Raw genomic sequence first — 205,292 nt, forward strand, 5'->3', positions numbered from 1 at the left:
TGGCTGCATCCTTAGCGGTGCTGGATCATTTGGAGAAAAATGGCGAGCGACTGCAGAATCGCCTGAATAGCCGCACCTCGGCGTTAGCAGCGGAGCTGAACAGTTATTTTACTGACGAACACGTACCTATGAAGGTCGTTCACTTTGGCTCCCTATTCCGCTTCGTGCTCAAAGGCGATCTGGAATTGTTCTTTTATCACATGCTGGACAAAGGCATCTATATCTGGGAGGGACGAAACTGCTTCTTGTCCACGGCCCATACCGAGGAAGATATTGCGCGAATCGTACAAGCGGTTAAGGATAGCGTGAACGAGCTGCGCAAAGGGGGATTTTTACCGGACCCGCCCCCGAATGGAAACGGCCCGGGACCGGGCAAGCAGCCTGTAACCGTACCTCCAGAGGCTGAAGCAGCAGAAACTGTGATTGCGTTAACTCCAGAGCAAAAGCAGCTTTGGTTCGCCTCTGTTTCAGATCGAAGTGACTCTCAATCCTTACACGAAACCGCCTTGTTGCGGTTTCGTGGTTCACTTCAGCAGCAGGCGTTCAACCAGGCTGTTCAGGCGATCGTAAACCGTCATGAAGCCTTACATACCTTTATGAGCGGCGATGGGGAAACTCAGGTGATCGCTCCTGTGATGAAAGTGGAAGTCCCGCTTCATGATTTTACCAGTTATCACCCGGATGAACAGGAACAGCATATCCGGGCATGGATGATCAAGGATAGCGAAACCCCATTTGCCATGACGCCAGGTGAGCCGTTATTCCGGATTCATTTGCTGAAAATATCGGATGAAGAGCATCTGAGTGTCTTTACGTTTCATCATTTTATCGCGGATGGCTGGTCGATTGGTGTATTCATTCAGGAACTGGAGCAGATCTATTCTGCGCTTGTCCGACAAGCTGACTACAGCCTTCCAGAACCAGTTCCTTTTCGGAATTACGTGGTTTGGCAGCAGGATCAATTGAAAGCCGGCAAAGAAGAGGCCCTGGCTTTTTGGTCAGCGATGCTGGATAAACAGCAGCCTGTCATCCATCTGCCATCTCCGGTGAGGGGAATACAGATTCCTTCTTCCAGAGGAAGCAGGCATACCGTAATGCTCGAAGCGACGCTCGTTAAACAATTGAAATCCGCCAGCATAAAGCTAGGCAGCAGCCTTTTTGTAACGCTGCTATCCGCCTTTCAGATTTTTCTGCATCGCCTGACAGGGCAGCAGGAAGTAACGGTGGGGGTTCCCACCGCAGGACAATCCCATATGGACGCCTTCTCTTTGATCGGCAACTGTGTCAACTTGCTTCCGATGATCAGCGAAGTGCGTCCTGATGCTACTTTTACGGAGCATGTCCAAACGGTCAAAAAGCGCATGAATGAACTGGACAGCTTTCAAAAATACAGCTTTGCCGGACTCGCTCAGTTGGGGCTGAGGCATTTGCCTGTCATTAACGCTGTATTCAATATGGATCGACCGATTCCGCGTTTTCAATTCCATGGACTGGAAGCAGAACTCGTTGAGAATGAGGTGTCATTTAGCAAATACGAGTTGTTTTTGAACGTGACAGAGGCGCAGAAGCAATTGCGTCTTGATTTCGACTACAATTCGGATCTTTTTCAGCAAAACATGATCGAAGCATGGTCAGGATATTTCCTGAATCTGCTGCATTCCATTGTAGAGGAAGAAGGGGCTTGCGTTTCCGCGCTGTCTTTACTCCGTGCGCCGGAGAACGAACAGCTTCGAGCAGCATGGGCAGCAAATACCGATGCCAACGGAAACTATCTTTGCGTCCTTGATGCCTACAAGCATTTGGCACCAGTTGGGACAGCAGGGGAGGTGTATCAAGCCTCAGCAGCAGGTTTGTTGGGAACGACCCGGGAATGGGTTTACGTGGAAAACGATGGCAAGCTGCGGCATATTGGAAATTTGAATCGGAGCATCCACATTCGCGGACATCAGGTTAATCTGGAGCAGCTGGAGAAACACCTGCTGCAAGTTTTCCAATTGGAGTCCTGCGTCATTACACCACAAACGGACGAAGCTGGACAAGTCTCATATATAGCCGCCTATGTGGTCGCAAACGCATCGAAGCCTTGGGAAGAAGGAGCACTAAAAAAGGCTGTAATCGAAATTCTTCCAGATTATACGCAGCCCCGTTTTTGGATTCCTATGGACCATATTCCTCTTCTGCCGGATGGTCAGCCTGATCTACAGGCTTTGCCAGAGCGGGGACAAGTAAGCGTATTCACTAAAACAGACGCTGCTTCTGCGAACCACGTCGTAGAAGATCAACTCGTGAACATTTGGATGGACGTTCTGAATGTAACGGATATCAGCGATGACGATAACTTTTTTCAACTGGGCGGTGATTCACTAAAAGCGACGGTCATTCTATCGAGAGTCAACAAGGAATTGGGTGTACACATTCCACTCAGCCACATTTTTGAACTGCAAACGATTGGTGATCTGGCTACATATATTGCGAGTGGAACAAGGAAGACCTACGAACCGATTGTATCAGTGAAATCGCAAGCCTTCTATCCGGTATCTTCTTCCCAAAAGAGAATGTATGTGCTGGAACAGCTGGGAGCCGGAACGGCCTATCATGTACCCGGTCAGCTTTTCATAGAGGGAGATCTGGAGGTTCCCCGCTTCATTGAAGCCGTTAGGGAAGTTATTTTGCGTCATGAATCCTTTCGGACGTATTTCGATCTGGAAGACGGAGAAGTGGTACAAAAAGTTCGGGACACGATTCCATTCGACATCCCGTATACCCGGATTTCCAAGGAAGAAGCAAAACAGGCTCAGACCTTGTTTGTTCAGCCTTTTCATCTGGGAACAGCTCCTTTATTCCGCGCCGAACTGTACGAATTTATCGAAGGCGGCTTCAATCTGCTAGTGGATATGCACCACATCGTGTCCGATGGTTTCTCCATGGCCGTGCTGCTGGATGAAATCATTCAACGGTATCAGGGTAGACAGCTTGCGAACATTCAGCTTCATTACAAAGACTTTGTTGCCTGGCAGAAGCAGCAGATCACGGACGACGCATTGCAAGCGCATGAATCATATTGGCTTCAGACCTTGGATGGCGAGCTTCCTGTACTAAATATGCCTACGGACTTTTCACGCCCGCAAGCACAAAGCTTTGAAGGTGACAGCTTGACCGTCACCCTGGAATCCAAACTTACGAGCAGACTCTACAAATTGGCCCAAGATACCGAATCTACGATCTTTATGGTACTTTTGACGGCTTATAATGTCCTGCTGGGCAAATATTCTGGCCAGGAGGACATTATCGTAGGTACACCTGTTGCCGGAAGACGGCATGTGGATACGCAAGCGATGATTGGCATGTTCGTCAATACGCTGGTTCTTCGCAATCAGCCGCAAGCTTCTTTAACGTTCCAGTCCTTTTTGCAGGAGGTTAAGCAAAACTCGCTGCTGGCACTGGAGCATCAGGAATACCCGTTCGATGAGCTTGTAGACAAGCTGGAACTGGTACGCGACGTAAGTCGAAACCCGGTGTTCGATACGATATTCAGTTTGCAAAATGTCGGCACAGATGTTTTGGAAGCAGGCGGCATTCGTTTTAAACCGGAAGAATTCAACGCGGGCATATCCAAGGTAGATTTTTCATTGCATGTGACCGAGGAGAAAGAACGTTTGTCCTTCACTTTGGAGTATGGCACAAAGCTGTTTAAACCGGAGACCATCCGGCGGCTGGCAGAGCATTATGTGCGAATTTTGGAAACGGTGACGCAGGATGTCGGGGTGCGGTTGGCCGATATTACGATCGTATCTGATGAAGAGAAGCAATTGCTGCTAACGGGATTTAATGATACTGTCGTACCTTTCCCGTACCATGAGACAGTCCACGGGCAGTTTGAAAAGCAAGTCGTACAGACGCCGGATCATATAGCATTGGTGTTCGGAAAGCAGCGTCTGACCTACCGGGAGTTGAACGAACGCGCGAACTCACTGGCACGGGTACTTCAAGTGCACGGTGTAGGACCCGATAAGTTAGTCGGTCTGATGGTGCAGCGTTCGACGGAAATGATTATCGGTCTGCTCGCCGTGCTAAAAGCGGGTGGCGCTTATGTACCTATCGACCCTGAATATCCGTCAGCCCGTATTGAATATATGCTGAGTGACAGTGAGGCTGCCGTACTCCTGACCAGTCGCAATCTGGTAGGAGAACACCATTATAGCGACAACACCTTGTTTATCGAAGATGAGGGAGTATACCAAGAGGAAAGGACCAATCTGGAAGCCACTGCTCAGCCGGAGCATCTGGCTTACGTCATCTATACTTCTGGCTCAACCGGAAATCCGAAAGGAGTTATGCTCCAGCATCGCTCGGTGCTGAACTTTATTACAGGAATGCGTGAAGTGATCGACTTTGCAGCGAACAAAACGATGTTATCGCTAACTACCATTTCGTTCGATATTTTCGTTTTGGAAACGATTCTGCCGCTGCTGGGCGGAATGACCGTCGTGCTAGGCGACCGCCATCATCAGGTCGATCCTCAGACACTTGGCGAGCTGATTACTGCACATCATATTGACATGCTGCAAATGACGCCATCCCGGCTGTACATGCTGCTGAGTCATGAGGAAGGCTCCCGTGCGCTGCAAGGTGTACAGGAAATTATGGTTGGGGGAGAAGCGCTCCCGTCCAGGCTGCTGGAGGCATTGCAGCAATTGAACGGGCCCCGCATTTATAACATGTACGGGCCAACGGAAACGACGGTTTGGTCGGCAGTACAGGAGCTTACCCATGCCAAACAGATTGACATTGGACGCCCCATTGCGAATACGCACATTTATGTCATGGATGCGCAGGACAGACTGCAGCCAATCGGTATACCGGGCGAGCTATGCATTGCAGGGGAAGGGCTGGCCCGTGGCTATTGGAACCGCGAGGAGTTGACAGCGGAAAAATTTGTGAATAATCCATTTTCAACAGGAACACGAATGTACAGAACGGGTGACCTTGCTCGCTGGAAAGCAGATGGGAATCTGGAGTTTATCGGCCGAATCGACCATCAGGTGAAAGTACGCGGATTCCGGATCGAGCTGGGTGAGGTTGAAAATGCTTTGATGAGCCATTCTGCAATTCAAGAGGCAGTCGTCACTGTAAATCAAAACAAAGAGCAAGAATCCGTCTTGTGTGCTTACCTTGTACTGAATACAGAAGAAACACCAAGCTTAGCGGTCATTCATGAACTTGCTGCCAAGTTGCTTCCGTATTACTCGGTTCCGTCTTACTTCGTGTTTCTGGATCGGATACCGTTGACACCGAATGGAAAAACCGACCGAAAGGCATTGCCGGAGCCTGAAAAGCTATTCCGACCGGATGTGGCCTATGTAGCGCCGCGAAATGATGTGGAAGAAGCTTTGGCCGCCGTATGGCAAGATGTTTTGGGACGTGATCAGGTGGGCATTCAGGATAACTTCTTCCTGCTCGGAGGCGATTCCATCAAAGCAGTTCAGGTCATTGCACGCATGCGTCTTCACGGATATTCACTGGATATCCGACACGTACTGGAGCATCCGTCCATTGAAATTCTGAGCGGCTATACAGAAACACTGTCCCATCCGATAGAGCAAGGCCCGATAGATGGAGAGGCACCACTGACACCGATACAACGACATCTAATCGATGGGTTCGAACGGCATCCAGCATCCGAGGCCCTTCCTGCCGCAATGTCGGTACTGTTGTTGGCAAAGTCGGGCTTTGACGAGCAGCCATTGCGAGCCGCATTGAAGAAAATCGTGGAGCACCACGATGCTCTCCGTCTTGGCTTATTACGACAGGCTGACGGGTCGATTACGCAAGCTCACAAAGGACTGCATGAGGAGCTAATCACGCTGGAGGTGCTGTCGCTTACGGGAACGGAAAGCGAAGCACGCAGCCAATTGGAAGCCGAATGCCAACGGATGCAAAGCAGCCTGCGGCTGTTTGAAGGGCCTCGGGTTCGGGTAGGGCTTTTCCGTCTGGATAGCGGGGACCATCTTTTCCTTGCCGTAGACCCGCTGGTAGCTGACCAAGTATCGTGGAGCATTCTGCTGGAGGACCTTGCAACAGGCTACGGACAGGCTTTGAACGGGGAAATGATTGTCTTACCGGACAAAACGAACGCTTACCAAACGTGGGCAGAGCATCTTGAGCATTATGCAAATAGCAAAGAGCTGCTCAAGGAGCAGGACTATTGGAACAAGATAGAGTTGTCCGAGTGGGGGACGTTTCCCAAAGACCATGAAGTCATTGCGGATTCTGGAGCGGAGAGACAAACACATCAGCTCCACCTGCAATTATCAACAGACGAAACCCAGCATCTGATGACACAGGTCAACCGTGCCTACAATACCGTGCCGGAGGAAGTACTGCTGTCCGTGCTGGGTCAAACAGTGTCCGAATGGTCAGGACAAGAACGGATTGCACTCTACGTGGAGAACCCTGGCCGAGAGCCGGGTGAAACAAATTCGCTGGATATCTCCAGAACGGTAGGGCAGTTTACGTCCGTGTATCCAGTTGTACTGGATATCAAATCTGCGAACGATATAGCGCGGTTGCTCAAGCGTGTGAAGGAGACCATTCGACAGGTTCCCAACCATGGGCTAGGCTACGGTGTATTAAAATATTTGACCGAATTCAGCAATCCAACGAATTCCCAACGTTCTCGTCATCCGGAAATCGGGTTCCGTTATATAGACGCCCTACACCCGGAATCGGTTTATTTTTCAACATCGCCGCTGCAAGCTGAAGTTGGAGCAGGTAGCAAGGATGCGATTAATGGTTCATCTTATGCTCTTTATATGGATAGCCGCTTGGAAGACGGAAAATTAAGTATCCGTATATCCTATGACAGAAATGCATATGAAGAGCGCACGGTCAAACAACTTTTCTCTCGCTTCGAAACTCACCTGTTGAATGCCATCCGTCATTGTCTGGATCAGTCCGGTCAGGAGCTGACACCAACAGACGTAGGGGCAGATGATCTGGATCTGGAAGAGTTCGAAGAGATGAAGCATTTTTATGAAAGCCTATAATTATTCGCACGAGGGGGAAATCCGATGAGTAAAAGGCTTGAAATCGAAAAAGTGGCCAATTTAACGCCTTTGCAGGAGGGGATGCTCTTTCATACGGTGATGGAGCCGGAATCACAGGCGTACTATGAGCAAGTACGAATGACCATCCAGGGTGAACTGAACCTGGAGACTCTGCAAAAGAGCTTTCAGACCCTGGTACAGCGTCATGAAACGCTTCGTTCGAATATTTATCATAAAAGTGCCTCCCGCTCGCGGCTCATCGTGTTTAAGGAGCGAAATCCAACGCTTCGTTACGAAAATCTGATGAATATTCCCGAGGCAGAGCAAGCTGAAGCCATTCGCAGCTACGTAGACGCAGACCGGAACCATCGTTACGATTTGAGCAAGGATTTGCTCATTCGTCTGGCTGTGCTTCAAACTCAAACGAACGCATATACGCTGCTTTTAAGCTTTCATCATATTATTATGGACGGTTGGTGCCTCGGCATCGTGATGGACGAGCTGTTCACGGCTTATGAAGCACTGAAAGCGGGTAAGACCGTACAACTGCCAACACCGCAGCCCTATACTGGCTATGCCCGCTGGCTGGATAAGCAGGATAAGGAGGCGGCGAAGGAATACTGGCGGTCCATCCTGAACGGCTATGATCAGCCATCCGTGCTGCCAACTCTGCCTGTAGCCGATCCACTCCAGGCAGATACCGGGTACTTGCTGCATGAGCATAAAATAACACTCACGGATGAAACAACCCGTCAATTGCGGGCGGTGGCTGAACGCAACGGAACAACCCTTAGCAGTCTATTTCTGGCTGCATGGGGAGTGGTGCTTGGAGGATACAACCAAAGTGAAGACGTCGTCTTCGGCACCGTTGTTTCCGGTCGACCGCCGGAACTTGAAGGTGTGGAACAGATGTTGGGACTTTTCATTAACACCATACCGGTACGGATCAAGTTGAATGCAGATCAGCCATTCTCAGGCCTGCTTCGTGAAGTGCAGCGCAGCGCGGTTCAATCACGGGCATATGACTATTTTTCACTCGCTGAAATACAGTCCCAGTCAGCGCTCAAGCAGCAACTCATGGATCATTTTGTTGTATTTGAAAACTACCCGCTGGAGGATATGGTTGGCCGGCCTGATCTGAAGGAACGGCTTGGATTCGTCGTGGAGGACGCCCAGCTGTCAGAAGAAACACCTTACCACTTCAACATCGAAGTGGAGGACGGAAAAGCGCTGAGCTTTATGCTGTCCTACAACAACTATGTCTACAGCGATGAAGCGATGACACGGTTAGCCGGACATTTGGAGCATACACTCGTTCAGATTGCACGTATACCAGAGCTCCTGCTGCGGGACATTCGTCTGCTGACCGCTACAGAAGAGGCAGAGCTAACTAATGTATGGAGCGGACCGATTGCCGACTATCCTGCCGGAACGTTTCATGGAATATTTGAGGCGCAGGCAGAACGTATCCCGGAACAGACCGCTGTCATCTACGAAGATACTGTACTGACCTATCATGAGTTGAATGATAAGGCCAATCTGCTTGCTCAAGCACTACAGAACCGTGGGGTCAAGCGCGAACATCTCGTCGCCGTGATGCTTGAGCGTTCAGCAGACATGATTATCGCTGTGCTAGGGATTATGAAGGCGGGAGCTGCCTACGTACCTGTCGATCCGACCTACCCGAAAGAGAGAATTGCTTACATGCTTCAGGACAGCGGAGCTAAGATTATGCTCACGCAGTCTTCCTTGACTGAATTATTGGCCGATGTGGATTTTGCGGGTGAAGTGCTGGATTTGCCAGCGTTATTTCAACAAGCCTCACTTCAACAAGCTTCACAAGCGGAGCATTCCCATCAACAAGCGCCCATCTACACGCCTATTCATGATCCTGAGGCTTTGGCCTACGTCATTTACACATCGGGAACGACGGGCAACGCCAAAGGCGTGATGATCGAGCATCGTCATTACGTAAATACGGCGTGGGGCTATAGAGAAGCTCACCAGTTAAAAGAGTTTCCAGTCAAGCTCCTTCAGATTGCCAGTATGTCGTTCGATGTCTTTGCCGGTGATCTGGCCAAGACATTCTTGAACGGAGGCACCATGGTCATTTGCCCGCAGGATGTGCGCAACGATCCTCCAGCTTTGGCCCAGGTTCTCGAACAGCACGAAATTACGACGTTTGAAGTTCCGCCAGCTTTGTTGACGCTGCTTATGGACTACGTATATGAACACGGTACAGATGTCAGTGTCATGAAGCTGCTTACTACAGGCGCGGACAGCTTTGGTGTTGAAAACTATCGGACGCTTTTGAATCGCTTCGGCGATACGATGCGCATCATGAATACCTACGGTGTAACCGAAGCGGCTATTGATTCCAGCTTTTATGAAGAAACAGCTGAACATCTGCCTCCATCAGGTATCGTCCCGATTGGAAAAGCACTGCCAAATCATAAAGTATATATCGTGGATGAGGCTTTGCGGCCGCTCCCTATCGGTGTAGCCGGGGAGTTGTGCTTGGGCGGTGCTTCTGTGGCCCGCGGTTATTTGAACCGTCCTGACCTGACGGCGGAGAAATTTGTACCGAATCCTTTTGTGAACGGAGAGCGTCTGTACCGCACCGGAGATCTGGCCCGCTGGCTGCCAGATGGCAACATTGATTTTCTCGGCCGGGTTGACTTTCAGGTAAAAATCCGTGGCTACCGGATCGAGCTTGGTGAAATTGAGTCGGCCTTACTCCAATTGGATGAGGTACGCCAAGCGGTGGTCACGGATAGAACGGATAAGACCGGACAAAAGTATTTGTGCGCTTACGTAGCAGGTACAACCGACAAATCCTTCCTGCGGACAGAGCTTGCCAAGCAGTTGCCAAGCTATATGGTGCCTGCGCATATGATCGTGCTGGATCAATTGCCTTTGACCCATAACGGTAAAATTAACCGACGTGCGCTTCCAGAACCCGAAGATTTTGCGTTGACCGACGTCGAGTATGAAGCGCCGCAGAGCGAGCTGGAGCAGACACTCGCTTCCATCTGGGAGGAAGTCATTGGTGTTAAGCCGATTGGCCTGCGCAACAACTTTTTCGAGCTTGGGGGGGATTCGATCAAAGCATTGCAAATTATGGTCCGATTGAATGCGAAGGGCCTCAAAATGGATATGAAGGATTTGTTCCGTCACCCGCAGATTGATTTGATCGCTCCTTATATTAAAGAAGTAACCCGGACCATCCCGCAAGGGGAAGTTCAAGGTGTAGTGGAGCTGACACCGATCCAATGGGAATTTTTTGAGCATCATCGAACAGAACGTCATCATTATAATCAGGCTGTCATGCTCCAGAACGCCGACAGATGGAACGAAGCCTGGCTGAGAATCGCCATGGATAAGCTGACCACGCACCATGATGCCTTGCGCATGACCTTTGATGAGCGTGAAAAAGAACCTGTCGCCTATAACAGAGCCATAGCCGAAGGTGAGCACTTTACATTGGAAAGCTACGATTTATTACATGCTGACCAGCCTGAGGAAGAAATTGCGCAGCTTGCTGACGCGTTGCAAAACCGTTTTGATTTGCGCAACGGCCCGCTTGTGCGTTTGGCTTTATTCCGGCTACAGGAAGCCGATCATTTATTAATCGTCATTCATCATCTTGTCGTAGACGGTGTGTCATGGAGAATCCTGCTGGAAGACCTGGAAACAACCTACCAACAGTTAGCTCACGGTGAAAAGCTACAGCTCCCCGCCAAGACCGATTCCTACAAGGAATGGGCAGCGCGTTTGTCCGAGTACGCGCAAAGCGCACAGGCGCGTCAGGAAATAAACTACTGGAATACGGTAGAAGCTCGTGAGATACACCCTCTGCCAAAAGATCATGAGGTTTCGGCTAGCCTCATCTGTGACGCACGCCAATCTGAAGTGACACTCAGCCAGGTAGAAACCGAAAACCTGTTGAAACACGTGCACCATGCCTACAATACCGAAATTAATGATATTTTACTGACGGCGCTAGGGTTAGCTTTTCATGAATGGAGCGGACATGCTGAAATTACGGTTTATTTGGAAGGGCACGGCAGGGAGGAGTTCATCAAAGACATAGATGTTTCCCGCACAGTCGGCTGGTTTACGTCCGAGTATCCGTTTGTGATGGACGTGAGCAAGCCGGAAGACTTGGCCCATCAGATCAAGGTGGTTAAAGACAAGCTGCGGCGGCTGCCCAACAAGGGCGTAGGATACGGGATTTTACGCTATTTGTCCCCAAGGAACCAGCAGGGTACGAAGACACTTTTTTCAGCCAAGGTCCCGGAAATCAGCTTTAACTACTTGGGGCAATTTGATGAGAAGGCTGGAGCAGATGCACCTTTGCGAACTTCGACGCTTTCTTCGTTGGTCGGTGCTGAAGTTAGTCCCCATGCCGAAAGAACATGTACCTTTGATATCAACGGTATGGTAATGGGTGGAAAATTTCGTCTTGTATTTGACTATAGCGGGCGTGAATATGAACCATCTACGGTGGAGCGGTTGACTACAGGATATAAAAAGCATTTGCTGGGGCTCATTCGCCATTGCTGCGCAAAGGAAACAACCGAGCAAAGTCCGACTGATTTCACATACGGGCAATTATCCATCGGAGAGTTTGAACATATGGCAAGTCGTTTGGCCGACAAGCTGTTGAACAATCTCAAATAAAGATGAACAAACCAACATGAAATTAAACATTCGCACGGTAAAGGAGAGGTGAATTTTGGCTCAGGTGAAAATTAAAGACCTCTATCCGCTTTCGCCAATGCAAGAGGGCATGCTGTTTCATTCCATATTGGATCAAAAGTCGGAAGCTTATTTTGAACAGACCGTTATCACCATTCAAGACATTTTGGACGCCAGCCTAATACAGCAAAGCTTGCAAAAGCTGGTCGACCGATACGATATTTTCCGAACTGTCTTTATGTATAAGGAAACCGAACGGCCTCTTCAAGTCGTTCTGGAACAACGGGAGGCCACTCCCATCCATGTTGAAAATTGGAGCGGACAGCCGGACGAAGAAAAAAAATCTCTTCTTGAATCTTTTCTAAAAAACGATCGACAAACGGGCTTTGATCTGGAAAAAGAGGTTCCGATTCGACTGGCTTTAATTCAATGGACAAAGGAAGACTCCAAGCTTATTTGGAGCTTTCCTCATATTGTGATGGATGGCTGGTGTATGGGTACAGTAGCCCAGGATTTTTTCGACATCTACATTTCTCTTCGGGACAATACGTTTTTAAAGCTAGGGCCAGTTTTTCCATTCAGCAGCTTTATCCAATGGCTGGAGAGACAAAACAAAGAGGAAGCGGCCGCATACTGGCAACGATATTTGCTTCATGTTGAAAATGAAACCGTCGTTCCCGGCTATACGCGGTCGTTCGACTCCTCCTATAGGGCAAAACAATTTACAAGCATATGGGAAGAACGCCTGACCCAAGGCTTAGAGCATATTGCCAAGCAGTATCGTGTCACCGTAAGTACCGTATTTCAAACCCTGTGGGGCATTTTACTACAAACATACAATAACAGTAACGATGTCATTTTGGGTTCAGTTGTATCTGGCAGACCGGATGAAGTACCTGGGATAGAAAATATGGTCGGTTTGTTCATCAATACGATCCCGGTACGAATCATCAGCTCCCCGGAACAACGGTTTTCGGATTTACTGGCGTCTGTGCAGGATTCCATGATGGAGTCCAATCGGTATTCCTATCTGTCACTAGCTGATATCCAGTCTCACACCTCATTAAAGCAAAATCTGATTGGTCATATTGTCGCATTTGAAAATTATCCAATTTCCGAAGATCTCATGAGCCTTGAGGAAGAATCAAAAACGATTCGTATCTCGGAAGTGGAGGAAATCGAGCAAACCAACTACGATTTGAACGTTGTTGTCGTGCCTGGATGCAAGCTTGAAATCAGATTTAGCTATAACGAGCTAACCTATGACTCAAACATGATCCAGCTTATCGCCAGTCATCTCAGCCAAGCTATGGAGCAGGTCCTTCTTAACCTGGATATATCCGTTAAGGACCTGGATTTTGTGACGACAGAGGAGAAACAGCGGCTCTTGTTCGATTTTAATGATACCCGGACCTTGTACCCTGCTGAGCATACAATCCATCACTGTTTTGAGGAACAGGCAGAAAAGACACCGGAAGCGGTGGCAATTGTATTTGAAGATCGAGAGCTGACCTACAGGGAATTAAATACAAAGGCTAATCAGTTGGCCTCCAAGCTGCGGAAGCTGGGCGTGCAGCCAGATACCATTGTGGCTATCCTGACCGAACGATCACCCGAAATGATTATTGGGGTACTAGGTATTTTAAAAGCTGGAGCAGCTTATTTGCCGATAGATCCTGCCTATCCGCAAGACCGGATTACATTTATGCTTCAGGATAGCCACAGCGATATTTTACTTACATTATCAGGCAGGGGAAGCCAAACAACTGGATTCGAATTTTCCGGTATTGTGCTGGATTTAGGTGATATTGGCTCTTATGATACCAACGTCTTCACCAGTTCCAATCGATCGGCAACAGCAGATGATTTGGCGTATGTGATGTACACCTCCGGCTCCACGGGTCGTCCTAAGGGAGTCATGATTGAGCATCGAAATGTCATACGACTGGTCAAAAATACAAATTACGTACAATTCGCTGAGAACGACCGCATTCTAATGACCGGAGCTTTAGTATTTGATGCCTGTACCTTTGAAATATGGGGAGCTTTGCTCAACGGTCTACGTTTGTATATCGTGCCGGAATCCATCATTTTAAATGCTGTGAAGCTGGGTACTGCTCTCAAGCAAAATCACATTACGACGATGTGGCTGACATCGCCATTGTTCAATCAGCTTGCTCAGCAGAAGCCCGAACTATTTTCCCCTCTCAAATACCTGCTAGTAGGGGGAGATGTGCTTTCACCTGCAATCATCGCTAACGTTAGAGAAAAATGTCCTGGCTTGACGATCATTAATGGCTATGGCCCGACAGAGAATACCACATTCTCATGCTGTTTTCCGATTGAAAAGGAGTATAGCAACATTCCGATCGGGCGGCCAATCGGAAATTCCACTGCCTATATATTGGATTCTTCAAACAGATTGCTGCCTATCGGGGCTCAAGGCGAAATATGTGTGGGTGGCGATGGTCTGGCGCGCGGATATCTGAGCAGAGATGAGCTGACTCGGGAAAAGTTTGTCTCTAATCCGTTCATTCCCGGTGAAAAGATGTACCGCACAGGTGATCTGGGTAGATGGCTGCCAGACGGTAATCTGCAGTATCTTGGACGAATCGACCAACAGGTTAAAATCCGCGGCTATCGAATCGAGCCTGGGGAAATAGAAACCAGGCTTATGAGACATGATGCCATTCATGGAGTACATGTTGCCGTAATAGCTGCGAATGATGGTCAAAAAACACTCTGTGCTTACATTGCAACCGATGCAGTTCTGACTATAAGTGAGATGAAAGCCCATTTGGCGGGGCAATTGCCAGACTATATGATTCCTGCCCAATATGTATTTCTGCCGTCGCTTCCTTTGAACACGAATGGAAAGATTGATCGGCAAGCGCTTCCTAAGCCGGAAGCGATCAATAGTTCCCAGCTAGAGTACACGGCCCCCAGAAATGAAGTGGAGCAGCAACTGGCGAACCTGTGGCAAACGGTGCTTGGAGTCGAAAGGGTCGGTATTGACGACAGCTTTTTCGAGCTTGGAGGACACTCTTTAAAAGCCATCCAGCTGATATCCAAAGCACAGGAATTGAACATCCCGTTGGATATACATCAATTGCTTCAATATCAGACGATTCGCAGCTTGTACGATCTTTTGCAACGCGGGGAAGCGGGAGTAGAGGAAACAAGCAAACTTATAGCCGACCCTCAGGAGGCCGGGCGGATTATCGGAGAAGCCTTTGGTACTCATGCCTTGCTTCGAACCGTATCCAGTGCTCAACAAGACTATCTGTTCCTGCAACTAGAGCCTTTCCATGCAGAGAAGGTTCAGGACATTACAGAATTTATTCAATCCCGCATACACCCCGAGCTGTATCCCCATTATATTATTCCATGGGGCATAGACGAGCACGATCGGGTATGCGGAGTTCCCGTAACAGATGACTCCGGGCTGACAAACCCTGAACAAGAAGCCCTCATCCAACATCAGGCCGAAGAATGGGCGGACAATATTGCTGGCTTAAATACGGAATGGAGTACCCATATACTGGCTCCGGACACGATTGGACAATACCCGCTTGCTCCTGTACAGCTCTATCATTTGCAGCATCCTGTCGGGTCAGGCATGTCTATCCGGTTGGACAACTATTTGAACATCCCACGATTGACCGCCGCTATTCTACGACTAATTCATCGTCATGAGTTGCTGCGAAGTGTCATTATGAAGTCAGATGAAACGTGGACCTGGGGGCTTAAACCAGCACCAGAGCATATCAGCTTGCCTATGGTGGATCTTTCCGAGTATCCGGTATATATACAGCAGAGGCTCCTTTCTTACATGGTGCCCAAGCTTTATGAGGAACCGTATGAGCAGGCACATGCTTTACAATATCGTATTGTCCTGATTCGCTTAAACTTGCGGGAGCAACTGCTTCTGCTGCCATGCTCACATATTATTTTTGATGCTACAAGCGGTGGGATTTTGCGGAGACAGCTTCTTGATGAATATCACCATCCCCAGCAGGCACCACAGCAAGCAGAAGCCAATCATTATCGGGATTATGTGGAGCATATCCGTCAAGGCCCTCAAGGCATCAGTGATCAGCAAATGAACAAGCAATTCAGGCTTCAGGTGTTTGGCGAAAATAACGATCTTATTCAGGCCCTAGCACAAAATCGTAACCATGCAGTATCTACCAAGTATCATTGGAGATTGGATGTGAACCACACTCCGGAGCCGGGGCAATCTGCGAGCATGTGGAGTCTTTCACTACAGATGGCTTACCAATTTTTCAACGCCTATTTTCATATTTCCGAGGTTCCGCTATGGATGACAAATTACGGAAGACAGTATGGTGATCAGAACTATTTTGGAACGGTGGGCGAATGTATTGATCATATTCCCATTGTACTTCAGGAAGACGACATCGCAGCTCGTGAAAAGGGCATCCTTGCACAATTGGACTCGGCTACACGCCATCATTTGAACTTTTTTAATCTAATGATCAACGGAGATATGGAGGAGACTTATCCCGATTCCAGCCGTATCTTGAAAAAAGGGCTTGAACAATTGCCTGTCGTTTTCAATTATTTGGGGGAGAGCAGAGAAGACTCGGCACTTTTTGACCAAATGGATGCAGATGGAGAAAAATTGAGCGTCAATAAAGCCATTTTTTTCGAGATACAGCATGTCGGCAAAGTTCTGGAGATTTCCCTGATCCTTCCGTATGAAGAGGACCGACAGTATATCCATCAAATCTTCCAGGCTGCTAGTGACAGGCTTTTAAACGCTTTGACCATTTCGCAGTAAGGAGATGAAGATGTGAATCAATTGTTTAAGGATAGTCGTTTTATCCGTTTCTTTGCTTCCCGTACTTCTGCCAATATCGCGGACAGCATTTATTCCATCGTCCTGCTGTATTTTGTACAGCAATCAACGCAATCGGTGGCGATGACCAGCTTTACGTATACAGCCGTATCTGCGGCGACGATTTTCAGCTTTCTCGTGGGTCCTTTAGTGGACCGTTATTCACCGCCATTGTTGGCCAGCATCGCCTTGTTTACGCAGGCTGTGCTTATTTTGGCCGTCCCGTTTCTCATTCAGGATGGGATGGTTAATCTGGTCGCTATCCTCGTTATTGTGTTTATTGCATCCTGCTTCTCCACACTGTTTTATCCGGCCAACAGTAAAATGCTGCCGCAACTGGTAGGTTCGCCGGATTTGATTGTCCGGGCGAATTCCATGATTTCGTCGACGGATCAGGTTATTAATATCGCCGGATATCTGGCCGGAGCCTCACTCATCATCGCAATGGGGATGAAAAATACGTTTTTTCTAGCCAGCGCGATGCTGTTTCTGTCAGGCTTTGTGTACGTCAGGCTCAACAAGCAAATCGATGCTCCTGCGGCGGAAGACACGAACGGTAGGGGTTCACTGAAGCTGGGGTACTATCTGAAGGAGCTGAAAGAAGGGTATCTTTTTGTAAAACGGCACACCTTCCTGAGAATTATGCTTCCGTTCTTTGCTCTGACGAACTTTTCGATGGCGATCTTGGTAATTGCCATGCCTTCCATCGCTGTATCCTATGGCTCACCGATCTATTACAGCTTGCTCTATGTAGCCTATTTTATCGGTATTTTTATCGGTTCCTTTCTGGTCAGTGTATTGAAAAAGAACGGCATTACCATTGCGGTTTCCTGGGTGGCTATGGGACTGGCAATCTATGTGTTTTCCATCGTGCCGGAGATGTGGATGAAGCTGCTGGCAGCTCTGTTATTAGGCGTTTTTACAGGCATCATCAATGTACTGCAAACGTCTTTGATTCAGATTATTACACCACTGCCGTTGCTGGGACGTGTTACAGCCTTTCTAAACACCTTGTCGAGCGCGGCTCTGCCATTAGGGGCCTTGATTGGAGGGGCGTTAACTTTACGGTTTGCTTTGAGTGAGGTCCTATTTTTCAGCGGACTGATTACTGCATTGTGCGGATTGGTTATGTTCCTGGTCAAGGATATTCGCCAGTTTGAGATTCCATCAGGGGAGATTGGAGGAGTAGCCCCTTCCCACAATTCATAAGCTACGCATGCAAAATGTCAGGTCCTCATCACAGGGTCTGGCATTTTTAGTATGTCTGGCTTCACCATGTTGAGGCTGATTATTTTGGTGCTGGTGTTGGAGCGCCGTTTATGGTTATCATAGACGAAGGTATAAATCTATCGTTACATTCGAGTGCAAAAGGAGATACGAGATGGCTGAGCCTTTAAAAAATATATACACAGAGGATTTTCTTCGCCTTTTCGGTGAAAGAGTACAAACTTCTTATAGCTCGTTTGATACCAACGGATTTATCCGTCAAGTTATGGACGGGACGTGGAATGAGCTGGAGCTAAAAGCCCGGATGCGACAGATTTCACTAGCATTGGGAACGTTCTTGCCAAGTCGTTATGAAGAAGCCTTGGCTGTCCTTTTTGCCATAGACGAGCATTGTAGCGGTTTTCCATACTTATTCTTTCCGGACTTTGTGGAGGTGTATGGACAGGGGGAGGAGCATTGGACACTTTCCATGGAGGCACTGGAGCGCTTCACACAGAAGTCGTCTGCGGAGTTTGCCGTAAGATCCTTCCTGTTGCGTGAACCGGAACGGATGATGCGCCAGATGACAGCCTGGGCAGGACACCAAAGCGAGCATGTTCGTCGTCTAGCCAGCGAAGGCTGTCGTCCACGGCTGCCGTGGGGGCAGGCACTGCCCATGTTTAAACGCGAGCCTGCACCGGTATTGGCCGTGCTGGAATTGTTGAAAGCCGATCCGTCACTGTATGTACGTAAAAGTGTAGCCAACAATCTGAACGATATTGCAAAGGATCACCCCGATACGGTTATCGCGACGGCTAGGCGGTGGAAAGGCACACATCCTGATACGGACTGGATTGTGCGTCATGGCTGCCGGACTTTAATCCGTAAGTCCAGCCCCGAGGTGATGGCGCTGTTCGGTTATGCCGAAGAAACGAACGGATCACCGTTAGTCACGGAAGCATCTTTTACCTCCGATCCGGTTGTGTTAAAGCTCGGTGATAGCTGCGAGTTGAGCTATGCGCTTCAACTTCGGCAAGGTGACCCGGTACGGGTCCGCATCGAATACGGCATCGACTTTGTGAAGGCGAGAGGACAAGTCTCGCGTAAATTATTTCTGCTTTCCGACAAAACCGTTCCCGGAGGAACCCGTCTTACAGGTATGCGGACGCACCGTTTTGCAGATCTGACGACCCGTCGCCATTACCCGGGCGCACACCGCATTGTACTGCTTGTGAACGGACAGGAAGTCGCATCTACAGTAGTGGAGCTTCAGTTGTAAACTCAATAGCAGGTAAGAAAAAGAGTCTGAAACGAGGCTCTTTTTTTATCGTTCGCTTCTAGAGACTTTATCTTTTTGATAAAAAATTGATTCTGGTATTAGAACCTGGTACTAAGACGTGATATACTACGATTAGATCATAGTTCTCATCTTATGTATAAAGGGGAAGATACAATTGACAGATCAGCAGCAATGGCTTGCGCCTGAATATTACAATATGACCTCGGAAATGGATTACCATGATGCTGATAAAACAGCACTCAAGTGGTTGAGCGAAACTGGAGAATACGAGGAGATCACCTACGGAGAGCTGTTGAAAAAGGCCAATCGACTGGCTGGTGGACTCACAAGTCTGGGATTTAACAAAGGAGATAGAGTTCTGGTCGTAGTACCACGGCGTATTATTGCGTATGTGATTTACCTGGCGTGCTTGAAGCTGGGACTTGCCGTTATTCCTTCTTCGGAAATGCTGCGGGCTAAGGATATTGCGTATCGTCTTCGCCATTCACAAGCACGAGGGGTCATTGCCTGGACCGGAGTAACCGGGGAAGTAGACAAAATAATTGATGATATGCCTGCCCTGGATTATCGGATCATGGTTTCCGGTGACAGCACGGCATCTACACCCGGCTGGCTTGTTCTGGATGAACTGATGGACGGGCAGGACGATACTTTTGAAGCTGTGAAGACACATCGGGACGACCTGGCGATTCTGGCCTATACCTCGGGTACTACAGGGAATCCTAAAGGTGTCGTACATAGCCATGGCTGGGGGTATGCTCATCTGCGAATAACATCCCCATGGCTGGATATCCAAGCTTCAGATGTAGTATGGGCTACAGCAGCACCGGGATGGCAAAAATGGATTTGGAGTCCGTTTTTATCCGTACTAGGGAATGGAGCGACCGGATTTATATACAATGGTCCGTTTCGTCCGGGGCGCTATTTACAGCTCCTGCAGGAGTATGGGATTCAGGTATTATGCTGTACGCCCACGGAATATCGGATTATGGCCAAAACGGATGGCTTGGATCAGTACGATCTGTCCCAATTGCGCAGCGCAGTTTCCGCGGGAGAACCTCTCAATCAGGAGGTTATTAACAAGTTTCAGGAGCAGTTCAACATTACGATTCGTGACGGTTACGGGCAGACGGAGAGCACATTAATTATTGGCAACTTGAAGGACGTACCTCTGCGTACAGGTTCGATGGGCAAATCCATTGCGCCGGGACTTGTTGAGGTCGTAGACGAGGATGGCATTCCGCTGGCGGCGGGTCAAGTCGGTGATATTGCAGTACGTGCTGATCTTCCGGCATTATTCCATACGTATTACCTTGATCCGGAACGCAAAGCAATGAGTATCCATGGTGAATATTTTGTGACAGGAGATCGGGCTCGCAAAGACGAGGATGGATATTTCTGGTTTGAAGGACGAGGTGATGATATCATTATCAGCTCCGGTTATACTATTGGTCCTTTTGAAGTAGAGGAAGCGCTTATGAAGCATGATTCCGTGCAGGAATGTGCTGCCGTAGCAAGCCCTGACCCAATACGCGGACATGTCGTAAAGGCCTACATTGTACTTAAAGCCGGAGTAGAAGGATCACCAGAGCTGGCAAAGGAGCTGCAGCAGCATGTTAAAGCATGGACTGCACCCTATAAGTATCCACGAAAAATAGAGTTCATTCAGGAACTTCCCAAAACCAGTTCGGGCAAAATTCGAAGAGTGGCTTTGCGTGAATTGGAGAAGCAAGCCGTACTGTAATGATAAGGCTTAAATACGATGAAAACGGAACAGGAGCGTGGGAACATGAGTTCATTTGAAACATTGCTGGAGCAATATGCAGAGCTTGTCGTGAGGGTAGGGGTCAATATCCAGCCCGGACAGGTATTTTTGGTGACTGCACCGCTGGAAACCATTGATTTCACGCGTTTGATTGTCAGCAAAGCCTATGAGGCAGGGGCCAAATACGTGCAGGTAGAGTTTGAGGACGATCAAATTACGCGCAGTCGTTTTGAGCATGGTGACGATGCCTGCTTTGACTATTACCCGGCCTGGAAGGCGGAAATGATGGAAAAATTCGCCGAAGAGGGTGGAGCCACGCTAACCATTAAGGTACCGAATCCCGATCTGTATCAAGGTATTGATCCGCAAAAGGTTTCGCGTGCAACGAAGGCGGCGGTCACGGCGAGAGAGGGCTTTTCCCAATATACCAGGAATCATAAAATTAGCTGGTGTCTGATTAAAGCGCCAACGAAGGCTTGGGCCGATAGAGTATTTGCCGATGTGGCAGAAGAGGATCGCATCCGTGTCATGTGGGATACGATTTTCCGAATGAACCGTGTAGACGGCTCAGATCCCGTTCAGAATTGGCAGGAGCATTTGAAAAACCTCGAACAGCTGCAAAACAAGCTGAATCATAAAAAGTATAAAAGCCTGCACTACCGCGCACCCGGAACAGATTTGAAAATTGAACTGGCCGACGGACATATCTGGCGCAGTGGTGGTGGTGAAAACGAACGTGGAAATTATTTTGTGGCGAATATGCCGACAGAAGAAGTGTTCACGATGCCTAAGCGTACTGGTGTGAACGGTTATGTCACCAGCACTATGCCGCTAAATTTGAACGGACAGCTGGTAGATCGGATTACATTTACCTTTAAGGACGGCAAAATCACCGAGTATACAGCGGAATCTGGCGAGCAGCATCTGACTCATTTGCTCGCTACGGATGAAGGGGCTAGTTATTTGGGTGAAGTTGCGCTGGTTCCGCACGATTCACCGATTTCCAATCTCAATCGTATTTTTTACAATACAGGCATTGACGAAAATGCCTCCTGTCACTTGGCTCTGGGCAGTGCGTATCCCTTTAATATGGAAAAAGGAACACAAATGAGTCGGGAGGAATTGCTGAAGAACGGTGCCAATGTCAGCCTGACTCATGTAGATTTTATGATCGGTTCAGCCGAACTGGATATTGATGGTGAGCTGCAGGACGGAAGTAAAGAAGCTGTGTTTCGCAAAGGAAATTGGGCCATTTAGCTTTTTTCAATCTCAAATTCAAGCAACCCGCAAGCGATCTTATTCGTTTGCGGGTTTTTCTATATCCCAAATGTCAGACTGTCCCCTGGCACGGCATTGTTGTGAATATAAAAGCAAAAACCATATCTCGCTCTCCTTTTTTTTAAACAACAGCGAGGAACGTACTAACGCAAATCGTGTATGTTGGATAACCTCTAATATTATTGTTTACAAGTTGGAAACAAGTAGAGGTATTCTGGAAATGCGGTTTAGTTACACTTGGTTTGTACCTCATTGAAACAAGGAAAGAGTGATCTCATATGAAAAATTCATATCAACCACATGAACCAAAAAAGCTGCCCTATAAGCTAGTCACAGCTACTGCTTTGATGGCTATAAGTTTCGCTGCCATCACCGGATGCGGCAATAGCGGAGCAGCAAAATCAACTGCTCCAATTACGGAAGGAGCAGCAGTTGCACCGTCTACCGATTCCACGGTTCAGCATACGGACGACAATCGTAAAAATGCAGATACGAACAAGCAAGGTTCGGACACAATCCAGCAAAGTCAGGGTCCAGCAGATTCCAAGGATACCGGAAAGGTGTCTGAGCAAGGCTCATCCTCGCCCCATCAGTCACCTGCCAGTAGTGCAGCGCCATCTAAAAACGCACACTACCCAGTAACTATACTCAGTGCAGCCAAGCAGGGGACACTTCCGAACTTGCCCAAAGGTCTTGGTTTGGGAACTGGCAGCGATCTTTTGTTCGAGCTGTGGGGAAAATCCGAGTCAGGCTCTACTGGCCATACGCGGAGCTACACCAAGCATCATACGGATATCGTACTGGACGGAAGCGATAAAGTTACAGAGATTACATCATCTGATCCCTCTTACAGAAAGCTGGTTATCAGCCAAGTCATTAAGGAATTGGGTACGCCGACCGAAACGAACGACACTTCCAGAAGTGTACCCAATACAGCAGAAGCCAGTTATACTATCAAAGACGCTTCCGGACTTGATCAGTATTTAGTATTTTCCTATCAAACCAAAACGCAAAAAATCAACTATGTGAGATTGTATTTTAACTCCATGACTCCATAATCTTGATCCACAACAAAAGAGTCGCTTCCGTAAAACCATTACGGAGACGACTTATTTTTCTGAGCGATTGCCATTGCATTTTCGTACAGTGTCATTTATATTAGATTTAGTAATTGATTAATCACTTAACTGAATCTATGATAAACAAAAGGATGAAAAAGTCATGGCTAAAGCTACGTCAACATCAATAAATCGCCAAAATGAAATTATATCGGCCGCTATTGAAGTGTTTGCAGAGATGGGCTATTATCGAGCCACAACTGCCAAAGTGGCAGAACGGGCCAACATTTCCCAGCCGTATGTTTTCCGTTTTTTTGCTACCAAGGAAGCATTGCTTGTCGCAGCCCTGAAGGTTTCCTTTGCGCGCATCCTGGAATCTTTTCAACAGGTCATTCATTCGTCCCCATCTGAACAGCTAGAGCAGGAGCTGATCGCAGCTTATTCGCAAATTATGATCGGATACCGCAATGAAATACTTTTACAAATGCAGGCGCAGACCATCGGGGAGGATGTGGTTGTGAGCGTGATGCAGCAGGGATTTCGTGATGTTCATACGACTGTTTATGCTGCTTTTCGTCAAGTGGGTATTGAGCATGCATTGGAAAGAACAATGCTCTTTCTTGCCAGAGGTATGCTCTGCAATATCTCGATGTCACTGGATTTGCCGGAACTGATGGAAATAGACGAATAGTATTTTGTTTATGTTACAAAAGTCACGCCTTTGCGTGGCTTTTTTCTTTTGTTTGTGAGTTCAAATCATCAAACAGGTTGACAATGAGAGCAGGCTTCGATATCTTATATACATATAGGGGTATATGTATTATAATAAATTGAACCGTTACCCTTCCAAAAAATATGCGGAGGTATATATTATGTCATCCAATAACATCCAGGCAGATTATATTCTTGATTGCAAAGGGCTGGCTTGTCCTATGCCGATTGTCAAAACCAAAAAAGTGATGAAGGAACTCAAAGCAGGGCAGGTTATGGAGGTGCAAGCGACTGACAAGGGTTCATTAGCGGATTTTCAGAGCTGGGCACAAAGCACCGGGCATCATTTTATCGGTACTTTTCAAAACGGAAATGTCATGCATCATTTTTTGCGTAAAGGGGAGCCTGCTGAAGCGAAGGCCGAACCCCTATTACCTTCAACCATAAGCCATGAAGAGTTGCAGACAAAATTGGCTGAAAAGGGGAACCTGTTACTGCTGGATGTTCGGGAGCCTGCAGAATTTGCGTTAAAGCATATCCCTGGATCGAAGTCCATCCCTCTGGGTGAACTGGAGAACAGACTGGGTGAGCTAAAGCTGAATGAAGAGATTGCAGTGATTTGCCACGCTGGAACACGCAGTGAAATGGCTTGCCAGTTATTGGTGAAGAGTGGCGCCACAAACGTCAAATCCGTCCTTTTAGGCATATCCGAATGGACAGGAGAGACGGAGGGGAGCGAGTCCATATGACTTCAACCGCGGAACAGGGACTTACTCATCCCAAAACAACAATCGTATTATTCAGCGGGGACCTGGATAAAGCGATTGCTGCATTCATTATTGCGAATGGAGCGGCAGCATACGACCATGAAGTAACTATCTTTTTTACGTTTTGGGGATTAAACATGCTGCGTAAAGATGAGCTGGTGAGAACGAATAAAGGAATACTTGAAAAAGCCTTCGGCTGGATGATGCCGCGCGGTCCGCAAAAGCTTGCACTGTCCAAAATGAACTTTGCAGGGCTCGGCCCACAGATGATCAAGCATGTCATGAAAAAGCACAATGCGCTCTCTCTTCCACAGCTTATTGAGCTGGCGCAAGAGCAAGGGGTTAAGCTCATAGCCTGTACCATGACAATGGATCTGTTGGGGTTGCAGCAAGAGGAGCTAGTCGAAGGTTTGGAATATGCCGGAGTTGCCGCCTATTTGGGCGAGGCTTCGCAAGGGAAGGTTAATTTATTTATATAGGGTGTCCTATTTATTTTTTTGATTTATAATATACCTATACATGTATATACGTAAATCAAAAAGGGAGTGCAGTGCTCATGGAATATAATTACACTGATGAACTGAAAACGCGCTTGAGAAGAATTGAGGGCCAAGTCCGTGGGGTACTTCGCTTAATGGATGAGGGAAAATCGTGCAAGGATGTTGTCAGCCAATTGTCAGCCGTACGTAATGCATCAGATAAAGCAATTGCGCAAATTGTAGCCGAAAATCTGCAACACTGCATTATGGAAGAGCAAAAGGCTGGAGGAGATACGGATAAGCTGGTTAAAGAAGCGATTCAACTTCTTGTGAAGAGTAGATAACAAGAAATCACAGAACATATCATTCAAAAAAATGCTTCTTAAATTAAGGAGCATTTTTTTTGCATCCGTTGTAACGATTATTGTTACAGCGGCTTTTAGAATGCAAAACTCGTGAGCTTTGCAGTTATTAATTATTACATATGATGGAACGAATACCTATTCATCTCTATTATTTTATTGTATAATTTAGAAATGTAAGGTAATAAAATCCTCTAAGTAAGCTGCTTCGCTATCTATACTTCTGCAAACATGGGTTTCTTGAACTCCAAGATTCAAAGAGGATTCTACACAATCAGAACAATGGGGAGAGGATTCAGAATGCACAGTAAATCGGATGTTAGAGATTGGTTTCCAAGCGAGGACGGAAGTTTGTTACAACGAAAACGGATCATGGAACTGATCGAGCAAATGATTAGCGGCGTAGATGAGTTGAAGAACCCCAAAGCGGTCAATCTCAAAGGAGAGAAACGGCGGGATGGGGATTTTTACGGTCAATTGGTTGCACAAAGTCAGATTCCCTATGAAGGTGCTCCTATGAAGGAGGTGAACGCAGAGCTATTGCAGTTGCTGCACGGACATCCTTACCATACAAAGTATTTTTTTACGAATATACTGCCAATGGCCTCCATTCCCGGAATAATGGGTATGTTGTCCGCGATGCTGGTGAACGGCAACAATCTTTGGGATGTTTATGGGCCTGCCGGAGCCGAGGCCGAGGTCAGAGTAATGGCGATGATGTCCAAGCTGGTAGGCTATGATGCCGGGACAAGCGGGGGCTATACCACCTGGGGAGGTCAGGGCGCCATATTTTCCGGATTGCGGATTGCCATTGCCAAATATGAACCGAATGCGTTAAAGCACGGGGTTCCGGACAACTTGTATGCCTTTTGCTCGGAATTGGCTCATTACAGCCTGTTCAAGTCGATGGAAGCGTCCGGGATCGGCAGTGATCACCTCATCAAAGTAAAAGCCTTATCCGACAGTTCTATGGATGTGGCTGATTTGAGATGTAAATTAGCGGCGGTCGCTGTAGGCGGAGGCGTGCCTGTGTATATAGTGGCAACAACTGGGACAACAGATGCCATGGGTATTGACGATGTCCTCCAAATCCGTACCGTTGCGGAGGAATTTTCGAAGCAATTCGGGTTGCCGTGCCCGCACATTCATGCAGATTCGGCTCTGGGCGTTTTTTTTGCCGTCTTCAACGATTACGACCTGGAAAAGAACACGCACCAATTCAGCCCGGGCGTCATTGGGATGCTGACTTCTATTCAGGAGAAGATGAGACATCTTTCTTTGGCTGACTCCATGTGCTTCGATTTTCAAAAACTCGGACAATCACCTTATGTCTCAAGCCTGTTTCTGCTCAAAAATGCAGCGGATCTTGGCCTTCTAGAGCTTGATGCAGACGAAACCCCTTATGTCGGACATCGCGGCTACGGGGAATATCACACCGGCTATACGTTGGAGTGTTCTCGCATGGCCAGCTCCATTAGCATGTACAGTTCGCTGTTGGCCTTTGGGGTAGAGGGCTATCAGCGTCTTCTTGCCCAATTTCTGGAGGTGAATTTGCAATTTCGTGAACGGTTTGTTGCAGAAATTCCGGAGGCCGATATTGCCAACCCGGACAATCCGGGAATATCAACACTGATCCGCATTTATCCGCCAGATGGCCCGCGGTTTGCCGAAGAAATAAGCGGAAGCAGTTCTTGGGAGGATATCGAGCGGAACAATCAATTGAATGAACGGCTGTTTGAGAAATTGGGCAAACATCGCGATCGGATGTTCTTTGGGGATACAAAGAAACATCTGCTGGTCAAGACCGTTGAAGGTCGGCAAATTCCGCTCTATGTCAGTAAATTTTTTGTCATTTCGCCTCATACCCAACCGGAGCATGTACCGGAGATCGTGCATTATTTGAAGGAATGCGTAACCCAAGTATGTGAGCAGTTTCGTGTATCAATGAATAAACAAGCTCATTATTCATGAACTTACTATATAAGTTGAACTTGAAAGTTGCCTATCGTGCCACTGCGCAGACGGATGGTGCTTCCATCGCGACCGCTTCGCTTGGGCAGTACCATTCCGCCTACTCCGTTTTACTTGTACATTTTTTTTAGAATGAAAAGTAAATAACTCCATTACGAATAAAGCATCACAGCGTAAATAGATCGTTTTATTCCCAGCAAGTGATTAATTTATTTATAAAATCGTCGAAGTTATGAGCAGAAGACAATAGATTCACATTTTTATCGTCTGTTAATATGGTAGCCAATGCATCGAATACGTCGCGGAATATTTTTCGATCCTCTCCGCTGACGGTGAGTAACAATACAATTTTCACGATCGAAGAATCCCATTTGATCCCATTCGGATTCAAATAAATGAACATGCCTGTTTTATGAGATTCCATTTTAATCGCATGAGGGATGGCAACGTGTCCGAAAGCAGTAGAGGACATGGCTTCCCGTTCCATAATTTTGCCCAAAAAATCTTCGTCCGTATAACCATCCTGATTCATAATTTGACAGATAAAACGTAAAACATCTTCTTTCTCGGACAATGCTGTGGAGTTGTAAAAATGTCTTTCGTCTAAGAAAGATTTTAAATGGATCTTAAATTGATTTTTCTTTTTTTGCTCTTTTAATTCAAATATTTTGTTCGATACTTTTTCCCGATCACTTTCTATAAAAAATGGGGTAATCACGACATAGGGTACTTCCGGAATCTTATGCAATTGGGCAGAAGAAATAATAAAATCACTTGTTACATAATTCAAGTCGCTCTCATCGGTTACAATCGAATGAATCGAAATATCATCGCCAAAATACTGCTGTAATTTATTGATGATTTGCACATTCATATTATAGTAAAGCGGAAACAGTACCGTACACGAAATTTTCACATTCGATTGCCGTTGCAATTCAATGGCATACCCCAAGTGAAAAGCTAAATAAGCAATTTCATCATCGCTAATGATATAACCGGTTTTTTCTTTAATCACATGTGAAGCATGAACAGCGCAATCATAAATGAGCGGGCATTCTCTTTTTATCGTATGCGTTAATGGATTTTTCGTTGAATGATGATTTTTTAATCTCATCAAAAGGTTTTTTACATGCAGTGTAAAACGCGTAATAAAATCAGAATCGGCAATACTGATATAGTAATATTTATCCAAGTCAATGGCTATTTCACTGACCAGATCAATACAGTCTCTCCCTGCGATATTCTCCAGGTCGCTTACTTCAATTTGCGTAAAGTTGACATTGGTCGCATTACACGAAATTAAGATCGCCAAATCGGTGATTTCTTCTTCCGGATAGGTTACATGAAAATACGATTCTAGTTTAAAGGCAATTTCTTTGGCGATTAAATATGCGGTGTTGTCGACGTTATAATTCACGGTCTTATTTAAAAACTGAAAATCATGTTTCATTCTGTCCAATGCAATGGTGATGTGGATAATCACATTGGTTAAATAATAATCATTGGTAAAAAAATGATGGGCAGAAAAGGTTTCAACGACGACTTCCCGAATGTAATCGATATTTAGCTCTTTATAAAATCCTTTGATTTTATCGATATCAATAAAACTTCCGTTGGCCTCTTCGTACAAAATACTGCTCATTAGCTTGCGCTTATCTTTTTCTCTTCCTTGCAACCCAATATGATCCTTGCTCAACTGCAATTCCAAGTTATTTTTGGCAAGCTTTTCTTTGATCAGCTTCAGGTCAAGTCTAAGCGTTGACTCGCTGATAAACAGAGCGTCGCTTAAATCGTAAATATAAATAGGCTCATTGGTTTGCACCAGTTTTTTCAGAAGATAAGCCATTCTTTCGGATTGAGTTTGCGGGATTGCTTTTTGTTCACTCGTTAGAAACCTGTTTACTTGATCGGTATTGACCTTATAACCTTTATTCGACGATAGGATCAACCCGTTGTGAATAGCATTGATCTCACTTATATAAGATTTGATGGTACGTTTGGACACGCCATATTTGTCCGCCAGGCTTTTTGATGAAATCCAATGATTGTTGTTTTCGGTTAAATATTGAATTAGATCGATATACTGCGTTTTCATTTAGGACCCCTCGCTTTAAAATGTTGCACCATAGGGGTGCAGTTTTTTATTTGAGCCTGTTTTAAGATTTGTAATATAGTTTGGTTGTAACAAAGATAGCGCTATCATTTCAGAATTATAAGAAAAACTTCTATCGATGTACAGTCACAGAAGACAGACCGCGTTTAGCGGAAATTTTTCCTGCGATTAAAGAAAGCTTCAGCTCCGCTGAAAACTTATTCTTTCTTTAATCTAAAGAAAAACTTCTATCGATGTACAGTCACAGAAGACAGACCGCGTTTAGCGGAAATTTTTCCTGCGATTAAAGAAAGCTTCAGCTCCGCTGAAAATCTATTCTTTCTTTAATCTAAAGAAAAACTTTTATTGATGTACAGTCACAAAAAAAGCAAGGAGGATTACCATGGAAAATTCAAGCAAAATGTTAAAAGTATTGTTAGTTTGTGGGTCTGGAGCAAGTTCCGGTTTTATGGCTGCCAATATTCGCAAGGCCGCTAAAAAGAGAAACTTGAATATGGATATCAAAGCCAGAGGGGAAGCGGAAATTGAGAATTATATCCATGATATCGATGCTTTGTTGGTCGGTCCCCACTTGGCTTATATCGTTGATGAAATCGAAGAGCTTACCAAAGATGTCCATGTCAAAGTGCTCTTAATGAAGCCTTCTTATTATTCCACTTTAGATGGGGAAGCCGCTTTAGATGATCTGCTGCGTGAGTTGAACAGTTAAAGGGGATAACCAAAATGAACAAATTAATAGAATGGCTGAAAAACGACTTCTCTCCCAAGATGAATAAAGTCAATAACAATGTATGGGTAATCACACTTAAGGATTCTGTCATGCAACTATTGCCTTTTATTCTTTTAGGATCGGTATTTTGTCTTCTGACTATACCTGGAGATGTGTATCATATCAAAAACTACCCTGATTTTTGGGTTCCGTTCGGATGGACGATGGGCATGCTTTCGCTGTTGGTTTCTTTCCTGATTCCGTTTAATTTGATGGAAAAGAAGAAGTTAAGAAAACAGCGCTTTATTGCCGGATGTACAAGCCTGGTTACTTTTTTGATCATCGTAACTCCTCAAGTCGTAAAGGATGGTACGGTTGGTTTTACTCATAGTTCTTTGGGCACCGGAGGCATGTTCGTTGCCATCATCGCCGCTATGATTACCGGTTATATCATGGGGCTGTTCGGAAAATTTTCCTTTTTCAAAGAAGATTCCGTCATCCCGGACTTTGTCAGATCCTGGTTTGATTCCATGCTTCCCATTGGGGTGACTATCGTTCTGGCCTGGGTGTTGGTCGATCTCGTTCATATTGATATATACAACATCATTTTAAATATTTTTATGCCGTTGGCCAGCGTGGTAGAGACACCTTGGGGATTCATGTTAATTCTGTTTATCAGCTGTTTCTTGTATTCCATGGGGATTTCCAGTTGGATTTTGACCCCTGTCACCAAGCCGATTTTTCTGGCGGCCATTATGGCAAACGCTACCGCGGGGGCGCATAATATCGTAACGGCCGAAACGATTTATTCGGCATACTTGTGGGTAGGCGGTGTGGCCTGTACGTTGCCGCTGGCCATTATGCATCTGCTTTCTAAAAGCACCAAGCTAAAAGCGCTAGGACGCGCATGTTTGGTACCTTCTATCTTTAATATCAACGAGCCTTTAGTGTTTGGTTCAATCGTATGGAATCCCATCATGATGGTGCCGATGTGGATCAATGGTTTAATTTTACCGTTGATCGTTTGGATCGGAACCAAAGTCATTCACTTTGGCCCCATCCCGAAAGTGGTTTTCGATATGTGGTACGTTCCTTTTCCAATTTCCACGTGGATTACAACGGGAACCATTACAGGCATTATCCTGATGTTAATCGTTGTCGCGGTAGCCACGATGATTTGGTATCCATTTTTCAAAACCTACGAAAAACAAGAGCTTGAAAAAGAATTGCCTCAAACCAATTAATCTATTCATGGCTTTTTGAACAACCTCTATAAAGGAGATTTTTATTATGACTTTGGAACAAGTAGCTCAAGATGCGATGCAAATCATTTTGCACGCAGGGGAAGCAAGAAAACATTGTACGGATGCCCTAAAGGATATTGAAAACAGCGACTTTGACAGCGCTAAGGAGAAAATGAAATTAGCCAACGCGGAAATTGTCATCGCTCATCGCGTGCAAACGAATTGTATCCAAAAAGAAACGGAAGGAGCAAAAGGAGAGTACTCCGTTTTATTTGCCCATGCGCAAGACACGCTCATGACGATCTACAGTGAAATTAATATTGCCAAGCGGTTAATTGATATTTTCGAGAGCTTGAACCAGCGATTGATCCAACTGGAAATGGCCAATAAATAAATAATCAATAAATAACGAGAGGAAGTAATCAAAATGAAGAACATTCCAACGGGATTCCCCTCCGATTTTTTATGGGGGGGAGCGGTTGCCGCCAACCAATTAGAAGGTGCTTACAATGTTGATGGAAAAGGGTTAAGCGTAGCGGATATTAATGAATATTTGGATGGCATTCCTTTAGATAAAAAGTCAAATTTAGAACTGACTACGGACTATATTAAAGAAGCTATTCAAAGCGAAGATCGGATTTTCCCGAAACGTTGGGGTATCGATTTCTATCACACCTATAAAGAAGACTTGAAATTATTAGGGGAACTGGGACTCAAAACCTTTCGCACCTCGATTAACTGGACAAGAATTTTTCCCAATGGTGACGAAACACAGCCTAATGAAGCAGGATTGAAATTTTATGATGACCTGATTGACGAAATTATAGCGAACGGCATGGAGCCGATGATCACCCTATCGCATTATGAAATGCCGATTCATTTAACGACGGCTTATAAAGGGTGGTACTCCAGAGATTTGATTGATTTTTTTGTTCGCTTCGGCCAAGTGGTTTTTGACCGGTACCATAAAAAAGTGAAATATTGGATTATCGTTAATCAAATCAATTTGATCGATCATGAATCCTTCAACCACCTGGGCATTGCAGAGGATGTGGTGGAAGATTTGGCCTCCGCCAAATACCAAGGCTTGCATCATGAATTTGTTGCCTGTGGCCTGATCACGAAATATGCCAAAAGTCTAGATCTAAATTTGCAAATCGGGATGATGCTCTGCGGAGGACCGGCTTATCCGGCTACCTGCCGGCCGGAAGACATCTTTGCCACCGTGCGCAGAAATCAAATGGAGTACTTTTTCTCCGATATTCTGCTTCGCGGATATTACCCGGGTTATGCTTTCCGTTATTTCGCCGACAATAACATCACTGTCGAATTTGCAGAGGGCGATGAAGAGGCATTGAAAAATACGGCGGACTTTATGTCCTTCTCCTACTACTATACCCGCATTTACGATGCGGAAAGCATGAAAAACAAAACGGGGCCTTACCGCAATACCGAACTTCCGGCCAACCCTTGGGGATGGACGATTGATCCGATCGGTCTGCGCACGTTTCTCAACCTGTTCTATGACCGGTATCAGTGCCCTATTTATATCACGGAAAACGGGATCGGTTACCATGACACCTTGGAAAAAGACGGTTCCATCCATGATTCCTACCGAGTTGACTATTACCGGGCCCATATTGAGCAAATGAAAGAGGCCATTAAAGACGGGGTGGATTTAAGAGGCTATTATGCTTGGGGCCCAATCGATATTATTAGTTGTTCTTCCTCGGAAATGAGCAAACGCTATGGATTTATTTACGTCGACCAAGATGATCGTGGCAACGGTAGTAAAAAGCGCCTCAAAAAAGACAGTTTTTCTTGGATGCAAAAAGTGATCGCTTCTAATGGAGAGAACTTGGACTGAGGTTTTGTAAATGCCTATTTATCTGAAATTTGGCGGACGATTCATGATTTTGGTCGTTGCCATGGTGCTTACCGCTCTAGCCGTTAATTTATTTGTCGAGTGCAATATAGGGTCTGATACATTAACCGTTTTATTGGACGGATTGCACAAAAGTACTGGAATGAGCGTAGGTCTGACAAGCTTTTTCGTAAATATGGTACTTCTTGCTGCCGGTCTTTTATTAAATCGTAAATCTATAGGTTTTTCGTCGATGATTTATTCCTTTTTTGTCGGACCATTCATTAATTGGATTCATCCGTTTATTGCGCACATGGAGCTGTCAGATTTATCTTTATTCATTAAAATAGTGATCGTCATTCTGGCTAACTTTTGTTACTCCATCACTTATGTTTTGTTGATGAAATTTGGCAATGGCATGTATGCTATAGACGCTATTTTGCGATATACAGAGTCAAAATTTGGATTAAGGTATGATATCGGCAGAATAGGCGTAGATGCTATCTTTTTAAGCACCGGATTCTTTTTCGGGGGAATCGTCGGCATCGGAACCGTTATTGCCTTTGCTTTAACTGGGCCGGGAACTTTGCTACTTGAAAAGATTTTATTTATACCGCTGCAAAAAAAATCGAGAAATAAAATAACACCTTAGGAGTTTGGGAGAGATACACGGAGAAAATTGCGTCGATTGCTGAGCCATTTGGTATTGAGGGCATTAAACGTAAGCCGAAAACAGAATAGTGTTCACATAAAACCGAAAGCATGGATTCCATAGAGCGGGACCATGCTTTCGGTTTTCCTTTCGTCTCTGCATTGTAATTCCGGTCTTTATTTGAAGAGGGGGAGAGAATTTATTAACAGATTGGGGCCTTTATTGTCAGCAGCCCAATAAACAGTTTAACGCGTTAGGAATTTACCCCTTCAACTGGTTGCGGTAGTTGGTAGGAGAACAGCCTATTATTTTTTTGAACAATCTTGAAAAATAATAGGGATCTTGGAAGCCAAGTGCTGCGGCGATTTCTTTAATAGAGTCACTTGTCAGGTCCAATAGCTGCCCCGCACGTTGCATTTTCATACGCAGAAAATAATCAATCGGGGAGTAGCCGGTAGATTGCTTGAATATAAAGTTCAAATGCTGCTTCGATATCTGGATGTGTCGGCTAAGCTCCTCTACAGTAAGCGCGGATTCCAGATGTTCAGTCATATAGCGGGTCGCTTTGTCGATATATGTCTGAGATTTGCTATCCTGCTTGCGGGCGGCCACGGACGCAACAAAACTCAGCAGGTAACGGATGCTTTGCGAGACTTGTACCTGATGGATGATAGAATAGGGTTTGTCCACGAGCAGGTCATAGCATTGATGAAATAACTCCAGCAGCTTCGCCTCGTCTCCGGGCAGCAGAGATATATAGGGTTTGAATGGCTCCAGCAGAGCTATAAATTCTCCAATCTGTTCCCCTCTCAAGTGAAACCAATATATGGTCCAAGGATCATTTTCATCAGCTCCGTACGCATGCGGCACGTCCATGGGAATGTAGGCAAAACTTTGCTCAGTCATAGATATGACGCCTTGATCTCTCATCTGAATCCACCCTCTGCCGCTGGCGCAGTAGATGAAAATATGAGAATTGCAGCCTTGAGGTCTTTCACGAAAATGATGGCGGGCCTGTGGGAAATAGCCAATGTCTGTAATATACCCGTCTCTCGTAAGCGCATACGATTTTAATTCATCCACAATATAAGCAGGGAGAACATGAAGCTTCTCCCGTTCAAATCCTGCGTCTTTTTTATTCATCGCGATCTGTCCTTCTCCTATGGCCTTTTTATCAAAAAATAAGTGTATAGTCCATCATAAACAGGAGATCGTCAATTGTGCAACCCCTTACACGCTTGTAAACTTTTATGTATGAAAGCCATTACATGAGTTGAGGAGTGATCGTGTTGAACATCTCCGTCTCCAAGGTGAAAATATGGGAAGAAACCGTCCAAATTCCGACATATGGAGTTGGTGAGCCTGACAAGAACCCTATGTTTCTGGAGAAACGGGTGTATCAAGGCAGCTCGGGGCGTGTGTATCCGCATCCAGTCATTGACAAAATTAATAATGAGAAGCAGTTACGTGACTACAGAATGGTCTTTCTGGAGAATGAATATGTACAAATCCAGATTATGCCTGAGCTCGGGGGACGTATTTACCGGGCCATTGACAAAACGAATAATTACGATTTTGTTTATTACAATCAGGTCATTAAGCCTGCACTCGTCGGTCTGACTGGACCCTGGATTTCAGGCGGCATTGAGTTCAACTGGCCACAGCATCATCGTCCGAACACCTTCGGCCCTGTTAATTATAAGCTGACGGAAAATGAGGATGGGAGCGCAACAGCATGGGTCAGTGAGATTGACCGAATGTATGGCACAAAAATGGCTGCTGGCTTTATGTTGCACCCGAACAGGGCTTACATCGAGATCAAGGTTCAATTGTATAACCCTACTCCGGAACCGCAAACATTCTTGTGGTGGGCCAATCCGGCCGTTGCGGCCAACGAGCATACTCAATCCGTGTTTCCTCCAGATGTTACTGCCGTGTTGGATCACGGGAAGCGGGATGTGTCTCGTTTTCCAATAGCTACTGGCATCTATTACAAAATGGATTATTCCGAGGGGGTAGACATCTCCAGATATAAAAATATACCGGTCCCCACCTCGTACATGGCCTATAAATCGGACTACAATTTTGTAGGCGGATATGACCATGCAATGCAGGCAGGAATGCTGCATGTAGCGAACCACCATATCTCACCGGGCAAAAAACAGTGGACGTGGGGCAGCGGCGAATTTGGCAAGGCGTGGGACCGCAATCTGACAGATGAAGACGGGCCGTATATTGAGTTGATGACCGGGGTCTATACAGACAACCAACCTGATTTTTCTTGGCTTCATCCCTATGAGGAAAAATCATTCAGCCAATATTTTATGCCTTACAAAAATATCGGTGTCGTGAAAAATGCTTCAATTCATGCAGCTGTAAATCTAGAAATTGACCGGGCCGCAGAACTGGCTGAAGTTTTGGTCTATGTGACTTCACCGTTTCCAAACGTACTTGTCGAACTTTGCAGCCCGCGTAGGGTTTATCTTCAAGAATCGGTTCATTTGTCCCCAGATGTCACCTTTGCCAAAAAAGTAACGCTTGATACGGAGGACGAGGACCATGAACTTCAATTAACGGTTAGAGATGAGAATGGACGATTGCTGGTCAGCTACCAGCCGCAGAAACCGAAAGTAGAGCCATTGCCGGATGCAGCAACACCGCTGCCTGAGCCAGCCCAATTAAAAACAAATGAAGAACTGTACCTGGCTGGCCAGCATCTGGAGCAATACCGGCATGCCACCTTTGAACCGGAAGCCTATTATATAGAAGGACTGAATAGAGACCGGGAGGATAGCCGAATTCATATTGCTTATGGCACACTGCTTCTACGCAGGGGACTATATAGCGAAAGCGAAAAGCACTTTCGTCAGGCGATGATGCGCCTAACAAGTCGCAATTCGAACCCTTATGACGGAGAGGTTTTCTATCAACTCGGCTTGTCACTCAAGCATCAGGGACGACTTGAGGAAGCATACTCCGCTTTTTATAAAGCTGTATGGTCAGCAGCCTGGCAAGACGCAGGCTACTGCCTGCTAGCTCAAATTGCTTGCGAACAAGGTCGCTATGAAGAAGCGCTTGAGTTGACGGAGCGGTCGCTTATTCGAAACTCCTGCAACTACCAGGCGCGTAATCTGAAAGCGGTACTTCTACGGAAGCTTGGTAACTATGACGCAGCCATATGCTTTTGCGAAGAAACACTTCAACTGGATAGGACTGATTTCACCGCCTATTATGAAAAGATACTGTCACTTCAAGAATTGGACCGAGCTGACATTGCAACGGAAGTCAGCACCGAACTATTCAAACTGATGCGCAACGATGCACATAATTTTATGGTGGTAGCAGCCGATTATGCAGCAGCAGGTTTGTATGAGGAAGCGGTTGAACTGCTAGAGAATGCTCCAGCGAAAGTGCGAAACTATCCTATGGTACATTATGTGCAAGCCTATTGCTGTGCGCAACTGGATCGGCCGCAGGATTCGAACAGAGCTCTCGTCTTGGCCGCCGCCACACCACCCGACTATTGTTTTCCGAACAGCTTGCTCGAGCTTGATGCATTGGAGTTTGCCATTCGCATGGACCAAGCTGATGAGCGAGCCCGCTATTATTTGGGAAATTGGCTATATGACAAAAAACGGTACGCCGATGCAATCGCTGCCTGGGAAGCATCGCGGACGATTGATTCTACCTTTTCCGTGGTTCACCGGAATCTTGCTCTGGGGTACTTCAATAAATTAGGCCAGCCGGAGAAGGCACGACAAACGCTGGAAAAGGCATTTGACTGTAATCGCTCCGATGCCCGCATCCTGTATGAGCTTGATCAGTTATACAAGAAAGTCAGCGTGCAACCGGAGGCAAGACTGAACATGCTGGCAGCACATCTGGACGTAGTTACACGGCGTGACGATCTTTATCTGGAGTATGTAACGCTTCATAATACGCTGGGGCAATATGAAACAGCAATCTCACTATTGAAGCAGCGGATATTCCATCCCTGGGAGGGCGGGGAAGGGAAGGTGACCGGCCAATATATGCTGGCCATGGTGGAGCTTGCCAAGATTGACCTGCAAACAGGCAAGTTCGATCAGGCTGTAGAAAGGCTCAAGCAAGCGCTGGTGTACCCGGAAAATCTGGGAGAAGGCAAGCTGCACGGGGCGCAGGAGAACCATATTTATTATTATTTGGGCTGCGCTTATAGGAAGCTGGGAAAAGAGAATGAAGCACGTGAGGCATTCACCGTAGCTTCACTGGGACTTGAAGAGCCTGCCAGTGCGATCTATTATAACGATCAGCCACCAGAAATGATCTTCTATCAGGGCTTGGCCAGACAGCTGCTTGGTCAGACAAAGGAAGCACGCAGTCGCTTCAATAAGCTCATTGATTATGCAGACAAACATCTGTTTGATGATGTAAAAATTGATTATTTTGCAGTTTCTCTACCTGATTTCCTCGTTTTTGAAGACGACCTGAATATGCGTAACCGGATACATTGCAATTATATGAAAGCGCTGGGTTTACTGGGACTGGGGCAGCAGCAGGAAGCTGAGCATCATTTTGAATTCGTATTGCAGCTGGAACCGCACCATCAAGGAGCACTGATTCATTTAAAATCCAATGACCTTATCATGACAACGAACGAAGGAGGAGCCCTCGGATGAGCGACCTAATGGAAAATCTGCCACGGAAACTAACGATTACCATGTGGGATTTCTCCTGGTACACGATGACTTTGCCGGGAGAGCCTTATTACGATCTTGCGGCTCGTTTTCAGGAGGCTGTAGACCGGGGCTATAATACCATTCGTATATGTGCGATGCCGTTTATGCTGTTTACAGCGGAGGGGAAGCGGCCAGGACCGTTAGAGTTTGGCAATCTCGGAGCAGTCGGACAGCGCACGCGTTGGTACAATTGCCGGGGCGGGGCCGAGCTGGACGGTCATGCCCACCTGCTGGAGCTGTTCAGACAGGCGAAAAAGCATGGCTGCTATATTATGCTGTCCTCCTGGGAGTACCAGCAGAGCCCCAGCTTTCTGGCTCATCCTGCATTGCGCGACGAACTGGCTGCTATTCCGCCGCAGGAGCGGTTTATGGCCATTGCGCGATCCATGGATCAGCTCATTCATTTTGTTAAGAAAGAAGGATATGCCAGACAGATTGTATATGCGGAGTTGCATAACGAGGTGGAGTTTGGACAGCTGACAGCTGTTGGCACAGCTCAAGGCATTGCAGCATCGGATACTGCGGCGCTTGTAGAAGCCATGCAGCCTTATGTGGAGGAGGCCATTTCTTTTCTGAGAGAACGTCATCCCGATGTCCTGATAACGGCGAGCTATACGCTGAATGAAGCCTATCCGAAGGCGTATGTGGCGCGGAATATGCAGGTGGCACATTTTCACCTCTATTTGAAAGGGGTACTGAATGAATTAATGGATCGCACTGGACTGAATGATGAGAAAGCCCCTTTTCCAAACAGCTTTGTTCAATCCTTGCTGCGAGAGGATGCCCCTCCCTTTGAGGAATGGACATTGCCTGCAGGACAGGAATGGCGTATGGAGGGCAACCCGGTTGGCATGAAGCTAATTTATTTGCATGACTGGGTAGATCCTGAGCAGTGGGATTTGTTTTTGTATGACCGGTACAGTGATCATAAAATGGCGATGCTGCAAAAGGCAGACTTGCGATTGGAGGAAATTTACGAATGGACTCGTCATTCCGGTATGCCTATTGTCATTGGAGAAGGATACGTTGGTTATACGCCACTTTATGCAGGCTTTGAGGAAGGGCCTGTCGGCAAGTTCATCGCTGAATATGCCCTGCGCAAAGGCATGTCGCTTGGCTTCTGGGGAATGACCTTGTGCTCAAACTGCGCGCCGCATCATCCATTCTGGAACGATATCGCATGGCAGCGAAAGTGGAACAACTTTATTCTCGACTCGGCATCGTGTCGCCAGGTTTGACTTTCATGTAGAGAGGTGCTCTTTATGAAAAATTATCGAATTGTCGTCGAAAATGATCACAAGCACATTTACAGTGGGCATATCCCTCTGGGTGGAATCAATCCCTCAGGAGAGTCGATTGGCTTTACCAATTATTATATGGAGAAAGACGGCGAGCCGTTTTTTGGGATTTGCGGTGAGTTTCATTTTTCTCGTTACCATGAACAGTATTGGGAGGACGAGATTGTAAAGATCAAAATGGGCGGTGTCAACATCATTGCGACGTATATTTTCTGGAATCTGCATGAAGAGGTCGAAGGGGTGTTCGAATGGGAAGGCAACAAAGATTTGCGCCGTTTCATTGAACTGTGTGCCAAACACCGTTTATACGTCATTATACGCATCGGTCCTTTTTGCCACGGCGAGATACGGAACGGCGGTCTTCCGGATTGGCTATTTGGCCGTCCCTTTGAGGTACGTTCTAATGATGAAGGCTATCTTGCTTATGTACACCAACTGTATCAGGAAATCGGGGTGCAGGTGCAAGGATTGCTGTACAAGGACGGCGGTCCTGTGATTGGGACCCAGATCGAAAACGAGCACCAGCATTCCTCAGCCCAGTGGGGCCTGACGGTAGGCATCAACAATATGTGGGTGAGCAGTGGAAGGGATGGCAACTCTCATATGCTAAAGCTGAAGGGGATGGCGCTGAAGGCAGGAATGGATACGCCGATTTACACCTGTACAGCTTGGGGAGGTGCGTCGACTCCGGTACCGGATATGCTGCCATTATGGGGCGGGTATGCGTATTGGCCCTGGATTTATTATGAGGAAGGACGTGTAGCTAATTTAACGGAACATCCGGCCACTCCGGAGTACATTTTCCGTGATAAACATAATAACAACATTCCGAGCAGCTATAATTTTGAGCCTTGTTATCTGCCGGAAACTTACCCGTATGCGTGTTGCGAGATGGGTGGCGGCATGGTGCAGTTCTATAAATATCGTTTTGCATTTCCGTATAATAGCGTTCCAGCTATGACGGTGATGAAGGTAGGCGAAGGCTGCAATCTGATCGGTTATTATATGTACCATGGCGGTTCGAATCCGAAAGGCAAACTGAATCCATATACCAACGATTTGGCTACGCCCAAAATATCTTATGACTTCAACGCCATGATTGGAGAATTTGGTCAGGTCAGAGAATCGTATAAGCGAACCAAACTACAGCATTACTTTTTATCTACGTTCCAAAAGCTTTTTTCACGCACCAAAACACTGTTGCCAGCAGATACGTCCCAAATGAACCCTTATGACGTAAAAACGTTGCGTTATGCCGTTCGATCGCATAAGGGAGCAGGCTTTTTATTTCTAAATAACTTCCAGGATCATGTAGATACTCACAATCTGGAGGATTTTAATGTCAGTGTTGATCTGCCGGGAGAAACCATTACGTTTCCGCATCAAGGCGAATTAACACTGGGAAAAGACAGCTTTGCCATCCTGCCGTTTAATTTTGACCTTGGCGGCATAACACTCAAGTACGCCACGGCACAGCTGATTACGAAAATGGACGTAGATGGGGAGGAATATTATTTTTTCTATATCCCGGAAGGGATGAAGGGCTCGTATGCGTTACAATCGGAAGGCATCAAAAAAGTGACGGTAGATAAGGGCAACTGTAATCAGTTTGGAAAAATGACCGTTGTTGAAGTCGCTGGTTCGGAGTCTAGTCTGATTCAGCTTGAATCTATTCATGGTCCCAAAATAATGATCTATACGATGACAAGTCAGCAAAGCTTGTATTTCTGGAAAGTAAAGCTGCACGGCAGAGAAAGAGCTATATTTACAGATGCCAATCTGCTTGTGTATGAGGACGGAGAAGAGTTGAAGCTGGAGTCAACTAACCAACATACGGTTGTCATGAGTGTTTTTCCGGCTTTTGAGGATTCTTTTGCATCGATAAAGGGTGGAGAGCTGATCGGAATTGCCCAAGAGGGACTATTCAAGACGTACAGCTTGAAAGCGCCTGCAAAAGAAGTCAATTATGAGTTTACCAAGATAAATAACGAACGAGCCACGCTCGACTTTGCAAGGAATGCTTTTACAGGATTGAAGGAAGCGCTGCTGCGTATTCATTATACAGGCGACATTGGATATGCCTTCATTAAAGGCGAGCTGATCAATGATAACTTTTGCAACGATACAGCTTGGGAAATCGGCTTGAAGCAATTCGAGGAACGTTTAGTGGAGCATGGCATGTATCTGTACGTTTCACCGATCCGCAAAGGTACAGTGGTCAACAGTAATACAACCATGGCTGGTTGGAATGAGACGGCAGAGCAGTCCATTGCCGATATCCTTTCTGTCAGCATCGTTCCCGTGTATGAGATTTCCATCAACTTCAACAAATAAGCTGAAAAACACTTTAAAGGATAGCATCTCTTAGGAGACTGGAAGAACTCTGCTATCCTTTTGATTCATCATTGCGAATGAAGATGTGCGTATCTCCCGCTCATTCCGCTTTAATTCCTTGAAATGCAGAGTTCATTAAATGTTCTATATACGCATCGTCCAAAGGCCCCCCGGTAACCAGTAAGCGATAGAAAATGGGTCCGTATATGAGATCAATACTTAATTCGATATCAAGATTCCCCTTTAATTCCCCACTCCGAACTCCCCGTTCCAAAAGCTGTCTGGCCTCAAGTCGGCGAGGATGGATATATCGGGTCTGATATGCCTCTGCCAGTCCTGCATCAAACTGGCCTTCACCAATCAATTCCGCAATGATTTTTCCCTCACGGCTGAGCATAAATCGAGTGACATTGGTAGCGTGGATGAGTAAGTCTTGAAAAGCCGAGCCTGTGTCCGGTATGGGCAGCCTTTCCGCAGCCGCAGCCAGGAAGCCATCTATGACAACAGCGGCCTTATTCGGCCACCATTTATAAATCGTGGCCTTGCTGACTCCGGCATGTTCCGCAATTTTTTCCACGGTAACTGCGCCAAAACCACCCTCCAACAACAAATCATAGGAAGCGGATAGTATAGACTTTTGCGTTTCAACATTCCGTGGACGTCCTCTTTTGCGCTCCATAAAAATCCTCTCCTCAAATAAAAACGGTACGTTCAGTATACTAAACATTCGAATAAAAAGAAAACAAAATTGCCTATTTACAAAACGATACGTTCAGTATATTATTTGTTTATCGAATTAATGAACTGAACGTTTAGTATTTAAATTTTGGATGACAGCCATGCTAATCAAGTTGTCCTGCGTTCATTCAAAAAACAAAAAGAGGAGAAGGATGATCATGCAAAAAAGTGTATTCAAAGAGAACAAAGGCATTTCACGTTGGATGATGCTGCTGTTGGCATCCGCATGCGGTCTTATCGTCGCTAACCTGTATTATGCCCAAACACTGGTGGGTCCTATCGGTGCCGCAATGGGGCTTTCTTCAGCAGCAGCCGGATTAATCGTCACCTTGACTCAAATCGGTTACGTTGCAGGACTGCTGTTTATTGTCCCGCTCAGCGACATCATTGAGAATCGTCGTCTGGCGGTTGTCGCTTTGGCGGTTGTGGTATGTGCGCTGCTGACGGCAACGTTTGCTCCGAACGGAGCGCTGTTTTTAATCGCATCGCTGTTTATTGGATTGGGCTCAGTGGTGGCCCAAATCCTGGTGCCTTATGCCACCTATCTGGCAGCGGAAGAGCAGCGTGGCCGCGTGGTAGGGAACGTGATGAGCGGACTTTTGCTCGGAATTATGTTTGCCCGGCCGGTCGCAAGCTTAGTCACCAGTCTTTGGGGCTGGCAGGCTGTATTTTCCTTATCGGCCGTTGTTACCACGCTACTGATCATTCTGTTGTCGCGTGCTCTTCCTGAGCGGAAGCCTTCGCCTACGGTGAACTATGGTAAATTAATTTTCTCATTGGGCGTTCTTTTCAAACAAACACCTGTATTGCGTCGTCGTGCCTTTTATCAAGCCTGCTTATTCGGAGCATTCAGCCTTTTTTGGACAACAGTTCCTTTACGGTTGGCACACGACTTCGGGATGTCTCAGCAAGGGATCGCATTGTTCGCATTAGTTGGAGTGGGCGGGGCAGTCGCGGCGCCGATTGCCGGGAAGCTGGCGGATAAGGGCTGGACTCACTTGTTGACCGGATTAGCTATGGTCATAGCTGCGATCTCTTTTTTGCTGATCTATTTGTTTCAAGACCATTCAATGATAGCCCTCGTCATCCTTTTCATTTCTGCGATTACGCTCGATATGGCTGTATCAGGAAATCTTGTCCTTGGACAGCGTGCCATTTATTCATTGGGGAGTGAGGCGAGAGGTCGCCTGAACGGTCTTTTCATGTCCATATTCTTTATTGGGGGAGCTGTTGGCTCTTCATTGGGAGGATGGGCTTATGCCTATAGCGGCTGGCCTTTCACTGCACTCATTGGAACTGTTTTACCACTTTTATCGCTGCTTTACTTCTTCACTGAAAAAAAGCACTGATCGCTGAAGAAATCCAAACTGGGCTCGGTTGAAGTTAGTCTACGGATATTTGATAAATCGCGTTTAAAGAGAAATGACCGCTTCAGATTATCAATCAGTCTTGCGGTCATTACTATTTAAAGGCATAATCAACATGAACAATGTCGAATGGAGGATGTATGGAATTCTTATTAGCAAAGGCTGATTATAAGCACGTGCAAAGCATATATGAAATCATGTGTCAGATTGATGAAGAAATCCATGATCGAAACTATTTTGTTGCCGATGATTTGGAGTATGTAAAGGAGCATATCAGAGAAGACGGCTTTACATTGCTGGCTTGGGACCAATCCAATGTGGCGGGCTTTTTAATTGTGGATACAGTCGGAGAGAAAGAAGGGCACCTTGGATATGACTTGCATTGGTCTGCGGAGAAGATACGAACCAGTGCTGTTATGAACTCTGTATGTATATTGCCTCGTTACAGGGGATTCGGTCTGCAACAAGCGTTGTTAGAGCAGGGAGAAGCAACGCTCATTGTCATGGGCTTTTCTTCTTTTCTAGCAACAGTGTATCCTTCAAATAGCCACAGTCTTCATAACTTTCTTAATCAAGGCTATAAAATTGGAGATACCAAGCTTAAATACGGTGGCGTTCTGCGTCACATATTATATAAAACCTATGATGTATAAGGAAATGTAGTCTGTGACTTGAGGCTCAACCAAGTTCTGTAAAATAACTGGGACGACATACTGCATCTCAAAAAACTGGATGAAATAGTAAAGCAACAATGTGGAGGTAATCATGAAATACGAAGTTATTTTATTTGATGTCGATGATACACTATTTGATTTTAAAAAAGCGGAGCGTCATGCACTACATCATACGTTTACCCAATTCGGCTTGCCACAAGGGGCCACAGAGTATAAGGCCAGCTATGATGAAATCAATAGTGCTTTGTGGAGGGAAGCAGAGGAAGGACATATTACTTCGGCGGAGCTGCGAGTGGAGAGGTTCAAGCGATTGTTTGCTGCTCATGAGCTGGATTTCAATCCAGATGCTTTTAGTGCTGCTTATTTACGTTATTTGGGTGAAGGAGCCTTTTTGATTGACGGAGCGGTTGAAATATGTGAGCTGCTGTCCAACTGTCGGTTGGCGATCATTACGAACGGAATCAAGGAGGTGCAAACCTCCCGAATTCAGCTTTCACCGTTGAGTCATGTGTTTGAAGAGGTGATTATTTCCGAGGAAGTGGGTTTCCAAAAGCCACAAGCCGCTATTTTTGAATATGCATTTACAAAGCTGGCCGTTTCGGATAAAAGCAAGGTTCTCATGGTCGGTGATTCGCTGACTGCGGATATTCAGGGAGGGAACAATTACGGAATTGATACCTGCTGGTTCAACCCTGCCGGGAAAGCAAACACATCTGGAATTCAACCAACTTTTGAAATAAAAAGCCTGATGGAACTAGCGAATATTGTAATTTCAGAAGGCCATGTGTTGAATCTTACAGCACCTAAAATCTAGATGAGTGAATGAGAACGCAACAGAATACTTTGGATAATGAAGAGCCTGACAACACATATTCAGTGGGGTCAAGCTCTGCTCATTAATTCAGGCTTTTTTAAACGAATGTTTGAGCTCACAAAACGCTTAAGAGGCGAGATAAACTATAATTACCGGCATGCCTTTGTACCAGCTGTTTATACTGTACTAAAGATGTTTTTATAATCGATCTTGGTATTGATATGTAGCTAAGCTTCTTGACAGTCTGTTTATATTAAGGTTATCATAGATATATAATATCTGTGATTAAAAAAAGAGGAAGAAAAAAATTATATTGAAAGTATTTGAAGCACTCATACAAAAAGGAGATCGAGTCTATGTGTAGCGAACCCTTTACCCATCACAGAAACCCGGAGGCGTATAATGATAAGTTGAGTTTTGTCGCCAAGTTAGAAGAGGGTGTCTTATCCTTGCTGCAGCCTCAAAGCGGAGAGCGAATCCTGGACGTAGGCTGCGGGAATGGAGATTTGACCGCCAAGATGGCAGCCGCCGGAGCGATTCCCACAGGTATTGATCTGTCTGATGAGATGGTGAGACGGGCCAGACAGAAGTACCCTGAACTACATTTTCAGGTAGAAAATGCTTGTCATTACCGAACGGATGCCCCCTTTGACGCTGTGTTTTCCAATGCAGCTTTGCACTGGATCAAGGATGCTGCCGCTGTCGCCCGCTCCATCTGGCTGGCCCTTCGGGAGGAAGGACGATTCGTAGCCGAATTCGCAGGCAGCGGCAATGTCGCCGTGCTGACTGCTGCTATAAAAGAGGAGCTGGAGGCACATGGATATGCGTGGGAGGGCCGGAGTCCGTGGTATTTTCCCACCATTGGTGAATACACCAGTTTGCTGGAGCAGATTGGTTTCCGCGTTATGTTGGCTCAGCACTTTGATAGGCCCACTCCGCTCAAGGGCGATGCAGGGCTTCGCAGCTGGCTTGACGGGTTTACCGATTATTTCTTCCCGGACGTCACATCCACAGACAAAGTGCTGATCTACCGCGCCATTGAGGCAAAGGTTAAGCCGCATCTGGAGCAGGGGGGACAATGGACAGTCGATACAAGTCGATTGCGTATCGTCGCCATCAAGAAAACCGCTTAAAGAGAGCAAAGAAGCGGTGAGGAAATTCAAACACCTTCAAGAGCATCCTACCGTGTCGTAAGATATGGAGATGCCTTGGAGGTGTTTTTCGTTAGCTATTGTAAACATTCTCATTGGATTCTTAAGTTTGGTAAGTGATTTCGTTAAGAATAGATGATAGGAGAGGTTAGCTTCCTTTGTTATTATTAAATTGTAAGGTATTGAAGGGTATAGGCCTACTCCGTTGAGATTACCTGCAGTTATATGTTGTGAGAGTAAAGAGATGTCATTTAAGAATGAAATGTAATCGCTTTATTAAGCGCTTTCAAAATGATCCTTTACGTGGAATTTCATTTGTTGACACCTAGGTTATGACTGTTTTTTCAGGAGGGAGACACTATGGACAATCGCAAACTTGCCGAAGATATTATCCAGTATGTTGGCGGTAAAGAAAATATTAGTCATCTGGAGCATTGCGTTACCCGTTTAAGATTTACGCTGAAAGACAATGCCACTGCCCAAACGGACAAAATTAAAAATCTGGACGGGGTGATGACAGCGATCATTAGTGGTGGACAATATCAGGTCGTCATTGGCAACAAAGTAAAAGACGTTTATTCAGAAGTCATGAATCTGTTGGGCACTCATTTTACGACCGAAGAATCCAAAACAGCAGAATCGGAAAAGAAAAAAAGTGCATTTAATCGTCTTATTGATGTGATTGTGGGTATTATTTCACCAATTATTGGGGTCATGGCCTCAGCGGGGATTATTAAGGGCTTTCTCGCTCTTTTTACCGCTTTACAGTGGCTTGAGCAGACAGATGGTACCTACATCTTACTAAATGCACTTGGAGATAGCTTGTTTTATTTTCTTCCGGTTTTGATTGGGTTTTCTGCAGGCAAAAAGTTTGGCGCCAATCCTTTCATTACGGCTGTACTTGGAGCAGCACTGGTATATCCCAACATTGTTACCGCTTATAATGCCGGGAGTAGTCTAAGCTTTGTGGGCATTCCCGTCGTTCTGGCCAATTATACATCGTCCTTATTTCCGATTATTTTTGCAGCTTGGATGGCCGCGAAAATTGAAAAGTGGTTTGAACGAAAACTACCTGCTTCACTCAAAATGATATTTGTTCCGCTGTTCACTATTCTCATTACGGGAATACTGACATTCCTGATCGTGGGTCCTGTACTGTCAGCATTCAGTGATGGTCTTGCAAAGGTCACCATGGCTATCTATAACCTTAGCCCTGTGGTCGCAGGCATAATTCTGGGCGGATTTTGGCAGATCATCGTTATTTTCGGCCTTCATTATGCCTTTATACCGGTACTGATTAATAATATTACTACACTGCATTACGATCCCGTAAACGCGATTTTGAACGTTACCGTTCTAGCGCAAGTCGGAGCTGCATTGGGGGTATTTCTCAAAGCCAAAAGCAAAAAAGTTCGAAGCATCGCAGGGCCTGCCGCTTTATCAGCAGCCATGGGTGTCACGGAACCAGCGATATATGGTATTTCCCTGCCTATGAAAAAGCCTTTTGTGATAGCTGGAATAGGAGGAGCCATCGGTGGAGGTATAACTGCAGCTATGGGGGCCAGGATGTATGGGTTCGGAGGCTCAGGGATATTTGCAGCTCCGCTGTTTATCAATCCAAAAGGAATTGATGTGAGCTTCTACGCCTTCTTAATCTCAAGTGCGACAGCCTTGGTGGTCGCTACCATACTGACTTATCTGTTTGGTTACAAAAACCAGCCAGAGCCGGCGGCAGATAAAGTAGCCGAGCCTGTACAGGGGAGTCCCAGTAAGAGGGATTTGCACACCAATGATGTGAAGACGGTTTACAATCCTATTCAAGGTATGCTTATTCCGCTCTCTGAAGTCAAAGATGAGGCCTTCTCTAGCGGCGCGATGGGTAAAGGTTTTGCGATCATTCCGAGAGACAACAAAGTATACGCTCCCTTCGACGGGACCATTGTAACAGTCGCTAATTCCAAACATGCCTTGGCGCTTTTATCCACGGACGGTGTGGAACTGCTCATTCATATCGGAATTAACACGGTCAAACTAAAAGGTGCTCCGTTTGATATTAAAGTGAAGGAAAATGATAGGGTCAAAATGGGGCAGTTATTGGCAGAAGTAGATTTTGCCATGATTGTGGAGAGTAACTATGATGTCACTACACCCATCATTGTCACCAATAGCTTTGATCATCAACTCATTGAACTCCAGGCTGCTGAAAACCAGGAAGTTCAAATCGGAGATCCAGTTCTCAGCATTCAATAAAATGAGCATGTCTCCAGAGGCTTGACTGGCTAGCTTGTTGCCAGCCAGTCAGCTATCTGTATTTTTTACGGTAATCGCTGGGTGTTTGATTGAAGAAGGAAGTGAACTTTTTATAGAAAAAGCCGAGATTGTTATAACCGACTTCATTAGCTACTTCGTTAACCGTCAATGAAGTGTTGGTTAGAAGCATGGCTGCGCTTGTTAATCGCTGGATTTGAATCATTTCCTTAAATGTTCTGCCTGTGGCTTTCCTTAGATAAGCACTCAAATAGTTGGGGTGGAAGTTGAAATGCTTAGCTGTAGCAGCTAATGTTGCTTCCTTGTAATGTTCTTCGAGATACTTCAAAATTTCAATCAGATTGGTGCGGGAAGGATTTTCAATGTATTGTTTTTCCTGATTCCCTTGGAATGTCTGCAAAAGCTTGCTAAACATGATTACCATATAGGAATCGATGATTTCCTTGGAGTACATGTTGGGATCAAATGATTCGCACATCAGATTCTCCATGGTTTCTTTAAAAGAGATTTCGTTATCGGTATGAAAAATAATATAGCGGTTATGGTCCTGAATCTGGGAAACCGCATTGATAATGAATTGGGAAATAATTCCGGTACTTGCCAGCCTGCTTAAAAAAGAAGTTGTAAAAAAAGGCTTAAGCATAATGAAATTTATAATGATATCTTCCCCTGTTGTTTCTAAAATGGTGTGGGGCACATTGGTATCGAGCATACAAAGATCACCTTCATGAAGGGTGATATGCTGCCCATTAATTAGCTGCTTACACTGACCGGCGTAAACATAATTAATCTCCACATAGTTATGAATGTGAACGGGAATTTTGGAGTATCTGGAATGCTGGCGAATCGACATTTGGGAGATTTGTAATTTGTTAAAGGCATTTTCCGGGAATTTTGAATTCCGTTGACTGTGAAGCGAGTCATTATCGAATTCAAATATGTACACTGGCTCTTCGGATGCACGAGTCGTTTTTCTCATTTTTTCGTACATTTGAAGTCCGCTATCGGGGTCCTTTTTATGCCGAAGTTCGCTTTCCGACATTTCCATAAGACGCTGTCTGAGCTCTTCACGATACATGTTTGATTCACCTCTGCAGCTATCACTATAGAAGATTAAGTTTAGTAAGTCAAATGCTTAAGTTGAGAAGATATTAAAGTCAAGGCTACCTTTGTTATCATAAAATTGAACTCAAGATCACCTTAAAAATAAACAGACAGTACTTAGAAGATAAAACAAATCGATGGGATGGGTGTGTTATGAAAAGGCTGACTGATGTCTTGGAAAATAAGCAGGACAATTATATTTTTCCGCTGTTTTGGATTCATGGTGAAGAAGAAGAGATTCTCAGAGAAGCCGTAGGTAAAGTTCAGGATGCCGGCATTCAGGCTTTGTGTGTGGAGTCCAGACCACATCCGGATTTTGTTGGTGAACTTTGGTGGAGGGATATGGATATCATCATGGATGAGGCTCGCAACCGGGGCATGAAGGTGTGGCTTCTGGATGATTCTCATTTTCCTACAGGTTATGCCAACGGTAAAATCGTTTCTGACTATCCGCAGCATGCCAAAAAATATTTAAAAATTCACCAATTGGATTTTGTGGGCCCTCTGAAGGACTCCTCTTTTCTGGTAAAATGGGGCAGCCCCGGGAATCGGATGAGTCTTGATTTGAAACCAGTCCCGATTCAGGATGAAATTCTGGGGATCGTTGCTGCTCGTCGAACTGGAGAGAACAGCGTAGATCCTTTGACCCTGCAGGATGTGACCTCTTTTGAGAAAAACGGAGTTTTGTATTGGGACATACCGGAAGGGGACTGGCGGATATTCATTATGCTGCAGACAGTGCATGGGGGAGAACCCCATACGGATGGATATTTAAACCCGCTAGATCCGGAAGCGGTAAAAATATTGATTGAGGAGGTGTATGAACCTCATTACCAGCATTATAAACATGATTTTGGAAAAACGTTCGCCGGCTTTTTCTCGGATGAGCCGCGTTTTGGAAATATGCATGGCGCGTTTGGGGCCATCGGCAGAGCCGAAATGGTTTTCCCCTGGAAAGAAGGACTTCTCGAAAAATTTACACCTCAGGAGCGGCTTCAGCTTCCGCTGCTGTCCACTGTAGAGGCACAAGGAACCGAGCACTCGATTCGCTTTAAATATATGGATATGATCAGTCGTATGTACGGTGAGTCCTTTACAGGTACATTAGCAGCGTGGTGCCGCGAGCGTGGTGTTGAATATATCGGTCATCTGATCGAAGACAACAATGCGCATGCTCGCCTAGGCTATGGAGCCGGACATTTCTTCAGAGCCATTTGGGAGCAAGATATGTCCGGTATCGATGTGGTGTTAAATCAAATTATGCCTGGTATGGACAAAGGGACGTTCAAATCTATGACGGCTAAAGGATGGGACGGCGAGTTTTTCCATTATGGACTTGCCAAAATGGGCACATCCTTGGGGCACCTCGATCCCAAGAAAAACAACCGCACCCTGTGTGAAGTATACGGAGCCTATGGTTGGGCGGAAGGCATTAAGCTGATGAAATGGATAACGGATCATATGCTGGTCCGGGGCGTCACCCATTTTGTTCCTCATGCTTTTTCGCCGAAGGAATTTCCGGACCCCGATTGCCCGCCACATTTGGATGCGAGGGGACATAATCCGCAATATCGGTTCATGAGGGAGCTGTTCAACTACCTCAACCGTGTCAGCCACCTGCTGAATGGAGGGGAGCATGTTGCTCCTGTAGGGCTGCTTTATCATGCGGAAGCGGAGTGGCTTGGGGACTATATGCTGTTCCAAAAGCCTGCCCGTGAGCTTATGCAGCATCAAATTGACTTTGATGTGGTTCCTGTCGATCTGATTGTAGAAGCTGAACCCGAGGGAAATGAATACAAGATCAATGGGAAAGCATTCAGGGTTCTCGTCATCCCCTATGCGGAAGCTTTGCCGCAAAGACTGCTGACGCAAGTCAAGACACTTACGGATGCCGGCATCCCGGTCTATTTTATGGACGGATTGCCAGTACGTAATGAGTACGGGGAAGCGGTAGATCCTCTGCTTCTGGCAGGAGCAGCTATTAAAAAATTAAGCGATTTTGCAGTCCAGCTACAGGAGGAAGGAATTAGCGATATCCGGACATCGGAGTTTCAGCCTTATCTTCGTTACTATCACTATCAGCAGGAGGATGGGAATCTGTACATGTTCTTCAATGAAGACCCTTACCGGATCATTGAGACAAAGGTAACTTTAAGCACTGGGAAGCAGATTGCCGCTTACGATGGCTTTGACAACCGTCTGAAGTCCATTCCTCAAACCTTGGAAAATGGAAAAAGGATTGTCTCTCTCACGTTGCAACCATATGAGTCGATCGTGGTATTTGAAAGTGGAGAGGCTGTTGAAACAGGCAGAGAAACAGCAAAAGAACTGGCAATTATCCACGGCCCATGGAACATTTCCTTTTCGACGGCTGAAGCTTATCCTCATTTTTCATCCCAAATTGTTCTGGACTCGCTTCAGGATATCTCCAGATTGGAAGGGCGTGAACGATTCTCCGGAACAGTACGTTATGAGCTGTCTATCGATCTGGAAGAAGAAGTCGAAGACGTCCGAATCGACTTGGGTCGTGTATATGAGGTGGCTGAGGTAACAATCAACGGTCGATATCTGGGCGTGAAAATCTGTCCACCTTATATCTTTGAAGTTGGAGATGCACTGCGTAAGGGGAAGAATGAAATCATTATTGAAGTCACTAACAACCTCGGCAAGCAGGAGCAGGATTTCTTGTCCCAATACATGATTCAGGAGCCGACAGGGCTGCTTGGACCGGTGCGTTTATTGAAATCATATTTAGCAGAGTAGGCAGCAGGGAAAACAATGGTTCCGGTTTTAAATAAAGGCGGTGAAATGAATACGCCTAATTGAAAAGCTCAGCATGCAAGATTCAGGCAGCCGATCATTCGGCTGCCCTTACAATGCCCAGTTTGACTTAGGGATAACTTCAAGAATGAAACCCGTTTCACTAAGCGTTTTTATCTGATAAGATAATCAGGAATATTAGATGCAAAGGAAGGTTTCGCATATGACACCGATCACAATATACGATATCGCAAGAGAAGCGAATGTATCCGTCTCTACCGTCTCCAGGGTACTGAATGACACGGCTCCGGTGCGTGCAAGCACAAGAGAGAAGATCATGTCTATCATTGAGAAGCACCAATTTCAGCCCAACGCACTGGCAAGAAGTCTGATCAAAAAGGAAACGGGCACCATTGCTATTATTCTACCGGATATTACGAATCCATTTTTCCCTGAAGTGTTCTGGGGAGCCGAGAATGAGGCGCGCGGATTGGGGTATACGTTTTTTCTATGCAATACGGCAGGAGACCACGGAAGGGAATCGGAATATCTGTCCATTCTGCGTGAGAAACGGGTGGACGGCATCATCTTTCTTGGTGGAAGAATCAATCTGCAGAACTGTCCGGAGGAGATGGCACAGGAATTAATCGAAATGGGAAAGCGACAGCCAATTGTGCTGGTGAATGGCAATTTGGCGAGGAGCGGATTTCACCGAGTTTATACGGATGAAGCAGCAGGTGCCATGCAAGCCGCCGAGCATTTACTAACCCTTGGTCACCGCGAGATTGCCTTTGTGGGTGGACTTCAGAAGATGTCCACAACGATGGTCAAAGTGAAGGCTGTTCAAAAAAAGCTGCAGGAATATGGTTTGGAAATTCCGAAGGAGCGCCTTCGTCTTGGCAGCTTTTCGATTGATGATGGCAAAAGATTAATGTCTGAGTTGTTAGAGCAGGATAATCCGCCAACTGCGGTCATATGTGTCAATGACTATACGGCCATTGGAGCGATTAAGGCTGCCATTAATCACGGTTTATCGATCCCAAACGATATTTCGATCGTCGGTTTTGATGATACACCGCTCGCAAGTGCGGTTATACCTGAATTAACCACTGTATCGCAGAATACCTATCAGTTGGGCAAGCTTGCTGTAGATGTACTGCACGAGTTGATCAATCAGGGCAAGCCAAGGAAGCAGACTATTTTGCAACCACAGCTCGTTGTGCGCCAGAGCACGGGTCCTGTTAGCCGATAGAGGGCCTGTCCAACAAAAAAGAAAGCGTTGACATTATTTGGGTAGGTAAAATATAATGAGACCAAATATGAAACCCCTTTCATTAACGAAGTGGATTTTATATTCACTTTAATGAAACCCCTTTCATGAAATGGGTTCCATTTTATTTTTTCTTTGCTTCATCACATTTAAGGGGGCGCTTAGTTTGCAAAGAAGCTTGAAAGTAATTTTCTTACTGATTCTGGCTATGGTATTAGGTCTGACGGCTTGCAGCAAAGGAGACAGCAGTGCATCCGGGTCCGACGGCAAGGTAAATCTGACGATGACCATCTGGGGTTCGGAGAATGAGAAGAAGATCTATCAAGAGCGGCTGGATATCGTAAAGCAGACCTACCCAGATATCAACGTGAAGCTGAATCTGGTGGCCGGGGATTACGATCAGAAGGTACAGACCATGATCGCTGGAGGTACAGCGCCTGACATCATGATGATTGCTGAGAACTATCAAGCATATGCCTCCAAAAAGCAAATCATTGCGCTGGACGATATGATCCAGACGAACAATGTGAATATGGCAGAGCGCTATTCCGAGGATATTGTGAACTTGATGAAGTATGATGGCAAGCAGTACGGTATGCCGGATCGGGCGGGAGCGATGATCCTCTTTTACAACAAGGACTTATTTGACAAGGCTGGAGTGAAATATCCATCTAAGGACTGGACCCAGCAGGATTTAATGGATGCAGCCCAGAAGCTGACGGTCAAAGAGAACGGCAAGACCATTCAATGGGGGTACTATCCAGGCAGTTGGTGGCCGCAGTGGATGCAGCTGATCTATCAGAACGGCGGCTCTCTGTTCGACCAAAAGGGTAAGCCTACCTTTAACAACGAACCTGTGCGCAATGCCCTGCAGTTTATGAATGACCTTACCTTCAAGTACGGCGTCGGACCGACACCAACGGAGATTGCAGACATGGGCAATATCGGGGCTGACCCTCTGTTTGCCCAAGGCAAGATCGCTATGGAAACCACCGGTTTCTGGAACATTGGCTCGCTCGCAAAAGTGGAAGGCATCAACTGGGATATCGCTTCCATCTGGGGTGAGACGAATGCATTTTTCAACGGCTTCACGATTACGAATGCATCCGAGCATAAGGAAGAAGCCTTCAAAGTCATTGAGGCACTGACGACACTGAACGGCCAGATGCCATTAATTAAGGCGGGGGCAGGATGCACCAGCGACCAAGGCGGGGCTATCGAGTGACGAATTCCTCAATGCCGAATATGGAGGTAAAAAAATCAATATGGCAGCCTTCAGCGAATCGAAAATCTACGCGGAGCCCTTCAATCCGAAATGGAATGAAATGATGAAGCTGATCAATGATAAGTTGAGTGTCTACTTCAACAACAAGGCGTCACTAGACGATACGGTGACCCAGATTCAGAGTGGCATGGAGAAGCTATACCCGTAACTGCACAGCTTTGGCAAGTTCAATAGCATAGAAGAGAGAGGATGAATGGAATTTGGATACCGTGCAGGTTCCATTTTCTCTTTCGTCAATAGGGAGGGCTTGACGTGAGGCAAAAGGACGGCAAATGGTTCTATATCTTCATCTCGCCTTGGCTGATCGGGTTCGTAGGGCTGACACTGGGGCCGATCCTGTTCTCGATTTATATGAGTTTCACCAACTGGGATTTGTTCCAGTCCCCGTCATTCATCGGATTGGACAATTACAAGACCTTGCTGACCGATGATCCGCTGTTCTGGAAGTCGGTGGGGAACACCTTCTATTACGCGTTGATCTCCATACCACTTGGTATGGCAATTTCGCTATGGATTGCCTATTACCTGAACAAGAAGATCAAGGGTATTACCTTCTTCCGGATTCTGTTCTATCTGCCTTCTGTCGTTCCGGTAGTGGCCAGCTCACTGCTGTTCGTGCACCTGCTAGCACCGAGCAAAGGACTGATTAACAAAGCACTGGCCTTACTTGGTATTCAGGGGCCAGCTTGGCTGCTTGATCCCAACTGGGTGAAGCCCGCCTTGATCCTGATGTCCCTGTGGGGCGTCGGGGGAGGTGTCGTCCTGCTGCTGGCCGGGATGAAGGGGATTCCTCAGGAACTATACGAGGCAGCTGCTATCGACGGAGCGCAAAGCACGCAGTCTTTTTTCCACATTACCTTTCCGATGCTGACGCCCGTCATTTTCTTCAACCTGGTGACCGGCATCATTGGAGCATTGCAGACCTTCGCGCAGGTGTTTATCGTCACTTCCGGGGGGCCAGACAATGCGAGCCAGATGGTCGTACCCTACCTGTTCCAGAATGCGTTCCAGTTCTACAAGATGGGTTATGCTTCCGCGATTGCATGGGTGCTGTTCATCATGATCATGCTATTAACCTTACTCATCTTCCGGTCATCGGCGTTATGGGTGCACTACGAGGAGGGAAAAGCAAATGAGTAATCCATCCACCGCAGAGAAGTCCATCTCCTACATTTTTCTGATTCTTGTTGGTGTGCTCCTCGCTTCGCCATTCCTCTACATGATCTCCATAGCCCTGGCTAGTGATGCGACAACGATCAAGCTGGCATTTACCTTCGTTCCGAGAGAATTCGAGTGGTCCAACTTCTATACCATCTTTACAAACAATAACCTGGGCACTTATCTGAAAAATTCGGTCATGATCACCATATTCACCATTATCGGCTCGGTGTTGTCGGCTTCGGTCGTATCATACGGCTTTGCACGTATTCAGGCCAAGGGCAGTCGGTTCCTGTTCATCGTGCTGCTCAGCACAATGATGATCCCGGGTGAGGTAACGATGGTCCCGCAGTTCATTATCTTCCGCCATTTGGACTGGATCAACACGTTTTATCCGCTGATTGTCCCGAGCTTTTTTGCTGGAGCGTTTAATGTGTTCCTGATTCGGCAGTTCGTAATGAGCATACCGAGGTCGCTGGATGAAGCCGCCATGATCGATGGCATGGGACATCCGGGCATCTACTGGAAGATTATCATGCCACTGACCTATCCAATTCTGGCCGCCATCGCTATCTTCTCGTTCTCGTGGAACTGGGGGAACTTCATGGGGCCACTCATCTACATCAATGATCCGGAGAAAATGCCGCTTGCACTGGGTGTGCAGCTCCTCACCACAGTAAGTGGTGGACAGTTGCCTCCATGGAATCTCGTGATGATTGCATCGTTGTTCTTGACCATTCCAATGGTGCTGGTCTATCTATTGGGACAGCGTTATGTATATGAAGCCAATATTAGTGGAGGCAGCAGTGGTATTAAGTGATAGGAGGAATTTTCATGAATCATGCTTCGAAAAAAATAACGTCCATTACATTTATGAGCGAACCAGTGCGTCTCAAGCTGGAAGAATCGTACGATCATTTTGAAGGCTGGGGTACGTCGCTTGCTTGGTGGGCGAATGAGCTGGGCGGATGGCAGGATCAGGCGAAGGCTGCCGAGGTGATGGATCTCGTATTTGACCCGGAGAAGGGTCTTGGATTGAATATCGTACGATATAATATCGGTGGCGGTGAAAATTCGGATATGCAGGAGCTGCGCCCTGGTGGAGATGTGCCCAGCTTTCAGCCAGAACCGGGGAAGTGGGACTGGGAGGCTGATGCCGGACAGCGTGCTGTGTTGCAAGGAGCGCTGAAACACGGTGCCAACATTGCCGAAGCCTTCTCCAATTCACCACCGTATTGGATGACCAACAGCGGTTCGGTGACGGGGGCAGTGGATGGCGGCAACAATCTGCGTGAGGACCAATATGATGCCTTTGCTGATTATTTGACCGAAGTCGTAAAGTATTACCGGGATCAGTGGGGAATCACGTTCCGCACACTTGATCCGCTGAATGAACCGTCCTCGAATTGGTGGAAGAAGGGAAACATACAGGAGGGCTGTCATTTCACGGTCGACAAGCAGGCCGAGATTATCCACAAAGTGGCAGGCTCCTTGAAGAGCAAGGGGCTGGATGCTACGGTGGTCAGTGCGGCGGATGACAACAGCATTGATGAGACAGTGTATAATCTACAGGCTTATGACCTGGACACTCTGGACGTGATCGGACAGATCAACACACATTCCTACAACGGAAGCCGGATGGAGGAACTGAGGGCGCTGGCGGAGCAATTGGGTAAGCGACTGTGGATGTCCGAGTACGGTACGGGCGGCAGTGAGACACACAGTCATGACGATATGACCTCGGTGCAGGAGCTGGCGGAACGAATCATGTTCGATCTGAAAATCATGCAGCCGTCCGCTTGGGTATACTGGCAGGCCGTAGAGGATGAAGGCGCGAATAACAATTGGGGGTTCATCCATGCCCACTTCACCGGGGAAGAGCAGTATGAGGTGACCAAGCAATATTATGGTATGGCCCAGTTCAGCAAGTTCATCCGACCGGGGGCATCCATTATTCCAACCGATGACGGTCGAACGCTCGCTGCTTATGATCCGGCCAGACGGAAACTGGTGCTGGTGATCCGCAATAAGCTGTCGGCAAGTAAGACGGCCTTTGAGTTAAATGATTTTACTTACTCGGATGCTATGGAAGCGCAGGTTTACCAGACTTCTCCCGACAGTAATATGAAGCGCCTTGAGAATATCTCGGTGTATCACAACGGGCTGGAAGTGGATACGGCAGAGAATTCGATTACAACTGTGGTTCTGAACGAAGTTACTCTGAAGTTGAAGTAAGATCAATATTGATGAATGATCGATTTGAACCTGATTCAGTCATCTTGGATAGCACGAACTAGGTGGAAGCCTAGTAACGATATTTGTGCAAACGCTTACAAATTATAAGCTTCTATTCTGCGAAAGGGGTGGTATGTCATATGATCACATGTTAGAACTTTCAGAAAGTGAAGCGTTGGAATACAACAGCCGGTTCAACGGCATCATCATCTAGCGTAAAGGGGAGGGCTCTATGTTAACGGTAATGAAAGAACGCACATGGTTATTAAAAGCATGCAAGTCAGTTTTCATCGTATTTCTTGCAGCAATGATTCTGTCTGGCGTTATAAGCCCAAATACAGCGAGTGCAGCAACAAGTGTTTATACAATCTCGGCTTTTACCAATAGCAGCGAGTCCAATCTGTATATTTACCAATCCTATAATGCCACGAATTATGGCCTCCTAAAAGGCTCTGCATACACCCCGCCAGAGGGCCTAATCCGCGATCCCAGCATTATAAAACACACGGATGGCCTATATTATGTGGTCTACACCACGGATTGGTCGGGTAATACGATCGGCATAGCATCAAGCCCGGATAGGGTAAACTGGAATTTTGTCCGCAATATCCCACTATCCTTGCCGAGTGGTATCGCCCACACCTGGGCCCCCGAATGGTTCGTGGACAGTAATGGAAGCTTGAATGTCATTGTATCCCTATCGCCGGGCAACTATGAAAACTTCAGACCGTATGCCATCACGGCAGCGAACAGCAACCTTGCTTCTACGGCCTGGTCGGCTCCGGTCGAGCTTGCAGGCATTGCCCCAAATTACATCGATACTTTCATCGTCAAGAACGGGTCGACCTACCATGCGTTTACAAAGAACGAGTCGACCAAATATATCGAATATGCCACAGCGACATCTCTAACCGGTCCTTATACTTTCCATGGCACCGGAGACTGGGCCAACTGGGGGTCTTGGGTAGAAGGTCCTGCGCTGGTTCAGCTAGATAACGGAACATGGCGGATTTATTTTGACGGTTATTCTGCGCAAAAATATTACTACAGCGACTCCTCTGATGGATTCCAGACATGGACTGTGAAAAAGGAGCTTCCAGGCCTGACCGGATTAGTCCGACACATGACCGTGTTGAAAGAAACCGGGCAGCCGGGTGACATACGGGAGCTGGAATCTTACAATATGCAGGGAAATTATATCCGACATTACAACTATCAGGCACGGATCGATAAGAACGTAAACCCTGTGGAAGATTCGAAATTTCGAATTGTTCCCGGCCTCGCAGATGCTTCCGCCATCTCATTTGAAGCTGTCAATTTCCCAGGATATTATCTACGCCATAACAACGATCTGATCTACCTGGAAAAAAATGATGGCAGCCAAGCCTTCACGGCTGATGCCACGTTTCGACGCAAAGACGGACTTGCTAATTCAGCCTGGACGTCGTACGCATCGTACCATGATCCTGACAGATACTTGAGACATTACCATAGCCTGCTCCGTTTGGACCCGATTGTTACAGCGATCGATAAATCGGACGCTACTTTCAAGGAGACCACGGAATAATGGAGCAGGTCATAGAGGAGTGAATGCGATGAATTGGTTCAAGCGAATGTTTGCCCTGCTGATGGCAGGCAGTCTGGCTCTGAGCCCCCTCGGAACGGAAGCGTCGGCCGCAAATTCTTATACAGCCGTGGCTGATCCCTCGCAGCAGTATCAGACCATTGAAGGCTGGGGGACTTCGCTTGCGTTGTCTCTTTCAGTTCCTTATTATTATATTAATTTGCACTAATATTATATTTATAGGCGAAACTTATGCAATTATAATGACATTATATTTATAGGGAGGTTCAATTAATACAAATGGAGGAGTAATTCATATGAGTAATATGTTTCAGTCAAAAGTAAGAGAAAAATTAAGGTGGCTGAATGAACCTGAGCACTGGGAGTACACCGAAGAAGATGGATTGATCATTGATGCACCGGCTAAAGTTGATTTTTTCAAGGATCCTGGGGGAAAACATGTAGCCGATTCCGCTCCTTTTCTACATTTTCAGGTTGATTCATCATTTCAGCTTACGACACAGCTTCAGGTAGACATGCGTCATCTTTATGATTCAGGGTGCTTGATGTTGATGGCTGACGAGAACAATTGGGCTAAACTTTGTTATGAATTTAACGGCAATTACGCTACGATTGTGTCTGTTGTAACCAAGAATGGCTCCTCCGATGATTGTAATTCTGAGCGTGTAGTGGTTGATAACCCACATTTGAGGATCACGAAGATTGGGAGGATAATTTCTTTTTACTATTCGCCTGATGGTGAGGATTGGAAGCTAATCCGCTACTTTGGAATGGAACATTCTGCTCAGTTCATAGCGGGTGCACTGGCCCAGTCACCGATGGGATCAGGTTGCCGGGTCCATTTTAAATATTTAAACTTAACGATTCCCACTGAAGATAGCAGGTTCTAGAATGTAAGAAGTCGCCATATTGGCGGCTTTTTTTGTTCTAACAATATAAGTTTATTCTCGATGATGCGATTCGGCAGCTCAAAAAAAGATTTGACATGTAATGCGTTACACAAATTACAGTGTAATTGTAGAACAAACAATAATCATCTCAATAAACATCATTCGTTTAAACAAGGGAGACAGCATACTAATGAATAGAGACACTCAAAAAATTGTGTTTATCGATATTGACGGAACACTTGTCGGTGATGACGGCATGGTGCCTGAATCGGCACAGAAAGCCTGCAAAATAGCACGCGAGAACGGTCATCTGCTTTATCTGTGTACAGGTCGTTCAAAAGCTGAAATCTACGATGCCATTTGGGATATCGGATTTGATGGTCTTATTGGAGCAGGTGGGGGATATGTAGAGTCCGGGAATGAGATTCTTTATCATAAAAAAGTTACGCCTGAGGATGTTAGGCAGATGGTGGATTTCTTTAATTCACATGGAATTGATTTTTATCTGGAATCCAATGCAGCGCTCTATGCTAGCCATAATTTAAGACCTCATTTGGAGAGAAGGATCTATGGGGATGTTGAGAACGACCCTGTGGCCAGAGAAAAAATGGAGCGTTCCCCGCATCCATTCATCGCGGGTTTGACTTATGGAGAGGCTGATTTGTATAAAGACGATGTCAATAAGGTTTGCTTTCTGGAAAGTGCTGTACCCTTTGAACGCATCAAGGAAGAATTTCAGGGGAAATTTGAGGTCATCCAGTGTACCGTTCCGATCTTTGGTAAGGACAGCGGGGAAATGATGATCCCTGGCATCCACAAGGCAATCGCCATTGCTGATTTGCTGAATCATTTGAGCCTGCCCCAGGAACAGACGATTGCCATTGGAGACGGAATGAACGATGCCGAGATGCTCGAATATTGTGCTGTAGGTATTGCTATGGGCAATGCAAAGCCGGGTTTGATAGAAATTGCAAATGATATTACTGGTAGCGTTGAGGAAGATGGATTGTATAAAAGCTTTGTAAAATATGGTTTGATATCTGAATAAATTAACGGTGTTTAACGCATATTTTGTTGCATGAAGCTTGGGGGCCTGTCCTCAGGCTTTTTTAGTATCAATGTCCATATGTCATAATAAAAAGAGCAGAAGTAGTTCCGGCTCGTTCGTGTATGAATATCAAAGCATATTATTCTTGCAAATGACATTTGGATTACATATAATACATATGAACAAGTGCTCATATATCGATTTGAATAGTGGATTATTAGAATCTTATAGAAGAGAGGCGCAGGTAGATGAGTAAGAATAGTCACAGAAACGACCATAATAATGAACATGATTGCAGCCAGCATAATCAACACAATCATTCTAAAGGCTCACATGCTCATGGACATGGGCACTCCCATAGTCACGGGCATTCTCATGGACATGGAGCAAACAAAAACGCTTTGAAGCTATCATTCTTTTTAATTGCCGGTTATATGATCATTGAGTTTATTGGTGGATTACTGACTAACAGCCTGGCACTGTTATCTGATGCGGGACATATGTTGAGTGATGCGGGTGCATTGGGGTTAAGCTATCTGGCGATGACCTGGGGACAACGGCAAGCGAGCAAGTCAAAGACGTTTGGATACAAACGATTTGAAGTACTGGCCGCTTTTATTAATGGCTTAGCGCTTGCCCTGATATCGATTTATATTTTCTGGGAAGCTTTCGAACGGCTTTCTAACCCACCAGGAATCATGACTTCAGGAATGTTGACAATCTCAGTTATTGGCTTGCTGGTCAATATAGCTGCTGCTTTTATCCTCATGAGAGGAGATACATCTGAAAATCTCAATATTCGCAGTGCTTTTCTACACGTACTAGGGGATTTGCTAGGCTCTGTAGGGGCGATTGTGGCTGCATTGCTGATTATGTTCTTTGGCTGGAATTTGGCTGACCCGATTGCCAGTATATTGGTGGCGATTCTGGTGATTATCAGTGCATATCGGGTGACTCGGGACTCCATACATATTCTGATGGAAGGTACGCCGCTGAATATGAACATAGATCAAATCAAGCAATCCCTGCTTGATCTTGAACATGTTGTTGAAGTACACGATCTTCATGTATGGGCGTTATCATCAGATGTTCCGTTGCTAAGTTGCCATATCATCATTCAAGATCCAATGTACAGCAGTGTTGTAATGGAACGGGCACAGAAGTTGTTGAAAGAGCAATACGAGATCAAGCATATTACAATACAGATTGATAGACTGGGAACCCAGTGTTATATTGAACATCACTAGCAAGAAGTTCAGAAGAGATCTACGTGACGTAGGTCTCTTCTGTATTTAGGAAAGCACCTTTTACTTTGCCGAGTCATACAAGAACATATAGACTTGGCCAGTAGAAGGTAGTTCTATGGATGTCCTTCTTCGATTCACTCTGCATAAACTGAAATCATTTGGGTGATTTTATATAAAAAACCAGGGTGGTTGAAAGGATTTCATCTCCATGAGAAAATTCCGCATACTCAGAAAACGGATCAAACCAACCGGAACCCACCAGAACGGAAATCAGGTTCAGCGGGAAAGCGCCAAGAATCCACAGGCGCAGCAGCTTTATCCGGATTTGCTGCAAAACGAGGTCCGCCTTCGTTTGCTTTACGACAATTGTTCGGATGTAGTTTATCGTTCCTTCCTGGTCGGCGGAAGAACAAACGTCTTGTTAATGTATATTGAAGGTTTGGCTGATTCCGAAGCGATCGAACGGCATGTCATTACTCCTTTCATGCAGGAGGCAGCCGGTGATAACGATGATATCAGGCAGCTTATTGAACGGAAAGTATCGGCAATACAAGCGAAAGAATTCACAACGTTTGCCAAGTGTATCGAATATCTTTCGAACGGATATACGATCCTGCTATCTGATAACTACACTTCCGGCTTTGGCTTCGGATTGACAAAATGGGAGAAACGCTCCATCGAAGAGCCTTCGGCAGAAGTGGGGATTAGGGGGCCGCGTGAGGGATTTACCGAAACTCTGCGCACCAATACTTCCCAAATCCGGCGCATTATTAAAAGCCCGTTGCTTAAAATGGAATCGACGAGAATCGGCGAATATACCCAAACGAATATTGTTCTGGCTTATATTGAAGGACTTGTGGACAAGACGCTGGTGGAGGAAGTACGCAACCGGCTCATGCGTATACGGATCGACGGAATCCTGGAAAGCGGTTATATTGAGGAAATGATTGAGGATCATCCGTATTCTCCCTTTCCGCAGTTGCTCAGCACAGAACGGCCTGATGTCGTCTCCGGCAGTTTGCTGGAAGGAAGGGTGGCGATTTTAACGGAAGGAACGCCGTTTGCCTTGGTCGCCCCGATTACTTTTTTTTCGTTAATTCAGTCGCATGAAGACTATTATCAGCGGTCGCTAATCTCCACCGTCATTCGTTGGCTGCGCTATTTGTTTATAGCGACCTCTCTCCTGCTTCCATCGCTATATGTGGCGGTGCTTACTTTTCATCAAGAGATGGTGCCTGGCTCCTTGCTTGTCAGTATGGCGAGTTCCCGGGAGCAGGTGCCTTTTCCGGCGTTAATCGAAGCGTTGATGATGGAGGTCACCTTTGAAGCGTTGCGTGAAGCGGGCGTGCGGTTGCCCAAGCAGGTTGGCGCCGCCGTCAGCATTGTCGGAGCGCTGGTCATCGGTCAGGCGGCGGTCCAGGCAGGACTTGTGTCCGCGCCCATGGTTATTGTGGTTGCGATTACGGGGATCTCTTCATTTATGATTCCGCGTTACATCGCTGGCATTTCCATAAGGCTGCTGCGGTTTCCATTAATCTTTCTTGCCGGAAGCCTGGGGCTTGTCGGCGTGGTTATGGGGATCATCGCTATCGTTCTGCATATGTGTAGCTTACGCTCATTTGGCGTCCCCTATCTGTCCGAAGTCAGCATCCCCAAGCTGAATGAATGGAAAGATGTTCTGTTCAGGGCTCCGTGGTGGAAGATGAATACACGCCCGCGTTTTACGGGAACGTATGACAAATATCGGCAGCCATCCGGTCAAAAGCCTGATCCAGCCCGAGGGGACAGCGAGTAGCCGCACCAAACACCTGGCAAAGGAGAGTCGGATGGATGAAGACATGGATAAGGGTATGGATAAAAATAGCAGTTTTCATCCCGTTGCTGCTTGTGCTGGGAGGCTGCTGGGATCGCACGGAGCTTAATGACTTGGCGCTGATTACAGCGCTCGCTTTCGACGAGGCGGAGAATAATCAGGTTCGCGCGACCGTCCAATTCGTCCTTCCGCAGAATCAGACTGGAGGGGGGACGACAGGAGGTGGCGCTATGGGAGGCGGAGCGGCAAAACGGACGTCCGTCCGATCGGAAACAGGTATTGACATCACGGATGCTCTGTCCAAGCTGCAACGGGTAATTCCCAGAAAGATGTTTTGGGGGCAATGCAGAATCTATATATTCAACGAATCCGTGGCCAGGGCGGGAATTCGCAAACATCTCGATTTCTTAATCCGTTTTCCTGAGACGAGAGAGCGGGCCTATATGTTCGTAAGCAAAGGAGAAGCGGCACAGGCGCTCGAGTTGTTTCCGCCGATTGAGAATTCCTCGGCCGAAGTGCTGCGCAAGCTGTCTGATCTGCTGATTGGAATAAGGGTGACGATGCACGAGTTGAGCCTTATGTTAAGCGGGGATTCCCGGACAGCTATTCTGCCGATGATCCATATCCTTCCGAAACCCGAATCAGCCGGGCCGTTTCAAACGATTCCGTACCTGCTGGGGAGCGCTTTGTTCAAAAATGACAAAATGGTTGGGGAAATTTCCGAAAAGGTTACAAGGGGTGTCATGTGGCTCAGGAATGAAGTGAAAGGGTATACGGTTGTGTTTAAACCGGAGGAATCGGAAGGAATGATGTCTTTAAAACCGGTAAAGGCGAACGTCAAGCTGATTCCAAAGATTGAAGGCGAAACCTGGAAGATGACGGTCCGGGTTAAAACGGAAGGGGACATTATACAAAATGGCACCAAAATGGATCCTATGAGCCCGCAGTTGCTCGCTGTTATAAGCAAGGGATTCAAGGATGATGTAAGAAAACGAATCGAGTCGGCGCTTTACGAGGTTCAACGGCGGCACAAGAAGGACGTTTTTAATTTCGCCCAGACATTTCACCGAAAGTATCCCAAGCAATGGGAGAAGATGAAGGACCGATGGGATGAGCAGTTTTCCAAAGTTGAAGTCAAGACGGAAATTGAGGCAAAGATTCTTAGACCTGGATTAGTCAGCTCTCCAGAAGGTGTGCCCAAGGAAGAGGTAAAAAAGAAATGAGATGGTATTTTTTCTGGATCGTTACGATCTCCGTGCTGCTGATTACCCGTTTCGAGTGGCCGAAACTGAAGGCAAAGCCGGTAAAGGATAAAGTTGTTTTCGTATCGCTGCTGCTCCTGGTCTGGATCCTATCCATGCTGGACCTGCCCAATACGCCCGGGCCAACTACGGTGCTTCTATTCATTTTCAAGCCATTTCGAGGGCTAACGGAACCGTAACCGGTTTTTATGCGAAGGGAAAGGACTAACTTAAGGCGAGGTGAAGGCTCATGTTGGAGAAGGGGAAGATTTCAGCTTTTCAAATGGGGCTTATGATGTATCCGGCCGTGCTGGCTTCCGGTTTTCTTGTTTTGCCGACCATAACGGCCCAGTTTGCCCAAAATGATCTTTGGCTTACGGGAATATTGGCTGCACTGACAGGTTGGATTACCGTCTATACCGTGACCCGACTGCATGAGCTTTATCCGGGGCAGACAATTGTCCAGTACAGCGAACAGATTCTCGGCAAAATTCCCGGAAAAGTCATCGGCCTCGCCTATATCACTTACAACCTGCATGCCACCGGGGGAGTCACCCGGCAATATGCGGAGTTTGTCACAGGCAATTTTTTGTTTAAAACTCCCTTATTGATCATCATGGGATCCTTGATCTTGCTAAGCGCGATCGCCGTCCACGGCGGTGTGGAGACGCTGGCCAGGAGCACTGTCATTTTTTTACCAGCGTTTATTTTCCCTGTCTTTTTCCTGCTGCTGCTGCTTCCTGATTTGGATGCCAAAGTCATATTTCCGGTCCTGAATCATGGGGTTACCCCGATCATCAAAGGGTCCTTTTCGATGATGGGCTGGATGAACGAATTATTCCTGATGACCTTTCTTTTGCCCAGTGTGACGGATCCGGAGAAGGGGAGAAAATGGGGATACATTTCGATGATCACTATCATTTTGTTTTTGACTTATTCCAGCCTGATCGCCTTATTTTTGCTGGGGCCGAACTTGGGGAGTAGAGTGTACCCGATTCTCATCGCTTTTCGTTATGTCAGCGTCGGTTCTTTCCTGGAAAATCTGGAATCATTGCTTCTGGCGATGTGGGTGGTCGGAAATTTCCTGCAGGTTGGCATCTTTCTTTACGCTGCAACGCTTTCTTTTGCACAATGTTTTCAGTTAGCGGACTACCGTCCGATTGTTTTTCCGCTCGCTCTGCTCAGTCTGATCATAGGCATTTGGGATCTACCCAATTTTCCGGTCTTCGGATTTCTGGTGAGGGCGGCGGTTCCGTTCCACATCCTATCGACTTATCTGCTTATTCCGCTGTTATTGCTGGTCGTCGCCTCCTTGCGCAAACGAAAAACAAGCCGAAAAAAAGGCTGATGTTGCTGCTCATGTATAGTTTGTGGAAGATTCTTTATTAAAAGCCAAAAATAGAATCATTATAATGATGCAGGTTGTGCCAACCCATTGAAACATTCCAAGGGAATCTTTTAACCAAAAGACTGTTGTTAACACAGCCGCTAGTGGTTCCAAGCTTCCTAAAAGACTCGACTCTTGCGGCGATAGACTGTTTAAACTTTCTATATAAAACCAAAAAGCAAGCATAGTACCAAAAATGATAATGAAAATCAAATAAAAGCAGGTTTCTGGTGTTAAGTTCTTAAAATCCATTTGCCAAGGTGGGTGGATAAAACTTAATGCGACTCCCCCGATCATCATAGCCCAGCCAACAATGACCATGGAATTGTATTGCTTCAGTAAAGGAACAGCATATAAAGTATAAAATGCAAGCGCAAGCCCAGATAAAATTCCCCAAACGATCGCAACTGGCGGCACAGATAATTGAGAGAATGAGCCGTTGGTTAATAAGAAAAAGCAGCCAACTAGAGCGAGCGAAACGGTGAATACATCTTTTCTTGTTAGAGTAGATTGTCTACTAATGAATAAGTAAACAATAATCATTACAGGTGCCAAATATTGTAATAACGTTGCTACAGCAGCATTACCATGTTTAATGGATGCCATATAGGTGTATTGAACCCCAAGCATACCGACTAATCCAAATATTATGAGGTGAAACGATGTCTTTTTATTTTTCCAGATCCCAAAAATCTGAGCACGGTCTTTTCCAACAAATTGAACTGACAGGAGTAATAAACCTGCAATGAGTAATCGAATCGTGACAAGCCAATTCACGTCAATGGCGAATTGTTGAAACAGCTTTTTGGCAACAGTGCCACCAATTCCCCAAAATATCGCTCCGGTTATAATGAGAAATATTCCTTTTCCTCTATTCATAATCAACTCTCCATCATAAAATATAAAAATAGTATGTTATAATTCACATGATAAGTGGAAAATCGTTAAATGAATACCTAAATCGAATGGAAAAGTATAAATATATTGAGGTGGCAAGATGCAAATAAAGGATTTCATGATTGACCAGAATTTAAAAGAGCTAACTGAGCATCGTACCGTTGTGCTGCCGATTGCATGTTACGAAACAACGATTAGCCAAAATATAAATGGATATATACCACTTCATTGGCATGATGAATTTCAATTTGTTTTGATCTTAAAAGGACAAGCCATCTTCCAAATACGAGAGGAAAAAATTACGATTCACGAAGGGGAGGGCTTGTTCATAAATAGCGGCTGTTTGCACATGGCGACAGACAAAAATGATTCAGGCTGCATCTATATTTGTTTAAATGTTTCTCCAAGCTTTGTACTATCACAAGAACTTTATACAGCCTATGTATATCCTTATATCCAAGCAACTAATTTGCCTTACGTACACTTGAATAATAAGGAGCATTGGGCCAAAAACATTCTAGGCGCTATTTTAAAAATCAATCAGCTGATTCAGCAAAATCCACCCTACTATGAAATGGACATTACCGTACAGTTAACGTTGATTTGGAGAAATTTGATTGTTAACGGCTTTCAACTGGAGTATGAACAAACTGAAATGTTGAAGAATCTTCGAATGAAGGAGATGCTGAACTGGATTCACCTGCATTATGCTGAGAAAATTCTTTTAGACGACATCGCACGAGCTGGGCAATTAAGCCGGTCCGAATGCTGCCGATATTTCAAACGAATTTTAAAGAAGACACCTTTACATTATGTATTGGATTATCGAATTCAAAAAAGCTTAATTTTACTTCAACAACCCGAATGCAATGTCACAGATGTTGCTTATCAAGTAGGATTTAATAGCACAAGCTACTTCATTAATCATTTCCGAAAGTCGATGAACATGACACCATTAGCATACAAAAAATATAAAAATAATGGATTCAATGAATGAGGAGACAGAACGATAATATCTCTATCTTAAACGCGTCCAGACAAAGAAATAGAAGAAGCAATGTATTGCTCTAATATTGTGGGTAGTAGTGCTTACTAATGCTGAAGCAGCAGCGGTAGTTTGGGATTTTTTTTCCCAAACTGCCGCTTTTTTTGTGTAGCCAGGTGCGCGATTGGGCTGATGCTACCAGGAGTAGCGATCATACCCCAAGTGTCCCCGCTTTTTCCGATATCTCCTTGTAATTAGCAATGCGATTACGCCCATGGCTCTTGGCGTAATAAAGTGCTTCGTCTGCTTTTGCAATCAGCTCCTCAGGAACACTGTTGGCATCAGGATTGCACGTTGAGACTCCGATACTGACGGTGACCACATTTTTCATCCACGATCTGTTATGAAGGATTGCGGCATTTTCTACGGCTAATCTCAGATCCTCGGCAAGTTGCGCCGCTCGCTTGGCACTTGTATCAGGCAGGATAACCGTAAATTCTTCCCCTCCGTAACGGGCGATTGTAGCCGCTGGATGATTGAGGGTCTTTTTGGCGATGGCCGTTACTTTACGCAAGCATTCGTCCCCGGCCTGATGTCCGTAAAGATCGTTGTAAGCTTTAAAATGATCTATATCAAAGAAGATAAGAGACAATCCTTTCTCATTCTGCTCTGCATTTTTCCATTCCTGTTTGAGCATTTCATCAAAAAAACGACGGTTTGCAATTTTGGTTAGTCCATCCAACAGGGAAAGCTGCTTCAATTGCTCTTCCATTTTCTTTCTTTCGGAAATATCCTTGGCAAGCCCAATGACTCCAACCGTTTTCCCGTCCAGTAAAAGCGGTGACAATGTCAGCAATACCGTTATCCTGGTACCATCCTTCCGAATATATGACCATTCTCGTCCTTCGGATACATATTCTGCCGCGCCGTAAAAAAACACATTTAATCCATGAATGGGTTTACCTATTTTTTCGGATAGTTCTTTCCCATAAGCTTCTACTTCATTCGGGTCATGAAAGATCAGGGGAGATTCCTTGCCAATCAGCTCGTCAGCCCGGTAGCCAAGCATTTTTTCTGTACCCTTATTGGCATGCGTGATCTGTCCCTGCCAATCGATGGCTATGATAGCCGTACCTACTGCGGATTGAAAAATCGCTTCTTGAAGTGCATGTAGGGAACGGTATTTTCGCTCGCTATGCTCCAATTGTTTAGTTAGTTGATTCGTTGTAGAAAAGAAAGCAATTAACGATGCTGCGAAAAGCCCGCCCAAACCAACAAGCGCTAAATAGGAATAGGTATCCTTGGTGATCCCCCTCATGAGCGACATAATCGTAATAAGCGTCATACTCAGTAATACCGAAAGCAACCAGCGGTACCTATAACGTTTGACAACCTGCATAATGATCCCACTGCCGATGGCAGCTAATGTAATCGATAATAATGGCGTCATGCTGGTAGGCGAAGGCGTAAAAGTCCCAACTAATGTAACACGGCCCAACACAAAGAATAAGGCGGTCACTAAAGAAGCGGGCAGACCCCCAAAATAAGCGGAACTGATGACAACGATATGGCGGAAATCGATAAAGGATGTTTCGTTTATTTGATAACTGAACAACAGAAGAAGAAGAGCACAGCAGCCGTGCATGATCCCTATCAGCAACTTAAATCGCAAAGTACGATAGTCTTCCATCAAGTAGCGTCGGAATAAATGGTTGAAGAGAAAGAGGAACGCCGTTAACAAGGCAAAATTCGCAATCATATATCTAAACATAGGTAGTCCTTCCATCATGTTGTTTATCGTAGATGTTGTTCTCTTCAGTATATGGGAGGACAACATAACGAAAATCGTTCCGGCTATTATTCTTCAGCTTGCATGATATAAGTATAATGGGAAACAGAAGTAAAGGTAAGCGGAAATTCCTACGTTATAGTAGTGCAGGCAACTCATCCTAATAAGGGGTAAATACGATGACAGAGCAGTGGAATGTTAGATATGATTTTAACCTGAGCATGGCTGGATCAAATGTTGGAGGGATACGAGAAACACAAGAGATGATCGATTTTGCCGCTCACCACGGTATTGTTCCTAAAATTGAGCTTAATCGACGCTGATCAATTAGAAGAGGTGTATAAATACTGAAAAAAAAGGGCTAGCTCTTTGGAGAAGAGCCGCCCTTTTTTTGATGTTACAACGTAGATACGTCGATCACGAACCGATAACGAACGTCACTCCGGAGAACTCGGTCATAAGCTTGGTCAACTTGATCCGCAGCAATGACTTCGATTTGCGGGGTAATACCGTGTTCAGCAGAAAAATCAAGCATCTCTTGAGTTTCACGGATACCGCCAACGAGTGAGCCGGCAATACTGCGTCGACCCATTATTAAGGAAAAGACATTATATTGATCGGGCTTACTGGGTGCACCCACGTTTACCATTGTTCCGTCAATGCTTAGTATTGATAAGTAGGCATCTACGTCAAGATTGGCAGATACAGTGTTCAAGATAAGGTCGAAACGGCCCGCCAATTCAGTGAATGTCTCTGGATCACTTGTTGCAAAATAATGATCAGCACCAAAGCTCAAAGCCTCATCTTTTTTATTCAACGACCGACTGAGTACAGTGACCTCAGCACCCATAGCATGCGCATATTGGATCGCCATATGGCCTAAACCGCCCATTCCCAAAATAGCTACTTTCTTGCCAGGTCCGGCATTCCAGTGCTTCAAAGGAGAATAGGTGGTGATTCCTGCACAGAGCAGCGGACTTGCTACATCCAGCTCTAGGCTGTCCGGAATATGAACAACAAAACCTTCCTTCACAACATTTTTTTGGCTATATCCACCATAAGTTGGATTGCCGTCGTAGTCTCTGGAATTATAGGTGGCGACAAAACCCTTTGTACAAAATTGCTCTTCGCCTCGCAGGCAGTATTCGCATTCTCCGCAGGAGTCTACATAGCAACCTACACCAACTCGGTCGCCAATAGAAAACTTAGTGACCTCAGAACCTACGGCTTCTACAACACCGGCAATTTCATGGCCAGGAACCATGGGGAAGATGCCGCCGCCCCATTCATCATGGGCACTATGAATGTCGGAATGGCAAATCCCGCTAAATTTAATATCGATTAAAACATCATGTGGCTGCAATTCTCTACGCTTAATTGTGGTCTTTTCAAAATGTGCTTTTGCACTTGGTACACTCAGAACGCGAGTTTGACACATATTTTTCAACTCCTTTGTATGAATAAATGATAAATAATCAAGCGAAGGTTACATTTCCGATGGGTGCATTCTCCCTTGACCAAACTGCACCGAATAAAATATCGTCGCCATTTACGCCATCCTCCATTCGATTTTTTTGGTTTCGTTATGTAGTTTAAACCTTAAAGCCCACTTTAAGGCAAGAGGAAATTTTGAAACAAGAAACGCCATTACGCTTGCAGTTGTAAATCTTGCTTAAAGTTAACTTTAAGTGATAAGGTCAATACATAAAGAAAATACGAGGTGAAGAAAATGAATATTGCAAAAGTGGCAGAGCAGTTTGATTTAACATCAGCAACACTCAGATATTATGAACAGGTTGGTTTGATTCCACCGGTAAACCGTAAAGAAAGCGGTGTCCGTGACTACACTGAAGAGGATATTAAATGGATCGAATTTATAAAATGCATGCGAAGCGCCGGATTGACGATAGAGGCGTTGATTGAATATACATCTTTATTTATTGAAGGAGACCGTACCATAGAAGCTCGCAAAAAAATCTTGACTAACGAAAGAGAAAAGCTAGTAAAAAAAAAGATGGAAATTGACGAAACCATAAAGAGATTGGATTGGAAAATTAATGATTATGACGGGAAATTACTGGCTAGTGAGGCTAGCCTCAAAATATAGAGCTGTAACAAGACTACGGCCACCAGATAGTAAATGCAATATGGTATAATGGCCATGAAACGGAAAATTATAGACAAGAAACGAAAGAGAGGGAAAGCGATGAGACTCATTGATTTGAGCGTCCCGATAAGCCCTAGCATCCGTGAGCCGATAGCAGCAAAGATCGAGTATTCGAGCCATAGCGAAGGCGCGATGCAAGCGTCAGCCTTACTAGGTCTGAAACCTGACGACTTTCCGGAAGGCAAAGCATGGGCTACCGAAACTGTAACGCTTAATACGCATTCGGGGACGCATGTCGACGCACCTTGGCACTACTGGCCAACATCGGAAGGGAAACCGGCTAGAACGATTGACGAACTGCCGCTAGAGTGGTTTTTTTCTGATGGCGTGCTTCTTGATTTTAGTTCTAAGCCGCCCGGTTATGAAATAACGTCTGAAGATCTGGTTGCGGAGCTGAGCCGCATTGGGTACAAGCTTAAGCCGCTCGATATTGTGCTTATCCGGAGCGATGCGGATAAGCGGTTGTATGATGAAAAGTATGCATTTCTTCATGCTGGTGTCTCGGCCGAAGCGACCATGTGGTTACTGGATCAAGGAATTAAGGTAGTCGGTACTGACGGCTGGGGTTGGGATATCCCGCTCAATCTCCAGGCGGAGGACTACAAGCAGCAACCGAGAGACGGCGTCCTTTGGGCAGCGCACTATGTCGGCAAAGACCGGGAATATTGTCAGATCGAGAAGTTGGCCAATTTGGAGCTTCTACCGAAGCCGTTTGGCTTCAAGGTCTGCTGTTTTCCGGTTAAAGTGGAAAGAGCGAGTGCCGGATGGGCTCGTCCCGTAGCAATCATAGAGGAATAAAAGGGAAGCAACGTTCCAGCAGCCATAATGCAACCTGGAGCGTTATTTCTTTTTTTTCAACAACTATAAATTTTTACTCTTTAACCCAACCGTAATTTGAGTAACATATTCACTCTCATCTTTTGCACCAACTTCATCGATAAGATATTCCTCATAAGCAAATTCCTGAATAAGAAAATTTTCCTTTTCAATATACTGAATTAGTCTCTCATAGGTTCTGCCGATCTTTTCATAGCTTCCATGATGATATGCAACAGCGTATAACCCCTTTGGTTTTATGAAATTTGAAAAATGTGTGTTATTTCTATTGTTTGTTTTTACAAAAAGATACGACTTTGAGGCATATTTACCCGCTAAAATAGCTTCTTTATCCAACATAGACCCAACAAAAGATGCTCCAACAGATTGTGTGCTATGTTCAAATTTTTTGAAATTCATCATCCATTCAGCGTAATCCTTTATATTGTTTTCTTCCAATGAAGTGCTTCGAATTATTCTTTCCTCTTCATGCTCTTCCAATTTAATTTCACTACTTGTAGAGTTTAATCCCTTGTGCGTATAGACAATGGTTTCTTCCAATATGTGCTTAATTTTAATCATTTTATCGATTTCTTTATCCACTTCTGATATTTTGTGTTTCGACAAATCCAATATTCGTTCTGGAGTTCTCTCATCAAGATACGTCTTGATTTCTTTTAAAGGGACGTTTAATTTCTTTAAAACAGTAATAATGGAAAATAAATCAAATTGATGATAAGAATAATAACGATACCCGTTTTCATCTATAAAAGCAGGTTGGAATAGCCCAATCTCATCATAATGAAATAAAGTCCTCTTATTTACCTTGCATATTTTAGCAAATTGTCCTGTTGTAAAATACGTCTCCGAATTTTTTTTCATCATTTCATCCTCACTTGACTATCTGGTTACGGTATACCTTATTGTATGAATAGTAATGAGCCAAAGCAAGGGAGAGAAGACCTTGTTGTGCTGGCTACTGCTGTGACCATCTGCTTAACTTTATTGCAGTAGAAATTAGGAATCATAAATTATGTACAGGAAAAGGTTGATATGATGACAGTCTCTATTAGAGAAGTGACTAAGGAAAATGTGAAAGAAATATTGTCTTTGCGTGTAAGCGATCATCAAAGATCATATATTGAAGCTTCAGAACAAAGTTTGGAAGATGCTAAAGATTGCACTTTCTACCGACCAGCAGGACTTTATTGGGAACATGTTTTGATTGGGTTTGCCATGTATGGATTCTTTCCTGGAGAAGGTCATAGCGGCCGAGTATGGTTGGATCGATTCATGATTGACGAGAATTTCCAAGGACAGGGACTTGGGAAAATGATGCTTACAGCACTTATCGAACATCTTGTCAATTTATACCATTGTAAAGAGATCTATCTAAGTCTTTATGAAGACAATCACCGAGCCTTGTATTTATACCAAAAGTTTGGTTTTCGTTTTAATGGAGAGCTAGATATAAACGGAGAAAAGGTAATGGTCAAAGAGTTGTCTGGCTTATCGGCCTATTCTTTTTGAGTGCTATGACAATCCTCATTCATGCGATCTATGATTTGATAGCAAATCTTCGCCATTTCTTCGACCGTCTGCTGCATACCCTCTCGAATCCAACTCGCTGCTACACTGTAAATGGCACCACTCCAAAAATAAGATTTGTAATTTTCCTGGATACTATTTTTGGATACAGAACTCTGCATTATTCTGTGGATTTCGTTTAGTATTGCATCTCCAAAATTCGCCATTAGAAGTATTTGTAAACTATCAGCATGTTGTTTTAGCATGAGGAATAAGGAGTACCAGTATTCATATGTGTTACTTATTGGAAGACGCAGATTCATGGCAACTATGACTTTATCCACGATTTCCTTCATTACGCTTCGCAATATATCCTCTTTAGAGTCGTAGTTGCGGTAGTAGGCAGTTCGAGACACACCAGCCCGTTTTACAATATCTGTAATCGATATATCATGGAAGCATTTGTCCTTCATTAATAAAATCATAGCCGATTCAATACACGTTTTAGTGATGCGGTTGGATTCTGCGTTAGACAAGCGTAGGATCTCTAATCGCTGCATTTCTGTCATTTTGTTTTCAGACATTACAATTCCTCCTGTTTTGTTTAGTCCGTGTCCTATCCGATTGACGTCTGAAATTACCGACATTACAATTGTAACGGAAACACATGTGTATTCTATTTATTCTTAAGATAAATGTCAAATAGAAAAGAAGCTCCACGTAGCAGGTACCGATGCCACAGATCAATTCAGGAGGTAGTATTCTTATGAAAGCACTTGTTTTAGAAGAACAGGGGAAAATAGAAAGTCTTACGATTGTACAGGATAGAGAGATGCCCATGCCAAAAGAAAATGAAATTAGAGTAAAGGTTTTTGCATCTGGTTTAAATCCTTCAGATTATCAGGTTGCAGCTTATACCGGCCTAGCAAGTGAAAGGCAGAGAGTGCTTGGATTAGATGTTGCCGGGATTGTGGATGCGGTTGGAAGCGAGGTTAACAACTTTAAGGTTGGTGATCGTGTATACTATCTCCGCAGCATAACAAATTTGGATGGAGGATTTGCGGAGTATGCCTGTACGACAGCTCATACAGCAAGCAAGCTGCCTGAGGCCATTCCTTTCGAGGTAGCTGCCGTAGCTCCCGGGGCAGGCTTTACAGCATATCAGGCAATCATTCAAAAACTCAGACCGAAAGCAGGAAATACGATACTGATACACGGAGGAGCAGGTGGTGTTGGGGGATATGCTGTTCAGTTGGCTAAATTATGCGGCTTAACGGTATACTCGACTTGCCAAGGAAGAGACATAGAATATGTAAAAAGTCTTGGTGCAGATGAAGCAATTGATTATACAAAAGAAGATGTGTATGCAGTGATTGCCAAGTTGACAAACGAAAGAGGCGTTGACTACGTACTGAATACCATTAGCTCGGCAAGTGCTACTAGAGATATTGATGTGCTTGCCTTTGGTGGTGAAATTGTAGTCACAGCTGGTTTTCCTGAATTTAATCGACTTCGGTTTTACGAAAAGGGCATGTCACTGCATGAAATTGCTCTTGGGGGAGCTCACACAGAAGGGGATTACACAGCACAATCTAATTTGGCAGTAATAGGAGATGAATTCGCTCGATTATTAGTTGAAAAGAAAATTGCACCTCCAGCATTGACGGTCATCTCTATGGAAGAAATTCCTGATTATTTAGTTAAACTAAAAGAAGGAAAAATAACAGGGAAAGTTGTTGCAAAAATCAATTCGATGGAGTGAACTAGCGACAAGAGCAGGGTCAGCTTTCTATCTAATATTCAATAACAGGAGGTTGAAGAAGCTAAACATTTGGAGGCAGCTGGCATAGACGCAATTGTGGCCCAGGGATGTGAAGCAGGGGGACACCGTGGCACATTCTTGAAGAACGTTTCCGACACTCTGATAGGCACCATGGCTCTTGTTCCGCAGATTTCAGATCATGTGTCGATTCCGGTCATCGCATCGGGGGGCATCATGGATGGTCGGGGCCTTGCAGCAAGCCTCGCATTAGGGGCCGGTGCTGTACAGATGGGCACTGCGTTTCTTGCATGCCCTGAGAGTGGTGCCCATGAAACGCACAAACAGAAGATCCTTTCAGCAAATGAGGACTCCACTGAAATTACACGCGCATATTCGGGCAAAGCAGCAAGAGGCATCCAAACTAAATTTATGAATGACATGCGTGAGTATCCTGGAGCAATCCCTGCTTTCCCAATTCAAAACGCAATGACTCAAGACATTCGTCAGGCAGCTGCAAAAGCGAATAACCCCGAGTATATGTCATTTTGGGCGGGTCAGGGTCTTAGGTTAGCCAACGACTACTCTGCCGCTGCAGTTGTCAAACAAACCATCAAGCAAGCAAATGCTCTTGTCAAAAGGCTTGTTAGTATTTGATAATCCGAGTCTGGAAAACAAATAAATTCGAAAGTCAGTTGATGACTATGTTAAAAAGTTGAATTTTTAGGCCGCTGATTAGAAGATATGTGGAAATCAGCGGCTTGAATATCAGAATCAGGATTGGCCAAACCAATGACATTTGATGCATGATGATTCGTACCACGCAATGATTTGCAGATTTGAACTTGGTGAAACCTACGACTCTTGCAATTGTCCTGACTCCCGGCGTCGCCAACTCATGAATACCAAAGACAATGCAATTACCGTGAGGATAATCCCAAGCACTTGAAATCCCTCGAAGCTGAACTTACCTCCCATTACGATACCTATCAACAATGAAGAGAGGATGGTTCCCAGGTATCTTGATGTATTAAATAATCCGGATGCTACACCGATTATTTCTTTTGGAGAACTTTGGAACATGGCTGCTTGCATACCTACATTGTTCAACCCGTTGCTAATACCGAATGCAGCCAGAGCCAAACACACGCTGATAACCGGTGAAGTTTGACTCAATGTCACGAGCCACACCGACCCCAATGTCATCAGAATTGCGGACATTAGCAATGCCGGTCTGGGTCCTGATTTATCGATCCATCGTCCTGCTATTGGAGAAGTAGCGAGCGAGCACAAGCCTAAGCTTAGCATGAGAAGCCCTGTTTGGAACTCGCTGACATGACGTGCTATTTGCAAGTAGGATGGAACCCCGAAAAAGAGCGAGTAATAAAGTACGTTAACGAGCATGAATTCGACATTAACCCAAGTCATCGTAGGATATTTGGCGAATGTGCGTAAAGGAATAAAGGGTGTCGTCGCTTTTAACTCATATCGTACGAATGCCCCCAGCGCAACGAGGCCTATCAGCCCGACAATGACATTTTCTAATGAGATATGCCCAGATGATTTTGCCGAGAGTAATCCAACGAGCAGGGCAACCAGACCCAATGTGAAGAGCAGAATCCCTGATGCATCAATCAAATCAAACCATTTACGAAAGGACATGTTGCGTGCAACGGATATTGGCGGTTCGTCCTTAGGAATAGTCCTCCAAGCCAATAGAAAGCTAGCCAACACAAACGGAATATTGACGAAAAAGATAGCAGGCCAATCCCACCAATGAATCAAAACCCCGCCAATAAAGGGTCCAATTGCTGCCGCTCCTGACAGGAATATGGACAAAACAGACAGCGCAGTCGCTTGTTTCTCTGTAATATGGATTCGAACAATGGCCATTCCAACCCCTACCATCATGCTTGTTCCGATGGATTGCACAATGCGGAACACGATGAGCCACCCGAAGTTTGGTGATAATGGAGCTAATAATGATGCAATGAAGGCTATAACAAGCCCGGTAAGAAATATCTTCCTGCGACCGAATAAATCACTGGCCTTTCCCATGACAGGTTGAGCGATGCTACTTGCAATGTAGAAAGAAAAAATAACCCAGGAAACACCTGTAAAGTCAAGTTGGAACATATTTTGCAGACTTGGAATAGCAACAGAAACCATCGAAGAATTTAATGGGTTCAATAGTATCCCTAGACCAACTGAAATCATTAACCACCAGCTGCGAACACTCATTTTTGGTCCCCCCAAAGCGAATTAATGTCATCGTACTTGAAATCGATTATTTATTCCAACGCATTTGATGTTATAATCTCATTGACTTGAGGGAATGAATGGAGGTTTGAAATGGAGCTTCTTCAACTGCAATATTTTCTCGCGGTAGCTCGTTTGGAACATGTAACCGAAGCTGCACGAAGTCTGCACGTTACTCAATCGTCGCTGAGCAAAACAATTCAACGCCTGGAGGAAGATCTGGGGGTCCCTTTATTCGATCGAACAGGGAGGAAACTGCGATTGAATGAGTTCGGAAGCAGATTTCTTCACCGTGCAGAGAGGGCTTTGTTTGAATTGGAACAGGGGAAACAGGAACTTAGCGATTTATCAAGCCCGGAACATGGCACACTCGAATTGGCGGTGACCACCGCAAGCACATTACCAAATATCCTTCGAGAGTTTCGGAAAAAGCGACCCTATATTCAATTTCATGTGCAAATGCTGACCACGCAAGAAATGGTTACGCTTCTTCATAGAGGAGAGGTCGATTTTTGCTTGTCGTCACCGCCTATAGAGGGGGATGAGATCGAATGTCAAATCGTGTTTATCGACCCAATCCTTGTAGCTGTTCCCAAGGGACATCGGCTGGCAGATCGAAGCAGCGTATCCTTGGCAGAGCTGAGGGATGAATGGTTTGTCGGTGTAAAGAGAGGCTACGGTACTCGTGATTTAGTGGACTCTGTATGCAAATCGGATGGTTTTGTGCCTAAATATGTGTATGAGGGGGATGAACCTGCAAGGCTTAGTACTCTTGTGGAAGCCGAAATTGGTATAGCCTTCATACCAAGCACGGCAAGAAATTCACGGGAACATCTCAAATATCTCCAAGTAGAGAATCACAAATTGGTACGTGAGATAGCTTTATTATGGCACAGGAGTCGGTACATTTCACGGGCTGCTCTGGAATTCCGTGAGGTAGTTGTAGAATATTTCGGGGCGATATCCAAGCAGAACATATAGACTGAATAACAAAACCTGCGATCGCTATTAACATGTACGTTTAAGGCGACCGCAGATTAGCAGCAAGGTCAGTGTTTCATTATTTATTCTTACTCATATATAGGGTTAACAGCATTCCTGCATATTTGGACAATGCTCTTTTACTTCGCTGCCTTATGTGCTTCTACAGGCACAATAAATTTGGTTTCATGCAGCTTCTCATGCGAGTCGTAGGCACCAACGTTGAATTCAACCTTATCGGTCTTTTTGTCATAAAAAGCGTAAACCCATTCTGCACCCTGTACACTTTGGCCCGGATTTACAACCCCGATGCGATCCATACCAGGCACGAATAGGGTGTAATGCGAGCCGTCTGCACTATTATTTTCCGGATCATGTGCATCTGTCATCCAAAAATGAGCCTTGGAGAACGCGAGTGGCTCGCCGCCAGCTGGACGAATGTTCTTGTAGCTGTAGTTCACGATTAGCACCTGCTTGGCCGGTCGGTTACCATCTATCGTGTTGCCCTCGAGTGTGGTCTCGCGAACCGAATTGACAGTAAATTCCCATTCGTTGTTTACTTTCCAGGTTTCTCCGGCACGATATTCATTCGCATGTTTCGTTAACGTAGCAGAACCAGCATGCGAGGCCGCGATAGAAGCGCTGGCAGGAGAGGTTGCTAGTACAGTCGCTAGACTTCCGATAAGCAGGCAAGCAGATAGTGCACCTGCGACTGTTGTTTTTTTCATTTTCATAATGGATTCAATCCTTTCTTCAATCGCCAATTTGCTAAAATAATTGTTCATGGATGGCAGTGCCAGCTTTTGCTCTTCCATATGGATCAGGGTGCGCGCATAATCGGAGCGCCGCTGAAAGCCAAGACGTCGTATTACCGCCTCATCACAGTACAACTCTATATCCCGGTTAACAAGTACATACATCAGCCATACAAACGGGTTGTACCAGTGTAGACAGAACGCCAGCAGTAGCAACATTTTCGTACCGCTGTCGAAGCGGCGGATATGCACGTATTCATGAGTCAGAACATATTCCAGTCGCTTGTGATCGCTCCAATCTATTGTTACGGGCATTAAAATAACAGGCCGAATAATCCCGTATGTAAGTGGAGAAGCAATTTTCTCAGTCTGTCTGATCTGAATGCTCCGCAGCAGACGATGGCGGGATAGCCAGCGATCTACAAATTCATGCTTGACCGGACGGGCAAAGCGGAAACGGCGATACCACCTGATATACGCTACGGTGAAAAACACTACGAGCCCGATTGCACCTATCAGCCAGACGAGCAGCCATGCCGACGCGTCAGGTGCTGATTGCGGAAAAGTGGAAGGCAGTACGGACAGTACGCCCCATGTTTGTTGGGGAGGCGTTGAATCCGATAAAGCCGCTGTCCAGGTAGCCACCGGAGAAGTAGGAACTGCCGTAGCTGCCATATTCGTTGGACCACTCAGCTTATGGGCCGCTGTATTCAACAACGAATACAGATTCCATTCCGAAGGCAGGGAAAAAGGAATGCAGAGTCGCAGCCAGACGATCGCCCACAGCCATAAAAAAGCAGAGCGGGGGAGTGTGTTTTTGTTCAATGCCCGCACACCGACCACAATAACGATCATCAGAGCTGCGGAAATATCCATTTGCAGCCAGTTCATCATAAGCACCTCATTCATCCAACTCGTCTACCATTTTTTTCAGCCGGTCAATCTGCTCATTGGAAAGTTCCTTTTTGCCGAGCAGCGAAGCGAATAGCTTGTTGGTGGAGCCGTCGAAAATTTTGTTCACCAGATCCATTGTGCTTTTTCTCTGCACTTCCTCTTGAGACACCAGCGCATGGCAAATGAAGTTCGGTTCGGAGCGTTGAATCGCTCCTTTTTTGATGCAGCGCTTAATGAGCGTATATGTCGTATTTACATTCCAGCCGTAGCTGTCGGACAAAATACCGGCGATATGCTTGGCTGTTGTATCGCCTTCCTGCCAGAGGACAGACATGACCTTCAACTCAGAATCGCCCAGGTTCAGCTTATCCATAACACTCTCCTTCCATAAGACAATTGTAGTTTGCATTTATGATAATACAACTGTCTTATAGAAAAATCAATGTCAGAACGATTACAATATGTTCATCTTTTAATGTATCTATTTGTTTCAGAGATTACTATCGGATAGAGCAAAACAAAGCTCCGTCCGATGATACAGTCGGCAAGATCGAGTCAGCTTGACAATAAATTAGTTTTAGCCCGTCATAATAAAGTTTTTTTGTTTGACAGACCGGGAGGATTAAATCATAATACTATCCATACTAAATGCATATGCTTTATGCGAAAAAGGAGGATTATACGTGCTAGAGTTAAATGCATCATTAAGAAAGCCATTGTGGGTAGGAACGTTAGCAGTTCTATTATTGGTGTTAGTTGCGGGATGCTCCGGATCGAAGAACGTTCCTGATCAAAATAATGGCGCTCAGCAGAGCACGAATCAAGGAGCGAATCAGAGTGCAAATACGGATAAACCTGCAGTGGACGGCACTTTCGTCTATGGACGGCCTGCTTCAGTAACCTCGTTTGATTTACATAATGAGATTACGTCGAACAATGCCTTTGCCATTGACAAAGTATTTGAATCTTTGGTTACTTTCGATAGCAAAGGCAAAATTGTGGACTGGCTTGCCAAGTCACATAGCATCAGTGATGACGGCTTGACGTATACGTTTGTGCTGCGTGATGGCTTGAAGTTTTCCAATGGTACTGATGTTACGGTGGAGGATGCTATTTTCTCGTTGCAGCGTCATTTGAAGGTTGGTGGTCCACTGGCAATAGCGGCAAAGGTCGATACCATTAAAGCGAAGGATAGCAAAACGCTTGTTATTAAACTTAAGGAGCCATATACACCGTTTATTTCTGAACTGTCCAATTTCTCAAACGGTATTCTTCCGAACAATTTCGGTGGAGTTTCCGAAAAAGAGTTTTTCAAGAAACCGGTAGGTACGGGGCCTTTCGTTGTTGAAAAGTGGGACCCTGCGGGCGATCTGACTTTCACCAAGAATCCGTACTATTGGCAAGAAGGTAAGCCATATATTGACAAGCTTGTTTACAAGCTGATTGAAGACGACAGCCAAGCTATCAACCAGCTTAAGGCGGGAGAAGTTGATGCGGTAGAGTCTTTGGCTCTACAAAATGCTAATGAGATTAAGCAAGGAGCTGACACTACAGTAGTAACCAATGGAAGTTGGGTGACAGAGCAATTGTTCTTCAATACGCTGGACAAGCATTTTTCTGATGTGCATGTCCGTCGTGCTTTGGCTCTGGCACTCGATCGCGAAGGCTTGACTAAGGCGCTTACCTTTGGCTATGCACAGACTGCAAATTCATTACTGCCAACAGCTATTCCATATAATTCAAATGATACGATCAAGGCACTGAACTTTGATATCAATGCAGCTAAGGAGGAGCTTGCCAAATCTGCCTTCCCGAAAGGATTCACGACAAAATTGCTTGTGGCATCTGGAGACAGCACAAGAGCACAAGAGGCGCAAATTATCCAGGCAGCGGGTAAAGCGATCGGTATCAACATCGAGATTGAATCCATTGAATTGGCCACTTTCCGTGAACGCTTCTTTGCCTATGATTTCGCGGTAATGCTCAACAGTGGTCAAGCCGATTCTCCCGATGCGAACTCTATTATTGCTTTCCAAACAGATCCGAAAGGTTTCAGCAAATCGTACTGGACGCATTACACGAATAATGAAGTAACCAAGCTTTTATATGAAGGTCAAAAAACGTTGGATGGTAAGGATCGTGCGGAGATTTACTCCAAGCTGCTGCAAACTCTTGCAGATGAAGTACCGTACATTCCACTTTATTATCCAGATATTTTGAAAGGTGTTCGTTCTTCAGTGAATAACATCGTTGTTTTACCCAACGGCAGCGTCCGCTTTGAAGAAGTTCAAATTAAAAAATGATAAAATCCATTAAATCGTTATATCAACCAACAGGAATCAATACAACATGCGGTTGGCTTGTGATAGCTCTTGTAAGAGCATTGGTAGTAATCCTCTGTGTGATGACTGCAGTTTTTTTCATCATCAGAATCGTGCCAGGGGACCCCGCGAAAATGATTTTGGGAGAATACAGCACGCCTGAGGCCATCGAGAGTATGCATCATACTCTCGGGTTGGACCTCCCTTTATGGGAACAATTCATCAGGTTTGTAAAGACATTGTTTACACAAGGAGATACCGGTAATTCAATTATTGTGGGTACTTCTACAAGAGAGTTGATTGCCGAACGTGCTCCCATTACTTTACTGTTCATTGTGATGGCTTGTGTTTTGGCGATCATTATTGCACTTCTGCTAGCTACGATTGCAGCCACACATAAGGATAAGCTGCTGGATCATTTGATACGTATTCTTCCTACAATAACTCTAGGTATGCCAATCTTTTGGGTTGGTTTACTTTTGATTCTGGTTCTAAGTGTCCGTTTTCATTGGTTCCCCGTTGGAGGAGTAGGCGAAGGGTGGATTGGGACCTTGTACAGTCTCACACTTCCGGCAATTACCGTCGCATTTTCTCAGATTCCTACGCTTGTTCGTTCTTTAAGAGCGCAGATGCTTGAAGTATTGGAATCCGATTTTGTAGTCACATTGAAGGCTGCGGGAATACCCAGCAGGGTAATTCTGTTTAAGCATGTGCTGCGTAATTCTGCTCTTCCAACTCTTATGCTGCTTGGCGTAAATATTTCTTATCTTATCGGTGGTACATTGGTCGTAGAACAGGTGTTTGGCATCAAGGGAATTGGTAGTTTGCTGTTTACTTCAATTGCAAAACGCGATTTTCCGGTCATTCAAGGAATAGCACTTTACTGTGCGATATCTGTTGTGATCATCAGCCTCCTCATTGAAATCATTTCGCGGTGGCTTGATCCCAGAACGAAAGGAAAATAATGAGACATACAAGAATAGCCCCTCAATTGCATGAGTACGGTAAGAAGACAAGCATCATAAATCGAATATGGACTACCCCTTCCCTTCTGGTGGGAAGTATCATGTTTGCAGTACTTATTGTCTTGGCTGTGTTCATACCGTTTATTAGTCCTTATAATCCTTCCGAGCAAAATTTGAGTGTCTTTTTGCAGCCACCGTCTGCCGAACATTGGCTGGGGACAGATCAATTGGGACGCGATTTGTTTACGAGACTGATCTATGCTGCGCGAACTGATTTGAAAATCATGGTTCTGGCGGAAATTGTTCCATTTTGCACTGGTGTATTTCTGGGAATGCTTGCAGGGTATTATGGGAAATGGATTGATACTGTCATTACGCTGCTTACGGATACATTTATTGCTTTTCCTTTTTATCTGATCGTTATTATCGTGGCTTTTGCCAGCGGAGCCGGTCAACGGGGCATTTATATCACTTTTATACTTGTAGGCTGGATTGTATTTGCCCGTGTAGTCAGAGGTCTTAGTGCATCTTTTCGAAAGCAAGACTGGGTAGCGTCCGCTCAAACTTTAGGACTGCCTGGCGTAAGAATTATCCTTCGTCATCTCCTGCCTAATGTACTGCCTCAAGCAGTTGTAGTCCTCATGACGGATATGGTTGGGTTGCTTGTGGCGATTGTTACGCTTGGTTATCTTGGCATTGGCATTACACCGCCAACCCCGGACTGGGGCACGATGATCTCGGATGGACAATCCTTCATAACTACAGCTTGGTGGCTCTCGGCAGTTCCGGGATTTGCGGTGGTCTACACGGGAATTGCTTTGTCACTTGTAGGTGATGGGTTGGCCGATATATGGAGGAAAAAATGATTTCTACAAGTCCGATTTTGGAAATAGAGGCACTGACGCTGGCAACAAAGTCAAATAAAAGATTAGTCAGCAATGTTAGCTTTTCAATAGGCAAAGGGGAGAGTCTGGGGTTAGTAGGCGAATCGGGTTCTGGAAAATCGCTTACGCTGCGTTCGATTCTTGGATTACTTCCACGTGGAGTTGAGCAGATAGGAGGAAGCATTAAGAGTGACATAAGCAGCGCAATGGTTTTTCAAGACCCAAGAGGTGCGCTAGATCCACTCTGTCCGGTTGTCAAGCAGGTTGCGGAAGTCGTTTACTACAGACAAAGAGTAAGCCGAAAGGCTTCTCGCGCGATAGCTCTGGAATTGCTCGAAATGCTCGGTCTCCCCGATTCTTTAAAGAGATCAGATCGATATCCGAACCAGCTTTCGGGTGGTCAGTGTCAACGAGTAGTCATCGCAATGGCGCTGGCTTGCAAGCCGGGCATTCTTCTCTGTGATGAGCCGACAACGGCGCTGGATGTTACCGTTCAGCGGCATATTCTTGAAACGGTCACTCGTCTGCAAAATGAACTGGGCTTTGCCATGGTGTTTGTTACGCATAATCTTGCAATTGCAGCTGCCATGTGCTCAAAACTCTATGTGATGAAAGAGGGGCAGATTGTTGAGCATGGCAATACCCTTGCTCTTTTGCAAAATCCGAAAAACCCTTATACACAGATGCTGATTAGCTCAGTGCTTCCTTTGCCGAAGCTTGAAGGGAGCGAACATTCATGGAGTTAGCCTTGCAAGTAAAAAATGTCACGGTTCATTATAGCGGGGTTACTGCGCTGGATCGCATCAATCTGAATCTGCGGCACCATACTACCCTTGGTCTTGTCGGCGAGTCCGGTTCGGGCAAATCCACTTTGGCGCGGGTCATTGCCGGATTGATCGCTCCTGATGAAGGGCAAATTCTGCTAGGTTCACAAGAATTGAAGAAAAAGAGAAGCCGTGAGCAGCACAAAATGATACAAATGATCTTCCAAAATCCGGATGCATCGTTGAATCCCAAACATTCCATCAGGCAGATTCTTTCCGAAGCACTGATGTTTCATAAAATTGTGGATCGCACGGGGGTCGAGAAGAGATGTAAAGAGCTTTTGGCACGTGTACACATTGCAGAGAGCGCTTTGGACAGATTTCCTCACGAATTCTCCGGCGGTCAACGCCAGAGGATAGCGATCGCACGTGCATTAAGCGTTGAGCCGAGTATTCTGATTGCGGATGAACCGACGAGCGCATTGGATGTTTCCGTACAACGGAGTGTGCTTGAACTGTTTAACATGCTCAAGGCAGAGCTTCATCTTACGATGCTGTTCATCTCCCATGATCTGGGGGTAATCCATGCAATTAGCGATACGGTAGCGGTCATGCGGCAGGGAAAACTTGTTGAGATCAATCCAAAGGATCAATTCTTCGCTCACCCTGAAACTGCATACAGTCGTGAGCTGTTGTCCGCTGTTCCGAAAATGCCTAAATTAAATACATCAGGAGGTTTTTTATGAGTCGGGAACATAAAGGATTTGTACCGCTTTCACTGTCTGAGTTCAATACGCTTACAAGCTTGCTCTCCAAGCTCTTGTTTACACAATATCCTCCGGTCATCATTCCTGGTGAGGCGATCTTGGGCATCGAGGCGATGGCAGCCGGGATATCTTCACCTGGTCGTACGATTTTAAATGTAGTAACAGGCCCCTATGGAAGTTTATTTGGAAAATGGCTTGAACGAGGTGGGGCAACGGTGGTTGAAGTTAAGGTCCCCTTTGATGAAGTGGTTACTGTGGAGGAGGTCGCTGCAGCGATTGAACGGTATAAACCGTGCGCGCTTTCCTTTGTTCAGGCTGAAGTGGTTACAGGTGGATCTAATCCTGCCAGAGAAATATTAAATATTGCACACGACTTTAACCTTATTACTGTGATGGACTCCGTTTCGGCGGTCGGGGGAGAGGCCCTGCTAGTTGATGAATGGGGAGTTGATCTTGTAGCTGTGGGTGCGCAAAAAGCCCTGGCTGGACCTAATGGCGTTAGTGCCGTAAACATTTCACCACGCGGCTGGGAATTCCTTGAGTCCAATGAAAATGCGCCGCGCAATTCCATTTTATCCTTACTGGATATGAAACCATCACAAAATGGGTCCGCGTCGGTACGGGTTCCCGCCAACATTCCAACCCTAGAGGCCAGAGCTCTGATCTCGGCATTGACACGAATTGAGGAAGAAGGACTAGCACAAGTTATCAAGCGTCATGAATTGGCTGCATCATCCACCATTGCCGGTATTAAGGCCTTGGGTGTTGAGCCTTGGCAGAAGGATAGCAAATACTATTCAACGCTGACTACGACGGTTCGGATTTCTCAAGAGCAGAACTTGCGTATTGATCAGCCTATTGGTATCGTAGCTCCTGGAGACGGAGAACTGTTTGGCAATCTTCTGCGAATAAACCATTTTGGAGCGAACGCTTGCCAGCAAAGCGTAGAAGAAGCCATTGCGGCACTTGCCCAATTGTTGAATCAAGACCCTGATCATGCAATAGAGGCTATTCGGCTGATTTGGGGGAATGAACATGATCAATAAGCATCCCCAAGCGAGAATATTCAATCATATTTTTATAGCAGGTATTGATGGAAAACGTTTCGATATTTCGATTAAAAATGGTCGGTTTTCATCTATTGTTGAGTCGGAGCCGTATAATGATCAGCCAACTCATCCAAGCAAAGATCTATGGATAAGTCCAGGGGTTATTGATCTTCATACACATCTGGCCTGGACGGACTTTGACCATGCTGATCAATTGAAACGAGACAGCGGAGAGATCGAAGTAATGCAGGCACAGGCCTTTGAGGCAACCCTTCGGACCGGTGTAACGACGGCGCGTGATGCAGGCGGGATTCTGCCAAGCACCGTGCAGCATCTCGTTTCGCACTATCAACAGCCTTTAAGAGTACAAACCAGCAGTGATATGCTTGGTGCAGCGGATGCCCGCGGTCTTAGGCATTTGGAACAACGAATGACAGAAATTTTTGATACAGGGGCAGGCTGGATCAAAATCATGGCAACAGGCGGTCTTGGATCACCTACTGAGAAAGTGCTTGATCCCGTTTTTTCGGAGGAAGAGTTCTCGTTCATTGTTCGCAATGCGCATGCTCATCATAAAATGGTCATGGTTCATACATGGGGCGGAGTGACGGTGGACTGGTCCATCCATGCTGGCGTGGAATCTGTAGAGCACGGAATGTTCTTGACCGAGGATCAGGCCGGCAGACTTGCACAATCTGGCATAGCCTTTGTACCTACAACATCAATATATCGCATTGCTGCAGATCCAAAAGGCGTTCTGGCTCTGAACCAGGTTATTTGCGATCGGGCTGCTCGCGCTGCCGAAGCCCACTCTAAAGCTATTAGCTATGCAAAGAGAGCAGGGGTTCGCTTTGGATTCGGTACCGATTATGCCACACCTGCACTTCATGGTTACAATCTTCAAGAGCTGGATACGTTGATGGATTATGGCTTGACTCGGATAGAAGCGTGGCAGGCCGCCACAGAAAACGCTGCTGATATTTTGGGAAGTGGCAACGAATTGGGACATATTGCAGAAGGTTATATTGCGGATGCGATTATATTTGATGCCGATCCGTATCAGGCGCAAAATGCAGCTGCATTGCAGAAAAGCATCGTTTCCGTCATTACCGGGACGCAGGAATCAGATTTGATTCGGACATTGGCCGGGAATAATAGCTAAGAAGTATATGTATAAAAACTAATCCCCAAAATCGAAACAGCGGCAGTTATGGACGAGGAAATAAAGTCCTGATATGCTCCCCTTACGGTAGACAGGTGAAATAATAAAACCTGCTACTGTGAGGGGAGCTTTTTCATAATATGAATATGACAGTTGTAACGAGCGGGGAAGGGGAGTACAATAAATTTAATTTAATCCGACTAATCAGGTATAAATAATAAAAATTTATTGAACAACTTTGTGGAGGAGTGCGGATGTTTGGCAAGAAGCTATTTACGGTGCGGGGGGTCAAGCTGAGGTGGATTCGTTCGTTTCTGATCGTCATTGCAATTAGTATGCTGCTGGTGCTTATATTTATGCTCTGGATCCGCAGTAAAGCGACCGAGGAAGCGCTCAGCAGCCATTATCATTACAGCAGCTTTATTAGTCATGTGATTGATGAGCAGATGGGCCAAATAACGAATTTGTCCAGCAAAATTATGAATGATCGTACCCTTATACGTATGATTGAAGCGGATGCGGGCGGGAATATCAAAACAGAGTCTGCTTATCAATTGGTCGATCAGCTGCGCAACTTTATGATAGCCAATCAGATGATCGAGGAGATATACATTTATTATCCCGAACAAGATTATATTTTGGGCACTTTGGGAATTTACCGTCCTATATCATACTATCTGCTTCAAAATGAGCTAAAGAGAACCGGATATAACCGATGGCTGTCCATGGTGAAGGCTGCCGATAATATGTCCTTTTTCTTTTGGAGCAATGAAGGGAAGAAAGAATTGCTGTTCAGTCGGGCCATTTACAGGGACTCGCAAAAAAGCAGCGTGATGATTATTAAACTCCGCAAGTCCTATATGGAGTCCCTATTAGAGTCGGCAAATACCCAATATCCCCACCGGCTGAATGCACTGACTGACGATGAGCAAAAGGTATATGCGTACTATGGCGAGGAGATCCTGCTGCCGCTGGTGCAAAATTACAACGACCGGGAAGGGTACACACAGCTGCGCCAAAATTATTATGCATCGAACGAGCATTTTATTATAACGGAACCCTCTGCCTTCCGCGGCCTTCATTATTATATGATCAATACTAAGAGCAACGTCCTGAAGATTCAGACAGCGATTACCCGTCTACTGATGATCTGCATCGCCAGCATGTTTTTGGTCGGAATTGTACTATCCGTTTATATGAGCCATTATAATTCTCGGCCGTTGCGCCTTTTGCTTGGCAGATTGCAGCCGGGGCAGCAGGACAGTTCCGACAATGAGTATGATGTAATCTCGCGTAAGATGGATGAACTGCTGGAGGAAAACCAGTCAGGCATTTTACTGCTCAGACAGAAGCAGCGATTTATCGAGGAGTCCTTCGTCAGGACGATCCTCTCGGGCGCGGCACTGACAGACAAGCAGTTGGACGCGGTACAGCGTACTCATAATTTGGGATTTGAAAATAAATACTTCTGTACGATCATCCTGTATTCGGACGCCAATTCCGTTAGGCTGGACGAACAGCAGCAGCAACTGCTTGAGAAGTTTGTCAGCGATCGATGCGATGATACACTCACTGTGTTTTACGGAGCAGTTTACCCCAATTATCTGTTTATTCTTAACTATAGAGCACCGAATTCGGAGACCGAAGAGATAGCAGAGTTGTTTACAAAGCAGCTGTCGCATTGGCTTGCAGATCAGCAATTGCCTTACAGCTGTGTAAAGGGATTTGTTTCGATAGAGCAGCGAGATATATATCGTAGTTACCAAAATGCGCTTAACCAAATTGCAAAATCGGCCACGGCACTAGCACTGACTGAGGGAACTGATTATGTTGAGCAAGTAGAAGGGCAGATGCATGCAGCAGAATCTGCATGGAACACACCACACGACAGACAGCCCTTGCAGGATTTCGGAGGAGTGGAGGAGAAGCCGAGCAATCCGCGAGGGCAGAGCAATGACGAGGCAAAGGAGTCCGGAGGCGTGCTTGCCAGCAGAATCAGAGAGATTATCGACAGCCAATATGGGGATGCGATGCTCAGTCTAACAATGATTGCAGAACAGCTGCAAATGTCTAATTCGTATATTTCCCGGGTATTCAAGGAGCAATACCAGCTAGGACTTGTTGAATATTTAAATCAGGTACGAGTGGAGAGGGCCAAGGAGCTGATGAACCTCAAGCAATTGTCGATCAAGGAAATCGCCCGTGAGGTGGGCTTCGCGAGCGATGTAAGCTTTATCAGGGTCTTCAAGAAGTACGAGCATATGACCCCGGGGAAATACAAGCAGACGGTGAAATAGCATTCGGGAATCCGTGCTGATTTACAATTTGTGTGGAGGATATACAATTTCGGACATGGCGCCACCTCAGAATTGTTATGGTAACGGATAAGCGAACTATTTTGTTAATTACTATGAGAATACCAGGATTTATAGCCGAAAAAATGAGGAATAACCTCATTTTTTTGCTTTTTATATGCAAATGATGCAGTTACGGCCGAAGGAAATTAACGATTTTTGCACTGCTCTGTCTTCGTTGACAGGCTTCGTGAGCCCTTTCTATAATCGTTATCACGCAAGACCTATTAATCAGAGAAGGATGTGGGGGATTTCATGAAGAAGAAGTACGGTGCCGCGAAGCGTACGGTCAAGTTTGGCAAGATGCTGTTGTTACTACATGCATTCTTGCTCGTTCTTGCCGCCTGTTCGTCGGGAGGTGGGGCCCAATCGACCAACAACGAACAGAAGGGGGCAAGCGCTGGCAACAATGAAGCGGTGGAAACGATTAAGGTATGGCTGCCTCCATTTTCTACCGGTGATGTTTCTGATGAAACATTTTGGCGGAAGCAGCTTGATAAGTTCGAGAAGACCCATCATGCAAAAGTTGAGCTGGAGATTATTCCGTGGTCCAACTATGAAGAACGATATTTGACGGCTATTTCATCGGAAAATGGACCGGATGTCGGTTATATGTATATGGAAATGCTGAGCGATTATATCAAGCTCGGTACGCTGGAACCGCTTGATGATTATTTTACACAGGAAGAAAAGGATAATTATATTTACTGGGATAAGGGGACCGTGGCGGGAAAACAGTATACTGTTCCTATCATTGTGGGGAATGTCAGTGTACTGTATGCCAATATGGACATTCTCAGAAAATCAGGTTTTACCGAGCCTCCGAAAACGTGGGATGATCTCGTTGCCTATGCCAAGAAAATTCAACAGGACAGCCCTGAGGTGTACGCTTTTGTACAAGAATGGGGTGAGCCTTCCATAACCGGGCTTAACCACTCGTTTTATCCGTATTTGTGGCAAGCTGGAGGCGAGCTTTTCAATAAGGAAGGGACCGAATTGACCCTGGACAGTCCTGAAGCGCTAAAAGCCATAAAATTTCTTAATGATTTGAAGCATACCTACAAGATCATTCCGGATGCGGCCACCTCGCTCACGACACAGGATCTCAAATCATTATTGCCTGAAGGTAAGGCGGCAATGGCTATTATGGGAACGAGCTTAAGCGCGGATCTCGATAAAGCAGGATTAAACTGGGATTATACAACATCGCTAACACAAAAGCAGGGCGGGACCTTCGCGGCGGCCGACTCACTGGTCATGCTGCGCACAGCCAAAAATAAGGAACTTGCGGCAGAACTGATCAAGTTTTTGACGAGTCCCGAGGTGATGGAAGCATATCATCAGGTGATCTATAGCGCTCCTCCTATTTCCAAAAACGAAAAGTACTATGATAATGCCAAATTTGAGAAGCTGTATACCAAGGATTCGCAATTATTTCACACGTTAACGCCGATTGACGGCTCAAGCAAAATATATGACGCATTGTACAAAAATCTACAGCTGATGATTTTGGGGCAGCTTACTCCGGAAGAAGTGCAGAAGGATACCGCCCAGTATGCTAAAAGTATTTATAACAGATAAAATGGTTGATCCGGGCTAAGCGAGGGGAAGAAATGAAACACAAAACGATAGATGCTTGGACAGGGAGGCTGTTCGTATTACCCAGTTTTTTGCTTATACTGGTGTTCTCTATCATTCCGATTGTGTTGACGGTACTGCTCAGCTTCACAAAGTACAATATGATTCAGCAACCGGAATGGATTGGTTTGAGAAATTACGGTTATCTGTTATCAGATCTCTTTGTAGCGGCCTCCGTGAAAAATACGCTGTTATTCACCTTGCTTGTTGTTCCGTTGCAGACGGTGCTGGCGTTGCTTATTGCCGAGGTTTTACATGCGAAATTTCAGGGTCGTTTTAGCCGATTTGTTAGAGGATCGCTGTTTGTCCCGGTCATTTCCTCGACAATTCTGATCGGCACAGTCTGGTCCATTTTGTTGATGACAGACGGAGGGATGGTCAATACGCTGCTGGACGGTTTGAGCATTCCCAAGGTGAACTGGCTGGGAACGACGCAAACGGCGCTTATAAGTGTCGCTTTGATTACCGTGTGGAAAAATATCGGATATTTTCTGGTCCTATACTATGCAGGCATACTGAATATTCCTGCCAGCTTGTATGAAGCCGCAAATGTAGACGGAGCGAGCGCGTGGTACCGATTTTGGCACATTACGGTACCACTGCTCCGGCCCATTACGGTTCTGGTTGTAACGCTTGGGACGATCTGGGCATTTCAGGTGTTCGATCTGGTTTATACGATGACTGGTGGTGGGCCCGGAAGATCTACGGTGACACTGGTGCTGACGATTTACCGATCAGCCTTCAAGGATCTCAGTATGGGTTATGCAAGTGCGATCGCGGTGCTCTTTTTATGCCTTATCATGGTTATTACGATGCTGCAGCGCCTGTTGTTTGGCCGAGACAAGGAGGCACAGCTATGAGTCAAAATACGCGAGAGCTCTACTTTGTTGGGTACACTCGAATTTTCATGGCAGTTGTCCTGGCTGCTCTCAGTGCGCTCGCGCTGCTTCCGTTTCTATATATGGCCTATTTATCACTCACCCAATCCAGCACGCTTTCTTTTCAATGGAAGCTTGCCGACCTTGGTTTGGAAAATTACCGGCGCGTCCTCATTCATTTTCATTTTTTTCGTTACTTGGAAAACAGTATAATCGCTTCTGGCCTGGCGTGCGCACTCAATGCGATTATCTCGGCAATGGCCGCTTACGGGTTTGCCAAAAAGCAGTTTACTGGCAAGCGGACGCTGTTTTTCCTATACATTGTGACGCTGATGGTGCCCAGTCAGGCTACGCTGATTCCACAGTTTATGTTGATCAGAGAACTGAATATGCTCAATACGTATATTGGGCTTGTTTTGCCCGTTATTAACGCTTTTGGCGTGTTTTTACTGCGGCAGTTTATGAAAGAGGTGCCGGATGAACTGCTTGCGGCTGCGGACATGGATGGCTCTGGTGAAATACGTAAATTTATGAGTATTGTATTGCCGTTGCTGCGGCCAGCCATTGTAGCGTTGACGATTTTTACGTTTATTACGACATGGAATGACTTTATTTGGCCTCTTGTCATTACTACTGACCAGGGGATGCGGACACTGCCGCTTGCACTGTCTATTCTAAAGGGCAATTACACAACCAACTATGGATTGGTCATGGCTGGCTCATTGCTGACTTTTTTGCCGCCGTTCCTGCTTTATCAGGTACTACAACGGCAATTTATTCAAGGAATTGCATTGAGCGGCATCAAAGGATAGTTACCAACCGGCCCATGGAGGAGAGAATTTATGACTGTTTCATTTGATCCACAGTATTTTGATGTACGTCAAATCAGTTCGCTCGAAAAGGTTTTTCCGGTTAACAAGCCACTGGAACTGGCCGAAGTGCACGAGCTGGGTTTGCTGAAAAATGAATCGATATCCTACCAGTTGGCTTACCGTTATACGCGTCCGTATCATATGAGCCAGATGGAAGCGACGGTTCAATTGCCCAAAAATCCACTGGTCAAGGTGGAGGTGCTGTCGCCAATCAGTGATCTAGTGAACGTGCGCCAGGTCAAATGCGTTCCGTCTATGTACCCAGCTTATGCTGAAACGGATGATCATTATTTGACGACCGAAGCAGGGCTGTTCCCCGATGTGCTTGAGCCTTTTGACGGAATGCTTCAGTTCATACCGTATCAGTGGAGGAGTCTGTGGATTGAGGTGACGGTTCCAAAGGCTGCAAAGGCGGGGAAATATCCGGTTATAATTCAGTTTACAGCTACGGAAGGTATAGTAGTAAACCGTCAACGGATGACCATCCATATTATGGAGGGGGTACTACCGGAGCAACAGTTGCTTCATACCGAGTGGCTTCATGGGGATTGTTTGGCGGATTACTACGGTGTTGAGGTGTTTGGGGAAGAACACTGGCGCATTCTCGGCAACTTTATTCAAACGGCGGCCAAACGGGGGATCAATGTGCTGCTGACCCCGCTGTTTACGCCTCCATTGGATACGTTTATAGGTAATGAACGCACCACGATACAGCTTGTGGACGTTTCATATGATGTGAACGGCTACCGATTTGGCTTTGATAAGCTGGACAAATGGGTGCAGATATCCGAAGCGGTGGGCATTACCCATTTTGAAATGGCGCATTTGTTCAGTCAATGGGGAGCAAAGTATGCTCCTAAGATCATCGTTGAGGTTGGTGGTGTTCCCGAGCAGCGCTTCGGCTGGCATACACCAGCAAATGATCCAGAGTTTCGCAGCTTTCTAGCAGCGTTTTTGCCGGCGCTTACGGAACGACTGCACCAGCTAGGCATTGCTGAACGTTCATTGTTTCATATCTCTGATGAGCCGGTGGCCGGCAACCTGCACACCTATCTGGAGGCCAAACAATTCGTTGCTCCTTATCTCGAAGGCTTTCCAATTATAGATGCTATCAGTGATGTGGAATTTTATCGCCGGGGGATTATTGACCAGCCGGTGGCCGGAAGCGATACGATCCACAACTTTATTGATGAAGGTGCCTCCAATTTGTGGGTGTATTATTGCTGCGGTCAAAATCTGCATGTCAGTAATCGATTTTTGGCCATGCCCTCCTCACGCAACCGTATTTTGGGCGTTCAAATGTACAAATACCGGATCAAGGGATTTTTGCATTGGGGATTCAATTTCTATAATTCCCAGTATTCTCTGAAAAAGCTGAACCCATATGTGGATACGGCTGCCCTTGATACTTTTCCTTCTGGAGACAGTTTTCTGGTATATCCTTCTGAGGACGGTACTGCGCTGGAATCTTTAAGGCTGGTGGTGCTGCAGGATGCACTGACGGATTTGCGTGCACTGCAATATTTGGAGAGCCTGAGCAGCAGGGAATTCGTGCTGTCGCTGATTGAGGAGGATTTGCAGCAAGAACTGACTTTTTCCTGTTATCCACGGTCTGCGGATTATCTGCTGCATTTACGCAATAAGATTAATAAACAGATCGAGCAACGGCTTCGGGAAAATTAAGTCCGCTATAGGGAAAAGGAAACTCTAAAAAAGTAAAAAATAGAAATAATATACACATCTAAGAAGTCGCCATAATGGCGGCTTTTTGTATTGTTCTTAGCTCATCTGTAGTTGATAATTTCTTGGTAAGAAAATGAAAATAATTAATCGAGAAAGACAGAGAAGGATATGCTATATTAGCATAGGAGTATGAATGTGGAAGGTCTCTAAAAAAAGATTAGATGAGAAGAAGGGTGGTTATCGTTTTGAATATAGAAAATATTGAGGCATTCGTCTATGCTGTTCATTTAGGGAGTTTTGTTAAAGCAGCTGAGGCACTTTATCTTACCCAGCCTTCTGTAACTGCCCGTATTCACTCCCTGGAACGTGAGCTTAATGCGGAATTATTTCATCGTTCTGGGAAGCAAATCTCAATAAATGAAAAGGGAAAGTCGTTTTTACCATATGCACAAAACATTTTACAATCTTATCAGGAAGCCAAATTAATGTTGCACCAACCAATACTTACGGTTGATAAATTGAAAATTGGATGTGCTACCTCAATCGCGAATTTCATTATCCCTGAAATTCTTCCCGCTTTTAAAACTAAATTCCCCAATGTGAACGTTAAAATTCTAACCGGACATTCTAATGATATATTAGACAAGGTTCTTAACAACGAGGTGGATTTCGGAATGGTTCGAACAGTTACACATCCCCAAATTGAATCAGAGATATTTCGTCATGATCCAATCGGATTGTTTGTCCCTATCAACCATCCCCTATTGCTCAATAGTCAGGTAACTATTGAAGAAGTCAGTGAAGAACCGCTCATCTTTTTTGATTATGGATCGGTAGACTGGCTTATGATTTATGGCTTGTTTGAATCTAAAAATCTAAAGCCAAATGTGGTTCTTGAAGTGGATAGTATGGAGGCTGCAAAAAATTTAGTGGTAAATGGCATGGGAATTAGCTTTTTACCGGAGCATTGTGTGAAGAAAGAACTGGAAAGCGGGCAGTTATTCCGTGTGCCATTAGTCTCATCCGGGAGATTCGATGTAAAAATTGACTTTATCTACGCAAAAGGAAACCATAAACCTGCATATATAGAATATTTTATAAAAAAATAGCTGACTATAACTAGTCTAGGGTTTTCAACTGTTGGGAATATAACGACTGTCTATTATTTTATTTCTATATAGATTTATCCTATATAGAAATAAAATACATTTAATTTTCTATATGGCACCCTATAATTTAGAATAATTGCAGGTCCAAATAAATGTAAGCGATTACACTTTTCTGACCGCAATCTAATAATAGGGGATGAAGATTAAGGATGAAAAAGTTAGGACTAGCATGGCAAATACTTATCGGATTGGCTCTAGGCATTGCAGTGGGTGCCATTTTCTACGGAAATCCTCTAGTAACGGACATTTTGACGCCGATTGGTGATGTATTTATCCGTCTGATTAAAATGATTGTTTTGCCTATTGTCATTTCTTCTCTTGTAGTAGGTATAGCGGGCTCTGGAGATATGAAAAAATTGGGGAAGATAGGCTTTAAAACGATTCTGTATTTTGAAATTATAACTACTGTAGCAATAGTTATAGGTTTGTTCGCGGGGAATTTTTTCAAACCAGGATTAGGCATTGATATGTCGCATCTGGCCAAAACTGATATACACCAATATGTAAATACCGCAGAAAACGCTAGTCATCACAGTCTGGCTGACACGTTCGTTAATATCGTTCCGACAAACATCGTTCAAGCTATGGGAAACGGCGATTTGCTAGCCATCATTTTCTTCTCTGTACTGTTTGGGGTCGGTATTTCTGTAATTGGTGAAAAGGGTAAACCGGTGATTCATTTTTTGGAAGCCGTCTCTGAAGCGATGTTCTGGATGACCAATCAGATCATGAAATTAGCCCCTCTCGGTGTGTTTGCTTTGATTGGTGTTACAGTTGCTAAATTTGGTATTTCCTCTTTAATACCGCTTGGCAAACTGGTAATTATACTCTATTTGTCCATGTTTGTGTTTGTGCTTGTCGTATTAGGCATAGTAGCAAAAATGTGTGGCACCAGCATTGTGAAAATTTTAAAATTATTGAAGGATGAAATTATTCTGGCTTTCTCGACCGCAAGCTCGGAAGCCGTTCTACCGAAACTGATGCTTAAGATGGAACAATTTGGATGCCCAAAATCGATTGTATCCTTTGTCGTTCCTACCGGATATACTTTTAATTTGGCCGGCTCTGCACTGTATCAATCGCTGGCTACTCTATTTATTGTACAAATGTATGGTATCAATTTACCGATCTGGTCACAGATCAGCATAGTGGTGGTATTAATGTTAACCTCCAAAGGGATGGCTGGTGTTTCCGGCGCTTCCCTGGTTGTTCTGCTAGCTACCGTAAATTCCGTAGGGCTTCCTGTTGAAGGTGTTGCGCTGATTGCTGGAATCGATCGTATTCTCGATATGGCGAGAACCGTTGTTAACGTGGTAGGTAACGGTATAGCTTCAGTCGTTATTGCCAAATGGGAAGGCCAGTTTGATCATGGAAAAGCAGATACTCAAAAATAAATTACTTTATCCTTATTGCTTTCCAATTGTTTCTGCCCAATATATAGGATTTCTATATTTGAATAAATTCTCTTGATATACACTGCTTTCCACTTAAGATTTATACTCTTAATGTGCAAAAGAAAAAAGTGGAGGGATCTTCATGATAGAAACTGTTGGAATTATGGGAGGGATGGGGCCGCTCGCAACAGTCGATTTGATGAACAAAATTATTCGACTAACCCCTGCCCAAAATGACCAGGATCATATTCATATGATCGTTGATAATTATCCTCAGATTCCGGATCGTACATCAGCCATAATGGGTAAAGGCAGTGATCCCCTTCCCTTTATGAAACAATCTGCCAAGAGATTGGAGGATGCCGGTGCAGATTTGATTGTAATCGCTTGCAATACTGCACATTATTATCTGCAAAACATTCAAGAAACCGTTAGGACTCCGATTGTTAATATGCCCAAAGAAACTGCAAGTTTCATAGGCGAGGCTGGTATTAGACGTGTCTCATTGTTAGCGACTGACGGTACATTGAAAACGCTGCTTTATCAAAACGCTCTCCGTGAGAAAGGTATTACTGTGTTGGAGCCTGATGAGATTACACAAGCTATCGTAATGGAAGGTATTTATTCAGTAAAAGCTGGACATATCGAAAAAGGCAAGCGTTTATTGGTGAACGCATTTCAAACGATGATTGCCAAAGGAACGGAGGCCGTTGTTGCAGCTTGCACAGAGATTCCAATTGTCTTGAATGAAGTAGACGGGATTAAAGTAATAGATCCAACTTATATTTTAGCCAAGAAGGTTGTAGATGTTGCCTACCGGGAGCATGTGTTGTAAATGAGACTTTGAAATTTAGAAGTAAGGGAGTTAAAAACTCATGAATGAATATCGTAAAGAAAAAGATTTTCTTGGAGAAAAAGAAGTTCCATCTCAAGCCTACTACGGTATACAAACTGCTCGAGCATTAGAAAATTTTCCGATCACAGGCTATCGTATCCATGAATCGTTAATTCGTGCTATGGCTACGGTTAAAAAGGCGGCGGCGTTGGCTAATATGGAGATTGGGCAATTGAATCCACATATCGGGAATGCGATCGTATTGGCAGCGCAAGAGATCATGGACGGTAATTGGCATGACCAATTTATAGTTGATCCTATTCAAGGCGGAGCAGGCACATCCATCAACATGAATACCAATGAGGTTATCGCCAACCGGGCGATCGAGCTGCTGGGGGGAACCAAGGGGGATTATTTCAAAGTGAGCCCCAACACACATGTGAATATGGCCCAATCAACCAACGATGCTTTTCCCACGGCGATTCATATTGCAACCCTTTCTTTGATTGATAAGCTGATCGTCACGATGAAGGAGATGCTCGCAGCATTTCAGACTAAAGCTGTACAGTTCGACGGGATTATCAAAATGGGCCGTACTCATCTGCAAGATGGCGTACCGATCCGTCTCGGACAGGAGTTTGAGGCCTACAGCAGAGTGCTGGAACGTGATATCAAGAGGATCAGTCAGACTCGTGACCATTTGTACGAAGTTAACATGGGTGCAACAGCCGTCGGTACTGGTTTAAATGCCGATCCCCGATACATTAAACGGGTCGTTGAATATCTTGCCGAGCTCAGCGGGTTGCCGCTTACCAATGCCACGCACCTGGTGGACGGGACACAAAATACGGATGCTTACACTGAGGTGTCCGCCGCTTTAAAAGTTTGCATGATCAACATGTCGAAAATTGCCAATGATCTGCGTTTGCTTGCCTCCGGGCCGCGCACCGGGCTGGGGGAATTGAGCTTGCCAGCACGCCAACCCGGTTCGTCCATTATGCCGGGCAAGGTCAATCCGGTTATGGCGGAGGTAGTGAATCAGGTGGCGTTTCAGGTTATCGGCAATGACCATACGATTTGCCTTGCTTCCGAAGCGGGGCAGCTGGAACTAAATGTTATGGAGCCTGTGCTCGTGTTCAATTTGCTGCAATCGCTGAGTATGATGAATCAGGTGTTCAACGTATTCCGCGTGTATTGTTTGGAGGAAATCGAAGCAAATGTGGAGCGCTGTAAAGAGTATGTGGAGAAAAGTGTAGGGGTTATAACGGCGCTCAACCCGCACTTAGGCTATGAGACAGTCGCGAGAATCGCGCGTGAGGCGATTTTAACGGGGCGTTCGGTACGCGAGCTGTGCCTTCTTTATAACGTTTTGACGGAAGAGGAGCTTGAGATCATTCTTAACCCATATGAGATGACGAATCCAGGTATCGCAGGAGCAGAATTATTGGAAAAGAATTAAAGAGAGGCGTGCAATAAACGCTCAACGAAAACAAAGGGAGAGTGCCAAAAAATGTCAGTGTCAAGCGGAGCCAGCACTTATATGTTATTTCGGATTCAAAAAGAAAAAGGACGAACCCCCCTCAGCGATATCGCTGCAATAATTGAAAAAACGGGCGGAGATATTGTGGGGATTGATGTCATCTCGTCCGATCACACGAGCACGATTCACGATATCGCTGTGAACGTATTCGATCAAGCACACAGCCAATTGATCAGCGAGTCGCTTCAGAAGCTAGATGGTGTCAAAATAATTCATGTGTCAGACCGGACTTTCCTTGCACATTTGGGCGGGAAGATTGAAATTGCCTCTAAGATATCGGTGAAGAACCGTGACGACTTGTCACGGGTGTATACCCCCGGTGTCGCAGGCATATGTACGGCGATTGCGGAACAGCCGAGCAAAGCCTACTCGCTGACGATCAAACGCAATACGATTGCGGTAGTTACCGATGGAACGGCCGTTCTGGGGCTAGGTGATATCGGACCATTGGCGGCTATGCCGGTGATGGAAGGCAAGGCTATGTTGTTCAAGCAATTCGCAGACGTGGATGCTTTTCCGATTTGCCTGGACATGAAAGACCCTGACGAAATGGTCCGAACCATTAAGGCACTGGCTCCGGCATTCGGTGGCATCAATCTGGAGGATATTTCGGCACCACGTTGCTTCGAAATTGAGGAGCGTTTGAAACGGGAGCTAGATATCCCGGTGTTTCACGATGACCAGCACGGAACAGCCGTTGCCCTGTTAGCGGGTCTGTTGAATGCACTCAAAATTACCGGCAAGCAAATGTCGGAGATTAAGGTCGTTGTCAACGGCATCGGTGCAGCGGGTATCGCTTGCTCAAAAATGTTGCTGTCCGCCGGCGTGAAAAATTTGATCGGGGTGGACCGTAATGGGGCTCTTCATCGGAATGCACATTACGATAATCCTTATTGGACTGAGTTTGCTCAAATAACGAATCCGAATGTGGAAACTGGCAACTTGTCCGAAGTGATCAAGAATGCGGATGTTTTTATTGGCGTATCGGCTCCGAACATTCTAAAGGTGGATGACGTTCGTTCTATGGCGAAGGACCCCATCGTCTTTGCTATGGCGAACCCGATTCCAGAGATTGACCCCGAGTTGGCCAAACCTTACGTTAAGGTCTTGGCGACCGGGAGGTCCGATGGTCACAATCAGATCAACAATGTGCTTTGCTTTCCGGGGATTTTCCGCGGCGCATTGGATTGCAGGGCGAGTGAAATCAATGAAGCCATGAAGCTTGCGGCTGCACAAGCGATCGCATCCGTCGTTACAGATGACGAACTGAGCGAAACGTATATTATCCCGAGCGTATTTAATCAGGAAGTAGTAAAAAAGGTTAGAGATGCCGTAATTGAAGCGGCGTATCGTACCGGGGTTGCACAGAAAAGCATGAGAGATGCAAGTTACGGATAATTCTGTACATGGTGACGGATATACCTACCGAACAGTTGTCGCTGAGAGTTCCTCGGCGACAACTTTTTTTATGGCTTAGTTCTGAAAGTTGATGGATTTCCACACTAGACTTCGCAGTTTCCCTTCAATCAATCACCGTAATGATGGGAGCGTGTGTCGAATGGGTTACGTAGTCTGATTTTTTTTGTTGATACGTTTCCTAATAAGATGAACAACGAGCAGGATTAATGGAAAAGCGAAGGCATAGGTAAGGTCCCAATCTACCCAGTAGGCTGGGATCTCCTTGACGTAGAAAATAATATCTTTCGCAATCAGATGCGACAGTCCGTAAATCATAAACGCCACTGGAAAGATCAATGGCCGATAGGATTTAAGCTTTAATAGCTGAGCTGTCCCCAAGACAAATGCGTGGAAGAACAGCACTGTCTTGAAATAGGTGCTAATGATCCACGTGGTGGCCATTAACGCCTCAATCCGCTGCAAAAAATTGGCAATGTTGACTCTCTGGGCAAGAATATAGGCAGCGTAAAATTCGTGCTCTGAGAAATATGCCCCGAGTACTGTCAGGGAGAGAAACAAAATGAGGTTGAGTGCAACGCCCCCGATCAATAGGGAGAAATATAAATTGCGGCTTGTATTGCTTTGTTTACGGACATAGGGATACACCATGAAGAACACGCAAATTTCTCCAAAGGGATAAAATACGCCGAACATAATGGTGTGCAGCATGTCAGGAAACGGTGTATTCAAAATAGGATAGATACGCTCTATCTTGACATCGGGGAAGAGGAGAATGATTAGGCAAATCAGAAAAAACGCAAAGAAAGGGAAAAAAATCTGGGCTGCTCTTCCCAGCGTTTCAAGGCCCAGCCGCAAGCCATACACCAGTAGAAAAATCGCCATGAAGCGAATGACCCCGCCGGGTGTCGCCTCGTAAATCTGTGTACACATGAAATCTTCGATTTCTCTGACATAGGTGGAGGTTGCAATCAGGTAAAAGAATAAATAGCTCAACGCTACAACTCCACCCACCCATTTTCCTAATACTTGTAATGAAAGCTCGATAATCGTTTTAGTTGGATCAATATTGGATGCAGATACCATCAGCTTTACGCATGCAAGTCCTAGCGGAATACTAATCAAGCCGGCAATCCATGCGTCCTGGTGGGCTCCTGTTGTTATTGCCGCAGGATAAACAAGCGCCATTTCCCCGATGAGTGAGAAAAGCGCAAGCATCATCATTTGAGCTGTACTGATCCGATCTTTTTCAAGATTCATGAGATACCTCCAAATCTGTTGCAAACTGCCCTTCAAATTTCCTTTTGTCATTTCCTTTAGTATGTGATTTTATTACATAATTATTAATTGATAGTCGAAAAGGGATGTGGAGGAATAATTATCAACTTCTTCTGTCATACTATCTGCAGCTTGCTCACGGAATGCGGAGGTTGCGACATGAAGGATACAATTATGGGCACACTATCACATCGCTTGGAGGACAATGTGGCGCAGTTGGTTCAACTGCTCGGGACAAGCAACGATTTGATCACTAAAGAGCTGCAGTTGGATGAGTCTACGCATATCGCCTTGCTTTATATTGACGGTCTTGTGGACACACAGGTGCTGCATAACTCCATATTATTTTCACTTCAGGAACGCTGTGCCCCTGAGCAACTGAGAGATCTTGATGCGAATCAGAAGATGGAGCTTTTGCGAAAACGTGTGCTGATTGCGGGGGATCTGTCCGTCACGCATGACCTTGGACAATTTGTTCATGAGCTGCTATCCGGTAATATCATGGTGCTGGTTGACGGAACCTCCAGCGCCCTGCGGATCGGACTGCCTGGATGGGAGGACCGCAATGTAGGCGAACCCAGCTCACAATCGGTTGTGCGTGGGCCGATGGAAGGGTTCACGGAAAATTTGCGGACGAACACGGCATTGCTTCGAAGGAAGATTAAAGACAGCCAATTGTGGCTGGAAACCTTCCAGATCGGTAGGGTGACTCAAACCAGCGTATCTATTATGTATCTCACCAACATCACAAACCCTGACCTGGTGCAGGAAGTAAAGCGCAGATTGGCCAAAATCGATACAGACAGTATTCTGGAGAGCGGATATATCGAGGAGTTTATTCAAGATACGGCTGCTACGCCGTTCCCCACGATCTATAACAGCGACCGCCCGGATACTATCGCAGCGGGAATCCTCGAAGGCAAAGTGGCGATTCTTGTAGATGGAACACCATTTGTCCTGCTGGTGCCTACCTTTTTTGTCGCCTTTTTTCAATCTGCAGAAGATTATTATCAGCGGGCCGATATCGCTACCTTGCTGCGGTTTATTCGTTTTCTTTCCTTTTTTATTACGTTGCTTGCCCCTTCTTTTTATGTGGCGGTTACGACTTATCATCAGGAGATGATCCCTACCAATCTGGTTATCAGCCTTGCTGCACAGAGAGAAAGCGTTCCTTTTCCTGCATTTGTGGAGGCGATGCTCATGGAATTAACGTATGAGATTCTGCGGGAAGCAGGAGTAAGAATTCCAAAAAATATAGGGCAGGCGATATCCATTGTTGGAACACTTGTCATAGGCCAGGCGGCGGTTGCAGCGGGTTTTATTTCATCAGCAATGGTTATCATTGTGTCCATTACAGCTATAGCCAGTTTTGTCATGCCAGAGTCGGGTATGTCGATCGCTGCAAGAATCATTCGTTTTCTACTTATCGGTCTGGCCGGTTTTCTTGGATTATACGGGATTCTATTCGGTATCTTTTTGATCGTGCTTCATTTGGCGGGTCTGCGTTCTTTTGGCATGCCCTATATGAGTCCGATCGGGCCATACCGTTCAAATGATCTGAAGGATTCCATCTTCCGCTTTCCCTGGCCGCTTCTAAAGACAAGGCCGGCAGAAAATCTGGTTCAAAACCTTGATCGTCAAAGCACAGCCAAGCGAAAGGAGTCGGCAGATGAGCCCAAAAAACCGTAAAACTGTTTCGCGACTGCTGCTTGCCCTTTTGGTCCCTATGCTGATCAGCGGTTGCTGGGAAAGACAGGAGTTAAACGAAATGGCTTTTGTGCTGGGAATGGGGCTAGATAAGGCTGAATCTGGCTATAAGGTTACGCTGCAGGTGGTTATTCCTTCAGCAATTGCCTCGCAGACGGCAGGAGGGGCGGGAGGTGGCGGGGTGCCGGTGATTGTATCTACCTTCACGGTACCCACGATCTATGAAGCCCAGCGCAAGTACAGTCTCGAAAGCGCGCGAGCCAGCTACTATGGGCATATCCGTATACTGGTCATCGGAGAGGAGCTTGCCCGGGCCGGAATTGGCGAGGTACTTGATATGCTGAAGCGGAGCCGCGAGCCGCGTAATGATTTCTACGCTATGGTCGCCAAAGACACCACTGCCGAAGATGTCCTGAAGGTCCTTACCCCACTAGAGAAATTGCCAGCAAGTAAATTGTATAATTCCCTGGACAAATCATATAAGGCATCGGCAAAAACAGTCGCTGTTCCTTTGAACCAATTTATTGAAGATTTGCTGTACGAGGGGAAGAATCCGGTGTTGACCGGAGTGAAGTTGTCCGGCAGTGTCAGTGAGGGCGAAAAGAAGAGCAATGTGGAAGATAGCTCGCCTCCAGTCAGATTACGTTACAGTAATATAGCCGTATTCCGGAAGGATAAGATGATCGGGTGGTTAAGTGATAACGAGACGATCGGCTACAATTATGTCACCAATAATGTTGTTAAAAGCTCAGGGCCTGTAAAAGGAGACGACGGACGACCCATCGTTATTGAAGCACTTCATACAGATACCAAACGTAAAGTCAAGTTTATAGACGGCAAACCACATATTTACATCCATGTAAAGGCCTTGTGTAATGTTGAAGAGGTCATGAGCAAAGATAATCTGGAGGCAGAGCGCGTGATTACAGAGCTGGAAAGAAAATCGGAAGAAAAAATTATCTTTCGGATGAAAACGGCAGTTGAGCAAATTAATGAGCGCTACAATACGGATACAATGGGCTTTGGACAGTTGATCTATCGTGCCAATCCCCAAGCTTGGGCTAGGCTGCAAAGGGAAAAAGGGGACAATTACCTAAAATCGCTCCCCATCCATTACAAAGCCAGCGTGACGATTAACCGGATTGGCATTACAGACAAATCCTTTCTTCAAGATATTAAGGAGTGAGCGCAATGGTGTTACTGCTTTTTCTGGCTGCAGCGGCGGCTTGTGCGATCATCGATGTGCCTTTGCTGAGACGAGGGAGCAGGCGCCGAGACTATCTGGTCTGGGGCTTGTTCTGGATCATGGGCATTGGTGCGGTGGTCTGCTCCTTGTACAAGATCAATGTGCCGAGCCCATTGCTACTGGTCATAATGATCTATAAACCGGTTAACAATCTGTTTACATCCTGGTTTTATTAGGTTGGTGAACGCATGTAGGGTAGTTGATGATGTCCTTCGTCATTGGGGTAAAGTGACAGACTTGACTTGAGCAGAGGTATTTCCGTAGATATCCTTGGCCAGCACGAGAATATGCAGCGTATCGGCTTGGGAGGTCCCAGCCTGTTTGTATTTAGTGGTAGGAAGTGCTACTGACCAATTGGCTTTATCTTCTGTAATAACGACACGAATGCCATTGACATAAACTTTGAGCTGCGCGATAGCGCTTTGATCTGTGACTGAACCGTCCAAAGCGAGAACATCGTCCTTGATCGAGGCATTCAACTTAAGCACAGGGACTTCTGTTTCCTTGCGTTTAGAGGGTGGGAGCACAGTTTGCGGGTTATAGGAGAAGGTTTCATTCTCAAGCGCTGGTGTACGCGTTGCGATAGGACGGTTTTTTGTCGCCTGCTCATAGGAATAAGCGTAACGCAACAGGTCATTATCGCTGTATGCGGCACCCGCCATCGTCAGATTAACGGGCATACCGGTATCCTTCATTGCGCCCATGCTTACGGACACACTTGGGATCCCATATTCGCGCAAAATGTAATTCGTATTGGAGAAATAGTTTCCATTCTCCCAAGCTTCTTCATAGGACGTTTCATTCACATCGGAATCGGCTTTGCCGATATTGGAATTTGCCGGGAACGCTATGAAATCAAGGTCGTTTTGCTTCATCCAATCCTCAAAATCAATCTTTCGAACATTCTCAAGCCCCTGCAGTGCTTCATAAAATTGTGGAATTTGTTCGTATGGGGTGACCCCTTTTTTTATGGTTTCAATGAACGCGTCATATCGACCAAGATCCCTGCCACGTTTGGCATCTACCGAACCTGGCGGATTCGGGAAAACGGTTGCAGGGTCGATATTAGCCCATGACGGGAAGTTCGGATCGCCCACACTTTTGAGGAATTCCTCAGCCGCATAAGGATTAAGCAGCCCGAATTCCTTATCATGCCATTTTACTGGCATCAAACCGCGCTCCTCAGGTGTTTTTGCTGTTGCACGGTCTTTCTCGCTATTCGCCTGCAGGGGGAAATCTACTTCCACAACTTCAGCTCCAAGAGCAGTTAAATCCTTTGCAGTTTTTTCCCATAATACTTGTATCGAAGGTCTGAATTTGATTGGATTTGAGCTCTCATGGTCCTTACCGATATAAATTTTCGGAACGCCAATACGTTTACCCCTCAAAGCTTGGGTGTCTCGCAGCTCTAAATAGGATCTCGGACGGACGCTGTTGACAGAAGGTAACTGAACGGCTTTCTGTTCTCGCCAAAAATCACCTTTGGTGATCTTATCCTCTGCAACGATCACGTCAAGCAAGCGCAGCATGTCCTCGACAGTTCTCGTATGCGGGACAACGACATCCCGTATAGGGAAGAGCGGCCAATTCCCACGAATGGAGATCAGACCCCGCGATGGCGTGTAGGCAATTAAACCATTGTTAGATGCTGGTGATCTTCCAGAAGATACCGTTTCTTCTCCCATGCCGAATGCAGCAAGGTTGGCGGCTGTTGAGACGCCGGATCCGTTAGAGGAGCCAGAGTACCAGGCTGCAGCCAAATAATCCGAATTGTATGGACTTTCAGCACGGCCATAAACGCCTCTTTGCATCCCTCCCGCTGCCATTGGCGGCATGTTGGTTTTGCCGATCAGCACACCACCGGATTCGCGTATCTTTTCTACTGTAAAGGCATCGTCCTTTGCGGTCAGGTTTTTGAAAGCCGGTGATCCAGAAGCGACAGTGAGTCCCTTAACCTGGTAGCTGTCTTTAACCGTGTAGGGTATGCCTAATAGAGGTTTGGTAGTAATACCCTGAGCCCTTAGTTGATCAGCCTGAGCGGCTTCTTTTAGTACGTCAGGGTTCAGGACAGGGATGGAATTCAGCCGAATGCCACTAGAATCATAAGCATATACCCGGTTAAGGTACATGGCTGTGAGCTCGACACTCGACAGTGCCCCTGAATTCATCGCGTCCTGCATCTGAGTAATCGTAGCCTCTTGCAATTGAAATGTAACCAGGGAGGAGGTGGGTTCACTATTGATTTTACTTGAGGACGAGGACGAAGGGGCGGCGGATGCAAGTGAGCATCCCGTGAGAGTTAAAATCATACCAGCTGCGATCCATTTGCAATAGCTACCGATTACATTCCCTGTATTCGCTTTTACCGTTCGTGCGCACATAGCATTTTCACTCCTTAAGAGGGGTAGGACCAGAAATTGGACAATGTCAGTTTTTTATTATGCTACTTCAAAGATAGATCAAGATTCAAGCTAAACAGGTTATTTTTCTAAAGGTTTTTGAAAATAACTTCTAAATGTTGGTAATTAATTATCCAAATCCGGAAACAAATTAGAAATAATGTAGATGAATATGTGGGAAAATTGAATTTTTCAGCCGCTGATATCGGAGGACAAGACATAGTCGCATAAAAAGTCGCCAAAGTGGCGGCTTTTTTGTTTTAACGATACAAGTTCTTGTCCCTGGCAGAGGACAAGAACTTGGTATCATAACCGATTAGGTGAACTAATTGTATGGATAAAAAGCACTTCAACTATATAAATTAAGGGTTACTTGTTACGGATTATAAGCTCTGTGACGTGGGGCGGACAATCAGTTCGTTTATTGTCACATTAGTCGGCTGCTGGATCGCAAACAGCACGGTGTTGGCAATGTCGCCTGGGTCAAGTTGGTCCCATTCCTGACTTCCTAATTTCTCCAATGTAGGATAAATCGAGTTGTCGGTAATAGTGCTGTACAATTCGGTTTCCACTGCACCAGGGGAGATGAGGGTCGTCCGAATATTCTGTTTGGCTCCCATTTCTGTCCGCATGCCTTCCGTGAACACCCGGACTGCATGTTTGGTTGCGCTGTAGACGGAGCTGGAAGGAAAGGTCAAGTGTCCTGCAATAGAGGAGAAATTAATGATATGTCCCTCATTGCGTTCTTCCATATGCCTGTACACTGCTGCCATCCCATAGAGGACGCCTTTTATGTTCACATCAATCATGCGTTCCCATTCATCTACCTTTAAATGTCTGAAAAACGAAAGTGGCATGATCCCAGCGTTGTTAATCATGATGTCGATTTGGCCGTAGGTTTTTATTGCTGCTTCCGCCAGCGACTCAACGTCGGCACGAGAGGTTACGTCCGTCACTTTGTAGCTGGCTTCACCTCCAGTGTTGCGGATTTCATCCGTCAGCTGCTGTAAACGGTCTTCACGGCGGGCTGCCAGCATAACTTTTATGTCGTTTTTAGCAAGGAGCCTGGCCGTAGCTGCCCCCATTCCGCTGCTGGCGCCTGTGATGATGGCTACTTTTGTATTCATATCGGATTCCCCTTTGTTTTTTATAGCCAGTCGTTACTGGCTCGACTTTAGAGTACCAAGTGGAGTCAACTGTAAGTCAAGCCCTGGTCAAAATCAGTGGCACAAGTTGAGAAACCTTGAATAATCGCTGTTTATATGAAAATTTAAAATAAATTTCACCAAAAACGGGAAAAAACAAGGGCAAATTGTTTAGAGTAGGCTCTAAGCAATTTGCCCAAAAAAGCGTGTGACCCTTCCGATGAGCACGCTTGGTTCCGATAGAAACACTTATAATGAGGCTGGTCTAGGGCATCATTTTCGATAATTCTTTTTCCTGCACATCGTATAACGCCAGTTTGTAATTGATCTGCTCCAAATATTTGTAAGTTTGCAAGAGATCTTTCTCTACTTTTTTCTTATGTTTAAGCATCATTTGTTTGCGAGATTTGAGTGTGCTTTCGCCTTCCAGGTATAAATCCACATATTGCTTGATTTCGACAAGCGGCATACCGGTCGACCGCAGCGCCAGAATAAAATACAGCCACTCCAGGCTTTCTTCATCGTATAAGCGATTTCCGCTCGGATCACGTTTAACACCAGGTAGTATACCTTCCCGTTCATAATAACGAAGCGTGTAAGCAGAGATGCCTGTACTATCTGAAACTTCCTTAATTGTGGACATGTTCTTTCCTCCTTTCATGTATCAAAGCCTTGCTGTCGCGTCTGATTGCGGTATTGCAAAGGCGTTACAGAAGTGATTTTTTTGAACTGCTTGCAAAAGTAAGAAGAGTCGGTAAAGCCGACAAGGGATGCGATTTCCCCGACGGAGTGACGTTCTTCTGCCAGGAGCTTCATTGCTTTTTGGACCCTGATGGAGAGCAGCAATTGCAAAGGGCTCAGTCCGTATTTTTTCTTTACGGAGCGAATGATATGAGCCGGATGAAAGGAATACTGGGCGGCAAGCTCGTTCAAATCGAAAGTGTTCTGATAATGCGAAGAAAAATAATCGAAAATTTCCTCAGCCAGTTCCTTTTCTTTTTCGTGTTCTCGTAAATCGCAAAAAATCGTTAGTATTTTCAGAAATAACTGCTGGTATTCGATCTGGGATTTTGTCGATGAATAAAACAGCTTCTCATTATGATATTTGTCAATTTTGACTTGGGAAATGCTGTCCATATAATTCTTGAGGATTTCGTGCAGACTGTCGTCAATCCTTCCGTATTGGGGAAGCGAAATATAAAATACATCTTTTTTATAGTATTTCGTTTTGTTCATTTTGGAATCGACATGTGTGATGGGATTCTCGGAATAGAAGAAATCTCCCGTTGTATAAAAATGAACCCAGGAGAAGGTCGTATCGGAAGTACAGGCTTTGTAGCCTTTATGCAAGCTGCCAGGTGTCAAAATTAAATATTGGCCGGGCTCGATCGTATATTTGCGCCCATCCTCTTCCAGATAAAGAGCTCCCGAAAAGACGAATATCAGGTCAAAGGTATGCTCAAGAACGCGACGTTCGTGAAGATCTCCTTTTCGGAACAGCGATATCCCCCCGACGATAAGATGAGGCAAAGGAGGACAACTGAAATGGATGTATAGCAATTCTGCCACCTCAAATCAATTTTATTATATAAACCATAGCATAAAAACGTCGTAATGATCAATAAATTCAAAATTCAGGCTGGAAATAAGTATGATATTCACGAATCAAAAAAAATGAAAATGCTAATAATGTTATATTTTTAAAGCTAATAATATTATACTTTTTGTTTATTTTAATGATTTTAATCCCCCTTCCAGGGTGTCATACTTATATCAATAAGTCGGTCCGCTTAAAAAGTTTAGCGCTTTCATTCAGTCGACGGAATGAGCCTATTATTTCATATTTACCTGGGGGGAAAGAAGGGTGCAAGTCTTAAAAAACTATAAATTCTCGATTATACTGCTGGCTGGTGTTTTAGTGGGCGCGATCGCCGGCACGATTATGGGTGAAAAATCCGCAGTCCTGCAGCCCTTTGCAGATGTTTTTCTGAATATGGTATTTGTGATCATTGTGCCGCTGGTGTTTGTATCCATAGCCGGTTCTATAGCGAGCATGACCAATTTGAAAAAGCTGGGGAAAATTTTGGGCATTTTCTTTTTGGTGGTGGTGGTTACGGGCATCATTACAGCTATTTTGGCATTGATCACCGGTTTGATCTTTAATCCGGCCCTGAACGCTGAGGTTAGCTTTGGAAAGGCAGTTCAGGATCAGGCGTCTGCTTCACTGGATATTGTCGGTTTGATAACTGTAAGCGATTTCGTTGAATTGTTATCCCTAAAGCATATGATGGCCTTGATTGTTTTTGCAATCCTGTTTGGAATTTCCGTAAGCTCCATTGGAGAAGAGGGAGCTCCGGTTTCCAAATTGCTTAATAGTTTATCCTCTGTGTTGAATAAAATTGTTTCCATTGTTATGTATTATGCTCCTGTGGGCATCGCCTGCTACTTCGCGACACTGATCGGAAAGGTAGGCAACCAAATTGTTTGGTCCGTTGCCAGGGCATCCATTATTTACGTGGCATTTTGTATATTGTTTTTCATTCTGTTCTCCTTTTTGGCCACTTATTTTGGGGGAGGTAAAACCGGAATCAAGCGTTTTTGGAAAAATATATGGCTGCCGCTGACCACGGCGATGGGAACATGCAGCAGTACGGCTTGTATCCCTGTGAACAGACTGGCCGTCAAGCAAATGGGCATTCCCGATGAAATCGGCGACATTATCGTACCGCTTGGCGCAAACATGCACAAAAACGGTGTAGTCGCCGTTCAAATGATCAAAATTATTTTCCTGTTCGGGATTTTTAATATGACGATGGGCACGGGAGATATGGTAAAGGCTGTTCTGGTAGCCTTGATAAGCGGAATTATTGTGGGTACGATCCCAAGTGGTGGATTTATTGGGGAACTATTCATCTGTACCGCCTTCGGCTTTCCGATGGAAGCGGTCCCAATCCTGGTTATTTTAGGAACGATTACAGACCCGCTTTGCACTATGGTGAATGTAACCGGCGATCCGGCCATTAGCATGGTGATTTCGCGGATCATCGAAGGCAAGAACTGGATCAAACAAAAAATAGGCGCTGTGACACAGGCGTAGAGTACAGAAAGGCGGATGGGAGATGGAACTGGAGAAAAACGCCGTCGGATCGGCAAGCGCGAAAGAAATAACGGAACTGGACGGCGATGCGATTTATTTGGGAAACTTAAATACTGTAGAAGCCGATTTGAAGCTTCCGCTAAAGGGGAAGTATGGTTCTTCCGTTCAATGGGAATCGAAAGAGACTCTATTTATAAGTCATACAGGCAAGGTTACGAGACCTACCTTTGGGGTGGGGAACCGGAAAGCTGTCCTTGTCGCAACGTTGACATATGAAGGAGAGGTAACCCGCAAGACATTTGAAGCAACGGTTCTCCAGGAAGAATATAAAGCAAAGATCGTTGCGGTAAATCCACTGACCGTGCGCACGAAAGTTGGGGAACAGCCGGAACTGCCAACCGTCGTCATTGTAAAAAATGATACCGGAAGTTATACCGTAAGCCAGGTTTCCTGGGACCCGGTCAAAGAGGAGGCTTATCGGCAACCGGGATTTTTTTCGATCCACGGTAAAGTGGAAGGAAGTCCATTGAAGGCCGTAGTCACCGTTCAAGTGGTGGATAAGGTTGAGGAAACAACGGATCACGTCAAGCGGGTGAAGGAATTTACGGGACCAAAAGTTAGCCTGGAAAGAGAAAGTGAATTTGCAGCAGCTATGAACCGTTTCCTGCAGTTTGTACGGTCAGTGAACGATGACCAGATGCTGTATAATTTTAGAGAGGCAGCCGCCATCGACACCAAAGGAGCACAGCCGATGACGGGGTGGGACGCTCCGGAATGCAATCTGAAGGGGCATACCACTGGACACTATCTTTCTGCGCTGGCGCTTGCTTATCATGCCACGGAGGACTCCGCGCTACTCGGGAAAATTCAATACATGGTTGCAGAATTGGGCAAATGCCAAACAGCCCTGTCTGAACAGGCGGGCTATGGCCGGGGGTTCCTGAGCGCGTATTCGGAAGAACAGTTTAATCTACTGGAGCAGTACACAACTTATCCGGAAATATGGGCTCCCTACTATACGTTGCACAAGATTATGGCCGGTCTGCTAGATTGTTACCAGCTTGCGGGCCAGAGGGAGGCTTTGGATATTTGCGATAAGCTGGGCCATTGGCTTCACAGCCGACTAAGCCGGCTTCCGAGAGAGCAGCTTCATAAAATGTGGTCATTGTATATTGCCGGGGAATTTGGGGGTATGAATGAGGCATTGGCCAAATTATATGCGATCACCGGCAATGAAAATTATTTGATGACAGCGAAATATTTTGACAATGCAAAGCTCTTCCTTCCGATGAAGGAGAATGTGGACACTCTAGGAAATATGCATGCCAACCAGCACATTCCGCAGGTAATTGGAGCCTTGAAGCTGTTTGAGGTTGCGGGGGACAAGGCATATTTCAATATCGCAGAGAACTTCTGGACGATGGTGACACAAAGTCATATTTATCCGATCGGAGGCACCGGAGAGACGGAAATGTTCAGAGAGCCGGACGCCATTGCCGGTTTTCTCACCGATAAAACGGCAGAAACCTGTGCGAGCTATAATATGTTGAAGCTGACCAAAGAGCTTTTTCAGTTTAACCCGCGCAAAACGTATATGGATTATTATGAGAAGGCTCTTTATAACCATATTCTTGCCTCAGAGAATAGCCAAAAAGCGGAGGGTGGCAGCACCTACTTTATGCCACTGGCGCCCGGATCTATCAAGAAATTCGATACACATGAAAATACCTGCTGTCATGGAACCGGTCTGGAAAATCATTTTAAATACCAAGAAGCCATTTATTTTCATGATGAAGACAGGCTGTATGTGAACTTGTACATTCCCTCTCGACTGGATTGGAGCGAGCAGGGGATCAGCCTGATGCAGAAGCGGGATCGGGACGGCTTGGAGACAGTCCGCTTTTATATCGAGGGCGGCCCCGAAACAACCCTAATGTTCAGAATCCCCGATTGGGTATCTGAGCCCGTTCAAGTAAAGATAAACGGAGTGCCTTGCCGCGATCTGGAGTATGAACACGGATATTTAAAGCTGCGCAAAGTATGGAAAAAGGATGAAATCGAGCTGACGCTGCCCTGCTCCTTGAGACTGGCTGACGCTCCCGATGACCACACCCTTAAAAGTCTCACTTATGGACCGTATGTACTGGCGGCAATAAGTCAGGAACAGGATTATATCTCCTGGACATACAGTGAACAAGAATTTCTGGAACAAATCATTGAACAAAAGGATAGTCCTTTGACATTTATTTTGGATGGCATCAAGTTTGTTCCCTTGTATCAAATTCAGGATCAAAGTTATCATGTATATTTTAAACTTGCCCGCTGCAAAAGGTAACATACGGTACAATATTCATTGTTCTCGTGCTGGGTATTATTCTTATGGATATCGGCGTTCAAGGGGCTCAGATTTTGAATCAAGCTCGAATATAGGCATTAGATGAAGGAGCCGGAAGCAGGCTGAATACGGTTTTAATGGTAAGCACATTTATTAGCGGAGTTTTTGGATCTTCGCTAGGCAGCTATATGTGGAGTGTCGGGCAATGGTCGGCAGTTTCTCTCACAGGACTCTGTTTGACCTTACTAGCATTTGTCGGATGGGGAATCGACCGGTTGAGAAATCGGTGAGATCAAAAAGCACCCTGGAATTTCATCCAGGGTGCTTCTTGGTGTCAACGCAAAATGTATCGACTATTCCAAAAGATCTTCGATATTTAAAGTGACTCCGTTATAGGTAGCATAACCATAACTTTTGGGCTTGCCGTCTATATCTGTATCAAACAACAGGCTAGCAGGCGTAGGTCCCGTCATGGGGGAGAAGGTGGCTCTAAAATTCATTTCACCTTGTTTGTCGCCTGTTAATTGAACATTAGCTTCATAACGGCTTTCACTGGCAAGACTAGAGTTTGTCTTTTCATATCCATTGTAGAAATTCACGCCATCATCGCTAAAGTTTACATACTGAACTTCCGATTGGCCTGAGAACAATGATGAACCTGTTCTTTTATAATAGAGGTATCCAGAATGTTTTCCAGCAATTTTCCCATCTACATTCCCATATACAGAGTCCAGCACAGTTAAGTCTTTAATACCGTATGGAATATCATCCGTAGTGGGTTTTAGCGGTACTGTTTTTTTAGGCTTATAATCAAGTAGTTTTGCTTTCTGAACCCGCTTTTGAGAACCATCGCTGCCTCTTAACACCTCCAGCCACATAGTACGTTTTCCATTAGGGTGCCAGGACATAGGGGAGTAATACACCCAATCCTCATCTGTAGTGAGTTGTACGCCTTGATATCCTTCCTGATGCATCGAGCGGTTAATGTCGATCAAAGCCGGACCAATGTTGCCCTCTCTAAAATTGCGTACCCCGGTTACGGCATAAGTGTACAGCAAATACATCATATCCGTTGAGGTATATATACCGTAGGGCCTAGGCATGAGTCCAAAAATGGCAGGATCCGTTTGCTCCGAGAATCTTGTAGTCATTACCATTCCCAATCGTTCATCAGGGGAAAAAATCGTTGTTTCATTATATCCGGGAGTATAAGTGACTTGCGTAACACTTTCAGAATTTAAATCCTGTACAAGGGAATCCGGTGTACTGTAATACATTCCCCCGACAATGGAAATGGCATTTCCCCCCTTGACAAACTGCTTCACTTCTCCGCCCCGCAAGGGCTTGGGGATGAAAAAGCCAGGATTATTCGGATCGTTTTCAAGGGCGTGTATTGTACTAATAAGCTGCACATCTTCGAGAACATAGTTATCCGTATGACGCTCCAAGACACCGATCGCTGCCGCAGCACCAATATCCGAGCGGAGCATAGTCCAGCTCATATGCTTATTGTCAGGTGCTATGATGATTTCAGACCAATGTTTGAACGTATCTGAGTCATCTACTAATATTGACGGAAATTCGACAGGAACTAAAGTTGTACTTAAGGAATTGTCGATGTTAGGCGAACATTCAAGGACATAATCCCCCAGCAATACCCGCTTATTATCCTGGAATGGCATAATCCGGATCCCGGGCGACTTTGGTTTTGTCGGGATGACTCCAGAGTAGATGATCTTGAAATTCGTTCCGTTATCGTTGAAAACACCTATGTTCCAAAAATCGGCTGTAAGAATATCGTTCTCTGTTTTATAAATAAAAAGGACCTTCCCTGAGTACGTGTAAGTACTGCTTTCCAACACCTTCACTTCATCCGGTAATGGAATAGTGCTTATTTCCACTCTTCCGATTCCATTGTTTCCGGCTTCCGAACTGTTGGTGTCTGAAGATACGATGGAAGCAGCCTGTGTCGGTATTCCCATTGATAATAATAAACTAAGCATCGTGAAGACTAAAAAGAATCTTTTTTCCATCCATTTCGCCTCCAAATAAGCAGTATTTTGTTATCGCTTGCTACAAAAAACAAAATGGATTGATCCTACCGACATCTGTTTTAAAATGATTTAGTACATTGGTACTTATTCTCACCTCCCTGCAAAAAATTATAGGCGTGTTAAAAATGATACAAAACGGAAAATGTATCCGTTTTCATAAAATATAAGCACTGGAAAATAAATGATCAACATGTCATTTTTAAGATAAACACAGTCATTTTTATGATTTCTAATGAGATTAGTGCAAATGGAGGTTGCAGCGTGTACAATGGGACAAAAGACGCTTAGCAGGGGAAGGATCAAAGATGGTGGATGATAAGGGGTTCCACGGAGCAGTGACGAAGCTAAGGAACATGAGGCTTCAAAATAAACTGTTGATGGGATATCTTGTGGCTTGTGTTATTCCATTCTTGATTGTAAGCGCATTCATTTATCATCAAGCGGCTGCAGAATTGGAGGATTCCTCACAAGAATTCGCTGCCTTATACACCTCGCAGCTTGAGACCACCTTGAATCAGTTCATGGAAGAATATGATAGGGTAACCAAGTCGGTCCTTGTTGATAACGACATCATCAACAAACTGGGCGACACACGGAGCCAGCCTATAGACGAACAGGCCCTCCAGCAATTGACCATACAACGCCTGCTTATGAGGGTAGCCATACTGAGACCGGAGATAGGTAATCTGATGCTAATCAGCGAAGACAACAGCGTCTACCAGTATTCCAATACCACCAGCATGGTAAACGAAACTTCACTATTGTCGCAAGAATGGTACAAGCGGCTGCGCGGCTCGAACGAAAAACTTTTTATTACAGGATTGCACGACCGCTCTTATTATGAGGATCGGGGGGACGGTGCTCTAATCACCGTCGGCAGAGTGCTGCTCGGCTCAGACGGAGCGTTCAGAGGAGTGATCCTTATCGATCTTGATCCGTTTAACCTCCTGGAATTAAACCAAGACTTTGTGTCGGCCCGGGATAAATACGGTATGAGTGTTACCGTTAGCAATGCATTGGGAGAAACCATTTATCATTCCGATGCGGCCAGCGGCCGGGTTACCTGGAAGCAAGTGCTGGAGTCGGACATCGATTATACCAAGGATACGAGCAGCAAAGACCTGATTATTCTCTCCGGAAGCACCCGATTAGGACAACTGGTTATCAAGACACAGATACCGCGCGAGAAGTTGCTATTGAAGATCAGTAAAGTCAAAGAAGTGACGATTATAGCGATCTCTGCGGGATGGCTGGTGATGACTGCGATTTCGATGGGAGCCAGCTATCATATTACGAAACCGATCAAAGCACTTCGCAGAAGCATGAAGCAGGCGGAGAACGGGCAATATGTGCCGATCGAGAGCAGCCAGCAAGCCAATGACGAGATTGGAAATCTGGTGCATACCTATAACAGCATGATCGTGACGATCCGAACCTTGATTGAAGATGTGTATATAGCCGAAATCAAGCATCGAAAAGCCAAGTTCATGGCACTTCAAAATCAGATCAATCCGCATATGCTGTATAACACATTAGAATCCATTCGAATGAAGGCATTATTGAAGGATGAGGATGAAATCGCAGGCATGATCAAGATCCTGGCACGGATGTTTCGTTTGGTGCTTGGGAAGGAAGGCAAGCAGCATTCGATTATGCACGAGCTGGAGTATACAGAGAATTATCTGCAGCTTCAGAATATCCGCTTCGATAACAGCTTCAAGCTGGACTTACGCATTCCAGAGGCCATGCGTCAATGTAGCATTATTCCGCTCGTTTTTCAGCCAATCGTTGAGAATAGCATTAACCATGGTTTTCAGGGCTACAGCAAAATGATGCAAATCGTTATCGAAGGTACATGGACCGAGGAAGGGGGGATTAAGATCCGGATCACGGATGACGGATGCGGAATCCCACCATCAAAGCAGGCGGAATTACGGACTATATTGGATGAGGCTGACTTTGACAAATACAAGTTAGAGCATGGGAAGGAGTTGGCAGGCAAAGGCCTCGGTTTGAAGAATATTGCGGAGCGGATCAAGCTGCACTACGGTGACTCGTATTATCTGTCGCTTCTTAGTAGTGATGGTAACGGTACAACAGTAGAAATACAAATTCCCATGATACAGTCATTGTGAACAGAAGAGCAACAAGGGAGGTATCAGTATGAAGGTATTTCTGGTGGATGACGAGAAAGGGATAGTCACTGGTCTTAAAACCATCATCGAGCGTTTTATCCCTGAATGCGAAGTGGTTGGTGCAGCATACAACGGCCTGGAAGGTTATCAATTGATTCGTAAAAAGCAACCGGACATTGTCATTACTGATATTCGTATGCCTCAGGCTGACGGCTTGGATATGATTCGCATGCTCAAGGAAGAGGATTGCCGGGCGGAGTTCATTTTGTTAAGCGGTTATGCGGAATTTGAATATGCCCGCAAAGGCTTGCAGTTGGGAGCACGATTTTATATCAACAAGCCGGTGGAGGAAGAGGAGCTGCGCAGCTGTGTTTGCCAGGTCATGGAGCTGGTCCGTGCGGACAGGGCTAAACTGCAGGAAGTAGACGAGTTGAAGCAGGAGGTGTATAACCGTATCCAGGAAGACGCGTTGCGGGACATCCTGGATACTGGCAGTGATCAATCAGAGCTTATGGGAGAGTTGCTTAGGATCGCCCAAATTCCAATGGAGGCAATCAGGTTTGTGTGCATCATGCTTGAATTCGATGGCAGTACGGATTCCCTTAAGGAAGTTGGTTTTCAGCCCATATTTCGGCAGATAGACATAGCTCTGGGACAGTACCGGAAAGTGTATCGGTTTCGCTATTCGGTAGCCCAGATTGCTGTAGTGATTGCCCATGGCAGTATCATTGATTATGAAGCATTGGTCCGTACCATGAATCGTCTGAAGGAGGCGATCTATCGGGAATTGGAGCTGTCTATCACTGTTGGAGTCGGCACGGTGCAGGAGCAGGCAATGGGAATTAGCCAATCTTTTGAGGAAGCAAGAAATGCGCTAAGTTACAAAGTCATCAAGGGAGCACACGCTGTAATCCCATTTTCCGATATCATGAATATGACTAGCAGGAGTCACACCGTACCTGAAGAGGTCATAGCCAAATTGGAAGCAGCTCTCGACAACATGGACGAGATCGGATGCGTGAATGTCATCCGCGAGATTTTTCGAGGGATGGAAGCCGAACCAAGCATGAGCCCGGCAGATCTCCAGTTGAAATGCTTACACATTCTTTTATCAAGCATCCGAAAGATGTCTTTTCAGCAACTGCAGCAGACCGAATTCCTGGGCCGGAACATTTTGTCTTTAGAGGGCATTTCAAGGTTTCGAACGCTGGAATACCTGGAGGAATGGATGGTTCAAGTCATTCGAGGGATTCTTGTATTCAAGCTGGAGCATAATATTCCCAAAAAGAAGGATATGATCACAGAGATCAAGGAATATGTACAGATGCATTACAATGAACCTATTAGCCTGGCAGATCTGGCTGCCCGATTTTATATAAGCCCTTTTTATTTGAGTCAGGTTTTCAAACAAAAGACGGGGGAAACCTATTTGAATTACTTAATACAGATCCGAATCGATAAAGCGAAAACTCTGTTGGAGAGGACCGATTTGAAAATATATGAAATCTGCCAGCAGGTAGGGTACTCGGATCCACAGCATTTTACGCGGATGTTCGAAAAGCTGACAGGGTGCAGACCCAGAGAATACCGGAAGAATCTACCGAGCGTGTAAAGATGCTTACTCAGCCACTCCACAAAGGAGTGGTTTTTAATTATACCTTAGACTTAAAAATAGCTTTGTTATCCTTAAAAATGCCTGATTGAGCGCAGAGTATCCTGGCTATATATTATAAATGTAAGCGGATTCAATAAACATGCACTGGGGGGAACAACATTGAAATCTATTGCATTTCATCGCATGAAGGTGCACTGGCCACTGTATGTGATGGCGATTCCGGGAATCGTTTTTCTCATCGTATTTAAATACATTCCACTGGCTGGTGCTGTAATCGCCTTCAAGGATTATTCGGTGTTCCAGGGGTTCGTCGATAGTCCCTGGGTAGGCCTCAAGCATTTTAAGACCTTGATTGATCATCCTGACTTCGCTCGAGTCTTCAGCAACACCCTGATGCTGGGAGCTCTCAAGCTCGTACTAATCTTCCCGGTGCCGGTACTGCTGGCGCTGATGATCAACGAGATTCGAAAATCAGCGTTGAAGAAAGGAATCCAGACCGCTCTGTACATTCCACATTTTTTGTCTTGGGTTATCGTTGGCGGTATTCTCTTCGATTTCTTTTCATTAAGCGGATTGTTCAACATTATTATCGGGTGGTTCGGAGGAGAATCTGTGCTAGCCATGCAAGAAAGTGCATATTTCCGGCCTATTTACGTGCTTGCTTCGATATGGAGGGATGCCGGATGGGGCACCGTGGTGTATATGGCTGCCATAAGCGCGATTGATCCTCAGCTCTATGAATCGGCCATGATCGACGGCGCATCGAGATTTAGGCAAATTCGCCACATCACTTTCCCAATTCTCTTACCTACCGTGATGGTACTGTTCTTGCTGGAAATAGGAAATTTCTTGGATCTTGGCTTTGATCAGGTGTACAATCTGCTCACTCCGATGACTTACAACGTAGGAGATATCCTGGATACGTACGTGTTCCGGACTGGCATTCAGCAGGCGCAGTACAGTTTTGCTACAGCGGTAGGGCTGTTTCAATCGGTGATTGGATTTATTATGGTATACACGTTCAATAAGCTGTCGAAGAAAGTATCGGATGGGGGGCTCTGGTAGATATGCCTGAATCGAGAGGGGAAAAAGTATTCGTTACGGCAATTACAGTCTTTCTCATCCTGTTTTCCATAATGGCGATCATACCGCTCCTGTCTGTGATCGCGACCTCGTTCAGCTCCAAAAGTGTTGTCGATATGAACCTGGTCACATTATGGCCGAAGCAATTTACGCTGGATTCATGGATGTATATCATCGACCGTCCCGACTTATGGAAATCGTTTTTCCTGACGCTGGGTTCCACGTTGATCGGCACGATATTGGCGCTTCTGATGACCGCCTTGTTCGCGTACCCGCTGTCGAAGCCCGAGTTCCGCTGGGGTTCCGTCATTATGATGGGGGTTGTGATCGCCATGATCTTCAAGGCGCCTATTGTGCCTTACTTTCTAACGGTCCGCAGTATCGGCCTTTATGATAATCCATTGGTTCTGGTCCTGCCGCATATTCTGAATCCGTTCAATCTAATCATTATGAGAACCTTCTTCAAGCAATTCTCCAAGGATTTGGAGGAAGCCGCCTTTCTTGAGGGTTGCGGGTATTTCCGAATGCTGTTCCAATTCGTGCTTCCGCTATCCAAGGCCGTACTGGCAACCCTTGCTTTATTCTACGGTGTCGTGCTCTGGAATCAGTTCCAGCATCCGCTCTTTTTCCTGCAGGATACGAACTGGTTCCCGCTGCAGATCAAGATCAAGATTAGACAGTTCATCACCGACGATAACGTGATTATGGCAGGTGCCGCATCAACGGCTGATCTCAACTATAATGAGCGGACCTTAAGAGCAGCGACCGTTATTTTCGCTATTATACCGATTATTTTGGTGTATCCTTTCTTGCAGAAATATTTCGTCAAAGGAGCCATGATCGGCTCTGTAAAAGGGTAATTCAAAGGGGGAAAAAACATGAAACTTAAAAAGATTGGCTTGTTACTAGCGGCAAGTATCCTTGCAATTACTACAGTAGCCGGTTGCAGCGGAAACAAAAACGCTTCCGAAGGCCCAGCGGATACGAGCCAGAATCAGACCTCTGGCGGAGAAAATATTGTTGATATCGAAGTGTGGGGAACAAACATCGGTTATAAACCAGTCGAGAAAGGCAGCAAACTGTATGAATTGTACAAGGAAAAGCTTGGCGTAGGTGTCATCAATCCTTATGTGGAATGGAATGGAGGCACCAACTACCTGAATCAGTTGAACCTGAAGATCGCTGCTAACGAAATGCCGGATCTGTTCATACCTCACCAGGGCATTGAGAATAGTCTGGCTAAAACCGGTGCGATTGCCGACCTGACCGAACTGTTGCCTAAATATGCACCAAACGTATGGAAAGCCTTTCCGCAGGATATGTGGAATGTGGTCAAAGCGAACGACCCTACCGGTCAAGGGAAGATCTATTATATTCCGGGTATGGTGGACTACGGAAGATACGCCGGCATGATCCGCCAGGATTGGCTCGACAAGTTGGGCTTGCCGATGCCGAAGACCCAAGACGAATATGTACAGGTGCTGAAGGCATTCCGGGACAAAGATCCTAATGGCAATGGTCAAAAGGATGAGATTCCTACAGGCGGTCGCGAGCAGGCCCGCTGGATGGACCATTTGTTCGCCATGTACGGGGTAGCCATGTTCGAAGGCTATCCGGATTGGGACATTTACGACGGGCAGCTGACTTATTCTGCGGTAACTCCGAATATGAAAGCAGCTTTGGAGTTTTTGGCTGAGCTGTACAAGGAAGGATTAATAGATAAGGAGTCGCTGTTAAACACAAAGGATAAGTGGGACGGCAAAATTCAGTCTGATAAAGTAGGGAACTATTTTCATTGGATCGAGCATGGGAATTTGATTTTAGAAAACTTATATAAAAACACGGGCGTGAAGGCTGAATTTTCCGTTCTCCCCGTACCACAGGTAGAGGGCTATAAGGGCTTCTATACCTGGAAGAGATTTGCTCCTCCTCAATGGGTCGTCAAGAACAATAAGGATCAAGAGAAGTTAATGGCCACCCTGAAGCTGCTGAACAACATGTACGATAAAAAGAATTGGAAAGATTTGTTCCTCGGCGTGGAAGGCATGCACTATACGATGAAGGATGGTAAAGCTGTCAAACTTCCTGATGACAAGAGCAGTCAGGAAAATATGATTCTTAATACATCCTCGAGTGTAGCGACACTTGATTTTACTACCGAGCTCTTCGAGAGCACTGCATCGAAAGACAATAAGTGGGCCATTGATCAGGTCACCCGAAATATGAAGGAAGCCCAGCAGTATGCCAAGATCATTGCTGGCGACGGTATGCCGGCGAGCGTGTATGACGGCTACCCGGATATTAACAATCGTACGTTGTATGTGGAATACGCCACCAAGATTATTCTTGGGCAATACCCGATCAGCAAGTTTGATGAATTCGTCGATAAGTGGAACCAATACGGTGGTGAAGAGGTTACGAATCGTGCCAGAGAATGGTATTCAAAAGTGAATAAATAATAGTTTATCCGCCCGGCATTGATTCGAAGACGGGCGGATATTTCAATCCAAGCTGGCAGCAGGTACCGGATGACTGGCAGTGAGTTGAAGAGGGGGCAATTATGAAAAATCGACTAATGGAAGTGTTGAAGGGTCAGGAACATAATTATATCCTTCCTTTTCTATGGCAACATGGTGAGGAGGAAGAGGTGATTCGAGACGAGATGGCCCGTGTTCATGAAGCCGGAATCGGCGCCGTCTGCGTGGAGTCCCGACCTCATCCGGATTTTCTTGGACCAAAATGGTGGAAGGATATGGATATTATTATGGAAGAAGCACGGACTCGGGGCATGAAGGTATGGATTCTCGACGACGATCATTTTCCAACGGGACACGTGGGAGGAAAAGTAAAGGAGGCTCCGGCAGAGCTTCATCGCATGTTTTTGGGGGAACGTTATATCGATACCATCGGTCCTGCCCAAGGAACATCTCTGTTGCTGGATACCTTACTGATGTGTGGGCTTCGGCCAACGATCTCTCAGACCCTACACGCGAACGGCAAAAATAAGCTGGTTTCAGTGGTCGCGGTCCGCCGCAATCCAACGAATGGAACATTGCTCAATGACTGTGTCGATTTAACTGACCTTGTGCATGACGGTATCCTTTATTGGGATATCCCTGAAGGGTATTGGCGAGTATTTATTATTTCAGAAAACAAGGATGGCGGCAGTAAAGAGCAGAAAGATCATTTGAACCCGCTTGACCGGGATTCAGTTCGTATATTGCTCGATACGGTATACGAGGCTTTTTACGAACGATACAAAGCGGATTTCGGAAAGACATTTGCCGGCTTCTTTTCAGATGAACCCGGATTCTACAATGACCCGGTAACCTTTGATTTCGATTCGAAGCCTGGAAAGCAGGGAGTGCCCCTCCCTTGGAGCCGGGAGATGCCGGCCCTGCTTGAGCAGGCGCTGGGTGTGGGTTACCATAAATATCTATATTTTCTCTGGCAGGATGCTGGGGAACAGTCGAATATCGTGCGGTACGCCTATATGGATATTGTCAGCAAGCTCTATGCGGAAAGCTTCTGCAACCAAATCGGAACATGGTGCAGAGCCCGCGGGGTAGAATACATCGGACATGTTCTTGAAGACAATAACGTTCATGCAAGGCTCGGTCCCGGGGCCGGACACTTCTTCCGCTCGCTCTGGGGGCAAGATATGTCTGGTCTTGACGTGGTGCTGTGGCAGATCGTTCCCGGCTTCGATGAACTGTCTTTTCGCCAGCCAACCAAGGTGACGGATAGTGAATTCTACCACTATGGCTTGGCAAAGCTCGGCGTGTCGCTTGGACACATCGATCCGAAGAAACAAGGTCGGACGATGTGCGAAGTGTATGGGGCGTATGGATGGGCGGAAGGGTTAAAGCTGATGAAATGGCTCACGGATCACATGCTCGTTCGCGGCGTCAATTATTTTGTCCCGCACGCCTTTACCCAGAAAGCTTTTCCGGATCCGGATTGTCCGCCGCACATGTATGCGGGAGGGAAAAATCCACAGTACCGCTACTATAAGCATTTAAATCGATATATGAATCGGATCAGTCACCTGATTTCGGGCGGAAGGCACGTGGCGACAGCAGCCGTTCTATATCACGCTGAAGCCGAATGGTCCGGGGAATCGATGTATTTTCATAAACCCGTGAAAAAATTGATGCAGCATCAGATCGACTGCGATGTTCTGCCTATCGATGTTCTTTTGGAAACGGCTATCGTGAAAGGCGGCAAGCTGCATGTAAACCAGGAGGATTACGAATGTCTGATCGTGCCCTATGCAGAAGCGCTTCCGGCGGCGATGGTTCGACGCTTGGCGGAGTTTGCGGAACAGGGGCTGAATATTCGTTTTGTTGACGGGCTGCCGTTACGATCTAGCGAGGGGAGTGTTATTTCTAGTGAACTGGCATGTCTAGCCGATCACCGGAATGTGAAGCTTGCAGTCTTAGACCAACTGGCGCAAGACCTTATTGCAGAAGGATATTACGATGTTAGAGTAGACAAATACGAACCGTACCTGCGGAACTATCACTACTGTCATGATGGCTTGGATGTTTTTATGTTCTTCAACGAACACCCGAATCGAACCCTATCCACGAAGATTATTTTACCTGTCCAAGGTGATGTTCATGCATATGATGCGTTCCTGAATCGATTGATTGATTTAAATGTAAGTACAGAGAACGGAGCGAAAGCAGTACAGCTTGTCCTTCATCCGTATGAATCTATCGTCCTGCTGCATGGATCTGCCTTGGAAGGCTATGCTGTACTCCCAAGGCATACCGCTCTGGCGGAGCTTGAGCTTCATGGCGAATGGACGGTTTCCACCGCTGATTCTGAAACCTATCCACATTTCAAGAAGTGGGGAAAACTGACGGCTCTGACGAATATGAGCGGACCTAATCATTTACCCCGATTTTCAGGTACCTTCCGTTATGAAACGGAGTTTGAATGGAACGAATCCTTAAACCATGCTCTGCTGGATTTGGGTGAGGTTTACGAAACGGCAGAGGTGTGGTTGAATGGCGAGCAAGCAGGAGTACGCATCTGTCCTCCATACCGGGTGGAGATCAATGGCCTTATAAAGAAGGGCAAAAATAAGCTTGTCATTGAAGTTACGAATACGTTGGTGAAGGATCAGCGTGACTTCTTGTCGGCCTTTACGCAGCAGGAACCAAGCGGGCTCATCGGGCCCGTCCAGGTGAAAAGTATTTTCATGTCCGAGAATCGAAGAAAATAGATGATCAAAAAACATCATAAGGGGGGCCGAATGGATGTTATATCCTATTATAACGGAAACACGTGCAATGCTGGAGTTGAATGGTATTTGGAATTTTAAACTTGACGCTGGAAACGGCTTTGCCGATAAGTGGTACTCAAGGAAACTGACTGACACTATACCGATGGCGGTGCCTTCCTCCTATAACGATATAGGCGTCACATCTGATATCCGGAAACATATCGGCTGGGTTTGGTATGAAAGGGAGTTTGCAGTTCCCAGTCTGCTTCGATCCCAGCGCCTTGTCTTGCGGCTCGGCTCAGCTACGCATGAAGCAATGGTCTATGTGAACGGGGAACTGGTTATGGAGCACAAAGGTGGGTTCACCCCATTCGAAGCCGAAATCAATCGGGTTTTACAAAATGGAAATAACCGGTTGACAGTCGCGGTGAACAATATTGTAAACCATTCCACCATACCTGTCGGACACTATACCGAAAAGGAAATCGATGGGCATGGGAAAATTATTCAAAACACCCCGCATTTCGATTTTTTTAACTATTCGGGAATCCATCGACCGGTCAAGATTTACACGACTCCGCAAACGTACGTGAACGATATTACAATCGTAACTGACTATGCGAACTCTTCTGGGATTGTATCATACAAGCTGGATATTGTTGGTGATGCCCAAGCGAGAGTAAGTATTATCGACAAATCCGATTCTGTTGTGGCACAAGAAGCTGGATTGGAAGGAACGTTGAGCATCCAGAACGTAAAGTTGTGGGAACCGTTGAATGCTTATCTTTACACTTTAAAAGTAGAACTATTGAAGGGCGAAGAAGTCGTCGATGTGTATGAGCAGACTTTCGGTGTAAGAACTGTAGAAGTCAAAGACGGCAAATTCTTGATCAATAATAAGCCATTTTATTTTAAAGGATTCGGAAAACACGAGGATTCCCCCATTAACGGAAGAGGGTTCAACGAATCGGTAAATGTCATGGACCTTCATTTAATGAGGTGGGTGGGTGCCAACTCTTTTCGGACATCACATTATCCATACTCCGAGGAACTCATGCGTCTGGCTGATCGTGAAGGTTTTGTCGTTATCAATGAAGTGCCGGCCGTTGGCTTAAACTTAAACTTCAATGCATTCACGGGCACCAACAGTGGGAATAGCAGCCCAACCTGGGAGAGAATCAAGACACACGAGGCTCATCATGAGGTCATTCGAGAGCTGGTGGCACGGGATAAGAATTATGCGTGTGTAGTTATGTGGTGTGTGGCAAACGAACCAGGGGCGGAGGAGGAAGGAGCATACGAATACTTCAAGCCGCTGGTGGAGTTGACCAAAGACTGTGATCCCCAAAAAAGACCGGTTACCATCACGACGATGATAAAATCCACCCCTAAAAATTGCAAAATTGCGGAGCTAGTGGATGTTCTGGCTCTGAACCGATATTACGGATGGTATTACGATGTTGGTGAGTTAGAAATTGCAAAAATTCATCTTCGCGAGGAATTAGAAGGCTGGAATAAGCGATGTCCAGGAAAGCCGATCATAATGGCTGAGTTTGGCGCCGATACAATTGCCGGGTTCCACGAAGTTGATCCTGTTATGTTCACTGAAGAGTTTCAGGTGGAGTACTTGCGTATCAATCATGAGGTCTTTGATGAATTCGACAATTTTATAGGAGAACATGTTTGGGCCTTCGCTGATTTTAATACAAGCCAGAATGTCAGACGGGTGCAAGGAAACAAGAAAGGGATTTTTACTCGTGAAAGAAAGCCCAAATTCGCAGCTCATGAACTGCGAAAGAGATGGAATACCATTTCTGACTTTGGATACAAAAGGTAGAAAAAAACGAAAAAAAGGAGTGTTGATATGATTCGTACTTCCTTTAACGGAAATTGGACGGTTGGCTCGAAGACCGGCTTTTTTTCAGAAAAAGCAGCTGCAAAGATTCCGTCGAAGACCGTTACCTTGCCTCATGATGCAATGATCGAAAGGAACCGCAAGAAACCTATAGAAGGGGGCAGCGGTAAAAGTGATTTCCAAATCGCCTTTTACCCGGAAGGGGAATATGAGTATAGAAAGATGTTCTTTGTACCAGAAAAGTACAAAGATAAAAGAGTAACCATTGAGTTTGAAGGCGTATATATGAATGCTATGGTGTATTTGAATGGAGCTTTTGCCGGACACCAACCTAATGGATACACGAATTTCTATATAAAAGCAGACCGCTTTCTGAAATACGGGGAAGAGAATGAAATTAAAGTGATTTCAATGAATTACAAAGATTCCCGTTGGTACTCCGGTGCAGGTATTTACCGCAATACCAATCTTCTCATAGGTAATTTGGTCCATATCGCTCTTGATGGCGTCAAAATTTCCACCCCTGATATCGATGCTGACCGTGCTGTAGTCCATGTAGCGACCGTCTTGGAGAACGAAGGACTTCACACACATACGGTCGATGTTCGTACGGAAATCGTCGACGCGGATGGTAGCATTGTTGGCAGCGACTTCGCAACGTTGACCACAATTGCAGGAGAGGGGGCTACATTGCGTCAGCGTGTATACATTCGGCAGCCCAAGCTTTGGAGCGTAGAGAATCCCCATTTATATACTTGCCGAACACGCGTGATGACGGAGAATGAACAACTGGACGAAGAGACGAATTCCTTCGGGATCCGTTCGCTTACACTTGATCCAGACAGAGGACTCTGCATCAATGGCGAAGTCGTGAAGCTTCGCGGCGCCTGCATTCATCACGACAATGGCGTGCTCGGAGCAGCCACGATTGACCGGGCCGAAGAGCGGCGCGTCGAGATTCTGAAGCAGGCAGGCTTTAATGCATTGCGCAGTGCGCATCATCCGATGAGCAAGGCGCTTCTGGACGCTTGCGATCGCCTTGGCATGCTCGTAATGGACGAAAGCTTTGATATGTGGACCTCAACCAAAGTCGATCATGATTACGCACTTCATTTTCCAGTCTGGTGGGAGAAAGATATCCAAGCGATGATAGACAAGGATTACAATCACCCTTGTGTCATTCTGTATAGTATCGGAAATGAAATTCCGGAAGCGGGGAGGCCGATTGCTTCTGTATGGGGACATAGATTGGCGGAGAAGATTCGGTCCCTTGATAGTACCCGTTTTGTAACGAACTCAATCAATTTTATCATATCCGTTTGGGATGAACTCGTAAAGATAAGAAGCGCGAACCAGGCAGCTAGTAATGAAGGCATTAATACGATGATGAATAACATGGGTCAGGAAGAGGCAGCGATTATAAAATCCGATCTCGCCACGCATCGAACGGCAGAATCGTTTGGTTACGTTGACATCGCAGGTTATAACTATGCAGAAGCACGTTATCAGATGGACAGGGAGCTGTTTCCGAATCGGGTGATCGTTGGAAGCGAGACGTTTCCTCAGATGATCGACAAGAACTGGAAGCAGGTGTTGGAGAATAGCCACATTATTGGTGATTTTACTTGGACAGGCTGGGACTATCTAGGTGAAGTGGGGGTCGGAAGAGTCAAGTACGATCCAAATGAAGTGAGCTTTTTAGGATCATACCCCTGGCTTACGGCCTGGTGCGGCGATATCGATATTATCGGCAACCGGCGTCCGGTATCTTACTACCGCGAAATCGTGTTTGGCCTTCGTAAGGATCCGTACATCGCGGTTCAACGCCCTGATCATTACGGCAAACAGCCCATTCCTACCAAGTGGAGCTGGAGCGATTCCGTATCAAGTTGGTCTTGGAACGGGTACGAAGGAGGACCGATTCGAGTGGAAGTGTACGCCGACGCGGATGAAGTAGAGCTGCTCGTGAACGGCAAATCGGCAGGCAAAGCTGCTGCAGGCTATGATCAACGATATAAAGCAGAATTCGATGTAGTCTACGAGCCAGGGGAAATCGCAGCCGTAGCCTACACGGATGGTCAAGCAACTGGACGAATGATGCTTCATTCGGCAACTAGTGACGTCCAGTTGAAAGTAGAGGCGGATCGGTCGGAAATATCCGCGTCCGACGGAGATTTATCGTTTGTAATGATCAGTTTGGTGGACGGACGTGGGAATTTATACAACACCGCCGACCGTAAAGTGGCTGTCCAGGTGAAGGGTTCAGGTGTATTGCAAGGATTCGGAAGTGCTGACCCGAAGTCTTCGGAAAACTTCTTTGATACCGAACGTACAACCTTCGACGGGAAAGCTTTGGCGGTTGTAAGGCCCAAGGATGTTGGCATAATTACCGTGACAGTCACCGCAGAAGGATGCGGCCAAAAGATCATACAAATCAACGCTATAGCAAATACGAAAACCGATACACCGCAAAAAACAACGGTCTTCTAGTGCCCGAAATGAAAATGACTTGGAGTTCGGTTGGACTAGAAAGAACGGCAAAATGTGGGTTGGAAGCAAACAATACATGTGCGCGATCGCTCATTGGAGGCAGCAGATTTATGGATAAGGTAGAGGTATACGAATGTTTTGAGTGTATTCGTCATGGCCCCGAGCCCCACGGTTCATTTGCGGATGTGAACTGTTCGGGCGTATTTATGAATGGCGACCGTAAGATTGCTATCAAAGGCTTTTACAACGGTAACGGAGAGTTCCGGATTCGGTTTATGCCCGGAGAACAAGGCATTTGGACATACGAGATTCGTTCCGAGTACTTTGATCCTGTCCGAGGAATGTTTGAATGCGTGAAGAATACCGGAAGCAATCACGGGCCGGTGCGCGCGAAGGAAATGCACTTCCAATATGCGGATGGACATCAATATGTTCCGTTCGGGACGACTGCCTACGCATGGACGCATCAATCCGAGGAGCTCATGGAGCTTACGAAGAAAACATTGTCCGAGAGTCCGTTTAATAAAGTCAGGATGTGCCTATTTCCGAAGGGCATGGTTTATAACAATGCGGATCCTAAATGGTATCCTTTCGCCAAAAACGCCGAAGGAGCTTGGGATGTTCATCGTCCGGACTTCGCCTTCTGGGCGAACTTGGAGAAACAATTGAAAGCATTGATGGATATAGGGATCGAGGCCGACCTGATTTTGTTCCATCCCTATGACAGATGGGGGTTTGCGCAGCTGACCCGAGAAGACAATTTGACCTACTTGGACTACTGCTTAAGAAGATTAGGTTCGTTCCGCAATATCTGGTGGAGCTTGGCCAACGAATACGACATGGTCTTTAACAAAACAATGGAAGATTGGGATACGTTCGGTACGTTCATCCATAGGGAAGACCCCTACCGTCACTTATTGTCCGTTCACAATTGGCTTCCTCTTTTTGATTTTAATAAGCCATGGATTACTCATTGTTCGATTCAATCGTCCTTCGTGCATAGAACCGAGAGCTGGAGGAATGAATTCAAGAAGCCGGTCATAAACGACGAATGCCGATATGAAGGAGATATTCAAGAAGAGTGGGGCAATATCTCCGCATTCGAGTTGGTTCACCGGTTCTGGGCCACGCTTATCAAAGGAGGCTTCTGTACTCACGGTGAGACCTATTACCGGGAGGACGAGGTGATCTGGTGGGCCAAGGGTGGAGAACTGCGCGGAGAGAGCGTGAAGCGAATCGCTTTCCTTAAGGACATTATTTATAGAATTGGCGGCGAGCTTCAACCGATTCCGGGGAAATTCACCTTTAATCCGAACGAGGCGGAATCGCAGATCAGCCCGGAAGAGCTTCAAAGTCCTATTGTCCAAGCGATCATGAAGCTGGACCCAGTAGAGATGGAGCTGCTGAGAATGAATTTAGATCGTTGCGAGGCTCGCCACGAAGATTTTGTTTTTATTCATTATTTTGGCAAATACTGCAAAGGCTCCTTTACCTTGTCATTGCCCGAAGCGTTTGAATATACGGTCGAGCTCGTCGACATCTGGGAGATGACGCGGGAGACAATAATTCAGGGAGCTAGCGGGAAGGTGAGAGTAAAGCTGCCGGGCAAGGAGGGTATAGCTGTAATCGCAACGCGTATCGAATAAAGGAAATACAGGCTGACCGAGGCTCATTCAAGGATCGGCTTTTGTTTTAGGATAGTAAGATACGATCTTGCAGCCATTCTGGAGAACGCATCTAATAAACTCACATTGCTTCAATAACACCCACACAATCCATTTTGCACCTTTTATAGAGGGAATAAAGGTGCCATCAAAGCGCTTTCAAATGTGGCCTTCATCCCTTGAAGACGTAGAGGGATCACCGAGGGTCAGGTGTATAAAGTAAAATAAAACGATTTAGGAGGACTCCGATGAGCTACATTGTAAATCCCATACTACGAGGGTTTAACCCTGATCCGTCAATTGTTCGCGTTGGGGACGATTATTATATCGCCACATCGACATTTGAATGGTTTCCCGGGATACAAATTCATCATTCCAAGGATTTGATTCACTGGAGAGTCCTGACCCATCCGTTGCATCAGACATCACAGCTTGATATGCGGGGCAACGTAGATTCCGGGGGAATCTGGGCGCCACAGACTTATTGGTCCAATAACGAATATTTTTAAAGGGACTCAAATTGGATATACGGAGGGTCCGCATCTATACAATCGCAATGGATACTATTATTTGGTCACAGCCGAAGGAGGAACAAAATACCAGCATGCCGTATCCATAGCGCGCTCTGCCACCCTTCTTGGACCCTATGAAGTAGATCCGCTGAACCCTATGCTGACAAGCAGCGATCATTCGGAACTGGTTCTCCAAAAGGCAGGGCATGCATCCTTGGTGGAAACCCAAAACGGGGAGTGGTACTTGGCTCACTTGTGTGGAAGACCAACGGCAGAGCTACGATGTACTTTGGGCAGGGAAACAGCATTGCAGCGCTGCTTTTGGGACGATAATGGCTGGTTGCGTATTGAGGGGGTGGCAATAGCCCTTCAGTCCATGTCAAGGCTCCGTTGCTTCCCGCTCATCCATTTGAGATTGAACCGGAGAAGGACGATTTTGATGAATCCACGCTGCGTTTGCAATGGAGTACGCTCCGTATCCCTCCGGATACCAGCTGGTTGACCTTAAGCGAGAGAAAAGGGTATTTGCGCTTGAGAGCTTTCAGCAAATGGCAGGACTAATCCTTTATTACGATACGGAAGATTATGTGTATCTGAGGATCACGCATGGGGAGGAGCAGGGCAGAGTCCTCGGGATTATACAAACGATCCGGGGCAACTACGACGAGCTGCTTGCGCAAGACCTGTCACTTCCAAGCTCGGGGCCAATTCGATTAAAGGCGCGGTGTGCCGAGATTGCCTGCATTTTTTTTATGCCCTGGGCGGCTCAGATTGGCAGTCGATTGGCGTGAAAATCAATATCCTTCATCTAGCGGATGAAGCTTCTGACCTGCTCCGGTTCACGGGAACTTTTGTCGGAGTTTACGTTCAGGATTTGGGTGGAACCCGCCGTCATGCTGATTTTGACTATTTTATTTACAGGGAAATTGCTCCAAAATAATCGGAAGGCATAAAAGAGAGGCTTAGGGCCTCTCCAGATTGTCGAGAAACCTCGTCATTTTGAGACGTGGGTTTCTTTTTTTACATCACGCGGTGTCTATATAGAATGCTTTTTATCTTTCTCATGATTTGGTGATGTACCAGAGTGTGTTAATATGCGGTTTAGTACTTTTTCAGTAAATGGCATAAAGCAATTGAGTATTAGCCCCCCTAAGCAAACGGTTAACAAAGTTCCAACGCCAATTAGTCCATTTAAAATCACTGCTATGATCAAGAATATGAGGTAGATGAATGTTCTCGAAAAAAATAGATTTGTTCTAGTTAATTCTTGTATGATTATTGTTAATCGGTCAACTGGAATGGGTGCAAAATTTGTCTGCAAATATATTGCAGTTCCTAATCCTACAACAACTAAACCAATTCCAAAACAAACAACTTTGCTGTACCATAGTTCAGGTGTTATCAAATTGTGCAATAAAAAAAGCCACATATCAATACCAATACCCGTTATAAATGCTGTTAACAATCCCAAAACTTCTGGTCTTTGTCTTTTTAAAAGTGAATTACAACATATCAATATTATAGCTATTATGATTTCCCAACTTCCCACAGTAAGCCCCACATTTATAGACAGTCCTACCAAAAGTGCATCAAAAGGTGAAGTCCCAAGGTCTGATTGTATAGTGAAAGAAATTCCAAGGGATAATATAAAAATTCCTAATACAAAAAAAATATATCTCACTTTACTCGACCTCTTTATCATAATTCCATGTTGCAGATGCAACAAAATTAGGGTAAATTTAATATATACCATTTTTATTGCATTTGCAACAAAATAGATGCGAAGGAGTTAATTATGAAGGAAGTACTTCGTGAGATTGGAATGATAGCAAGGGCATTAGATTCTATAAGTAATATAGAATTTAAAGAATATGATCTTACAAAAGGGCAGTATTTGTACCTTGTGCGAATATGTGAAAACCCAGGAATCATTCAAGAAAAGTTAGCTGAGATGATAAAAGTAGATCGAACAACTGCATCTCGTGCTATAAAAAAACTTGTAATTAATGGATTTATTGAAAAGAAAGAGGATGACCATAACAAAAAAATTAAAAAACTCTTTCCAACAGAGAGAGGGAACAATGTTTATCCTTTTATAAAAAGAGAAAATGATTATTCCAATAACGTTGCATTAGAGGGATTTTCAGAAAGAGAAGTAGAAACCATTTTCAATCTTCTTCAAAGAGTAAGAGAAAATATAGGGAATGACTGGGAATTTGTGAAAAAGGGGAACAAGAGAAATTATTGATTTATATAAAGGAGCGATACATTAAAATGACTGTAAAAATAATAAAGTGCAACCGTGAAGATTTACAAATACTCCAAGAAATAAGTATTGAAACATTCAACGATACATTTAAAGATCAGAATTCACCTGAAAATATGAAAGCCTACCTGGAAAGAGCATTTAACCCTAAACAGTTGGAGGAGGAATGGTCCAATATCTCTTCAGAAATCTTTTTCATCTATTTCAATGAAGAACTCGCTGGATATTTAAAGATAAATATGAATGATGCCCAATCCGAAAAAATGGGTGATGAGTCATTCGAAATTGAGAGGATTTATATAAAGAACAAATTTCAAAAACATGGGCTTGGTAAATATCTGCTAAATAAAGCTATGGAAATTGCGATGGAACATAATAAAAAGAAAATCTGGCTCGGTGTATGGGAAAAAAATGAAAACGCTATTGCTTTTTATAAGAAAATGGGGTTTGTTCAAACTGGCGCACACTCTTTTTATATGGGTGATGAAGAACAAATTGATTTCATAATGACCAAAACAATTAATTTTATATTGTAATTTGTTTACTAATATATATAACATTAAATATAATTGAATTTAAAAAAGCTTTCTAGGGTTCCGCGATATAATATCGGCTGGTCCGAGAGAAAACTCACAGTCGTCGTACTGTGCCACGGAGGGATAAAAGCCTGGGAGAAAAACTGCTGTATGACTTCATTTGCAGCATTATTTGAATTGGAGAATTACAGTTTATTTACACTGTACAGCTAACCTCGCTCAGGTGATATTTTAGCTATGCAATTTCTAAATTAAGCAACAGGTGTCAAAATCCAAATTTGGGATTATTTTTCCGTTGAAAACGCTATCCCCATCCTGTATAATAACTATACAATTAATATTAGGGTTGTTACTGCAATGCAGGCAAAGCCTAAACCAATCCGTACTAAATTATGTTTAGTTTTGGATTAGTTTAGGTTTTTTTTGTTAGTAAAAAATATAAAGTGGGCGAACTCATGAGGATTAAAAAAGTATTCAACAATAATGTTGCATTGGTAGAAGGGCCAAATCGATCCGAGATCATTGTTATTGGAAAGGGACTAGCCTATCGGAAAAATCCAGATGAAAATATAGATCCATCCAGAATCGAGAAGACTTTCGTGATGGAGACTAAAGAATTATCTGAGCGGCTATCTACATTACTGAGTGAGATTCCTACAAAGCATCTAGAATTGACAGATCAAATTATCCGTTATGCAGTAAAGGATCTAAATACTTCCTTTAGCAATAATATCTACCTGGCTCTTACAGATCATATTAGTTATGCAATTACGCGCGCTGCACAGGGATTGAGTCTCAAGAATGCGCTGCTCTGGGAGATACAGAAGTTTTATCCGAAAGAATATCACACGGCAATGCACGCATTACACTTAATTGAAAAGGAAACAGGAATTAAATTACCTGTAGATGAAGCTGGCTTTATAGCAATGCATTTTGTGAATAGCCAACAGGATGGTCAGGAAATGGAACAGACCTTAATGGTAACCCAGATGGTTCAAGGAATTCTTAATATAGTAACACTTCATTATGGGATAGAGCTAGATGAGAATTCGTTAAATTATAGCCGCTTTGTGACTCACTTAAAATATTTTTCTTATCGCACCATACGTCATGAATCGATTCCTTCTGAGGATGATGAGCTCTACGAACAAGTCGTTGCCAAGTATCCTGAAGCTTTTGCCTGCAGTGAGAAAGTAAGAGCATATTTACGGGAAGAGTATCAAGTTGAGACAACCGAAGGTGAAATGGTCTATTTCATGCTCCATATTAGGCGTGTGACCAGCAGAGATTAACCTATTACAATAAATAGCAGGGTTGTTACCATTAGTTGGGCAAAGCCTGGATAAGTGATGAGTGTACTGGTTTTCAGTATGCTTTATCACCTGTTCAGGTTTTTTTGTTTCATATAAAAAGAATGAGGTATAAAGGAGCGAGAACAAATGAAGTACGAAAGACTAGCCAAAGATATCGTGCAGAACATTGGGGGAGAGGAGAATGTCACGAATCTTGTCCATTGTGCAACCCGGTTGAGATTTAATTTAAAAGACAATCATGTACCCGATAAAGAGAAGCTGAAAAGCTTGGAAGGAGTGCTATCGGTCGTAGAAAGTGGTGGTCAATTTCAAGTGGTTATCGGGAATGACGTTGCACACGTGTATCAAGAGATTATGAAAACCAGCAAACTAGGGGCGAGCAATACTGCATCCGAGGATGGAGATAAACCTAAGGAGAAGATCATGTCCAGAATTTTTGCAGTGATTTCTGGAAGTTTATCTCCCCTGTTGCCTGCTATGGCGGGGGCGGGGATACTTAAAGCTTTCCTAACCTTATTCACAACTTTTGGATGGATCTCTGCCGAAAGTGGAACTTACCTAATCCTGGCTGCAGCAGCAAATGCCGTCTTCTATTTCCTGCCTATATTCCTGGGTGTCTCTGCAGCGTTCAAATTCGGCGTCAATCCTTATGTAGGTGGAGTTATTGGTGCAGCATTAATGGAGCCGAATTTTACGGGGCTATTGGCTAATGGAAAAACTTCTTCATTTCTAGGCATTCCTGTAGTCCTAATGGATTATTCGTCAACCGTCTTTCCGGTGTTCGTAGCTATTTGGATATTCTCTTACGTGGAGAAATATCTAAAGAAAATCATCTATAAAGAGCTGCAGACGTTTTTGGTTCCGTTATTGTCCTTAGTCATCATTGTACCGCTCACTGTTATGATCTTTGGCCCATTTGGAGTATATGTCGGAAACGCGATAGCCGATGCCATTAATTATCTCATGGGAGTAAGCGGGCTGTTGACAGGAGCTGTCATTGGCGGGTTAATCTTTTTCCTTGTTGTTTTTGGCCTTCATTGGGGCATTATTCCGATCGTTCTGGCAAATCTTACGAATGGAACCGATCCAATCCTTGCGATGTGGGCAGCCTCTAACTTTGCGATGGCAGGGGTGGCACTGGCCGTTTTCATTAAATCCAAAGAAAAGTCTTTGAAATCAATTGCTGGTTCCTCTACGTTAAGTCTGTTTTTAGCAGGTGTCTCTGAGCCGACTGTCTACGGGATATTGCTGCGTTACAAGCGCACGATTCCCTATGTTATTATTGCTGGAGCTATCGGCGGGGCAATTAATGGCGGTTTCCATACGTATGCTACAGCATTTGTCTTCCAAAATATTTTTTCAATCGGTGCATTTGAACCTATTGGGTATTATTTAATAGGAATTGCAGTTGCCATGGGTATTGGTTTAATTCTGACGATTCTTTTCGGATACATGGATAAAAAAGCTGTAACAGTAGCTGAGCCAATTAATGAAACTCCTACTGTAGAAACAAAGGCTATTCAACCAGAAGCAAGTGTCACTGTTACTGATGGTTCGCCGAGCTTAAAGAAAGAGATACTGGTCAGCCCATTAACAGGTGATGTGAAATCCTTGACTGAAGTCCCCGATCCTGCCTTTGCAGAAGGTGCTATGGGGAAAGGTATTGCAATAATCCCAAGTGTTGGCCAAGCCTTCTCGCCAGTGAACGGTACGATTGGCACTGTACTTAAGTCAGGTCATGCTGTAATTATAATGTCCGAGAATGGCGCGGAAATACTGATTCATATTGGAATCAATACCGTTCAATTAAAAGGACAATATTTCACGCCTCGAGTAAAGGCAGGAGATCAGGTCCGCAAAGGAGATCTATTAATTGATTTTGATCTTGAGAAGATTAAGGAAGCCGGATACAATCCGATCACGCCTGTTATAATCTCAAATACCAGTGATTATTTGGATGTTATTGAAACAACAAACTCATCAGTTTTGACACAAGATAAGTTGCTGACGCTTGTTGTCTAAGCAAAACTAGTTAGGAAGGAGACTAAGTGCATCAAATGGGTCTGATTTAGATTAACATATAGCAAATATAAAGGCCGTCCTTTAATTAGGGACGGCTTTTATGTTAAGAATAATTATATATAATCATCGTGTGTATCACGTACCAGGGCATGTTTTCAAACTCAGTGCAAGCTACACCACAATGGATGCCAAGGCCCAAAATGCCTTAAACGTAGAATTTAATTTATCATAGCGAGTCGCCAGACGACGATAGTTCTTTTGTCTATAAGATTGGTGCATTATTTCTTGGTATTCTCGGAACCGTGGTGGCGCTAACAATAGTATGGATAAAAAGAAGGAAGAGAAGGAGATTGAATCAATGATGACATTACAAGCTATTATTGCAGATAAAAACCACAAACTTATACCCACCGTTAAAGAATTGTATACCAGTAGTTTTCCTGTAAAAGAACGCATACCATTTAACCTGCTGATAAAACTAAGTGAATCAGGCAAGTCTGATTTACTATTATTCACTGATAATCATACATTTGTAGGTTTCGCTTACCGTGAACTATTAAAGTTTACAATGGGAAGAACACTCTTTTGGTTTATAGGACCTAAGATCATTGATGATTAATTTAGTTGTTTTGGAAAAGTTGCTGATTTGAATGATATTCATACTATGTTTGATACAGCTGACCCCAATTTGACAATGTTGAATTCAATCCTTACAATGAATGACAATCAGTCGTTTTTTTATTGTATGCAAGGGGGGCTAGAATATCGAAGATAAAAAAGCACGTATTATCCAAGCAGCTATTGAAGTTCTAAGCAGCAAAGGCATTGAAAAAACCAAAGTGTCCGATATAGTTAAGCGTGCTGGTATTGCTCAAGGTACATTTTATTTGTATTTTCCGTCCAAACTAGCCGTTATGCCCTCTATTGCTGAAGTAATGGTCCAGAAAACACTAAGTTATCTGGAAAAGAATGTAGATCCCGGGGCTGCAATTCAAGAACAACTCCAAGTTTTAATCCGAACTGTATTTCAATTGCAAAAAGAGGAACGTGAGAAGACTGCGCTCCTCTTTGCAGGGCTTGCATCAAGTGAGTATTTAAAAGAATGGGAGTCCATATATGCCCCTTACTACAAATGGATGTCAACATTGTTAGGCAAGGCGCAAGCCAGAGGAACTATCCGATCATCTTTGGATGTTAATCGAACAGCACGGCTGCTAATTGGTATCATTGAATCAGCCGCCGAGCAGATTTATTTGTATGATCAAATAGATGAAATGGAAGCAAAAGTACAAACAGATGAGCTTTATACATTTATTAAACATGCACTAGGTATTGAGGTCCTTTAAAGAAGGACCTTTTTCAAAAAGGACAGTGACTGACAATCATTCATTATAAAAAAGAGTGTCGAGACTTTGCGTATGACTTAAGCTCTAATAATCTAATACGTTTGAGCAATAAACGTTAAACAACAAGGAGAATTAATATTATGGGTCGCAAAAAAAGTATGAAATTAAAAAAAGTAGATATTTCACATCTGGAGCAATACTGTCAACTTCTGCGCTATGTTTTTCAGGTCACTCATAACGAGCTTCATAAGATAGGTTGGGAGGAAGACGAAATTATACGTGCCAAGTCACCCGGGCTCCAGCAGGCGGATGTGTTGGGCTGGTTCGATGGTGAGAAACTGGCTTCTCAGGTAGCAACCTATCCTTTACAGGTTAATATATTCAACCGAACTTATGCCATGGGTGGCTTGACAGGTGCGGGTACCTTTCCTGAGTACTCCGGTCAAGGTCTGATGAATAAACTATTGTATCAGGCCCTCGCTAATATGCGTGACAAAAAACAATCCATTTCGTTCTTGTATCCATACTCGATTCCATATTACCGCCGTAAAGGGTGGGAGATCATTTCCAATAAAATTGTGTATGAAGTTCATGACTATCAATTGCCTAAAACCAAGCCCGTACCTGGTGATGTAGTGCGAGTAGATCCGGAAAGCGAAGATGTAAAAAAAGCCTACGAACGATTCTCATTTCAAACACATGGAGCTATGCTGCGGGGGGATCTTGCATGGAATGAATACTGGCGATGGGATTCAAGTGATTTAACCGCTGCCGTTTATTATGGTGAAGATGGTCAACCCGAAGGCTATATTCTTTATTGGATAGAAAAAGAGGTCTTTCACGTCAAAGACATGATTTTTATTCATGAAGAGGCTCGTAGTGGACTCTGGAATTTTATCAGTGCACACTTTTCCATGATATCCAAAGTTGTTGGTAATATTTATACGAATGAACAACTGGCTTTTTTGCTGGAAGATGCCGATATTAAGGAAACCATCTCACCTTACTACATGGCCCGAATAGTGGATGTTGAACAATTTATCTCGGAATATCCGTTCAAACCTGCTGCCTTAGATAGAGAATGGACATTTACTATACAAGATCCGCTACTCTCCTGGAATCAGGGAACATATACGTTACGAATTGATCCCAAAGGAAAAGGGGAGATATTTCGAAGTCATAAACAAAGTGAGGATAGCATTAGCATTCAGACAATGACCACGATGCTACTCGGATATAAACGACCTGAATATCTGCATAAGATTGGCCGCATCAAGTGCGCCCCTGAAACGATTGAACTACTGGAAAATACCATTGAACAGAAGACGCCTTATTTTTCTGATTTTTTTTAAATAATTGCAGATCAGGAGTGCCGCAAGAGGCTATGGTCCGAACTAAAGTCGAGCGCCGGCCATCGATCGCAAAACCGGGCTTCTTCCGGAAGTACCTGAAGCGTAAGCTGCTGGAGATCATGGCGGCCGTCGCCACATGCCATCTCAAGACGAGGGCTAGAAGATGATCTCTATAACTCTATCAAGAAAAATGACTATCCTACAGTTTGTTTAATCATAGCCAGATTACGCAGGAGAGGAAAGGAACTTACTTAGACGTATGAGCAGGTTGCAGCATTGAAAGAGGCTAGCTATGCCCCTTTCCCACGGGCTGTAAGGAAAGGGGGGAATGCTAAGTCGCGAGGGGAATATCTGCTCTAGTTAGTTCATCATACAACATTTGAGGCATGGCACTAAGCGTTTTGCGATTGTGTTCTTCGGGAGTGTCGAACGGTTCATTAAGCAGCCACTGTCTGGTCATATTGGAGCATGCGAATGCGTGATAATTCATAAAAAATTCCAAATCTTTGTTTATTGGGAATGTCCCAAATTGTGATAGTGAATTTAAATATAAACTTACAAAATAAGTGTGTGAATGTTCCAATAATGAATTCTGTCCACTTTCAATCAAGACTTTTTTATAAAATGCTCTTTTCTCATTGAGCTTTTGAAAAAAAAGATATGTAACTGTGCTCCATGGTTCGGACGAGTTTTCCGACATCACTTTTTCTACATCTGAGGAGTAGATCCAATTGACCAATTCAAATTTGTCATGGAAATGATAATAGAATGTTTGGCGTGGAACGCTACAGTAATCTGCTAGCATTTTTACGGTAATTTTCTTAAAAGGTACACTATGCAATAGTTCAACTAAGGCTTCGGCAAACATTGCCTTAGTCATATCTTTTGTTGACATCGTTCTTTTCACCTTCATATTCCATAGTCATTTGACGCATCAAACGCTTATTATATTTTAAAAAGTATGCCACTGAATGACAAATTATTAACAATGGCAAAAAATTTGTCATCCACCTTCAAGTGTCTATATTATATAAGACTTTACTACATATACAATGCTAATGTATTCAAGTTAATTAGAGAGGTGGATTATTGTGAAAACAGAAAATCGTGTTACAGATATACTTGGAATACAATACCCGATTGTTCAGGCGGCCATGTCCTGGATAACGGACGCTAAATTTGTCGCAGCGGTATCAAACGCGGGAGGGATGGGAGTATTGGGTCCTCATGCCGGTCATAATACGTCACCCTCTGGTCCAGATGAGGTTGGCAAAAGGATTGGAAATGAAATACGTAAGCTAAAAGCTTTGACGGAAAAACCTTTTGCTATGAACCTTTATTTGCCTGAAGATGGCCATTCGGATAAATATTCAAAAGCTACATTCGAGGCAGCTATAGGGGAAGGTGTAAAATACTTTGTGACAGTAGGCTCAGTCAATAAAGCTATGATGAAAGAAATCAAGGATCACAATTGCATTTTGATTCATCGTGAAGTCACTCCTTCACCTAAAGCAGCGAAAATGGCTGAGGATCATGGTGCAGATCTTATCATTGCAACTGGTTATGATGAAGGTGGATGGATTCCTCAAAACAAAATAGGGACGTTCTCGATTGTTCCAACGATCGTGGATTCAGTAAGTATTCCGGTTATGGCGGCAGGTGGCATCAATGATATTCGTGGAGTGAGAGCGGCGTTTGCTCTTGGAGCTGAAGCTGTATATGTAGGAACTCGTTTTATCGCATCTGAAGAATGCCCTGCTGCCGATGCTACGAAACAAGATATTGTTACTTCAAAAGGTTCAGATCTGCTTATGGTATCATCAATGCAACGTTCCACCCCACATCAATTTGCTTGTGAGTTAGAGACCTTGTATAGAAATGGAGAATCATCCGAAAATAACGAAAAAAGAATAAGTGCAATCGGTGGTGTTTCTACTAGCATGTTACATGGAAAGCTGGATGAGGGGATCGTCTCTGTAAATACAGCGATAGATCTGATAACTGAAGTGAAAAGCTGTAAAGAAATCGTTCATGAATTGATGGCTGACTTTATAGAGAGTTAATAATGATAGCGGGGAAATCAAAAAAGAACCTGGGTAGTTTTCTCAGGTTCTTTTATATTGCATATAAACAAACACGATGTTATAATCAGATCGCGACTTTGTCAAGTTATATGGATAAAAGTTATGTATCTTACACTCTAAGTTTACCATGCCGCTAACCTCTTGTCAAATGTTTTTCTCAATTTAATGGTTAGGAGAGATGTTGAATGAATTCCTTGGTTCTCGGTTTTCAGGAAATGGAAAAAACGCAGCTTTTGCTCGTTGGTGGAAAAGGGTTAAATTTAGGGGAATTATCAAAAATTGAGGGAATACAAGTGCCCGAAGGATTTTGTGTTACAACAGTAGGATATCAAAAAGCCATCGAACAAAACGAAACGTATCATGCTTTGTTGGATCGACTAACCAGGCTAAAAGTAGAAAATCGAGATCAAATTGGTGAAATCAGCAGGAAGATTCGACAAAGCATTATGGAAATAGAAATTCCTTCCGATGTTGTGCAAGCAGTTGCTCACTATCTCTCCCGGTTTGGTGATGAACATGCGTATGCAGTGCGTTCTAGTGCGACTGCTGAAGATTTACCACATGCCTCTTTTGCTGGTCAACAAGACACCTATTTAAATATCATCGGTAAAGAAGCAATCTTGCAGCATATCAGCAAATGTTGGGCTTCCCTATTTACGGATCGCGCGGTAATCTACCGTATGCAAAATGGATTTGACCACAGTCAAGTTTATTTATCCGTTATCGTTCAAAGGATGATTTTCCCACAGGCTTCAGGGATTTTATTTACCGCTGATCCGATTACTTCCAACCGAAAGCTGCTATCCATCGATGCCAGTTTTGGACTTGGAGAAGCACTGGTCTCTGGCTTGGTCTCTGCAGATGGTTATAAAGTACAGGAAGGGGAGATCGTCGATAAGAGGATAGCAACCAAAAAAATAGCTATCTATGGACGGAAAGAAGGCGGAACAGAGACAAAGCAGATCGATCCTGATCAGCAAAAGACTCAAACACTTACTGAACAACAAATTTTAGGGCTGGCACGCATCGGAAGACAGATCGAAGCTTATTTTGGTTACCCGCAAGATATCGAATGGTGTTTGGCCGATGATACATTTTATATTGTCCAGAGCCGGTCAATCACGACTTTATACCCGATCCCTGAAGCGAATGATCAAGAAAATCACGTTTATGTATCTGTTGGTCATCAACAAATGATGACTGACCCGATAAAACCATTGGGATTGTCTTTTTACCTGTTAATAACTTCTGCGCCCATGCGTAAAGCCGGTGGAAGGTTGTTTGTTGATGTTACACATATGCTGGCTTCACCTGTCAGAAGAGAAACTTTCTTAAATACCCTGGGAAAATCCGATCCGCTCATAGAAGACGCATTTATGACCCTAATAGAGCGAGATTTTATAAAATCGTTACCAGATGATAGAAAAGAACTGAGTCCCGGTAATAGCAGTAAAGGGTTGTCGTCTGCAGGTTTTCAAGCACAAATCGAAAACGATCCGGCAATCGTTTCTGATTTGATTAAGAACAGTCAAGCATCGATAGAAGAATTAAAACAAAACATCCAAACGAAATCGGGAGCAGATTTATTTGATTTTATTCTGGAAGATCTCCAGGAATTAAAGAAGATCTTATTTGACCCACAAAGTTCAAAGGTTTTTAGGACTGCTATGAATGCTTCGTCATGGATCAATGAAAAAATGTACGAGTGGTTAGGTGAAAAAAACGCAGCAGATACGCTTTCCCAATCTGTACCAAACAACATTACTTCGGAAATGGGTCTGGCGCTATTGGATGTCGCAGATGTGATTCGTCCTTATCCGGAAGTCATTGCTTATTTACAACATGTAAAAGATGATAATTTTTTGGATGAACTGGTTAAGTTTGATGGTGGACAGGAAACTCAAGACGCTATCTATGCTTATCTCAACAAATACGGAATGCGATGTGCCGGTGAAATCGATATTTCGAGAACTCGTTGGAGTGAAAAACCACTTACACTTGTCCCTATGATTCTCAGTAATATCAAAAACTTCGAGCCTAATGCTGGCAATCGGAAATTTGAGCAAGGGCGACAGGAAGCTTTAGAAAAAGAACAAGAGTTATTAGATCGATTGAAGCAATTACCGGATGGTGAACAAAAAGCTGAAGAGACAAAACGAGTGATCAGCTTAATCCGGAATTTCATCGGTTATCGTGAATATCCAAAATACGGCATGGTTAATCGCTACTTCGTTTATAAGCAAGCTTTACTGAAAGAAGCCGAACTACTCGTACAAGCGGGCGTTATTCATGAAAAAGAAGATATATACTATCTCACTTTTGAAGAACTTCACGAAGTCGTACGCACAAATGAACTAGATTACCAAATCATTAGCAAACGAAAAGACGAGTACAAATTATATGAAAAACTAACTCCACCACGTGTTATCACGTCTGATGGTGAAATCATTGCAGGTGAGTACAAACGAGAAAATATCCCAGCCGAAGCTATTGTAGGTCTACCTGTTTCTTCCGGAGTTATAGAGGGACGAGCACGTGTCATCTTAAACATGGAAGATGCTGATCTCGAAGATGGAGATATATTAGTCACCTCCTTTACTGACCCTAGCTGGACACCATTGTTTGTATCCATAAAAGGCCTAGTCACCGAAGTTGGTGGACTGATGACCCATGGAGCAGTTATCGCACGTGAATATGGCTTGCCAGCAATTGTCGGAGTGGAGAATGCTACCAAGCTGATAAAAGATGGGCAACGAATTCGCGTGCATGGAACAGAAGGGTATATCGAAATATTATAATGGCTAAGATAAAAGGGCGGTTACCCGGATCGTCCTTTTATCTACCCATCTTTTTATGGGCAATATAAGTATAATCTCTCTTGTAAACCTTCTAAGACCTTATCTGGCACTTCCCTGACCTTGATATCCGCACCTAGGAAAAGTAGCCAATTTATGATTTCGGTTAATTCTTCTGAATTATGAACATCGATAAAAGTGTTTAGAATGGCTGTGGTTTGGTAAGGATTCGTATAGGAAATTGAAACTTTTAAAGGATGGTATTTTTTGAACTGGGCAATCGCCTTTGGACCAAGTTCAAGGACAAGATTGATAACTTCTTCTTGCTTACTTAGTTTTTCTAAAATCTTTTTCTTACTTGCTCTTTTTTTCGTGGGGTATGGTTCTACATTGGTGAGATTGTCGACAGGAAAAATCCGTCTCTTTTCTCCCTCTAAGTCAAAGCCTTCAATGTGCCATAAGTTTTTTTCACGATAAAGGTGCAAGAGATAAATGGGATAAGACTTTATTACCTTCTCTTCTTTGACGGTAACCAATAAATAGCTATCCAAAAGAAGGATTTGGATGAGTTTTTCCAACATAGGATGGGGCAGGTCTGACAGATCAAGCAGGTCAGGATTATGGGGGTTGGTCCCTTCAAAAAGCAATATTTGATTCAAGAGAACAAGGTCATCTTGCTGGTTTTCCGAGATGAGGCCTAGTAATTTCTCAGCCAAAGACTGACGACTCTTTAGATAAGGAAGTTGTTGGTTTCTTGTGGCCATAAAGGCAATAAACAGAGCTTTAGTCTCATTATCGGTAAAGCGGACAGTGGGCAGGACAGAGTTGTTCATGACAAAATAACCCCCATCCCTTCCAACTTCAGCGACAAGTGGCATCCCCATGGCTTCAATTTCTCTGATATCTCTAATAGCTGTCGAACGAGAGATGTTAAATTCTCGCATGATTTCAGAAATTGTAAAGTGGGTGCGGTTGTTGATATACCGCATGATGGTATTAATCCGTTCAACTTTTTTCATCGGCCCCCCCCCTAAACAGTATCATTTTTTGACATGATTTATGGTTATTATAAACCCATCAAGTGAAAAGACCAATCATTTGATTAATTTAAAAAAGAGGAAGGTTTTGAATATGGTGGATTATACCCTTGAGGAAAAAGACAGCTTTACCGTTTTAGGCATTGGAACTGAGCTCAAGAGCGATTATACAGACTATGCCGGCATAAACAAGGAAAAGGCAGATTTTTGGCAGGCAGTGAAACAAGATGGAAGGCTTGACACTTTAAAGTCCATAGCCGCAAATGACTACATTTTTGTCGTGAACGAAGCGGTGAATAACAAGATGATGCATTATGCTGGCGTCATGACAGAGGCATCGGTATCAGAAGCATCCAGAGTTATTCAATTTCCTAAGGGGGAATACTTGGTTGTAAGAGGAGAAGGGAAGACGGCTGAAGAGCTGAGTAATAAGCTTACTGGTATTGCCTTTGGTCAAGTTTTGCCAGAAGCAAAGAATTTTGCCTATGTTGGCGGGCCAAATGCAACAGTTGAGATGGGACAGCGAAACGGCTTAGTATTTGGTGAAATGTGGATTCCTGTCGTTAGGAAATAGAGAAATAAGTGTATGCTTCCGATGCGAGTTTTGCTCGAAGTAGGATCTAAGATGTAACGTTCGCAAAACTTTTAGGAGGAATGGAAATGTCCTATATCGTTGACTTTAAAAATGTGTCTACAGTTGGCCTAGAGTCTTCACCAGTAGCAGAAGCACTTGCTGGTTTACGAGCTAATGAAGCCCGTTACTTTATGAACAAATATAAGCATGAATTTACAGTTGTACCAGCCAGCCAAAGCCAGGAAACCCTTGATTATGTGAACCGAATTTTGAAAGAAGAACGTAATATTGAGTTTGCGGCCAAACCTTTAGAGACGTCGCGTTTTCAAGTGGAAAATATCCAATTTGCATACATTTTTTATGAGGATGGTCTGGGGCTCAATGTCATGTATACGATTGATGACCCTAAGAAGCGGGCCGTTGGTTTTAAGCTTTCTGAGGGAATGGAGGTACCAAAGGAATTAGAAGGGAAGTTCAAGTTTGCAAGACAGAAGTCTAAACTAGCTGGAACCATTCGGGGCTCGTTTTTTGTAATTAAAGGAGAATATTAAAGTAAGCAAAGTCGCACACAATATGGACCCGATCCTAATGCAATCTGTCATGGATAAAAGGGCGGTTACCCTGTTCATCCTTTTATCTACCCATCTTAGTTAAGTAATTGGCAGAATGACCTGATATATTTTTATCCGAAATCATAGAGTGAAGAATATTATATAATATAGTTAATTTTCTTGGTTATGGAAATTTCATTGTTTCTCTGAATATCGATATACACTCTTAACCTCCTTGTAGTGTTATAGTTGAATGTTGAGTGTTATACACATCTAGAGCTTATAATACTCATATTGTTATCAAATATATAACACTAAGGCGTCTGTCTGGTGAAAACAAGGAGGAATAATGTATGAAATATTACGTTGTCGATGCGTTTGCAGAACACGTTTTTGAAGGTAATCCAGCAGGGGTTTGTATTCTGGATAAATGGCTTCCAGACAACACTATGCAAAACATTGCAGCCGAAAATAACCTTTCCGAGACGGCATTCGCAGTGAAAGAAGGTGAACATTACCGGCTAAGGTGGTTTACACCTGCAGCAGAGATTGAGCTTTGCGGACACGCCACACTGGCGACTGCCTTTGTCCTTGCTAGGTTTTATGAACCCGATGCAGAGCAGTTTACGTTCCATACTCTAGGGGGAATATTAATTGTTCTAAAGAAGGGAAACTTGTTCGAAATGGACTTTCCGAGTCGTTTGCCTGAACCATTCAAATTAACCAATGACATGATTGAGGCACTCGGGGTGACACCTATAGAAACTTATCTGAGCCGGGATCTAATGTTTGTACTGGAAAATGAAGATCAGGTTCGCCAACTTTCGCCTGACTTCTCAAAGCTCAAAGATTTACCAGATGGGTTGGGTGTAAGTATTACAGCAGAAGGGGAAACCTTTGATTTCGTTTCCAGAAGTTTCTTCCCCAAATTGAATGTCAACGAGGATCCTGTATGCAGTTCTGCACATTGTAACTTAATTCCGTTTTGGGCAGGTCGATTGGGTAAAAACGAACTGGTAGCCCGTCAGCTGTCCAAGCGAGGCGGCACTTTGTATTGCCTTTTGGAAGGCGATCGCGTGAAAATGAGCGGGACTGCTGTGTTGTATGCAGAAGCTGAATTGCAAATAGATGGTACAGGTCAAAAAAATATGTAACTTCATGTTACAGAGTATACTGCAGGATCACAGACATTGTATTTCTCAGCTTATCGAACTCAAGAAAACAGATGCATTTGCTGAATTTCCCGAAATATGTCCATAGTCATAGTTTACGGTATTAATCTGACCTCCGTTATATTGAGGGAGTATGGCGACTTCATTTCAGTTGTCTTTTTACAAAAAACGCCCACCTTTGTCGCCATAGGCGGTATGGTTTTGCTTGTATCCTATGCCGTCAGAGGAGGCGTGGAGGTTCTAGGGAGGCTAGCACAACTGTTCCTGCCGCTTACGTTCTTGGTGTTCGGAAGATAATGCTAACAGCTCCTTTTATAGCGACCAAGCTGGCGTTTCCTCTGATGAAAAAACAAAAATTTGGTCGTATTATCAATATGGCTTCCATTAATGGATGGCGGCTACACAGCGCAATAACCAGAAGGTTTACTAGGACATGCATGGAATCTATAACCCTATAAAATGTGCATGTCATATATATGATGAGACGATACGAAGGGGGCTTTAAGCACAAGCTATTGGGCGGTCCAGAGGCGGATTAATCGCTTGCTTGGCTGCCCCTTTTTGTGCCCGAGCCATGCTTGTGGACTCGTATCTACTTTTATTTAACCATCTGAAATAACATGACCAGTTTCTGGTTTGAAGGTACGCTCCAGGTAATTTTCTCGTTTTTTTGTGTCCAATCCATTGACAGATGTCCATTGTCTGTTCTTATCCATTGAATTCAAAATTGAAACTATTTTAATTGTTTCGCAGTCTAACATACATAACATCATAAACCGCAGTGGGGGTGCTCAAACTGAGCAAAACAAATGCAGCATTCACCGAACAACAGTTTAGCGATCGGTTGATGGCTTGCAAAGAAAAGCTTTACCGATTTGCTTTCTCTTATGTGAAGAACGAACAAGATGCCATCGAAATCGTATCTGAGGCTTCGTATAAAGCTTTTCTTTCTTATAAAAAATTGAAAGATCCGGATTACTTCGAGACTTGGATGACCAGAATCGTCATCAACTCTGCTATTGACCATATTCAACGCAAAAAGAAATACACTTACATTGAGGATTGCGAGACACCATTTATGGTTAAAGAAAGTGGCATAACTTTGGAAGAACAATGGGATTTGTACGAAGCACTCGATTATTTATCCCCAAAAGACAAGACGTTTATCATTTTGAAATTTTTTGAGGGTCAGCGATTTAAGGATATGGCAGAGGTGCTATCTATTTCGGAGAACACAGTCAAGTCAAGATTCTATCGAATTCTGGATAAGCTTAAAAGACAAATGACCACGGAAGAAGGTTGATTACTGATGAACGGTAAAGAACATTATGATAATATTGAAATCCCCGCCCGTCTCTCTGAAGTGATTCAACACGTTCGTCATCGCGCACAGCACCAGAAACGTAAAAAGATGTTTTGGCGAGGCTGTTCTCTTCTTGCTGTATGTGCGGCAATGATGATTACAATTAATATGCCTGGTGTAGCTCAGGCCTTGTCCGATGTACCAGTGATAGGCCCTGTCGTTAAAATCCTTCAAGTGGGAAACGGTGGGAAGCCAAACGATGGTGTCTTGCTTACAACATCTAAAGAAGCTGACACGTTAAATATTTATTTTCAGCTTGAAGGCGAACACCTCGCGTCTGCTCCAGCATACACGCTTGATCATCAAGTAGGTCCAAATCGTCTTATATTCACCTTTAATGGGGTTCGTGAATTAGACTATGCCAAGCTGGAGAAGGACATCAAAGCACTTAAAAATGTAAAGGATGCATATCGGAACATTATTTTGGACGATTCTGCGATCCGCTTTGTAGTTGAGCTAAAAGATGATGTTGACTATTCAGTATCAGAGTACCGCCAACCAGGTTTCATCCAGTTAAAGCTTTTCTCTACCCCTAAAAATGCTGAAGCTCATAGGCTTTTCTTCGTACGAAGCCAGGAAATGGAGCAAGATGAAACGCTAGCTTTGCTTGCTGAACAGTATAATTCAGATGGTAGCAGCATTGTCAAAACACAAAATGGAAAGTTTGCCATGGTGATAGGCGGCTTTGAGAATCAGACGGAAGCCGAGAAACTGCTGCAGCAAATTGCAAGTCGGGAAGAACATGTTCAACAACTTTTTGTGGACAGCTGGATGAGTAATGAAAACCCTAAATAACGCCTCGCAAGCGTTCGTGTCAACTGCAGCATACCATAGAAAAGCCGGCGGTCCTGAGACCACCGGCTCTTGCTTCTAAACAGATAACGCTGTTCTCGTAAATATTTTCTTATCGGGGTACCGTCAGGAAAATGCGGATTTACAACGTTAAGCACATTTCCAAGACGATTCCCCCATTTTTAACAACTCTAAGAAGTTTTCATGGTCTTAGAGAATCTAATGAGACCACTTTCACTGAATTAAAATGGTTTTCTCCTAGTAAATTGATATGCTCCGCTGCTGTATGGCTCGTTCCGAATATTGCCGTTTTGCGATCGCGTGTTTTTCCTTGAAGAGGGAAAGCTGGTCCAAAAATAAAAAAGCCTCAGCTTATTGGATAATATCAAGATTCGCATAGGCGAACTGATAGTATAGAACATATTCGGCCCCTTCCGACTAATTTTCCAGATCGGAAAGGGCTTTTTTTGCGGGTTAGAGGAACATTGTTTTTGTGACTGGTGAAAGATGGGGATAAAAAATCGTCTCTCAGGTTAAATTAAACATCAACAGAATTGAACAGCCATTACTTGATTTGGTGATAGGAGGAGGTGAGGGTGCAAACTCGATTTTCTGCTTCTCATGGCAACATCGAATTAAAAGATCGCACTGTTCTAGTTGCTGAGTTAGACCTCAATGTAGAAGCGTTCCAAAGAGTATTAGGTGAAGCCGACGATGTTTCGTTTCGCTCGTTTTTGATCGGCGGAACGGTACGGGCTGAACTCGTCAATATACCGGGCATGTCGGATAGGCAGGAGATCGACACTAACGTCCTGAGGCCTCTCATGCAATCGAGGGACGTAGTATGCAACGATTTGCAATCTGTTAAAATGCGCCTCCTACCCGTAATTTCTGTCGATGAGGCTACGACCGTTGAGGAATGTGCTAAGCAATTGATCAAAGGAAATCCTGTTCTTCTAATTGACGGTTGTACTTGTGCTTCACTACTAGGACTCGCTCAATGGGACAAGCGTAATGTAGAAGAACCTCAGACTGAGACATCGTTGCGGGGGCCGCGTGAAGGCTTTACCGAATCGATCTCGACCAATCTCTCGCAGTTGCGACGAAGAATTCAGAGCATAAAGCTGCAAGTAAAATCGCACAGAATTGGCAGCTATACGGGGACTGAAGTCTGTATTGCTTATATTGACGGTTTGGCTAAATCTTCCTTATTACATGAGGTGCAAAGCAGGCTTGAGCGTATCGATATCGACAGCGTTCTGGAGACAGGGTACATAGAAGAACTAACAGAAGACAATCCTTACTCGCCGTTTCCACAGCAGCAGTTTACGGAACGGGTTGATGTTGCGGTAGCGAGCTTGCTCGAAGGCCGTGTCGTTCTGTTGGTCGACGGCACGCCTGATGTGCTCATCGTTCCCGCGACGTTGGCTACGCTTCTGCAAGCAGCAGACGATTATTACAACCGAACAGTATACTCCAGCTTCTTGCGTTTTTTGCGGTACTGGACGCTTATCTTATCCATGATACTTCCGGCAGTATACGTCGCGATTTTGAATTTTCATCATGAAATGGTGCCAGGCAAGCTGTTGGTCAGTATTGCCTCAGCACGTGAGGAAATTCCGTTCCCGACTTTCTTAGAAGTAATGATGATGCAACTCGCGTTTGAGGTGCTGCGTGAAGCCGGTCTCCGTCTTCCAAGGCAAATCGGTTCGGCTGTTACTATCGTCGGTGCGTTAGTCGTAGGAGAAGCTGCTGTCTCGGCCGGGCTCGTGTCGGCACCGATCGTCATTATTATTGCGTTCACAGGCATTGCAGGATTTACAGCTCCTCACTACTCTATAGAGTTTGCCATTCGTCTATTGAGGCTGCCGCTTATCATTCTTGGTGGGACGCTGGGTATGCTTGGTGTGATGTTTGGTGTTATCGCGATAGCAACGCATTTGTGTATGCTTCGTTCTTACGGCGTCCCATTCTTATCTCCTTTTGCACCTTTTATACCAAATGAAATGATGGATACCGCCATTCGGGCTCCACGATGGAAAATGTCAAGACGTCCCGGTTTTTCAAAATTACAGAACCGCCATCGACTTGCTAGGGGGCAGAAACCGGGCTCAGGCAGAGGAGGCGGGAACTGACGGATTATGGAGATCAGATTATTATGCATCTGGATACATGTTTGTAAGGGAGTATTGCTAGTAATGACGGCATCCGTTTTGCTATTTTCAACGGGCTGTTGGGACAGAAACGAAGTAAATGATCTGGCGATTGTGACTACAGCCGGTTTGGACCAGAAGAAAGATGGGGAGATTGAATTATCTCTGGAGATTGTCATTCCTAAGGAGGGAGGGGGTAAGACACAACAGGATAACAGTAAATCTAAAACTAGCGGTTCGACTTTGATTTGGTCCGCTTCGGGGGCAACGGTAGCGGAGGCTGCCTCCGAGCTGCAGCGAAAGCTTTCCCGCGCCGTCTACTGGGGGCAACTTGAAATGTTGGTTGTCGGAGATTCGTTATCTCGCAGCCAGTTTCGGGAACAGTTGGATTATCTCGCTCGCGACAGTAATATTCGCCTTCGGATTCAACCATTCGTCTGCAAGGGAACAGCACGTGCTTTTCTCGCTTCCGCCTCCCCGCTCGAACGGACCAAAGCGGATTTTCTGGGTGGTGAATCCAAACGGCTCTTTCGCAGACCGATAACCCTAAACCGTCTCGTACAGAACCTCGGCAATATTTCAAAAGATGCGGTAATCCCTTACGTCGACACTACCCAAGACGGAAAGGAAAGCGTCCCATATGTGAAAGGATATGCAGTCTTCTCCCGTGACCGTATGGTCGGATTGATTCAAGGGGAGTCATTCTCGGGGATGAGATGGATTTTGAAACAAACGAGGGGGGATGTTGAGACGGTCAAGTTGGAATGGCCCCCCTCTTCGTTACTATCATTAGGAGTCCTCTCTTCCAGCACTCGACTTGTTCCAAAACTTGAGGGAGAAATGCCGCATATGGACGTTTCTATCGAAGCCGAGATGAGCGTCGTTCAAAATACGACTCACTTTAAAACTTCGAATTCGAAATTTATTCGCGATATTGAACATGCGGCTGCCGACAAAATCCGACAAAAGGTAGAGACAACAATTAAGCAAGCCCAAAAGATGGGAGCCGATATTTTCGGCTTCGGCGAAGCGATCAACCAGCGAAATCCTCGGGAATGGCAACATTTAGAGAAGCGTTGGAAACGAATTTATCCTTCGGTTCCAGCCAATGTGATGGTTAAGGTAAAGATCCGACAAATCGGGATGAACAATGAACCCGTCGGCGATTCTTGAAATGAGGTGTAAAACCAATTGATTTGGTTGAACATGGCGGGAACAACATTTGTATGCGCCTTGATAGTTTGGGCTGAATGGCATTGTCTAGGAGACAATCAAAAAAGAGAACGGGTGTCATTAATCGCCGTTACAGGTGCTGTATGGCTCATAGCTGTGCTTATCCTCATGTTTCCCGATATTCCGGGACCGATCGTTATGCTTAACAGTATATTCAAGCCGCTGATTTCCGGGTTGAAATAAGGAGAGTTTTCCTATGATGGAGAAAGGAAAGATTTCAGCAGCGCAGTTAGGTATTCTTTTTTATTCGGTTGCTGCCTACGATGGAATTCTATATATTCCAAAAATAACGGGAAAGGATGCCGGACACGATTTATGGATATCACCGATCTGGGCTCATCTGCCTGGTTTACTGTTCGTGCTAGCGATGATCCGCCTCAGCAACATGTTTCGGAGGGAGACCATCATTCAGTATAGTGAGCGGCTGCTCGGACCTTGGCTGGGCAAAGCCGCGGGACTTGCCGTCATATTTTATGGAATAAATCTGACTTCCGTTATATTGAGGGAATATGGCGACTTTATTTCGGCCGTCTTTTTAAGAAAAACGCCCACACTTGTCGCTATTGGCGGCATGGTTTTGCTTGTATCCTACGCCGTTAGAGGAGGTGTGGAGGTTTTAGGAAGGCTTGCACAGCTGTTCCTTCCGCTTACATTCTTGGTGTTCGGACTGTTGATCATCTTGTCAATTACTGAATGGGACGTAAACAATATCTTACCTATTATGGGCAAAGGGATCATTCCCTCTGTTAAGGGGGCCATCATTCCGTTAAGCTGTTTCCCGTTCGTGTCAAATCAGAGGAAAACGACAGCGTACGCATTATTAACCTGGTTTTGTCTCATGGTTACATTGTCTGTCTCTGGGCTCGTATCCGTTTTCCTTTTCGGGAAGCATGTCAGCACTTTGAATTATCCGTTTATTGAGGTCGTCCGGTATATAAAAATAGGAGAATTTATCCAGCATGTCGACGCTTTGTTACTGATCGTCTGGCTCCCCGGCACGTTCATTCAGTTAACCTCCTATCTGTACACGGCAGCATTGGGGGCAAGTCAATTACTTGGACTTAAACAATACCGCCAGCTTGTGTTTCCATTAGGCTTGCTTACGCTAGTAATGAGTATGTGGAGAACCCCTAGCGTTGACGAGTTCGAAATATATCTAGGAACGAGCCAAGTCATATTAGATTTCTTCTGCATTGCTCTAGGCCTTCTCCTTTTCGTAACAGCTTGGATTCGAGAACGTGTAAACAGGCTATAGTATATGTTTATTTAGATGTGCTTTTTTACGTCTTTTACCACATTGTTTAAAGTCCTTAAGTGTCAGCGAGCTTATAATGAGGTTGAAAGTTGGTTTGAGGTATACATTTGAAGAATCCTAAAATGTGGTTTTTATGTTGTGAATTCCACCTAAATATAATATCAGAATGTAATTACGTTGTTATTGGATTGTAAATGTTCGAAAAGCAAAGTTAAATATGTCGCTTTCCCATGGATTCTTTGGTGTGATTCAGTTAAGATAAATGTAACGGAATAACATACAAAATGTGGAGGGTAAGGATGCATTCTTCCTATAGCGAAGTGGAGAAAAGAAGGAAAGAAATATTGCAGGAATTAGACGAGCGCGACAAAGTCTATGTAAAAGAGCTTGCCGAAAAATTCGGTGTAACAACCGAGACCATTCGGCGAGACCTGGATAGGCTGGAGAGTCTGAACAAACTAAAAAAAATATTTGGCGGAGCGATCAAAACGAGCCATCAAAAGCTGGAATGGGTATATAACGATCGAGAGTCGATCAATTTGGAGGTCAAAAGAAAACTGGCGGCCTCGGCCGCCAATTGGGTGGAGGACAATGATATTATATTCCTCCAGGCAGGGAGCACCATTGCCCAAATGCCGCCATTCTTAAGAGACAAAAAGGAGCTTACGGTGGTCAGCAATTCTGTTCCGATCATATTTGAATTCGCTCAATATAAGCGAAATGGGGAATTTGATGGCCGAGTGATTCAGATTGGCGGAGAGCTTCAAGTTTCTTCGATGGGAATGTCAGGCGTACTTGCTCAAGACATGTTAAGGGATATTTCCGTAAACAAAGCTTTTTTTTCCTGCGGGGGGTTTACGCCTGAAAATATCAGTACGTTTCAGAGTGAGAGCGCGATAATGATGAAAAGCTTGTTGGCTCATAGCCAAAAGAAAGTACTGGTAGCGGATGCTTCCAAAATGGGCGTCAATCATCTGTATAAAGTAACCGCCCTACATAATGTGGATATGATTATTACGGATACGGACTTGCCGGAAGAATGGAAAACACACACCGAATTGTCCTCATTACAATGGCTTTCTATTTAAATTTATAAGAATTTCGATACAAGCAGCACATCGTTTGGAAACAAATGATGTGTTGTTTTTGTTTGGTATTTTAATTGTATTTATAAATTTTACAATATTAATTCGTTGTTTTTACGTTTGTATTACATTTCCGTGTTACGATTTCCCTGTAGAAACCACATGAAACGAAAGGAGAAGCCAACCATTGAATTATCAACTGAGTGATCGTGTCCGTGCGCTTAATCCTTATATCGGAGCGGAATTAAGAGATAAAGTCGAAACGCTTCGTCGATCAGGTCGCAAGCTTATCGCGCTTAACGTGGGGGAGCCGGATTTTCCCACACCGGTCCATATCGCTCATGCAGGTATAGAAGCGATCCATCAATCGATGCCAAGGAGTGCACATGGATAAACATTTAAACAAAACAAGCATAGCCAAATGGGCGTATACGAATTTAACTGCTTATTTATTGGTTTTTCCAGCCATTATTCTTCTTGTTGTATTTCATCTTTATCCGATGGGTATGACATTTTTTCTGAGCCTGACGGACTGGAATCTGATTACCCCTGATTTTAATTGGATTTTCGCAGGCAATTATTCGCGGATGTTTACTTCGTCCGAATTTTGGAGTGTCGTTGGAAACACGTTTATATTTAGTATCTTCTCAGTTGGCTTTACGGTCTTGCTGGCTACTGTACTGGCTGTTGTACTGGACGAAAAACTGCGAGGCGTCAGATTGTTTCGTTCGGTCGTATTTTTGCCCTATATTACACCTATGGCGGCTATTGGAACCCTATGGGTATGGATGTACAACCAGAATTTTGGTCTGATCAACTGGGTGCTGGATTTCTTCTCTATTCCTCCTGCTCCTTGGCTGGCAAAGCCGGGGTGGGCCATGGCTGCGCTAATCATTACGAAAGTCTGGAAGGTAGTCGGCTACTACATGGTGATTCTGCTGGCCGGCAAGCAAAATATAGCGGACTCCCTGTATGAAGCGGCCAAGATGGATGGAGCGGGAAGGCTGCAGTTGTTTACCCGGATTACGCTGCCGCTGCTTTCTCCTTATATCTTCTTTGTACTGATCGTCGCGTTAATTGGCTCTTTTGAAGATTTCGATCTGCTGTTTACGATGACCCGTGGTGGGCCTGCAGAAAGCACAAATATGATCATTTATTACATTTACCAGCATGCCTTTGAATTTTTTGATATCGGCTATGCTTCCGCAGCCTCATCGGTGCTTTTTGTTATCCTGATGCTCATCACATTTATCCAGATGAAGGTCTCCAAAAGGTGGGTGCACTATCAATGAGATTGAAGCAATTTGCATTTAGATGGTTCGGATTCGCCCTTTTGAGTCTTTTTTCAATCGTTATATTATTTCCTTTTATATGGATGTTGAGCAGTTCATTAAAGAGCGCCGATCAAGTGTACGTGTTTCCTCCTACGTTGATCCCGGAAGTGTTTCGCTGGGAAAACTACGTGGAAATATGGAAATTGGCTCCGCTGGCCCGGTATCTATTCAATAGCCTATTTACAGCAAGCGCCACTATCATGGTGCAACTGCTGTTGATCATCCCGGCTTCTTATGCTTTTGCCAGGCTGCGTTTTAAGGGAAGCGGTTTTCTTTTTCTCTTGGTTCTCGCTACCATGATGATTCCGGACCAAGTTACGTTTATCCCTAATTTTTTGACGGTCAAACAACTCGGTTGGGTGGATACGTATATGGGCTTGATGGCGCCATTCACCGTAAAAGCATTTGGCATATTTATGCTGAGACAAGCCTTTATGCAAGTGCCGAAAGAGCTTGAGGAAGCCGCCATTCTCGATGGCTGCGGACACACCAGAATCATGCGCCATCTCATGATGCCTTTATCGGGAGCAGCTGTTGTGACGTATATCTTGTTGTCCTTTATCTGGAATTATAATGAACTATTTTGGCCGCTCATTGTAACCAACAATGAAAATTTGCGGACAGTTCAGTTAGGACTATCGCGATTTATGGAAGAAGGCGGCGGAGGGAGCGGAGGAACGCAGTGGAATCTGGTCATGGCCGCTGCTGCAGTTATTATCGCCCCATTAGGCGTATTATTCATTTCCATGCAGAAGTTTATTGTAAAAGGCGTGGCCACTACAGGTTTAAAGTAAGCGATATGTCATTATAAGAATAATGTTTATCGACGTACTTTCACAGAAGACAGACCGCGTTTAGCGGAAGTTTTTCTTGTGATACCAGGTAGCTTATCCCAGGAAGTTTATTCTTTCTGATATCTAAAAAACGAGGTGAAAACATTGAAACGTACATTCATTAAAAGTGTTATCATGGCGTCAAGTTTGGTTATGTTGCTTGCAGGTTGCGGGCAAGGAGCTTCGTCTTCCATCACATCACAGCAAAGTAACAAGCAGGGTCCGGTACAAATTGAGTTCTGGTACGGCAATAGCGGCGTGATCGGGGACACCATTAAAGATTTGACCGAACAATTTAATCAATCGCAAGATGAAGTGAAGGTCAATGCGGTATTCCAGGAAAGTACGAATAATATCGGTAAGAAATTATTGACGGCAATTGTGGGCAATGCTGTACCGGATGTTGTTCAGTTGAACGCCAGATTCTGGCCGGCCTTTGCTTACAATAAAGCATTGCTGCCGCTTGACCCTTATATTCAAAAGGATCCGGAGTTTAACTACGGCGATTTTGTAGACAGCTTTGTAGATAACACGTTAATTGAAGGAAAGACATACACCCTTCCCTTCAACCGGAGTACACCGATCTTGTACTACAATAAAGATATCGTGAAGGAGATCGGGCTTGATCCGGAGCACCCGGTATCCACTTGGGACGAAATGATGACCGCCGCGAAGAAAGCGACCGTCCTCAAGGATGGGAAGACAGAACGATTCGGCTATGCGTCATTGCTGCCGCCCCTCTACTACTACTCATTGATGTGGTCCAATGGTGGAGATATTCTTAGCCTGGATCAAAAGGATGTTGTGATCGACCAAGCGCCGGCGATTCAAGGTCTGGAAATGTACCGGAAAATGATATATGACGATAAGACCATGATGCAGCCTCTCGGCGGGAATAGAGACGGCGATCAGGAAATGATCAATTTTCAAAACGGCAAGGTAGCTTTCCTGCTGGCCTCGACAGGAGACCTGAACCAGATCCAAAACAATGTCAAGTTTAAGCTTGGCGTCGATTTTGTGCCAAAGTTTAAAGAATATGCCGTTCCTTCGACTTCCGGGGGAAATCTCGCGATTGTGGCGAAGGCCCCGAAGGAAAAGCAAGATGCGGCCTGGAAGTTCATGAAGTTTCTTACCGATAAGCAGCAAACCATTTATTTCGCCCAGCATACCGGATATATGCCGATTCGAAAATCTGCAGTTAAAGCGCCTGAAATGGTGAAGTTTTATAAAGAAAATCCGTTCTTCAAAATTACTGTCGACCAACTTCCCTACGGTAAGGGAATCCCGGTCGTGCCTAACTTCGAAAAGATTGAGACTGAAATCCAAAATGCGCTCGGAAAAACCTATGCCGAAAATGTTCCAGCCCAGGAATCGATGAAGGAAGCTGCCGACAAGATACGTGAGCTGTTGAAGGAATAGAGTGCAGCTAAAAAATGAATGACTATTTAATAGAAAAGGACTGAGAACCATGGGGAAAACGACTGAGAAGAAAAGTCCTTCGGGACGGCGGGTACTCATTATCGGAACGGACGGATTAAGGCCCGATCAGGTTAATGCCGACACGATGCCTACTTATTGCCGGTTAATGGAAAGCGGCACGGTGTTCAAATCTTTTTATTCTGTTTATCCATCGCTGACACGGGTGTGCATGGCCTCATTAACCACTGGATCCTATCCGGGACAGCATGGTGTGATGGGCAATCTCATGTACTCGCCTCGTTTTTCGGAAGACGGACTGCTCCAGACAGGTGACCATCGGGAAATATTGCAATTCCAGCAGCGAACGGGGGAAGAGCTGCTCTTGCGTCCGACGCTCGGGGACCGATTGGCCCAAGCGAACTTGCGTTTGACGGTTTCGGCCGGAAGTTCGCCGGGAGCTTCATTGATCTGGAATTTTCACCATCCGCAGCATGTTATGAATCCGTCTACCGACTATGGTCTCCCGGAGCTTAGCGAATTGCATGCTGCGCGAGGTCCGGCCGCTGACGAAACCGATGTCTCGATCCGAAAGAAGGAACGCACTTTATGGGCCGTTCGGACGCTCATTGAACAGCAATTGCCCGATGAACAAAATACCGTTATGGTGCTGTGGCTTCCCGAACCGGACGAAACGCAACATTTTTGCGGCATCGGTTCGCAAGAGGCTAAACAAGCCCAAAGGCTAGTGGATCAATGTTTGTCCGAGATTTTGGAGGCTGTCTCGCGACTTGGACTCGAGGATGAATTGGATATCATGCTCATCAGCGATCACGGACATTCGACAGCTAACATGGTCGGTAGTCTGGAGGATTATTTGGATCAAGCCCGGAAAGAATTGAAAAGAGAATTGAATTTGACCGCGGTGGACGCTTTCATTTATGGGGACGAAAATCAAGTCGAGGAATTGCAGGCGCTCGCTGACTGGCTATCCGCTCAACCCTGGTGCGGTATGCTATTGGCGAGAGAACCGCTTCATCAGCAACTGAAAAATGCTCTGCCTCTGAGTGCGGTAATCGGAAGCATTACTCACGAGAGAGCCCCTCTGTTGGCTGTCGTTCCAGCGTGGACCGATGAATTAAATCAGGATGGCATTCAAGGAGTTGTTCATTATTTAAACACCAAAACGGAGAATAAAGCCTACCATGGCTCTATCCGGAACGGGGATATGCGGCCGTTTTGCATGGGATTCGGCCCAAGCTTTAAAAAGGGTCATGTGACTGACATTCCTGCAGGCATTATTGACATTGCGCCAACGGCTTTGCACTTGGTTGGAGTTACGGGTGAAAGCGGCTTTACAGGAAGGGTTTTATTTGAAGGTCTGAAAGGTTGCGAAGAGCAGGCGGTTCAGCACGACACTGTTAAGTATGAAGAATTATATGCGGATTCCGAACGAGCAAAAGGAATTCGGATCGCTGATGTGAATGGATCGACATATCTCACCGATTGTTTTTGTGAAAATACAAGTAACGCTCTTTCGAAAGCCGCAAAGAAAGGATGAGCTACGATGCGAACAAAATTTTGGGAAAACAAGGAAGCCGACATACTCGACCTGATTGAGAAGCTTGTCAATATCGATAGCGGGACGTTTTATAAAGCGGGTGTGGATCAGGTGGGGAATGTGCTGGCCTCTGCTTATCAGGCTCTTGGATTTCAGGTTGCGGTCGATCGGCAATCCGAGCGGGGGGACCATTTGGTCATTGTTCATCCTGAGGAACAGCACCCGGACATCTTGATTATTGGACATATGGACACGGTATTTCCTGTGGGCACCGCACAAAGCCGGCCATTTTCACGCGATGAATCCTATGCTTACGGACCCGGCATATATGATATGAAGGCCAGCTTGGTCATGACGCTGTTTGCAATAAAATCATTGATTGAACAAGGCGACGAGAGTTTCAAGCGGGTCAAAATCATTCTGAATTCGGATGAAGAGCACGGTTCGATCTATTCCAGGAACCTGATTGAGCGGGAAGCGGCAAGCGTTAAGTATGCTTTGATTGTTGAACCGAGCGATATGACGGGGAGACTTATAACCGGTCGGCGCGGCGGCGGTAAATTCGAATTGCATGTAACCGGAAAGGCGGCGCATTCCGGAGAAGAACCGGAAAAGGGACGAAGCGCCATTGGCGAACTTGCGCATAAAATTATTCAACTTCATGCGCTGACTGATCCAAGTGCAGGCGTCCATGTCAATGTCGGGGTGATTAGCGGCGGAACGACTCCCAACACGATTGCTGCCCATGCCAAGGCTTCTATTGATGTACGAATGGAGACACTGGAACAGGCGGTAGAGTTGGAGCACAAAATCAAACATATTTGCGGGGCGCCAACGATTGAAGGAACAACGTTAGTCTTGCAAGGCGGTATTACAAGACCTCCGATGATCAAGACTGCGAAATCTGAGCATTTATTGAAAATCGTTCAAGAAGAAGCAATGCAACTGGGAGAGTCGTTAACGGATATGAAAATCGGTTCAGGATCGGACGGTAACCTGACTGCGGCAGTAGGCGTAGCTACGATTGATGCGTTAGGCCCGCGTGGCGGTAACGCGCATACTGCGGAGGAGTTTTTGGATATCGAAAGCCTGGTGCCGAGAACAAGGCTCTTGGCTAACCTGATTAAACGATTAAGTCGTGAATAAATCATTTCTTTCCAGCCAAATGGGGAGGAGTAAGATCGAACGATTCTCGCTGCCGGTGCTGATGGACCGCACCCAAGGCAGAGGATACCCCCATATGTAAGAGACTATGATGCCACCCGGTTGAGCACGACAACCGGGTGGCATTTATTATGTCGGTAGGATCATGAAAAGGCCACTTCGTCGATATTCCGGGCAATTTTATAGGAGCTTCGGAGATAAATCTCGGCAGCGAAAGCGTAAAAGCGTTACATGAGAAAAAGAGACTTCGCAAATAAGGGAGTTATTCGCGTAGAATTTTAAGAACAATGTGAAAGCGGTGGACGTTAAGCCGAGATCGTCATAACCTAGCTTCATTTGACTTGCTGATGGAGACTCCCACCAAGGTGGTCTCCGTTGTATTTATTAGGCAACATTTTATTAAAAATAATCCTAGGATGTGATTTTTACCTTGTCAATTCCACTTAAATATAATATTAGAATGAAATTACGTTGTTTCTGAATTGTAAATGATCGAAAAGCAAAGTTGAATATGTCGCTTTCCCATGGATTCTTTGGTGTGATTCAGCTAAGATAAATGTAACGGAATACACAAAGAGTGTGGAGGGTAAGGATGCATTCTTCCTATAGCGAAGTGGAGAAAAGAAGGAAAGAGATATTGCAGGAATTAGATGAGCGCGACAAAGTCTATGTCAAAGAGCTTGCCGAAAAATTCGGCGTGACAACCGAGACCATTCGGCGAGACCTGGACAAGTTGGAGAGTCTGAACAAATTAAAAAAAATATTTGGCGGAGCGATCAAAACGAGCCATCAAAAGCTGGAATGGATATATAGCGATCGAGAGTCGATCAATTTGGAGGTCAAAAGAAAACTGGCGGCCGAGGCAGCCAAATGGGTGGAGGACAACGATATTATTTTCCTCCAGGCAGGAAGCACCGTTGCCCAAATGCCGCCATTCTTAAGAGACAAAAAAGAGCTTACGGTGGTCAGCAATTCTGTTCCGATCATATTTGAATTCGCTCAATATAAACGAAATGGGGAATTTGACGGGCGGGTGATTCAGATTGGCGGAGAGCTTCAAGTTTCTTCGATGGGGATGTCGGGCGTACTCGCTCAAGACATGTTAAGAGACATTACCATAAACAAGGCTTTTTTTTCCTGTGGAGGCTTTACGCCTGAAAATATCAGTACGTTTCAAAGCGAGAGCGCGCTAATGACGAAAAGCCTGCTGGCTCAAAGCCAAAAGAAAGTGCTGGTAGCGGATGCTTCCAAAATGGGAGTCAAGCATCTGTATAAAGTAACTTCTCTGCTTGAAGTGGACATGATTATTACGAATACAGACTTGCCGGAAGAATGGAAACCACACACCGAATTGTCCTCATTGCAATGGGTTTCTATTTAAATTTAAGAGAAATGCGAAACAAGCAGCACTTCGTTTGGAAACAAGCGGGGTGTTGTTTTTATTTGGCTTTTTATTTGTATTTATAAATTTTACAATATTAACATGTTGTTTTTACACTTATATTACATTTATATATTATGATTTTGTTGTAGAAACCACATAAAACGAAAGGGGAAGCCAACCATTGAATTATCAACTGAGTGATCGTGTCCGTGCGCTTAATCCTTATATCGGAGCAGAATTAAGAGATAAAGTCGAAACACTTCGCCGATCAGGCCGCAAGCTTATCGCGCTTAACGTGGGGGAACCGGATTTTCCCACACCAGTCCATATCGCTCATGCAGGTATAGAAGCGATTATTAAAGGTGTGACGAAATATACACCTGTGCAGGGGACACATGATGTTCGGCAGGCTGTTTGCGACAAACTGAAGAGAGACAACAGTCTGAGTTATGGCCCGGAGGAGGTGATCATCACCACTGGAGCCAAACAAGCCGTGGCGAATGCGTTGCTTTCGATTTGCAACGAGGGTGACGAAGTGCTTTTACCGATTCCCTGCTGGGGGAGTTACCCGGAAATGATCGCCCATACAGGGGCGCGGCCTGTGTTTGTTGAAACCGACCCGGAACAAGACTTTGGGCTCAACGTGGAGCGACTTGGCAGTAAAGTAACTTCCAAGACGCGGGCTATTTTGCTGACAAATCCTAACAATCCGACCGGAGCAGTACTTGATCGAGAAACGTTGTATGCCATCGGTATGATCGCTGTTCGTCATGATCTTTACATTATTGCGGATGAAATTTATGAACATTTGGTCTATGGCGAAAAAGTTCCTTCGATCGCGGCTTTAAGCGAGGAAATTAAAGCGCGGACGATTACGATAAATGGGTTATCCAAGGCGTATGCCATGACGGGCTGGCGAATCGGGTACGCATGCGGTCCATTGCCCGTGATTCGCGCCATGACAGTCATTCAAAGCTACACCACCTCTAATCCAAGCTCGATCGGTCAATACGCGGCGATTACGGCGCTCAAGGATGAGGGGGATTCGGTAAAGGAAATGACAAAATCTTTTGATGAACGAAGGCAGTATCTGATTCGTGAAATTCAATCGATTCGGGGATTGTCATGCCCCAATGCGAGAGGCGCTTTTTACTTGATGGTGGATGTGTCCCGTTACTTTGGTTCAGTTTATGAGGAGGGGACGATTGCCGATAGCAAGGACTTTGCCGAATATTTGCTGGATCAAGTGGGTGTCGTCGTAACGCCAGGGGACATGTTTCAGGCTCCCCGATTTATTCGGCTTTCCTATGCTACATCCCTGGCACAATTGCAGGAGGCTGTTGCCTTGATCAGGGCGGCATTGTCTCTATTGAAAATGCGAGAGGAAAATCTGAAATGAATCCATCTGCGTTTTTGAAAGCCGCAAAGAAAGGATGAGCTACGATGCCCAGGATCGGACGGCAACCTGACTTCGGCGGTAGGGATAGCGACGATTGATGCGTAGGTCTGCGTGGCGGTAACGCGCATACTGCGGAGGAGTTTTTGGATATCGAAAGCTTGGTGCCGAGAACAAGGCTCTTGGCTAACGTGATTAAACGATTAAGTCGTGAATAAACCATTTATACGGATTAAATGATTCGACATTGGGGATATATGTCAATGTTGGGGTTGAATAAAAATTCCAGTGTTTAAAGGAGATACTCCATTGCGAAATAGGATGAAGCAAAAACTTTTAGCAGGTAAAACGGCTTTAGGGGTTTCAATTATGATCCCCTCGGTTCAGCTTGTAGAAATGGCCGGAAAATTAGGATACGATTGGGTGTTGATTGATTGCGAGCATGGTTCCATCTCCTTGGAAACCGTTGAATACATGGTAATGGCAGCGGAAGCGAGCAACATTACACCCATCATTAGACCGCAAAAAAACGATCCGGAGTTAATCGGGCAATACATGGATCGTGGTGTGATGGGGATCCAAGCGCCACATGTCAGTTCTGCGGCAGAGGCTCAGGAAGTTGTCAATGCAGTAAAATACTATCCGGTCGGCAATAGAAGCTTGGCCGTGGGAACACGCTCTGCCAATTACGGATTCGGGATCAGTTTAACTGATTATGCCCAACAGGCTAATCAAGATCTGTTGGTCTGTGTCCAAATTGAGGACAAGGATGCTGTGGATAACCTTGATTCTATCGCGAAAGTTGAAGGAATTGACGTGTTATTTATTGGCCCGTCCGACCTTTCTCAATCGCTTGGACATCCCGGAGATGCCGGGCATCCTGTGGTAAAAAAGGTTATGGACGATGCTTTTTGCAAAATTATAGAGTCTGGAAAGCTGGCTGGTACGGCAGGCAATCTTGAAATAACACCAAGACGTTTGGAGCAAGGCGTGAAATATTACTATACGCATTTAACAACGCTGCTGGCATATTCATCTTCCGTATTCTTGGGAAATGCCAAGGAATGAACCCCATAGAAACAATCATTGATTTGAAGGGAGCAACATCATGTCCATCATTAGAAAAGCGCTTTTTCCCTTATTAAGTATTCTGGTCATCTTCGGAACGGCAGGATGTGCCGGACAAGGCACTCAAAACACTGGAGCTGCTAAAAGCAGCCAACAGGAAACCTCAGCCTATACGCCCGACAAGTTGAAAATCGGGGTTATTCCCAGCGAAGACAGTGAGAACGTTGAATCCAAAATGAAGCCTTTAAAAAAATATCTATCCAAGAAACTTGGCATGGAAGTTGATATTTTTGTGGCTAATGATTATACAGCTGTAGTGGAAGCAATGAGAAGCAAGCAAATCGACGTTGCCCATTTAGGCCCTTTTTCCTACCTGCTAGCTACCGAGAAGGCCAATGCCGAGGCTATAGTGTCGAAGGTTGACGCAGACACTGGATTACCAACGTATAAGAGCGTTATCCTTACACGCAAGAACTCGGGAATAAAGACGATTTCTGACCTTAAAGGCAAGACATTTGCATTTATCGATCCGGCATCCACTTCAGGAAATCTAGTGCCCAGAAATGAGCTGCTGAAAAACGGGGTCGATCCTGACAAAGATTTTTCCACTTCGCTCTATGCGGGTGGGGGGGATGCTTCAGCTCTGGCAGTGCAGAATAAAAAAGTGGATGCTGGCGCTACTTCCGATACTGTATATAAAGCAATGGTAGCGAAAAACCTGCTCCCGGATGTAAGCATTCTTCATGAATCAGCCCCGATTCCAACCTCTCCGGTAGCAGTACGAAAAGACCTGGATAGCGGATTGAAAGAAAAAATTAAGCAGGCATATCTTGACATGGATAAAGAATCCCCTGAATCTTTGAAAGCCTTGGGATTGGATAAATATGGTGAAATAACGGATTCGGCTTATGACAATTTACGGGAAATCGCCAAAATATTAAACCTTGACCTTACTGAGTTGAAATAGACTAATTAAAACGGAGGAAAAAGATGATTAAAGTGGAAGACCTGGTCAAATCTTATGGTCAAGAAACTATTTTAAATAATATTAATTGCTCCTTTGAAAGTAATGACGCAGTTGTTTTGCTCGGCCCCAGCGGGGCCGGCAAATCAACTTTGCTGAGGTGCCTAAACGGGTTGATTGAGGCAACTTCAGGCAGTATTTATATCGATGGGAAGAAACTGCCGACCGACAAAAAGGGAATACGGCTGTTAAGAAAAAATATCGGAATGATCTTTCAGAATTTTAACCTTGTCAAGCGGCTCACAGTACTGGATAACGTGCTTTGTGGGCGCTTGTCTTATAATCCGACCCTGCCATCTTTTTTCAAGGTATATAAAAAGGAAGACTATGAACTGGCACTTCATTACCTGGAGAAGGTAGGATTGGTTGATAAACGGAATCAAAGAGCCGACAACTTGAGCGGCGGGCAAATGCAAAGGGTGGCCATTGCCAGAGCCTTGGTGCAGCGGCCGACATTGCTGCTTGCCGATGAGCCGGTTGCCAGTCTGGATCCCAAAACTTCCCATGCCATCATGGATCTTTTGATGGAAGTCTATGAGGAAGAGAAATTAACCATGATTATTACTCTGCATCAGATTGACCTGGCTCCAAAATACAGCAAAAGAATTCTTGGTCTGAACTCTGGGAATATCGTGGCAGATTATCGTTCCGATCAGGTCAAAGCTTCTGATTTGTACCAGCTTTACGAGAACGGTCAGGAAACAGATGAAGATAGAGTTTACAAATATGAGGAGCAAAGACATGATAGATGATCAGAAAAATAGGGTTACTGACGCAAAGAAGGTCAGCCGCCAGTCTTTCAACTCAAAAAGGAATTTCCCAATATGGTTATCAACAATAGCTTTTCTTGTGATATTAGGCTGGAGTGCTCAGCAAGTTAATTTTAGTATTTCCGATCTGATTCAAGGTCTCCCTAATATATGGGATTTTATCTCTAGATCGTTTCCTCCTGATTTTACACATTTGGGTAAATATTCATTATCCGTTCTCCAGACCGTTCAAATGGCTCTTGTTGGTACTGTGCTTGCCGTCATCATTGCCATTCCGCTCGGAATCGGTGCGGCGAAAAATATCAGTCCACATCCTGTGATTTACAGTATTTGCCGGACTGTCCTCAACACGCTCAGATCGATCTCAGAAATGATCGTGGCGTTAATTTTTGTAACCGCAGTTGGTCTGGGGCCGTTTCCCGGTGTACTGGCGCTTGCCATCCATTCGGCAGGAATGCTTGGTAAATTTTATGCTGAAGCTATCGAAAATACGGATAAAGGCCAGATCGAAGCTCTGGAAGCATCAGGTGCCAATCGTTGGCAGGTTATCCGCTATGCCATCTGGCCGCAAATTTTACCGGAGTTTATATCCGTAAACCTTTTTCGCTGGGAAATCAATGTAAGATCAGCAACCGTACTGGGACTGGTCGGAGCCGGGGGGATTGGATTTGAACTGACTTCTACGCTCCGTCTTTTCCGCTACCAGGAATCACTTACCATTGTTATCTTAATCCTGGTCACAGTCATGATTCTGGATAAGTTATGCACAAAAATTCGACAGCATATTTTATAGGAGAAGACATCCACCTTGCAAGGAAGATGGGCGTGACACATTTGACCATCACAAACCATGATACGACAATGGATTTGCGGGGATCTATGAGTTAAGAGCATGCAATGATTCAGTATTATAAAAAATACAAGCGGAAATAAAGAAGCCGGTGGTCCTAAGGGCCGCCGGCTCTTTCTTCTAAATGGATCCAATGCTTTTCTTAGCTGCTTTGAGTAATAAATTTTGCTGAATAGGGCTTGATTATTTTAATATAATGACTATACTTAAGACTAGAAAGTGATCCGAAACGTTTTGGAGGACAAAAATTGGCTACAATTAAGGATATATCACAATTAACAGGCTTTTCGATCACGACCGTTTCGAGAGCATTGAACGGCTATTCTGACGTCAGCGAAAGCACCCGTAAGCTGATTAAGGAAGCTGCTGAGGCGTTAAACTACAGTCCGAACGTCCTAGCTAGAGGATTGGTCATGAAGGAAACGAAGACACTGGGATTGCTTGTGTCGGGAATGACGCACAAGAACATCAACAACAACTTTGTGTTTGAAGTATTATGCGGCATTAATGATAGCGCGGCTAGTTCTGACTATGATCTCATTTTGTTCAGTACGAACACTGCAAAGCAGAAAATGAAAACGTATACGCAGTTATGTCGGGAACGCAAAGTGGATGGAGTGATCCTGCAGGGTGTCAAGACCGACGATCCATATTTGCAGGAAGTTCTGGATAGCGATATTCCTTGTGTATTGATCGACATTCCGATCCAGAGCGAAAATGTGGGCTATGTATCGACGAATCATAAGGAAAGCGCTCAAGCTGCCGTAGAGCATTTGATCAGGTTAGGCCATCAGAAGATTGCCATGATCAACGGCTATTCGGAAGCTTTTGTATCCAAGGCACGCTTTGAAGGTTTCGTCAGCGCAATGGAGCAAGCCGGGCTGAACTGGAAGCGGGAATGGGTGGTAAAGGGCGACTTTACGGAAGAAGCGGCCCAGCAACAGGCCCTGAAGCTGCTAAGAGCATATCCAGAAATAACCGCCTTTTTTTGTGCCAGCGACATGATGGCCCTGGGAGTGATCAAGGCTGCTAATGAAATGGGATTATCCGTACCGGGGCAGCTGTCCATTGTGGGCTTTGATGACATTCCGACCGCTGCTTATTTTCAGCCGCCACTGACTACGATTGGGCAAAACATGTATCAGCTCGGGTATGAAGCAGCCAATTTGCTGATGCGCATGCTAAAGTCCGAAGACAGTCCCAAGTCTAATGTGCTTAGAAATGAGCTGGTTTTGCGTTCATCCACGGGCAAGCCATATGATCGCAGTATTTAAGCCATAACCGAAATGTTTTTTTGTTTTCCAAAACGTTTCGGTTTTATTTTCGCATAAATCCAAAACGTTTCGGATTATTTTATATGAAACTCTGGGAGGAATACGATTTGTTGAAATACGATGCTGGGCAAAGAGAATGGACTAACTGGCTGGTAAGGGAAACCTGTTTTGATCCCAACCACCAGGGCAAGGCCGAAGCCATCTTTTCCTTGGGCAACGGGTATATGGGATTGCGTTCAGCTACAGATGAGCGCTATGTCGGTCAGGTTCGTAACTGGTTCGTGGCTGGAACCTTCAACAAGTTTCATGAACACGAGGTCACCGAGCTTCCCAATGTTGCAGATGTGACCGAACTGCAAATCCTAATCAATGGTGAAACGTTCAGCCTTGAAAAGGGAAAAACGCGGCAGTACAGCCGTGAACTTAATCTGAAAACTGGAGAGTTGACCCGTGATATTGTATGGGAAAGTCCGAAAGGAGGAACATTTCAGCTTCAGTTTAAGCGGTTCGTTTCCCTGAGCAATCTGCATGTTGTCGGCTCCAAGGTCAGCATCAAACCGATCGACGGTGAAGCTATTGTACAGGTTGTATCAGGCATCAACGGCCAATGGACGAATTCCGGAGCACAACACTTTACCGAGGGAGAAAAACGGATTTTTGATAAGACGTACATTCAAATGACCTCCGCCACAACGGAGTCCGGCATTGATTTTGTGACTCATACCGTTCACCATTGGAGTCTGGATGGAAGCAGGGTTGAGCCGGAGCTGCGCCAGACGATGGAACGACGCAAGGTAGGCATTGAAGCCAAGGTTAGCATTCCCATGGGATCATGTCTAGAAATGGAAAAAATCTCAAGTGTACACACCAGCCGTGATCTGGCATATGGAAAGACGGACTACTCTCTCGATTTTATGCGAAATGCAGCCCTAACGGAGTTTAAGCAGGAGGCAAGCAAGGGTTACGACAGATTGTTTTTTGAAAGCGCTAAAATGTGGGAAGATATATGGTCGGCTTATAACATCGAGATCGATAGTGCCAGCGGCTATGACCAGCTTGGGATTCGTTTCGCCATATACCATCTCGTCATAATGACGCCTGCGCATGACAACCGTATGGGTATCGGGGCCAAAGGGTTGAGCGGAGAAGGGTACAAGGGCCATTCCTTCTGGGATACGGAGATTTTTATCCTCCCATTCTTCATCTATAGCAATCCAGTGGTGGCCCGTTCCTTGCTGGAGTATCGCTATCAGGGGCTGGAGGGAGCTAGAAGAAAGGCCAGGGAGAACGGTTTTGAAGGCGCCATGTATCCTTGGGAAGCGGGCTGGATTGAGGACGGGGAAGTCACGCCAGTCTGGGGAGACGTTGATATCGTAACTGGCGAACAGACCAAGATCTGGTCTGGATTCATTGAGCAGCATATTACTGCGGACATTGCGTACGCGGTGTGGCACTACGTACAGTCTACAGGCGATCTGGAATTCATGGAGCAGTATGGATATGAAATAATTTTTGATACAGCCACATTCTGGGCAAGTCGTCTCGAATGGGACGAAGAAGCTGACCGCTACCACATTAATCAGGTAGTGGGTCCGGATGAATACAAGGAGCATGTGGACAACAATGCTTTCACCAATCATATGGCGCACTTCAATATGCAGCTCGCCATTCAGTACTATGAGAAGCTTCAGCAGGAACGTCCCGATTTGCTTCAGCGCCTGGAGAATAAGCTAAATCTTGCAGCCGCAAGGGAACAATGGAACAAGCTTCATCAGTTGTACCTCCCGGAACCCAACGATCTGGGAATTATTCCGCAAGACGATACGTATCTCGGTAAAAAAATCATTGATCTTACACCTTACAAAAACCAGACAAAAGTCGCAAGCATCTTCAGTGACTACAATCTGGATCAGGTTGGTGAAATGCAGATTTCGAAGCAGGCGGACATCATGATGCTGTTTTTCCTGCTGGAAAATAAATTCGAACCTGCAGTCAAGCGGGCGAATTATGACTACTATGAACCAAAGACACTGCACGATTCCTCACTGTCCTTGTCTACACACAGCATCTTGGCCAGCGATTTTGGCGATCGCAAGCTTGCCTACGATCTGTTCCTGCGGGCGACCGAGATTGATTTGGGACCAAACATGCATTCCTCGGATGCGGGTATTCACTCGGCCTCCTTGGGAGGTGTCTGGAAGTGTGTGGTCATGGGATTCGCCGGCGTACGCATGCTGGATGGTCAGTTGCATCTGAATCCGAAATTGCCCGAATCCTGGAACAAGCTAAAGTTCCCTCTCTATTGGCATAACCACCGGTTGCTTATCACTCTTACACCTGAAGATGTGTTGATCGAGGCCGATACGGAGGAAAACATCAGCTTGCATGTTTTAGGGCAAAAGGTGAATGTCCATCAACGAATTCAAATCAAAATGTAGACATACATTTCAGGGAGGTCATTTACATGAAAAAAGGATCCATAGGTCTGATCATGATACTGGTGCTTTCCATGCTGCTGTCAGCTTGCTCTTCGGGAAGCAGTACGGACACAGGTAGCTCCGGTGGTAAGGTGAAGCTGACCTTTACCGTATGGGGCGATGTTAACAGCAGCGCGGATGAAGTGAAGCTGGCCGAGCAGTTTAATGCGGCTCACCCCAATATTGAGGTTAAATTCGAGCCCATCCCGAGCGAGGGGTACGGAACGAAGCTGACAACCTCACTTGCTGCCGGACAGGCACCGGACGTATTCCTTGTTGGCGATGGTGAATATTACAAATACGTAGATAAAGGCGTAGTTGAACCGCTCGATAGCTATCTCGCTGCAGACTCGTCATTCAAGCTGAATATTTTTCAGCCAGACCTGATCAACAACATGAAGATTGAAGGCAAGCAATATTATCTGCCAAAGGACTTCAATCCGCTGGCCTTATGGTACAACAAGCGCTTGTTTGACGAGGCACAAATTCCTTACCCGACTGATGAATGGACGTGGGATGACATGATCGCTGTTGCCCAAAAACTGACTAAAAAGGAAGGCAACAAATATACCCAATTCGGCTTTAACGCTGGGAAATGGGAATATCCGATCTATACCTATCTGTGGGATTACGGAACGGACATCGCCAATGAGGACGGTACTGCGGCCGAAGGGTACATGAACAGCGACAAAACCGTGGCGGCCATGGAGAAATATGTCGCCCTCTCTCAAGGAGAGAATAGGGTATCTCCGACTCCTCTGGATTCCCAGACGCTGGGCGGAGACTCCTCCATGTTTATGACAGAAAAGCTTGCCATGATGGTCACGGGGCGCTGGGTTAAGACTGATTTGGACAAATCCAATGTAAAATATGGCTCCGCTATGATCCCGAAAAGTGCGGACGGTACACGTTCAAGTATCACTGCAACCTCAGGCTGGGCCATCAATGCATCGAGCAAGCACAAACAGGAAGCGTACGAACTGGTGAAGTGGCTTTCAGGGGTAGAGGCCCAGAAGCTGCGTTCCACTAACGGCAAGGTACTTCCGGCCACGGTCAAGGAATTGGAAGAGGTCAAGGCCAAGGAAATGGCGGACAAACCAGTCATTGAGATGATGAATTTCGCCAAAAAGCCGATTACACTACGTTCCGCAAACGGTCCGATTTTCGTAGAGGAATTCACGAAAGCGCTTGAGAAGATGTTGCTTGGTGAACAGGACACCAGAACGGCTCTGGACGAAGCGGCGAAGAACGTTGACAGCAAGATCAAGAAATAACCATGGAGGTGAGCCGGAGGACATGCCGGTTCACTTTCTTCATCAAGGAGGTTGCCATGCGTAATTCAAAATCCGAACGTGCCGGGTATTTGTTCATTCTGCCGTGGATACTGGGGTTGCTGCTCTTTACGATCGGGCCCATGCTGTTCTCCATGTTTCTGGCCTTTAGCAAATGGGACATTATCACCGGAGTCAAGTCAATTGAATGGGTGGGACTGGATAACTTCCGGACCATGTTTCGCGATGATTTGTTCTATCAGTCTTTGAAGGTAACTTTTATTTTTGCTTTGGTTTCGGTTCCCTTGTACCAGATTGCTTCTTTACTCATTGCTTTGTTGCTAAATATGCGAAATCGAGGAATGAAATTTTTTCGCCTGATCTATTTCATGCCTTCGGTCATACCGGCAGTGGCGGCATCGATGATGTGGATCATGATATTCAATCCCGAGTATGGGGTTCTTAACCGTGCGCTTTCTTTGTTCGGCATTCAAGGGCCGGCCTGGCTACAGGATCCCAGTTATGCTCTTGGGGCGCTAATCGTCATGGGACTCTGGGGAATCGGCAATACCATCATCATTTATTTGTCCGGTTTGCAGGGGGTTCCAGAGGAGCTGTATGAGGCGGCCAACCTGGACGGAGCCGGACCGCTTCAGCGCTTCTGGAACATTACCCTGCCGATGATTTCACCGACCGTATTTTTTAATCTGGTCATGGGTATCATCGGCGGATTTCAATATTTCACCCAGGCGTTCGTCATGACCAATGGGGGACCGCTCAATTCCACGTTATTTTATAACCTGTACCTTTACAACAAGGCTTTCAAAGATTTTGATATGGGATACGCCTCTGCATTGTCTTGGGTACTGTTCATCATCATTCTGGCGTTCACACTCCTGGTCATCCGCAGTTCATCTATGTGGGTCTATTATCAGGGTGATAACGAGAAGGATTGAAAGGAGGATATATCATGAATTATAGTTCCACGCGGAGCAGGATCGTTTCGCGCATATTCTCGATGGTGCTGCTGGTCGCGGGAGCGGTTATCGTTCTTGTACCGTTGTTATGGACGCTGGCTACATCATTGAAGACCCCCGCTGAGGTATTCACAGACAACTTTTTCCCGGCAGCATGGATGTGGTCTAACTATGCCAATGCAGTGACGGCCATTCCCTTTTTTACCTTTCTGAAAAATACACTGATTATACTCATTCCAGTCATGATTGGAACGGTATTCTCTGCTGCGTTATGTGCCTACGGCTTCGCCCGCTTCAACTTCCGCGGGAAACGGATGCTGTTTCTGGTGCTATTGGCCACCATGATGCTGCCATCCCAGGTTACGATGATCCCGATGTTCATCATGTTCAAGGAAATCGGCTGGGTCGATACGTTCCTTCCACTGATCGTTCCTGCATTTTTCGGTGGCGGCGCCTTTAATATTTTCCTGATTCGTCAGTTCATGCGTGGCATTCCGCGCGATCTCGATGAATCCGCATTTGTGGATGGGGCAAATCAGTTCCAGATCTTTACCCGCATCATGTTGCCTCTCTCTATGCCGCCGCTGATTGCAGTGTCGATCTTTACATTCATGGGAGTATGGAATGACTTTCAGGGTCCGCTGATCTATCTGAACTCCAGCGACAAGTATACGTTGGCACTTGGTTTGTCCATGTTCAAGGGCTTGTACAACGTGGAGTGGAACATGCTGATGGCGGCTACTATGCTGATCATGATTCCACCGCTTCTGGTCTTTTTCGTAGCTCAAAAATACTTTATTGAAGGCATTTCCATCTCATCGGCCATCAAGGGATAGACGTATGGCGGCATCGGTGAGATCAGAGAAAAGCCATTGCAGGGGAGGACAAAAGATGGCCCGTATCACTAGCAGGCACCCGATCAATTTGTATTACAACGCAGGAGAATACGTCAAAATTTGCGGAACGCAGGACGGTTATTTTCCTGATTTTGGACACCATATGGCCAATGAAATGGGAGGCGTATGGCTACACCCCATCAAGCTGCTGGACGGATTTTGGCTGAAAGTTACGGATACCGATCGTCAAATTTCGGTATGGGCAAGAGCAGACAGCTATAGCAGCGAGGCATGGGGAGGAGGTCGGTTCGAATATGACCACGGCCTGAGCCATATTCCGGTGTCCATTGTCCGTTCCCAGTTCGCCCCGGACTACGAAAAGGGTATGGTGGCAGAGTATGAAATCACTTCCTATGGCGAGGGGGAAACGCACCTCAGGCTTGAACTGCTGTCACGGACCGATCTTCGGCCTGTATGGTATTCGGACGAGATCGGCATCTTGCCCGGAACGGCCGAGACGGCCGAATGCCTGTCGTCCCGCAAGGTGATGGTCAAGGACAACAGTCACGACTGGTACGTGCTGGTTGGAAGCGACCTTCCAGGCATTGAGAACACCGTCGGTCCGAACATCTACGGACCAGAGCTGACTGCTGGCAAAGGGACGGGAATATCTTTTGCAGCGGAATGTACGTTGAAGGAAAAGCAAGTGTTGCGTTTTCGCCTGTTCGTTGCCGGGTCGGAAAGCTCTCGTGAGGCATGCGAGCAAACGTATGCTGCCCTTGAGCAGGGACGTAACGATCTGCTGGAGCAAAAGAAAGCCTTATATGATCGGTTGGATCAACGCTCCTTGCTTACTATCGAGGGGGAAGAGGAGCTGAATACGCATTTCGCCTGGGCCAAGCGCAACAATCAGTGGCTGGTACAGCGTGTTGACGGCATCGGCCGTGGACTGACGGCAGGGGGTCCAACTTATCCATGGTGGTTCGGCTGCGACAGCACATATGCCCTTCAGGGCGTTCTCGCCACTGGCGACCACTCGTTGGTGAAAGACACATTGAATCTGCTGCTGGAGAAGTCGAGAGAGGTGAACGACAACGGTCGATTCGTTCACGAAGTGACCACAATGGGGGCCGTCTCCAATCCGGGAAATACTCAGGAGACCGCGCACTATATCGCTTTTGTCTGGGAAATGTTCCTGTGGACTGGAGATGAAGCGCTTCTGCGAGAACATTATGGCTACTGCGTGCAGGGTATGGACTGGCTGCTGCATACGATGGACCCGGACGGAGATCTTTTTCCCTCGGGCTACGGCATCATCGAGATTGCTGGACTGAACATGGAGCTGATCGACAGTGCCGTATATACAGCTAAGGCTCTTCAGGCGCTGGCATGGATGAGCAGTTATCTGGGCGAACAGAACAGCGGCGAGCATTATCAGGAGCTATCCGAACGGGCCGTACAAGCAATCAATCAGGTGTTTTGGTCTGACAAGGACGGTTTATATGCTGATGCGGTTGCTCCTGCAGGTGATATTGCCCCGAAGGTCACTTACATGGCCTCCTTGGCAGAGAAGCAAGGCATTCAGGGGTACCGCGAATATGTTGAAGGGCTGCTGGCGGAAGCCGGAGAGGATCAGGGAGATCGGGGCTGGCTGCTGAACAAGAACTGGGTTATAGTCACGCCGATGGAAGCCGGGATCGCAGATCCGGACAAGGCGCAGCGTGCACTGGAGACGATGCGAAGCAGCGATTTTGTCGGGGAGTACGGCACCTATCTGGCAGCCATTTACCAACAGGGTACCATGACAATCTCGACCGGAGCGCATGCGATAGCCGAGGCGACCTATGGTAATCCTGATGAAGCTTTGGGTTTACTTCGGAGGATGGGCAAAAGCTTTTCCCGGGTGCAACCGGGGTCCTTTTCCGAAATGTCCCCGGATTACGGATGCGTGGTTCAGGCATGGACAATCTACGCTCTCGCGGTCCCCGTCGTCCGGCATTTCTTTGGCGTCAGACCAGAAGCATATTTGCAAAAGGTAAGCTTTGTTCCCGATTTTCCACAGGCCTGGGCCGACAAAACGTGCAGGCTTGAGCGTCTGCGTGTGGGGGATGCCGAATTTGATATAAGCTTCGAAATACGCGAAGGCTTGCGGATCGCAGAAATATCCAACCCTTCAAAGTGGACCGTTGTTTTGGATTGGAAAGGACATAGATTCGAAAGCGATAAAGAACGGATTCTATGGAAACTGGATGGCCAAAGCTGACCTTGAAAATAAGGAACAATTTAGGAAGAGTGGAATCAATAAAAGACAGATATGGGGAGGAACTATAGGTGAAAGGAAATACCGCTCACGAGAATCCATTATACAGGGAGTGCACAATCGAAGCCGTTATTTTTGATTTGGATGGAGTGATAACGGATACGGCGGAATATCATTACATTGCTTGGAAGCAGCTTGGGCAAGAACTCGGTATTCCGTTCGACAAGGAATTTAACGAGCAGCTGAAAGGAATCAGTCGCATGCAATCCCTGGAGCGCATCCTTCAGCTCGGTGGCCAAGATCAAAGCTATTCTCAGGCGGAAAAAGCTGACTTTGCCCGCCGCAAAAACGAACATTATGTCTCGTTGCTCGATTCCTTGACACCGGAACATACTTATCCGGGTATCCGAGAGTTGCTGCTTGAATTACGGTCAGCCGGCATCCCTGCTGTGATCGCTTCAGCGAGCAAGAATGCGCCGCAAATTCTGCGAGCACTCGGTCTTGAATCATTGTTTGAATATGTCGTTCACCCGGATTCCGTCGCACATGGCAAGCCTGCCCCCGACCTGTTCCTGCGCGGAGCCGTTGAGGTGGGAGCAGAAGCCTCACGCTGCATCGGCATTGAGGATGCCCAAGCAGGCATTCAGGCTATCAAGGCTGCAGGCATGATTGCGATCGGAATAGGGGAAGAGAACGTACTTAAACCTGCAGGAGCAGATGTTGTTATGAAGGATACCGGGGGGTTGAACCTGTCGTTTCTTGAAGAAACGCTGCAGGCTTTTGGATGCTGATAGCCATGTGCTTCTCTGACAGTCACTTTGCCGCTTTATGCAAAATATATGGGAGGGCAATACATGTGTTATAACGATAGTCGTACAATCAACCGTGTATGGTGGAAAGAGGCCGTTGTTTACCAGGTCTACTGGCGCAGCTTCATGGATACGAACGGTGACGGTTACGGCGATCTGCAGGGATTAATGCAGAAGCTCGATTACATCAAGGGGCTGGGCATTGACGTGATCTGGCTTAATCCGATTTATGAGTCACCTGACAAAGACAACGGATACGATATCTCCGATTATTATCGGATCATGCCCAAAGCGGGCACGATGGAGGATTTCAGGAAACTGCTGGCCAAGGTACACGAGTTGGACATGAAGCTCATCATGGATCTGGTGGTCAATCATACTTCCTCCGAGCATCCATGGTTCGAGGAATCGCGTTCATCGCTGGACAATTCGAAGCGTGACTGGTACATATGGAAGCCAGGAAATGCGGGAGGACCGCCGAACAACTGGCGTTCGTATTTCGAGCCATCTGCCTGGACGCATGATGAACGAACAGGGGAATACTACTTCCATTCGTTTGCCAAGGAACAACCTGACCTTAATTGGGAGAATGCAGAGCTGCGGCGAGAGATATACCGCATGATGCGTTTCTGGCTTGATCAGGGCATTGACGGCTTTCGAATGGATGTGATCAATCTGCTGGCGAAGGTACGGGGATTTCCTGATGCGGAACGGCCCGAACATATCGACTACCTGGGAAATAATCCGGGCATTCATGATTATTTGCAGGAAATGAACAGGGAGGTGCTTCGGCATTACGACATCATGACGGTAGGGGAAATTCCGTTCGTTACTCCCGAGGATGGCCTGCTGTATGTAGCGGAGAGCCGACAGGAGCTGCATACGCTGTTCCATTTCCAGGTAGCGGACGACATGCCTGTATGGAATTTGGCCCGATTCCGCCATATTCAGGCCACCTGGCATGAAGCCTTCTGGCACGAGGGCTGGAATTCGCAATTCCTGAACAACCACGATCATACGAGGCAGGTGACCCGTTATGGAAATGACGGAGCGTATCGCATGGAATCAGCAAAGCTGCTGGCAACGATGATTCATACGCTTCCCGGGACACCTTATGTATTCCAAGGTGAGGAGATTGGAATGACAGGGGTCCATTTCCCTTCGATCGACGATTACCGCGACATCGCGATGCACAACAAATACAGGGAAGCGGTAGATAAGGGAGAGGAGCCTGTGCGGGTGCTGAGGGATCTGCAGCCGCTGAGCCGGGACAACTCCCGGACTCCTATGCAGTGGAATGGGGAACAGCATGCCGGATTTACTACGGGACAGCCGTGGATTCAGTCTAATCCCAATTATGCAGAGATCAACGTGGAGCGTGATCTGGCAGCTCCAAACTCCATCTATGCGTATTATCAGCGATTGATCTGCCTGCGTAAAATGCATAAAGTCATGGTGTATGGCGATTATGCCGATCAGTCCGGGGGAGAAGCTCACGTATATGCTTATACGCGCAGTCTCGAAGAGGAAACGTGGCTTGTTGTCCTGAACCATTCCGACGTACAGCAGCTTTATGAACTTCCTGTCCCATGGAAGGAAAGATTTGAACATGCTCAGGTCTTATTGGGTAATTATGATGGACCTCCGTCGAAGGACAGGGTGGAGGATGATGGGATTTGTTTGCGATTACGCCCCCACGAAGCGGTTATTTATTCGTTTATAGATTAATTTCGTGATAGAACAGGTATACCCTTACAGATTTCAATGATGTCTATAAGGATCAGTCAATGTTTCATGGCTGATCCTTATTTGCATTTTAACTGTATCCCGATAAAGAGGTGCAAGATGAAGAGGAAAGTTGCTCCAGAGGAGCCTTTTCCGCCAGCAAAAGATCGATGGCTTTATCATCCTTTGCGTTCTTTACACTTTTCAGGCAGGGTGTAGTAGTGTAACATAAGGTTACCACTTTCTGTTTGGAATGGTAAGCTCGACACTTCCATTTTACCAATATGCCACACCCAGTCATTAAACGGCTAGAGGCATTTTCAAAGCTGCGAAGCTTGAATGATTAACTTTAGTTTGGGAATGCTGCGAAAAAATTTTTCATACTGGTTACTTGACCAGTTGCAAGGCATGTTGTTAGCGATTGACTGCCGGATTGATATTATTCGATGAAACTTTATTAAATAATGAAATTACTGTAATATATACAAATAAATTGGAATGATCAGAAGGAGAAGGCTATGGACGAAAGAACACTGCTATTACTTGGAATATTAAAGTCCCAAAGTTTACATGGTTATCAAATTAATGAATTTATCGATAAAAACTTGAGCCGGATTGCCTCCATGAAAAAAGCTACAGCTTACGCCATTTTGGACAAGCTGAATGCTGCAGGCTTAATCAGTGTACGTGAGGACCAGAATGGAAACCGTCCGCCAAGAAAGGTATATTCCATTACTCCGGCCGGGGAAGAGGAATTTTACTTGCTTCTTCGTGGAAACCTGTCTGAACAGGACATCACGTCCTTCAAGGGCGATATTGGACTTATGTTCATAGACCATCTATCCAAGGAAGAAGCGATCGATTGTCTGTTGCTGCGTTTGAGTGGTCTAACCGAACAAATCGAAGAATTGCAGCAAATACCTAAACATAAGTTCTCAAGAGGGATTGATTTATCGTTCAAGCATCATCTTGTATGCAAACAGGCTGAGAGGAACTGGTTGCAATCTGTTATTGAAGAATTAAAAAAAGAATAGAATTTCGTTCGATTCTTACAGTTCATAGCAGGTTTTGCGCTGCAGCGCAAAACCTGCTTTTTTTGTGTTGGCTTTAGTCTGAATATTACCAAAAATTGAAAACATACAATTTGATTAGTCAGTATTGACTAATCAAAATATGCGATTTATAATCACCTTTGTATTAATCAATTATGACTAATCAACAAAACTAATTAGGAGGAAATTATGTTGCTTTTTTTCGCAGTTCTGTTTATTAACTTGGCATTGGTTGCTTATACTATCGGTGTTTGGGCTGAAAGAATTTCAGGCCGGTTGAAACCGAAGCATCTTGTTTTCTTCCTTTTCGGTTTATTATTCGATGGAATAGGTACTGGCTTTATGGGGCAGCTGAATCCAAGCAAAGAAATTAATTTACATGGTATTACAGGCATGGTCGCCCTTGTGTTGATGCTAATTCATGCAATATGGGCAACAATTGTTTTATGGAGAAAGAACAAAAAGCAGATCGATCAATTCCATAAGCTTAGCTTGGCAGTTTGGGGATTGTGGTTAGTACCTTATTTGATTGGAGTCGGACTAAGTATTTTCAAATAAGCCATCATGCTCAAGATAAGTGCTACAAAGTTGTAGCATTCCAAACCTGTAGGCAGTACCAGTTATACCGGTACTGCCTACGTTAGTTAATAAAAGGTAGCTAACCCAAAAAAGTCAACTTCCTTCAACTGTTTTATTGAGCTATCGTCAACCTTTGTGCTTTCCTGAAACCTTTGTTTTCCGACAAAACATGTGCCAGTCGATTGTATGGGAAATATTCACTTCCCTTTACGACATGATGCAAAATCAGATTCACAACATGATGGTGGCGTATTCATTCGTCTTCCAAACTTTAATTCGCAAAAGGCTATTAAATATTTAGAGATATTTAACACGGAATTCGGATCTGGCCCCAAACCGATACCATAGCTTATCCAATGCTTTTCTTAGCTTGTTCGAGTAAATTGGATACGTAATCGGCTTTGTCGTCCGAATAAGAGAGCAGTGTAGTATATCCTTTATGGATAGCGTTGAGTTTTTTTTCAGCATATTGCTTGGCTACATGCGGGTTATCTCTTAAGTAATTTCTAATGAGAAGATTATTTATCCATTGCTCGCCATTCCAAATGACAACAGCAAGATTATAGGCATGTTCTTGGCGTTTTCGAAAATATAATCTTCCCTTTACACCCGTTTCTCCGAATCCTTCATAACCAAGTTCTATTAGTTTGTTAGATACGGAGTTGTTCAACTCAAGCGTTTTCACGCCAACCAAGATATCGATAATCGGCTTTGCAAACATCCCTTGTACCGAGGTACTGCCGAAATGCTGTATGTCGATAGCATCGTCTCCAAATGAAATATTTATGCAATCTCCGTATTCTTACATAATGTAATTAGAGTTTCTTAATAATTGAAGATACAATAAAGAATGATGTTTTGATATAAATAAGTACGGTATAGATAAGTCAAACGATAATTTACAAATAAGTTGAGGATGAAGAGATGAATATACAAAAGCTTACCATTGGACAAATGGCGGAACTCAATCATATTACACGGCAAACATTGCGGCATTATGAGGCTGAAGGTTTACTTACTCCATATTATACAGACCCGGATAGCGGATATCGTTACTATCATATCAACCAAAGTGCAAGGCTGGATATGATTCATCGTTTAAAAATTTGTGGGATGTCGCTCAAACAGATAAAACAGCAGTTTGAGACAGCAAATATAGAGGATATCCAAAGTTCTCTAAAGACGCAACTAGATTTTATTGACGAATCTGTTCGTCGTCTTAATCAGAGCAGGTACATGATTTCAAGAACCTTAAATAATTATGAAAGGTATAAGTCACTCCCACAAGATCCCACCATATTCCATGAGCATCTTCCACCCAGAAAAATATATGTGCACACATCAAGTGTAAACTTCTTTGACCAGGAGGATTCAGGTTATGAAATTATGCTTTCGGAATTAAAAACAAGCTTAGTAGAGAAAAAACTGCCTGCAAGCTATTTGTGTAATATAGGAACAATAATACGCAGACCATACATTGAAGAGCGTATGCTTTATTCAAATGAAGTTTTCGTGTTTGTGGAGGATGACTTTGAAATCCCTGCTAAAGTTGAGATTCTTCCTGGCGGAATGTATGTAAACATTTGCTCAGAGACCATTTTCAAAGAGTCCGAGTATGCCGAACAATTACTAAATTACATTACAGATGCTGGTTTCATCATTGCAGGGGATTACATTTGTGAAGTGATCGCCGAGTTCCCGATGTTCGATAACCTCTCACGCAATATGCTTTATAAAATACAGATCCCAGTGACAACAAAGGAAGGATAGCATATAAAAATATCATTTGACCTTATTGTAACAGTAAGGTTTATATTTGGGGTATAGCCTAAACCAATTTGTATTTTTTACTAAGGAGGAAGGATTATGGAACGTAAAGTAAGAGCAGCGCAGTACGGTTGCGGCAAGATGAGCGTGTACCTGATGAGATACCTGCTTGAAAAAGGTGCGGATATCGTGGCGGCGTTTGATGTGAATCCCGCAGTCATCGGAAAGGACATCGGTGAAGTCATCGATTATGGCAGAACACTTGGAGTTAAGGTTTCAGATATAAAGGATGCGGATCAGGTACTCTCGGAACTCAAACCGGATGTGTGTGTTATTGCGACATTAAGCACAATGGCAGATATCAAGACGGCACTTACGGTTTGTGCTAAAAATGGCGTAAACGCGATTTCAACTGCTGAGGAATCACTTTATCCCTGGATTTCTTCGCCTGCAGTTACAGAGGAGCTTGATGAATTAGCAAAAAATAATAATTGTACGCTTTCAGGCAGTGGTTATCCTGATATGTATTGGGGAGTGTTGGTGGATACCCTTGCAGGCTCCTTGCATAAAATCACAAAAATCAAAGGAATCAGCAGTTATAATGTTGAGGACTACGGTATAGCTTTGGCCGAAGGGCATGGAGCTGGTCTTACTCCTACTGAATTCGCTGAGCAAATTGGTAAATTCAACGACTTGAACTCTAATGAAATAAGGGGAAAAATCGAAAATGGCGAAGTTACGCCAAGCTATATGTGGTACCAAAACGGCTGGTTGTGCAGTAGAATGGGGCTTACTCCTATATCGCAAACCCAAAAGTGTATTCCTATGACACATGATAGGGATCTTGAATCCTCCACGCTTGGCATGACGGTTAAAGCTGGCAACGCAACTGGCATGGCGGCTGTGGTTACAACCGAAACCGCAGAGGGGATTGTTATTGAAACCCAGTGTATAGGCAAAGTTTACGCACCTGAAGAGTTTGACAAGAACGAATAGTCTTTTTATGGTGAGCCCGAAGTAACAATTAACGTAGATCGTCCGGCAACAGTACAGTTAACCTGTGCAAACCTTGTGAATCGTATTCCAGCGCTGATTAATAGTGAGCCAGGATACGTGACCACAGATAAATTGCCGAATAATGCATATCTCGTAAAACCGTTGAATGAGTATATTAATTTTTAATAAAATGGGGAGATAGGAACTTGGTCACACTGCTGCTGATAATTATTTATATCGCATTCATAGGTCTTGGACTGCCAGATGCTCTGCTTGGCAGTGCATGGTCGGTTATGAAATCTGATATTGGTGCAACAACAGAAATGGCCGGTTATATCGCATTAACGGTCTCGCTATGTACGGTGATATCCAGTCTTTTTGCAAGCAGACTATTACACAAATTTGGGACGGGTAAGGTAACTTTATTCAGTATATTATCGACAACACTTGCATTGCTTGGATTTTCGTTCTCCAATCATTTCGCTTTTCTAATACTTTTGGCGATTCCGTTAGGATTCGGAGCAGGCTCTGTAGATGCTGCATTAAGCAACTATATGGCCCTTCATTTTAAAGCAAAGCATATGAATTGGCTGCATTGTTTTTGGGGAATTGGAGCAATGACGGGTCCTATATTAATATCATTTTGGCTGAATGAAGGGAACAACTGGCGTGCAGGTTATCTTACAATAGGGGCGATACTTGCTGTAATCGTTGTAGTATTGTTGTTTTCTCTTCCGCTATGGAGAATTTTTGAAAATGGCAGATCAGATGTAGGTGACGAAAAGAAATTAGTGAGCAACAGAGAAGCTTTGGGCATCAGAGGTGTCAAAATGTCCATGCTCGCAATGCTCTGTTATAATGGGTCCGAAACAGCAGCAGGCTTATGGATGGCATCCTTTTTCATAGAAAGCAAGGGAGTATCTGCCGGAACAGCAGCAGCCTTCACATCCTGCTTTTTTATAGGGATTATAATTGGACGTGTTTTTTCAGGGTTTCTTTCTACACAAGTATCCAGTAAAAATCTGATTCGATATGGGGGATTAATGGGGTGTTTGGGGCTTTTCATCCTTGTTTTGCCTGCATCATATTGGGTAGCCGCAGGCGCCCTGTTTATTGTGGGGTTAGGTGGAGCGCCAATCTATCCTAGCATTGTACACGCAACACCGGTACGTTTCGGGGAAAAGGCTTCTTCCAGTGTAATTGGGCTGGAAATGGCAAGTGCCTATGCGGGTTCTACGCTGATTCCATTATTAATGGGATTGATTGCTAGTCAATTTGGCATGTTTATGGTGCCTATTATTTTGCTTCTGTTGTTTGGCATCATGTTTGCAGCTTCAGAAATGGTTAATAGATCATAAAAAAACTCAAAAGTGTGTAACTTCAAACCATTTTTTAATAAGAGATATTAAATAGAAAAACTGCTCAGTCGTCAATTGACGACGGGCAGTTATACAGTGACAATAAGGAGGGATCTCATTATAAACCTTTCGTGTAACGATCTCATCCTTTTCCAGGCCTCTGAGCTGAGTGGTCAGCATTTTTTGAGTAATGCCGGGCATTAACCGACGAAGCTCAGACGTACGTTTCCGTCCTGTCATCAGATGGTAGATAATTAAAGACTTCCATTTTCCTCCCATTACTTCTAAAGCCGCTTCCACTCCAACTTGATACTTCTTTTGAACCCTATTTTTTATCTGTTCAGTCATCCCTTAATCCTCCTTTAGAAGGCTACGTTTACTTAGAACAATCCATCACTTTAATTCGTTATTCAGGTCAGTTTCTAGGGAATTTACCTAGGGCACTTCCATGTTCCTATGGCACCTGTATCATCCTATAGAACTTAAAAGTGCGTACTTCCAGACCATTTTCCTATTGTTTATAATAGCATCAACCATTGATCATGCCTAGAAATTAGCTGTTGAGAAAGGTAGTGAAGAAGCATGAAAGTATTAAGCGTTGTTTCACACCCGAGAAAAGATTCCTTGACCTTTGAGGTGGCCGGTCGTTTCGTACAAGGTCTTGCCGAGGCTGGCCACGATTATGAGATATTGGATTTGCACGGGATTGGTTTTGATCCTGTTTTAAAAGAAGCAGATGAACCTGATTGGTCAGTTGCGGAACAGTCCTTTTCCCCTGAAGTAGAAATGGAAATAAGGCGAATGAAGGAGCATGATGCGTTGGCATTTATTTTTCCACTTTGGTGGTGGCATTTGCCGGCTATGCTGAAGGGGTATATTGACCGTGTATGGAACAATGGGTTTGCGTACGGTTCGAATTACCTGCATCATCAGCATGTCTTGTGGATTGGTTTGGCCGGCGTTTCGAAAGAACAGATGAAAAAGCGCAACTATGATGAAATGATTACTCATTTACTAAATGTGGGAATTGCAGATTATTGCGGTGTTTCCAATTCCAAGGTTGAATTCTTATATGAGACCCTGGATTCAAATCCCGGTCATTTCGAAATGCTGCTGAACCAAGCTTATCGCTTAGGTTTGAATTATGCCTATTGACACAGAGAACAGTATGTATATAATGTTGTGTAAAGGTCAGTTATGACCTTTATATTTTCCCTTAATTATTTAACAACATTAATTAATTGTATTGAATAAATCGAAAGGAGTGACAGAATGAAGTCGTTTTTGCCGAATGACATTAAGGATGAGAATAGAAAGATCATTTTTGATATTGTGATGCAGAATCCGGAATTGGCGAAGGTCGAAATCGCGGAGAAGACGGCGATGAGCTTTGTAACTGTAAGTAAGATCGTCAATTTCTTTGAAGAGATCGGACTGTTGACTGCTACTGGAGAAAGCCGGGAAGGCTCTGGCGGCTTGGGAAGAAAAAGAACGGTATACCGATTTAATGAGAACAGCTATGTAACCGTCGGAATTCAAATCATAGGCAACAGAATTACTGCTTTACTTATCAATCTATACAGCAAAATTATCGATTCATACTCCATTGAGACGGATATTCCGTTTTATAGTGAGCAGTTTATCTCGATTTTTGAAGACATCATTTTGCGTATGAAGAATGTAGCAAAGAAAACGAACAGCGTAGTCTTGGGTATCGGTATCGGGGTCGACGGGGCGATAAACACAAGGAAGAAAACGATCAGAATGAGGATTCAGGACAATAAGGAGCAGGATTACAATTATGAGCCTATCATCGAGAATCTGATTAACCGGGTTGATTTGCCTATTTTCCTTGAGAACGATGTAAACGCTTCTACGGTGGCTGAATTCCGCAATCTGGAGAACTCAGGGAAAGCGCTGGCTGATCTGGTTCATATCGCAGTAGGAGACGGGATCGGGGGCGGCCTGGTTATTAATAAGGAGCTGCATAGAGGATTCAATGCAAGCGCGGGTGAGCTGGAGTATATGTGCTTTGACCCGGAGTACAGAAGATCACCGTCCTCCGTCGGCTGGCTAGAGAGCAAGCTGGGGATTCAGCATTTGTTGAGTAGCTATGATCTTAGCTCTGAATCAGACATTGAAGCGTGCGCAGATTATGTAGGCAAGCATCTTGCCCTGGCGATGATTAATATCATCAGCGTGCTCGACATCGACCAGATTATTATCAGTGGCAAGACGGTAGCGCTGTTCCCCGAACGGATTCTTGAGAGAACAAGATATTATGTCGGGCAGTATGTGGAGTGGACTCCAACGATAACTTACAGTGATTCGCATCATTCGACGGCTGTCGGAGCTGCCGTACTCTCGCTTCAGGATGAGATGATAAAAGTAATTTCCGGATAGGAAGTGAACGTGATGATTAAGATTTTTGCAACTGAAGAGGAAGTCGCAGATGCCATTGCCAGAGAGATGAAAGAGCATCTATCGCATGAGCATCCAGTGTTCTGCTTGGCGTCAGGCAGCACACCACAGAAAAGCTACTTGAAATTTGCCGGAGACGCCGAGATTCATGCTAGGATTCAGCAACTTAAAATTGTCAGCCTGGACGAGTGGGCCGGAATAAGCAGAGAGTCTGAGGGCAGCTGCTATCAAATGCTGAATCAGGATTTATTCTCGCTTGTCCATTTGGACCCCCGGCAGATCGAATTTTTTGATGGGACGGCGCCGGATTTGGAGCAGGAATGTCTGAGAATCGACCGCTTTATCGATCGACATCCCATAACTTTCAGTTTAATGGGGGTTGGAATGAATGGCCATATCGGCTTGAATGAGCCAGGCTGTCCGATGCTGGATCATAGCAGTGTCGTAGATTTATCGGAGACGACCAAGACCGTGGCCCAGAAATATTTCCGTCAGCCTACGGTATTGGACAGAGGAATCACCTTGGGTCTAAGTCAGGTGGCGGGCAGCAAGAGAGTGATTGTAGCGGTGACCGGTGAACGCAAAGCCGGGATCGTCAAAGAAATATTTACAAATCCAGAAGCAAAGCTGCCCGCTCAGGAGCTGCTCGGTTATGAACATATTGATTTCTTCCTGGATTCGAAGGCAGCGAAATATATTAAGCAGCGATAAAAACTGAGGAGTACAAATTATGAGTAACAGCGTCATTGGAGTGGATATTGGAGGAACGAATATACGAGTCGGGTTAGTGAATGAGCAGTTGGAATTGGTTCGAAAAGAGACGGCATTAACTAGCGAGTTCCTAAGTGCTGATGAAGTTTTCAACTATGTCAAGCAAGTGATCGAGAAAGTGGATCATCACAAGACGGCTGACAAGATAGGGATTGCCTTGCCTGTTCCTTGGAAGGAGCGAACCGAGATTATATGCGATGCGACCAACGTTCCCTGCCTGGAAGGGGTTCATACCGAATTTATAAAGCGTTTTTTTCCCGGTTATGAAGTTCATTTCGAGAATGATGTAAATGTCGTGACTCTGCTTGAATCAGAGCATGGCGCGTCCCAGGCGTATGATCAATCGATCTATATCACAGTCAGTACGGGGATCGGCAGCGGAATCGTTCTGAACAACGAAGTGCTCCACGGTGCGCATGGTTATGCCGGAGAGATTGGCAGCATGGTTATATCTGATAACGGCAAGAGCCATTCGACATTGCATCCCGGTACGCTTGAAGCTCTGTGCAGCGGCAGGGCCCTGGAGAAAGAGAGCAAATATCTGTACGGCAGCGAGGCTACGGCGCATTTATTGTTCGAGAAATACAGGCAGCATGACGAGAAGGCGGCAGGTGTCGTGAATGCCTGGGTTGAGTACTTCTCCAACGCGATTGCTTCATTAATGCAGACGATCGATCCGGATATATTTGTCATTGGAGGAGCGGTCATTCACAACAACCAATGGTTGATAGATAAAATTATTGAAAGCGCTAAAACCAAAGTATTTGAGCATTTAAGCGACAAAGTCAAGGTAGTCTTGCCTAAATTCGGCCCTGATGCAGGCGTGATTGGTGCGGGGTACATGGCGTTAAAAAACAATAAAGGAGCATGAACAACATGAAGAAAATGAAAGTTGCGTTAATTGGAGCTGGCAGCGTGTCCTTTGCTTTGGGGGCACTTCAGGATATGGTGTTGTCCGAGCGCTTGAAGACTCAGGTAGAACTGGAGATCGCTCTGATGGACATTGAACAAGAGAATGTGGCGAGAACCTATAAATATGCAACAGATATGTTTACCGCCTTCTCACATCCAGCGAACATTTGGCAGACGACCAACTTGGAAGCAGCTCTGCAGGCGGCTGATTTCGTCATCGTGGCGATCGAGGTGAATCGCTACTTCTATTGGTCGCAGGACTTCCATATTCCTCGCCGCTTCGGCAGCAAGCAAATTTACGGTGAGAACGGCGGCCCTGGTTCGATGTTCCATACACTGCGAAATCTGGGACCGATGCTCGAAATCGCCCGCACGATGGAACGTGTCTGCCCAGACGCCTGGTTCATTAACTATACGAATCCTGAAGCGAAATTGGTTGAGGCTATCTCGAAGCTTACCTCGATCAAAGTCGTCGGTCTATGCCATGGACTGGATATGGGGATCGAGCAGCTGTCCCAATTTCTGGAGATGGATATCGCCGATATCGGGATGGAAGGCGGGGGCTTGAATCACTTCGGCTTCTTCACCAAGATCTGGAACAAGAAAACGGGTGAGGATCTTTATCCGTTATTTGATGAGAAGGAGAAAAAGGCCAACCGTCTGGCGCAATTCGATCATGTCGCGCTATCCAGAACGATGTACCGTACTTATGGATATTACCCTTATCCAGGCACCAACCATGTGGGTGAATATATCTCTTATGCAGAGGATTTCTATGCTGGCTTGTCCTTGCAATACCGTTATGATCCAATCCGCGAGAAGCTGTGGGAGAAGGATTCGAGAACCCCTGATTTCGTATACTGTGCAAGCGGTAACAATCTGGATCAAGGCTTGTTCTCGAAGATTCAGACGCAGGAGCTCTGGGTCGAAGAGTCCTATATTTTCGATAAGCAGAAGGTTTGCCGCAGCAATGAATATGCAGTTCCGATCATTGAGGCGATTTTCTTCGATGATGAGATTGAACTGAACGCGGTCAATTTACCGAACCACGGTGCGATCAAGGGACTTCCTGACGATATGGTTGTTGAGACCCAGGCGATCGTTAATGGCAGAGGAATTACGCTGAAGCCGATGACGGTAGAACTGCCGACTGCGATTATCGGAACAATTCATATTCAAGGATCGATCCATAAATTGTTGCTGGAGGCTTTTGTGGAGCAATCCAAGACGAAGCTGCTGCAGGCGATCCTATTAGATCCTCAGGCTCCGACTTATTATCAGGCCTGCGCGATGATCGACGAGATGTGCGAATTGCAGCAAGATATTTTACCTAAGCTGGAATGGAAATAAAGGGGGCTTTATGGACAACAAGAAAATCATCGAACTGCTTCAGAAGATGACGCTCGCTGAAAAGATCGGACAGCTCTCTCAGACGACTGGGGAACATTACGTCGGCAAAATTGATATCGAAATGGTTGAGACCGGCCCTGACTTCCCGGATCATATGCTTGAGGGAGATACGCTGTATACGATGGGAAGTATTATCGGCGTGTCGAGCGCCAGGATCACGAACCTGATTCAAAGTAAATATTTGCAGAAGTCACGGCTTAAGATCCCTCTGCTGTTCATGCACGATGCGATACACGGATACAGGACGATTTTTCCGATACCATTAGGGCTCTCTTGTACCTGGGATGAGGGAATCGTGCAGCAGGCAGCGGCGGATACCGCTTCGGAATTGCGCGCTGCGGGCATACATGTGAATTTCTCGCCGATGGTCGACCTTGTGCGCGACTCCAGATGGGGAAGAGTGATGGAATCCTTTGGCGAGGACCATCTGCTGTCCGGTAATCTTGGCCGGTCGATGATCAGAGGCTATCAGAAAGACGAGGACGGAGAGTTTGCCGAATCGGGAGTAGCGGCCTGTTTGAAGCATTTTGCCGCGTATGGAGCCGGCATTGGAGGAAAGGACTACAACGCTGTCGATATGTCCTGGAGAGAATTCTATGCCTATTATGGAAAGCCCTATGAAATAGCCCTTCAAGAGAAGCCAAAATTTGTAATGAGTTCATTCAACACGTTCAACGGGGTTCCTGTTAGCGCAAGTGAGCAGATGATGAAGGAAATCCTAAGAGGCACCTATCAATTTGACAACATCGTAATATCAGATTGGGGGGCAGTCGCTGAACTGCAAAACCACCGCGTTGCCGGCAATGACAAGGAAGCCGCTGAAATGGCTTTAAAAGCGGGCATTGATATCGAAATGGTCTCGACCTTGTATCTTGAGCATTATGAACAGATTCTAGAAGAGAACCCGGCGCTGATCCAGGATATAGATGCAGCCGTTCTGAAAATTTTGCAGCTTAAAAATGAAATGGGCTTATTTGAAAATCCTTTTGTAAACGAAGCTCGTGAGAATGAAGTCTTAATGAATCCGCGCTTTCTGGAGCATGCTAAGGACATCGCCAAGAGAACCTGCGTGCTGCTGAAAAATGAACAAATGCTACCTATAAGCAAGGAATACAAAAAGATCATCATTGTCGGTCCGTTTGCTGGTAGCAATCAATTGCTAGGCAATTGGCGGTGCAAAGGAAGCTTTGACGATGTAGTTACCTTAGCGGAAGGGATGAAGCGGGTAGATGATTCATTCGATCTGCAAGTCTATGAATCCCTGAAGGACTGTCCTCAAGCTGAGTTGGAGCAAAGCGATTATATTGTCGTGGCGGTTGGGGAGCACTGGGAGTTAAGCGGTGAAGGGCATAGCAGCGTGAATATCGATCTGGAGGCCAGCCAGCAGCAGCTTATCCGTGAAGTCAAGCAAACGAACAAACCGTATGCATGCATCTGTTTTTCGGGCCGGCCATTGGCGCTTCAGAACATTATCGATGATATCCCCGCTCTCTTGTGGTGCTGGTATCCGGGTACACAGGCCGGCAGTGCGATTGCTGAGCTGATTACAGGTCAAGATACCCCGTCGGGGAAACTAACGATGTCGTTCCCGCGTCATTCGGCGCAAGCGCCGATCTATTACAATGAGTACAGCACAGGCCGTCCGGCAAATGAATCAAGCTACAGCAGCAGGTATCAGGATTGTGAAATCGGGCCTCTGTTCCCATTCGGGCACGGGCTGACTTATACCGGTGCGCAGTATTCTGATTTTAAAATTTCGCGTCATCATCTGACAGCCGGTGAGGAATTGACGATCTCTTTTCAGGTGAGCAATCCAAGTGGGTATGACTATTCTGAAATCACTATCCTATACATTGAAGATCTTGTCTCAAAGGCGGTACGTCCTGTGCGCGAGATGAAGAAGTATCAAGTCGTAGGTGTACCAGCGCATCAGACAGTTAACGTACAGATGACTCTGGCCTTGGATGATCTTCAATATTTGGATACCAGCCTGCAGCAAACGGTTGAAACGGGAAAATTCAATATATATATCAATGATCTTGACCATCCCGTGTTTACCATAGAATATCGATAAAATGTCATGAATTAGAAGCATTTTATCCGAAATGATCACGTTCTTTTGATTCAAGTTTTGCATTTCCTCAAAATAAATAGACCTTCCTTCTTGGAGAATGCCAAAGTGACTTCCCTCTCTTGGGGGTTCCGGTTGACTTCTCCAAGTTGGGGTGAATGTCTGTTTTATTCTCGAAAATCCTTGCCTAAATAAGGCATCAAGTTTATGCAAAGAGCTGAACCATACACAAGTTCGAAATTTTCGAATCAGCTAGCAGATTTTGGATAGCGCTTACATGATTCGGAATGAACTGACAATGCTGTACCTGAATAGGGAGGGGGTATACGGATGAAATCCACATTTAAACATAAGTTTCTATCCCAGTGGGAGCTTCAAGTCATGGTCTGGCCGAGCATTATATTGATGATTGTTTTCTCGTTTGTCCCGATGTTCGGATTGATCATCGCTTTTCAGGATTATTCTCCGTTATCCGGTTTTGCGGGCTCGGAATTTGTAGGTCTGGATAATTTCAAAGCCTTTTTGGGGGACAAAGATTTCTACACTGTGCTGACGAACACTCTTGGCATCAGCCTGATGAAGCTGTTGATCGGTTTTCCGCTTGAGATTGTCCTGGCCATATTAATCAATCAAATCAGATTAGGATTATTCAAGAAATTTACGCAAACGGTATCTTATTTACCCCACTTCCTGTCATGGGTTATTCTTGGCGGCATGATTACATCCTGGCTCGGCTCAACGGGACTGGTGAACAGCTTCCTGCTATCGACTCATCTCATATCTGAACCACTCTCCTTCCTGTCAAATGCGAATGCTTATTGGTGGATAGCGACGCTGTCGGATATTTGGAAAGAGGTTGGCTGGGGAACGATTCTTTATCTCGCTGCCATAACGGGAATTGATCCATCATTATATGAGGCGGCGAAGGTCGACGGGGCGAAAATCTTGAAGAGAATCTGGTATGTCACGCTCCCCGGCATCAAAAATATTATCGTGCTAATGTTTTTGCTGCGTGTAGGCTCGATCCTGGGAGCGAATCTGGATCAGACTCTCGTCCTGCAAAATTCTTCGAACATGCTGCGCAGTGAAGTCATTGACTCTTATGTTTATCATTTAGGTCTGGCGCAAGGGGACTTCTCATTCGCGACTGCGGTCGGAATCTTCTCGTCCGTCGTATCGGTCACACTGTTGCTGGTAGCCAATTTCTTAACCAAGAAGCTTAGCGATAGTTCAATTTTTTAGAAGGGAGGGAGCTATATGGGGCTGGATAGAGGCGAGAAAGTATTTAACATTTTTAACGTGCTGTTCATGCTGTTTTTTATTTCCATCATCGTATTTCCCTTGATCAATATCGTCGCCCTCTCGTTCAATAACGGGTATGACGCGATGAAAGGGGGCATTTATCTATTCCCGAGAAAATTTACGCTGGTAAACTATGAAACCATATTGAAGGATACGACCATTTACAGGGCGTTTGGAGTGACGGCAGCCAAAACAGTAATCGGTGTCATCGGACACTTGGTTATTACAGGAGCCGCAGCCTATGCTCTGAGCAAGTCTTATTTACTGGGAAGAAAGATATTCATCCGTATGGGCATCATCACCATGTTCTTCTACGGCGGGATGATTCCATCATTTCTGGTGGTCAAGTCGCTCGGTTTGGCGAACAACTTCTGGGTGTACATTATCCCCGTGCTATTCAGCTTCTACGACATGGTCATATTAATGAATTTCTTCAGGAGCTTGCCAGAATCTATTGAAGAATCAGCCAAGATTGACGGGGCCAATGTATTTCAGGTGTTCTTCAAAATTATAGTCCCGCTATCTTTCCCGGTACTGGCGACGATCGCCTTATTTCATGGAGTGTACCAGTGGAATGATTTCTTCGTAGCAAAGCTGTATGTGACGGATAAAGCACTGTACCCGATTCAATATTATTTGTATCAGCTGTTGACGAGTGCAGGCGCTGCCAGCTCTGCCAAAGCGGGGGTATATATATCCAAAGCGTTTACGACACAATCATTGCAGCAGGCTACAATGATCGTTACAACCTTACCTATTGTGCTAATTTACCCTTTCCTTCAAAAATACTTTATTAGCGGCATGCTGGTCGGAGGAGTCAAAGAATAATGATAAAAGCGAGGGAGAACAACATGAAGAAATCGATCATCCTTCTGACTTTGGTTGCATTAGTTGTCTTGTTGGCTGGGTGCGGCGGTAAGAAGACAAGCGAAGAATTGCCGGATTCGACGATTAAAGTGAATGGAGATACACCGAGCTGGAAGAATGACAAGGCAACGGCTGAGCTTGACTGGTATATTAATTTCGATTGGTTCGCCCAGACCTGGGGCAATGATGTATCTTCCAAATATATAACAAAGGATACCGGAGTAAGCATCTCTTATTTGGGCGGCAGCGACGACAAACTGAATACGATGATGGCCTCCGGAGACCTTCCGGACATCATTACAATGGATGGAAACAACCCATTTGTTAAGGATGCCAATAAATTCGCAATCCCGCTGGATGTTCTGGCCAAGAAGTATGATCCCTATTTTTTGGATAAAGCAGCCAAGCCGGAAACGCTCAAGTTCTTCACAAGGGACGACGGCCATATTTACGGGTATCCTAACTTCTCGAACACAAAATCAGATTATGAGAAAGGCGGTATTTATGGAAACCAGGCATTTCTGGTACGGAAGGATATTTATGAACAGCTCGGCAAGCCTGATATGACCACGCCGGAAGGATTCATCTCGGCATTGGAAGCCGCGCAGAAGCTGGGCACGAAGGATGAACTGGGAAAAACGGTCATTCCGATCGGGGTGTCCCCTTTCACAGAAGAAAACCCTGAGAAGAACGGAGTATTCAATCGTACGCTGGCCGATTTTATCGGAGTCCCGATGTTGACGAAAGACGGCAAATACTACGACCGTTATACGGATGCAGATTTTCAGAAATGGCTTAAAGTGTTCGTTGATGCCCGGCAGAAGGGGCTGGCAGACCGGGACATGATTACGATGACCAAAGACGACAAGGATGCACGGCTAACGAATGGCAGCTACTTTGCCTATTTCGCTTCGGACCTGAACGGTGAGCCGGATCCGTTGTCCGTGTGGGGGAAGGAGCACCCAGACAAAGAGTACATTGCCGTTAACGGGCCATCTTCTACGATAGGAAATAAAACCGTATTGCCGGGCACTTCCATTGAAGGCTGGACCCAAACCTTTATTACCAAGAATGCCAAGAATCCACAAAAGGCGATGGAATTGGTGACTTATTTAGTCAGCGAGTACGGCAACAACGTCATGAACTTTGGTCGTGAGGGCGAAACCTACACCATCAAGGACGGAAAGCCTGTCTTGAATCCAGATCTGCTGGAATTCAAACAGACCGATCCTGCCGGCTTCGAGAAGAAGGTTGGCTTGACCACTCATCTATGGCTGCAGGATAGCGCTCTGCTCTCCCGGCAAATGGGGATTTCTCAGTTCCCGAAGGCTTTGCAGCAACCAAAAAAATGGACTCAAGATTACGTGGCGCCACAATTCGAATTAGCGAGTCTTGATGTATATTTATCTAAAGAATCTTCCAGAAATAAGGAGAAGATCGATCAGAACTGGGCGCAGACGATCGCCAAGATCTTGGATGCCAAATCGGATAGCGAAGTCGATCAGGCGATGAATGAATTTATTCAATACCGAAAGGATAATGGCTATGATAAATTGGTGGAAGAGAGAAATAATCAAATCGCGGCTAATGTGAAGAAGCTGCAGTAAGCGTAAGAATACAAACTGAGGACTCTCCTTGGATGAGTCCTCTTGTAGAGTATCTGTTTCAACTGATCACTCAGTTTCCTTCCATGCGCATTCTCATAGTTGGGACCAAGGTACTACTGGAGTCATTATGCTATTGCAGCTCCATTCTAAAAGCAAGCAACGCTGGGGAGTCCTTGATCAGGACACGCCCTTGCCGTACAGCCAGAACCCTACCAGACCAAAAGGCGCGAGCCGACAGGGAAGATCCCTGGCGGCTCGCGCCTTTTTGCGCTGGCCGTTATTCCTTTTGTCCCATTTTCCACTTCTGGTATTCGAGGAAGTCCTTGAACTCTTTTTTGCTGACGCCCGAAGCCATTGCTTCTTGCATCAGCTCCCACCATTCCGGGTCAAGCAGGTCCTCCGCAGGGCGGTCGCCGTACAAGAGCAGGTGGATCGAAACGGTTAAAGCATCGGCAATTTTCTCGATAAAGGAAATGGAAGGATTCGATTGAATATTTCGTTCGACATTGCTCAGGTAGGATTTGGCCACATCCGCTTTATCCGCAAGCTCGGACAAGGAATACCCCCGATCCTGGCGGATTTTTTGGATGCGGTCGCCAATACGTTCTGCCATGTAGCGATCGCCCTTCTATCAGAATAATTTGATGTCATTATATCAAAATATACGTGATAGGACAAAGGCGTAAAGTCGGAATTTCGTTAAGTAAAGAACACCTTAACCCAGGACCAGGGTAAGGTGTTCTGCTTCGATTTGACGGCTGAATTATTTGGCTTCTCCTGCGCCTTGCTTCGCTTCGAATGTCCATTTCAGATTCAAAGCGTCACCTTGGAACTCGTTTTGATCCTGACCGTTATCCTTGAATTCGAACTTGACGACCAGGTCGTCGGTATCGCCTGCTTTCAAGCCCCCGTGCTCTTCGAACCAGGCCACCCATTTGTTCTCCACGGCGTCAGGGGCTAGATTTTGCAGATCATACAGCGAGGTTTGGTAAATGACGGTTTCCTGTTTGTCGATGTTCTTCAAAAATCTAACGATGACATGTTTGCCGAAGTCATCCACGTTTTCAGGGGCTCCCGGCTTATTCGTAACCGTATAGGTCGTTTTCAGCAATACCTTGGAGATGTCGAGCGTACCTTCGTTTTTCAGTTTGAACGTGCGGATTGCGAAATCCCCCGGTTTGAGGGTGCCCACGTCAATGATCGCCGTCGGATCGGCGTTGAGATCCAAGGTGCCTGCGGCGAACGTGCCGGTCGTTTCCACGGAATCGCTAAAGTAAGCGAACGTGCCTCCGCCGATCAAAGACAATCCAAGCGCTGCGGCGGCTACTCCAATACCCAAAGTCTTTTTGATCCCCATACAAAATACCTCCCTAATTTTAAATGATTTTTTTTATATTGCATCCTTATGAAGTCATAAGGAGAACAACCGAAAGTTAGAAGCAAGCGATTTAGTGTGTTATGGAGCCTTGGTGTCCGGTTGGGATACGTTCGGGTCCGACTTCTTTTCTTCCAGCGCCGAAATGGCTTTCCATAAGGACGCTAAGGCATACAGGAACAAAAGGACCCCCGGGATGATCAACAGTGTGACGTTCCCCAATTTCGTTCCGGCGAAGTTGAGAACGTATCCTACGTAAGGGACGGTAAAGCCGGTGTAAACACCGGTGACATTGGCCGGATCAACCGGCTCCAGGTCGGCGGCATCGTTGTTGTCTCCCTTGGTCCGGTAAAGGAGCTGACCGGTTAGCTTATTGCGGGTTACTTCGACGATGCGGTGGGTAATCAGCTTCTTTTCGTCCGCCCGGAAGGTGATGACATCGCCAGCGGTAAATCGGGTCATATCGCCTCCGGGCTTAATGGCCACGATGGAACCGGTAAGTATGGAAGGCTCCATCGAGCCGGACAACACCGTTTTCAACTGATAACCGTAGAAATTTGGTTCGCTGCCGGACATTTTCGACATGACGACGGAGCCGGCCACGGT

159 protein-coding genes, 3 pseudogenes and 1 riboswitch are annotated in these 205,292 nt (G+C 45.2%); of the genes and pseudogenes, 136 read left to right on the plus strand and 26 right to left on the minus strand.

Going from position 1 to position 205,292, the window contains the following annotated elements; translation table 11 throughout:
- The 13 genes from WG8_RS12080 to WG8_RS12140 all read left to right on the plus strand — a co-directional run.
- On the plus strand, positions 1–7,046 hold a 7,046-nt coding region (locus WG8_RS12080), incomplete at its 5' end, for a non-ribosomal peptide synthetase (RefSeq protein ID WP_007430459.1).
- 24 nt (positions 7,047–7,070) lie between these two features.
- The gene (locus WG8_RS12085) at positions 7,071–11,729 is read left to right on the plus strand and encodes a non-ribosomal peptide synthetase (RefSeq protein ID WP_007430460.1); all 4,659 of its coding nucleotides are present in this window, start codon (positions 7,071–7,073) and stop codon (positions 11,727–11,729) included.
- Positions 11,730–11,793: 64 nt separating this feature from the next.
- Positions 11,794–16,551, plus strand: a complete 4,758-nt coding sequence (locus WG8_RS12090) for a non-ribosomal peptide synthetase (RefSeq protein ID WP_232289103.1) — start codon at positions 11,794–11,796, stop codon at positions 16,549–16,551.
- Between the two features lie 12 nt (positions 16,552–16,563).
- Positions 16,564–17,817, plus strand: a complete 1,254-nt coding sequence (locus WG8_RS12095; protein WP_007430462.1) for an MFS transporter — start codon at positions 16,564–16,566, stop codon at positions 17,815–17,817.
- A gap of 172 nt (positions 17,818–17,989) precedes the next feature.
- Positions 17,990–19,093 carry a hypothetical protein gene (locus tag WG8_RS12100; protein ID WP_007430463.1) on the plus strand — a complete coding sequence of 368 codons (1,104 nt, stop codon included), beginning with the start codon at positions 17,990–17,992 and terminating at the stop codon, positions 19,091–19,093.
- Positions 19,094–19,268: 175 nt separating this feature from the next.
- Positions 19,269–20,858, plus strand: coding sequence for an acyl-CoA synthetase (locus WG8_RS12105; RefSeq protein WP_007430464.1), 1,590 nt, complete (start codon positions 19,269–19,271; stop codon positions 20,856–20,858).
- A 45-nt stretch (positions 20,859–20,903) separates the two neighbouring features.
- Positions 20,904–22,136, plus strand: coding sequence for an aminopeptidase (locus WG8_RS12110; RefSeq protein ID WP_007430465.1), 1,233 nt, complete (start codon positions 20,904–20,906; stop codon positions 22,134–22,136).
- 299 nt (positions 22,137–22,435) lie between these two features.
- On the plus strand, positions 22,436–23,215 hold the full coding sequence (locus WG8_RS12115) for a DUF4309 domain-containing protein (RefSeq protein ID WP_007430466.1): 780 nt from the start codon (positions 22,436–22,438) through the stop codon (positions 23,213–23,215).
- Between the two features lie 163 nt (positions 23,216–23,378).
- The gene (locus tag WG8_RS12120; protein WP_007430467.1) at positions 23,379–23,906 is read left to right on the plus strand and encodes a TetR/AcrR family transcriptional regulator; all 528 of its coding nucleotides are present in this window, start codon (positions 23,379–23,381) and stop codon (positions 23,904–23,906) included.
- A 181-nt stretch (positions 23,907–24,087) separates the two neighbouring features.
- On the plus strand, positions 24,088–24,675 hold the full coding sequence (locus WG8_RS12125; protein WP_007430468.1) for a sulfurtransferase TusA family protein: 588 nt from the start codon (positions 24,088–24,090) through the stop codon (positions 24,673–24,675).
- A complete protein-coding gene (locus WG8_RS12130; RefSeq protein WP_007430469.1) occupies positions 24,672–25,172 on the plus strand; it encodes a DsrE/DsrF/DrsH-like family protein in 501 nt (166 codons plus the stop codon). Before WG8_RS12125 ends, WG8_RS12130 begins: the two co-directional genes overlap by 4 nt.
- Before the next feature lie 77 nt (positions 25,173–25,249).
- Positions 25,250–25,516: a metal-sensitive transcriptional regulator gene (locus WG8_RS12135; protein ID WP_007430470.1), complete on the plus strand. Its 267-nt coding sequence runs from the start codon at positions 25,250–25,252 to the stop codon at positions 25,514–25,516.
- 318 nt (positions 25,517–25,834) lie between these two features.
- Positions 25,835–27,505 carry a pyridoxal phosphate-dependent decarboxylase family protein gene (locus WG8_RS12140; RefSeq protein ID WP_007430471.1) on the plus strand — a complete coding sequence of 557 codons (1,671 nt, stop codon included), beginning with the start codon at positions 25,835–25,837 and terminating at the stop codon, positions 27,503–27,505.
- 187 nt (positions 27,506–27,692) lie between these two features.
- Here WG8_RS12140 and WG8_RS12145 read toward each other — a convergent pair whose 3' ends face one another.
- Entirely contained in the window at positions 27,693–29,600 is a 1,908-nt protein-coding gene (locus tag WG8_RS12145) for a BglG family transcription antiterminator (protein WP_007430473.1), read from the minus strand.
- 418 nt (positions 29,601–30,018) lie between these two features.
- Between WG8_RS12145 and WG8_RS12150 the strand changes: the two genes are divergently transcribed.
- Genes WG8_RS12150 through WG8_RS12170 form a run of 5 tightly spaced genes read left to right on the plus strand, consistent with a single transcriptional unit; the run spans position 30,019 to position 34,087 of the window.
- Positions 30,019–30,327, plus strand: coding sequence for a PTS sugar transporter subunit IIB (locus WG8_RS12150; protein ID WP_269744428.1), 309 nt, complete (start codon positions 30,019–30,021; stop codon positions 30,325–30,327).
- A gap of 14 nt (positions 30,328–30,341) precedes the next feature.
- Positions 30,342–31,571: a PTS sugar transporter subunit IIC gene (locus tag WG8_RS12155; protein ID WP_007430475.1), complete on the plus strand. Its 1,230-nt coding sequence runs from the start codon at positions 30,342–30,344 to the stop codon at positions 31,569–31,571.
- A 46-nt stretch (positions 31,572–31,617) separates the two neighbouring features.
- Entirely contained in the window at positions 31,618–31,965 is a 348-nt protein-coding gene (locus tag WG8_RS12160) for a PTS lactose/cellobiose transporter subunit IIA (RefSeq protein ID WP_007430476.1), read from the plus strand.
- A 33-nt stretch (positions 31,966–31,998) separates the two neighbouring features.
- The gene (locus WG8_RS12165; RefSeq protein ID WP_007430477.1) at positions 31,999–33,438 is read left to right on the plus strand and encodes a glycoside hydrolase family 1 protein; all 1,440 of its coding nucleotides are present in this window, start codon (positions 31,999–32,001) and stop codon (positions 33,436–33,438) included.
- A gap of 43 nt (positions 33,439–33,481) precedes the next feature.
- Positions 33,482–34,087 carry a YczE/YyaS/YitT family protein gene (locus WG8_RS12170; RefSeq protein WP_232289092.1) on the plus strand — a complete coding sequence of 202 codons (606 nt, stop codon included), beginning with the start codon at positions 33,482–33,484 and terminating at the stop codon, positions 34,085–34,087.
- A 261-nt stretch (positions 34,088–34,348) separates the two neighbouring features.
- On the opposite strand, the gene WG8_RS12175 is transcribed toward WG8_RS12170, so the two are convergent.
- Positions 34,349–35,230: an AraC family transcriptional regulator gene (locus WG8_RS12175; protein WP_007430479.1), complete on the minus strand. Its 882-nt coding sequence runs from the start codon at positions 35,228–35,230 to the stop codon at positions 34,349–34,351.
- Positions 35,231–35,376: 146 nt separating this feature from the next.
- Between WG8_RS12175 and WG8_RS12180 the strand changes: the two genes are divergently transcribed.
- Genes WG8_RS12180 through WG8_RS12190 form a run of 3 tightly spaced genes read left to right on the plus strand, consistent with a single transcriptional unit; the run spans position 35,377 to position 42,437 of the window.
- Positions 35,377–38,745 carry a DUF5107 domain-containing protein gene (locus tag WG8_RS12180; RefSeq protein WP_007430480.1) on the plus strand — a complete coding sequence of 1,123 codons (3,369 nt, stop codon included), beginning with the start codon at positions 35,377–35,379 and terminating at the stop codon, positions 38,743–38,745.
- On the plus strand, positions 38,742–40,043 hold the full coding sequence (locus WG8_RS12185; protein WP_007430481.1) for a cellulase-like family protein: 1,302 nt from the start codon (positions 38,742–38,744) through the stop codon (positions 40,041–40,043). Before WG8_RS12180 ends, WG8_RS12185 begins: the two co-directional genes overlap by 4 nt.
- 24 nt (positions 40,044–40,067) lie before the next feature.
- On the plus strand, positions 40,068–42,437 hold the full coding sequence (locus WG8_RS12190; protein WP_007430482.1) for a beta-galactosidase: 2,370 nt from the start codon (positions 40,068–40,070) through the stop codon (positions 42,435–42,437).
- A gap of 100 nt (positions 42,438–42,537) precedes the next feature.
- On the opposite strand, the gene WG8_RS12195 is transcribed toward WG8_RS12190, so the two are convergent.
- Positions 42,538–43,116 (minus strand): TetR/AcrR family transcriptional regulator, encoded by a 579-nt coding sequence (locus WG8_RS12195; protein WP_007430483.1) that lies wholly within the window; start codon positions 43,114–43,116, stop codon positions 42,538–42,540.
- A gap of 217 nt (positions 43,117–43,333) precedes the next feature.
- On the opposite strand from WG8_RS12195, the gene WG8_RS12200 reads away from it, so the two are divergent.
- The 5 genes from WG8_RS12200 to WG8_RS12220 all read left to right on the plus strand — a co-directional run bounded on the left by WG8_RS12200 (position 43,334) and on the right by WG8_RS12220 (position 49,431).
- Complete coding sequence (locus WG8_RS12200; protein ID WP_007430484.1) at positions 43,334–44,524, plus strand: MFS transporter; 1,191 nt, start codon at positions 43,334–43,336, stop codon at positions 44,522–44,524.
- 158 nt (positions 44,525–44,682) lie between these two features.
- Positions 44,683–45,195, plus strand: a complete 513-nt coding sequence (locus WG8_RS12205) for a GNAT family N-acetyltransferase (protein ID WP_007430485.1) — start codon at positions 44,683–44,685, stop codon at positions 45,193–45,195.
- Between the two features lie 112 nt (positions 45,196–45,307).
- The gene (locus WG8_RS12210) at positions 45,308–46,030 is read left to right on the plus strand and encodes a YjjG family noncanonical pyrimidine nucleotidase (RefSeq protein ID WP_007430486.1); all 723 of its coding nucleotides are present in this window, start codon (positions 45,308–45,310) and stop codon (positions 46,028–46,030) included.
- Positions 46,031–46,386: 356 nt separating this feature from the next.
- Positions 46,387–47,163, plus strand: coding sequence for a class I SAM-dependent methyltransferase (locus WG8_RS12215; RefSeq protein ID WP_007430487.1), 777 nt, complete (start codon positions 46,387–46,389; stop codon positions 47,161–47,163).
- A gap of 378 nt (positions 47,164–47,541) precedes the next feature.
- On the plus strand, positions 47,542–49,431 hold the full coding sequence (locus WG8_RS12220; RefSeq protein ID WP_007430488.1) for a beta-glucoside-specific PTS transporter subunit IIABC: 1,890 nt from the start codon (positions 47,542–47,544) through the stop codon (positions 49,429–49,431).
- A 52-nt stretch (positions 49,432–49,483) separates the two neighbouring features.
- Here WG8_RS12220 and WG8_RS12225 read toward each other — a convergent pair whose 3' ends face one another.
- On the minus strand, positions 49,484–50,527 hold the full coding sequence (locus tag WG8_RS12225) for an AraC family transcriptional regulator (protein ID WP_007430489.1): 1,044 nt from the start codon (positions 50,525–50,527) through the stop codon (positions 49,484–49,486).
- A 179-nt stretch (positions 50,528–50,706) separates the two neighbouring features.
- On the opposite strand from WG8_RS12225, the gene WG8_RS12230 reads away from it, so the two are divergent.
- From WG8_RS12230 to WG8_RS12300, 16 genes are all read left to right on the plus strand, one after another.
- The gene (locus WG8_RS12230; protein WP_007430490.1) at positions 50,707–53,316 is read left to right on the plus strand and encodes a glycosylhydrolase-like jelly roll fold domain-containing protein; all 2,610 of its coding nucleotides are present in this window, start codon (positions 50,707–50,709) and stop codon (positions 53,314–53,316) included.
- A gap of 220 nt (positions 53,317–53,536) precedes the next feature.
- Positions 53,537–54,565, plus strand: a complete 1,029-nt coding sequence (locus tag WG8_RS12235; RefSeq protein ID WP_007430491.1) for a LacI family DNA-binding transcriptional regulator — start codon at positions 53,537–53,539, stop codon at positions 54,563–54,565.
- A 184-nt stretch (positions 54,566–54,749) separates the two neighbouring features.
- Positions 54,750–55,808, plus strand: coding sequence for an ABC transporter substrate-binding protein (locus WG8_RS12240; RefSeq protein ID WP_007430492.1), 1,059 nt, complete (start codon positions 54,750–54,752; stop codon positions 55,806–55,808).
- Positions 55,809–55,848: 40 nt separating this feature from the next.
- Positions 55,849–56,016, plus strand: a complete 168-nt coding sequence (locus WG8_RS28420; protein WP_007430493.1) for a hypothetical protein — start codon at positions 55,849–55,851, stop codon at positions 56,014–56,016.
- Positions 56,017–56,120: 104 nt separating this feature from the next.
- Positions 56,121–57,008, plus strand: coding sequence for a carbohydrate ABC transporter permease (locus tag WG8_RS12245; RefSeq protein ID WP_007430494.1), 888 nt, complete (start codon positions 56,121–56,123; stop codon positions 57,006–57,008).
- Positions 57,001–57,846 (plus strand): carbohydrate ABC transporter permease, encoded by an 846-nt coding sequence (locus WG8_RS12250; protein WP_007430495.1) that lies wholly within the window; start codon positions 57,001–57,003, stop codon positions 57,844–57,846. The genes WG8_RS12245 and WG8_RS12250 overlap by 8 nt, the downstream gene beginning before the upstream one ends.
- Positions 57,847–57,860: 14 nt before the next feature.
- Entirely contained in the window at positions 57,861–59,261 is a 1,401-nt protein-coding gene (locus WG8_RS12255) for a glycoside hydrolase family 30 protein (protein ID WP_007430496.1), read from the plus strand.
- Positions 59,262–59,493: 232 nt separating this feature from the next.
- Entirely contained in the window at positions 59,494–60,828 is a 1,335-nt protein-coding gene (locus WG8_RS12260) for a glycoside hydrolase family 43 protein (RefSeq protein ID WP_007430497.1), read from the plus strand.
- A gap of 28 nt (positions 60,829–60,856) precedes the next feature.
- Positions 60,857–61,054, plus strand: a complete 198-nt coding sequence (locus WG8_RS12265) for a hypothetical protein (protein WP_007430498.1) — start codon at positions 60,857–60,859, stop codon at positions 61,052–61,054.
- Between the two features lie 88 nt (positions 61,055–61,142).
- Positions 61,143–61,736 carry a DUF1349 domain-containing protein gene (locus WG8_RS12270; RefSeq protein ID WP_007430499.1) on the plus strand — a complete coding sequence of 198 codons (594 nt, stop codon included), beginning with the start codon at positions 61,143–61,145 and terminating at the stop codon, positions 61,734–61,736.
- Between the two features lie 190 nt (positions 61,737–61,926).
- The gene (locus tag WG8_RS12275; protein ID WP_007430500.1) at positions 61,927–62,784 is read left to right on the plus strand and encodes a Cof-type HAD-IIB family hydrolase; all 858 of its coding nucleotides are present in this window, start codon (positions 61,927–61,929) and stop codon (positions 62,782–62,784) included.
- 248 nt (positions 62,785–63,032) lie between these two features.
- Complete coding sequence (locus WG8_RS12280) at positions 63,033–64,031, plus strand: cation diffusion facilitator family transporter (RefSeq protein ID WP_043891010.1); 999 nt, start codon at positions 63,033–63,035, stop codon at positions 64,029–64,031.
- A gap of 208 nt (positions 64,032–64,239) precedes the next feature.
- Positions 64,240–65,826, plus strand: a complete 1,587-nt coding sequence (locus WG8_RS12285) for a spore germination protein (protein WP_007430502.1) — start codon at positions 64,240–64,242, stop codon at positions 65,824–65,826.
- Positions 65,827–65,861: 35 nt separating this feature from the next.
- On the plus strand, positions 65,862–67,067 hold the full coding sequence (locus WG8_RS12290; RefSeq protein WP_007430503.1) for a Ger(x)C family spore germination protein: 1,206 nt from the start codon (positions 65,862–65,864) through the stop codon (positions 67,065–67,067).
- Positions 67,064–67,285 (plus strand): hypothetical protein, encoded by a 222-nt coding sequence (locus tag WG8_RS12295; RefSeq protein WP_007430504.1) that lies wholly within the window; start codon positions 67,064–67,066, stop codon positions 67,283–67,285. Before WG8_RS12290 ends, WG8_RS12295 begins: the two co-directional genes overlap by 4 nt.
- A 50-nt stretch (positions 67,286–67,335) precedes the next feature.
- Positions 67,336–68,433 carry a GerAB/ArcD/ProY family transporter gene (locus WG8_RS12300; RefSeq protein WP_007430505.1) on the plus strand — a complete coding sequence of 366 codons (1,098 nt, stop codon included), beginning with the start codon at positions 67,336–67,338 and terminating at the stop codon, positions 68,431–68,433.
- Between the two features lie 9 nt (positions 68,434–68,442).
- Here the strand turns inward: WG8_RS12300 and WG8_RS12305 are convergent, their stop codons facing one another.
- Positions 68,443–69,351: an EamA family transporter gene (locus WG8_RS12305; RefSeq protein ID WP_043891011.1), complete on the minus strand. Its 909-nt coding sequence runs from the start codon at positions 69,349–69,351 to the stop codon at positions 68,443–68,445.
- A 118-nt stretch (positions 69,352–69,469) separates the two neighbouring features.
- On the opposite strand from WG8_RS12305, the gene WG8_RS12310 reads away from it, so the two are divergent.
- Complete coding sequence (locus WG8_RS12310; RefSeq protein ID WP_007430506.1) at positions 69,470–70,366, plus strand: AraC family transcriptional regulator; 897 nt, start codon at positions 69,470–69,472, stop codon at positions 70,364–70,366.
- A gap of 199 nt (positions 70,367–70,565) precedes the next feature.
- On the opposite strand, the gene WG8_RS12315 is transcribed toward WG8_RS12310, so the two are convergent.
- Positions 70,566–72,125 (minus strand): diguanylate cyclase, encoded by a 1,560-nt coding sequence (locus tag WG8_RS12315; RefSeq protein ID WP_007430508.1) that lies wholly within the window; start codon positions 72,123–72,125, stop codon positions 70,566–70,568.
- Positions 72,126–72,322: 197 nt separating this feature from the next.
- On the opposite strand from WG8_RS12315, the gene WG8_RS27110 reads away from it, so the two are divergent.
- On the plus strand, positions 72,323–72,466 hold the full coding sequence (locus WG8_RS27110) for a hypothetical protein (protein ID WP_007430509.1): 144 nt from the start codon (positions 72,323–72,325) through the stop codon (positions 72,464–72,466).
- Between the two features lie 74 nt (positions 72,467–72,540).
- Here the strand turns inward: WG8_RS27110 and WG8_RS12320 are convergent, their stop codons facing one another.
- Complete coding sequence (locus WG8_RS12320; RefSeq protein WP_085980045.1) at positions 72,541–73,590, minus strand: NAD(P)-dependent alcohol dehydrogenase; 1,050 nt, start codon at positions 73,588–73,590, stop codon at positions 72,541–72,543.
- 282 nt (positions 73,591–73,872) lie between these two features.
- On the opposite strand from WG8_RS12320, the gene WG8_RS12325 reads away from it, so the two are divergent.
- Positions 73,873–74,250: a MerR family transcriptional regulator gene (locus WG8_RS12325; protein ID WP_007430511.1), complete on the plus strand. Its 378-nt coding sequence runs from the start codon at positions 73,873–73,875 to the stop codon at positions 74,248–74,250.
- A gap of 99 nt (positions 74,251–74,349) precedes the next feature.
- On the plus strand, positions 74,350–75,108 hold the full coding sequence (locus WG8_RS12330; protein ID WP_007430512.1) for a cyclase family protein: 759 nt from the start codon (positions 74,350–74,352) through the stop codon (positions 75,106–75,108).
- Positions 75,109–75,171: 63 nt separating this feature from the next.
- On the opposite strand, the gene WG8_RS12335 is transcribed toward WG8_RS12330, so the two are convergent.
- Positions 75,172–76,011 carry a MerR family transcriptional regulator gene (locus WG8_RS12335; RefSeq protein ID WP_232289093.1) on the minus strand — a complete coding sequence of 280 codons (840 nt, stop codon included), beginning with the start codon at positions 76,009–76,011 and terminating at the stop codon, positions 75,172–75,174.
- A gap of 171 nt (positions 76,012–76,182) precedes the next feature.
- Between WG8_RS12335 and WG8_RS12340 the strand changes: the two genes are divergently transcribed.
- Positions 76,183–76,656 carry a GNAT family N-acetyltransferase gene (locus WG8_RS12340; RefSeq protein ID WP_043891034.1) on the plus strand — a complete coding sequence of 158 codons (474 nt, stop codon included), beginning with the start codon at positions 76,183–76,185 and terminating at the stop codon, positions 76,654–76,656.
- Here the strand turns inward: WG8_RS12340 and WG8_RS12345 are convergent.
- Positions 76,644–77,237, minus strand: coding sequence for a TetR/AcrR family transcriptional regulator (locus WG8_RS12345; protein WP_007430514.1), 594 nt, complete (start codon positions 77,235–77,237; stop codon positions 76,644–76,646). The two genes, WG8_RS12340 and WG8_RS12345, sit on opposite strands and share 13 nt — an antisense overlap.
- A 182-nt stretch (positions 77,238–77,419) precedes the next feature.
- On the opposite strand from WG8_RS12345, the gene WG8_RS12350 reads away from it, so the two are divergent.
- Entirely contained in the window at positions 77,420–78,415 is a 996-nt protein-coding gene (locus tag WG8_RS12350) for a zinc-binding dehydrogenase (protein WP_007430515.1), read from the plus strand.
- A gap of 51 nt (positions 78,416–78,466) precedes the next feature.
- Positions 78,467–79,069 (plus strand): annotated as a pseudogene (locus WG8_RS12355) (NAD(P)H-dependent flavin oxidoreductase); the annotation flags it as partial.
- A 198-nt stretch (positions 79,070–79,267) separates the two neighbouring features.
- Here the strand turns inward: WG8_RS12355 and WG8_RS12360 are convergent.
- Entirely contained in the window at positions 79,268–80,653 is a 1,386-nt protein-coding gene (locus tag WG8_RS12360; protein WP_007430517.1) for an MFS transporter, read from the minus strand.
- A 111-nt stretch (positions 80,654–80,764) separates the two neighbouring features.
- On the opposite strand from WG8_RS12360, the gene WG8_RS12365 reads away from it, so the two are divergent.
- A complete protein-coding gene (locus WG8_RS12365) occupies positions 80,765–81,652 on the plus strand; it encodes a LysR family transcriptional regulator (RefSeq protein ID WP_007430518.1) in 888 nt (295 codons plus the stop codon).
- A 140-nt stretch (positions 81,653–81,792) separates the two neighbouring features.
- Here WG8_RS12365 and WG8_RS25980 read toward each other — a convergent pair whose 3' ends face one another.
- Together WG8_RS25980 and WG8_RS12375 are read right to left on the minus strand one after the other, a co-directional pair.
- Positions 81,793–83,316: a M56 family metallopeptidase gene (locus WG8_RS25980; protein ID WP_007430519.1), complete on the minus strand. Its 1,524-nt coding sequence runs from the start codon at positions 83,314–83,316 to the stop codon at positions 81,793–81,795.
- Positions 83,309–83,674: a BlaI/MecI/CopY family transcriptional regulator gene (locus WG8_RS12375; RefSeq protein WP_007430520.1), complete on the minus strand. Its 366-nt coding sequence runs from the start codon at positions 83,672–83,674 to the stop codon at positions 83,309–83,311. Before WG8_RS12375 ends, WG8_RS25980 begins: the two co-directional genes overlap by 8 nt.
- A gap of 310 nt (positions 83,675–83,984) precedes the next feature.
- Between WG8_RS12375 and WG8_RS12380 the strand changes: the two genes are divergently transcribed.
- The 17 genes from WG8_RS12380 to WG8_RS12460 all read left to right on the plus strand — a co-directional run bounded on the left by WG8_RS12380 (position 83,985) and on the right by WG8_RS12460 (position 104,974).
- Entirely contained in the window at positions 83,985–85,604 is a 1,620-nt protein-coding gene (locus tag WG8_RS12380; protein WP_007430521.1) for an ABC transporter substrate-binding protein, read from the plus strand.
- Positions 85,601–86,587 carry an ABC transporter permease gene (locus tag WG8_RS12385; protein WP_232289094.1) on the plus strand — a complete coding sequence of 329 codons (987 nt, stop codon included), beginning with the start codon at positions 85,601–85,603 and terminating at the stop codon, positions 86,585–86,587. Before WG8_RS12380 ends, WG8_RS12385 begins: the two co-directional genes overlap by 4 nt.
- Positions 86,587–87,453 carry an ABC transporter permease gene (locus WG8_RS12390; RefSeq protein WP_157136320.1) on the plus strand — a complete coding sequence of 289 codons (867 nt, stop codon included), beginning with the start codon at positions 86,587–86,589 and terminating at the stop codon, positions 87,451–87,453. Before WG8_RS12385 ends, WG8_RS12390 begins: the two co-directional genes overlap by 1 nt.
- On the plus strand, positions 87,450–88,217 hold the full coding sequence (locus WG8_RS12395; protein ID WP_043891013.1) for an ABC transporter ATP-binding protein: 768 nt from the start codon (positions 87,450–87,452) through the stop codon (positions 88,215–88,217). The genes WG8_RS12390 and WG8_RS12395 overlap by 4 nt, the downstream gene beginning before the upstream one ends.
- Positions 88,208–88,981 (plus strand): ABC transporter ATP-binding protein, encoded by a 774-nt coding sequence (locus tag WG8_RS12400; protein ID WP_007430525.1) that lies wholly within the window; start codon positions 88,208–88,210, stop codon positions 88,979–88,981. The genes WG8_RS12395 and WG8_RS12400 overlap by 10 nt, the downstream gene beginning before the upstream one ends.
- On the plus strand, positions 88,978–90,048 hold the full coding sequence (locus WG8_RS12405) for a pyridoxal-phosphate-dependent aminotransferase family protein (RefSeq protein ID WP_007430526.1): 1,071 nt from the start codon (positions 88,978–88,980) through the stop codon (positions 90,046–90,048). Before WG8_RS12400 ends, WG8_RS12405 begins: the two co-directional genes overlap by 4 nt.
- The gene (locus WG8_RS12410; protein ID WP_007430527.1) at positions 90,038–91,213 is read left to right on the plus strand and encodes an amidohydrolase family protein; all 1,176 of its coding nucleotides are present in this window, start codon (positions 90,038–90,040) and stop codon (positions 91,211–91,213) included. The genes WG8_RS12405 and WG8_RS12410 overlap by 11 nt, the downstream gene beginning before the upstream one ends.
- 254 nt (positions 91,214–91,467) lie before the next feature.
- Complete coding sequence (locus tag WG8_RS12415; protein WP_007430528.1) at positions 91,468–93,510, plus strand: helix-turn-helix transcriptional regulator; 2,043 nt, start codon at positions 91,468–91,470, stop codon at positions 93,508–93,510.
- 312 nt (positions 93,511–93,822) lie between these two features.
- Entirely contained in the window at positions 93,823–95,148 is a 1,326-nt protein-coding gene (locus tag WG8_RS12420) for an ABC transporter substrate-binding protein (RefSeq protein WP_007430529.1), read from the plus strand.
- 32 nt (positions 95,149–95,180) lie between these two features.
- Positions 95,181–96,065 carry a carbohydrate ABC transporter permease gene (locus WG8_RS12425; RefSeq protein ID WP_007430530.1) on the plus strand — a complete coding sequence of 295 codons (885 nt, stop codon included), beginning with the start codon at positions 95,181–95,183 and terminating at the stop codon, positions 96,063–96,065.
- Complete coding sequence (locus tag WG8_RS12430; RefSeq protein ID WP_007430531.1) at positions 96,062–96,895, plus strand: carbohydrate ABC transporter permease; 834 nt, start codon at positions 96,062–96,064, stop codon at positions 96,893–96,895. The genes WG8_RS12425 and WG8_RS12430 overlap by 4 nt, the downstream gene beginning before the upstream one ends.
- 30 nt (positions 96,896–96,925) lie before the next feature.
- Complete coding sequence (locus tag WG8_RS12435) at positions 96,926–98,638, plus strand: DUF4091 domain-containing protein (protein WP_007430532.1); 1,713 nt, start codon at positions 96,926–96,928, stop codon at positions 98,636–98,638.
- Between the two features lie 245 nt (positions 98,639–98,883).
- Positions 98,884–99,747 carry a LysR family transcriptional regulator gene (locus WG8_RS12440; protein ID WP_043891038.1) on the plus strand — a complete coding sequence of 288 codons (864 nt, stop codon included), beginning with the start codon at positions 98,884–98,886 and terminating at the stop codon, positions 99,745–99,747.
- 209 nt (positions 99,748–99,956) lie between these two features.
- The gene (locus WG8_RS12445) at positions 99,957–101,201 is read left to right on the plus strand and encodes a cation:dicarboxylate symporter family transporter (protein WP_007430534.1); all 1,245 of its coding nucleotides are present in this window, start codon (positions 99,957–99,959) and stop codon (positions 101,199–101,201) included.
- Positions 101,202–101,343: 142 nt separating this feature from the next.
- Complete coding sequence (locus WG8_RS12450) at positions 101,344–102,036, plus strand: aspartate/glutamate racemase family protein (protein ID WP_007430535.1); 693 nt, start codon at positions 101,344–101,346, stop codon at positions 102,034–102,036.
- A gap of 40 nt (positions 102,037–102,076) precedes the next feature.
- On the plus strand, positions 102,077–103,495 hold the full coding sequence (gene aspA / locus WG8_RS12455) for an aspartate ammonia-lyase (RefSeq protein WP_007430536.1): 1,419 nt from the start codon (positions 102,077–102,079) through the stop codon (positions 103,493–103,495).
- A gap of 51 nt (positions 103,496–103,546) precedes the next feature.
- Positions 103,547–104,974 (plus strand): NAD-dependent malic enzyme, encoded by a 1,428-nt coding sequence (locus tag WG8_RS12460; protein WP_007430537.1) that lies wholly within the window; start codon positions 103,547–103,549, stop codon positions 104,972–104,974.
- A 165-nt stretch (positions 104,975–105,139) separates the two neighbouring features.
- On the opposite strand, the gene WG8_RS12465 is transcribed toward WG8_RS12460, so the two are convergent.
- Positions 105,140–106,252 (minus strand): GerAB/ArcD/ProY family transporter, encoded by a 1,113-nt coding sequence (locus tag WG8_RS12465; protein ID WP_007430538.1) that lies wholly within the window; start codon positions 106,250–106,252, stop codon positions 105,140–105,142.
- Between the two features lie 177 nt (positions 106,253–106,429).
- On the opposite strand from WG8_RS12465, the gene WG8_RS12470 reads away from it, so the two are divergent.
- From WG8_RS12470 to WG8_RS12480, 3 genes are read left to right on the plus strand one after another with little or no spacing between them, the layout of a single operon-like run.
- Positions 106,430–107,959 carry a spore germination protein gene (locus tag WG8_RS12470; protein WP_007430539.1) on the plus strand — a complete coding sequence of 510 codons (1,530 nt, stop codon included), beginning with the start codon at positions 106,430–106,432 and terminating at the stop codon, positions 107,957–107,959.
- The gene (locus WG8_RS12475; RefSeq protein WP_007430540.1) at positions 107,940–109,163 is read left to right on the plus strand and encodes a Ger(x)C family spore germination protein; all 1,224 of its coding nucleotides are present in this window, start codon (positions 107,940–107,942) and stop codon (positions 109,161–109,163) included. The genes WG8_RS12470 and WG8_RS12475 overlap by 20 nt, the downstream gene beginning before the upstream one ends.
- Before the next feature lie 5 nt (positions 109,164–109,168).
- Positions 109,169–109,399, plus strand: a complete 231-nt coding sequence (locus WG8_RS12480) for a hypothetical protein (RefSeq protein WP_007430541.1) — start codon at positions 109,169–109,171, stop codon at positions 109,397–109,399.
- Between the two features lie 39 nt (positions 109,400–109,438).
- Here the strand turns inward: WG8_RS12480 and WG8_RS12485 are convergent, their stop codons facing one another.
- The 4 genes from WG8_RS12485 to WG8_RS12500 form a co-directional block, all read right to left on the minus strand.
- A complete protein-coding gene (locus tag WG8_RS12485) occupies positions 109,439–111,604 on the minus strand; it encodes an amidase (RefSeq protein ID WP_007430542.1) in 2,166 nt (721 codons plus the stop codon).
- A gap of 401 nt (positions 111,605–112,005) precedes the next feature.
- A complete protein-coding gene (locus tag WG8_RS12490; RefSeq protein ID WP_007430543.1) occupies positions 112,006–112,749 on the minus strand; it encodes an SDR family oxidoreductase in 744 nt (247 codons plus the stop codon).
- A gap of 283 nt (positions 112,750–113,032) precedes the next feature.
- A complete protein-coding gene (locus tag WG8_RS12495; protein WP_007430544.1) occupies positions 113,033–113,410 on the minus strand; it encodes a MerR family transcriptional regulator in 378 nt (125 codons plus the stop codon).
- Positions 113,411–113,424: 14 nt separating this feature from the next.
- Entirely contained in the window at positions 113,425–114,327 is a 903-nt protein-coding gene (locus WG8_RS12500; RefSeq protein ID WP_007430545.1) for a helix-turn-helix domain-containing protein, read from the minus strand.
- 304 nt (positions 114,328–114,631) lie between these two features.
- Between WG8_RS12500 and WG8_RS12505 the strand changes: the two genes are divergently transcribed.
- A complete protein-coding gene (locus tag WG8_RS12505; protein ID WP_007430546.1) occupies positions 114,632–115,864 on the plus strand; it encodes a dicarboxylate/amino acid:cation symporter in 1,233 nt (410 codons plus the stop codon).
- A 22-nt stretch (positions 115,865–115,886) separates the two neighbouring features.
- Positions 115,887–118,199 (plus strand): beta-L-arabinofuranosidase domain-containing protein, encoded by a 2,313-nt coding sequence (locus tag WG8_RS12510; protein ID WP_007430547.1) that lies wholly within the window; start codon positions 115,887–115,889, stop codon positions 118,197–118,199.
- Between the two features lie 353 nt (positions 118,200–118,552).
- Here WG8_RS12510 and WG8_RS12515 read toward each other — a convergent pair whose 3' ends face one another.
- Complete coding sequence (locus WG8_RS12515) at positions 118,553–120,232, minus strand: hypothetical protein (RefSeq protein ID WP_007430548.1); 1,680 nt, start codon at positions 120,230–120,232, stop codon at positions 118,553–118,555.
- Between the two features lie 326 nt (positions 120,233–120,558).
- Here WG8_RS12515 and WG8_RS12520 point away from each other — a divergent pair, with 326 nt between their 5' ends.
- From WG8_RS12520 to WG8_RS26520, 10 genes and pseudogenes are all read left to right on the plus strand, one after another.
- Positions 120,559–122,388 carry a sensor histidine kinase gene (locus WG8_RS12520; protein ID WP_007430549.1) on the plus strand — a complete coding sequence of 610 codons (1,830 nt, stop codon included), beginning with the start codon at positions 120,559–120,561 and terminating at the stop codon, positions 122,386–122,388.
- A gap of 28 nt (positions 122,389–122,416) precedes the next feature.
- Positions 122,417–124,000, plus strand: coding sequence for a response regulator (locus tag WG8_RS12525; RefSeq protein WP_007430550.1), 1,584 nt, complete (start codon positions 122,417–122,419; stop codon positions 123,998–124,000).
- A gap of 162 nt (positions 124,001–124,162) precedes the next feature.
- Positions 124,163–125,068, plus strand: coding sequence for an ABC transporter permease (locus WG8_RS12530; RefSeq protein ID WP_007430551.1), 906 nt, complete (start codon positions 124,163–124,165; stop codon positions 125,066–125,068).
- 2 nt (positions 125,069–125,070) lie between these two features.
- On the plus strand, positions 125,071–125,946 hold the full coding sequence (locus WG8_RS12535; protein ID WP_007430552.1) for a carbohydrate ABC transporter permease: 876 nt from the start codon (positions 125,071–125,073) through the stop codon (positions 125,944–125,946).
- Positions 125,947–125,964: 18 nt separating this feature from the next.
- Positions 125,965–127,545 carry an extracellular solute-binding protein gene (locus tag WG8_RS12540; RefSeq protein WP_007430553.1) on the plus strand — a complete coding sequence of 527 codons (1,581 nt, stop codon included), beginning with the start codon at positions 125,965–125,967 and terminating at the stop codon, positions 127,543–127,545.
- Positions 127,546–127,646: 101 nt separating this feature from the next.
- Positions 127,647–130,319, plus strand: a complete 2,673-nt coding sequence (locus tag WG8_RS12545; RefSeq protein WP_007430554.1) for a glycosylhydrolase-like jelly roll fold domain-containing protein — start codon at positions 127,647–127,649, stop codon at positions 130,317–130,319.
- A gap of 34 nt (positions 130,320–130,353) precedes the next feature.
- Positions 130,354–132,156 carry a beta-glucuronidase gene (gene uidA, locus WG8_RS12550; RefSeq protein WP_007430555.1) on the plus strand — a complete coding sequence of 601 codons (1,803 nt, stop codon included), beginning with the start codon at positions 130,354–130,356 and terminating at the stop codon, positions 132,154–132,156.
- Positions 132,157–132,183: 27 nt separating this feature from the next.
- Complete coding sequence (locus WG8_RS12555) at positions 132,184–134,664, plus strand: glycoside hydrolase family 2 TIM barrel-domain containing protein (protein WP_007430556.1); 2,481 nt, start codon at positions 132,184–132,186, stop codon at positions 134,662–134,664.
- A gap of 110 nt (positions 134,665–134,774) precedes the next feature.
- A complete protein-coding gene (locus WG8_RS12560; protein WP_007430557.1) occupies positions 134,775–136,310 on the plus strand; it encodes a DUF5060 domain-containing protein in 1,536 nt (511 codons plus the stop codon).
- A gap of 266 nt (positions 136,311–136,576) precedes the next feature.
- Positions 136,577–137,780 (plus strand): annotated as a pseudogene (locus WG8_RS26520) (family 43 glycosylhydrolase).
- A gap of 96 nt (positions 137,781–137,876) precedes the next feature.
- Here WG8_RS26520 and WG8_RS12570 read toward each other — a convergent pair.
- Complete coding sequence (locus WG8_RS12570) at positions 137,877–138,521, minus strand: YczE/YyaS/YitT family protein (RefSeq protein ID WP_043891014.1); 645 nt, start codon at positions 138,519–138,521, stop codon at positions 137,877–137,879.
- A 114-nt stretch (positions 138,522–138,635) separates the two neighbouring features.
- On the opposite strand from WG8_RS12570, the gene WG8_RS12575 reads away from it, so the two are divergent.
- From WG8_RS12575 to WG8_RS12605, 7 genes are all read left to right on the plus strand, one after another.
- Positions 138,636–139,088, plus strand: coding sequence for a MarR family winged helix-turn-helix transcriptional regulator (locus WG8_RS12575; RefSeq protein WP_043891015.1), 453 nt, complete (start codon positions 138,636–138,638; stop codon positions 139,086–139,088).
- Between the two features lie 26 nt (positions 139,089–139,114).
- Positions 139,115–139,642, plus strand: coding sequence for a GNAT family N-acetyltransferase (locus WG8_RS12580; protein ID WP_007430561.1), 528 nt, complete (start codon positions 139,115–139,117; stop codon positions 139,640–139,642).
- Positions 139,643–139,683: 41 nt separating this feature from the next.
- Positions 139,684–139,782, plus strand: a riboswitch (guanidine-I (ykkC/yxkD leader).
- A 315-nt stretch (positions 139,783–140,097) separates the two neighbouring features.
- Positions 140,098–140,934 carry a BglG family transcription antiterminator LicT gene (licT, locus tag WG8_RS12585; protein WP_007430562.1) on the plus strand — a complete coding sequence of 279 codons (837 nt, stop codon included), beginning with the start codon at positions 140,098–140,100 and terminating at the stop codon, positions 140,932–140,934.
- A gap of 147 nt (positions 140,935–141,081) precedes the next feature.
- Positions 141,082–142,977: a beta-glucoside-specific PTS transporter subunit IIABC gene (locus WG8_RS12590; RefSeq protein WP_007430563.1), complete on the plus strand. Its 1,896-nt coding sequence runs from the start codon at positions 141,082–141,084 to the stop codon at positions 142,975–142,977.
- 358 nt (positions 142,978–143,335) lie between these two features.
- The gene (locus WG8_RS12595) at positions 143,336–143,596 is read left to right on the plus strand and encodes a hypothetical protein (RefSeq protein ID WP_198286453.1); all 261 of its coding nucleotides are present in this window, start codon (positions 143,336–143,338) and stop codon (positions 143,594–143,596) included.
- Between the two features lie 145 nt (positions 143,597–143,741).
- Positions 143,742–144,323, plus strand: a complete 582-nt coding sequence (locus WG8_RS12600) for a TetR family transcriptional regulator (RefSeq protein WP_043891017.1) — start codon at positions 143,742–143,744, stop codon at positions 144,321–144,323.
- A gap of 140 nt (positions 144,324–144,463) precedes the next feature.
- Positions 144,464–145,675 (plus strand): GNAT family N-acetyltransferase, encoded by a 1,212-nt coding sequence (locus WG8_RS12605; RefSeq protein WP_007430565.1) that lies wholly within the window; start codon positions 144,464–144,466, stop codon positions 145,673–145,675.
- Positions 145,676–146,006: 331 nt separating this feature from the next.
- On the opposite strand, the gene WG8_RS25995 is transcribed toward WG8_RS12605, so the two are convergent.
- Complete coding sequence (locus WG8_RS25995; RefSeq protein ID WP_052310864.1) at positions 146,007–146,570, minus strand: TetR/AcrR family transcriptional regulator C-terminal domain-containing protein; 564 nt, start codon at positions 146,568–146,570, stop codon at positions 146,007–146,009.
- A 196-nt stretch (positions 146,571–146,766) separates the two neighbouring features.
- Here WG8_RS25995 and WG8_RS12615 point away from each other — a divergent pair, with 196 nt between their 5' ends.
- Positions 146,767–147,738 (plus strand): NAD(P)H-dependent flavin oxidoreductase, encoded by a 972-nt coding sequence (locus WG8_RS12615; RefSeq protein ID WP_007430567.1) that lies wholly within the window; start codon positions 146,767–146,769, stop codon positions 147,736–147,738.
- A gap of 206 nt (positions 147,739–147,944) precedes the next feature.
- Entirely contained in the window at positions 147,945–150,557 is a 2,613-nt protein-coding gene (ppsA, locus tag WG8_RS12620) for a phosphoenolpyruvate synthase (protein ID WP_007430568.1), read from the plus strand.
- 53 nt (positions 150,558–150,610) lie between these two features.
- Here ppsA and WG8_RS12625 read toward each other — a convergent pair whose 3' ends face one another.
- Positions 150,611–151,573 (minus strand): helix-turn-helix transcriptional regulator, encoded by a 963-nt coding sequence (locus WG8_RS12625; RefSeq protein ID WP_007430569.1) that lies wholly within the window; start codon positions 151,571–151,573, stop codon positions 150,611–150,613.
- A 112-nt stretch (positions 151,574–151,685) separates the two neighbouring features.
- On the opposite strand from WG8_RS12625, the gene WG8_RS12630 reads away from it, so the two are divergent.
- From WG8_RS12630 to WG8_RS12785, 33 genes and pseudogenes are all read left to right on the plus strand, one after another.
- The gene (locus tag WG8_RS12630; RefSeq protein WP_007430570.1) at positions 151,686–152,165 is read left to right on the plus strand and encodes a GyrI-like domain-containing protein; all 480 of its coding nucleotides are present in this window, start codon (positions 151,686–151,688) and stop codon (positions 152,163–152,165) included.
- 86 nt (positions 152,166–152,251) lie between these two features.
- Positions 152,252–152,716, plus strand: a complete 465-nt coding sequence (locus WG8_RS12635) for a hypothetical protein (RefSeq protein WP_007430571.1) — start codon at positions 152,252–152,254, stop codon at positions 152,714–152,716.
- A 353-nt stretch (positions 152,717–153,069) separates the two neighbouring features.
- The gene (locus WG8_RS12640; protein ID WP_007430572.1) at positions 153,070–153,870 is read left to right on the plus strand and encodes a PhzF family phenazine biosynthesis protein; all 801 of its coding nucleotides are present in this window, start codon (positions 153,070–153,072) and stop codon (positions 153,868–153,870) included.
- A 96-nt stretch (positions 153,871–153,966) separates the two neighbouring features.
- Positions 153,967–154,185 (plus strand): GerAB/ArcD/ProY family transporter, encoded by a 219-nt coding sequence (locus WG8_RS27115; protein ID WP_232289096.1) that lies wholly within the window; start codon positions 153,967–153,969, stop codon positions 154,183–154,185.
- Positions 154,179–154,280, plus strand: a pseudogene (locus tag WG8_RS27120) (SDR family NAD(P)-dependent oxidoreductase); the annotation flags it as partial. The gene WG8_RS27115 and the pseudogene WG8_RS27120, both read left to right, overlap by 7 nt.
- Before the next feature lie 455 nt (positions 154,281–154,735).
- A complete protein-coding gene (locus tag WG8_RS12645; RefSeq protein WP_232289097.1) occupies positions 154,736–155,191 on the plus strand; it encodes a sigma-70 family RNA polymerase sigma factor in 456 nt (151 codons plus the stop codon).
- 6 nt (positions 155,192–155,197) lie between these two features.
- The gene (locus WG8_RS12650; protein ID WP_007430574.1) at positions 155,198–156,046 is read left to right on the plus strand and encodes an SPOR domain-containing protein; all 849 of its coding nucleotides are present in this window, start codon (positions 155,198–155,200) and stop codon (positions 156,044–156,046) included.
- A gap of 593 nt (positions 156,047–156,639) precedes the next feature.
- Entirely contained in the window at positions 156,640–158,178 is a 1,539-nt protein-coding gene (locus WG8_RS12655; protein WP_007430575.1) for a spore germination protein, read from the plus strand.
- Between the two features lie 63 nt (positions 158,179–158,241).
- On the plus strand, positions 158,242–159,369 hold the full coding sequence (locus WG8_RS12660; RefSeq protein WP_007430576.1) for a Ger(x)C family spore germination protein: 1,128 nt from the start codon (positions 158,242–158,244) through the stop codon (positions 159,367–159,369).
- A gap of 256 nt (positions 159,370–159,625) precedes the next feature.
- Positions 159,626–160,684 (plus strand): GerAB/ArcD/ProY family transporter, encoded by a 1,059-nt coding sequence (locus WG8_RS12670; RefSeq protein ID WP_007430578.1) that lies wholly within the window; start codon positions 159,626–159,628, stop codon positions 160,682–160,684.
- 299 nt (positions 160,685–160,983) lie between these two features.
- On the plus strand, positions 160,984–161,772 hold the full coding sequence (locus WG8_RS12675; RefSeq protein WP_043891019.1) for a DeoR/GlpR family DNA-binding transcription regulator: 789 nt from the start codon (positions 160,984–160,986) through the stop codon (positions 161,770–161,772).
- A gap of 184 nt (positions 161,773–161,956) precedes the next feature.
- The gene (locus WG8_RS12680; RefSeq protein ID WP_007430580.1) at positions 161,957–162,163 is read left to right on the plus strand and encodes a hypothetical protein; all 207 of its coding nucleotides are present in this window, start codon (positions 161,957–161,959) and stop codon (positions 162,161–162,163) included.
- Positions 162,156–163,061 (plus strand): carbohydrate ABC transporter permease, encoded by a 906-nt coding sequence (locus tag WG8_RS12685; protein WP_007430581.1) that lies wholly within the window; start codon positions 162,156–162,158, stop codon positions 163,059–163,061. The genes WG8_RS12680 and WG8_RS12685 overlap by 8 nt, the downstream gene beginning before the upstream one ends.
- A complete protein-coding gene (locus WG8_RS12690) occupies positions 163,058–163,897 on the plus strand; it encodes a carbohydrate ABC transporter permease (RefSeq protein ID WP_043891020.1) in 840 nt (279 codons plus the stop codon). Before WG8_RS12685 ends, WG8_RS12690 begins: the two co-directional genes overlap by 4 nt.
- Positions 163,898–164,032: 135 nt before the next feature.
- Entirely contained in the window at positions 164,033–165,355 is a 1,323-nt protein-coding gene (locus WG8_RS12695; RefSeq protein WP_232289098.1) for an ABC transporter substrate-binding protein, read from the plus strand.
- Between the two features lie 49 nt (positions 165,356–165,404).
- Positions 165,405–166,913, plus strand: a complete 1,509-nt coding sequence (locus tag WG8_RS12700; RefSeq protein ID WP_007430584.1) for an alkaline phosphatase family protein — start codon at positions 165,405–165,407, stop codon at positions 166,911–166,913.
- Positions 166,914–166,919: 6 nt separating this feature from the next.
- On the plus strand, positions 166,920–168,059 hold the full coding sequence (locus WG8_RS12705; protein ID WP_007430585.1) for a M20 family metallopeptidase: 1,140 nt from the start codon (positions 166,920–166,922) through the stop codon (positions 168,057–168,059).
- 610 nt (positions 168,060–168,669) lie between these two features.
- Positions 168,670–169,458 (plus strand): DeoR/GlpR family DNA-binding transcription regulator, encoded by a 789-nt coding sequence (locus tag WG8_RS12710; protein WP_007430586.1) that lies wholly within the window; start codon positions 168,670–168,672, stop codon positions 169,456–169,458.
- Between the two features lie 184 nt (positions 169,459–169,642).
- Positions 169,643–170,860 (plus strand): pyridoxal phosphate-dependent aminotransferase, encoded by a 1,218-nt coding sequence (locus WG8_RS12715; protein WP_007430587.1) that lies wholly within the window; start codon positions 169,643–169,645, stop codon positions 170,858–170,860.
- A 285-nt stretch (positions 170,861–171,145) separates the two neighbouring features.
- Entirely contained in the window at positions 171,146–171,925 is a 780-nt protein-coding gene (locus WG8_RS12720; RefSeq protein ID WP_232289099.1) for an HpcH/HpaI aldolase family protein, read from the plus strand.
- 40 nt (positions 171,926–171,965) lie between these two features.
- Positions 171,966–172,892, plus strand: a complete 927-nt coding sequence (gene phnD / locus WG8_RS12725; RefSeq protein WP_007430589.1) for a phosphonate ABC transporter substrate-binding protein — start codon at positions 171,966–171,968, stop codon at positions 172,890–172,892.
- A gap of 23 nt (positions 172,893–172,915) precedes the next feature.
- The gene (phnC, locus tag WG8_RS12730) at positions 172,916–173,701 is read left to right on the plus strand and encodes a phosphonate ABC transporter ATP-binding protein (protein ID WP_007430590.1); all 786 of its coding nucleotides are present in this window, start codon (positions 172,916–172,918) and stop codon (positions 173,699–173,701) included.
- On the plus strand, positions 173,691–174,512 hold the full coding sequence (phnE, locus tag WG8_RS12735; RefSeq protein WP_083837576.1) for a phosphonate ABC transporter, permease protein PhnE: 822 nt from the start codon (positions 173,691–173,693) through the stop codon (positions 174,510–174,512). Before phnC ends, phnE begins: the two co-directional genes overlap by 11 nt.
- Before the next feature lie 305 nt (positions 174,513–174,817).
- Positions 174,818–175,843 carry a LacI family DNA-binding transcriptional regulator gene (locus tag WG8_RS12740; RefSeq protein WP_007430592.1) on the plus strand — a complete coding sequence of 342 codons (1,026 nt, stop codon included), beginning with the start codon at positions 174,818–174,820 and terminating at the stop codon, positions 175,841–175,843.
- Between the two features lie 107 nt (positions 175,844–175,950).
- Positions 175,951–178,281, plus strand: coding sequence for a glycoside hydrolase family 65 protein (locus tag WG8_RS12745; protein WP_007430593.1), 2,331 nt, complete (start codon positions 175,951–175,953; stop codon positions 178,279–178,281).
- A gap of 26 nt (positions 178,282–178,307) precedes the next feature.
- On the plus strand, positions 178,308–179,594 hold the full coding sequence (locus WG8_RS12750; protein ID WP_007430594.1) for an ABC transporter substrate-binding protein: 1,287 nt from the start codon (positions 178,308–178,310) through the stop codon (positions 179,592–179,594).
- 56 nt (positions 179,595–179,650) lie between these two features.
- The gene (locus WG8_RS12755; protein ID WP_007430595.1) at positions 179,651–180,547 is read left to right on the plus strand and encodes a carbohydrate ABC transporter permease; all 897 of its coding nucleotides are present in this window, start codon (positions 179,651–179,653) and stop codon (positions 180,545–180,547) included.
- 14 nt (positions 180,548–180,561) lie between these two features.
- Positions 180,562–181,404, plus strand: coding sequence for a carbohydrate ABC transporter permease (locus WG8_RS12760; RefSeq protein WP_007430596.1), 843 nt, complete (start codon positions 180,562–180,564; stop codon positions 181,402–181,404).
- Positions 181,405–181,459: 55 nt separating this feature from the next.
- Entirely contained in the window at positions 181,460–183,667 is a 2,208-nt protein-coding gene (locus tag WG8_RS12765; protein ID WP_007430597.1) for an alpha-L-rhamnosidase-related protein, read from the plus strand.
- A 68-nt stretch (positions 183,668–183,735) separates the two neighbouring features.
- The gene (gene pgmB / locus WG8_RS12770; protein ID WP_007430598.1) at positions 183,736–184,455 is read left to right on the plus strand and encodes a beta-phosphoglucomutase; all 720 of its coding nucleotides are present in this window, start codon (positions 183,736–183,738) and stop codon (positions 184,453–184,455) included.
- Between the two features lie 63 nt (positions 184,456–184,518).
- Complete coding sequence (locus tag WG8_RS12775) at positions 184,519–186,201, plus strand: glycoside hydrolase family 13 protein (RefSeq protein ID WP_007430599.1); 1,683 nt, start codon at positions 184,519–184,521, stop codon at positions 186,199–186,201.
- A gap of 515 nt (positions 186,202–186,716) precedes the next feature.
- Positions 186,717–187,232, plus strand: coding sequence for a PadR family transcriptional regulator (locus WG8_RS12780; RefSeq protein ID WP_007430600.1), 516 nt, complete (start codon positions 186,717–186,719; stop codon positions 187,230–187,232).
- A gap of 207 nt (positions 187,233–187,439) precedes the next feature.
- The gene (locus WG8_RS12785) at positions 187,440–187,808 is read left to right on the plus strand and encodes an HsmA family protein (protein WP_007430601.1); all 369 of its coding nucleotides are present in this window, start codon (positions 187,440–187,442) and stop codon (positions 187,806–187,808) included.
- A gap of 370 nt (positions 187,809–188,178) precedes the next feature.
- Here WG8_RS12785 and WG8_RS12790 read toward each other — a convergent pair whose 3' ends face one another.
- A complete protein-coding gene (locus tag WG8_RS12790; protein WP_332309837.1) occupies positions 188,179–188,616 on the minus strand; it encodes a GrpB family protein in 438 nt (145 codons plus the stop codon).
- Positions 188,617–188,753: 137 nt separating this feature from the next.
- On the opposite strand from WG8_RS12790, the gene WG8_RS12795 reads away from it, so the two are divergent.
- The 3 genes from WG8_RS12795 (at position 188,754) to WG8_RS12805 (ending at position 191,950) form a co-directional block, all read left to right on the plus strand.
- Entirely contained in the window at positions 188,754–189,599 is an 846-nt protein-coding gene (locus tag WG8_RS12795) for a MerR family transcriptional regulator (RefSeq protein ID WP_043891022.1), read from the plus strand.
- A gap of 96 nt (positions 189,600–189,695) precedes the next feature.
- The gene (locus tag WG8_RS12800) at positions 189,696–190,592 is read left to right on the plus strand and encodes an NAD(P)H-dependent amine dehydrogenase family protein (protein WP_007430604.1); all 897 of its coding nucleotides are present in this window, start codon (positions 189,696–189,698) and stop codon (positions 190,590–190,592) included.
- A 206-nt stretch (positions 190,593–190,798) separates the two neighbouring features.
- A complete protein-coding gene (locus tag WG8_RS12805) occupies positions 190,799–191,950 on the plus strand; it encodes an MFS transporter (protein ID WP_007430605.1) in 1,152 nt (383 codons plus the stop codon).
- A 6-nt stretch (positions 191,951–191,956) separates the two neighbouring features.
- Here WG8_RS12805 and WG8_RS12810 read toward each other — a convergent pair whose 3' ends face one another.
- On the minus strand, positions 191,957–192,298 hold the full coding sequence (locus WG8_RS12810) for a winged helix-turn-helix transcriptional regulator (RefSeq protein WP_007430606.1): 342 nt from the start codon (positions 192,296–192,298) through the stop codon (positions 191,957–191,959).
- A gap of 234 nt (positions 192,299–192,532) precedes the next feature.
- On the opposite strand from WG8_RS12810, the gene WG8_RS12815 reads away from it, so the two are divergent.
- The 9 genes from WG8_RS12815 to WG8_RS12855 all read left to right on the plus strand — a co-directional run bounded on the left by WG8_RS12815 (position 192,533) and on the right by WG8_RS12855 (position 203,311).
- Positions 192,533–193,105, plus strand: coding sequence for an NAD(P)H oxidoreductase (locus WG8_RS12815; protein ID WP_007430607.1), 573 nt, complete (start codon positions 192,533–192,535; stop codon positions 193,103–193,105).
- A gap of 117 nt (positions 193,106–193,222) precedes the next feature.
- Entirely contained in the window at positions 193,223–194,353 is a 1,131-nt protein-coding gene (locus tag WG8_RS12820) for an ROK family protein (protein WP_007430608.1), read from the plus strand.
- A 12-nt stretch (positions 194,354–194,365) separates the two neighbouring features.
- Positions 194,366–195,082 (plus strand): 6-phosphogluconolactonase, encoded by a 717-nt coding sequence (locus tag WG8_RS12825; protein WP_007430609.1) that lies wholly within the window; start codon positions 194,366–194,368, stop codon positions 195,080–195,082.
- A 19-nt stretch (positions 195,083–195,101) separates the two neighbouring features.
- Positions 195,102–196,013 carry an ROK family protein gene (locus tag WG8_RS12830; RefSeq protein ID WP_007430610.1) on the plus strand — a complete coding sequence of 304 codons (912 nt, stop codon included), beginning with the start codon at positions 195,102–195,104 and terminating at the stop codon, positions 196,011–196,013.
- A gap of 5 nt (positions 196,014–196,018) precedes the next feature.
- Positions 196,019–197,404: a family 4 glycosyl hydrolase gene (locus WG8_RS12835; RefSeq protein ID WP_007430611.1), complete on the plus strand. Its 1,386-nt coding sequence runs from the start codon at positions 196,019–196,021 to the stop codon at positions 197,402–197,404.
- A 10-nt stretch (positions 197,405–197,414) separates the two neighbouring features.
- A complete protein-coding gene (locus WG8_RS12840) occupies positions 197,415–199,538 on the plus strand; it encodes a glycoside hydrolase family 3 N-terminal domain-containing protein (RefSeq protein ID WP_007430612.1) in 2,124 nt (707 codons plus the stop codon).
- A 327-nt stretch (positions 199,539–199,865) separates the two neighbouring features.
- Entirely contained in the window at positions 199,866–200,777 is a 912-nt protein-coding gene (locus WG8_RS12845; protein WP_007430613.1) for an ABC transporter permease, read from the plus strand.
- Positions 200,778–200,792: 15 nt separating this feature from the next.
- Positions 200,793–201,665: a carbohydrate ABC transporter permease gene (locus tag WG8_RS12850; protein WP_007430614.1), complete on the plus strand. Its 873-nt coding sequence runs from the start codon at positions 200,793–200,795 to the stop codon at positions 201,663–201,665.
- Between the two features lie 23 nt (positions 201,666–201,688).
- Positions 201,689–203,311, plus strand: coding sequence for an ABC transporter substrate-binding protein (locus tag WG8_RS12855; protein ID WP_232289100.1), 1,623 nt, complete (start codon positions 201,689–201,691; stop codon positions 203,309–203,311).
- 277 nt (positions 203,312–203,588) lie between these two features.
- On the opposite strand, the gene WG8_RS12860 is transcribed toward WG8_RS12855, so the two are convergent.
- The 3 genes from WG8_RS12860 to sipW form a co-directional block, all read right to left on the minus strand.
- Positions 203,589–203,924 (minus strand): helix-turn-helix domain-containing protein, encoded by a 336-nt coding sequence (locus WG8_RS12860; protein ID WP_007430616.1) that lies wholly within the window; start codon positions 203,922–203,924, stop codon positions 203,589–203,591.
- A 150-nt stretch (positions 203,925–204,074) separates the two neighbouring features.
- A complete protein-coding gene (locus WG8_RS12865; protein WP_007430617.1) occupies positions 204,075–204,668 on the minus strand; it encodes a TasA family protein in 594 nt (197 codons plus the stop codon).
- Positions 204,669–204,767: 99 nt separating this feature from the next.
- Positions 204,768–205,292, minus strand: a 525-nt coding sequence (sipW, locus tag WG8_RS12870) for a signal peptidase I SipW (protein WP_007430618.1), incomplete at its 5' end; no start/stop codon positions are given.

The organism is Paenibacillus sp. Aloe-11, assembly GCF_000245715.1.
Lineage (GTDB): Bacteria > Bacillota > Bacilli > Paenibacillales > Paenibacillaceae > Paenibacillus > Paenibacillus kribbensis.

Coding starts and splice junctions, on each gene's coding strand:
- WG8_RS12085 (WP_007430460.1), top strand. CDS start 7,071: ATGAGTAAAAGGCTTGAAATCGAAAAAGTGGCCAATTTAACGCCTTTG.
- WG8_RS12100 (WP_007430463.1), top strand. CDS start 17,990: ATGGCTGAGCCTTTAAAAAATATATACACAGAGGATTTTCTTCGCCTT.
- WG8_RS12110 (WP_007430465.1), top strand. CDS start 20,904: ATGAGTTCATTTGAAACATTGCTGGAGCAATATGCAGAGCTTGTCGTG.
- WG8_RS12115 (WP_007430466.1), top strand. CDS start 22,436: ATGAAAAATTCATATCAACCACATGAACCAAAAAAGCTGCCCTATAAG.
- WG8_RS12120 (WP_007430467.1), top strand. CDS start 23,379: ATGGCTAAAGCTACGTCAACATCAATAAATCGCCAAAATGAAATTATA.
- WG8_RS12125 (WP_007430468.1), top strand. CDS start 24,088: ATGTCATCCAATAACATCCAGGCAGATTATATTCTTGATTGCAAAGGG.
- WG8_RS12130 (WP_007430469.1), top strand. CDS start 24,672: ATGACTTCAACCGCGGAACAGGGACTTACTCATCCCAAAACAACAATC.
- WG8_RS12135 (WP_007430470.1), top strand. CDS start 25,250: ATGGAATATAATTACACTGATGAACTGAAAACGCGCTTGAGAAGAATT.
- WG8_RS12140 (WP_007430471.1), top strand. CDS start 25,835: ATGCACAGTAAATCGGATGTTAGAGATTGGTTTCCAAGCGAGGACGGA.
- WG8_RS12145 (WP_007430473.1), bottom strand. CDS start 29,600: ATGAAAACGCAGTATATCGATCTAATTCAATATTTAACCGAAAACAAC.
- WG8_RS12150 (WP_269744428.1), top strand. CDS start 30,019: ATGTTAAAAGTATTGTTAGTTTGTGGGTCTGGAGCAAGTTCCGGTTTT.
- WG8_RS12155 (WP_007430475.1), top strand. CDS start 30,342: ATGAACAAATTAATAGAATGGCTGAAAAACGACTTCTCTCCCAAGATG.
- WG8_RS12160 (WP_007430476.1), top strand. CDS start 31,618: ATGACTTTGGAACAAGTAGCTCAAGATGCGATGCAAATCATTTTGCAC.
- WG8_RS12165 (WP_007430477.1), top strand. CDS start 31,999: ATGAAGAACATTCCAACGGGATTCCCCTCCGATTTTTTATGGGGGGGA.
- WG8_RS12170 (WP_232289092.1), top strand. CDS start 33,482: ATGATTTTGGTCGTTGCCATGGTGCTTACCGCTCTAGCCGTTAATTTA.
- WG8_RS12175 (WP_007430479.1), bottom strand. CDS start 35,230: ATGAATAAAAAAGACGCAGGATTTGAACGGGAGAAGCTTCATGTTCTC.
- WG8_RS12185 (WP_007430481.1), top strand. CDS start 38,742: ATGAGCGACCTAATGGAAAATCTGCCACGGAAACTAACGATTACCATG.
- WG8_RS12190 (WP_007430482.1), top strand. CDS start 40,068: ATGAAAAATTATCGAATTGTCGTCGAAAATGATCACAAGCACATTTAC.
- WG8_RS12195 (WP_007430483.1), bottom strand. CDS start 43,116: ATGGAGCGCAAAAGAGGACGTCCACGGAATGTTGAAACGCAAAAGTCT.
- WG8_RS12200 (WP_007430484.1), top strand. CDS start 43,334: ATGCAAAAAAGTGTATTCAAAGAGAACAAAGGCATTTCACGTTGGATG.
- WG8_RS12205 (WP_007430485.1), top strand. CDS start 44,683: ATGGAATTCTTATTAGCAAAGGCTGATTATAAGCACGTGCAAAGCATA.
- WG8_RS12210 (WP_007430486.1), top strand. CDS start 45,308: ATGAAATACGAAGTTATTTTATTTGATGTCGATGATACACTATTTGAT.
- WG8_RS12215 (WP_007430487.1), top strand. CDS start 46,387: ATGTGTAGCGAACCCTTTACCCATCACAGAAACCCGGAGGCGTATAAT.
- WG8_RS12220 (WP_007430488.1), top strand. CDS start 47,542: ATGGACAATCGCAAACTTGCCGAAGATATTATCCAGTATGTTGGCGGT.
- WG8_RS12225 (WP_007430489.1), bottom strand. CDS start 50,527: ATGTATCGTGAAGAGCTCAGACAGCGTCTTATGGAAATGTCGGAAAGC.
- WG8_RS12230 (WP_007430490.1), top strand. CDS start 50,707: ATGAAAAGGCTGACTGATGTCTTGGAAAATAAGCAGGACAATTATATT.
- WG8_RS12235 (WP_007430491.1), top strand. CDS start 53,537: ATGACACCGATCACAATATACGATATCGCAAGAGAAGCGAATGTATCC.
- WG8_RS28420 (WP_007430493.1), top strand. CDS start 55,849: ATGGCAGCCTTCAGCGAATCGAAAATCTACGCGGAGCCCTTCAATCCG.
- WG8_RS12250 (WP_007430495.1), top strand. CDS start 57,001: ATGAGTAATCCATCCACCGCAGAGAAGTCCATCTCCTACATTTTTCTG.
- WG8_RS12255 (WP_007430496.1), top strand. CDS start 57,861: ATGAATCATGCTTCGAAAAAAATAACGTCCATTACATTTATGAGCGAA.
- WG8_RS12260 (WP_007430497.1), top strand. CDS start 59,494: ATGTTAACGGTAATGAAAGAACGCACATGGTTATTAAAAGCATGCAAG.
- WG8_RS12265 (WP_007430498.1), top strand. CDS start 60,857: ATGAATTGGTTCAAGCGAATGTTTGCCCTGCTGATGGCAGGCAGTCTG.
- WG8_RS12270 (WP_007430499.1), top strand. CDS start 61,143: ATGAGTAATATGTTTCAGTCAAAAGTAAGAGAAAAATTAAGGTGGCTG.
- WG8_RS12275 (WP_007430500.1), top strand. CDS start 61,927: ATGAATAGAGACACTCAAAAAATTGTGTTTATCGATATTGACGGAACA.
- WG8_RS12280 (WP_043891010.1), top strand. CDS start 63,033: ATGAGTAAGAATAGTCACAGAAACGACCATAATAATGAACATGATTGC.
- WG8_RS12285 (WP_007430502.1), top strand. CDS start 64,240: ATGAGAAAATTCCGCATACTCAGAAAACGGATCAAACCAACCGGAACC.
- WG8_RS12290 (WP_007430503.1), top strand. CDS start 65,862: ATGAAGACATGGATAAGGGTATGGATAAAAATAGCAGTTTTCATCCCG.
- WG8_RS12295 (WP_007430504.1), top strand. CDS start 67,064: ATGAGATGGTATTTTTTCTGGATCGTTACGATCTCCGTGCTGCTGATT.
- WG8_RS12300 (WP_007430505.1), top strand. CDS start 67,336: ATGTTGGAGAAGGGGAAGATTTCAGCTTTTCAAATGGGGCTTATGATG.
- WG8_RS12305 (WP_043891011.1), bottom strand. CDS start 69,351: ATGAATAGAGGAAAAGGAATATTTCTCATTATAACCGGAGCGATATTT.
- WG8_RS12310 (WP_007430506.1), top strand. CDS start 69,470: ATGCAAATAAAGGATTTCATGATTGACCAGAATTTAAAAGAGCTAACT.
- WG8_RS12315 (WP_007430508.1), bottom strand. CDS start 72,125: ATGTTTAGATATATGATTGCGAATTTTGCCTTGTTAACGGCGTTCCTC.
- WG8_RS27110 (WP_007430509.1), top strand. CDS start 72,323: ATGACAGAGCAGTGGAATGTTAGATATGATTTTAACCTGAGCATGGCT.
- WG8_RS12325 (WP_007430511.1), top strand. CDS start 73,873: ATGAATATTGCAAAAGTGGCAGAGCAGTTTGATTTAACATCAGCAACA.
- WG8_RS12330 (WP_007430512.1), top strand. CDS start 74,350: ATGAGACTCATTGATTTGAGCGTCCCGATAAGCCCTAGCATCCGTGAG.
- WG8_RS12335 (WP_232289093.1), bottom strand. CDS start 76,011: ATGATGAAAAAAAATTCGGAGACGTATTTTACAACAGGACAATTTGCT.
- WG8_RS12340 (WP_043891034.1), top strand. CDS start 76,183: ATGACAGTCTCTATTAGAGAAGTGACTAAGGAAAATGTGAAAGAAATA.
- WG8_RS12345 (WP_007430514.1), bottom strand. CDS start 77,237: ATGTCTGAAAACAAAATGACAGAAATGCAGCGATTAGAGATCCTACGC.
- WG8_RS12350 (WP_007430515.1), top strand. CDS start 77,420: ATGAAAGCACTTGTTTTAGAAGAACAGGGGAAAATAGAAAGTCTTACG.
- WG8_RS12360 (WP_007430517.1), bottom strand. CDS start 80,653: ATGAGTGTTCGCAGCTGGTGGTTAATGATTTCAGTTGGTCTAGGGATA.
- WG8_RS12365 (WP_007430518.1), top strand. CDS start 80,765: ATGGAGCTTCTTCAACTGCAATATTTTCTCGCGGTAGCTCGTTTGGAA.
- WG8_RS25980 (WP_007430519.1), bottom strand. CDS start 83,316: ATGAATGAGGTGCTTATGATGAACTGGCTGCAAATGGATATTTCCGCA.
- WG8_RS12375 (WP_007430520.1), bottom strand. CDS start 83,674: ATGGATAAGCTGAACCTGGGCGATTCTGAGTTGAAGGTCATGTCTGTC.
- WG8_RS12385 (WP_232289094.1), top strand. CDS start 85,601: ATGATAAAATCCATTAAATCGTTATATCAACCAACAGGAATCAATACA.
- WG8_RS12390 (WP_157136320.1), top strand. CDS start 86,587: ATGAGACATACAAGAATAGCCCCTCAATTGCATGAGTACGGTAAGAAG.
- WG8_RS12395 (WP_043891013.1), top strand. CDS start 87,450: ATGATTTCTACAAGTCCGATTTTGGAAATAGAGGCACTGACGCTGGCA.
- WG8_RS12400 (WP_007430525.1), top strand. CDS start 88,208: ATGGAGTTAGCCTTGCAAGTAAAAAATGTCACGGTTCATTATAGCGGG.
- WG8_RS12405 (WP_007430526.1), top strand. CDS start 88,978: ATGAGTCGGGAACATAAAGGATTTGTACCGCTTTCACTGTCTGAGTTC.
- WG8_RS12410 (WP_007430527.1), top strand. CDS start 90,038: ATGATCAATAAGCATCCCCAAGCGAGAATATTCAATCATATTTTTATA.
- WG8_RS12415 (WP_007430528.1), top strand. CDS start 91,468: ATGTTTGGCAAGAAGCTATTTACGGTGCGGGGGGTCAAGCTGAGGTGG.
- WG8_RS12420 (WP_007430529.1), top strand. CDS start 93,823: ATGAAGAAGAAGTACGGTGCCGCGAAGCGTACGGTCAAGTTTGGCAAG.
- WG8_RS12425 (WP_007430530.1), top strand. CDS start 95,181: ATGAAACACAAAACGATAGATGCTTGGACAGGGAGGCTGTTCGTATTA.
- WG8_RS12430 (WP_007430531.1), top strand. CDS start 96,062: ATGAGTCAAAATACGCGAGAGCTCTACTTTGTTGGGTACACTCGAATT.
- WG8_RS12435 (WP_007430532.1), top strand. CDS start 96,926: ATGACTGTTTCATTTGATCCACAGTATTTTGATGTACGTCAAATCAGT.
- WG8_RS12445 (WP_007430534.1), top strand. CDS start 99,957: ATGAAAAAGTTAGGACTAGCATGGCAAATACTTATCGGATTGGCTCTA.
- WG8_RS12450 (WP_007430535.1), top strand. CDS start 101,344: ATGATAGAAACTGTTGGAATTATGGGAGGGATGGGGCCGCTCGCAACA.
- aspA (WP_007430536.1), top strand. CDS start 102,077: ATGAATGAATATCGTAAAGAAAAAGATTTTCTTGGAGAAAAAGAAGTT.
- WG8_RS12460 (WP_007430537.1), top strand. CDS start 103,547: ATGTCAGTGTCAAGCGGAGCCAGCACTTATATGTTATTTCGGATTCAA.
- WG8_RS12465 (WP_007430538.1), bottom strand. CDS start 106,252: ATGAATCTTGAAAAAGATCGGATCAGTACAGCTCAAATGATGATGCTT.
- WG8_RS12470 (WP_007430539.1), top strand. CDS start 106,430: ATGAAGGATACAATTATGGGCACACTATCACATCGCTTGGAGGACAAT.
- WG8_RS12475 (WP_007430540.1), top strand. CDS start 107,940: ATGAGCCCAAAAAACCGTAAAACTGTTTCGCGACTGCTGCTTGCCCTT.
- WG8_RS12480 (WP_007430541.1), top strand. CDS start 109,169: ATGGTGTTACTGCTTTTTCTGGCTGCAGCGGCGGCTTGTGCGATCATC.
- WG8_RS12485 (WP_007430542.1), bottom strand. CDS start 111,604: ATGTGCGCACGAACGGTAAAAGCGAATACAGGGAATGTAATCGGTAGC.
- WG8_RS12490 (WP_007430543.1), bottom strand. CDS start 112,749: ATGAATACAAAAGTAGCCATCATCACAGGCGCCAGCAGCGGAATGGGG.
- WG8_RS12495 (WP_007430544.1), bottom strand. CDS start 113,410: ATGTCCACAATTAAGGAAGTTTCAGATAGTACAGGCATCTCTGCTTAC.
- WG8_RS12510 (WP_007430547.1), top strand. CDS start 115,887: ATGGAACTGGAGAAAAACGCCGTCGGATCGGCAAGCGCGAAAGAAATA.
- WG8_RS12515 (WP_007430548.1), bottom strand. CDS start 120,232: ATGGAAAAAAGATTCTTTTTAGTCTTCACGATGCTTAGTTTATTATTA.
- WG8_RS12520 (WP_007430549.1), top strand. CDS start 120,559: ATGGTGGATGATAAGGGGTTCCACGGAGCAGTGACGAAGCTAAGGAAC.
- WG8_RS12525 (WP_007430550.1), top strand. CDS start 122,417: ATGAAGGTATTTCTGGTGGATGACGAGAAAGGGATAGTCACTGGTCTT.
- WG8_RS12535 (WP_007430552.1), top strand. CDS start 125,071: ATGCCTGAATCGAGAGGGGAAAAAGTATTCGTTACGGCAATTACAGTC.
- WG8_RS12540 (WP_007430553.1), top strand. CDS start 125,965: ATGAAACTTAAAAAGATTGGCTTGTTACTAGCGGCAAGTATCCTTGCA.
- WG8_RS12545 (WP_007430554.1), top strand. CDS start 127,647: ATGAAAAATCGACTAATGGAAGTGTTGAAGGGTCAGGAACATAATTAT.
- uidA (WP_007430555.1), top strand. CDS start 130,354: ATGTTATATCCTATTATAACGGAAACACGTGCAATGCTGGAGTTGAAT.
- WG8_RS12555 (WP_007430556.1), top strand. CDS start 132,184: ATGATTCGTACTTCCTTTAACGGAAATTGGACGGTTGGCTCGAAGACC.
- WG8_RS12560 (WP_007430557.1), top strand. CDS start 134,775: ATGGATAAGGTAGAGGTATACGAATGTTTTGAGTGTATTCGTCATGGC.
- WG8_RS12575 (WP_043891015.1), top strand. CDS start 138,636: ATGAAGGAAGTACTTCGTGAGATTGGAATGATAGCAAGGGCATTAGAT.
- WG8_RS12580 (WP_007430561.1), top strand. CDS start 139,115: ATGACTGTAAAAATAATAAAGTGCAACCGTGAAGATTTACAAATACTC.
- licT (WP_007430562.1), top strand. CDS start 140,098: ATGAGGATTAAAAAAGTATTCAACAATAATGTTGCATTGGTAGAAGGG.
- WG8_RS12590 (WP_007430563.1), top strand. CDS start 141,082: ATGAAGTACGAAAGACTAGCCAAAGATATCGTGCAGAACATTGGGGGA.
- WG8_RS12595 (WP_198286453.1), top strand. CDS start 143,336: ATGATGACATTACAAGCTATTATTGCAGATAAAAACCACAAACTTATA.
- WG8_RS12605 (WP_007430565.1), top strand. CDS start 144,464: ATGGGTCGCAAAAAAAGTATGAAATTAAAAAAAGTAGATATTTCACAT.
- WG8_RS25995 (WP_052310864.1), bottom strand. CDS start 146,570: ATGTCAACAAAAGATATGACTAAGGCAATGTTTGCCGAAGCCTTAGTT.
- ppsA (WP_007430568.1), top strand. CDS start 147,945: ATGAATTCCTTGGTTCTCGGTTTTCAGGAAATGGAAAAAACGCAGCTT.
- WG8_RS12625 (WP_007430569.1), bottom strand. CDS start 151,573: ATGAAAAAAGTTGAACGGATTAATACCATCATGCGGTATATCAACAAC.
- WG8_RS12630 (WP_007430570.1), top strand. CDS start 151,686: ATGGTGGATTATACCCTTGAGGAAAAAGACAGCTTTACCGTTTTAGGC.
- WG8_RS12635 (WP_007430571.1), top strand. CDS start 152,252: ATGTCCTATATCGTTGACTTTAAAAATGTGTCTACAGTTGGCCTAGAG.
- WG8_RS12640 (WP_007430572.1), top strand. CDS start 153,070: ATGAAATATTACGTTGTCGATGCGTTTGCAGAACACGTTTTTGAAGGT.
- WG8_RS27115 (WP_232289096.1), top strand. CDS start 153,967: ATGTCCATAGTCATAGTTTACGGTATTAATCTGACCTCCGTTATATTG.
- WG8_RS12645 (WP_232289097.1), top strand. CDS start 154,736: ATGGCTTGCAAAGAAAAGCTTTACCGATTTGCTTTCTCTTATGTGAAG.
- WG8_RS12650 (WP_007430574.1), top strand. CDS start 155,198: ATGAACGGTAAAGAACATTATGATAATATTGAAATCCCCGCCCGTCTC.
- WG8_RS12660 (WP_007430576.1), top strand. CDS start 158,242: ATGACGGCATCCGTTTTGCTATTTTCAACGGGCTGTTGGGACAGAAAC.
- WG8_RS12670 (WP_007430578.1), top strand. CDS start 159,626: ATGATGGAGAAAGGAAAGATTTCAGCAGCGCAGTTAGGTATTCTTTTT.
- WG8_RS12675 (WP_043891019.1), top strand. CDS start 160,984: ATGCATTCTTCCTATAGCGAAGTGGAGAAAAGAAGGAAAGAAATATTG.
- WG8_RS12685 (WP_007430581.1), top strand. CDS start 162,156: ATGGATAAACATTTAAACAAAACAAGCATAGCCAAATGGGCGTATACG.
- WG8_RS12690 (WP_043891020.1), top strand. CDS start 163,058: ATGAGATTGAAGCAATTTGCATTTAGATGGTTCGGATTCGCCCTTTTG.
- WG8_RS12700 (WP_007430584.1), top strand. CDS start 165,405: ATGGGGAAAACGACTGAGAAGAAAAGTCCTTCGGGACGGCGGGTACTC.
- WG8_RS12705 (WP_007430585.1), top strand. CDS start 166,920: ATGCGAACAAAATTTTGGGAAAACAAGGAAGCCGACATACTCGACCTG.
- WG8_RS12710 (WP_007430586.1), top strand. CDS start 168,670: ATGCATTCTTCCTATAGCGAAGTGGAGAAAAGAAGGAAAGAGATATTG.
- phnD (WP_007430589.1), top strand. CDS start 171,966: ATGTCCATCATTAGAAAAGCGCTTTTTCCCTTATTAAGTATTCTGGTC.
- phnC (WP_007430590.1), top strand. CDS start 172,916: ATGATTAAAGTGGAAGACCTGGTCAAATCTTATGGTCAAGAAACTATT.
- phnE (WP_083837576.1), top strand. CDS start 173,691: ATGATAGATGATCAGAAAAATAGGGTTACTGACGCAAAGAAGGTCAGC.
- WG8_RS12750 (WP_007430594.1), top strand. CDS start 178,308: ATGAAAAAAGGATCCATAGGTCTGATCATGATACTGGTGCTTTCCATG.
- WG8_RS12755 (WP_007430595.1), top strand. CDS start 179,651: ATGCGTAATTCAAAATCCGAACGTGCCGGGTATTTGTTCATTCTGCCG.
- WG8_RS12760 (WP_007430596.1), top strand. CDS start 180,562: ATGAATTATAGTTCCACGCGGAGCAGGATCGTTTCGCGCATATTCTCG.
- WG8_RS12765 (WP_007430597.1), top strand. CDS start 181,460: ATGGCCCGTATCACTAGCAGGCACCCGATCAATTTGTATTACAACGCA.
- WG8_RS12775 (WP_007430599.1), top strand. CDS start 184,519: ATGTGTTATAACGATAGTCGTACAATCAACCGTGTATGGTGGAAAGAG.
- WG8_RS12780 (WP_007430600.1), top strand. CDS start 186,717: ATGGACGAAAGAACACTGCTATTACTTGGAATATTAAAGTCCCAAAGT.
- WG8_RS12785 (WP_007430601.1), top strand. CDS start 187,440: ATGTTGCTTTTTTTCGCAGTTCTGTTTATTAACTTGGCATTGGTTGCT.
- WG8_RS12795 (WP_043891022.1), top strand. CDS start 188,754: ATGAATATACAAAAGCTTACCATTGGACAAATGGCGGAACTCAATCAT.
- WG8_RS12800 (WP_007430604.1), top strand. CDS start 189,696: ATGGAACGTAAAGTAAGAGCAGCGCAGTACGGTTGCGGCAAGATGAGC.
- WG8_RS12810 (WP_007430606.1), bottom strand. CDS start 192,298: ATGACTGAACAGATAAAAAATAGGGTTCAAAAGAAGTATCAAGTTGGA.
- WG8_RS12815 (WP_007430607.1), top strand. CDS start 192,533: ATGAAAGTATTAAGCGTTGTTTCACACCCGAGAAAAGATTCCTTGACC.
- WG8_RS12820 (WP_007430608.1), top strand. CDS start 193,223: ATGAAGTCGTTTTTGCCGAATGACATTAAGGATGAGAATAGAAAGATC.
- WG8_RS12825 (WP_007430609.1), top strand. CDS start 194,366: ATGATTAAGATTTTTGCAACTGAAGAGGAAGTCGCAGATGCCATTGCC.
- WG8_RS12830 (WP_007430610.1), top strand. CDS start 195,102: ATGAGTAACAGCGTCATTGGAGTGGATATTGGAGGAACGAATATACGA.
- WG8_RS12835 (WP_007430611.1), top strand. CDS start 196,019: ATGAAGAAAATGAAAGTTGCGTTAATTGGAGCTGGCAGCGTGTCCTTT.
- WG8_RS12840 (WP_007430612.1), top strand. CDS start 197,415: ATGGACAACAAGAAAATCATCGAACTGCTTCAGAAGATGACGCTCGCT.
- WG8_RS12845 (WP_007430613.1), top strand. CDS start 199,866: ATGAAATCCACATTTAAACATAAGTTTCTATCCCAGTGGGAGCTTCAA.
- WG8_RS12850 (WP_007430614.1), top strand. CDS start 200,793: ATGGGGCTGGATAGAGGCGAGAAAGTATTTAACATTTTTAACGTGCTG.
- WG8_RS12855 (WP_232289100.1), top strand. CDS start 201,689: ATGAAGAAATCGATCATCCTTCTGACTTTGGTTGCATTAGTTGTCTTG.
- WG8_RS12860 (WP_007430616.1), bottom strand. CDS start 203,924: ATGGCAGAACGTATTGGCGACCGCATCCAAAAAATCCGCCAGGATCGG.
- WG8_RS12865 (WP_007430617.1), bottom strand. CDS start 204,668: ATGGGGATCAAAAAGACTTTGGGTATTGGAGTAGCCGCCGCAGCGCTT.